The sequence below is a fragment of the Streptomyces sp. NPDC055400 genome (assembly GCF_053644375.1).
On record NZ_JBSHLM010000013.1, the window covers coordinates 55,090 to 285,775 of the forward strand.

The following is a 230,686-nucleotide window of genomic DNA, read 5'->3' on the forward strand; positions in this document are numbered from 1 at the left end:
CGTGGTCAGCGCCCAGCCGGCGCTCGCGACCACTGGATCCGGGTCGGCCGACCAGGCCAGACGGAGCTCTTCGGCGTGCGGGTTCTTCTTCACCACGTAGTTCACGAGCCAGTCGTGCACCTTGGGCGTGCGCGCCCCGCGCACCATGGCGTCCAGCTCGTCCCGCCGGAACGCCTTCGGGCGGCAGATGAGGAGGGCGAGGAGTCTTGCCGCGGTGTCGTCGGTTTCCCAGAGACCGCTCGCGAGTTCCTGCTGCGTCTTGAGCCGCTTGGCGAGCGCGCGCAGCTTGCTGAGGTTCACGCCGTGATCGTCGCCGTGCTTCTCGTTCACGGCGCGTGCCTTCGGGTCCTCGAGTCCGGCCAGCTCGGCCATCACCTCGGCGACCGTCGTCCCGGTCAGCGTCTTCTCGGCCACCTCGGCCCTCCCGTCCGTACGTGAGATTTCACCGTACGACGAAGGACTGACATCTCATCCGTCGGACCGCACGCGCAGGAAGCGGACGGTCTCGTGGCGTCCGGCCGCTTGGCGCACCTCGATGAGGAGGGGGGCCGTGAGCATCCGCACCGGACCGTGTTCCGGGTGGTCCGTCAGGTGCTCAAGACGGCCGTGCACCAGTGTGCCGATCTGCCGTGACTGCGCCGGGGTCAAGCGGGGCGACGTCTTCACGGTTCGATCACCGGGGAGTTGTACGAGAAGTGCCTGCGGTCTGTCCAACGGGCCGAAAACTCCGAGGAGTTCCCCGTCCGTCGTATCCGCATGCCTGATCTTTCTCCATGCCCGGGTTCCTCCTGCCCGATAGGTCGAGCGCAGTTCCTTCGCCACAATTCCTTCGACTCCGGCCGCTCTTATGTCGCGGAACCAGATATGGGCGGTTTCCTCGTCGAGCGTCGCCAGTACGCGCTGAAGGGGCGGGCCGATGTCCTGGAGCGCGGCTCCGAGCAGCTCCCAGCGCTTCTTCAGCGGCAGGGCCCTGACATCGCGGCCCGGGACGGCGAGGATGTCGAACGCCACGTAGGACACCGGGATGCCCGATCGTGCCCGGTCGGCGTGGGACCGGAGGAGATCGGTGAAGCTCAGGCGCCCGTCGCGGTAGGCGCACAATTCGCCGTCCAGTACGGTTCCGGCGGGCAGATGCTCTCCGAGATATGCGGCAATTTCGGGAAACTCCGGGGCCAGGTCCCTTTGTGAGCGTGACTGCAGGAAGACCCGGCCGCCCTCGAGGACGAAGGCCAGGGCGCGGAATCCGTCGAGTTTGAGCGAGTACTGGAGGCTCTCCGGCGTGCCTGTCTGTTCCGGGATTTCGTCCACAGCCTGGGGACGCATGACGTCGACCGGCGGGTATAGGGCTACGGTCGGCTCGTTTTCATCCATTCCGTCAGGGTCTGCCCGGTGGGCCTTGCGGGTGAGGAGAGGCTCGCCCCTCGTGTCGGACTGTCACCGGGACAGCCCCGGCGCGCCGCTCACGGCACACGCCCCGCGCGGTTCAGGTTGATCAGAGGGCCGAGCAGGTCCCCGTACGTCTCGAGGCGCGGCGCGATGTCGTCGGCCAGGAACGTCAGATCCCGCGCGTCCGTGCAGGCCTCGACCTCCTCCCACGTCACCGGCGCCGACACGGTCGGCTCCGTGCGGGCGCGCAGCGTGTACGGGGTCGCCGTCGTCTTCGCGGCAGCGTTCTGGCTGAAGTCGACGAAGACCTTGCCGGGGCGCAGGCTGCGGGTCATGCGGTGGACGACCAGCTCCGGATGCTCGGCCTCCGCCTCCACCGCGAGGGTTTTCGCGTAGGCGCTCACCCGATCGGACGGCGTCGGTTCCAGCGGCACGAGCAGGTGCAGCCCCTTGGAACCGGAGGTCTTCACGTACGAGTGAAGCCCGTCCGCGCACAGCCGCTCCTGAAGCCAGAGCGCGACCGCGCAGCACTCCACCACGTCCGCGGGTTCCCCGGGATCCAGGTCCAGGATCAGCCGGTCGGCCTGTCCGGGCGCGTCCGCCTGCCACTGCGGCGTATGGAACTCCGTCACCAGATTGGCCGCCCACATGAGTGACGCCAGATCCTGTACGAGGACCTGGCGGGACGGGGCACTCCTCGAATGCGGCACGTCCGCCGTCCGCACCCACGCCGGCGTGCCCGGCGGCACGTTCTTGGTGAAGAACCGCTGGCCCTCGGGCCCGTCCGGGTAGCGCAGAAAGGACACGGGTCGGTCGTACAGGTGCGCGAGCAGGGACCCGGCGACCGTCGCGTAGTAGTGCAGCAGCTCGCCCTTGGTGAACCCGGTCGCCGGGTACAGCACCTTGTCGAGGTTGCTGAGCGCGAGCCGCCGCCCCTCCACCTCTGTGATGGGCGTCATACGATGAGAATCCCACGGATATCGTGACGAGCTATCCCAAAGGGCTGCGGTGGTGGCTTCGGCTGCGGCGACGGCGGGGTGGCCGACGGGCTCGGCTACGGCAGAGCGCAGAGCGCAGAGCAAGGCACACGGCAGAGCACTACGCAGAGAGGGACACCGTGCGATCCATATGGAACGGCGCCATCTCCTTCGGCCTGGTCAGCATCCCGATCAAGCTGGTCAACGCCACCGAGAGCCACTCGATCTCTTTCCGGCAGATCCATCTGGAGGACGGCGGCCGCATCCGCTACCGCAAGTTCTGCGAGCTGGAGGAGAAGGAGGTGGCGTCGGCGGAGATCGGCAAGGGGTACGAGGGCGCGGACGGCGCGATCATCCCCATCACGGAGGAGGACCTGGCCTCCTTGCCGATCCCCACCGCGCGGACCATCGAGATCGTGGCCTTCGTCCCCGGCGACCGGATCGACCCCCTCCAGATGGACGCCGCCTACTACCTCTCCGCGAACGGCGTCCCCGCGGCGAAGCCGTACACCCTGCTGCGCGAGGCGCTCAAGCGGAACAAGAAGGTCGCCATCGCCAAGTTCGCCCTGCGCGGGCGGGAGCGGCTCGGCATGCTGCGCGTCGTCGACGACGTGATCGCGATGCACGGTCTGCTGTGGCCCGACGAGGTGCGCGCCCCCCAGGAGGCGGCGCCCGAGACCGAGGTGACCGTGCGCGAGGCCGAACTCGACCTGGCGGACGCGTTGATGGACACCCTCGGCGAGGTCGACATGGAGTCGCTGCACGACGACTACCGTTCCGCGGTCGAGGAGATGATCGAGGCGAAGGCGTCCGGTGAGGGCGTGGTGCAGCCGCCCGAGGCCCCGGAGGGCGGCGGCAAGGTCATCGACCTGATGGCGGCCCTGAAGAGCAGCGTCAAGGCGGCCAAGGAGGCGCGCGGCGACGCGGCGGCACCGGAGCGGGAGGCGAAGGTGAGTCCGGTGACCCCGCTGAAGTCCCGTACGGCACCGAAATCCCGTACGGCACCGAAGGAGGTCGGCGGGAAGAAGTCGACTTCGGCCAAGGCGAAGCCGGCGGCGTCCGGGAGCGGCACGGCGAGGAAGACCACGGCCAAGAAGTCGGCCGCCTCGTCGAGGACGACGGCCGCCGAGAAGGCCAGTACTTCGAAGGCAAGCACGTCCAAGGCCGGCACGGCCAAGGCGAGTGGCTCGAAGGCGAGTGGCTCGAAGGCGAGCGCCTCGAAGGCGAGCGCCTCGAAGGCCACGGCCAAGAAGGCGACCGCAAAGAAGGCACCCGCGAAGAAGACGGCGTCGCGCAGGCGGGCGTCTTAGGGGGTGCCCGGCGGAGCCGAAGGGTGGGGTGGGCGGGTTCTGTGTGGTGGCGGCCCGGCGGCGGCCGTACGTTCGAGGACGCCGGCGCCGGGCCACCGCTGCGCGTGTTGCTTACCGGGCCACGAACTGCGTCAGGATCGCCTGCACCTCGTAGATGTCGACGCCCTTGCTGAACGTCTTCTGGACGGGTGCCGCGGTGCCGGAGATCCAGATCTTGAGCTCGCCGTCGAGGTCGAAGTGACCGGCGGTCTCGACGGCGAAGTGCGTGATGCTCCGGTAGGGGATGGAGTGGTACTCCACCTTCTTGCCGGTGATCCCCTGCTTGTCGACGAAGATCAGACGCCGGTCGGTGAAGAGGATGGTGTCGCGGATGAGCAGGTACGCGGCCTGCACCTGCTCGCCCTGACCGAACAGCTTGGCGTACTCCTGCTGCGCGCCGACGGGGTCGACGGTGTGAGCGTTTCCGAACAGTGCCATGAGGCCCCCCAGATGATGAACTCCTGCGTATACACAGGATCTTCACACTGTAAGGGAGGGCTTGGCCAGGGGGCGGGCGACCTCTTCGGGGTTGTGCGCGGTGACGAGGAATCCGACGCTCTTCATGCGTACCTCACTGCGCCTGCCCGCGCCCCCGTCGCTGACGTGCTCGTACGCGTTCAGGGTGATTGTGAGCGTGCGGTGCGCCAGTTCCCTTATGTCGCTGCCGACTTGTTGGGTCAGGTGCCGCCCGGGGCCGGAGCCGAGCAGGAACTCGGCGGCGTCACCGGCGTCCCGTCCCCACAGCCCGTACGCCTCCACGGGCCTCACCTCGATGCCCGCGAACCCGGCGTCGGACAGCATGCCGCGCGTGGCGTCGGGGTCGGCCAGGGAGAACCTCCCCGGGCCGCGCGAAGTCTCCTGCCCGCCCGGCGCCCCGAAGTCGCCGACGGGCAGGATGCCGCGCAGCCCGGCGACGGCCCGGAGCCAGTCGTTGCGCTCGGGCTCGGCGGCGCAGATGAACGCCAGCCTCCCGCCCGGCCTGAGGGCGCGCCGGATGTTGGAGAAGGCGGCGACGGGGTCGGCGAAGAACATGACCCCGAACCGGCTGATGGCGACGTCGAAGGCCCCGTCGGGGAAGGGGTGGATCTGGGCGTCGCCCCGCTCGAACCCGGCACCGGCCGCCCCTTCGTGCCGGGCGGTCTCCTCGGCCCGAGCGAGCATGGGCCCGGACAGGTCGACCCCCAGAGCCCGCCCGTCCGGGCGCGCGTGCCGGGCGGCGAGGCGGGTGGTGGATCCGGCGCCGCAGCCGATGTCGAGGACGTGCTCGCCGGGGCGGACTGCTGCGGCGGCGAGGAGGGGCTGGTTGAACCCTTCGTTCACGGCGTCCCAGCGGTCCTGGTTACGGGCCCAGTGCTCACCCTCGTACCCGTTCCAGGCCTGGGACTGATCGACGTTCGCGATGTGCGGCATGACGGAATCCCCTCGTGACGGCGCGCCGGCCGACAGTCGGCGTAGTATGGGCGTCTGCCCAAACCCAGTATGGGCGCGCGCCCATACTGACGCAAGGGCGTGGAGAGGGCCTGGCCTTGACAGCCGACCCCGATGGCCGGACATGACGGCCGGACCCGATGGCGCACCCGATGAGAAGAGGCAGGCAGCATGTCCCCGCGCGGAGTGGCGATCCCCGACGTAAGAGAGCGGCTTTTCGAGGCGGCGGAACGGATCCTGGCGCGGGAGGGCCCGTCGGGCCTGACGAGCAGGGCGATCACGACCGAGGCCGGCTGCGCGAAGGGCCTGCTGCACAAGCACTTCGCGGGCCTGGACGAACTCGTCGCGGAGCTGGTCCTGGCCCGCTTCGCCCGCACAGCGCGCCTGGCGGAGGACCTTCCGGCCCGCGCGGGCGAGTCCACGGTCGCGGCCAACCTGAAGACGATCGGCTACGCGCTCCTGACGTCCCTGCACCCCACGACGGCGGGCCTGGCGGTCTCGACCCCGGCGGCGTCGCTCCGCATCCGCGAGGCCCTGGAGGCGGGCGCCCCGGGCTTCGACGCGATCCAGCAGTCGATCGCTGCGTACCTGGACGCGGAAGTGGAACGGGGCCGCCTCTCCCCGGCCACGGACACGACGGCGACGGCGCTGGCTCTGGTCGGGACGGTCCACCACCTGTTGATGACGACATGGGGAGACGCGGCACGGGACCCGGGGGAGCAGACGGAGAGACTGGTGACGATGCTGCTCGGCCCGACGACCGGAGGATCAATCAGCCATGGAGAGCGTTGACGACGTCATCCGGAGCAACGCCCCCGGATCATTTCCGTACAGCGTGCTGCGCGAACGGCACCCGGCGCTCATCCAGCGGGTGCGGGACGCGTTCCCGTACGACCCGGAGCGGCAGCGGGCGCTGGACACGCTCCTGAGCGAGAGCACGGACCCGGCCGGCGTGATGGAACCGCTGCCGGCCGACGCCCGGGACCGCGACCAGTGGGAGGAGTGGGGGAGCGGCGAGCACGGGGGCCGGTCGTGGTTCGACGCGCCGTTCCTCTGGGCGGAGAGCTACTTCTACCGCAGGCTCCTGGGCGCGGTCGGCTACTTCGATTCCGCCGGACCGTGGCAGGGCATCGACCCCTTCCGCCCCTTCAAGCAGGCGGAGCTACGGAGCCCGGAGGCGCAGGCGGAACTGACGGCTCTGGACCACCTGGCGCAGGAACCGCCGGAAACCCAGGGCCGGGCGCTGCTCCACGGCTCCCTGTGGGGCAACAGGGCAGACCTCGGCTTCCAGCTGACAGCGACCGCCTCCGACGCACCCACCCCCATCACTCCCCTCTTGGTGGACGATTCGGAGCGCCTCTGGTCGCTCCTGCCGCCCGGGGCCGGCAACACGGTCCACGTGGTGGCGGACAACGCGGGCCGCGAACTGGTCCCGGACCTCCTCCTCATCGACCACTTCCTCCGTCACGCACACGCGGAACAAGTGGTCCTCCACGTAAAGCCACATCCGTACTACGTCTCCGACGCGACCCCCGCGGACGTCATCGACGCCCTGCGCCACCTGAAGCAAGCCCCGGGCGAGGCAGGTGATGCGGGCGAACGCCTATGGCAGGCGACATCAACAGGCCAACTGCAGCTCCTCGCCCACCCGTTCTCCTGCGCCCCACTGCCGTACGCCGCGATGCCGGACGACCTGAGGAAGCACTTCGAGAAAGCCACGCTGACGATCCTGAAGGGCGACCTGAACTACCGCCGTCTGGTAGGCGACCAACTCTGGCCCCCCACAACCCCGTTCCCCACGCGCACCTCCTACTTCCCCACCCCCGTAGCGGCCCTGCGCACCCTCAAATCAGACGTAATCGTGGGCCTGGACAAACAAACGGAGGCCTCGCTCAACGAAGCGGATCCCGAATCCTGGCGAACAAAGGGAACGCATGCCGTGATCCAGGTACGGAGCGAGCCTCGATGAAGTGATGAAGTGATGAAGCAGGGAATCCCTTTCCGAGCGTGCTCGGGACCAACTGCTGGTGGGCGGTCGGCTGGTTGGTCTTGATCACGGCGATGTAGTGGGCCTGCTTCGTCCCGACCAGTCAGGTGATGTTCGCCTTGACCGAGTGCAAGGCATCGAAGGTGACGACCGTGCCGGTCAGGTCGAGCGGGGTGAGCAGCGGCTTGAAGTGCGTCGTCTCGTTCGTCTTCGCGCCGACCTTGACCTGGGCGAGGGTGGTGACGCGGCCGTGGGTGACCGCCGAGAGCAGATGCCGGCGGGGTGTGTCCAGACGGGCGGAGCCCTTCAGGGCCTTGCCGTCCACCGCGATGACCCGCCGCCTGGCCCCGGCGGTGGCGGCCTGGTGCCGGTCGGCGAGGTAGGCGCCCACCGCCCCATCCAGCGCGTCACCGTCGACGGCCCCCATCACCCGCCCGATCGTCGACGGCGACGGGTTGCGCCGCCGGCGCAGCGGATGCCGCCGGACACCCAGGACCCGCAGCAGCTCGCCCGAGGCCCGCGCGCCCCTCTCGGCGAGCTCGTCGATGCTCCGCGCGCCCGCCACCACCGCGCAGGCACACACCAACAGGACCGCCGCCAGCGAGTGCCACCGCCCGCGCCGCGAGCGCGGATCAGGCACGGATTCGAAGTACGGGCTTTTAGACCAGCGATCTGGCCCGGGTCCATCGGACCCAGCTTCACCTGCACGCCGGGGATGGCAGAGAACGCAGCAGGCACGGAGCCTTCTCGATCAACGGGCGTAAGACACCACGATGATCACGAAGCCCGTGCCTGCACCTCTACCCGCCCCTCACCCCAAAGACCTACACAACCAGGGAACTTGAAACCCCCCGTGGGTCGAACGAGGTCCCAGAAAAACTCCGGCAAGAGCCTTTACGACTCTGAAGTTCCTGAATCCGTACGACAATGCCCATTTATATGATGCTCTCGAAGAATAAGAATTGCCGGGGGGCGTGAAAATGCGAGCTTGAAAAATATAGGCATCCCGTGCGCACTGATATCCAGGGGCCGTCCAGGCGATTTGAGGGGCACACTTCCGAACCGGCGCAGAGAACCGGACCACTTCGGTCTGAGTACTCACATTGGGTCGAGCGGCACGCCCTCCCCAAGCCTCTCTCGCAAGCCGGACCCTGGTCTTCGGCAGCCCACCAGGACGGTCGTCGCCGCGACCTGTGGAGTCACGACCTCCGTACCGGCTGATTCACGGGATGAGACAAGCCGCCGACCCGCGAAAGCGCATCGAAGAGGGGCGGCAGCTTGCTGTGCCCGTCGGCCGGAACTGCCCCCATGCACAGAGCAGAGCATGCCGCAAGCTGCGTAGACGTCGCGCCGGGGCTAGTGTGAATGTATGGCCAGTGCCATGGCCGATATGTGCAGGGAAGGCGCCGGGCAACGCGTTGCGGCTCCCGCGTCCAGGGAAGTCCCTGTTCTCGCACGGCCAGAGCGCTGTGGCGGTGGGCGCGGATGAAGTCATCTTCATTCCTCTATCGCGAAAAATCCAACCGAGTAGGCAGCGGATGTCGTACGGGATCCACACTTCAAAATCACTCGAGTGGTCGAGCCCCAAGCTCTGGACTAAGCTTCACATGTGAGTGGCAGTCAAGGCGAGCGCCTGGAGTGAAATGCTCCTGAGGGTGTGATTCCACGTATTGAAGAATCATTTTTCCTGGCGGCACTCCACTTGAGGATCGACTCTCAGAAGGATTCTCAAGTGATGGTCGGCGCTCGCGAGCACTGCATGCAGCCAGGCGGTTTGCATGCCATCGCGCCGCTCGCCACAACGGCAGCTCGGCTGGCGCGGACAACACCTCGGCCGGCTCGGACAGTCCGCTGTCCCAGAGTGTGGTCGTGTACGCCGTCGGCAAGGCGCAGCCACCTACCCCAAGACCATATCGGGCACCTTCGCCACGTCCTTACGGGAGGAGGTAACTCCCTTTGATCCTCTCAGTGTCGAATATTCACCAAGCGAATATTCGGGCACCTCATTTCTAGGCGAAATGCCAGCCGCCCAGTGGGACGGTTCACCTGGTTGGAAACCGAGGGCGAGGTCTCCCATGTTCATTGCTCGAAATAGGATCGCGCGTATCGCAGGAGCCTCCTGCGCCGCAGCGCTGCTCTCTGCATCAGTTGGCGTAGCCAGCGCAGAGGCTGTATCCACGACCCAGAGCGCCGTAGTTGTGCCCACACCCCCCACTCCAAACACGCCGAACACCCCGAACACACCGGGTGGCGGAGGTGGAGCCAACACCCCAAACACGCCGAACACGCCGAACACCCCGGGTGGCGGTGGCGGAGCCAACACCCCGAACACGCCGAACACGCCGAACACCCCGGGTGGCGGAGGTGGAGCCAACACCCCGAACACGCCGAACACGCCGAACACCCCGGGTGGCGGTGGCGGAGCCAACACCCCGAACACGCCGAACACCCCCAACACCCCGGGTGGCGGAGGCACAGTCAACACCCCGAACACGCCGAACACGCCGAACACACCGGGTGGCAGGAGCAGGTTCACTCCCAACACCCCGAACACGCCGAACACACCGGGTGGCAGGAGCAGGTTCACTCCCAACACCCCGAACACCCCCAACACACCGGGTGGCAGGAGCAGGTTCACCCCCAACACCCCGAACACCCCGAACACCCCGAACACACCGGGTGGCAGGAGCAGGTTCACCCCCAACACCCCGAACACCCCGAACACACCGGGTGGCAGGAGCAGGTTCACCCCCAACACCCCGAACACCCCCAACACACCGAGCAGGGGCCGAGTCAATACTCCGAACACCCCGAACACGCCGAACACCCCTGGTGGCGGAGTCAATACTCCGAACACGCCGAACACGCCGAACACACCGGGTGGCGGAGTCAATACTCCGAACACGCCGAACACGCCGAACACACCGGGTGGCGGAGTCAATACTCCGAACACGCCGAACACGCCGAACACACCGGGTGGCGGTGGCGGAGCCAATACTCCGAACACGCCGAACACCCCGAACACCCCGGGTGGCGGTGGCGGAGCCAATACTCCGAACACGCCGAACACCCCGAACACACCGGGTGGCGGTGGCGGAGCCAATACTCCGAACACGCCGAACACCCCGAACACACCGGGTGGCGGTGGCGGAGCCAATACTCCGAATACGCCGAACACCCCGAACACACCGGGCTGACGTCACTGAAGAAATAGAGATGGGGCAGCGCAACAACAGGTTGCGCTGCCCCATCTTTGCGGCGTCGGGCCTCAGAGCAGTCCCCCAGGCTGCAGCAGCGTGGTGAGGGCCTTCAGAAGGCCCGGTGTGTTCGGTGTGTTCGGAGTATTGGGCGTGTTCGGCGTGTTCGGCGTGTTCGGCGTGTTCGGCGTGTTCGGCGTGTTCGGGGTGTTCGGTGTGTTGGGCGTGTTCGGGGTGTTCGGTGTCTGCGTGTTATCCGCTTCATCCCCGGAGCCTCCCGAGGGAGCGTCCACCCGCGTTGCTGCAGTCGACTGCTGCGCGATCTGGGGTGTCTGAGGAGTCTGCGGCGTCTGAGGGGTTTGGGGCGTCTGGGGCGTCTGAGGGGTCTGGGGTGTCTGACCTCCCAGCAGGCTAATCAAGTTCAAGTTGTAGGACGGGCCGTTGTAGCTGTTCGAGGTGTCCGCGTGAGCGACACCCATTCCTGCAATAGCGAAGCCTCCCACTGCGGCGACGGTGATCAGAGCGCGCTGGATTTTACGCAAGGTTCTTCCCCTTGGACTCTGAGCTGTGCAAGCTCACATATCGATGCTGGGCTGCATGCTAGATAAAAACTCAGATGTCGGAGGCTAGACCCACCCAAGCGGTCAGTGTCGCTGTGAACATCACCCATTCATCGCTTTGACGTCTAACCCGGCATCCCTCCGGGGAAGTTGTTGGCGCTGGCCCAGCGTGTCAGATCACCATCCGATGTGAATGGATTACTAGAATCTTCAGTCGTGTGCCGAGTGCCGCCGGTGAGTGTGGGATCAGGTCGCCCGCAGAGTCGGTGACGGCCGCGATATTTCTCCGTGCCGTCTGGCCTTGCCGGAGTTTTCCCGTTCGCGGTCGCCGATGCGGTCGCACTCGGCGATGCGGCAAAACAGGCAACCAACGAGGTTGTCGGCTGCAGTAGTTGAGACCTCGGGCATCCCGAACCACTACCCGAAGGCCTCGCTTGTAACCGGACCGCGACCGTCACCCGATCGGTGTGCACACCGAAGATCCTTACCGGAGGTCGTGCAACCTGTAGTGGATTCCGTCGAAGTCCTTGACGGACTTTCACGTGCGACGGACCCGAAGCGCCTCGCGCGTCTCTTGCCAGCGTGGGACGATAGAATGACTTAGTTCACTCGCAGATTTCGGGGTGAAGAGGATGAAGAAGGCAGCATTGCGTGGTGTCAGCATTGCCGCTGCAGCCTCCTGCTGTTTTGCGCTAGGCGAATGGAGCGCATCAGCAAGTAAATCAGGCTCCCCGTCACAGAAGTCGCAGGCTGCACCGACGAAGTCGACGCTTCGGTGCTATGCGGCGCGTGGCAGTCCGGACGAGATCACCTGCTACCGGTTTTCAGCAAAGGCCGAGTTCAGGCACGGCGACATAGTCTATGTCCCCATCCTCATCCAGGTGCCTGCGCCTGTACATCCGCCGTCCGTGAATATCGTCAACAGTTTGAACGACGTTCGGCCCGAGTAAGCACGGTTCGGGCGAACCGACCAGGGGGTTTCAAGTTCCCTGGTTGTGTAGGTCTTTGGGGTGAGGGGCGGGTAGAGGTGCAGGCACGGGCTTCGTGATCATCGTGGTGTCTTACGCCCGTTGATCGAGAAGGCTCCGTGCCTGCTGCGTTCTCTGCCATCCCCGGCGTGCAGGTGAAGCTGGGTCCGATGGACCCGGGCCAGATCGCTGGTCTAAAAGCCCGTACTTCGAATCCGTGCCTGATCCGCGCTCGCGGCGCGGGCGGTGGCACTCGCTGGCGGCGGTCCTGTTGGTGTGTGCCTGCGCGGTGGTGGCGGGCGCGCGGAGCATCGACGAGCTCGCCGAGAGGGGCGCGCGGGCCTCGGGCGAGCTGCTGCGGGTCCTGGGTGTCCGGCGGCATCCGCTGCGCCGGCGGCGCAATGGCCTGTGGAGAGCCCTCTGGGTGTGGGCCGCTGACCCCATACGGGCACCGCACGCATGCCGGGACGGAGTCTGACGAGGGGAACCGGCGAAGGTTGCGCGACATGTCCGTGCCGTCACCGATTGACTTCCCCTGCCTCGAACCGGTGATCTGCCGAGCGAGGCGGCCTTGTCGAGAAGTGCGGGGTATGAAACGTGGCACGGGTTCGTCGCGCCGTGCGTGAGCAGGAGACCGCCGGCCATGTCGACGCGCGACACGGGGTTGCCCGCGTCGTCAGCTCCCCTTCCTGAACTCCCGATTGCCTCGGGCATTGGACCATGCAGCTGGGGCGTCGACGCGAGCGTCGGCAACCGACGACAACGCCGCAGCTGTGCGTGCCGGCGGCCCGGCCCGAACTCATGGCCAGATTGGCCCGGGTGCAGCGGCGTGCCAAGGCGGTGGTGGCGAACCTCAGTTGATCAGTGCGATCGTGGCGTTAAGGAAGCCCTTCCGAGGCGTCGACGCGTGGTTCGCGAGAGAGAGTCCATCTCTGCTCTGGGGACTCACCGCACTGCGAAGGACTCTGAACTCACCTTGCCCTCACTGCCGACCAGCCGGACTCGCAAGGGCATGTGGCCGTGGCCGGCGTAGGTCCAGTGTCCCGGCGCACCTCTGCTTCGGGAGTACGAGTGAGGCCGATAGCCGTGGTGCCTCATACTCCGGCCGTGGACATATCCGATGACGGCCAGAGCCTGAATCCTCAGTGGCTCGACGTGAACAACAACGTCTGTGGTGTTGTGCAAGGCTGCCGAGACGCCGCGCCTGTTGCTGCCGCCTTCGTCCGCACCGGCTGGTCGTCGCGCTCGTCGTCTTGGCACGGCTACGAGGTGGAGGCCAGCTGGGGGCAGATCGAGCTGGATCCGATCGAGGCGCGAGAGGTTCTGCTCAACGGAGTCATTGACCCTCAGCGCCTCGACGACCTTGCCGGCCTGCTCAGCCGCTTCGGCCTCCGGTTCACCCTGGAGCTGTCTGACGACAGCGGCGCCTTGGTACGAGAGATACGAGCCTGAGTCCCAACCCGTCCGCGTGGCCCCTGGATCCGTCCGGGAGTCTCTGTCGTTCCTGGGAGTCCCTCGGACTTTCGGGGCTGACCTGGAGCGACCTGGAGCGATGCCACCAAGATCCTGTCTACAAATAGTCCACAGAGGCTGACATGGAGCCGCTCAGAGCGGCATACGGCTGCATACGTCCGTAGAAACACGAAGACCCCGTTCTCAGCGAAAGCGCTGGTGGCGGGGTCTTTGGGCACCTCATGCAAGGTGCCCCCGGCAGGATTCGAACCTGCGCACACGGCTCCGGAGGCCGTTGCTCTATCCCCTGAGCTACGGGGGCGTGTTCGCCGCGGCTGGCGTGGCGACGGGTAGAACCCTACCAGCTCCGTCGGGGTCCCCATGAACAGTTATTTCGCTGTTGAGACGGCGTCCCGGGAGGGCTGTGTACGGGGCCACCGGGGGGTGGTAGTCCCCTGTACGGGGCGGAAGTGGGGAAAACCCGGACGCGGTGGCGCTTGCGGACCTACTCTCGAGTTGTGCCAGGCGCGTCCAACCGAGTGCTTGTTGTGGACGACAACAAGGTGATTCGGCAGCTGATCAGGGTCAATCTCGAGCTGGAGGGCTTCGAGGTCGTGACCGCGGCCGATGGTGCCGAATGTCTGGATGTGGTGCATCAGGTTCGGCCCGATGTGATCACTCTGGACGTCGTGATGCCCCGACTCGACGGGTTGCGGACCGCCGCACGGCTTCGCTCGGACGCCCATACGCGCGGCGTCCCCATCGTGATCGTCAGCGCCTGCACCCACCACGAGGTCGAGTCCGGACTCGATGTCGGGGTCGACGCCTTCCTCACCAAGCCCTTCGAGCCCAGCGAACTCGTCCGGGTCGTACGGCAGTTGAGCGAGCGCGGGCGCGAGGGCTGTCGTGGTGTCGAAGAGGCCGAGCGCGCCGGGCGTACCGGAAGGTGAGCGGTACGGGGGTGTGGGCGGGGAAGCCTGGCGTGTCCGTATGTCGGACCATCCCGTAAACCGGGTCGCTTACCCACCCCCCTCCTCCCATACGCTTGTCCCGTGACCCCCGTCGAGCTCTCCCGTACCGTCCAGCGCGCCGTGCGCCGCGCGGTCGACGACGGTGAGCTGAGCGTGGCCGTGCCGGCACGCGTCGTGGTCGAGCGGCCGCGGCCCGGTGGGTGCGGGGACTACTCCACCAACGTAGCGCTGCAGCTGGCCGGGCCCGCCGGGCGCCCGCCCCGGCACGTCGCCGAGCTCCTTTCGCGGCGCCTCGCCGACAGCCCCGGCATCGCCGGCGTCGAGGTCACCGGCCCCGGATTCCTCAATCTCACCCTCGCCGACGACGACCCCGGCGCCCTCGCCCACGAGATTCTCGCCCGGGGTGGCGGATATGGGTGCGGTGATGTTCTCGCAGGTCAGCGGTTTGAGCTTCGTGTTCCTTACGACGTCAGGGCCGAGGTCGTCGCCGATTCGCTTCGGCGGATTCTGTCCACGCAGGGTGCAGAGGCTCATGTCGTGCACGGTGAGACGCCCGAGTCCGAGGAGGGGGAGGCGCGCGTCGTGAAGGTGCGGCCCGTGCCCGCTCCCTCCGACCCCGCCGTCCTCGGCCGTGACGCGTCCCGCTGGGCCCTGCTCCTGCCCGCCGCGCACGACCGGCCCCGTATCGGCGACGGGCATCTCGCCCAGCGCGAGAGCAACCCCCTCTTCCGCGTCCGGTACGCCCACGCCCGCACCCGCGCCCTCACCCGCAACGCCGCCGCCCTCGGCTTCACCGCCGAACCCGGCGACGTACGCGACAAGGCGTCCGCCCCCGCCCCTTCGGGCGCCCCCGGCGAAGGCGCCGAAGCCGTCGCCCTCCACACCGCCCTGTCCGCCCACCCCCAGACCCTCACCCTCGCCGCCACCCACCACGCCCCCGACCGGCTTGCCCGGCACCTCGTCGTGGTGGCCGACGCGTTTCTCGGGTTTCAGCACACCGTGCTTCCGCAGGGGGAGGAGAAACCCTCGGCCGCCCACCGTGCCCGGCTCGCGCTTGCCGAAGCCGCCGGGGCGGTGCTCGCCGGCGGCCTGTCCCTGCTCGGTATCGACGCACCCGAACATCTCTGAGAGAGCGCAGAAGACAGCCATGAGCCGTTCCGCACACCCCGCCGGGCCCCGCCACGCAGATGTCCTGACCGAGGGGCACTACGCCGCTCCGCCCGCCGATCTCAACGCCCTCGACCCGAAGGTGTGGTCGCGGACCGTCACCCGTGAGGGCGACGGCGCGGTCCGCGTCGGCGGTATCGAAGTGGCCCGCCTCGCCGAGGAGTTCGGCACCCCCGCCTACTTCCTCGACGAGGACGACTTCCGGGCCCGCTGCCGCGCCTGGCGCGACGCCTTCGGGGCCGACGCCGACGTCTTCTACGCCGGCAAGGCGTTCCTCTCCCGCGCCGTGGTGCGCTGGCTGCACGAGGAGGGGCTCAATCTCGACGTGTGCTCCGGTGGTGAGCTCGCCACCGCGCTGTCCGCCGGGATGCCCGCGGAGCGCATCGCCTTCCACGGCAACAACAAGTCCGAGGAAGAGATCGAGCGGGCCGTCGAGGTCGGGGTCGGGCGGATCGTGCTCGACTCGTTCCAGGAGATCGTGCGGGTGTCGCACATCGCCGAGCGGCTCGGCAAGCGCCAGCCCGTGCAGATCCGCGTGACGGTCGGTGTCGAGGCCCACACGCACGAGTTCATCGCCACCGCGCACGAGGACCAGAAGTTCGGGATCGCGCTCGCCGGTGGGCAGGCCGCCGAGGCCGTACGGCGTGCGCTCAAGCTCGACGGTCTCGAGCTCATCGGCATCCACAGCCACATCGGCTCGCAGATCTTCGACATGGCGGGCTTCGAGGTCGCCGCGCGCCGCGTCGTGTCGCTGCTGGCCGAGGTGCGCGACGAGCACGGTGTCGAGCTGCCCGAGATCGACCTCGGCGGCGGTCTCGGCATCGCGTACACCTCCGATGACGACCCGAGCGAGCCGCACGAGATCGCCAAGGCGCTCGGCGAGATCGTGACGCGCGAGTGCGAGGCGGCCGGTCTGCGCACGCCGCGCATCTCCGTCGAGCCGGGCCGCGCCATCGTCGGCCCGACCGCCTTCACGCTCTACACGGTCGGCACCATCAAGCCGCTCGAAACCCTCCGTACGTACGTGTCCGTGGACGGCGGCATGTCGGACAACATCCGCACCGCCCTCTACGACGCCGAGTACACGGTCGCCCTCGTCTCGCGGACCTCCGACGCCGAGCCGATGCTCGTCCGCGTGGTGGGCAAGCACTGTGAGAGTGGCGACATCGTGGTCAAGGACGCCTTCCTGCCCGCCGACCTCGCGCCCGGTGACCTGATCGCCGTGCCGGCGACCGGTGCGTACTGCCGGTCCATGGCCAGTAACTACAACCACGCACTTCGCCCGCCCGTCGTCGCCGTGCGCGACGGTGAGGCGCGGGTGATCGTCCGGCGTGAGACGGAGGAAGATCTCCTGCGTCTCGACGTCGGATAAATGAAATACACGTCTCAGGATTCGGACCAGGAGCAGAAACCCCGGTCCGGTGGGTGAGACTGGTCCACTGAAGCAGTATCAAGCAGGCTGAGCTCTCTGAGCTGGGTTCAATGAAAGGCGTAGGTCGATGATGCGTACGCGTCCGCTGAAGGTGGCGCTCCTTGGCTGTGGGGTAGTCGGCTCAGAGGTGGCGCGCATCATGACGACGCACGCCGACGACCTCGCGGCCCGGATCGGCGCCCCCGTGGAACTGGCCGGGGTCGCCGTCCGGCGCCCGTCGAAGGTGCGCGAGGGCATCGACCCCTCGCTCGTGACGACGGACGCGACCGCGCTGGTCAAACGGGGCGACATCGACGTCGTCGTCGAGGTCATCGGAGGCATCGAGCCTGCCCGTGGCCTCATCATGACGGCGTTCGAGCACGGCGCCTCCGTCGTCTCCGCCAACAAGGCGCTCATCGCCCAGGACGGCGCCGCGCTGCACGCCGCCGCCGAGGAGCAGGGCAAGGACCTCTACTACGAGGCCGCCGTCGCCGGTGCGATCCCGCTGATCAGGCCGCTGCGCGAGTCCCTCGCCGGCGACAAGATCAACCGCGTGATGGGCATCGTCAACGGCACCACGAACTTCATCCTCGACAAGATGGACTCGACGGGCGCCGGCTACCAGGAGGCCCTCGACGAGGCCACCGCGCTCGGCTACGCCGAGGCCGACCCCACCGCCGACGTCGAAGGCTTCGACGCCGCCGCCAAGGCCGCCATCCTCGCCGGGATCTCCTTCCACACCCGCGTACGTCTCGACGACGTGTACCGCGAGGGCATGACCGAGGTGACCGCGGCCGACTTCGCTTCCGCGAAGGAAATGGGCTGCACCATCAAGCTGCTCGCGATCTGTGAGCGGGCGGCGCACGGCGGGTCCGTCACCGCGCGCGTGCACCCCGCGATGATCCCGCTCGATCACCCCCTCGCCTCCGTGCGCGGCGCGTACAACGCTGTGTTCGTCGAGGCCGAGGCCGCCGGCCAGCTCATGTTCTACGGGCCCGGAGCCGGCGGCGCGCCCACCGCGTCGGCCGTGCTCGGCGACCTCGTGGCCGTGTGCCGCAACAAGCTCGGCGAGGCCACCGGACCCGGTGACTCCGCCTACACCCAGCTGCCCGTCTCGCCCATGGGCGAGGTCGTGACGCGCTACCACATCAGCCTCGACGTGGCCGACAAGCCGGGCGTTCTCGCCCAGGTCGCGACGGTCTTCGCCGAGCACGGCGTATCCATTGACACGGTGCGCCAATCGGGCAAGGACGGCGAGGCCTCCCTCGTCGTGGTCACCCACCGTGCGGCGGACGCGGCCCTCACCGGGACCGTCGACGCGCTGCGCAAGCTCGACACCGTGCGTGGTGTCGCCAGCATCATGCGTGTTGAAGGGGAGTAACGAGCAATGACCCACCAGTGGCGCGGAATCATCGAGGAGTACCGCGACCGGCTTCCGGTGTCCGACACCACGCCGGTCGTCACGCTGCGCGAGGGCGGCACGCCGCTCGTGCCCGCCCAGGTGCTCTCCGAGCGCACGGGCTGCGAGGTCCACCTCAAGGTCGAGGGCGCCAACCCGACCGGGTCCTTCAAGGACCGCGGCATGACGATGGCCATCACGAAGGCCAAGGAGGAGGGCGCGCAGGCGGTCATCTGCGCCTCCACCGGCAACACGTCCGCCTCGGCCGCGGCCTACGCCGTGCGCGCCGGCATGGTCTGCGCCGTGCTCGTCCCGCAGGGCAAGATCGCGCTCGGCAAGATGGGCCAGGCGCTGGTCTACGGCTCGAAGATCCTCCAGGTCGACGGAAACTTCGACGACTGCCTGAATCTGGCCCGCGCGCTCTCCGAGAACTACCCGGTGGCGCTGGTCAATTCGGTCAACCCGTTCCGCATCGAGGGTCAGAAGACGGCCTCGTTCGAGATCGTGGACGCGCTCGGCGACGCGCCTGACATCCACGTCCTTCCCGTCGGCAACGCCGGCAACATCACGGCGTACTGGAAGGGCTACAAGGAGTACGCGGCGGACGGCATCGCCACGCACACCCCGCGCATGTGGGGCTTCCAGGCGTCCGGTTCCGCGCCCATCGTGCGCGGCGAGATCGTCAAGGACCCGTCGACGATCGCCACCGCGATTCGCATCGGCAATCCCGCGTCATGGGACTTCGCACTGGCCGCCCGCGACGAGTCCGGCGGCTTCATCGACGAAGTGACGGACCGTGAAATCCTGCGTGCCTACAAGCTGTTGGCGTCCCAGGAGGGTGTCTTCGTGGAGCCCGCGTCGGCCGCCTCCGTCGCCGGTCTGCTCAAGGCCGCCGAGCAGGGCAAGGTCGACAAGGGGCAGAAGATCGTCTGCACCGTCACGGGCAACGGCCTCAAGGACCCCGACTGGGCCGTCGCGGGCGCCCCGCAGCCCGTCACCGTCCCGGTCGACGCCGCCACCGCGGCCGAGCGCCTCGGCCTGGCGTAACCGGACAGGGCCGGTCAACTCCGCACAGGGGGTGCACAGGGGGCTTGCAACACGCATCGTGCGCCTCCTGTGCGCCCTATGTCGCCACAGAACCTTCCTTCGATAGGCTGTACCGAACCCACCCCGCCGCACCTGCGTATGCCGCGGTGCCGCAGGCGTTGTCGTAGCCTTCGCGGCCTTCGGGTTCTCACACGGGCAGCAATCATCGGATCTCTACCGCAGTCACCTCGTTCATCACGCAAGAACCGCAGCTCAAGGAGTGTCATCGAGCGATGGCCGGTCCCGCCTTCCGCGCCGCCGCCGTCAGGGTGCGCGTCCCCGCCTCCAGCGCCAACCTCGGCCCGGGCTTCGATGCCTTCGGCCTGTCGCTGGGTCTCTACGACGACGTGGTCGTCCGGGTCGCCGACTCCGGCCTGAACATCGACATCGCAGGTGAGGGCTCCGACACCCTCCCGCGCGACGAGTCCCATCTGCTCGTACGTTCCCTGCGCACCGCCTTCGACCTGCTCGGCGGACAGCCGCGCGGCCTCGAGGTCGTCTGCGCCAACCGGATCCCGCACGGCCGCGGCCTCGGCTCCTCGTCGGCCGCCATCTGCGCCGGCATCGTCGCCGCGCGCGCCGTGACGATAGGCGGCGACGCCCGGCTCGACGACGCGGCCCTTCTTGAGCTCGCGACCGAGATCGAGGGGCACCCGGACAACGTCGCGGCCTGCCTGCTCGGCGGCTTCACGCTCTCCTGGATGGACGGCGGCGCGGCCCGGGCGATCAGGATGGACCCCGCGGGTTCCATCGTTCCGGTGGTTTTCGTACCGGGAAAGCCGGTACTCACCGAGACCGCACGCGGTCTCCTGCCGCGCAGCGTCCCCCATGTGGACGCCGCGGTGAACGCGGGCCGAGCGGCCCTGCTCGTAGAGGCCCTGACCAGGCGCCCCGAGCTGCTGCTGCCCGCCACAGAGGACCGGCTCCACCAGGAGTACCGGGCTCCCGCGATGCCGGAGAGCCTCGCACTGGTGGAGCGGCTGCGGGCCGACGGCGTACCCGCGGTGATCTCAGGGGCGGGCCCCACGGTCCTCGCCCTTGTGGAGAAGGAAGCGGCCGACAAGGTCGCCCGGCTGGCCGGTGAGGGATGGGCGGCGAACCGCCTCAACCTCGATGCCGACGGAGCGAGCGTGCTGCCGCTTGCTCACTGACACACGGTTGCCGGAATTCGAGAGGGGGAATATTTGTTGGATCCGGTAGTGTTAACCTCAAGTCTGCACCCGACCCCACCATGGCGAGGTGCTGTGTGTCCCCCTCCGGGACAACCATTCTTCCAGGAGCCCCGCAAATTGCTCGGTGCCGTGCGCTGAGCCGTTTTGAGCATGCTCCGGAACCGGTGTGATCGAGCCGGGTGACACAGACATTCCAGTGGAACCCGCGGCTTCGGGACTCGCCGTCACCAATGAATTCTTCCGCCGCGTTGGCGGACCACCGCCCCGGCACGGTCCATACCGACAGGACCACCGCCGGACAGCACAACCGGTCGCCGAGCCAGACAGGCCGACGTCCGCTCCAGGGAAGGACCCTTCGTGAGCGACACCACCGATCTGATGGGCGTGAGCGCCGACAGCTCCGCTGCCGCGCCCTCCGCCGATGCGGATGCGCCTGCTGCCGGCGCTGCGGGCTCCCGGCGGCGCCGCGGTACCGGCCTCGAGGGCATGGTGCTGGCCGAGCTCCAGCAGGTCGCATCGGGCCTCGGTATCAGGGGCACCGCGCGTATGCGCAAGAGCCAGCTGATCGAGGTCATCAAGGAGGCGCAGGCCGGGGGAGGCGCTCCCGCGAAGAGCGCCGACACCACCGAGACCAAGCCGAAGCGCCGCGCCACCTCCAAGGCGCGCACCGGCGACGAGGCCACGGCGAACGGCACCGAGGCCCCCGCCGCCAAGGCCACCAAGGCCGAAGACGCCAAGGCCGCGAAGGCCGCCGCCGCTCAGCAGCAGATCGACATCCCCGGTCAGCCGGCGAGCGACGACAAGGGCGGCGAGCGTCGCCGCCGCCGTGCCACCTCCGAGGCCGGCAGCCCCGAGACCGTCACGGCCGAGGCGAAGACCGAGACCAAGACGGACGCCCAGGGCGAGACCAAGGGCGACGCCGGTGACAACGGCGCCGAGGGCCGGCGCGAGCGCCGTGACCGTCGTGACCGCGGCGGCGACCGCGAGCGGGGCGGCGACCGCGGTGAGCGCGGCGGCCGTGACCGCGGTGACCGCCGTGGCAAGGGCGACGAGCAGGGCAAGGAGCAGGGCGGCAACCGCCAGCCGCAGGGCGGCGGACGCCAGGACCGTCAGCGTGACAACGGCCCGCGGGCCGACGAGGACGGCGACGACTTCGAGGGTGGCCGCCGTGGCCGCCGTGGCCGCTACCGCGACCGCCGTGGCCGTCGTGGCCGCGACGAGGCCGGCTTCGGCAACGAGGTGCAGGTCTCCGAGGACGACGTCCTGATCCCCGTCGCGGGCATCCTGGACATCCTCGACAACTACGCGTTCATCCGGACCTCGGGCTACCTGCCCGGTCCGAACGACGTGTACGTGTCCCTCGCCCAGGTCCGCAAGAACGGCCTGCGCAAGGGTGACCACGTCACCGGCGCGGTCCGCCAGCCCAAGGACGGCGAGCGCCGCGAGAAGTTCAACGCGCTGGTGCGCCTGGACTCGACCAACGGCATGGCACCCGACTCGGGGCGCGGGCGGCCGGAGTTCAACAAGCTGACGCCGCTCTACCCGCAGGACCGGCTCCGTCTGGAGACCGACCCGGGCATCCTGACCACCCGCATCATCGACCTCGTGTCGCCGATCGGTAAGGGCCAGCGAGGCCTGATCGTGGCCCCGCCGAAGACCGGCAAGACCATGATCATGCAGGCGGTCGCCAACGCGATCACCACCAACAGCCCCGAGTGCCACCTGATGGTCGTCCTGGTCGACGAGCGTCCGGAAGAGGTCACCGACATGCAGCGGTCGGTGAAGGGCGAGGTCATCTCCTCGACCTTCGACCGCCCGGCCGAGGACCACACCACGGTCGCCGAGCTCGCCATCGAGCGCGCCAAGCGTCTCGTCGAGCTCGGTCACGACGTCGTCGTCCTGCTCGACTCGATCACGCGTCTGGGCCGTGCCTACAACCTGGCGGCGCCGGCCTCCGGCCGCATCCTGTCCGGTGGTGTCGACTCGACCGCGCTCTACCCGCCGAAGCGCTTCTTCGGTGCGGCGCGCAACATCGAGGACGGCGGCTCGCTGACCATTCTCGCCACCGCGCTGGTCGACACCGGCTCGCGCATGGACGAGGTGATCTTCGAGGAGTTCAAGGGCACCGGCAACATGGAGCTCAAGCTCGACCGCAAGCTCTCCGACAAGCGCATCTTCCCCGCGGTGGACGTCGACGCGTCCTCCACCCGTAAGGAAGAGATCCTGCTCAACGCGGAAGAGCTGGCGATCGTCTGGAAGCTGCGCCGGGTGCTGCACGCGCTCGACTCGCAGCAGGCCATCGAGCTGCTTCTCGACAAGATGAAGCAGACGAAGTCGAACGCCGAGTTCCTGATGCAGATCGCGAAGACGACGCCGACGCCGGGCAACGGCAACGACTGAGAGCTTCGCTCTGCGGTAGCACCGCTCAAGGGCCGCCCCCGTCACATCCGTGACGGGGGCGGCCCTTTGTGCTGTTCGGGGAGGGTTGTACGATCGCGCTCTTCATCTGACGTTCAACTCATCGCTCCCTGGGGGGACTTGCGTGGACATATCTGTATCCGGCCCCGGCCGGCACCGCCGAAGACTCGGCAAGATGCTGCCGGCCGCCGCGGCCGGGCTCGCGCTGATCGGCGGAGGCGCGTTCGCCGTCACCTCTTATGCGGGGGAGTCCGACACCGGCCGGGTCGTGCAGCCGCCGCCCGGCACGAAGACCGCGGAGCCTGCGGCGTCCTCCCCGTCGCCGAGCGGCGACAAGGTGGTCACGCCCCGCATCATCGGCGGCACCACGAGCGCCGCCTCCTGGATGGTGCAGCTCGTCTACAACGACCCCGCCGGCGGCTCGTACTTCGTCTGCGGCGGCACCCTGGTCGCGCCCAACAAGGTGCTCACCGCCGCGCACTGCCTGCACGACGAGAACGGCAACCGGCAGGACTGGGGCAAGTACGGCGAAGTCGCCGTCGGCACCAGCAAGAGCGTGACCGTGCCGGACAACGGCGCCACGTACATCGACGTCACCCGCAGCTGGGTGCGCGACGGCTACGACCCCGACGCCATCACGAACGACGTCGCCCTGCTCACCCTCGCCAAGCCGGTCGCCCAGACCACGCTCGAGCTGGCCACGGCGGACGACAGCGCGCTGTACGCCGCCGGCACGAACGCCACCGTGTACGGCTGGGGCCTCACCAGCTCGAACGAGGACACCGCCGACATCGCGTCCCAGCTGCAGAAGGTCAGCCTGCCGCTGAACTCCGACGACGCCTGCACCCAGAACCTCGACCCGTACTTCCAGGCCGGGAAGATGATCTGCGCCGGACAGCTCGGCACCGGCGACGACAGCACGGGGAAGACCACGTGCCCGGGCGACTCGGGCGGCCCGCTCGTCGTGGGCGACAAGGTGGTCGGCATCGTGTCCTGGGGCATCAGCCAGGGCAGTCAGGTCTGCAACGTCTCGGGCACGTACGAGGCGTTCACCAAGGTCTCCACGTACCAGGCCAAGGTCCGTCCGCGCATCGACGACACCGACATCAGCCGCAACGGCAAGGCCGACCTCTTCGTGCGCGCCGCCTCCGGCGGTCAGGGCTACGTGAAGGAGTCCACCGGCACCGGGTTCGCCACGCGCAAGACGCTCAGCGGGTCCTGGAGCGCGTACAACCTGGTCCTCCAGGCCGACCTGAACCGCGACGGATACCAGGACTTCATCATCCGCCGACGGTCCGACGGGAACGTCTACTGGCGGCACCGCTCCGCGTCCAGCTCCACGTACACGGACACGAAGATCGCCAGTGACTGGTCGACGCGGAAGTTCATCGCGGTGCCGGGTGACGTGACCGGCGACCGGTTCCCCGACCTGCTCTCCGTGACCTCCGGCGGCACGCTCTACCTGTACCCCGGCAAGGGCGACGGAACGTACGGCACCCGCACCACCGTCGGCAGCGGCTACCAGGTCTTCAACTCCCTGCGCGGCAAGGGCGACTTCACCGGTGACGGCAGGAGCGACCTGATCGCCCGCGGCAGCGGCGGCAAGCTGTACCTGCTCAAGGGCACCGGCAAGGCGTCCGCGCCCTTCGAGACCGGCGTGCAGGTGCGCACCTGGGACGGGTACAACGCGTTCGCGGCTCCGGGTGACGTGACCGGCGACGGCAAGGCCGACTACGTGGCCCGCACGCCGGGCGGCACGCTCTATCTGTACCCGGGCACGGGGACCGCCTCCTCGGAGATCTTTGCCACACGCATCAAGATCGGGACCGGCTACACGCAGTACAACATCTTCGGATAAACCCGCAGGTGGGAGCCGGACCATCGGCTTTCGTCAGCACGCGCTGTGCCCGTCGCGACCGTCGCGGCGGGCACAGCGCGTTGTGCAACTCTTCTTCCCGGTTTCCACGCCCGGCGAGGGCACGGACGAAGAGACGTCCGATCGAGCCTGACCCGGCACACAGGGGGTAACCGAACAAACGAGCAGTTGAGGACTGAGGAGCACATGCCCGACGAGAGCAGCCCCGCGCCCACCGATCCGAGCCGCCCCACCCGCGGCGGCGGAAGCGGCGGCCGACGGCGCAAGCCGCGCGCCAAGCGCAGCAAGGCCCTCGTCATCACGGCCTGCACCGCGGCGGGACTCGTCGTCGCGGCGGGCGCGGGCGCCGGCTTCCTGTACTTCAAGCTCAACGGGAACATCAAGGGCGTCGACATCAACGCCGCGCTCGGCACCGACCGCCCCACGAACGTCGACAACGGCTCGATGGACATCCTCGTCCTCGGCTCGGACTCGCGCTCCGGCGCGAACGCCAAGTACGGCGAGGACGGCGGCGGCGCCCGCTCCGACACCGCGATGGTCGTCCACGTGTACAAGGGCCACAAGAAGGCCGGCGTGGTCTCCATACCGCGCGACACCCTCGTCACACGGCCGGCCTGCACCGACAGCGCCGGGAACACGGTCGCGGGCGGCAGCCAGCAGATGTTCAACACGGCGTACGAGGTCGGCGGCCCGGCCTGCGCCGTCAAGACGGTCGAGAAGATGTCCGGGATCCGCATGGACCACTATGTCGAGGTCGACTTCTCGGGCTTCAAGAAGCTCATCAACACCCTCGGCGGCGTCGACATCACCACCCAGCAGGCCATCAACGACAACAAGAGCCATCTGCGCCTGGCGGCCGGCAAGCACACCCTCAGCGGCGAGCAGGCGCTCGGCCTCGTCCGCACCCGGCACGCCGTCGGCGACGGCAGCGACCTGGGTCGAATACAGCTCCAGCAGGCCTTCATGAAGGCGCTGATCAACCAGATCAAGGACGTCGGCGTCTTCACCAGCCCCAAGAAGCTCTACGACCTCGCGGACACCGCCACCAGCGCCGTCACCACCGACTCCGAGCTCAACTCGGTCAAGGAACTGACGGGCTTCGCGGGCGGCCTCAAGGGCATCGGCGCCGGCGACATGAAGATGGTGACGCTCCCCGTCCAGTACGACCCCGCCGACCCGAACCGCGTACTCCCGCTGGAGAAGGCGGGCGCGAAGGTATGGGCGGCGCTCAAGGCGGACCAGCCCGTTCCGGCCTCCGCGCTCAAGGGCTCCGCCGGTGACAAGGGCGCCGCGGGCTCCGTCGTCACCAGCCACTAGCCGGTCACCGGCCGTCACCGGCCGCCGGTCACCACGTGCCGGTGACCCTTCGGGAATAGTTCCGCCCCGACCCCGGTTTTGGGGGATACGGCCAGTCCTGGCAGACTGGTACGTCGGCCCCGGTTCACGCCCCCGCAATCCGCGGAAGCGACCCGGAGCCCTCCGAGATCATAGGAGACACCTTGAAGCGCGACATCCACCCCGAGTACGTCGAGACGCAGGTCAGCTGCACCTGTGGCGCGTCGTTCACCACCCGTAGCACCATCTCGTCCGGCACCGTTCGTGCCGAGGTCTGCTCCGAGTGCCACCCGTTCTACACGGGCAAGCAGAAGATCCTCGACACCGGTGGCCGCGTGGCCCGCTTCGAGGCCCGCTTCGGCAAGGCTGCTGCCGCCAACAAGTAGCGAGCCACTTGCGCCGGTCCACGGCCGCCCTTCGGGGCGGGCCGGGACCGGCGTGCTTGTTTTTGGTTGGCCGGGGACCCGGGGGTCTTCGCCGGCCGGCCGGTGGCCGTTCCCTTTCGCTGTACCTCACTTCAGGAGCCGGAGATGTTCGAGGCCGTCGAGGACCTCATCGGTGAGCACGCCGATCTCGAGACGAAGCTCGCGGACCCCTCGGTCCACGCCGACCAGGCGAACGCGCGCAAGCTCAACAAGCGCTACGCCGAGCTGACCCCGATCGTCGCCACCTACCGCTCCTGGAAGCAGACCGGTGACGACATCGAGACCGCGCGCGAATTCGCCGCGGACGACCCGGACTTCGCCGCCGAGGTCAAGGACCTGGAGAAGCAGCGCGAGGAGATCACCGAGAAGCTGCGGCTCCTGCTGGTCCCCCGGGACCCCAACGACGACAAGGACGTCATTCTCGAGGTCAAGGCGGGCGCGGGCGGCGACGAGTCGGCCCTCTTCGCCGGCGACCTGCTGCGCATGTATCTGCGGTACGCGGAGCGCGTCGGCTGGAAGACCGAGATCATCGACGCCACCGAGTCCGAGCTGGGCGGCTACAAGGACGTCCAGGTCGCCGTGAAGACCAAGGGCGGCAACGGCGCGACGGAGCCCGGCCAGGGCGTCTGGGCCCGCCTGAAGTACGAGGGCGGCGTGCACCGCGTGCAGCGTGTGCCGTCGACCGAGTCGCAGGGCCGTATCCACACCTCCGCGGCCGGCGTCCTCGTGACGCCCGAGGCCGAGGACGTCGACGTCGAGATCCACGCGAACGACCTCCGCATCGACGTCTACCGCTCCTCGGGCCCCGGCGGCCAGTCCGTCAACACGACGGACTCCGCGGTGCGCATCACGCACCTGCCCACCGGAGTGGTCGCGTCCTGCCAGAACGAGAAGAGCCAGCTCCAGAACAAGGAGCAGGCGATGCGTATCCTGCGCTCCAGGCTTCTCGCGGCGGCAGTGGAGAAGGCCGAGGCCGAGGCCGCGGACGCGCGCCGCAGCCAGGTCCGCACCGTGGACCGCTCCGAGAAGATCCGTACATATAACTTCCCGGAGAACCGCATCTCGGACCACCGCGTCGGTTTCAAGGCGTACAACTTGGACCAGGTGCTCGACGGTGAGCTCGACCCGGTGATCCAGGCCTGCGTCGACGCCGACTCGGCCGCCAAGCTCGCCGCCGCCTAAGCCACGCCCAAAAGACCAGCTCAGCCCCGGAGGACCAGCGTGCAGCAACATCTTGGGGGGCGACCCCCAAACCCCCGCAGCGTGCTGCTCGCGGAAGTCGCCCAGGCCACCCAGCGCCTCGCCGACGCGGGCGTGCCCTCGCCGCGCAACGACGCGGAGGAGCTCGCCGCCTTCGTACACGGCGTGAAGCGGGGCGAGCTGCATCTCGTCAAGGACGCGGACTTCGACGCCCGTTACTGGGAGGTCACCGCGCGCCGCGAGGCCCGCGAGCCGCTCCAGCACATCACCGGGCGCGCCTACTTCCGCTACCTCGAACTCCAGGTGGGGCCGGGCGTGTTCGTGCCGCGGCCCGAGACGGAGTCCGTGGTCGGCTGGGCCATAGACGCCGTACGGGCCATGGATGTCGTCGAGCCGCTCATCGTCGACCTGTGCACGGGCTCGGGCGCCATCGCGCTCGCCCTCGCGCAGGAGGTCCCGCGCTCGCGTGTGCACGCCGTGGAGCTGTCCGAGGACGCCCTGCGCTGGACGCGCAAGAACGTCGAGGGATCCAGGGTCGACCTGCGCCAGGGAGACGCCCTGGAGGCCTTCCCCGAGCTCGACGGCCAGGTCGACCTGGTGGTCTCCAACCCGCCGTACATCCCGCTCACCGAGTGGGAGTACGTCGCCCCCGAGGCCCGCGACCACGACCCCGAACTCGCCCTGTTCTCCGGCGAGGACGGGCTCCACCTGATCCGCGGCATCGAGCGCACCGCGCACCGCCTGCTGCGGCCCGGAGGCGTCGTCGTCGTCGAGCACGCCGACACCCAGGGCGGCCAGGTCCCGTGGATCTTCACCGAGGAACGGGGCTGGGCCGACGCCGCCGACCACCCCGACCTGAACAACCGCCCGCGCTTCGCGACCGCCCGCAAGGCGATGCCGTGACGCGACAGAATCAGCGCAGCACCAGCAGTCTCGGCAGCATCAGCAGTCTCGGCAGCACCAGCACTTCCCGCATCTCCCGCATCTCTCGCATGGACTACGTGTACTTCGTGTACGAGGAGGCCCGCTAAATGGCTCGGCGATACGACACCAACGACGCGTCGGACCGTACGACCGGTCTGCGTGAAGCCGCGTCCGCCGTCCGCCGCGGTGAGCTGGTCGTGCTGCCCACCGACACCGTGTACGGCCTCGGCGCCGACGCCTTCACCTCCGAGGCGGTCGCCGACCTCCTGGACGCCAAGGGGCGCGGCCGCAACATGCCGACCCCGGTCCTCATCGGCTCCCCGAACACGCTGCACGGCCTCGTCACGGACTTCTCCGAGATGGCCTGGGAACTCGTCGACGCGTTCTGGCCGGGCGCCCTCACGCTCGTCGCCAAGCACCAGCCGTCCCTGGCCTGGGACCTCGGGGACACCCGTGGCACCGTCGCCATGCGCATGCCCCTGCACCCGGTCGCGATCGAGCTGCTCACCGAGGTCGGCCCCATGGCCGTGTCCTCCGCGAACCTCACCGGGCACCCCGCCCCCGAGGACTGCGACGCCGCGCAGGACATGCTCGGCGACTCCGTCTCCGTCTACCTCGACGGCGGCCCCACACCCGGCATCGTCCCGTCCTCGATCGTCGACGTGACCGGGAAGGTTCCGGTGCTCCTGCGCGCGGGTGCCCTGACCGCGGACGAGCTGCGCAAGGTCGTACCCGACCTCGAGGTGGCGAATTGACAGCCCCTGAGACGGGGCGTGGCATAGGCAACGGGGACTCCTTCCGCATCCTCCATGTCAGCACCGGCAACGTGTGCCGCTCGCCGATCACCGAGCGGCTGACCCGGCATGCCCTGGTGGACCGGCTCGGCGACCCCCTCGTACGCGGTCTGATCGTCGAGAGCGCGGGCACCTGGGGCCACGAGGGCGCGCCCATGGAGGCCAACGCCGAGACGGTCCTCGCGGACTTCGGGGCGGACGCCTCCGGCTTCGTGGGCCGCGAGCTCCTCGACGACCACGTGATCCGCGCGGACCTGGTCCTCACGGCCACCCGCGACCACCGCGCCCAGGTCATCTCCATGGGCCACAGCGCGGGCCTGCGCACCTTCACGCTGAAGGAGTTCACACGCCTCGTCCAGGCGATCGATCCGGCCACGCTGCCCGATCCGCTGGACGGCGGCGTGGTGGAGCGCGCACGCTCCCTGGTGCGCGCCGCGGCGGCTCTACGCGGGTGGCTTCTCGCCCCGAGCGTCGAGGCCGACGAGGTCTACGACCCGTACGGCGCACCTCTGCCCTTCTTCCGCTCGGTCGGCGAGGAGATCAGCGAAGCGCTGGAACCCGTGGTGACGGCGCTGACGGGGGTTCCGGCGTGCAGGTGAACTCGGTGACAGCCACTGCCGGAGTACCCGCTCGTACCTGAGTTCCGGGCGGCGCGGGCCTTGCGGGCCTACATTGGATTCGAGGTCACCCCCGCTAGGCCCGGAGCCCAAGATGCCGGTCACCACTGAACAAGCCCCCGCCGGTGCGACGTACGCGCACGCCGGCTTCGACGTGCTGCGCCTTCAGGACCCGGAGATCGCCGAGATCATGCTCGGCGAGGCGGCCCGGCAGGCCACGTCGCTCCAGCTGATCGCCGCCGAGAACTTCACGTCGCCCGCCGTACTCGCGGCCCTCGGCTCCCCGCTCGCCAACAAGTACGCCGAGGGCTACCCCGGCGCCCGCCACCACGGCGGCTGCGAGCTCGTCGACATGGCGGAGCGCCTCGCCGTCGACCGGGCCAGAGCGCTCTTCGGCGCCGAGCACGCCAATGTGCAGCCCCACTCCGGCTCCTCCGCGGTCCTCGCCGCGTACGCCGCCCTGCTGCGCCCCGGCGACACCGTCCTCGCGATGGGGCTCTCGTACGGCGGCCATCTCACCCATGGGTCGCCCGCGAACTTCTCGGGCCGCTGGTTCGACTTCGTGCCCTACGGCGTCGACCCCGAGTCCGGCCTCATCGACCACGACCAGGTCCGCGCGCTGGCCCGCGCCCACCGTCCCAAGGCGATCGTCTGCGGCTCCATCGCGTACCCGCGGCACATCGACTACGCGGCCTTCCGCGACATCGCCGACGACGTGGGCGCCTACCTCATCGCCGACGCCGCGCACCCCATCGGCCTGGTCGCCGGCGGAGCGGCGCCGAACCCGGTGCCGTACGCCGATGTCGTCTGCGCCACCACGCACAAGGTCCTGCGCGGCCCCCGCGGCGGCATGGTCCTGTGCGGGGCCGAGCTCGCCGCACGGATCGACCGGGCCGTCTTCCCCTTCACGCAGGGCGGCGCCCAGATGCACACGATCGCCGCCAAGGCCGTCGCGTTCGGCGAGGCGGAGACCCCTGCCTTCGCCGCGTACACCCGTCAGGTGGTCGCCAACGCGAGGGTTCTCGCGGCCGCGCTGGACGCCGAGGGCCTCGCGATCACCACCGGCGGCACGGACACCCATCTGCTGACCGCCGACCCCACCTCGCTGGGCGTCGACGGCCCGACCGCCCGGGGCCGGCTCGCCTCGGCCGGCATGGTCCTCGACACCTGCGCGCTGCCCTTCGGGGACGGGCGCGGCCTGCGCCTCGGCACCGCCGCCGTCACCACCCAGGGCATGGGCGAACCGGAGATGGCGCGCATCGCGGTGCTGTTCTCGGGGGTGCTGCGAGATGAGGTCGATCCGCGTACAGCACGCGCGGAAGTGCGCGATCTCACCGGAAGATTTCCGCCGTATCCGGCCTAGACAGGGGTAGGCGGGCCAGGGTGGCTCGTCACTCGTGCAACCATCGTCGCTACCCGGCAGTCCTTCACCACATGCGCGCGAAGCTAGGGTGTGGGGCTGAGATGGCCAGCGATATCTGTGGGGAAGCCCGTGCGTGAATACCTGCTGACGCTCTGCATCACGGCCGCGGTGACATACCTGCTGACCGGCCCGGTGCGGAAGTTCGCGATCGTGGCCGGCGCCATGCCGGAGATCCGCGCCCGCGACGTACACCGGGAGCCCACGCCCCGGCTCGGCGGGATCGCCATGTTCTTCGGTCTGTGCGCGGGTCTCCTCGTCGCGGACCACCTGACGAACCTCAGTCCCGTCTTCGAGATGTCGAACGAGCCGCGGGCGTTGCTCTCCGGAGCCGCCCTGATCTGGCTGATCGGCGTCCTGGACGACAAGTTCGAGATCGACGCCCTGATCAAGCTGGGCGGCCAGATGATCGCCGCCGGCGTCATGGTCATGCAGGGTCTGACGATCCTGTGGCTGCCGATCCCGGGTGTGGGCACGGTCTCGCTGACGCAGTGGCAGGGCACGCTCCTCACCGTCGCCCTGGTCGTGATCAGCATCAACGCGGTCAACTTCGTGGACGGCCTCGACGGCCTCGCGTCCGGCATGGTGTGCATCGCCGCCTCGGCGTTCTTCCTGTACTCCTACCGCCTCTGGTACGGCTACGGCATCGAGGCCGCCGCCCCCGCGACGCTGTTCTCGGCGATCCTGATCGGCATGTGTGTGGGCTTCCTGCCGCACAACATGCACCCCGCCCGGATCTTCATGGGCGACTCCGGTTCGATGCTCATCGGCCTCGTCCTGTCCGCCGGTGCGATCTCCATCACGGGCCAGGTCGACCCGAGCGTGATGAAGCTGAACTTCGGCGGCACCCGTGACGCCACCCACGCGATGATGCCGGTCTTCATCCCGCTGCTGATGCCGCTGACGATCATCGCGGTGCCGTTCGCGGACCTGGTCCTCGCCATCGTGCGCCGTACGTGGAAGGGGCAGTCCCCGTTCGCGGCCGACCGCGGTCACCTGCACCACCGGCTCCTGGAGATCGGCCACTCCCACAGCCGCGCGGTGCTGATCATGTACTTCTGGGCGGCGCTGCTGTCGTTCGGCGCGGTCGCCTACTCCGTCCACTCGACGTCGATGTGGATCGTGTTCGCGATCGTCGCGCTGAGCTTCGTCGGTCTCGTACTGCTCCTGCTGCCGCGCTTCACGCCGCGTGCCCCGCGCTGGGCGGAGGCCTTCGTGCCGCCGCGCTACCGGCGCAGGCGGGCCGCGCGGGCGGCGGCCGAGATGCCTGAGACGTCGCCGTCGTACGCGGTTCAGACTGCGGCAGCGGCGGCCGTGGACGAGGGTGCGCGCCCGCCGATGCCCGCAGGAGTCAACGGGGCAACGGCCATTGGCCCCCGTTCGCGCTTCCTGGATCGGCGCAAGGCGCACTCGTCGCGCTGACGCGAGAGACGAAAACGCCTCATTACCAGACAAGTTGGCCGTGTTTTTTGCACAGACGCGCGGATTACCTCTCACGTGTGACAGTGAGCACACTGTAGAGGTAAAGACCTCATCAAATAGTTTGTGATACCGTTCACGAGACCCGGGGATAGAGCCGAAGGACCGTAGTGCGACGGCCCATTGGCCCGAAGTTCCCTCTCGGCCCCGGTTTACGCTCGTCCATGACGACACCCTGCCCCCGTCCAGTTAGCGGAGCTGCCGCCATGCCCTCGAATGACGCACGGATCCTCCTCCAGGCCGTTGTGCCCACAGCCATTGCCGGCGCGATTGCCGCCGTGATCAGTGGTGTGCTGGCCGGCGGCAAGGGGGCGCTCGGCGCTGTCATCGGCACGGTGGTGGTCATCGTCTTCATGGGCCTCGGGCAGGTCGTCCTCCAGCGGACGGCAAAATCGCTTCCGCAGCTCTTCCAGGCGATGGGGCTGATGCTCTACGTCGCCCAGTTGCTGCTGCTTCTGATCTTCGTCGCCGTCTTCAAGGACACGACGCTGTTCAACCCCAAGGCCTTCGCCGCCTCACTCGTCGCCGCCACCGTCGTATGGATGGCCGCGCAGGCGCGTGCGCACATGAAGGCCAAGATTTTCTATATCGATCCCGACTCGGGCAAAGACTCCGAGAAGAGTGACAAGCCCGAGAATTCAGGGTCGTCCTCATGAGGGGTAGGGGCGGGATAAGTGCGGGTTCGCGTTACTGCTATCGTCCGGTGCCAACTGCGGCACTGCGGGCGCGGGCATCTGAGCTGACGCCTGCTCGACTGCGAGGCTCACTGCCTGCCTGCCGCCCCCACATCCGAAACACCAGACCGGTGCCGATCCGCGGCTGCGCGCCGCAACGACACAACGAGGTTGCCGTACCTATGCGTCACGCCGAAGGAGCCCGTGGTGAGTGCTGACCAGACTGAGCTCGCCTTTGACTGGAGCTGTCGGATCCTGTCCGACAACGGCTGCGGCTTTCCGGCTCCCGGTCTGCACTCGTTCCTGTTCCAGCCGATCTTCACCGTCGGCGGGTTCGAGTTCAACAAGGTGATGCTGCTTGCCCTGTTGACGACGCTGGTCATCATGAGCCTCTTCTACGCCGCCTTCGGCCGAGCCAAGGTGGTCCCGGGGAAGCTCCAGATGATCGGTGAGGCGGGGTACGACTTCGTACGCCGCAACATCGTCTACGAGACCCTCGGCAAGAAGGAGGGCGAGAAGTACGTCCCCGTCATGGTCTCGATGTTCTTCTTCATCTGGATCATGAACGTGTGGTCCGTGATTCCGCTGGCCCAGTTCCCGGTGTCGTCGGTCATCGCGTACCCGATCGTGCTCGCCGTCATCGTCTACCTGATCTGGGTCCCGCTGACCTTCAAGCGCCACGGCTTCGTGGGCGGCTGGAAGAACATCACGGGCTACGACAACTCGCTCGGCCCGATCAAGTGGCTCGTCTCGTTCATCGAGTTCTTCTCGAACCTGCTCGTCCGGCCGTTCACGCACGCGGTGCGACTGTTCGCGAACATGTTCGCCGGTCACCTGATGCTGGTCATGTTCACCGTTGCCTCCTGGTACCTGCTGAACAGCTACATGATCCCGGCCGCGGGCGTCTCGTTCGTCATGACCGTCGTCATGATCCTCTTCGAGCTTTTCGTGCAGGCCGTCCAGGCGTACGTCTTCGTGCTCCTCGCCTGCACGTACATCCAGGGCGCGCTCGCCGAGCACCACTGAGCCAGTCCCGTCCCGTCATATTTCAGTCGTCCGGTGGCCAACCCCCACCGGTTCGTTAAAGAGAAGGAAGTAACGGCATGTCCGCGACCATCGAACTCGCCGCTGGCGTCACCGGCTCCCTCGGTTCCATCGGCTACGGTCTCGCTGCCATCGGCCCCGGCATCGGCGTCGGCATCGTCTTCGGTAACGGCACCCAGGCCCTGGCCCGTCAGCCCGAGGCCGCCGGTCTGATCCGCGCCAACCAGATCCTCGGCTTCGCCTTCTGTGAGGCGCTCGCCCTCATCGGCATCGTTATGCCGTTCGTGTTCGGTAAGTAATCACTTCTTACTGACACTTTTCGACGAAAGGCACTGATGTGATCGCCAACCTGGTTGCACTCGCGGCCGAGGAGGAGCAGAACCCGCTCATCCCGCCGGGTCCCGAGCTGCTCATTGGCACGCTTGCCTTCGCCATCGTCTTCTTCTTCTTCGCCAAGAAGCTCCTCCCGCGTATCAACAAGACGCTGGAAGAGCGCCGCGAGCTGATCGAAGGCGGTATCGAGAAGGCCGAGTCGGCCCAGACCGAGGCCCAGAGCGTTCTTGAGCAGTACAAGGCTCAGCTCGCCGAGGCTCGTCACGAGGCCGCGCGGCTGCGCCAGGAGGCGCAGGAGCAGGGCGCCACGCTCATCGCCGAGATGCGCGCGGAAGGCCAGCGGCAGCGTGAGGAAATCATCGCCGCCGGCCACTCGCAGATCGAGGCCGACCGCAAGGCCGCCGCTCAGGCGCTGCGCCAGGACGTGGGCCAGCTGGCCACCACGCTGGCCGGCAAGCTGGTCGGCGAGTCGCTTGAGGACCACGCCCGGCAGTCGCGCACGATCGACCGCTTCCTCGATGACCTCGAGGAGAAGGCCGAGGCTGTTCGATGACTGCCCACGGAGCGAGCCGCGAGGCACTCGCCTCCGCACGTGAGCGTCTCGACGCGCTGACCGACAGCACCTCGGTCGACGCCCGACAGCTTGCCGGAGAGCTGGCCGCGGTCACCGCGCTGCTCCACCGCGAGGTGTCACTGCGACGGGTCCTGACCGACCCGGCGCAGTCCGGCGAGGCCAAGGCCGAGCTCGCGGGGCGCCTGCTGGGCAGCCAGGTCAGCGGTTCGACCGCCGACCTGGTGGCCGGCCTGGTCCGCTCCCGCTGGTCCGCCCCGCGCGACCTGGTCGACTCCGTCGAGGAGCTGGCGAGCATCGCCGAGCTGACCGCGGCGCAGCAGGCGGGCGAGCTGGACGACGTCGAGGACGAGCTGTTCCGGTTCGGCCGGATCGTCTCCTCGAGCACCGAGCTGCGCGCCGCGCTCACGGACCGTATCGCCACGGGCACGGCCAAGGGCGAGCTGCTGCGCAGCCTGCTCGGCGGTCGCGCCACGGCCACCACCGAGCGTCTCGTCGAGCGCCTTGTGACCCAGCCGCGTGGACGTAGCCTGGAGGGGGGACTCGAGTCCCTGTCCAAGCTCGCCGCGGAGCGCCGGGACCGCACGGTGGCTGTCGTCACCACGGCGGTTCCGCTGAGCGATGCGCAGAAGCAGCGCCTGGGCGCCGCCCTGGCAAAGCTCTACGGGCGTCAGATGCACCTGAACCTCGACGTGGACCCCGAGGTCCTCGGCGGGATCAACGTGCAGGTGGGCGAAGAGCTCATCAACGGAAGCATCGCGGACCGCATTGAGGACGCCAGCCGCCGTATGGCCGGCTAGCGGACTCGCACAACGTAGTAGTACCTACGGCCCTAGTTGGGCCGTGCAGAGGATTCCTGGGGGCTGACCCCAGACCCCCCAAGAAAACTTCGGGCCCAACAAGGAGAGCAGGGAACCCAGATGGCGGAGCTCACGATCCGGCCGGAGGAGATCCGGGACGCGCTGGAGAACTTTGTCCAGGCGTACAAGCCGGACGCGGCCTCGCGCGAGGAGGTCGGTACGGTCACCCTTGCCGGCGACGGCATCGCGAAGGTCGAGGGCCTGCCCTCGGCCATGGCCAACGAACTGCTGAAGTTCGAGGACGGCACCCTCGGCCTCGCCCTCAACCTCGAGGAGCGCGAGATCGGTGCCATCGTGCTCGGTGAGTTCACCGGTATCGAGGAGGGCCAGCCGGTGCAGCGCACCGGTGAGGTGCTCTCCGTCGCCGTCGGCGAGGGCTACCTGGGTCGCGTCGTCGACCCGCTCGGCAACCCGATCGACGGCCTTGGCGAGATCGAGACCAGCGGGCGTCGCGCCCTTGAGCTGCAGGCTCCCACGGTCATGCAGCGCAAGTCGGTGCACGAGCCGATGGAGACCGGCTACAAGGCCGTCGACGCGATGACCCCGATCGGCCGCGGTCAGCGTCAGCTGATCATCGGCGACCGCCAGACGGGCAAGACCGCCCTGGCTGTCGACACGATCATCAACCAGCGCGACAACTGGCGCTCGGGCGACCCGAAGAAGCAGGTCCGCTGCATCTACGTCGCCATCGGCCAGAAGGGCTCGACCATCGCCTCCGTGCGTGGCGCCCTGGAAGAGGCCGGCGCGCTGGAGTACACGACCATCGTCGCCGCCCCGGCGTCCGACCCGGCCGGCTTCAAGTACCTTGCGCCGTACACCGGTTCGGCCATCGGTCAGCAGTGGATGTACGAGGGCAAGCACGTCCTCATCGTCTTCGACGACCTCTCGAAGCAGGCCGACGCCTACCGCGCCGTGTCCCTGCTGCTCCGCCGCCCGCCGGGGCGCGAGGCCTACCCGGGTGACGTCTTCTACCTGCACTCCCGCCTCCTCGAGCGCTGCGCGAAGCTCTCGGACGAGATGGGTGCCGGCTCGATGACCGGTCTGCCGATCGTCGAGACCAAGGCGAACGACGTGTCGGCGTTCATCCCGACCAACGTCATCTCCATCACCGACGGCCAGTGCTTCCTGGAGTCGGACCTGTTCAACGCCGGTCAGCGCCCCGCGCTGAACGTCGGTATCTCCGTCTCCCGAGTCGGTGGTTCCGCGCAGCACAAGGCGATGAAGCAGGTCTCCGGCCGCCTCCGCGTGGACCTCGCCCAGTTCCGTGAGCTCGAGGCGTTCGCCGCCTTCGGTTCCGACCTGGACGCCGCGTCGAAGGCCCAGCTGGAGCGCGGTCAGCGCATGGTCGAGCTGCTCAAGCAGCCCCAGTACCAGCCGATGGCGACCGAGGACCAGGTTGTCTCCGTCTGGGCCGGCACCACCGGCAAGATGGACGACGTCCCGGTCGCGGACATCCGGCGCTTCGAGCGCGAGCTGCTCGACTACCTGCACCGCAAGGAGCAGGGCCTGATGACCTCCATCAAGGAGGGCGGCAAGATGTCGGACGACACCCTGACGGCCACCGCCGACGCCATCGCGGACTTCAAGAAGCAGTTCGAGACCTCGGACGGGAAGCTTCTCGGCGAGGACGCTCCGGCCGCCGCCGGTAAGTGACGACGGAAGGGACCTGACTCATGGGAGCCCAGCTCCGGGTCTACAAGCGTCGCATCAAATCCGTCACCGCGACCAAGAAGATCACCAAGGCGATGGAGATGATCGCCGCCTCGCGTGTCGTCAAGGCGCAGCGCAAGGTGACGGCCTCCACGCCGTACGCGACCGAGCTCACCCGCGCGGTCACGGCTGTCGGCACCGGTTCGAACACGAACCACCCGCTGACGACGGAGCCGGAGACGGCGACGCGCTCCGCGGTGCTGCTCCTCACGAGCGACCGCGGACTGGCCGGCGCCTTCAACTCGAACGCCATCAAGGCCGCGGAGAAGCTGACCGCGCGTCTCGAGGCCGAGGGCAAGGAGGTCGAGATCTACATCGTCGGCCGCCGCGGTGTCGCCCACTACAACTTCCGTGAGCGCAAGATCGCGGAGCAGTGGACCGGCTTCACCGACGAGCCCACGTACGCGGACGCCAAGAAGGTCGCGGGCCCGCTGATCGAGGCGATCGAGAAGGACTCGGCGGAGGGCGGCGTGGATGAACTCCACATCGTCTACACGGAGTTCATCTCGATGATGACGCAGTCGGCCATCGACGGCCGTCTGCTTCCGCTCAGCCTCGAAGAGGTGGCGGAGGAGTCGAAGTCCAAGGGCGAGATCCTTCCGCTGTACGACTTCGAACCGTCGGCGGAGGACGTCCTCGACGCCCTGCTGCCGCGCTACGTCGAGAGCCGTATCTACAACGCGCTGCTCCAGTCGGCTGCTTCCAAGCACGCCGCCACGCGCCGCGCGATGAAGTCGGCGACCGACAACGCGGGAGACTTGATCAACTCGCTCTCCCGACTTGCCAACGCGGCCCGCCAGGCCGAAATCACCCAGGAAATCAGCGAGATCGTCGGCGGCACTGCAGCCCTGGCCGACGCGACCGCGGGGAGTGACAAGTAATGACGACCACTGTTGAGACGGCCGTTGCCACGGGCCGCGTCGCCCGGGTCATCGGCCCGGTCGTCGACGTGGAGTTCCCCGTCGACGCGATGCCGGAGATCTACAACGCCCTGCACGTCCAGGTCGACGACCCGGCCACCGAGGGCGCGAAGAAGACGCTGACCCTCGAGGTCGCCCAGCACCTGGGTGACGGCGTGGTCCGTACGGTCTCGATGCAGCCCACCGACGGCCTGGTCCGCCAGGCCGCCGTGACGGACACCGGCGCCGGCATCTCGGTGCCCGTCGGTGACCTGACCAAGGGCCGGGTGTTCAACACCCTGGGCGACGTGCTGAACGACGACGCGTCCAGCGTCTCCGAGGCTCCGCGCTGGGAGATCCACCGCAAGGCCCCGGCCTTCGACCAGCTCGAGTCCAAGACCGAGATGTTCGAGACCGGTCTGAAGGTCGTCGACCTTCTCACCCCGTACGTCAAGGGTGGAAAGATCGGTCTGTTCGGTGGTGCCGGTGTCGGCAAGACCGTTCTGATCCAGGAAATGATCGTCCGTGTGGCCAAGCTGCACGACGGTGTCTCCGTCTTCGCCGGTGTCGGCGAGCGCACCCGTGAGGGCAACGACCTCATGGTCGAGATGGAGGAAGCCGGCGTTCTGGACAAGACCGCGCTGGTCTTCGGCCAGATGGACGAGCCGCCGGGCACGCGTCTGCGCGTCGCCCTGGCCGGTCTGACCATGGCGGAGTACTTCCGCGATGTGCAGAAGCAGGACGTGCTGTTCTTCATCGACAACATCTTCCGCTTCACGCAGGCCGGTTCCGAGGTCTCGACCCTGCTCGGCCGCATGCCCTCCGCGGTGGGTTACCAGCCGACCCTCGCCGACGAGATGGGTCTCCTCCAGGAGCGCATCACGTCGACCCGTGGTCACTCGATCACCTCGATGCAGGCGATCTACGTCCCCGCGGACGACCTGACCGACCCGGCCCCGGCCACCACGTTCGCCCACCTCGACGCGACGACGGTTCTCTCCCGTCCGATCTCCGAGAAGGGCATCTACCCGGCCGTGGACCCGCTGGACTCCACGTCCCGCATCCTGGACCCGCGCTACATCGCGCAGGACCACTACGACGCCGCGATGCGCGTCAAGACGATCCTGCAGAAGTACAAGGACCTCCAGGACATCATCGCGATCCTCGGTATCGACGAGCTGGGCGAGGAGGACAAGCTCGTTGTCCACCGTGCCCGTCGCGTCGAGCGCTTCCTGTCGCAGAACACCCACGCCGCCAAGCAGTTCACCGGCGTGGACGGTTCGGACGTGTCGCTCGAGGAGTCGATCACCGCGTTCAACGCGATCTGCGACGGCGAGTACGACCACTTCCCCGAGCAGGCGTTCTTCATGTGCGGTGGCATCGAGGACCTGAAGGCCAACGCCAAGGAGCTCGGCGTCTCCTGATTCTGGCTTCTCCGGAAGCACAGACTCGTGGGAGAGGGGCGGGGGATACCCGCAGGGTGTGTCCCGTCCCTCTCCGTACGCCGACTAGACTTTGACCCAACACCCGGCAGAAACCGCCGGGTGGTGACCCGAGGAGCCCACCTTGGCTGCTGAGCTGCACGTCGAGCTCGTCGCCGCGGACCGCAGTGTCTGGTCCGGCGAGGCCACCCTGGTCGTCGCGCGCACCACGTCCGGCGACATCGGCGTCATGCCCGGTCACCAGCCGCTTCTCGGTGTGCTGGAGTCGGGCCCGGTGATGATCCGCACGAGCGACGGCGGGACGGTTGTCGCCGCTGTGCACGGCGGTTTCGTCTCGTTCGCCGACAACAAGCTGTCCCTGCTTGCCGAGATCGCCGAGCTTTCGGACGAGATCGATGTCCAGCGTGCGGAGCGGGCGCTCGAGCGCGCGAAGTCGGATGCGGACGCATCCGCCGAGCGTCGCGCGGACGTCCGACTGCGTGCGGTGGCGACGCGCTGAACCCTGGGGGTACCTCCCAGGCCCTTTAGGCTATGGGGGAGCACGGAGTGACATGACTCAGCCGCGGCCAGGACCGGAGAACCTCTCCGGACCGGGTCGCGGCTGAGGCGATCCTTGGTCAATTTTGCAGTTCCGTTATCGGATCCGCTGTCGGGCCCGTTATCAGATGAGGCGAGGAGGTCGGTACGAATGGTCCTCGTTCTCGTGCTGTGCGTGGTCGCGGTCGTCGTACTCGTATTGCTGGGGTTGTTCGTCTTCGGCCTGAGGCGCCGGCTGATCCAGCGCTCCGGGGGCACCTTCGACTGCTCCCTGCGGTGGGACGTGCCCGAGGGAGGCGACGCCTCCGGCAAGGGCTGGGGCTACGGCGTGGCCCGCTACAACGGCGACCGGATCGAGTGGTTCCGTGTCTTCTCCTACGCGGTCCGGCCGCGCCGCACCCTGGAGCGCTCGGCGATCGAGGTGACGGGACGGCGCGCGCCGGAGGGCGAGGAGGAGCTGGCCCTGCTCTCGGACGCGATCGTCCTCGCGTGCTCGCACCGCGGCTCGCGTCTGGAGCTGGCGATGAGCGAGGACGCGCTGACCGGCTTCCTGGCGTGGCTGGAGGCGGCGCCTCCGGGACAGCGGGTGAACGTCGCGTAGCGGCGTTCAGGGCCCCGCTGGATGGGGGTCCCCCCTGGAGCGGAGCTCCTTGGGGGAGGGTGAACGTCGCGTAGCGGCGTTCAGGGCCCCGCTGGATGGGGGTCCCCCCTGGAGCGGAGCTCCTTGGGGGAGGGTGAACGTCGCGTAGCGGCGTCGGCCTGAGGTTTTGCATGGAGAAGCCGGGTGAACAGGGGGCGGCCCCGTTCACCCGGCTTCCGTCATGTGCGGCCGGTGTTAACCCAGGCCGCTGTTGATCGCGGTCACCAGCTCGCCGCCTGCGGTGTCACCGCTGAACTCCCAGAAGAAGGCGCCGCCCAGGTTCTGGCTCTTGGCCCAGGCCATCTTGGAGTTGATGGTGGCGGGGGTGTCGTAGGACCACCAGTCGGAGCCGCAGTACGCGTACGCCGTACCGGCCACCGTTCCGTTCGAGGGGCACTTCGTCTTGAGGACCTTGTAGTCCTCGATGCCCTGTTCGTACGTGCCGGCGGCGGGGCCTGTTGCGGTGCCGCCCGGCTCCTTCTGTGTGACGCCGGTCCAGCCGCGGCCGTAGAAGCCGATGCCGAGCAGGAGTTTGCCCGACGGGACGCCCTGGGCCTTCAGCTTGGCAATGGCGTCAGCGGAGTTGAAGCCCTGCTGTGGGATGCCGGGGTACGAGGTGAGCGGGGAGTGCGGGGCCGTCGGGCCCTGGGCGTTGAACGCGCCGAAGAAGTCGTAGGTCATGACGTTGTACCAGTCGAAGGACTGGGACGCGCCCGCGTAGTCGTTCTTCTCGATCTTGCCGCCGGTGGAGGCGTCGGCCGTGATCGCCGCCGTCACCAGGTTGCCGGTGCCGAACTTGGTGCGCAGCGCGGACGCCAGCTTCTTCAGGGCGTCCTGGCCCGAGGTGTCGCAGGACAGGCCGCAGGCGTTGGGGTACTCCCAGTCGATGTCGATGCCGTCGAACACGTCGGCCCAGCGCGGGTCCTCGACCAGCTTGTAGCAGGAGTCGGCGAACGCGGCCGGGTTCTGCGCGGCCTGGCCGAAGCCGCCGGACCAGGTCCAGCCGCCGAACGACCAGAGGATCTTCAGGTTCGGGTGCTTGGCCTTGAGCTGGCGCAGCTGGTTGAACGCGCCGCGCAGCGGCTGGTCCCAGGTGTCGGCGACGCCCGAGACGGAGTTGGCGGCCGTGTACGCCATGTCCGTGTCGGCGTAGGAGTCGCCCATCGTGCACTGGCCGTTCTGCACGTTGCCGAAGGCGTAGTTGATGTGCGTGACCTTCGCGGCGGAGCCGGAGGTCTCCAGGTTCTTCGGGAAGTACTGGCGCCCGTAGACGCCCCAGTCGGTGAAGTACCCCAGCTTGACCTTGCCGCCGGGGCCCGGGTCGGTGCCGCCGCCGGTCGTGTGCACCCTGACCGAGCCGGAGGCGGGTCCGCTCTGGTCGGCGGTGTCGCGGGCCTGGACGGTGTACGAGTAGTCGGTGCCGGCGGTGAGGCCGGTGTCGGAGTACGAAGTCCCGGTCACCGTCGCGACCTTGGCGCCGTCGCGCAGGACGTCGTAGTTCTTGATGCCCTTGTCGTCGGTGGCCGCAGTCCAGTCGAGCTTGACCGAGGCGTCCGTGACGGAGGAGGCGGTGGGGGTGCCGGGCGCGGAGGGGGCCGCGTCGCCGGGGACGTCACCGCCGTCGCAGGAGGCGCCGTTGAGCTTGCAGCCGGAGGGGGCGCCGGGGCCCGAGCCGTTGAACCCGAAGGAGACCGAGGCGCCGGGGGCGAGCGACCCGTTGTAGGAGGCGTTCTTGGCGGTCCAGTGGTCGGCGGAGTTGGTGACGGTGGCGTCCCAGGCGGAGGTGACCTTGGTGCCGGCGGGGAAGTCCCACTCGACGGTCCAAGAACTGAGGGTCGTGGTACCGGTGTTCTTGACGGTCCACTTGCCTTCGAAGCCGGTGCCCCAGTCCTGGGTCTTGACGTAGGTCGCGGTGGCGGTGCTCGCGGCGGCGGCCGCGTGGGAGGGAGTGGCGAGGCCGACGAGGGCGGCGGCCGGGAGCAGCAGGGTGGTGAGGCCTGCCACGGCTCTCTGTCTGAGTCTCAAGCGCAAGGGGTGCTCCTCGGGTGGTATCCGGGGGACATGACGGGGGTGGAACCCTGCGCCGCCCGTGAGCATCGCCGTGCTGGTCATGTGCATGGCTGCGCTCACCGCAGTGCCGTGAGAATAGAAAGGTCTGGACCAACGGTCAAGGTCTAAACCAATTACAGGAATCGGCCCTCACAGCCCCAACTCCTGCGCAAGGACGGCCGCTTGCACCCTGCTGCGCAACTCCAGTTTCCCGAGCAGCCTGCTGACGTGCGTCTTCACCGTCGCCTCCGCCATCTCCAGGCGTACCGCGATCTCCGCGTTCGACAGCCCGTCACCGAGGCAGGAAAGCACCTCCCCCTCCCGGCGCGTGAGGGTGCCGAGGCCGGTCGGCGCGGGCCCGGGCTCCGGCCGTACGGGCTTCGCCGCGAACTCCGCGATGAGCTTGCGGGTCACCGCCGGAGCGATCAGACCCTCACCGCGCGCGACCGTGCGGACACCCTCGATCAGGTCCTTCGCCTCGGTGTTCTTCAGCAGGAACCCTCCGGCGCCCGCGCGCAGCGCCCCGAAGACGTACTCGTCGAGGTCGAACGTCGTCAGGACGAGCACGTCCGCGAGTTTCTCGGAGACCACCTGACGGGTCGCCGAGACGCCGTCGAGGCGCGGCATCTGGATGTCCATGAGGACGAGATCCGGCCGAAGTGCGCGCGCGAGCGCCACCGCCTGCTCGCCGTCCGCCGCCTCCCCGACGACCTCGATGTCGGGGGCGCTGCCCAGGATCAGGACGAGCCCCGCCCGTACGGCGGCCTGGTCCTCGGCGACCAGCACGCGGATCACTCGGACACTCCTTCGTCAGCGGGGGCGACGGGCAACTCGGCCCTGACCTGCCAGATCCTGCCGCCGGGCCCGCTGCCGGGACCGGCCTCGAACGTGCCGCGCAGCAGCGCGGCGCGCTCGCGCATCCCGATGAGCCCGGCGCCCGAACCGGGAGCGCGCGGGCCGTCCACATCCCCGTACGGGCTGCTCACCCGCACCGTCAGCGCCCCGTCGGTGCGGTGGACGGCCACGGTGACGGGGCCGTGCGACGCGTGCTTGAGGGCGTTCGTGAGGGATTCCTGCACGATGCGGTACGCGGCGAGCCCGATCGGCGCGGGCAGGCCGCCGACGCCGTCGCCGACGGTGAGGGTGACGTCGACGCCGTTGGTGCGGGACTGCTCCACGAGGGCTCCGAGGCCGTCCAGTGTGGGCGCGGCGACGGGCTCGCCCTGAGATTCGCCGCTGTCGTCCCGCAGGATGCCGATGAGGCGCCGCATCTCGGCAAGGCCCTCCACGCTGTTCTCACGGATGACGGTGAGCGCCTGCTGCGTGGTCCTCGGATCGTCGAGCGAGAGCGCGGCCGTGGAGTGGATGGCGATCGCGGACAGATGGCCCGCGACCAGGTCGTGCAGCTCGCGGGCCATCCGCGCCCGCTCGGCGACGACCGCCTGCGTGCGGTCCATCTCCGCGAGCAGCGCGGTCTGTTCGGCGCGCAGCCGCGCGGACTCGGCGGCCTCCCGGTGGTTGCGTACGAGGACACCGGTGGCCGCGGGCGCGAACGACACGAGGCCGCTGACGACGCCGATCAGGAGTGCCTCCGGCCTGCGGAACCAGGCCAGGAACCCCAGGGTCACCGCGATGGTGATCAGCGCCGTCGTCACCGGGATCCGGCGGGCGGCGGCCGGGGTGCCGTACAGGACGGCCGCGTAGACGAGGTCCGTGAACATCAGCGTCGTCGCGAGGCTGCCCAGCGTGAACTGGTCCGCGATCAGGACGAACGTGCCGAGGACCAGGGCGGTCTGGGGCGCGGTCCTGCGCAGCAGTTCCAGGCCCGCCATCGCGCAGAGCGGCACGAGGAGCCAGCCGCCGCCGAGGGCCCGCCAGCCCTGGCTGTTGGTCAGGCCGAGCGCCCACAGCAGGAGACCGCCGAGCAGGCCGACCGCCGCGATACGGACGTCGTCGCGGTGCGGGCGGGACAGGGGCAGGGGCATGCCCCCATTCAATACGGCCGGACGGGGCATCGCCTGTGCCTGCCGGGCGGGCCCGGGCGGCGCGCGTACATCGAAGGATGCAGTCCCGTTTCGTCACCGGTGACGACGATCGGCGGGTGTGGCGGCCCGAGGCTGGAAGGAGTCCACGAACCCCTCCCGAGGAGCCCGCCGTGATCGTCACGCTGATCGTCGCCTGCGAGATCGGCTTCTGGGTGCTGCTCGCCGCGGGACTCGCCCTGCGCTACGTGGCGAAGATGCCGCGCACGAGCGTCGGCGTCCTGCTGTGCGAGCCGCTCCTGGAGGTCGTCCTGTTCGTCGTCACCGCGACGGACCTCAGGAACGGGGCCGAACCGGACTGGAAACACGGCCTTGCCGCCGTCTACATCGGCTTCTCCGTGGGGCTCGGCCACTCCACCGTCAAGTGGGTGGACGCCCGGGTCGCCCACCGGTTCGCCGGGGGACCGCCCCCGGTGAAGCCGCCGAGGTACGGGGCCGCGCGCGCCGCCCACGAGTGGCGGACGGCCGCGCGCTGGATCCTCGCGTGCGCCGTCGCGCTCGCCCTGCTCCAGGGCGCGATCTGGTACGTGGGCGCCGGCGGGAACATCGGCTCGCTGCGGATGTGGCAGCAGAAGATGCTCTTCGTGAGCGGCATCAATCTCGTGATCGCGCTGAGCTACACGCTGTTTCCGAAGAAGGCGCCCGCCCTCGACCGCTAGCGCTCGCCGCCCGGGACCCACAGCACGTCCCCGACCGCCTTGTTCGCCGTGCGCGCCAGGATGAACAGGAGGTCGGAGAGGCGGTTCAGATACGTCGCCGTCAGCGGGTTCATCGACTCGCCGTGCACCTCGAGAGCCGCCCACGTGGAGCGCTCGGCCCTGCGGACCACGGTGCACGCCTGGTGCAGCAGCGCCGCACCCGGCGTGCCCCCGGGCAGGATGAAGGACCGGAGCTTCTCCAACTGCTCGTTGAAGCGGTCGCAGTCCGCCTCCAGCTTGTCGACGTAGAACTGCTCGACGCGCAGCGGGGGGTGCTTGGGATCCTCGACCACCGGCGTCGACAGGTCGGCGCCCACGTCGAACAGGTCGTTCTGGACCCGTACGAGGACCTTCACGACCTCCTCGTCGAGCCCGCCGAGCGCGACCGCCGTGCCGATGACGGCATTGGCCTCGTTGGCGTCGGCGTAGGCGGAGATCCGCAGATCGGTCTTGGCGGTCCGGCTCATGTCGCCGAGGGCGGTCGTGCCCTGGTCGCCGGTCCTGGTGTAGATACGCGTCAGATTGACCATGGGGTCAGCGTAGTTACGCGGCAGCCCTGCGGAAGCCACGTGTGCCGACCGTCACGGCGAGCGCCGCCAGGGCGAGGGCGACCAGGACCCCGTACAGCATGAGCGCCGTCGCGTATCCGAGCAGCAGGGCGAGACGGCTGCCCGGGCTGACGCGCGTGCGCTTTCCCGCATCGCCGCCGAGATGATCAAGGCAAGGCCGGCGGGGGAGGTGTCCCGCGAAGCGCTCGGCCTGCTCGACGAGATGGAGGGCCTTCTGGGCGAGCAGGTGCTCAACTACGCCGCGCGCGACGCCTGATGGGCCGGCCGGTGTGATGTCCGTCATTCGAGACGTGACGCGCATTACTTCGCCGCCCCACGGCCCCTCACTGGCACTAATGTCCGCCGGAGAGAAACGTGAACAGCGGGTAGCCGCCAGTTGCAGGTGGTACGCGGTCAGCGGGTAAGGGGAGTCGCACAGTGGCAGGGAAGCTCGCCGTCATCGGAGCCGGACTCATGGGGTCCGGAATCGCCCAGGTCTCGGCGCAGGCGGGCTGGGACGTCGTCCTGCGCGACGTCACCGACGCCGCCCTGGCCCGTGGTACCGACGGCATCAAGGCCTCGTACGACAGGTTCGTGAGCAAGGGCAAGCTGTCCGCCGAGGATGCCGGGGCCGCGCTCGCCCGCATCACCACGACCACCGATCTGGACGCGGTCGCCGACGCCGACATCGTCGTCGAGGCCGTCTTCGAGAAGCTCGAGGTCAAGCACGAGATCTTCCGGGCGCTCGACAAGATCGTCCGCGAGGACGCCGTGCTCGCCTCGAACACCTCCGCCATCCCGATCACCAAGATCGCGGCGGTCACGGAGCACCCGGAGCGCGTCGTCGGCGCCCACTTCTTCTCGCCGGTCCCGATGATGCAGCTGTGCGAGCTGGTCCGCGGCTACAAGACGAGCGACGAAACGCTCGCCACCACGCGGGAGTTCGCCGAGTCGGTCGGCAAGACGTGCATCGTCGTCAACCGCGACGTCGCCGGCTTCGTGACCACGCGGCTCATCTCGGCCCTCGTCGTCGAGGCCGCCAAGCTGTACGAGTCGGGCGTCGCCACCGCCGAGGACATCGACATTGCCTGCAAGCTCGGCTTCGGCCACGCGATGGGACCGCTCGCCACCGCCGACCTCACGGGCGTCGACATCCTGCTGCACGCCACCAGCAACATCTACACCGAGACCCAGGACGAGAAGTTCGCCCCGCCCGAGCTGATGCGCCGGATGGTTGACGCCGGTGACATCGGGCGCAAGAGCGGGCAGGGGTTCTATAAGCACTGATTTCTCGGCACCCCGCGGGTAACCCCACGGGGTGAATTCGGTATCGGTTCGCTTACAGACGGCAACTTCTGCGCCCCCGCGCCAGTCAGTTGCAGTGACATACCCAGATCGCCGTACGACACAGAGACCACTGGAATCACGGCACACAAGCACTCTCGGGGAGCGCATATGTACATCAGGGGCGACCACGCCGAGCTGGTCGTCGGGGGCCGCCTCGACGTCCGCAGTGCGGCGGACGCCCGTACGGTCCTGCACACGGCCCTCGACGACGGCGTCGGCGACCTGGTGCTCGATCTGTCAGAGCTGGACTCGTGGGACGCGACCGGTCTCGGCGTCATCATGGGCGCCCACCGCCGGGCCGGACGCTGCGGGCGCAGGCTCGTACTGCGGGGTGTGCCGCCCCAGATGCAGCGCCTCCTGGTGGCGACGCGGCTGCACCGGATCCTCGCCATCGAGGGCGGCATCGGGGTCGAATCGCTGCCCAGGGTGTGAATCGGGCGTTCCGGTATGCAGCGCCCACAATCCTCACGAGACTGTGACGTCTCGGACGGCACGGTACCCCGGCTGTTCGGAGATACTGAGCCAGGTCTAGGGTTCGGTCGCCCGCGGATTGACGGACCCTCTCGCGGGCACCGGACCAGAAGCGACAGCGCAGTGTGCACAGGCCGGGAGGGGCACCGGCACACCACGCTTTTGGGGGGCTTTGACCATGGACCCGATGAACCGGGGACCGGAAGACTTCGGGCACGATCCGCACGGCGGGGATCCCTACGACCGCGCGGACCGTGGCCACCACGACGACGAGAGCGACACCCAGGCGAGCCGTCCGCGCCCGCCCAGGGATCCCCTCACTCCTGACTTCGGCCAGCCCTCACAAGGGCTCGCCCGCACCGTCCAGCTCGTGTCCGGCGACTTCCTGCTCACCGTCAACCCCGTCGACGGCAGCGAGATCGAGCCGTGCCCGCCGGGGGAGCGGCCGGGGCGGCCCGTCAAGTACGCACCGGCGGAACGCGCCGAGATGGCCCGCGCCGCACGTCCGCCGCTGCCGGCCGGCCCCCCGCTGCCCCGACTGCCGCTCCTGGAGCGTCAGGAGGATCGTGAGCGACTCGTGCGGCTCCTCGCGCGCGGGCGCTCCGTGCGGCTCACGGGACCTTCGGGCTCCGGGCGCACCGCGCTGCTCGACACCGTCGCCGAGGACTGCGCGGACGTCGCGCCCGACGGCGTCGTCCGGCTCTCCGGACACCGCCGCTCGTCGAACGACCTGCTGTACGACCTCTTCGCGGCCGTCTACAACGCGCCGCTGCACCGCCCTGACCGGGCCCTGCTGCTCGAACTCGTCCACGACATCGGCGCCGTCGTCGTCCTCGACGACCTCGAGTTCGGCGGCGCCGCGCTCGACGAGCTCCTCGAAGCGACGCCCGAGTGCGCCTTCCTGGTCGCGGCCACACCCGACGTCGCCGCGCCGTCCGCCGACTCGCACCTCGAAGAGGTCTTCCTCGGCGGCCTCGGCCGCAGCGGGGGGCTCGAACTCCTGGAGCGGTCCGTCGGCCGTGTCCTCACGGATGAGGAGGCGAACTGGGCGGGCGACCTCTGGTTCGAGTCGGAGGGGCTCCCGCTGCGCTTCGTGCAGGCCGGCGCGCTCCTGCGCCAGCGTGACCAGCTGCGCGCCGACCCGAACGCCTTCGACGAGTTCGGTTACTTCGGAGGCCCCGGCGCCCCGCCCGTGGACGCGCCCTTCGACGCCGAGGACGGCCATGACGTGCCGCTGCCCTCGCTCGCCGACGGCGCCGCGCCCGCGGCCCTGCTCGCGTCCCGGCTCAGCGAGTCGGCCCGTGCCACCCTGCGGTTCGCGGTCGCGCTCGGCGGCGAGGTGCCGCACCAGGCCCATCTGCCCGCACTCGTCGGCGACACCCACGCCGACGCGGCCCTCGCCGAACTCGTCGGCTGCGCCCTCGTCACACCGGTCGGCGGCCGCTACCGCCTGGCCTCCGGCGTGCACGACCAGCTGGCGACCGCGGAATACGCCGACGACACCGGCGGCCACGCGCACACCGCCGCGCAGCACTACGCGTGGTGGGCCGGGCATCCCTCGGTCGGGCCCGAGCGGGTCACGGCCGAGGCCGACGCGCTGCTCGCCGCACTGACCGTACTGGTCCCCGGTACGACGCCGGCCGGGCCGGACGAGGAGGGCAGCGTCGCGGTGCTGCTCGCTCGTACCGCCGCGCCCGCGTTCGCCGCCGGGCTCAGCTGGACCGTGTGGGAGCGGTGCCTGCGGTCCGGCCAGGAGGCCGCGCGGCTCTCCGGCGACGTGGCCGAAGAGGCCTATTTCCACCATGAGTTGGGCATCCTCGCGCTGCTCGGCGGGCAGCTCGACCGGGCCCGCGCCGAGCTGGAGGCCTCCATCGCCCTGCGCGGCGCGCTGGCCGACAAGCGGGGCACCATCGCGGGCCGCCGCGCCCTCGCCCTGGTCGCTGACCGCTCCGGCGGCGCGCTCCCCGGCGGGCGCACGGCGGCGGGCGAAGAGGTCCCCGCCGCGCGCTACGAGGAGTCGGCGTCGCCCCCCGGCGGGGTGCCGGCCGCGTTCGCGCTGCCCGCTGCGCCCCCGGAACCCGACACGCTGGTCTCCCGGCAGGCCGGGCCCGGCCCCGGCGGCAAGCCCGACGGGGCCCGTCGGGCCGTCGTCACCGGCACGCGGCGCAACCTCGTGGCCGCGGGCGCCGGAGCGCTCCTCGCGGCCGTCCTCGGCACCGTCGTGACGCTCGGCGCCACGTCGAACAACGAGACCCCGTCCGACAGCGTCAATGTGAACCCATCGGCCTCGCAGGGCGAGGACGGCGGCGGCATCGGCGCCGACCAGGCGGACCAGGGCGGCGACGCGGGCTCCACGCAGCGGCCCGGCGACGCGGGCAAGGACGGCATCCCGAACACGTCGGACGACCCGACGCCCAGCACCGGGCCGTCGACCGGCGAGAGCGGCAAGCCGTCGGACAAGCCGAGCGACAAGCCCTCCGACGAGCCGTCGGACAAGCCGACCACGTCGAAGCCGCCGTCCTCCAAGCCGCCCACGTCCAAGCCCCCGACGTCGAAGCCGCCGACGTCCAAGCCCCCGACGAGCTCTCCGCCGCCGTCGTCCGAGCCGCCGACCAGCACGCCGTCGACCCCGGACACCTCGGACTCGGCGAGCGGTCCGGCGCCGAGCGGCAGCTCCGTGATGAGCAGCCCGGCGGACAGCGCGCCGGGTTCGCCCACCGGGCCGGCCGCCTCGTCGACGATCTGACGGCCGCACGTACGCAGCACATGACCGAGGGCCGGGTTCCTGTGAACCCGGCCCTCAGTCATGCCGGACGGATCAGAACAGGCGGAGCTTGTCGTCCTCGATGCCGCGCAGCGCGTCGTAGTCCAGGACCGTGCAGCCGATGCCGCGGTCCGTGGCCAGGACGCGGGCCTGCGGCTTGATCTCCTGGGCGGCGAAGACGCCGCGCACCGGGGCGAGGTGCGGGTCGCGGTTCAACAGCTCGAGATAGCGCGTGAGTTGCTCCACGCCGTCGATCTCGCCGCGCCGCTTGATCTCGATGGCCACGGTCGCGCCGTCACCGTCCCGGCACAGGATGTCGACGGGCCCGATCGCCGTCGGGTACTCGCGGCGGATGAGCGTGTAGCCCTCGCCGAGCGTGTCGATCCTGTCGGCGAGGAGCTCCTGGAGGTGCGCTTCCACGCCGTCCTTGATGAGACCGGGGTCCACGCCCAGTTCGTGCGAGGAGTCGTGGAGGACTTCCTCCATCGTGATGATGAGTTTCTCGCCCGCCTTGTTGATGACGGTCCAGATGCCGCTGTCGTCGCCCGTGCCCTCCTTCAGGGTGCAGGGCGGGGACATCCAGTTGAGGGGTTTGTAGGCCCTGTCGTCCGCGTGGATCGAGACGCTGCCGTCCGCCTTCACGAGGATCAGGCGGGGAGCCGACGGGAGATGGGCTGTGAGCCTGCCCGCGTAGTCCACGGAGCAACGGGCGATGACGAGACGCATGGTCGGCAACGCTACTCGACGACCGGTGGTCCACGCGATTCCCCCACCCGTCGCCCGCCACCACCCTTACGCGGTGCCCCCGGGTCGCCCCGATTTGCCGCGGTTCGTTATTGGCCGGTTGTGAACCGACTATGCCTGCGATCCCCTGTTGCGGGCCCCGCAGGTTGCTTACCGTATAAGCGGGAGGTCGCGACGCCTGTACGCAGCGTGTTCGTGGTCGTACGTCGTCGCGCGCTCCTTACCTGCCCGTCAGCCCCCGCTCCCCGCGGGGGTGCGAGAGGAGAACCCATGTCGCTCGACGTCTCACCGGCACTGTTGGAACAGGCCGAGCGAGGCGAGGTCGACGAAGCTGACTTCGTCGACTGCGTCCGGACCTCCCTGCCTTACGCATGGGAGATGATCAGCTCCCTGGTGGCCCAGCTGAAGGTCGACGGCGGAGATTTCGCCGACAACCAGACGCCTCCGCCGGACGAGCAGGCACGTGGGCAGCTGCTGCGTGCGCTCGCGAGTGACGCGATTCGTGGCGCGCTGCAGCGGCACTTCGGTGTACGGCTGGCCTTCCAGAACTGCCACCGTGTGGCGGTGTTCCCACAGGACCCGTCGGTGGACGGCACGCTGGCCCGCTTCACCTCGGCCCGCAACCAGCTGTTGAACCAGTCCCCGGAACTCAGGGACTGCTGACAGCCGGTTGAAGGCGGAATCGGATGGTCTGCCGCTCCGTGCGCGGGAGGTGCACAAGTACGGGGCGGCAGACTACGGGCCACACGGGGGTGACGCGTCTCAGCGCAGCTGGGGGAGTACCTCGGCGCCCAGCCTGCGCACGTTCTCCTCGGTGGCCGCGAGATCTCCGGAGCCCTCGACGAGCAGCGCGAAGCGCGTGATGCCCGTGCGCTCCGAGGTCGCCGCGAGCCGGTCGGCGCACTGCCCGGGAGTCCCCACCGGGTGCAGCCCGCACAGCAGTTCCGTGTACGCGACCGGGTCCCGCATGGACCGCGTGCGGCCGTCCACCGTCACATGGGCGTCGAGTCCCTGTTTCAGCCAGCCGGGCATCGCCTTGAGGAGCGTCTCCCGCGCCTGCGCCGTTCGGTCGCCGATCTGGGCCACCCCGGCCGAGACGTGCGCCGCGGTGTGGATCTCCTCCGGGCTGCGGCCGGCGGCCCGCGCGTGCGTGCGCCACAGGGAGACCATCTCGGCCTTCTCCTCGTCCCCGGCGTGCATGCCGAGCAGCATCGGAAGGCCGCGCTCGGCCGCGAGGCGCACGCTCTTCGGTGAGGTGCAGGCGACCACCACCTCGGGGCCGTCGGGGGAGTTCAGCGCCTCGTCGGGGCGCGGGACCACGGCGACCTCGCGGAAGGCGAACCGTTCCCCCTCGGCCTCGACGCGGGGCTCGCGCAGCCAGCGCAGCAGCAGGTCCAGGGACTCCGGGAACCCTTCCTCGTACGCCTCGACGCCCGAGCCGAAGACCTCCAGGTCCACCCAGGGGCCGCCGCGGCCGACGCCGAGCGAGAAGCGGCCGCCGGACGTCACGTGCAGCAGGGCGGCCTGCTCGCCGAGGGCGACCGGGTGGGCGGTCGGCAGGACGCTGACCGCCGTGCCGACGCGGATGCGCCGGGTGCGGCCGAGCAGTAACGCCGCGAGCGTCACCGCGGACGGACAGGTGCCGTACGGCACGAAGTGGTGCTCCGCCAGCCAGACCGAGTCGAGCCCGGCCTCCTCGGCCGCCTCGGCGGACCGCACCGCCCGGTGCAGAGCCTCCCCCTGCCCCTGGCCGGGGAACTGGGCCGCCAGTACAAAAGTTCCTACGCGCATCGCACTCCTGCCTTTCTTGGCGCCGACGCGGCACTCCCCCACAGGCATTAACGGCTGACAAGTGCCAAGGGCACGGCTTGCCATGGAGATTGGCAGATTTTCCGGAGAGCTCATGAGGGTGACTCTGTGCGGGTACCCGGGAGGCGTCCGCGTACGCTGGACGTGAGCCCCAGTCCCCGTGCAGGCACCTGTACAAGTCCTAGAGGAGAGCCGGTGTCCCCGCGCCGAAACCAGTCGTCGCCCCGTCGCGGCGGCCGACCGTCCAGCCCGGCACCGGACGAGGAACAGGGCAGCCGCTACGGCGGATCCGAGCGTACGGAGAGCTGGCAGGGCGAGGAGTGGAGCGTGCGCCAGGTCGCGGGCGCGAGCGCCGCCGGCAAGACGTACCGGTGCCCCGGCTGCGACCAGGAGATTCCCTCCGGGGTCGCGCACGTGGTGGCCTGGCCCGCGCACTCGGGCGTGGACGAGCGCCGGCACTGGCACAAGGCCTGCTGGAACGCGAAGGACCGCCGCACCACGCGGGTGCAGCGGTCCAGGAACGCGCCTCGTTACTAGGGGGTGTCCGGCGGACCACGGCCGGGGTCGACCCTGATCCGCCGGACACCCCCTAGGTCTGCCGGCCCTATACGTCGCGCCGCTCGAGCAGTGCGAACGCGCCGACCACGGCCGCGGCCGTGACGCCGACGAGCAGCCACACCTGGGACCCGCCCGTGTTCCCGCCGTCCGCGCCGAAGATCTTGGCGAGGGAGTTGATGGCGTTGTACTCCTGCATCTTCTCGCCGAGCGTCCGCGTGCTGCGCGAGATCATCAGGAAGACCGGCAGGATCGACGGCAGCAGCACGATGCCGAGCATCGCGGTGATCGCGCCCGCCGAGTGACGCAGCATGGAGCCCACGGCAAGGCCGAGGACGCCGAGCAGGGACACGTAGAGCCCGCCCTTGAGGACCGTGCCGCCCCAGCTCAGGTCGCCCGCCTCGGGGCCGCTGTGCATCGACGACGTGAGCAGGCCCACCAGGAGGATGGAGCCCGCGGAGACCACGAACGAGACCGCGAAGAACACCAGGATCTTGGCGGCGAAGACGCGGTAGCGCTGCGGCGACGCGGTGAACGTCGTGCGGATCATGCCGGTGCCGTACTCCGACGACGTCACGAGGACGCCCAGCGTGATCAGGCAGATCTGGCCGAGCAGCAGCCCGATGAAGGCCGGGAACGTGAACGGCAGGTCCTGGTAGTTGAGGTCCTCGGTCTGCGCGGAGACGAACAGGCCGCCGCCGAGGACCAGGAACAGGAAGATGCCGAGCGTCCAGAGCGTGGAGCGCACGGACTTGATCTTCGTCCACTCCGAGGCGAGCGCGTGCCCCAGGTGCGTGCGGGTGACCGGGATGGGCGAGGTGTACGAAGTGCCGGGCGCGCCCTGCCAGTTGGGCGCGCTCTGCTGGGCGTAGGCCTGCGGAGCCGGCTGCGGGGGCGGCGTCGTCATCGGGGGTCCTCGGGCTTGTTCAGGTCGGCGGGGGCAGGGGCTGCGGGGGCCGCGGGCGCGGCAGGCGGCTGCGGCGGCGCGGCATACGGGTTCGGCCCGCCGGGCGCGGCCTGCGGCGGGGCGAACGGCTGACCGCCCTGCTGGGGCGGCGGCGGCGCGTACCAGTCCGGCTGGCCCTGGCCGGGCGCGGGGAACTGCTGCTGCGGCATCGCGCCCGGCGGGAGCTGCTGCTGAAGACCGGCCCGCTGGTCGACGCTCGAGCGGTAGTCGACGGCGCCCTGCGTCATCCGCATGTACGCCTCCTCCAGCGAGGCCTGGTGCGGCGAGAGCTCCCACAGGCGTACGTCGGCGCCGTGCGCCAGGTCGCTGATGCGGGGGAGCGGCAGGCCCATGACGCGCAGCGCGCCGTCCTGCTCGGGCAGCACCTGGCCGCCCGCCTCGGTCAGCGCCGCCGTCAGCTTCTCGCGCTGCTGCGGCTCCGGGGTCCGTACGCGCGCGAAGTCGGCCGAGTTGTGCGAGATGAAGTCCCGCACGCTCATGTCGGCGAGGAGCTGGCCGCGGCCGATGACGATCAGGTGCTCGGCGGTCAGCGCCATCTCGCTCATCAGGTGCGAGGAGACGAAGACGGTGCGGCCCTCGGCGGCGAGCGACTTCATCAGGTTCCTGACCCAGAGGATGCCCTCCGGGTCGAGGCCGTTGACCGGCTCGTCGAAGAGGAGCACCTGCGGGTCGCCGAGCAGCGCGGCCGCGATGCCGAGGCGCTGGCCCATGCCGAGCGAGAAGCCCTTGGAGCGCTTCTTCGCCACGTCCTGGAGGCCGACGACGCCGAGCACCTCGTCCACGCGGCGGGCCGGGATGCCGGACAGCTGCGCGAGGCAGAGCAGGTGATTACGGGCGTGCCGGCCGCCGTGCACCGCCTTGGCGTCGAGCAGCGCGCCGACCTGGCGCGGGGCGTTGGGGAGCTTGCGGTACGGGTAGCCGCCGATCGTCACCTGGCCCGTCGTCGGCTGGTCGAGACCCAGGATCATGCGCATGGTCGTCGACTTGCCGGACCCGTTCGGACCCAGGAAGCCGGTCACCGTGCCCGGCCGGACCTGGAAGGAAAGGTTGTACACGGCTGTCTTGGCGCCGTAGCGCTTCGTCAGGCCGACTGCCTCGATCATTCTCCGCACCCATCGAAAGGTTCAGGACATCGGGGCACACGCCCCCGTAAGGGTTAGGAGGATATCGGGGCGCTGACGGTTCCGGCCAAGGCGAGGCAAAGCGCCTGAGCCTGCCCGCGGCCCCTACGCGTCCCGCTTCTTGAGGACCACATATCCGAAGATCAGGGCCAGGACCACCCAGATCACCATGATGCCGAGTCCGCCCCACGGCCCGTACGGGGTGTCGTCGCCGATCGGCGTCACCACCTGCATGATCTTGCTGCCGGCCTGGTCGGGCAGATACCGGCCGATCTTCTTCGTCGCCGAGACGTTGCCCAGGATGTTGGAGATCAGGAAGAAGAACGGCATCAGGATGCCGAGCGACAGCATCGGGCTGCGCAGCATCGACGCGACGCCCATCGAGAACATGGCGATGAGCGTCATGTAGAGGCCGCCGCCGATGACCGCGCGCAGGACGCCCGGGTCGCCGATCTGTGCCCGGTACTCGCCGAGGATTGCCTGCCCGAGGAAGAACGCGATGAAGCTCGTGGCGAGGCCCACGACGAACGCCAGGACGGTGGCCACGGCGACCTTGCTGAACAGGAACGTGCCGCGCTGGGGGACCGCGGCGAGCGAGGTGCGGATCATCCCGGTGCTGTACTCGTTCGAGACGACGAGGACACCGAAGACGATCATCGCGAGCTGTCCGAGACTCATCCCGGCGAAGCTGATGAACGTGGGGTCGAAGGACAGCCGCTCCTTCAGGTTCATGTTCTTGATCTCGTTCCTCGAAAGGATCGAGATCAGCACGCCGAGCGCGATCGTCAGGACGGCCGCGAGGCCGAGCGTCCACACCGTCGAAGCGACGGACCTGATCTTGGTCCACTCGGACCGGAGAACCTGGGTCGTGGCCATCGGTCAGGCTCCCTTGTTCTTCGTACGGTCCCAGCCCTCGCCCCAGCCCTGCTGCTGTGTCGGTGGTGGCAGGTGGGTGGGCGGTGGCACCCCGAGCTCGTCCGTGTGCGCGTGGTACTCCACCGACTCCGCGGTGAGCTGCATGAACGCCTCCTCGAGCGAGGCCTGCTGAGGGCTCAGCTCATGCAGGGCGAGATGGTGGGCGGCCGCGAGGTCACCGAGCTGCTCGGGGCTCCAGCCATCCACCTCGAGCGTTCCGTTGCCCGCCTCCACGACGGTGATCCCGGCCTCGTGCAGCACATCGAGGAGTCGCTCCTGCTGCGGCGAGCGCAGCCGCACGTACGAGCGGGAGTTCTGCTGGATGAAGTCGGACATCGAGGTGTCGGCGAGGAGATGGCCCTGGCCGATGACGACGAGGTGGTCCGCGGTCAGCGCCATCTCGCTCATCAGGTGCGAGGAGACGAAGACCGTACGGCCCTGGGCGGCGAGCGACTTCATCAGATTGCGGATCCAGTGGATGCCCTCGGGGTCGAGCCCGTTGACCGGCTCGTCGAACATCAGGATCCGCGGGTCGCCGAGGAGCGCGCCCGCGATGCCGAGACGCTGGCCCATGCCCAGCGAGAAGCCCTTCGCCTTCTTCCTGGCGACGGGCGTCAGACCCACCGTGTCGAGGACCTCGACGACGCGGGTGCGCGGGATGCCGTTGCTCTGCGCCAGGCACAGCAGGTGGTTGTAGGCGCTGCGGCCGCCGTGCATGGCCTTGGCATCGAGGAGCGCGCCGATGTACCGCAGCGGGTCCTTCAACTGCGCGTAGTGCTTCCCGTCGATGCGTACGTCGCCTGCTGACGGGTTGTCGAGACCGAGCATCATCCGCATCGTCGTGGACTTGCCGGCACCGTTGGGGCCGAGGAACCCCGTGACGATGCCCGGTCTGACGGTGAACGTGAGGTTGTTGACGGCCACCGTCTCGCCGTAGTGCTTGGTCAGCCCCTCGAGCTCGATCATGCGGCAACGCTAGAACGGGACAAAGCCCCCTGCCACTGGAGCGGCAAGGGGGCTTCGGTGTCCGACCGTCGTTGGTCAGCGGGTCTGCTGGGCGGGAACCCCACGCGAGATCGGCTCGTCCTCCGCGGGCGCGCCCGCGGCGGCGACGGCCGCACCGGTGAGCGTCGCCAGCATCTCGCGCACGTTGGTGAGCTGCGCGTTGATGGAGTCGCGGCGGTTCGTCAGCGCGGCGAGCTCGCGCTCCGATTCCGAGCGGATCCGGTCGGCCTTGGCGTTGGCGTCGGCCACGATGTCCTCGGCCTGACGCTGCGCGGTCTCCACCGTCTGGCGGGCGCGGCGCTCGGCGTCGGTGCGCAGCTTCTCGGCCTCCAGGCGGAGCTGCTCCGCGCGGTGCTCGATCTCCGCGAGACGCTTCTCGGCCTTCGCCTGACGCGAGGCCAGGTCGCGCTCGGACTGCTCGCGGCGCTTCGCCAGGTTCGTCTCGAAGTCCGCGGCGGCCTGGGCGGCCTTGGCGCGGGTCTCCTCGAAGAGGGCGTCCGCCTCCTCACGCTTCGACTGAGCGTCCTTCTGGGCCTCGGCGCGCAGCGTGCCCGCCTCGCTCTTGGCCTTCTCGACGATCCGGACGCCCTCGTCCTCGGCCTTCGCCTTGCGCTCCGCAGCGAACGATTCTGCGTCGTTGCGCACCTGCTGGGCCGCCGACTCGGCGAGCTCGCGGTGCTGCTCGGCGGCGCGCCGGGCCTCCTCGCGCAGGTCCTTCGCCTCCTCCTCGGCGAGGCGGAGGATCTTCTCGACGCGCGCGCCGAGGCCGGCGTACGACGGCTCGGCGTCGTTCACCTGCGCCTGGGCGTTCTGCGTCTCGAGGTGGAGCTCCTCGATGCGCTTTTCCAGAGCAGTGATACGAGCGAGAGCGCTGTCACGGTCGGAGACGAGCTTGGAAATGCGTTCGTCCACCTGAGCGCGGTCGTACCCACGCCGCACAAGCTCGAAGCCGTAGGGGGAAGTGTCGCTCATGGGGTTCCTGTCGAATGAGACCGGTGAGGTGATAGGGGGAATCCTAGGGGTCAAAGCGGCGTGTCATCGAGCAGATGCCCGTTTGATCTGGAGAATGACACCCCTTTTGAGTGGCTAACCGCAGGATGGCTTGCCAGCGGCAGCGCCGAAGGTCCTTGCCAAGCACGCCCGTTGCCGTCCTGGCTACCCTTCCGACCCCTTGCCACCCGATCGGGTAGCGCCCGCCGCGGCTCCCGCCTTGACGGCGCCCTCCTTGGTCCCGCCGCCGGCGGACGGGGCCTCGAAGGACTCCAACGCCTCCAGGACGTCCTGGACGCGGGAGATCTCGGCCTGGATGTCCTCGCGCCGGCGGACCAGGACCTCCAGCTCGCGCTTGCCCTCGTCGACCGTACGCTCCGCCTCCGCCCGCGCCTCGGACAGGACGCGCTCGGCCTCGCGGGTCAGCTCGGTCTTCTTCGCCCCGGCCTCCTTGAGCAGACCCTCGGCCTTCTTCACGGCGGAGATCCGGACCTTGCTCGCCTCCGAACCCGCCTCCGCGACCATCTCCTTGGCCTTCGCCTGCGCCTCGGCGAGCTGCTCCTCGGCGGCCTTCACCAGCGCGTCGCACCGCTCGCCGGCCGTCTTCATGGCCTCGGCGGACTCGCGCCGCGCCCGCTCGTGCAGCTCGTCGATCTCGCCGGTGATGCGCTCGCGCAGCTCCTCGGCACGCTCCCTGATCGCCGTCGCGTCGCGGCGCGCGCCGACGAGCAGCTCGTCCGCGTCCGTACGGGACTTCTCCACCAGGGAGTTGCCCTCGACGGTCGCCTCGGAGACCAGCCGGTCGGCCTCCTTGCGTGCCGCGCCGACCATCATGTCGGCCTGCGACTCGGCGTCCGTGGTCGCCTTCAGCGCGGCCTGCTGCGCCTCGGACGTCAGCTTCTCGGCCTCCGCACTCGCCTCCGTGATGAGCTTGTCGACCTGCTCGGCGGCCTCCGAGCGGCGCTTGTTGGCGTCCTTGCGGGTCTCGTCGAGGGTCCGCTCGGCCTCGGCGCGGGCCGCGGAGGTGAGCCGCTCGGCCTCCGCCGCCGCCTCCGCCTTGACGCGCTCCGACTCACTGCGGATCCGCTCGGCGTGCTGCTGGGCGGCCCCGACGGTCTCGGCCGCCTCGGCGCGCAGCCGCTCGGCGTCCCCGGCCGCGTCCGCGATGAGCTTCTCGGCCTTGGCGACCGACTCGGCGCGTACCCGCTCGGCCTCGGCGCGGGTCTCGTTCGTGAGCTGCTCGGCCGCCGCGGTGGACTCCGCGTGCAGCCTGGCGGCCTCGGTCGTGGCGCCGCCGACGAGCTGCTCCGCACGCGCGACGGACTCCGAACGGACGTGCTCCGCCTCGGTGTTGGTCTCGTTCGTGAGGCGCTCGGCCTCGCTCGTGGCCTCCGTGATGAGGGCGTCCGCCTGCGTCGCGGCGTCCGAACGGATCCGGTTGGCGTCCTCGCGGGCATCGGCCCGGGTGCGCGAGGCGTCCTGCTCGGCCGACGTGAGCCGCTCGGAGGCCTCGGTGCGGACCTGCTGGGCGTGCTCCGCCGCCTCGGACCGCATCCGCTCCGACTCGGCGATCGCCTCCGAAACAGTGCGCTCCGCAAGGGACTTGGCGGCCTCCGACTCGGCGGCGGCCTCGCCGCGCACGCGGTTGGCGTCTTCGGTGGCGCGCTCGCGCTCCGCGTACGCGTCGGCGCGGACCCGGTCGGCCTCCTCCTGCGCCTCGCGCTTGGTGCGCTCGGACGCGTGCTCCGCGGCGCTGCGCAGGCCCGCGATCTCCTCCTGCGCCTGCTCCTGGAGCCCGGACACGGAGTCGCGCACCTGCTGCGCGGTCTGCTCGGCGGCGCCGACCATCTCGGTGGAGCGCCGGTCGGCCTCCTCCACCAGACGTACGGCCTCTGCCTGCGCCTCCTCGACACGGGCGCGGGCGACCGCGAGGAGTTCCTCGCTCTGCTCGCGGGCCCGCTCGCGCTCCTGGTCGGCCTCCTGGCGCGCGGAACCGAGGGTCTCCTCGGCCTCGCGGCGCCGCCTGGCGGCCTCCTCCTGGGCGGCGGTGAGGGCCTCGGCGGCCTCCGTGGCGACCCGCTCGGCCGCGGCCGCGGCCTCCGCGCGCACCCGGTCCGCGCTCTCCTGCGCCTCCGACTTGAGCCGCTCGGCCTCGGCCGCGGCCTCGGACCGCAGCCGTACGGCGACGTTCTCCGCCTCCGCGCGGGTCCCGGACGCGTCCGACGCGGCCTCGGTGCGCAGCCGGTCGGCCTCCGTCTCGGCCTGCGCCTGGAGCGTACGGATCCGCTCGGCGGCCTCGGCGCGCAGCCGCTCCGTCTCGTCCGCGGTCTCGCGGCGGATGCGCTCCGACTCGGCCCGCGCCTCGGTGAGCGCGGTCTCGGACGCCGCCAGGCGCTGCTCGGCCTCGGTGTGCAGCCGGGTCAGCTCGTCGGCGGCCTCCGACTGCCGGGCCGCGACCGCGCGCTCGGTCTCCTCGCGCAGCTCCTGCGCGGCCCGCTCGGCCTCCGCCTTGGTGGCCTCGGCCTGCTCGGCGGCCTCCTCGCGGTGCCGCTCGGCCTCGGCGCGGGTGCGCTCCAGGGTCTCCTCGGCCTGCTTGCGCAGGTTCGTGGCGCGCTCGATGGCCTCGGTGCGGACCCGCTCGCTCTCGGTCTGCGCACCGGCCCGCAGCTCGTCCGCGTCCGCCTTCGCCTTGGAGAGCAGCTCCTCGGCGGTCCTGGCCGCCTCCTCGATCTGCTGGACGGCCTCGCGCCGCGCCTCGCTGCGGATGCGCTCGCCCTCGTCGACCGCCTCGGCCCGCAGCTGCTCGGCCTCGCCGCGCAGCCGTCGCGCCTCCTCCTGGAGCTCGACGGTCTTGGCGCGGTAGTCCTTGGTGTCGTCCTTCGCGGCGCCCTTGAGCTGCTCCGCGATGTCGTGCGCCTCGCCGCGCAGCCGGTCCGCCTCGGCCTCGGCCTCGCTGCGCAGCCGCTCGGCCTCCTCGGAGGCGGCCTTCGTGGTGGCCTTGGCATCCTCGGACGCTTTGTTGAGCACCTCTTCGGCCGTACGGGCGGCCTTGGCGAGCTGGGAGGCGGTCTCCTCGGCCGTGACGTTGCGTGCCTTCTCGCCGGCCTCGGCGAGGATCTTCTCGGCCTGCTCCTTGGCGTCGGTGACGACCTGCTCGGCCTCCGACTTGGTGGCCTCGGCCTCCTTGGTGGCCTCCGAGACGAGCCGGGCGACCTGCTCCTTGGCCGTGCGCGTGCGCTGCTCGTTCGCCGACTCGGCGCTCGCGAGCTGCTTGGCCGCGGCTTCCTTCGCCTCGGTGAGGACCTTCTCCGCCGACGCGCGCGCTTCGCGCAGCGCCGTGTCGGCCTCGGACAGGCGCTGCTCGGCGGCGCGGCTCAGCTCGGCGGACTGGCGGCGGGCCGTGTCCGACTCGGTGGCCGTGGACGAGCGCAGCTGCTCGGCGTGGTCGGTGGCTTCCTGCGCCTGCGTCGACGCGGCGTTCAGGAGGCGCTCGGCGTCGGTGCGGGCGCGGCGCAGCAGTGCCTCGGCCTCGGCGCGGGACGCCTCGGCCTCCGACGCCAGGCGCTGGCGGGCCTCGGTGGCGACCCGCTCGGCCTCGGCGCGGGCGGCGGCGAGCGCCTGCTCGGCCTCGGCGCGGGACTCGTCGACGAGCCGGCGGGCCTGCTGCTCGCTGCGGGCGCGCAGCTGCTCGGCCCACGCCACGTTCTCGTTGACGTGCGCCTCGACGGTCTGGCGGCGCTCGGCCAGCTCCTGGTCGAGCTGCTGGCGGCGCGAGACGGCCTCGGCGTGCAGCTCGGACTGGAGCCGGGACTGCTGCTCGGCATGCTCCTGGAGGATGCGCTGCGTCTGGGCGCGGGCGTCGCGCAGCTCGCGCTCGGCGTCGGCGCGCAGCTGGTCGGCCTGGATCTGCGCGTTACGCAGCAGCTGCTCGGCCTGGTACCCGATGTCCCCGCCGTCGTAGGCAGGACGGGACGCGAGGTTGCGGCGCGCCTCGTGCAGCTTGGCGCGCAACACCTCGACCTGGTAGCCCAGGTCCTCGGCGTGCTGGACCGCCTTCTCCCGCTCGGTCTTCAGCCGGTCCATCTCGGCCTCGAACCGCGAGAGATGGTCGGTCTCAGCCGGCCGCCGGCTGTCCTGGCTCTCGTAGCCCCGCACTGCGCGGTCCCATCCTTCCCCAAGCTCTCAACTTCGTTCGAGCAGGGGAGACCCCAACTCTGGTCGAAAGTCTCTCCAAACGAGCACCGTCCATCCGCCGAACGGGGCCCCCGGGGAATGGTGTCAGATCAACAGCGGAGCATGGGCCGCTGCCCCGTCGCTCGCCCCCCGAAACCCGGACCCCGGCCCGCGGCCGTCCGTGTGACGGACGGCCGCCCCCAACCCTACCGGCCCAGATATACGGAGGTCAGTGCTCAGGTGACTCAACCGGTGCGGAAGTGACGAGTTCGGTCAGTACGCCGTGGCAGTCCTTGGGGTGCAGGAAGGTGATGCGCGACCCCATCGAACCGATGCGCGGCTCGTCGTACAGGACGCGTACGCCCTTGCCCCTGATGTCCGCGGAGTCGGCGTCGACGTCCGCCGTGCCGAAGGCGATGTGGTGGACGCCCTCGCCGTTCTTGGCCAGCCACTTCCCGACCGCGGAGTCCTCCCGGGTGGGCTCGAGGAGCTGCAGGTAGGAGGCCCCGCCGTCGCTCGTCTCATTGATCTTGAGCATGGCCTCGCGCACGCCCTGCTCCTCGTTCACCTCGGAGTGGAACACTTCGAAGCCATAGGTGGCGCGGTAGAACTCGACGGTCTTGTCGAGGTCGAAACAGGCGATTCCGATGTGGTCGATTCGCGTCAGCATGCTGTAAGTGCAGCGCGGTCGGAGGTGGTTACGCAACGTGCGCGCGATCACACCGTTCGGCCGGTGACGTGGGAGGTACTGCTCAGTACATTCGAGTAAACCCTCGTTCACTCCTCATCTCCAAGGGGCCGTGCCTCATGTCTGGAACGACCGGTACCACCTCAGTGATCGTCGCGGGCGCCCGTACGCCCATGGGCCGGCTGCTCGGCTCGCTGAAGTCCTTCTCCGGAGCCGACCTCGGAGGGGTCGCCATCAAGGCGGCGCTCGACCGGGCCGGGATCGGCGGAGATCAGGTGCAGTACGTGATCATGGGCCAGGTGCTCCAGGCGGGGGCAGGGCAGATCCCCGCGCGCCAGGCGGCCGTCAAGGCCGGCATCCCCATGAACGTGCCGGCGCTGACCATCAACAAGGTGTGTCTCTCGGGCCTCGACGCCATCGCGCTCGCCGACCAGCTGATCCGCGCCGGCGAGTTCGACGTCGTCGTCGCGGGCGGCCAGGAGTCCATGACGAACGCGCCGCACCTGCTCCCCAAGTCCCGTGAGGGCTACAAGTACGGCGCCGTCGAGATGCTCGACGCGATGGCGTACGACGGCCTGACCGACTCCTTCGAGAACATCCCGATGGGTGAGTCGACGGAGAAGCACAACACCCGCCTCGGGATCCTGCGCCCCGAGCAGGACGAGATCGCCGCCCAGTCGCACCAGCGCGCCGCCGCCGCCCAGAAGAACGGCCTCTTCGAGGCGGAGATCACCCCCGTCGAGATCCCGCAGCGCAAGGGCGACCCGGTCCTGTTCAGCAAGGACGAGGGCATCCGCGCCGAGACGACCGCCGAGTCGCTCGGCAAGCTGCGGCCCGCGTTCGCCAAGGACGGCACGATCACGGCCGGCACGTCCTCGCAGATCTCCGACGGCGCCGCCGCGGTCGTCGTCATGAGCAAGGCGAAGGCGCAGGAGCTCGGCCTGGAGTGGATCGCCGAGATCGGCGCCCACGGGAACGTGGCGGGCCCCGACAACTCGCTCCAGTCGCAGCCGTCGAACGCCATCCTGCACGCCCTCAAGAAGGAGGGCCTGGGCGTCGAGGACGTCGACCTCATCGAGATCAACGAGGCCTTCGCGGCCGTCGCGGTGCAGTCAATGAAGGACCTCGGCGTGTCCTCGGAAAAGGTGAACGTCAACGGCGGGGCGATTGCCCTGGGTCACCCGATCGGGATGTCCGGCGCCCGTGTCGTCCTGCACCTCGCGCTCGAGCTGAAGCGCCGCGGCGGCGGCATCGGCGCGGCCGCGCTGTGCGGCGGCGGCGGCCAGGGTGACGCGCTGATCGTGCGGGTACCCAAGGCGTAACCCTTCGGCGCGACCCTTCTGTATGTCGGTACGGAATTCACTGAACGGAGCTGTGATGCAGGACGTCTCCACCCTGGTGGCCCAGGCCAGGGAAGGCCGGCCCAGGGCCGTGGCCCGGCTGATCTCCCTCGTGGAGGGGGCGTCCCCGCAGCTGCGCGAGGTGATGGCGGCGCTGGCCCCGCTCGCGGGGCACGCGTACGTCGTCGGGCTCACCGGGTCGCCGGGCGTCGGCAAGTCCACGTCCACGTCCGCCCTGGTCAGCGCGTACCGGCGGGCCGGGAAGCGGGTCGGCGTGCTCGCCGTCGACCCGTCGTCGCCGTTCAGCGGCGGCGCCCTGCTCGGTGACCGCGTCCGCATGTCGGAGCACGCGTCCGACCCCGGCGTGTACATCCGTTCCATGGCCACGCGCGGGCACCTGGGCGGCCTCGCGTGGGCCGCGCCCCAGGCGATCCGGGTGCTCGACGCGGCCGGCTGCGACGTCGTCCTCGTGGAGACGGTCGGCGTCGGCCAGTCCGAGGTCGAGATCGCCTCGCAGGCCGACACGTCCGTGGTCCTCCTCGCCCCCGGCATGGGCGACGGGATCCAGGCGGCCAAGGCCGGAATCCTGGAGATCGGCGACGTGTACGTCGTCAACAAGGCCGACCGCGACGGCGTGGACGCGACCGCCCGGGAGCTCAACCACATGCTGGGCCTCGGCGAGTCCCGGGGAGCCGGCGACTGGCGCCCGCCCATCGTCAAGACCGTCGCCGCCCGCGGCGAGGGCATCGACGAGGTCGTCGAGGCGCTCGAGAAGCACCGGGCGTGGATGGAGGAGCACGGTGTCCTCCAGGAGCGCCGCCTCGCCCGTGCCTCCCGCGAGGTCGAGACGATCGCCGTCACGGCCCTGCGCGAGCGCATCGCGGACCTCCACGGCGACCGCCGCCTCAGCTCGCTGGCCGAGCGCATCGTGGCGGGCGAGCTCGACCCGTACCGGGCGGCGGACTCCCTGGTGGAGGGCCTGACGGAGGCCTGAGCGGACGGTGGGGGCGGGGCTGCGCCGCGGTGCCACCCGTGCCAACTCCCGCCGCCCGCTGTTACGTTGGACGCATGTTCCTTCTCTGTGCGTAGGGCACGACCCGGCCGCGGCCACCGTCGAACGGTGATGCCGCGGTCCTCGGCGTCCGTGTGCCCTTCGTTCTGAGGAACCCCCACCCATGTCGTCGTACGCAGCGCTTCTGCGCGTTCCCCATGCCCGCCGTACCTTCGGCGCCGCCCTGCTCGGGCGGCTCTCCTACGGGACCGTGTCCCTGTCCCTGATGCTCGCGGTGAAGTCCGCCACCGGCTCGTACGCCGTCGCGGGCACGGCCATGGCGCTCTTCGGCGCCGCGAGCGTCTTCCTCTCACCCCTGAGAGCGCTCCTCATCGACCGGTACGGGCCGCGGCGCGCGCTCCCGCCGATGACGGGGGCGTACGCGGTCCTGCTGGGCGTGCTCGCCGCACTGACCTGGCGGCCGGGGGCCTCCGGCCTGCTGCTCGGAGCGGCCGCCCTCGCCGCGGGCGCGTGCACCCCGCCCCTCGGCCCGACCATGCGGACAGTGTGGAGCGAACTCGTCGCCGCGCGCGAGGGGTTGCTGCAGCGCGCGTACAGCCTCGACGGGGTGGCCGAGGAGCTGCTGCTCGTGTCCGGCCCGCTCGTCGTGGGCGTGGTCGTGCAGTTCGCCCCCGCGGCGTTCGGCGTCGCCGTCAGCGCGGTCCTGGTGGCCGTGGGGACCGCCGCGTTCGTGGCGTCCCCGGCCGTACGGGGCCTCACAGGCCGGGACGCCGGGCAGCGGGGGCGGTCCGGCGGGATCTCGCCGGTGCGCGGCCTCGCGCAGCCGGTGGTCGTCGCCGTGGGGGTCGGTCTCGCCCTCGGCGCCCTCGACCTGCTCGTCCTGGCCTTCGCCGACGCCCGGCAGCACGCCGACGCCGTGGCCTGGGTGATGGCCGCGCTCTCGGCGGGCAGCGCGGTCGGCGGCCTCGCGAACGGCGCTGTCACCTGGTCCGCTCCCGCCCGCGTCCGGCTGCCGTTCCTGGCCGCGGGGCTGGCCGCCGCTCTCGGGGCGGCGGCGCTCGCGCCGGGCCTGGTGACGCTCGGCGCGGCGGCCGTGGTCGCGGGCCTCTTCGTCGCACCCGCCCTGACGACCGCGTATCTCGTGGCCGACGAGACGGCCGGCCCGGCGTTCCGCACCCAGGCCGGGGCCTGGGTCAACACGGCGGTGAACGCCGGCATCTCCGCCGGCACGGCGGGCGCGGGCCTCCTGGTGGCCCGCCTCCCGCTCGCGGCCTGCTTCGCCGTGGCCGCGGCGGCGCCGGTCGCGGCGGCGGTATGGGGCGTACGGGGGTGTGCGCGGGGCCCGTACGACGTCGGAAGCCGCGCCCGGGGACGGTGTCCCGGACGCGGCTCAGGAGACGGGCTCGGCGGCGCGCTGAACCGGCGTACGCCGAGCCGCGCCGGCCGGCGCTGACGTCAGTCGTCGTCGCCGTGGTCGCCGTGGTCGCCGTGGCCGTGGTCGTCGTCGGAGTCGTGACCCCTGCCGTGGCTGCCGTGGTCGTCACCGGCGTCGTGTGCGGCGGTGCCGTCCCGCCCGTGGTCGTCGCCCGCGTCGTGCGTGGCGCGTGTGGCGTCGTCGTCGCGGCCGTCGTCGTCCCCGTCGTCGTGGGACGAGCGGTCCGGGGTCACGGCGCCGGACCGGAGGTCGACGCGCCAGTCGGCGTCGGTGCCGTTCGCCGCCGTGGTCTCGGCCTCCCAGGCGTGGGCCGTGCCGTCGTCGTCGAGGTCGATCTCGGTGACCGTCCCCTTCACGGCGGCGGCCCTCGCCGCGCCCTGCGCCGTGGTCTTCGCGTCCTTCAGGACGGCGGTGACGCGGGCCGTGTCGTCGTGGCGTGAGGTGTGCGAGCCGGTGACCTTGCCCGAGGCGGGGTCGACGAGGACGTCGTGCCACGTCGTGCCGTTCAGGACCTCGACCTCCCAGACCACCCGGTCGTTCTCGTCGTCCAGCTCGGCGGAGACCGCCGTGCCGGGCACCGAATCGAGGGCGGCGGCGATGGCGTCCGAGGCCGTCACCCTCGCCGTCTTCAGCTCGGTCACGTGCTCCGTGCGGTCGTCGTCGTGCCCGGCCGACCCTGTCGGCTCCGCCCCCCGCGACGCGGTCGACGTGCCCTCCGCCGTGCTGCCGTCGTCGCCCGAGACCGCGACGGCGGTCGCGGTGCCGCCGCCGATCAGGGCCACGGCGGCGATGGTGGCGATCACGATGTTGCGCTTCATGAGGGATCCTCCCCGAGACGATTCCCGGCCCACCGGACATCCGGTGCGCTTCGACGAGGACCACAGTGGCCGACCGATGCTGAAGCCCCGCTGAAGGACCCTGAAGACTTCTTCAGGGTCCGTTTGCGACCCTGGCCCCATGCGCCCGCCCGTCTCCCACCACCCCGCCCGAGGCGTTTCGCGCCGCCCTCCTCGCTTCTTGATCGTGGAGGACGAAAGGCGTCTGGCCCTCTCCCTCGCCCGGGGTCTGACCGCCGAGGGGTTCGCCGTCGACGTCGTCCACGACGGCCTCGAAGGGCTCCACCGGGCGGGCGAGGGCGCGTACGACCTGGTCGTTCTCGACATCATGCTGCCGGGCATGAACGGCTACCGCGTCTGCGCCGCCCTGCGCGCCGCCGGCCACGACGTGCCGATCCTCATGCTCACCGCCAAGGACGGCGAGTACGACGAGGCGGAGGGGCTCGACACGGGCGCCGACGACTACCTCACCAAGCCGTTCTCGTACGTCGTGCTCGTCGCGCGCGTGAAGGCGCTCCTGCGTCGGCGCGTCTCCGGCGGAGGCTCGTCCGTCCACACGCTCGGCCCCCTGCGGGTCGACACCGGTGCGCGCCGCGTCCTGCGCGACGAGACCGAAGTGCCGCTCACCGCAAAGGAGTTCGCCGTCCTGGAGCAACTGGTGGTGCGGCCCGGCGAGGTCGTCTCGAAGGCGGAGATCCTGGAGCACGTCTGGGACTTCGCGTACGAGGGCGACCCGAACATCGTCGAGGTGTACGTCAGCACCCTGCGCAAGAAGCTGGGCGCCGGGCTGATCAGGACGGTGCGCGGCGCGGGCTACCGCCTGGAGACGCCGCGATGAGGCGGCGGCTGTTCGGTTCCGTACGGGCCAGAGCGACGCTCGGCGCGACCCTCGTCGTCGCCGTGGCGCTCCTCGCCGCCGGTGCCTCCGTGCTGCTCGCGCTGCGGTCCAACCTCACCGACCAGGCGTCGAGCGAGGCGGAGTCCTCCGCCCGCAAGGTCGCCGTGTCGATCGCGACGGGCACCGCGCCCGACGGCCTCGACCTCCCGGACGGCGACGACACCCCCGTCCAGGTCGTCGACAGCGACGGCCGGCTCCTGGCGGCCAGTGAGGACCTGGAGCGGATCAGCGGGACCGGCTCGCCCGCGGTCAAGCCGGTGACTCCGCCGGCCGACAGCGACGGTGGCGATGACGACGACGGCGGCTCCGGCCGCCATGGGGGCAGGGGCGGGGAGGACGACTCGTACGCGTACGGGGAGATCGCCGACGAGGCCGAGCGGAGCGAGGGCTCGGCCACCGTCGACGGGGAGACGCGGGACCACCGGTTCGCCGCGCTGGAGGTGAAGAAGACCCGGCAGGGCGACCTCACCGTGTACGCGGGCGCTTCGCTGTCCGCCGAACAGAGCGCCGTCGGCACCGCGCTGACCGTCATGCTGATCGGCTTCCCGGTGCTGCTCGGTGTCGTCGCCGCGGTCACCTGGCTGGTGACCCGCAGGGCGCTGCGCCCCGTCGAGGGCATCCGGAGGGAGATGTCCGCGATCACGGCGTCGCAGGACCTGGCGCGCCGGGTGCCGGAGCCGGGTACGCACGACGAGGTGGCGCGGCTCGCGCGGACGACGAACGAGACGCTCGCCGCGCTGGAGACCTCCGTGGAGCGCCAGCGCCGGTTCGTCGCCGATGCCTCGCACGAACTGCGCAGCCCCGTCGCGTCGCTGCGCACCCAGCTCGAAGTGGGTGCCGCCCACCCCGAACTGCTGGACGTGGACGGGGCGGTGGCCGACACGGTGCGGCTCCAGGAACTCGCCGCGGGGCTTTTGCTGCTCGCCAGGCTCGACGCGGGGGAGCGGCCGGGACAGGCGCGGGTCGATCTGGCCGCGCTGGCCGGCGAGGAGCTGTCGCAGCGCCCGGCGGGCCGCGTCGCGGTGCGCACGCGCCTCGAACCCGTCGAAGTCGCGGGCTCGCGCGGTCAGCTGGCGCGGGTGGTCGGGAACCTCCTTGACAACGCGCAGCGTCACGCGCGGTCCCGCGTGGACATCGCCGTACGGGCCGAGGGGCCGTGGGCGGTCGTCGACGTCGGTGACGACGGCGCGGGCGTGCCGGAGGCGGAGCGGGAGCGGATCTTCGAGAGGTTCGTGCGTCTGGACGACGCGCGGGCCCGGGACGACGGCGGGGCGGGTCTGGGACTCGCCATCGCCAGGGACGTCGCCGTGCGGCACGGCGGCGCCCTGACGGTCCGCTCGTCGCCCGCGGGCGGAGCGCTCTTCGAACTCAGACTGCCGGTGGCGCCGGGGGCCTGAGGCCGGCGGACGGGGAAGGTCGGCGTTCCCCGTTCGCAATGGTCACGGTTTGCCGCGCTGCGAACGCAGGTGCTCGGCGATCGGGGTCAGGGCCTTGTGGAGGGCGTCGAGCTCCTCGGAGGGGATCAGGTCCACGAAGTGCCGTCGCACGGACGCCACATGGTGAGGAGCGACCTTCTTCATGGTCTCCATGCCGTCCTCGGTCAGGACGGTGTAGAGGCCGCGGCGGTCGGACTCGCAGTTCTCACGGCGGACGAGTCCGGCGTTCTCCATACGGGTGATCTGATGGGAGAGCCGGCTCTTGGACTGCAGGGTGGCGGTCGCGAGATCGCTCATGCGCATCCGGTGGTCGTCCGTCTCGGAGAGATGCACGAGGATGTCGTAGTCGTTCATCGTCAGGCCGAACGGCTGGAGGTCCTTCTCGAGCTGATACGTCAGCATCCTGTTGACCTCTACGTGCGTGCGCCAGGCGCACTGTTCCTCGTCGGTCAGCCAGCGTGTGGCCGTCTCGGTCTCCATGTATTGATTCTACCTAAGAAGTTGAAATGCGAACGAAAGTGGGGAGTGTGACGCCTCCCACCCCCTCGTGACGCAAAGGGGTCACGCGTTCGACGTCACACTCCGCAGATTACCGCTCACAGTCCGAAGCGACGCTGGAGGTCGCCGAGCTGTCCGGGAAGGCGCGGTACCCCCGGCTGCTGTCCGGGTGCCCCGTGACCGCCCGGCACACCCGCCTGCTGCGGCACCGCACCCGTCGCCTGTTCGGCCATCAACGTCTCCGTGGACTGCAGCAATACGGTGCCGGCCCCCACGAACTCGAACTGGTGCTCCTCCCCGGAGACGCCTCCGACGCCCGTCATCGCACGTAGACCGCCGATCACGCCCGTCAGATACGAGTGGTCGTAGTGGTGGCAAGGTGACGGGCAGTCAGCCCAGCCGACCAGCGCCTGTGGATCAACGCGGACCGGCGGCTCCATGAAGACCACCGGACCGCTCGAGGCCGCCACGAATTTGCCCGTGCCAATGAGTGTCAGAAAGCCGGGAACGATCGACTGCTTCAGCGCGAGAGTTGGCTGAAAAGCGAGCAGGTTGCCCGAGCGGATCGTCAGGTTCCCGTTCTCCAGGTCGTACGAATTCACGTCGAAGGCCCGGTCGGCGAGCAGCATCTTGCCCGAGCCCTCCGCCACGACCCAGTCGCTCGCATGCAGCGGGGAGTGGAAGGACGTCCGCACGAGGCGGTCGAGGCGGCCGTGCCCGATCCCGTTGAAGTCGATGCGCCCGTAGTAGGCGATCATCTTGCCCTTCTGCAGGAACCAGCTGCTGCCCTTGAGCTCCACGCAGAACGTGTACGCGTTCACATGGTCGTCGGCCGGCAGGGTGGCCGGGTCGAAGATCACCGGTGTGCTCACAGCTTCTCCTCCGCGGCCTGGACGTACACCGCGCCGCTGCCGCTGAGCTCCAGCTGGAACGCCTCGCCGGAGCCGCGCCCCACCATGTCGCGCCAGCCGAGGGCCGTGGACAGCTTGTTCCGTACGTCGCCGTGGTGCGCGACGTACGCCTGCGGGTCGACGTGGACGGGGCGGCCCGGCGTGATCGGCAGCTCGATGACGCCGCCGTGCGCCATGACGGCGACCGCGCCGTGTCCCTTGAGGGTCGTGGTGAACAGGCCCTGCCCGGTGACCTGGCCGCGCACCATCCCCATGACGCCGCCCTGCGAGCCCATGAACATCGTGCCCTGCTGGAGTCTCCCGTCGAAGGCGAGCAGCCGGTCCGCCTCCACGTAGAGGGTGTCTCCGGAGAGGGTTATCACCTGGACGTGATGGCCGCCGTGCCCGAACAGGACGGTGCCACTGGGGGCACCGCCCTGGTCATTAAGACCTTGGGGGACTTCCACGGTCATCAGCGGCGTCGCCTCGTTCGCCACGCGGCGGCCGAGCATGGACATCACCCCGCCCTGGCCGCCCTGGATGCTGGGCGTGAAGGTCACGTCCCCCTTGTAGGCAAGCATCGCGCCGCGCTGGCTGTAGATCCGCTGCCCGGGGGCGACCGTCGCCTCGACCATCTTCGAGTTGATCTCACGGAAGGGCATCTCACACATCCCCCGCGATCGTGTTGCGCTCACTGGGCTGTACGTAGACCAGGCCGTCGCCCTCGAAGCGGATCTGGAAGGCCTCACCCCCGCCCTCGCCCAGGAAGGTGCGGAACGTGACGCCCGACTGGAAGGACTGCCGCACATTCCCCTGGTGTGCGACGTACGCGCCCGGGTCGACGGTCAGGGGGTGGTCCCGGCTGACGCGGAGCACCACCGCGGGACCCTCGCTCATGATCGCCGCCTGGCCGTGGCCCTCGACGGTCGTGGTGAACAGGCCGTTGCCCTGGGAGGCGCCGCGCACGCCGGTGAAGGACGTGCCGGTGCGCAGGCCCGCGTCCGTGCAGAGCAGATTGCTCGACTCGACGAAGAGCTTGTCGCCCCGCAGGTTCACGACGTTGATCTCGCTCGCCCGGTCCGCGAACCAGCACGTGCCCTGCCCCTTCACCTCCATCACGGTCATCTCCTCGCCGGTCAGGCGGCGGGTCACCATCCCGCGGATGCCCTCGCCGCCGCCCGTCATCTTCTTGAACGCCATCCGGCCGTCGTACGCGACCATCGAGCCGTTCTTCGCCTTGACGCTGTCGCCCGTCATGTCGACGGCGAGCACTCTGCTGCCTTGGAGCCGGAACGTAGCCACGATGTGACGGTAAGGGGTGAGATGCCCCCCGGGACAGGGGTCCCGCCCCTGAACGAACCCTGAGCGAACCCCGGGTCGCCCCCGATGCCACAATGGGCAGCGCTTGTGCTTGCGTTCACAAGATCAAAGCCCGCCCCCTCACCGCTTCTGCCGAAGGTGCCCCCGTGGACATCAAGACCGCCTCCGCACTCCGCCGACTCCGCCTGGTCTCCGCTCCGGAGGCCGTCTCCTTCCTGCTGCTCCTCGTCTGCTCGGTGCTGAAGCGGACCACGGAGTTCGACGCCGTCCCGGTGATGGGCATGGTGCACGGCGTCCTGTTCATCCTTTACGTGCTCTTCTGGCTCGACGCGTGGAACCGCACGAAGTGGGGCGTCAAGACCGGCGCCCTCTACTTCGTCCTCTCCGTCCTGCCGACCGGCGGTTTCTTCGCCGAGCGCAAGCTGAAGCGTGAGGCGGAGGCCGCGGTCATCGCGTCCCGCGCCCGCCAGGAGAAGGTCGTGAACGCGTGATCGTCGCCTTCTCGGTCTCCCCGCTCGGTGTCGGCGAGGACGTCGGCGAGTACGTGGCCGACGCCGTCCGGGTCGTGCGCGAGTCCGGACTCCCGAACCGCACGGACGCGATGTTCACCTCGATCGAGGGCGAGTGGGACGAGGTGATGGACGTCGTGAAGCGCGCCGTCGCCGCCGTCGAGGCGCGGGCCCCGCGCGTGTCCCTCGTGCTCAAGGCGGACATCCGCCCCGGTGTGACGGACGGCATGACGTCGAAGGTCGCGACGGTGGAGCGGCACCTCGCGGGGGAGTGACATCCCCGCGAACTGCTGTGCGTGGAAAGCCCCGGCACCCGGGCGGGCCGGGGCTTTCGCGTAGGTCCCGGACCGAAGGGCGAGACGGGGCTGACCAGCATATGACCGGCCGGTAAGGTCTTGGGCGTGCCGAAGCCGCTCAGCCTTGCCTTCGATCCCATCGCCCGCGCAGACGAACTCTGGAAGCAGCGCTGGGGATCCGTGCCGTCCATGGGCGCGATCACCTCGATCATGCGCGCGCACCAGATCCTCCTGGGCGAGGTCGACGCGGTGGTGAAGCCGTACGGACTGACCTTCGCGCGCTACGAGGCGCTGGTGCTGCTCACCTTCTCCAAGGCCGGCGAGCTGCCGATGTCGAAGATCGGCGAGCGGCTCATGGTGCACCCGACCTCGGTGACGAACACTGTCGACCGCCTTGTGCGGTCCGGGCTCGTCGACAAGCGGCCCAACCCGAACGACGGCCGCGGAACGCTCGCCTCCATCACGGCCAAGGGCCGCGAGGTCTGCGACGCCGCCACCCGCGACCTGATGGCGATGGACTTCGGGCTCGGGGTGTACGACGCCGAGGAGTGCGGCGAGATCTTCGCGATGCTGCGGCCGCTGCGGGTCGCCGCGCACGACTTCGACGAGGGCTGACCCGCGCGAAGATCGCGCAAAACGGGCCGTTACGCTCGTATCCATGAAACGTAGCGTGCTGACCCGGTACCGGGTGATGGCCTTTGTCACGGGCGTCCTGCTGGTCCTGCTGTGCCTCGGCATGATCGCCAAGTACGTGCTCGGCATCGACGGCGCGGCGGATGTCACGCGCGTCGTCGCCATCGCGCACGGCTGGCTGTACGTGGTCTACCTGGTCTTCGCCTTCGACCTGGGCTCCAAGGCGAAGTGGCCGGTCGGCAAGCAGCTGTGGGTCCTGATCGCCGGCACGATCCCCACCGCCGCCTTCTTCGTCGAGCGGAAGATCTCCCGCGAGCTGGACTCCAAGGTCGCCGACGACGGCCCGGCCGTCGCCAAGGCCTGACGGACGGCGCCACTGAACCGCCCGCACGATGTGCGGGCGGTTTGCCATCGACATTTACTAGGACGTCCAAGTAAATTTGAAGGCATGGGAAGCATGGACGCTGACGCCATCGAAGAGGGCCGCCGCCGCTGGCAGGCCCGGTACGACTCCGCCCGCAAGCGGGACGCCGACTTCTCGACGCTCTCGGGGGACCCCGTCGACCCGGTCTACGGGCCACGTCCCGGGGACACCTATGACGGCTTCGAGCGGATCGGATGGCCCGGCGAGTACCCGTTCACGCGCGGTCTGTACCCGACCGGGTACCGGGGCCGTACGTGGACGATCCGCCAGTTCGCCGGGTTCGGGAACGCCGAGCAGACCAATGAGCGCTACAAGATGATCCTGGCCGCCGGCGGGGGAGGGCTGAGCGTCGCCTTCGACATGCCGACGCTCATGGGGCGCGATTCCGACGACCCGCGCTCGCTCGGCGAGGTCGGGCACTGCGGCGTCGCCATCGACTCCGCCGCCGACATGGAGGTCCTGTTCCAGGACATCCCGCTCGGGGACGTCACGACGTCCATGACGATCTCGGGCCCCGCCGTGCCCGTCTTCTGCATGTACCTCGTGGCTGCCGAGCGGCAGGGTGTCGACCCTGCCGTCCTCAACGGCACGCTCCAGACGGACATCTTCAAGGAGTACATCGCGCAGAAGGAGTGGCTCTTCCAGCCCGAGCCGCATCTGCGCCTGATCGGCGACCTCATGGAGCACTGCGCGGAGGGCATTCCCGCGTACAAGCCGCTCTCGGTCTCCGGCTACCACATCCGCGAGGCTGGCTCCACGGCCGCGCAGGAGCTGGCGTACACGCTCGCCGACGGCTTCGGCTATGTGGAGCTCGGCCTGTCGCGCGGCCTCGACGTGGACGTCTTCGCGCCCGGCCTCTCCTTCTTCTTCGACGCGCACCTCGACTTCTTCGAGGAGATCGCCAAGTTCCGCGCCGCGCGCCGCATCTGGGCCCGCTGGCTGCGGGACGTGTACGGGGCGAAGACCGACAAGGCGCAGTGGCTGCGCTTCCACACGCAGACCGCCGGGGTCTCCCTGACCGCGCAGCAGCCGTACAACAACGTCGTACGGACCGCCGTCGAGGCGCTCGCGGCCGTGCTCGGCGGCACCAACTCGCTGCACACGAACGCCCTCGACGAGACCCTGGCGCTCCCCTCCGAGCAGGCCGCCGAGATCGCGCTGCGCACGCAGCAGGTCCTCATGGAGGAGACCGGCGTCGCCAACGTCGCGGACCCGCTGGGCGGTTCGTGGTTCGTGGAGCAGCTCACGGACCGCATCGAGGCCGACGCGGAGAAGATCTTCGAGCAGATCAAGGAGCGCGGCCTGCGCGCCCACCCGGACGGGCGGCACCCCATCGGGCCCATGACCTCGGGCATCCTGCGCGGCATCGAGGACGGCTGGTTCACCGGCGAGATCGCCGAGTCCGCGTTCCAGTACCAGAAGGCGCTGGAGAAGGGCGACAAGCGGGTCGTCGGCGTCAACGCGCACCACGGGTCCGTCACCGGCGACCTGGAGATCCTGCGCGTCAGCCACGAGGTCGAGCGCGAGCAGGTGCGCGAGCTCGGCGTCCGCAAGGCGGCCCGGGACGACGCCCGCGTGCGCTCCGCCCTCGACGACATGCTCAAGGCCGCCCGCAACGGCGGCAACATGATCCCGCCCATGCTCGACGCCGTACGCGCCGAGGCCACCCTGGGCGAGATCTGCGGGGTCCTGCGCGACGAGTGGGGCGTGTACACCGAACCCGCCGGGTTCTGACGGGAGTTCGCGCCGGTGGCACCTGGGGGCTGTCAGGTGTCACCCGGTGCGGCCGGGGTAGGCGCGGGCACGTCGATCGTCGCCTGCCCCTGGAGCTCCCGTGCGTCCGTCCGGACTCAACCGCACCACCACCACCGTCGGATGCGCCGCCCTGGCCCTGCTCGGCGGGATGGTCCTCGGCGGATCCGGGGCGGTGAGCGCGAGCCCGCCGGCCGAGCCGAAGGTGCAGAACACCTTCGACCCGCTCGGCCCCGACGTACGCGCCGCGAAGCTGCCCTCCGGACGTACGGCCCACTACACCGACTCGGGCCCGCGCGACGGCGTCCCGGTCCTCTACATAGGCGGCACCGGGACCAGCGCGCGGGCCGTCCACATGACCGACTTCTTCCGCACCACGCGCGTGGACCTGGGCCTGCGGCTGATCTCCGTCGAGCGCAACGGCTTCGGCGACACCGCGTACGACCCCGCGCTCGGCAAGGCCGACTTCGCGCGGGACGCGCTCGACGTGCTCGACCGTCTCGGCGTCGAGAAGTTCAGGATCGTCGCGATCTCCGGGGGCGGCCCCTACGCCGCCGAACTCGCCGCCCGCGCGCCCGGCCGCGTCTCCGCCCTGCACCTGGCCGCCGCCTTGCCGCCGTACGGCGACAAGCCCGCATACTGCTCGATGTCCGACGACGCGCTCGCCGCGGCCCTGAAGGACTCCATCACCGACCCCCGCAAGTGGTGGGCGTTCCCCGACGACAGCCCCGTCAAGTCCATCCCGGGCTTCGCCGACACGGCGTACGAGGACGGCGCCCGCACCTACAACCAGCGCGGCCAGCAGGCCGATCCGGCGCCGCAGGTCCACGAGCAGAAGCTGTACTGCGAGCGGCCGGGCCCCGACCTGTCGAAGCTGACGGCCCCCGTGTACCTGTACGGCGGCGACAAGGACACCACGGTCCCGCCGGCCACGCTCGCGACCTGGCGCAAGCAGTTCGCTGCGGACCGTGTCACGGTGCGCACCTACGCCGACTCCGCGCACGACGTGCAGTACCGCCACTGGGACCAGATCCTCGTGGACCTCGCCGGACACGGGGACCGCACGGTCGTCTGCGGGGGCTCGCACACCCGGGTCCTGCCCGCGGACGAGGCGGCCCGCCTGGTCGCCAAGAAGCGTGCAGCGCTGGGCAGTTGCGCCTGGAAGAAGTGACGGGACCTGGGCGGGCTACGCCTGCACGGAGGCGAGTCCGCCCAGGAGCAGCGTGGTGAACCGGTCGACCCACTCCTCGTCCACCGGCTCCGCGCTCACCAGCGTGCGGTGCACCACGGCTCCCGCGACCACGTCGAAGATGAGGTCGGCGGTGCGGGCCGCGGCGGCCGGGTCGGATTCGAGGGGGAGTTCGCCGCGCGCTTGGGCGCGGGCGCGGCCCTGAAGGACCAGGCGCTTCTGCCGGTCCACGATCGAGGTGCGGATGCGTTCGCGCAGCGGTGCGTCACGCGTCGACTCGGCGACCACCGCCATCAGCGCGGTCTTGGTCTCCGGGCGGTTCAGGAGCGCCGCGAACTGGAGGACCACACCCCCGATGTCCGCGGCGAGGCTGCCGTTGTCCGGGAGTTCGAGCTCGTCGAAGAGGACCGCGACCGCGTCCACGACGAGCTCGTTCTTGCTCGCCCAGCGCCGGTAGAGCGTCGTCTTGGCGACGCCCGCGCGCGTCGCCACGTCCCCCATCGAGAGTTTGGACCAGCCGAGGTCCACCAGCGCCGCACGGGTCGCCTCAAGGATCGCCGCGTCGGCGGCGGCACTTCTCGGGCGGCCCGTTCTCGGGAGGGGCGGGGGAATGCGGCTCTGCATGAAAAGGACCATACCGGCCGGTAGGGACAGCGCCGTGAGGCAGACCACAGCGAAGATCACCGGGGCCCCCTCCCCACGCGGCCCGCGCGAGAGTTACGCTACGACCCGTAGCGAAAGCGCATCGAGCCGTGCGACAACCAGAGGCGCCGGGTGGGGACCCGGCTCCGCACCGGCCCCTTGGGGCCGCAGAACGGCCCTTCTCAGGGCCTCGGACCAGGTCCGCGACCACGAACCTGACGGCTCCCGCAGTCCGGCGGGAGGCCGCGACGGGTGGTCCCGGCCCACAATGCACCGCGGAAGGGGGAGGATGTACTCATGCAGCCACGGAACATGTCCATGAGCGGAGTCGTCGACCTCGCCGCGGTGAAGGCGGCCCAGGAGGCCAAGGCGAAGGCGGAGCAGGCGCGTGCCGAGTCCGCGCGGCAGGGCGGCGGCGGGGCCGTCTCCCCGTCGAGCCTCGTCATCGACGTCGACGAGGTCGGCTTCGAGCGCGACGTCCTTCAACGCTCGGCCGAAGTGCCCGTCGTCATCGACTTCTGGGCCGAGTGGTGCGAGCCGTGCAAGCAGCTGAGCCCGCTGCTCGAGAGCCTCGCGGCCGAGTACAACGGCCGGTTCGTGCTCGCCAAGATCGATGTCGACGCCAACCAGATGCTGATGCAGCAGTTCGGGGTCCAGGGGATCCCGGCGGTCTTCGCGGTGGTGGCCGGACAGGCCCTGCCGCTCTTCCAGGGGGCCGCGCCGGCCGAGCAGATCCGCGGGACGCTCGACCAGTTGATCCAGGTCGCCGAGGAGCGCTTCGGCCTGACCGGCATCACGGTCGACGCCGATGCGGAGGGATCTGCCCCGGTCGTGGAGGCTCCGGCCGGTCCGTACGACGCTCTGCTCGAAGCCGCCGTCCGGGCTCTTGACGCCGGCGACCTCGCCGGAGCCGTCCAGGCGTACAAGAACGTGCTGAGCGACGACCCCGGCAACAGCGAGGCCAAGCTGGGCCTGGCGCAGGCCGAGTTGCTCCTGCGCGTGCAGGGTCTCGATCCGCAGAAGGTCCGTCAGGACGCCGCGGACCGGCCCTCCGACGTGGCGGCACAGATCGCCGCGGCGGACCTCGACCTGGTCGGAGGCCATGTCGAGGACGCGTTCGGCCGACTTGTCGACACGGTGAAGGTCACCGCGGGCGAGGACCGGAACGCCGCGCGCGTGCGGTTGCTCGAACTCTTCGAGGTCGTCGGCTCCGACGATCCGCGCGTGACTACGGGCCGTGCGGCTCTGGCCCGGGTTCTCTTCTGAGCCGTTTCTGACCAGTTCTTAAACGCCGGGCGATGTGGTGCCCAGGTGAAAGTTCTGTTCCCGCGGGTACACAGCGGTCGCGCTTTACCAAAACTTGGTAAAGGCGGCCGCTGTTACTTGGAGTAAGTCAGGGGCCGACTTCTGTCCGGTTACGCCCCTGCTTCCTCTGTTTTGGCAACTCGCTTGACACCACCCTGTGTTGCCGGGTGACACCGCCCGGTCGCTGTTCGGTTATCCGTCCGTTACTAGCGAGTAACGAACCCCCTTGTGCGCCAGCCGAGAATGCACCACGATCGGCGACGCTCGGTCCTCATCCCGCAGTCCGACAGCCAATCGGGTCGCGGGGTTTCAGGGTCCCCACCGAGCAGGCCGGTAGCAGTGCCGCCGGCCTTGGGCAGGGGGGTCTCTGCTTCCCGGCAGGGCCTGTCCAGCAGGTTGCGCGTGACTGTCAGGTGCGACCAGTGGTTGTCGCTCGGGGGTGATCGCCGGTGATTCGGGTGCCATTGCGCGCCCCCGATGCGGGCGCTCTCCTTCCCGAGGACGTAGCACTTCTCCCATCCCTGCCCGGCTGAGCGCCCCAAGGGGCGCTGTCAGGGCCGGAGATGTACGTCCGAGAAGGAGGAAAGTCATGGAGTCCGTGGCTCGTGGCGGAACCAGATGGAAGCGGTTCGCCGTAGTCATGGTGCCGAGCGTCGCGGCGACTGCCGCGATAGGCGTCGCCCTCTCGCAGGGTGCGCTTGCGGCATCGTTCAGTGTTTCGGGTCAGTCGTTCAAGGTGACGGCCGACTCGCTCGACGGTACGGGATTCGTCCAGTACGGGGCGCTCGACAGCGGTAAGTCGGGTGCGCACCCGGTTGCCGTCGTCGGCCTCAACGAGGCGAAGATCACCAACCTGTGCCAGTCGGTCGTCGTGCCGGTGCCGGTCTTCGGTGACGTGTCGATGAAGCTCAGCGCGGGCGGTGCGGGCGGCCCCCGCGTCGAGGCGAAGAAGCTGTACATCGACGCCGACGACCTGTCGACCAACGCCACGTTCAAGAACATCGACATCGGCGTCGGTATCGACTCGACCACCAAGGGTCCGGGTCCGTCCAAGGGCGACAAGTACGTCCCGGACTCGTTCTCGCAGCAGGCCGACTCGGTGCACTTCGAAGATGTCAAGCAGCGCGCGTGGGCGACCACGGCCGGCACCTTCAAGCTCTCCGGCCTGCACATGCAGGTGCAGAAGGGCGCACACGAGTGCTACTAGGCTCCAGGGTCTAGTTCACTCACAGCGCTGAACGGCCGGGCGCGGGGGCGAGCGGGAAGCTCCGGGACGTCCCCGTGCCCGTATCCGACACGCACCATCACCACAGAACAACGCCATTCCCGAGGAGCTGTACGACATGAGCGCCGAAGCGCAAGCAGGGCTGGGCGACAGGCTCGGCCAGACGCGCCGATCGTTCCGAGGGTGGCGCGGTCAGCGCCCATTCTGGGGTGGTCTGCTGACGCTGCTGGGCGGCATTCCGATCATGTACTTCCCGTACGCGAACCTCACGCTCGGCTCGATGACCATTCGGATGTCGACCACGGCCGGCGCCGGTTCGCTGATCATCGGCGTCCTGCTTGTGGTGCTCGGCCTGACGCTCTGGTTCCAGCCGATGTCCCGCATCTTCGCGGGCGTCGCGGCGATCCTGCTCGCCCTGGTCTCCTTGGTGGTCTCCAACTTCGGTGGCTTCGTCATCGGCTTCCTGCTGGCGCTGCTCGGCGGCGCTCTCGGCATCTCCTGGGGGCCCGCACGGGCCGCGAAGCAGGAGACGGACGGCGGGAAGGCCGCGGACGACTCGGATGCCCCGAAGGGCGAGACCGCAGCCTTCGATGCCTTCGGCGGTGCGTCGGACGATCTGTCAGGAACGAGCCCGAACGGTAACGACGGGACGAACGGGAGGCACCGTGCCGGCTGACGAGGTGCGTCACGAGAACTCTGCGGCAGAGTTCCGTGAGAGAACCGGGCCGCGGCATGCAGCCCCCAGAAAGCCGCTGTTCACCAGGCTGCACATGCCCGCGGGCAAAGCGATCGCCATTGCTGCGATGCCCACGGCCGTGCTCATGGGCATGGGGCTGACCCCCACGCTCGCGCAGGCCAAGGACAACCCCACCAAGTTCTCGGCCGACGACTACAAGGCGTGCGCCGACGCGATCAAGGCGTCCAAGGACGGCAAGGACGCGGCCGACGACAAGGGGGACGAGTCCGCCTCGCCCACCCCGTCGCCCTCTGCGTCCGCGAGCAAGGACACGTCGGACGACAAGGCGGACTCGGGCGACAAGGCCGAGCCCACCCCGTCGCCCTCCGCGTCCAAGTCCACGGACACGCCCTCGGACGACAGCACGGCCGCCAGCAAGACGGCCACGCCGACTCCGACGCCCTCCGAGACCAAGAACCCGCTCGACCCGCTGGGTCTCGGCGACGCGCTCGATAACCTGCTGACGCCGGATCAGAAGGAGTCGGCGACCCCGACCCCCTCGGCGTCCAAGTCCACGGATGTCGGCGGCACCGTCGAGGACACCGTCGGCAAGGTCACCGAGCCCGTCAAGGACACGGCGGACAAGGCCGGGGACGCGGTCAAGGACACGGTGGACAAGGCCGGAAAGGCCGTCGACGACACCGCGGACAAGGCCACGAAGGTGGTCCCCGCGCCGTCGGCGAGCGAGACCGGTGTGCCGGACAACTGCCCGGCCGCGACGGATGCCGAGGGCGGCAACGAGCAGACCCCTGCTCAGGTCCCGAACGACTCGTGGCACCTGGAGGCCAGTTCGCTGACCCTCAAGGGCGCGGACTACCAGGGCATCGTGAACGTGCGCACGCCCAACGGCACGGTCAAGAAGGTCCTGAAGTACGTCATCTCGAACGGCACCGACATCGGCGACCTGCACCAGACGGTCGACGGCCCGGGCGGCAAGACGTACCACGTCCAGGCCGGCAAGGGCACCACGTCCACCATCCGGGGCGGCACGACCACGATGTACACGGAGTCGATCTCGGGGAACCTTCTGGGGCTCATCCCGATCACGTTCGACGCCGAGCACCCGCCGCCGCTGAACATCCCCCTGATCTACTTCACGAACGTGAAGGTCAAGCAGGCCGGTCAGTTCGGCGGCAACCTGCACGTGCCGGGTCTCCACCAGTACCTCACCGGCTGAGCCTGCCGACCCGCGCACCCACGGACCCGTCCGGGAGCCGCACACCACTGAGGGCGCCACCTGAATCAGGTGGCGCCCTCAGTGTGTCGTACGGGGCCGATGGGCCTGGCGAGGCGTCAGTCGCGCTCTCCGCCGCCCAGGTGGTGCACCCGGACCATGTTGGTGGTGCCCGGGACGCCGGGGGGCGAACCGGCCGTGATGATGACGGTGTCGCCGTCGTTGAAGCGGTTCAGCTTCACCATCTCGGCGTCGACCAGGTCGACCATCGCGTCGGTGTTGTCGACGTACGGCACGATGTGCGAATCGACGCCCCAGCTCAGGGTCAGCTGGTTGCGGGTGCCCTCGTCCGTGGTGAAGGCCAGGATCGGCTGGGCCGCGCGGTAGCGGGACAGGCGGCGTGCCGTGTCGCCGGACTGGGTGAAGGCCACGAGGCCCTTGGCGCCCAGGAAGTCGGCGATCTCGCAGGCGGCGCGGGCGACCGAACCGCCCTGCGTGCGCGGCTTCTTGCCGGGCACGAGCGGCTGGAGACCCTTGGACAGGAGCTCCCCCTCGGCCGCGACGACGATCTTCGACATCGTCTTCACGGTCTCGATCGGGTAGGCGCCCACGGAGGACTCGGCGGACAGCATGACCGCGTCCGCGCCGTCCAGGATCGCGTTGGCGACATCGGACGCCTCGGCGCGCGTGGGGCGGGAGTTGGTGATCATCGACTCCATCATCTGGGTCGCGACGATCACCGGCTTGGCGTTGCGGCGGCACATCTCCACGAGGCGCTTCTGCACCATCGGGACCTTCTCGAGCGGGTACTCGACGGCGAGGTCGCCGCGGGCCACCATCACGGCGTCGAACGCCGCGACGACGCCCTCCATGTTGTCGACCGCCTGCGGCTTCTCCACCTTGGCGATGACGGGGACCCGGCGGCCCTCCTCGTCCATCACCTTGTGGACGTCCTGCACGTCGTCGGCGTTGCGCACGAAGGACAGGGCGACCATGTCGCAGCCCATCCGCAGGGCGAAGCGCAGGTCGTCGACGTCCTTCTCGGACAGCGCGGGCACGTTCACGGCCGCGCCGGGCAGGTTGATGCCCTTGTGGTCGGAGATGACACCGCCCTCGACGACGATCGACTTCACGCGCGGCCCGTCGACCTCGATGACGCGGAGCTCGACGTTGCCGTCGTTGATGAGGATCTGGTCGCCCTTGGAGACATCGCCGGGCAGACCCTTGTAGGTCGTGCCGCAGATCGACTTGTCGCCCGGGACATCGTCGGTGGTGATGGTGAACTCGTCACCGCGCACCAGCTCGACGGGGCCTTCGGCGAAGGTCTCGAGACGGATCTTGGGGCCCTGGAGGTCCGCGAGGACGCCGACGGCGCGGCCGGTGCTCTCCGCGGCGGCCCGGACACGGTCGTACCGCCCCTGGTGCTCGGCGTGCGTGCCATGGCTGAAGTTGAAGCGGGCCACATTCATGCCGGCTTCGATCAGCGCAACGAGCTGCTCTTCGGAGTCGACGGCGGGGCCCAGCGTGCAGACGATTTTGGAACGGCGCATGGGGGCGATCCTATCGGTTTGTTTCGCTACGGAATATTCCGTCTGGTGGAATCTACAAATGGGCGGTGGTGCGCTCAGTCGTTGCGGGACGCGGAGCCGTGCACGAGGGCGTAGGTCTGCTGCGCGATCTCCAGTTCCTCGTCGGTCGGGACGACTGCGACAGCCACCCGCGCGTATTCCGGCGAGATCAGCCGCGGTTCGTCGGAACGTACGGAATTGAGCTCGCCGTCGACCGCGAGACCCAGCTCCTCCAGGCCCGCCACGGCAGCTTCGCGCACCGGCGCCGCGTTCTCGCCGACCCCCGCCGTGAACACCACCGCATCCACCCGGCCGAGCACCGCGTAGTACGCGCCGATGTACTTCTTCAGACGGTGGACGTAGATGTCGAAGGCGAGCCGCGCCTCCTCGTCGCCCTCGTCGATACGGCGGCGGATCTCCCGCATGTCGTTGTCGCCGCAGAGACCGACCAGACCGCTCTTCTTGTTGAGCAGTACGTCGATCTCGTCGGCGGACATGCTGCCCACCCGCATCAAATGGAAGATGACGGCCGGGTCCACATCGCCCGAACGCGTCCCCATCACCAGGCCCTCCAAGGGCGTCAGGCCCATGGAGGTGTCCACGCACAGGCCGCCGCGCACCGCCGACGCCGAGGCGCCGTTGCCCAGGTGCAGGACGATGACGTTGACCTCCTCGGGGGCCTTGCCCAGGAGCTCGGCCGCCTTGCGGGACACGTACGCGTGCGAGGTGCCGTGGAAGCCGTAGCGGCGGATGCGGTGTTCGTCGGCGGTCTTCACGTCGATCGCGTAGCGCGCCGCCGACTCCGGCATCGTCGTGTGGAACGCCGTGTCGAAGACGGCGACCTGCGGCAGGTCGGGGCGCAGCGCCATCGCGGTGCGGACGCCCGTGAGGTTGGCCGGGTTGTGCAGCGGCGCGACCGGGATCAGCCGCTCGATCTCCGCGAGGACCGCGTCGTCGATCACGGTCGGCTCGGTGAAGAACATGCCGCCGTGCACCACACGGTGGCCGATCGCGGCGAGTTCGGACGAGTCCAGGCCCATCCCGTCGCGGGCCAGCTCCGCGGCGACCGCCTTCAGGGCCGCGTCGTGGTCGGCGATCGGGCCGTTCACCTCGCGCGCCTCGCCGCCGCCCCCGGTCAGCGGTGTGTGCTTGAGGCGGGACGTCTCCTCGCCGATGCGCTCGACGAGTCCCACGGCGAGCCGGACGCCGCTCTCCATGTCGAGCAGCTGGTACTTCAGCGACGAGGAACCGGAGTTGAGGACGAGGACTCGGGTAGCCAGGGGGGCCGAGCGAAGCTCGTCAGGCAGGGCGGTGGTGGGCGACGGGTGGGAGGTCACAGGTGCTTACCTCTTCGTAGGGGTCAGGAGGCCGGCGTCTGGGCCTGGATCGCCGTGATGGCGACGGTGTTGACGATGTCCTGCACGAGCGCGCCGCGCGACAGGTCGTTGACCGGCTTGCGCAGCCCCTGCAGGACCGGACCGACCGCGATGGCGCGGGCCGAACGCTGAACGGCCTTGTACGTGTTGTTGCCGGTGTTCAGGTCGGGGAAGATCAGCACGCTGGCCTGGCCCGCGACCTCCGAGCCGGGCAGCTTGGTCGCCGCCACCGACGGCTCGACGGCCGCGTCGTACTGGATGGGGCCCTCGATCTTCAGATCGGTGCGCCGCTCGCGCACCAGCTCCGTGGCCCGGCGCACCTTGTCGACGTCCGCGCCCGAACCCGACGTGCCCGTCGAGTACGACAGCATCGCGATCCGCGGGTCCACGCCGAACTGCTCGGCGGTGGCGGCCGCCTGGACGGCGATGTCGGCGAGCTGCTGCGCGTCCGGGTCCGGGTTCACCGCGCAGTCCCCGTACACGAGGACCTTGTCGGCGAGGCACATGAAGAAGACGGACGACACGATGCCGGCGTCCGGCTTCGTCTTGATGATCTCGAAAGCGGGGCGGATCGTCGCGGCCGTCGAGTGCACGGAACCCGACACCATGCCGTCCGCCAGGCCGCCCTGCACCATCAGCGTCCCGAAGTAGTTGACGTCCGCCACCACGTCGTACGCGAGCTCGACGGTGACACCCTTGTGGGCGCGCAGCTGCGCGTACTGGGCGGCGAACCGGTCCCGCAGCTCGGACGTGTCCGGGTCGATGAGCTGTGTGTCGACCAGGTCGACGCCCAGGTCGGCGGCCTTCTTGCGGATCTGCTCCACCGGGCCGAGCAGCGTCAGGTCGCACACCCCGCGGCGCAGCAGGACGTCCGCCGCGCGCAGGACGCGCTCCTCGGTGCCCTCGGGCAGCACGACGCGGCGCTTGTCGGCGCGGGCCCGCTCCAGGAGCTTGTGCTCGAACATCATCGGGGTGACGCGGTCGCTGCTCGGCGCCGAGACCCGCTCCAGCAGGCCGGCCGTGTCGACCCACCGCTCGAAGAGGCCGAGCGCGGTCTCCGCCTTGCGGGGCGTCGCCGCGTTCAACTTGCCCTCCATGGAGAACAGTTCACCGGCGGTGGGGAAGGAGCCGCCCTGCACCGCCACCACCGGCGTGCCGGGCGCGAGGCGGTCGGAGAGCGTCAGGATCTCCTCGCCCGGCCGCTCGTCGAGGGTCAGCAGGACGCCCGCTATCGGCGGGGTGCCGGCGCTGTGCGCGGCGAGCGAACCCACCACGAGGTCGGCGCGGTCCCCGGGCGTCACGACGAGACAGCCCGGCGTCAGCGCCTTGATGAACGCCGGCAGCATCGCGCCGCCGAACACGAAGTCGAGAGCGTCGCGCGCGAGGCCCGCGTCGTCGCCGAGCAGCACCTCGCCGCCGAGCGCCTGCGCGATCTGCGAGACCGTCGGCGCCGACAGGGCGGGCTCGTCCGGCAGTACGTAGGTGGGCACCGGGAGATGGGCCTCGAGGCGGTCGCGTATCTCCTCGCGGTCCTGCGCCGCCACCCGGTTCACGACCATCGCGAGCACGTCGCAACCGAGGACCTCGTACGCGCGGTACGCGTTGCGGGTCTCGGCGTGCACGGACTCCGGGGTCTGCTTGCGGCCGCCCACCACCGGGATGACGGACGCCCCGAACTCGTTGGCGAGGCGGGCGTTGACGGCCAGTTCGTCGGGGAGCTGCGTGTCGGCGAAGTCCGTGCCGAGCACGAGGACGACCTCGTACTCGCGGGCGACCTGGTGGAAGCGGTCCACCAGGCGCGAGACCAGTTCGTCGGTGCCCTGCTCGGCCTGCACGGCCGACGCCTCGTGGTAGTCGAGGCCGTAGACCGTCGCCGGGTCCTGGGAGAGGCGGTAGCGCGCCCGCAGCAGATCGAAGAGCCGGTCGGGACCGTCGTGGACGAGCGGGCGGAAGACGCCCACCCGGTCGACCTGCCGGGTCAGGAGCTCCATGACTCCCAGCTCCACGACCTGCCGGCCGTCACCCCGGTCGATCCCGGTCACGTACACGCTGCGCGTCACGCGTGCTCTCCCTTTCGCTGGACGGGCCGCAGAGAAGGGGCCTCTGCCGCAGTGATTCGGCCGCTGAACCGGCCTCTGATGAAAGTCGTAGCCGTGCCCCCTTGACAATACCTCCGGGGGTGGCTAGGTCGCCCGCCGGACAAAGGCCCTGGTCCGGGGGTCGAAAGGCCCGGGAACACAAGCCGCACGGGCGCGTGCTCCCGGCGCTGACCGACATCGCCTCCACGGCCGTGAAAGAATCGGAACGGCTCACAAGTCTCAACAGCGAGCAGGAGACACGCACGATGCGTATCGGAGTTCTCACCGCCGGCGGCGACTGTCCTGGCCTGAACGCAGTGATCCGGTCGGTCGTGCACCGCGCCGTCACGCACCACGGCGACGAGGTGATCGGCTTCGAGGACGGTTACGCGGGACTGCTCGACGGCCGCTACCGCACCCTCGACCTGAACGCCGTGAGCGGCATCCTCGCCCGCGGCGGCACCATCCTCGGCTCCTCCCGGCTCGAGCGCGACCGCTTCCGCGCCGCCTGCGAGAACGCCAAGGAACTCGCCACGGAGATCGGCTTCGACGTCCTCATCCCCATCGGCGGCGAGGGCACGCTGACCGCGGCCCGCATGCTCGCCGACGCGGGCCTGCCCGTCGTCGGCGTCCCGAAGACCATCGACAACGACATCTCCGCCACGGACCGCACCTTCGGCTTCGACACCGCCGTCGGCGTCGCCACGGAGGCCATGGACCGGCTGAAGACCACCGCCGAGTCCCACCAGCGCGTCATGGTCGTCGAGGTGATGGGCCGGCACGCCGGCTGGATCGCCCTGGAGTCCGGCATGGCGGGCGGCGCGCACGGCATCTGCCTGCCCGAGCGGCCCTTCGACCCGGCCGACCTGGTCAAGATGGTCGAGGAACGCTTCTCGCGCGGCAAGAAGTTCGCCGTCATCTGCGTGGCCGAGGGCGCGCACCCCGCCGAGGGCACGATGGACTACCAGACCGGCGCGATCGACCGGTTCGGCCACGAGCGCTTCCAGGGCATCGGCACGGCCCTCGCGTTCGAGCTGGAGCGGCGCCTCGGCAAGGAGGCGAAGCCGGTCATTCTCGGCCACGTCCAGCGCGGCGGCACCCCGACCGCGTACGACAGGGTCCTCGCCACGCGCTTCGGCTGGCACGCGGTCGAGGCCGCGCACCGGGGCGTCTCCGGCCGCATGACGGCGCTGCGCGGCACGGAGATCGAGATGGTCCCGCTCGCCGAGGCCGTCGCCGAACTGAAGACGGTGCCGAAGGACCGCATGGACGAGGCGGAATCGGTCTTCTAGAGCTCCACGGTCCGGCTACCGCCTACGACGTGTGCATCCTCGACCAGAACTCGTCGAGGATCCCGTCGAGGAACTCCCGCCCGGCCTCGCCCGACTCGCGTCCCGAACCGCCGCCCCAGCTGAGCGTCGCGGCCATCAGCGCCTGGTACTCGAGCTGCATCTCCTGGAGCGCCTCCTCCAGTTGTCCCTTGTGCACGGGCACGAGCTTGGCGACCGGGCGCGTGTAGGCCTGCCAGCGCGTGGTCACCGCGCTGCGCAGGAGATCCGTCAGCTGGTCATTGCGGCCGGTGACGGTCGCGAAGTCGGGCGGCGTCAGACCGAGCACCTCGGCGAGGGCGGCCGACTGGCGCTCGTTGCCGCGCCACTCGCCGGTCTCCTCCATCCGCAGATACGAGTGGATCTCCACCCCCACCGTGCGCGCCACGTCCTCCGGCGCCATGCCGCGGGCCATCCGGTGCTCGCGCAGCGTCCGTGCCGTGCCGATGAGATCCCCCGGCGAACACCACAGGGCGCCCGCGAGAGCGGTGAGTTCCGCCGCCGTCGGCGAGGTGAGACCACGCTCCCAGGCGATGATCGTGTCGGGCGTGACGTGATGCTGGCCGTACGAGGCGCGCATGCCGTAAGCGACATGCCCGGGCGCCATGCCCAGGGCCTCGCGGAGGCGTCGGGCGGCCGGGGCGTTGAACGGTGGGGCGGAGTCGCTTGGGTGCACGGGCACACGGTAGGTGTGGGACATGCCGGTGGCTACGGTCTGTTCGCACCGGGTTACTTGTCGTAGGAACCTACGGGGACGGGACTCCCGGTAACCAGATCCGTATACTCCTTGTATGCAACCCTGGGGGCAGTCGTGACGTCGGGACGGGACAAGGCCTACGCGTTTCTCAAGGAGAACGTGCTCGCCGACCCGGACAGGCAAGGGGAGTTCCTCTCCGAGCAGGAGCTCGCCGACCGTATCGGCGTCTCCCGCACCCCGATCCGCGAGGCGCTCCTGCTGCTCGCCGCCGAGGACCTCGTGCGGCTGGTCCCCAAGCGCGGGGCGCAGGTCGTGCCGCTGTCGGGGCGGGAGATCACCGAGCTGATGGAGCTGCGCGGCATCGTCGAGCGCTACTCGGCGGAGCGGGTCATCGCCGAGGGCAAGGCCCCGGTGTCCGAGCTGACCGCACTGCTCGGACGCCAGCGCACGCTCAGCGGGGCCGAGCACGCCAAGGAGTTCATCGCGGTGGATCACCTCTTCCACGCGACGATCGTGGCGGCCGCGGGCAACGCCCTGCTCGACCGCCACTACGACGGGCTCCGCAGCCGCCAGATCCGGGCCGGGGTGGTGGCGCTGTTCAACCAGCACGGCCGGCAGGAGTCCGTGCTCCACGAGCACGAGGCGATCCTCGACGCGATCGCCGCCGGCGACCGGCAGGCCGCGTGCACCGCGATCGACAGCCACCTGGAGTCGACGCTCAAGGTGCTGCTCGCGGGCTAGGGGGTGTCGTCACATTCCCGCCTGCCCAGTGGCCTGCCGTCGTCCGGCTCGTCGTCACAGGCTCCTGCGATTGGCCAGTACCGGGATGGAGCGGCGGACCGAGGCGACCTCGTCGAGGTCCAGGTCCGCGATGAGCAGCCCCGGGCCCTCTTCGAGGTGCTTGCGTACGGTTCCGTCGGGGCCGACGACGGCGCTGTGGCCGATGCCGGTGGGGGCGTTCGACACGGCGGGGACGCCGGACGCCGCCGGGTCCGCCTGGTCCACGGCGGCGAGATAGAGCGTGGCGTCGAGCGCACGGGCGCGGATCAGCAGCTCCCACTGCTCACGCTTGCCGGGACCCGCGCCCCACGAGGCGGGCAGTACGGAAACGACCGCGCCCGCGTCGGCGTGGGCCCTGAACAACTCGGGGAAACGGACGTCGTAGCAGGTCGCGAGCCCGAAGCGGGTGCCGTCGACCTCGAAGGTGACGACCTCGGACCCGGGCGCCACCGTGTCGGACTCGGCGAAGCCGAAGGCGTCGTAGAGGTGGATCTTGTCGTAGGACGCCTCGACGCCGGGGCCGGTGGCGAGCAGGGTGTTGGCCACCTTTCCGTCCGGGGCGGGGGTGAACATGCCCGCGACCACGACGAGCCCGGCCTCCTTGGCGATCTGGCGGACCGCCGTGGCCCAGGGGCCGTCGAGTGGCTGGGCCAGCGGCGCCAGCGGCGTCCCGAAGCAGGCCATCGCGGCTTCCGGGAAGACGACGACGCGGGCGCCCGCGTCCGCCGCGAGACGGGCCTGTTCGCTCAGGAGCGCGAGGTTCTCCTCGGGGCGGGGGCCGGTGGTGATCTGGCTCAGCGCGATGCGCATGAGACGTTCCTCCTCGTGTGGTGTTCGGGAATGCGCGGTGCGGGGGTCAGGACGCCGTGGTCGCGGCGGGGGAGCGGACCGGCTCGCCGCTCAGCAGCTCCTCGTCGCTCCGGTCGCCGTCGCGGCCGAGGCACAGTCCGGCGATCGTGACGATCGCGGTGCCCGCGACGTAGAGGGCCAGCGGGATCCACGAGTCGTACGCGTCGAGCAGCGCCGTGAACAGCAGGGGCGCGACGGCGCCGCCGATGACACCGGCCAGCGTGTACGCGAGCGAGGAGCCGGTGTAGCGCAGGCGCGGGGAGAACTGCTCGGCGATGAAGGCCGCCTGCGGCCCGTACATCGCGGAGTGGAAGACCAGGGCCACCACGACGCCGAGGGCGAGCAGCGGCCAGCTCCCGCCGCCGGTCATCGGGAAGAACAGGAACGGCCACACGCCGGCGGCCGCGGCCGAGACCCCGTACAGGACACGGCGGTTGACGCGGTCGGAGAGGGCGCCGGCCAGCGGGATCAGGAAGACCTGGAGGGAGGAGCCGATGAGGACGGCGGCCAGGGCGGAGCCGCGGGACATGCCGAGTTCGCCGGTCGCGTAGGTCAGGACGAAGACGGTGAACAGCGCGTACAGGACGTCCGGGGCCACGCGGCTGAGGATCGCGGCCGTCAGAGCGCGCGGGTGCGTCGTGAAGACCTCGCGGATCGGGGCCTCAGGGCGCTTGTGCTCGGCCTCCATCGCCTTGAAGACCGGGGTTTCCTCGAGCTTCGCGCGGATCCACAGGCCGAAGAGGACGAGGACGCCGGAGAGCAGGAACGCCACGCGCCAGCCCCAGGAAGTGAACTGAGCCTCCGTCAGGAGTGCGCCGAGGGCAGCGAGTACACCGTTGGCGAGCAGGTTGCCGACCGGCGGGCCGATCTGCGCGGCCGAGGCGTAGAAGCCGCGCCGGCGCGGATCGCCGAACTCGCTGGACAGCAGCACCGCGCCGCCCCACTCGCCGCCGACGCCGACGCCCTGGGCGAAGCGGAGTATCACGAGGGTGATCGGCGCGGCCACGCCGATCGTGGCGTAGGAGGGGAGCAGGCCGATCGCGAGGGTCGCGACCCCGATCAGGACGAGGGTCGCGATCAGGACCTTCTTGCGGCCGAGCTTGTCGCCGAGGCGGCCGAAGACGAAACCGCCGAGCGGGCGCGACACATAGCCGACGGCGTACGTGGAGAACGCGAGGAGGGTTCCGGTGGCGGGGTCTTCCGAGGGGAAGAAGACATCGCCGAAGACCAGCGCCGCCGCGACGGAGTAGATGGCGAAGTCGTACCACTCCAGTGCGGTTCCGGTCAGGCTGGCGAAGAAGGCGCGGCGGACCGCGGACCCGCCGAGCGGGGTCTTTTCCGTGCTCGTGCTGGTGTGGTTCACGACGTCCGTCCCTGAGGTTCCTTGGGTGAGGTTAACTGTCGACCTTCCGGCATACTTCTTGTATACAGGTCGTATGCGCAAGCCTTCCGCGCAAAGTTAACCTCCCCGATACCGCGAACGATGTGGAGAAACCCCATGGCGCTGCTGACCTTCGAACTGCCCGACGGCACCACCCGCGAGGTCGATGTCGTGCAGGTGCTCAACGCCGGGTACGCCGGACGCAGCCAGGACGACGTGGCCGCCCACGTGGCGGAACTCGCCGAGCTGGGGGTGCCCGCGCCGTCCGTGACCCCCGCGCTCTACCCCGTCTCCCCCTACCTCGCCCAGCACACCGAGCAGGTCCGCGTCCAGCACGGGCGCACCTCGGGCGAGGCCGAGTGGGCGCTGGTCGTCGACCGGGGCGGCGACCTGCTCCTGACGGCCGCCTGCGACCACACCGACCGCGACCTTGAGGTGCACGGCGTGGCATGGAGCAAGAACGCGAGCCCCGACGTCCTCGCCCGCCGCGCCTGGCGCCTCGCCGACGTGCAGGAGCGCCTCGACGACCTGACCCTGCGCGCCTGGGTGACCCACGACGGCCAGGAGACCCTCATCCAGGACGGCACCCTGGCCGAGCTGCTCACGCCCGCCTACTGGGCGGACGTCCTCCGGGAGCGCGGCGACCTGGTGCCCGGCACGGTCCTGATCTCGGGCACCATCCCGATGGCCGAGGGCGTCGACCAGTTCGCCCCCCACTGGCGCGTGGAACTGACCGATCCGGCCACGGGTCGTGCGATCGACCTGGCGTACGACGTGGTGAGGATGCCGGTGCCGATCGGCTGAGGGGCGGCCGGTTCGCCGGTTGCTCCATGCTGTGCGCGAGGGTGCGGCCGGTCAGCCCTTGACCGCACCCCCCAGCGCGAACCCCCCGCCGAAGCGCCGGGCCACCAGGACGTACAGCAGGATCACCGGCGTCGAGTAGATGATCGAGAAGGCGGCGAGCTGGCCGTAGACCACTGTGCCCCGGTTGCCGAAGAAGTCGTTGATGCTGACCGAGGCCGGCATCTGTTCGGGGGTGAGCAGGAGCATGAAGGGGACGAAGAAGTTGCCCCACATCATGACGAACGAGAAGACCGTGACCACCGCTACTCCCGGGCCCATCAGGGGGAGCACGATGCGGATCAGGGACTGGAACGAGGACGCTCCGTCGGTCCAGGCCGCTTCCTCCAGCTCCTTCGGGACACCGTCCATGAAGTTCTTCATCAGCCAGATGGCGAACGGGAGTTGGGACGCCGCGAAGAAGAAGATTGTGCCCTGCATGGTGTCGATCAGGTTGACCTGCACGAAGAGCGCGTAGACCGGGACCATGATCGCCGTGATGGGCAGGCACGTCGCGAACAGGACCGTCGCCAGGAAGGGGTTGTTGAAGCGGGAGCGGTAGCGGGACAGCGGGTACGCCGCGAGCGCCGCGCTCGCCACCGTCAGCAGGGTCGCTCCGCCGCACAGCAGGAGGCTGTTGAGGAGCGGTGTGAAGGTGATGTCGGGGGTCAGGACCGCGTCGAAGTTGTCCAGGGTGACCCCGTCGGGGATCTTCACCTGGAGGTTCGCGTGCGGATCGAGCGCGGAGAGGATCACCCACGCCAGCGGCAGGACGAACGCCGCGGCGACGATCAGGAGTCCGGCGTCGGCCGCGAGGCGGTGGCGGACGGTGCGGGGTGAGGACACTCAGGCCTCCGAGCGCAGCAGGCGCATATAGACCAGCGAGAACAGCGATCCGACGACCAGGAGGAGCAGGGCGACCGCCGTGCCGTAGCCGATCATGCTCTTCTGGAAGGCCTGCTCGTACATGAACAGGGGCAGGGTCTGGCTGCGGTTTCCGGGGCCGCCCCGCGTCATCACCCAGATCAGGCCGAAGACGGACAGCGTCTGCAGGGTGTTCAGCATGAGGTTCGTGCCGATGGAGCGGCGGATCATCGGGAGCGTGATGTGCCACATGCGGCGCCAGCCGCCCGCGCCGTCCATCTCCGCGGCCTCGGTGATCTCCTTGGGTATCTCGCCGAGCGCCGCCGAGTAGACCAGCATGGAGAACGCCGTCCCGCGCCACACGTTCGCGAAGGACACCGCGAGGATCGGCAGTGTGAACAGCCAGTTCTGGGTGGGGAGATGGAGCCAGTCCAGGATCGCGTTCAGCGTGCCCTCGCGGCGGAAGAACGCGTAGAGGAGGAAGCCGGCGACGACCTCCGGCAGGACCCACGCGCAGACCACGACCGCGCCCGTGACCGTGCGGACCGTCTTCGACGCGCGCTGCATGAGCGCGGCCAGGGCGAGACCCAGCGTGTTCTGGCCGATGAGCGAGGACAGGACCGTGAAGACGAGCGTGAGCCAGACCGCGTTCAGGAACGCGTCGTCCTTGAACGCGGCCGTGAAGTTGTCGAAGCCCACGAAGGAGGAGTGGGCCTGGCCCGTCAACTGCAGGTCCGTGAAGGCGATGTACGCGCAGTACGCGATCGGGCCGGCCAGGAAGAGCAGCAGCAGGACCAGGGAAGGGGCCAGGGGCAGGGCGCGTGCCAGGGGGCGGCGTACACCGCCCCGCCCCGCCTTCACTTGGATGTCACCTTGCCGTCCGTCGCCGTCTTCAGTTGCTCGTCATACGTGCTCGCCGCCTTCTCGACCGAGCTGTCGCCCGTCGTGACCGACTCCATCGCCTCCTGGATCGCCGTGGAGACCTTCGGGTATGCGGGGTAGGCGGGCCGGTAGTGGGTCGACGCCACCAGGTCCGTGAAGAACTTGATGCCGGGCTGCGCCTTCACGTACGCCGGGTCGGCCGCGACGTCCTTGCGGACCGCGATGCCCGAGTTGGCGATGTACCACTTCTGGGCGTTGGCCTTGGTCTGCATCGTCTTGATGAACTCGAAGGCCAGGTCCGGGTTGGACGCCTTCGACGGGATCGACCAGGTCCAGCCGCCCGACATGCTGACCTTGCCCGGCGCCTGGCCGTTCTGCGTCGGCATGTGCGCGAGGCCCAGCTTCTGCGACCACTCGGGCCACTCGTGGCCGCTGCCCTTCAGCCAGTCCTGCGGGAGCCAGGAGCCGTCGAGGTTGATCGCCAGCTTGCTCTTGGGGAGCAGTTCGCCGCGGACCCGGGTGCCGATGTTCGGGTCGAGGGCGTCGGAGACGTCGGGGCCGAGCTTCTCGCCGTAGACCGTCTTCACGAACGTCAGCGCGTCCTTGAACGGCTTGCCCGCGGTGATCCACTTGTTGGACGACTTGTCGTACAGGGGGTCCGCCGTGCCCGGCCCCGTCCCGTACAGGAGCATCTCGAAGCCCTGCATCGCCGACTGCTCGCCGCCGGGCTTGCCCGTGTAGACGTTGAGCGGGGTGACGGAGGGGACCTTCTTCTTGATCGTGCGGGCCGTGTCGAGGATCTCGTCCCAATTCTCCGGCTGCCAGGGCGTCTTGATGCCGGCCTTCGCGAAGATGCCCTTGTCGTACCAGAGTCCGCGGGTGTCCGTGCCGTCCGGGACGCCGTACGTCTTGCCGTCCTGGGCCTTGGCCGCGTTCTTCGCCGTGTCGATGAACTGGTTCCAGTCGGGCCACTTGGCGAGATACGAGTCGAGCGGCTTCAGATAGCCGCTGGTGATGTCCGAGTTGATGAGGAACGTGTCCTCGTAGACCAGGTCGGGTGCTGTCTTCGGGGAGCGCAGCATCTGCTGGAGCTTGGTGTAGTACTCGGAGTCCGGCGCCTTGATCGGTACCAGCTTCACCTTCTTGCCCGGATGGTCCTTCTCGAACTGCGTCTTCATCGACGCCAGGTACTTGTCCATGACACGTATCTGGTTGTCGGTCGACTGCTTGAAGGAGATCCTGACGGTGTCCGGGTCGTCCCCGGAGCCGCTGCTACAGGCCGTCAGGCCGGTCGCGGCGATGAGCAGAGTGGCGCTGAGGAGCACTGGAGCGGTGGGGCGCACGGGCACGACCTCCTACGGGCCGCCGCCGGCCGGCTTGCCGAGCGGGGCTGCCCGGTGAACGTACGGGCGGGGTCGGATCAAGGTCAATCCCCGTGCAGGAGTGGGTGGTTGACCAATGGTCTAGACCGTCGTGAGCCAGCGGTAGTGCAGTTCGGGTCGGCCCACCTGGCCGTACTGAGGGCTGCGGGCGGCGCGGCCCGACTCGACGAGATGCTCCAGGTAGCGGCGGGCCGTGATGCGCGAGATGCCCACCGACTCGGCCGCCGCCGCGGCGGTCAGACCCTCGGGAGCGGCGCGCAGCGTTCGCGTGACGCGCTCCAGGGTCGGTGCGCTCAGCCCCTTGGGCAGGGCGGCCGGACCCGGGGCGCGCAGCGTGGCCAGGGCGCGGTCGACCTCGTCCTGGCCGCCCGCCTCGCCCGCAGCCGCCCGGAACTCCGCGTAGCGCACGAGCCGGTCGCGCAGCGTCGGGAACGTGAAGGGCTTCAGTACGTACTGCACCACCCCGAGCGAGACCCCTTCGCGGACCACCGTGAGATCGCGGGCCGAGGTCACCGCGATCACGTCCGTGTGATGGCCGGCCGCCCGCAGCGAGCGCGCCAGCTGGAGACCGTGGCCGTCGGGGAGGTGCAGGTCGAGGAGGAGCAGGTCGACCTGGGTGCGCTCCAGCGCCCGGTGCGCCTCGGCGGCCGTGTGCGCCTTGCCGATCGCGGTGAAGCCGGGGACCCGGTTCACGTACAGGACATGGGCGTCGGCGGCCACCGGGTCGTCCTCGACGACCAGTACGCGAATGGTGCCGCCGGTGGCGTCGGGATCTGTCATGCGGTGCCTCCCGTGGGCGTGGTCGCGCTCGTGCGCTGGAGGGGCAGGACGACAGTGAACTGTGCGCCGCCCGTGGGGGACTCGGCCAGGGTCAGGGTGCCGGAGTTACGGGCGACGGACTGCTGGACGAGCGCGAGACCGAGGCCGCGCCCGCCGGGACCGGCCGGCTTGGTGGACCAGCCCCGCTCGAAGACCGCGTCCGCGTGGCCGTCGGCGACACCCGGGCCCGTGTCCGTGACCCGCAGCAGCAGGGTGTCGTCCTGCGCGCGGGCCGTGACCGTCACCTTCGCCTGCGGGGAGCCCTGTGCCGCGTCGACCGCGTTGTCGAGCAGGTTGCCGAGGATCGTCACGAGGTCGCGGGCCGGCAGGGTGGGCGGCACCAGGCCGTCGTCGATGCGGCTGTCCTCGGATATCTCCAGCTCCACGCCGTGCTCGTTGGCCTGCGCCGTCTTGCCGAGCAGGAGCGCGGCGAGCACCGGCTCGCTCACGGCGGCGACGACCTGGTCGGTGAGGGTCTGCGCCAGCTCCAGTTCGGCCGTCGCGAAGTCGACCGCCTCGCCGGCCCGGTCCAGCTCGATCAGCGAGACGACGGTGTGGAGCCGGTTCGCGGCCTCGTGGGCCTGCGAGCGCAGCGCCTGCGTGAAGCCCCGTTCGGAGTCCAGCTCGCCCATGACCGCCTGGAGTTCGGTGTGGTCGCGCAGGGTCACCACGGTGCCGCGCCGGTCGCCGCTGGAGACGGGGGAGGTGTTGACGACGACCACGCGGTCGGTGGTCAGGTGCACCTCGTCGACGCGGGGTTCCGCCGCGAGGAGCGCGCCCGTCAGCGGGGTGGGCAGGCCGAGCTCCGCGACATTGCGCCCGACCGCCTCGTCGCCGACACCGAGCAGCTCGCGCGCCCCGTCGTTGATGAGCGCGATCCTGCGCTGCCCGTCGAGCATCACCAGGCCCTCGCGCACCGCGTGCAGGGCCGCCTGGTGATAGGTGTGCATGCGGCTCAGCTCGGTGGCGTTCATTCCGTGGGTGTGCCGCCGCAGCCGGGCGTTGATCACGTACGTGCCGATGCCGCCGAGGACGAGGGCCCCCGCCGCGACGCCGGCCACCGCGAGCACCTGGCCGCGCGCCTGGGCGCTGATCTCCTCGACCGTGATGCCGGCGCTGACCAGGCCGACGATCCGTTGCCCCGACACGACCGGGGTCACCACGCGGACGGACGGGCCGAGCGTGCCCGTGTACGTCTCCGAGAAGGTCCGGCCGCGCAGGGCGGGCCCGATGTGGCCGAGGAAGCGCTCGCCGATGCGGTGCTCGTCGGGGTGTGTCCAGCGGATGCCGTGCGGATCCATGATCGTGACGAAGTCCACTCCGGTGTGGCGCTGGACGTCGCTCGCGTACGGCTGGAGCGTGCGGGTCGGGTCGCCGTTCCCCGTGATCGCCCCGCGGACGGAGGGCGCGTCCGCGACCGCGCGGGCCGCCGCCGTCGCCTGGCGTGTGGCGGCCTGCTCGGCCTGGTTGCCGTCGCTGATGTACGTGAACAGCGCGCACCCCGCGACCACGACGAAGACCAGGACGACCTGCATCGCGAAGAGCTGGCCGGCCAGGCTGCGGGCGCGTGGCAGGAGGGGGAGGCGCATGGGCCCAGTCTGCCTCTCGTACAGGCGTGGACGTTTAAACATGAACTACTTGAACGTATAAGCGCGAACTAAATGAACGGAAGGGTGACGGCCTTCACATGCCGGGAGATAGTCACCGTGATTCGCCAGACGTGAGCCGCACGCATGGCGCGTACGTGCAGGTTCCCCGTACGCACGCAGTACGCCCAGACACCGTCGTCAGGAGGCACCCGTGGCCGAGACCCAGGTGGCACCCGCCACCAAGCGAGACCGCACCCACTATCTGTACATCGCCGTCATCGGTGCCGTCCTGCTCGGCATCGCGGTCGGTTTCATCTGGCCGGACTTCGCCAAGGAGCTCAAGCCGGTCGGCACCGGCTTCGTGGCCCTGATCAAGATGATGATCTCGCCGATCATCTTCTGCACGATCGTGCTCGGCGTCGGGTCCGTGCGCAAGGCCGCCAAGATCGGCAAGGTCGGCGGGCTCGCGCTCGGCTACTTCCTGGCGATGTCCGTGGTCGCGCTCGCCATCGGCCTGGTCGTCGGCAACATCCTGCACCCGGGCGACGGCATGCACCTCACGCAGGCCGTGAAGGACGTCGGCCACACCGCGGCCAAGGATGCCGCCGAGGGTCCCGTCGACTTCGTCCTCGGGATCATCCCGACGACCCTCGTGTCGGCGTTCACCGAGGGCGAGGTGCTCCAGACGCTCCTGGTCGCGCTGCTCGTCGGCTTCGGGCTCCAGGCCATGGGGCGCGCCGGTGAGCCGGTCCTCAAGGGTGTCGAGCACATCCAGAAGCTGGTCTTCCGCGTCCTCGGCATGATCATGTGGGCCGCGCCCGTCGGCGCGTTCGGCGCGATGGCGGCCGTCATCGGCGAGACCGGCGTGGACGCCCTGAAGGCGCTGGCCACGATCATGCTCGGCTTCTACGTGACCTGCATCCTGTTCGTCGTCGTGGTCCTCGGGACCCTGCTGCGCCTGGCCACCGGCCACAACCTGTTCGCGCTCCTGAAGTACCTGGGCCGCGAGTTCCTGCTGATCCTGTCCACCTCGTCGTCCGAGTCCGCGCTGCCGCGGCTCATCGCGAAGATGGAGCACCTGGGCGTCAGCCGTCCCGTCGTCGGCATCACCGTGCCGACCGGATACTCGTTCAACCTCGACGGCACGATGATCTACCTGACCATGGCCTCGCTGTTCATCGCGGACGCCATGGACCAGCCCCTCGCCATCGGCCAGCAGATCGGCCTGCTGCTGTTCATGATGGTCGCGTCGAAGGGCGCCGCGGGCGTCTCGGGCTCCGGCATCGCGGTGCTCGCCAGCGGACTGCAGTCGCACAAGCCCGCGCTCGTCGACGGCGTCGGCCTGATCATCGGCATCGACCGCTTCATGAGCGAGGCCCGCGCCCTGACCAACTTCGCGGGCAACGCGGTGGCGACCCTCCTCATCGGTACGTGGACGGGTGAGGTCGACAAGGACCGCGTCACGCGCGTGCTCGCCGGTGACCTGCCCTTCGACGAGCGCACGCTCGTGGACGACGGGAGCGGTGCCGCTGCCGCTGTGCCTGACCAGCGGGGTGAGGGCGACAAGGAGCTGGCGAAGGCCTGAGGGCTCCGCTGGGCTCGCAGGTGAGGAATCTGCGGGTCGGTGGGGGCTGGTCGCGCAGTTCCCCGCGCCCCTGGGGGTGGGCCGGCATGAATCTGCGGGTCGGTCTGGGGCCGGGCGCGCAGTTCCCCCGCGCCCCTGGGGGCGTGTGACAGCCCTTAGTTGAGCCCTGCCACCAGTTCGGTGGCGCGTGAGGCGGGTACGCCCGCCGCGGTCAGTACGGTGACCGCGGCGGAGCGGCCCGCCTCTTCTGCTGGGATCAGCCCGTCGTTGACCGCTTCGAGCAGTCCGAACAGCACCTGCTCATGGACGTACGCGAGAGCCGCCGCCGGCAGGGGAGAGGCGAACTCGCCCGATTTCAGGCCCTGTCGGAGCAGCTCGGCGCAGCTGTCGCGGACCGGGGTCAGCCGGGCGCGGATGCCCTCGACGGTGACGGCGCGCTGCGCGAGGGCGACCAGCAGGCGGTAGCGGTCGGCGACCTCCCACACGGCGAGCAGCGAGCGGGCCACGGCCTCGGCCGGGTCGGTCGCCCCGGCGCGCCCCTCGGACTGCGCGGCCTCGACCGCGGCGACGGCGTCGTCGACGAGCGCGGCGACGAGCGCCTCGCGGCTGGGGAAGTGCCCGTAGACCGTGCGCCTGACGACGCCCGCGGCCCTGGCGATCTGGTCCATGGACGCGTCCGGGTCGCGCAGCAGCTCGGCGAGGGCGACGTCGAGGATGCGGCGGCGGTTGGTGTCGGCTCGTCCTGAAGTCACGCGCCCATTCTGCACCCCGGTCCCGACCCCGTTCACGTGTGGTTTTGCACAGTGCTGTGCAATGACGTAAATTGCACAGCGTTGTGTAATTGCACAGTACTGTGCAACGTCCGTGGACACATGGACTCGTGGACTGCGGGGGCCGAGGGCCCCGGAGGGTGGCAGGGGAATGCGCCTCGTCATGAAGGAACCGGTCGAGGGGACGGACCGGCCGTACGCCCGCCGCTGGTGGGCCCTGCTCGTGCTCTGCCTGAGCCTGCTGATCATCGTGATGGCGAATACCGCGCTCACCGTCGCGGCGCCCGACATGACCCGGGACCTCGGCCTGACCAGCGCCGACCTCCAGTGGGTCATCGACGGCTACACCGTCCCGTACGCGGCCCTGATGCTGCTGCTCGGGGCGATCGGCGACAAGTACAGCCGGCGTGGGGCACTCGTCCTCGGCCTCGTCGTCTTCGGCGGCGGCGCCGTCGCGGGCTCGCTCGTCGGCAGCTCCACCGGGGTCATCGCGGCCCGCGCGGTGATGGGCGTCGGCGCGGCCATGATCATGCCCGCCACGCTGTCGCTGCTCGCGGCCACCTTCCCGCGCGCCGAGCGCGCCAGGGCCATCGTGCTGTGGACCGCCACCGCGGGACTCGCCATCGCCGCCGGGCCCCTGGTCGCCGGCGCGCTCCTGCACAACCACGGCTGGTCGTCCACGTTCCTGATCAACGTGCCCGTGGCCGCCGTCGCCCTCGTCGGCGCCCTCGTCCTCGTACCGCCGTCCAAGACGGCGCACCAGCACCGCATCGACTACGTCGGCGGACTGCTCTCCGTCGTCTGGGTCGGCGCCCTCGTCTACATGATCATCGAGGGGCCGCACTTCGGCTGGGGAGCCAAGGCGATCGGCGCCGCGGTCGTCGCGGGCGTGGCCCTGGTGGCCTTCGTCCTGTGGGAGCTGCGCCACCCGCGCCCGGTCCTGGACGTCCGCCGCTTCACGGACCGCCGTTTCTCCGGCTCGAACCTCGCGGTCGCCCTCTTCTTCCTCGCGGTCTTCGGCGCCTTCTACTACCTCACGCAGCACCTCCAGTTCGTCCTCGGCTACGACGCGCTGGCCACCGGCGTCCGCATGCTTCCGCTCGCCGGAGCGGTCTTCGTGGGCTCGGCGCTCACGGGGTACCTCACCCCGCGCATCGGCATGAAGATCACGGTGACGGCCGGCATGGTCGGCGGCACCGCGGCCCTCGCGCTCCTCACGCGCATCGACGCCTCGTCGGCGTACGGGAACTTCGTGCTGCCCCTGGTCATCCTCGGCCTCGCGATCGGCCTCGCCCTCTCGCCGTGCACCGACGCGATCATGGGCTCGTTCCCCGAGTCGGAGCTGGGCGTGGGCGGCGCGGTCAACGACACGTCGCTCGAACTCGGCGGCTCGCTCGGCATCGCGATCCTCGGCTCGGTCCTGTCCGGCTCGTACGCGTCGCGGCTGGCGGACAACACGGCGGGCACGAAGCTGCCGGGCGACGCGCTGTCGACGGCGCAGGACTCGGTGGGTGCGGGCTACGCGGTGGCACAGGGCATCGGCGACCAGGCCCACAAGGTGGCCGAGAAGGCGGCGAGCGCGACCAGTCCCGAGCAGGCGGCCCAGCTCAAGGCGCAGGCCGAGCAGCTCGCGGGCGGAGCGAAGCAGATGGCCGACGCGGTGGGCTCCGCGTTCTCGGACGCGGTGGCCCACACGAGCGTCGTCGGCGCGGTGATCCTCGGGATCGGAACGGTGCTGGTGGCCGTACTGCTGCCGCGGCACGGGGAACGGACGGCGGGGGCGGACGCTGCCGCCGACGTCGCGGGTGAGCCCGACGTCGCGGGTGAGCCTGATGTGGCAGTCGAGACGTCCGAGCCTGACGTTGCAGTCGAGACGTGCGCCGTCGAGCCGGACGCCGCCGCCGAGAAGGAGCCGGCCGCGCAGGGCAACGCGTAATCGCTGGCCTTTCCGTCGGCGTCAACGTTTACCGTCGAGGACATGCGCATCGGAGAGCTGGCTGAGCGGGCGGGGACGACCACGCGGACGCTGAGGTACTACGAGTCGCGCGGGCTGCTGCCCGCGCGGCGCGGGGGCAACGGCTACCGCACGTACGACGAGGCGGACCTTCGGGCCCTGCGGCAGATCAGGACGCTCCAGGACTTCGGGTTCGAGCTGGAGGAGACCCGGCCGTTCGTGGAGTGCCTGCGGGCCGGGCACCCGGAGGGCGACTCGTGCCCCGCCTCGCTCGCGGGGTACCGCCGCAAGCTCGGCGAACTCGATGCGCTGATCGGCGAGTTGACCGCCGTTCGGGAGAAGGTCGGCGCGCAGCTGGAGCGTGCCGAGGAGGCCATGGACGCGCTGGCGGGCGAGGACCCGTCGCCGCGCTGCGAACTGGGAGGGTGAAGTGGGTACGGATCTGAGGGACGTCACGGACGCGGACTTCGACACAGAGGTGCTGGGGGCCGGGCGGCCGGTCCTGGTGGAGTTCACCGCCGAGTGGTGCGGGCCGTGCCGGCAGCTCGCGCCGGTGCTGCGCTCCATCGCGGACGAGGAGCGGGAGCGGCTCGACGTCGTGGTGATCGACGTGGATCACAACCCGGAGACCGCGGTGCGTTACGGGGTGCTGTCGATGCCGACGCTCATGGTCTTCAAGGACGGCGAGCCGGTGTGGACGCGGGTCGGGGCCCGCCCGAAGCGGCGGCTTCTCGAGGAATTGTCGGACGTGGTCTGACAGGGCCGGACATCCGGGAGATCGAGGCCAAAGGGGCGGATGTGCGTCAAGAGTGGTCGTCGCCCAAGGCCGTCAGCCCGCGCGACATGCCCGGACACCGGGTTCGCCCGGTGTCGTACGGTCAGGCCCTCGCCGCCCTCGCTCCGCCACACGTCACTGGATTCCGGTGGAGCCGGTCACCAGGTGCTGATGACCGGCGCGTCCGGCTCGTGCTGCCGCCAGGCCCCGCTGAGGCGCGCGAGCCGGTCCGCGGCGGCGATGCCGCGCAGGGACGCGACCTTGCCGTCGCTGACTTCGAACGCCACGGCGCCCACGACCCGGTCCTCCACCACGGCGAGGACGGCCGGAGAACCGTTGACCAGCGCGATGTGGAACGCGGGGGAGCCGCCGGCCAGCCGCCGCTTCGCCTCAGTGGGCTTGAAGCCGGCCCGCACGTAGGAGGCGACGCGCTCGCGCGTCGTGTACCGCAGCAGCCGCCTGGCCAGTCCGGCGCCGTCCGAGACCGCCGTCACGTCGGCGGTGAGCATCTCCACCAGCCGTTCGGTGCGCCCGGACACGGCGGCGGCGAGGAACTCCTCGACGATCCGGCGCGCGGACGCGGGGTCCACCTCGTCGCCGCCGCGGCGCTCGGCGACGACCCGGCGCCGGGCCCGGTGGACATGCTGCTGGCTCGCGGACTCGCTGATCTCGAGGATCCCGGCGATCTCGGCGTGGGGGTACGCGAAAGCCTCGCGCAGGACGTAAGCGGCCCGCTCGACGGGTGAGAGGCGCTCCATCAGGGTCAGTACGGCCAGGGACACCGATTCGCGCTGCTCGAAGGTGTCGGCAGGGCCGAGCATCGGGTCGCCCTCGAGCAGCGGCTCGGGCAGCCAGGCACCGGCCGCGCGCTCGTGGCGCGCCTGCGCCGATCGGAGCCGGTCGAGGCAGAGATTGGTGACGACCTTGGTCAGCCACGCCTCCGGCACCTCGACCCGTTCGCGGTCTGCGGCCTGCCAGCGCAGGAACGTGTCCTGCACGGCGTCCTCGGCGTCGGCGGCCGAGCCGAGCAGACGGTACGCGAGCGAGGCCAGCCGGGCCCGGCTGGCCTCGAACCGATCGATGGCTGCACTGTCCATGCGCAGCAGCCTAGGCGGCGGCCCTCACACCGGCCCGGTCGGGCGCGGTGGCCAGGCGGCGCTTGCGCTTCGGCAGGCCGAAGGTCGGGTGAACGATGCTCCACCCGGACCCCTTGAGCACGCCCGACTTGAGCCGCGCGGCCGTCCGGCCGCCCAGGTACCAGGACTTCGACCGGACGTCCCCGTCCACCATCTGGAAGATCGCGTCCCGCCGTCCGAGGCTGATGTGGTTGCCGTAGTACTTCAGCGCGGTGGCCGGAACCTCACTGCCCGTCAGGCGCGCGATGATCGCGGCGGTCGCCTGCATGTTGGTGAATCCGGCGGAGCCGCAGGACATCGGCAGCGGCCGGCCGTTGTCGCCGATGGCGTAGGCGCAGTCACCGGCGGCGTAGACGTCCGGGTGCGAGACCGAGCGCATGGTGCGGTCGACGACGATCTGGCCGGTCCCGGCGACCTCCAGGCCGCCGGCGGCCGCGATGGGGTGAACTGCGAACCCGGCCGACCAGACGGTCACGTCGGCCGGGATGCACGTGCCGTCGGCGGCGATCGCCCGCGTCGGCTCGACCGCCTCGATCCCGGTGTGCTCGTGGACGGTGATGCCGAGCCGGTCGAAGGCCTGGCGCAGGTGGCGGCGGGCCTTCGGGGAGAGCCAGGCGCCCAGCTCGCCGCGGGCGGCGAGTGCGACCGAGAGGTCGGGCCGTGACTCGGCGAACTCGGTGGCGCTCTCGATGCCGGTCAGCCCTTCACCGACGACCAGCACGGTGCCGCCCTCGCCCAGGCCGGCCAGGCGCTCGCGCAGACGCAGCGCCGAGGACCGGCCGGTCACATCGAAGGCGTGCTCGGCCACGCCGGGGACGCCACGGTGGGCGACGGAGCTGCCGAGCGCGTAGAGAAGAGTGTCGTACGCGAGCTCGCCGTCGCCGACATCGCCCACATCGCCGTCCGGGCCCGTCAGGGCGACGGTCCTGCGCTCGGGGTCGACGCCGGTGACGCGCGCCAGGCGCAGCCGCACCCCGGTACCGGCGAACACGTCGGCGAGTTTGCGGACCGCGAGGTCCTGGCCGATCGCGAGCTGGTGGAGGCGCATCCGCTCGACGAAGTCGGGCACGGCGTTGACGACGGTGATCTCGGTGTCGGCGGGGGAGAGCCGGCGGGCCAGGTTTCCGGCGGCGAAGGCCCCCGCGTATCCGGCGCCGAGTACGACGATGCGGTGCTTCATGGCGTTGCTCCTGTCTCGTTCGCGTGCCCCTTGAACGAGACGGCGCCCCGATTGCTGACAGGACGCGGGTGTGACGCGGGTCACCGGACCGAGATGGAGGGGGCTGAGCTTCCGGCGGGCGCTCGGGGCCGGCCCGGGCAGTCGAAACGGGGCGCCGGCGGGGCCAGGGATCGCTGTACCCGGCGAGAAAGGCGGCGAATTCCCCGAGAGTAGAATTGGACCCTGCCAGGGGGTATATTGAGCTTTTCTGTGTGCCCACAGAAAAGGCCCCTCACGAGGGGCCGAATAAACACACCGTACCTGGCAGGGAGCCGCTTTGTCAACCCGTGAAGCGCGTGAAATCGCTGAATTGCAGAAAGAGCAGGAATTCATCGACCGGCTTTACGCGCGCGTCGATGTGCTGCGCGGCGATGCCGCGGAGTCGGTCACGGACGCCCTGACACCGGTCGGCACCGGCCAGCAGGCGCGCCTCGAAAGGGACCTCCTCGTCGTCGAGCGTTCCGGCCTGCTCGCCGCGCTGAACGCCGTCGACGGTTCGCTGTGCTTCGGCCGGATCGATCTCACCGAAAAGGCCGGCGGCACCGCGCATCACATCGGGCGCATCGGAATTCGCGAGGACGACAGCGAGCACACCCCGATTCTGATCGACTGGCGCGCGCCGGTCGCCCGCCCCTTCTATCTCGCCACCGGGCACACGCCCATGGACATCAGGCGGCGGCGCCACCTCACCACCGAGGGCCGCACCGTCACCGAGCTGCACGACGAGATCCTCGACCTGGGGGACGAGGAGCGCACCGGGTTCGAGGACCCGACGGGCGACGCCGTACTGCTCGCCGCCCTGAACTCGGCCCGCACCGGCCGTATGGGCGACATCGTGCAGACCATCCAGGCCGAGCAGGACCGGATCATCCGCCACTCGCACCGCGGCGTGCTCGTGGTGGAGGGCGGCCCCGGCACGGGCAAGACCGCGGTGGCGCTGCACCGCGCGGCGTTCCTCCTGTACGAGCAGCGGGAGCTCCTCGCCAAGCGGGCCGTGCTCATCGTCGGCCCGAACCCCGCCTTCCTCGGCTACATCGGCGAGGTCTTGCCCGCGCTCGGCGAGACCGGCGTGCTGCTCGCCTCGCTCGGGGAGCTGTTCCCCGGCGTGCACGCCACCGCCGAGGACACCCCGCACGCCGCCGCCGTCAAGGGCGCCGAGGCCATGGTGGACGCCCTCGCGCTCGCCGTCCGTGACCGGCAGCAGCTCCCCGAGCCCGGCGCCCCGATGATCGTCGGGCACGACGACGGCGACCTGATCCTCGACTGGGAGATCGCCTACGAGGCCCGGCAGGCCGCCCGCGACACGCTCCTGCCGCACAACCTCGCCCGCCCCACCTTCGCCTTCCGGATCATCGACGCGCTCACCGCCCAGCTCGCGGAGCGCATCGGCGCCGACCCGTACGGCGGGCCCAACTTCCTCGGCCCCGACGACCTCGCCCTGATCGGCAAGGGTGTCGCCGCCAGCTCCGAAGTGCACGCCGCCATTGAGGAGTTGTGGCCGCAGCTCACCCCGCAGGACCTGGTCGCGGACTACCTGGCCGAGCCCGTGCACGTGGCCGGCGAGGACGCGAAGGCGATCCGGCGCGACGTGACGGGGCCGGCGGACTGGACCCCCGCCGACGTTCCGCTCCTCGACGAGGCCGCCGAGCTGCTCGGCGTCGACGACAGCGCCGAACGCGCCCTGGCCGAGGCGGCGCGCCAGGAGCGGATCGGCTACGCACAGGGCGTGCTCGAACTCTCCCGCGGCTCGGAGACGTACGAGTTCGAGGACGAGGAGGACTCCGAGGTCCTCGCCGCGCACGACATCGTCGACGCCGAGCGGGTCGCCGACTGGTACGAGGAGGAGGACCACCGCAGCGCCGCCGAGCGCGCGGCGGCCGACCGGACCTGGGCGTTCGGGCACATCATCGTCGACGAGGCGCAGGAGCTGTCGCCGATGGCGTGGCGGCTGCTGATGCGCCGCTCGCCGACGCGCTCGATGACGCTGGTCGGCGACCCCGCGCAGACCGCCGAGGAGGCCGGCGTCGGATCGTGGGAGAAGATCCTCGCGCCGTACGTCGCGGACCGCTGGGAGCACACCCGGCTCGGCGTCAACTACCGCACGCCGTCCGAGATCATGGACGTGGCGGCGGCCGTGCTGCGCGCCGAGCACCCCGGCTTCGAGCCGCCGTCCTCGGTCCGCTCGACGGGCGTGCGCCCCTGGGCGCGCGCGGCCGGTGACGTCGTGAAGGCCGTGGCCGAGGAGGCCGTCGCCGCCACGCCCGAGGAGGGGCGGCTCGCGGTGATCGCTCCGCGCAGGCTGCACGCGGCGCTCGCCGCCGCGCTGCCGGACGTCGTGGCGGGCGGCGAGCCCGACCTCACCAAGCACCTGGTGCTGCTCGACCCCCGCCAGGCCAAGGGGCTCGAGTTCGACCGCGTGCTGGTCGTGGAGCCGGGCGAGTACGGCGTCAGTGATCTCTACGTCGCGCTGACCCGGGCCACCCAGACACTCGGCGTCGTGCACGGCGGGGAGCTGCCCGAGTCGCTGCGCGGCGTGCTGGTCACGCGGGCCTGAGCCACACCGTCGCGAGCGGCGGGAGCGTGAGCCGGACACTGGCCGGACGCCCATGGGCACCCTGGGCGTCCGGCTTGACCGGGTCCGGGTTGCCGACGTCACCACCGCCGTAGCGGGACGCGTCGGTGTTGAGGACCTCGTGCCAGGCCGGTACGTCGTCGGGGGCGCCGAGCCGGTACTCGTGGCGCACCACCGGCGAGAAGTTGGACACCGACATGAGCGGGCTGCCGTCGGCGGCGCGGCGCAGGAACGCGAAGACGTTGTCCTGCGCCGCGTCACCGACGATCCACTCGAAGCCCGCCGGGTCCATGTCGCGCTGCCAGAGCGCCGGTTCGCCGCGGTAGACGGCGTTCAGGTCACGGGTGAGGTCGCGGACACCGCGGTGGTCGGGCTCCGCCGGGTACGACGGGTCGAGCAGCCACCAGTCCGGGCCGTGGGCCTCCGACCACTCGGCGCCCTGCGCGAACTCCTGCCCCATGAAGAGGAGTTGCTTGCCCGGGTGGGACCACATGAAGCCCAGGTAGGCGCGGTGGGTCGCCCGCTGCTGCCACCAGTCGCCGGGCATCTTGGAGACCAGCGCCTTCTTGCCGTGGACCACTTCGTCGTGCGAGATCGGCAGGACGTAGTTCTCGCTGTACGCGTAGACCATCGAGAACGTCATCTCGTCGTGGTGGTAGCTGCGGTGGACCGGGTCGTGGGACACGTAGCCGAGCGAGTCGTGCATCCAGCCCATGTTCCACTTCAGGCCGAAGCCGAGACCCCCGAAGCCGCCCGGTCCGATGTGGTGGGTCGCCCGGGTCACGCCGTCCCACGCGGTCGACTCCTCGGCGATCGTGACGACGCCGGGGACCCTGCGGTACAGCGTCGCGTTCATCTCCTGGAGGAACTCGACCGCGTCCAGGTTCTCCCGTCCGCCGTACTGGTTCGGGGTCCACCGGCCGTGCTCGCGCGAGTAGTCGAGGTACAGCATCGAGGCGACGGCGTCGACGCGCAGGCCGTCGATGTGGAACTCCTCGCACCAGTACACCGCGTTGGCGACCAGGAAGTTGCGGACCTCCTTGCGGCCGTAGTCGAACTCGAGCGTGCCCCAGTCGGGGTGGGCGGCGCGCAGCGGGTCCTCGTGCTCGTACAGGGTGCGGCCGTCGAACTCGGCGAGCGCCCAGTCGTCGCGCGGGAAGTGGGCCGGCACCCAGTCCATGAGGACGCCGATGCCGGCCTGGTGCAGCGCGTCGACCAGATACCGGAAGTCGTCGGGCGTGCCCATGCGGGCCGTCGGGGCGTAGAAGCCGGTGACCTGGTAGCCCCACGACCCGCCGAACGGATGCTCGGCGACGGGCATCAGCTCTACGTGCGTGAACCCCAGGTCGGCGACGTACGCCGGGAGTTGATCGGCCAGCCGGCGGTACGTGAGGCCGGGCCGCCAGGACGCGAGGTGGATCTCGTAGACCGAGAACGGGGCCTCGTGCACGGGCGGAGTGCCGCGGCGGGCCATCCACTCGTCGTCGTGCCAGGTGTGATGCGACGCGTCGATGACCGAGGAGTTGGCGGGCGGGACCTCCGTGCGGCGGGCCAGCGGGTCCGCGCGCATCGTCTTCGAGCCGTCCGGGCGGGTGATCTCGAACTTGTACAGCTCACCCTCGCCGAGAGCCGGGACGAAGAGCTCCCAGATCCCTGTGGAGCCGAGCGAGCGCATCGGGTGGCCCGTGCCGTTCCAGTAGTTGAAGTCGCCTACGACGCGCACCCCTTGGGCGTTGGGCGCCCAGACGGTGAAGCGGGTGCCGGTGAGGCCCTGGTGCGTCATGGGGTGCGCGCCGAGCGCCTGCCACAGCTGCTCGTGCCGGCCCTCGCCGATCAGGTGCAGGTCGAACCCGGAGAGCGCGGGCAGCAGCCCGTACGGGTCCGGGGTCTCGTGGTCGCCGCTCTCGTAGGTGACCAGGAGGCGGTAGTCGGCCGGGGGTACGGGCAGGTCGACGAGGCCCGAGAAGAAGCCGTCGCCGTCGTCGTGCAGCGCGACCCGGAGGCCGTCCGCGACGACCGTGACCGCGCGGGCGTAGGGGCGCAGCGCCCGGAACGCCGTCCCGGAGGGCGTGGTGTGCGCGCCGAGGGTGGAGTGCGGGTCGTGGTGGGTGCCGGCGAGGAGGCGGTCGCGGTCGGCGGCGGGGGTGGGGGAAGGGGCGGCGGTGAGGGGTGTGGGCGGTGTGGAGCGGGAGGGGTCGTGCGTCACGGGGTGGCCTCCTGGCTCGGGGTCGACATGGGGTGCTGCGGTGCCGCGTCCGCGTCTCCGGTGCGGGGGCGCGGCATGCCGGAGGCCTCCGTGGCGAGGCGGTCGATCGCCGACAGGGGGATCGACAGCCAGTCCGGGCGGTGATGGGCCTCGTAGACGGCTTCGTAGACCGCCTTGTCCGTCTCGTAGGCGCGCAGCAGGACCGGGTCCGTCCGCGGATCGTCGCCCGCGGCCTGCGCGTAGCCCGCGCAGTAGGCGTCCCGGCACCCGCGCGCCCAGTCCGGCGCCCAGGGCCGGCTGGTGCGGGCCGCGTAGTCGAAGGAGCGCAGCATGCCGGCCACGTCGCGGGCGGGCGGGTGCGGCAGCCGGCGTTCGGGCAGGGGGCGGGACGGCTCGCCCTCGAAGTCGATGACCGACCAGGCGCCGGCGGGCGAGCGCAGGCACTGGCCCAGGTGCAGGTCTCCGTGCACGCGCTGGGCGGTGCGGGGGGTCGTGTCGGCCGCGAGGGCGTCGAAGGCGGTGTGCAGCGCGGGCGCGTAGGGATGGAGAGCGGGCACCGCCTGGACCGCCTTGTCCAGGCGGTCCTTCATCGACCGGGCCAGCTGCACCGTGTGGGCGCGGCCCAGGGTGACCGTCGGCAGGGCGTGCGCCAGGGCGAGGTGGATCTCCGCTGTCGCGCGGCCAAGTTCGCGGGCCTCGTGGCGGAAGTCCTGCCCCTTGGACAGCTCGCCGAGCGCGAGGTCCCAGCCGTCCGTCGCGCCCGCGAGGTAGGGCTGGAGCAGGCCCAGCGAGAGCGGATCGTCGTCCGTCGTCTCGAACCACGCCACCGGGGCGAGCGCGCGAGAGCAGCCTTCGTCGGCCAGCGCGCGCTGGAGTTCCAGGTCCGGGTTGAGACCCGGCGTCACACGGCGGAACACCTTGAGGATGAACGTATCTCCGTAAATGATCGACGAGTTGGACTGCTCCGCGTCGAGGGGGCGCGGGGCGAGGTCCGGCGGGACCGGGGTCGCGCCGTCGTGCGCGAAGCGCAGTCCGTCCAGGCGGCCCGGGTGGCGCAGCCGCTCCAGGAGGAGGTCCGTCAGCCGGGGGTCGAGCAGGGCCTCGTAGACCGTGCGTCCGGCGAGGGGGCCCTGCGTGACATGGCCGATGAGGGCCGGCGCCAGGTACGGGGGCAGCGACTCCCTTACGCCCAGCAGGAGTTGATAGGTGTCCTGGGTGGGCTCGATGCGCAGAAGGGCGTGGATCAGGCCCGGCTGGCGTGCCGTGACCGGCAGCAGGTCCGTCGCGGCGAGCAGGGTGAGATCGGGTGCTGTTCTGCCCGCGAACCAGCGTTGCCGGGGCAGCCACGCGCGCAGGAGCGGATCGAGCGAGGCGAGCAGCTCGGGTCGCGCGGTCGGGCCGGTTCGGGTGACGGCATCCGGCATGGCGTCACGTCCTTTCCCCGGGGCGGGCCGCGACTGGGTGCGGGGCGGCGTCCCGGAAATGCGGCAGAGGCAGTACGAGCGGGACGTGTCGGGGTGTGTGGTGATGGGTGCCCAGGGAGGGGCGGCGGAAACCGGCCCTCCCCGGGCGGCGTTCAGGCGTCCTTGCGCAGCCGGAACCAGTAGAAGCCGTGACCTGCGAGGGTGAGGAGATAGGGCAGTTCACCGATGGCCGGAAAGCGCACCCCGCCGATCAGCTCGACCGGGTGCCGGCCGCTGAAGGCCTGGAGGTCGAGTTCGGTGGGCTGGGCGAAGCGCGAGAAGTTGTGGACGCACAGGACGAGGTCGTCTTTGTACTCGCGCAGGAACGCGATCACGGCCGGGTTGGACGACGGGAGTTCGGTGTACGAGCCGAGGCCGAACGCCTCGTTCTGCTTGCGGATCTCGATCATGCGCCGGGTCCAGTGCAGCAGCGAGGACGGGGACGACATGGACGCCTCGACGTTGGTGACCTGGAAGCCGTAGACCGGGTCCATGATCGTGGGCAGGGAGAGCCGGCCGGGGTCGCAGGACGAGAAGCCCGCGTTGCGGTCGGGTGTCCACTGCATCGGTGTGCGGACCGCGTCGCGGTCGCCGAGCCAGATGTTGTCGCCCATGCCGATCTCGTCGCCGTAGTAGAGGATCGGCGAGCCCGGCAGGGAGAGCAGCAGGGCGGTGAAGAGTTCGATCTGGTTGCGGTCGTTGTCGAGGAGGGGTGCGAGGCGGCGGCGGATGCCGATGTTGGCCCGCATGCGCGGGTCCTTGGCGTACTCCGCGTACATGTAGTCGCGCTCTTCGTCGGTGACCATTTCGAGCGTGAGCTCGTCGTGGTTGCGCAGGAAGATGCCCCACTGGCAACTCGACGGAATGGCGGGCGTTTTGGCGAGAATTTCCGAGACCGGGTAGCGGGACTCGCGGCGGACCGCCATGAAGATGCGCGGCATGACGGGGAAGTGGAAAGCCATGTGGCACTCGTCGCCGCCGGACGCGTAGTCGCCGAAGTAGTCGACCACGTCCTCGGGCCACTGGTTGGCCTCGGCGAGCAGGACCGTGTCCGGATAGTGCGCGTCGACCTCCTTGCGGACCCGCTTGAGGAGCTCGTGCGTGGCCGGCAGGTTCTCGCAGTTGGTCCCCTCCTCCGCGTAGAGGTAGGGCACGGCGTCGAGCCGGAAGCCGTCGATGCCGAGGTCCAGCCAGAAGCGCAGGGCCGCGATGATCTCCTCCTGGACGCGCGGGTTCTCGTAGTTGAGATCCGGCTGGTGGGAGAAGAAGCGGTGCCAGAAGTACTGCTTGCGCACCGGGTCGAAGGTCCAGTTGGACGCCTCGGTGTCGACGAAGATGATCCGCGCGTCCTCGTACTGCTTGTCGTCGTCGGCCCAGACGTAGTAGTCGCCGTACGGCCCGTCGGGGTCCTTGCGGGACTCCTGGAACCACTCGTGCTGGTCGCTCGTGTGGTTCATGACGAAGTCGATGATCACGCGCATCCCGCGCTGGTGCGCGGCGTCGACGAACTCCACGAAGTCGGCCAGGTCACCGAACTCGGGCAGCACGGCCGTGTAGTCGGACACGTCGTAACCGCCGTCCCGCAGTGGGGACTTGAAGAACGGCGGCAGCCACAGGCAGTCCACGCCGAGCCACTGGAGATAGTCCAGTTTCGCGGTGATGCCCTTGAGGTCGCCGACTCCGTCGCCGTTGCTGTCCTGGAAGGAGCGGACGAGGACCTCGTAGAAGACGGCACGTTTGAACCAGTCGGGATCCCGGTCCTTGGCGGGGGTGTCCTCGAAGGTGTCCGGGACGGGTTCATTGACGGTCATGGTGTGGGTGACCCTCCGATCAACGGTGAGGACGGTCGCAGGACGGTGAGGATGTGCGCGGGCGTACGGCCCGGCTCGAGGCGCACATAGTTGGCCCTGCCCCAGTGGTAGGTCTCACCGGTGAGCTCGTCGCGCATCGGTGCGGACTCGTGCCAGCCGAGTCCCAGTTGCGGCATGTCCAACGACACCGTCGCCTCCTGGGTGTGGTGAGGGTCGAGGTTGGCGACCACCAGAACCGTGTTCGAGCCGTGCGCGCCTGCGACCGACTTGGAGTACGCGATCACCGTGTCCTTGTCGGTGTGGTGGAAGTGCACGTCACGCAGCCGGCGCAGGGCGGGGCTGCGGCGCCTGATGTCGTTGAGCCGGGTGATGAGGGGCGCGATCGAACGACCCTCGTGCTCGGCCGACTCCCAGTCGCGCGGCCGCAGTTCGTACTTCTCCGAATGCAGATACTCCTCGCTACCGGGGCGTAGCGGGGTGTTTTCGCACAGTTCGTAGCCGCTGTAGACGCCCCAGGTGGGGGAGAGCGTGGCGGCCAGGACCGCGCGCGCCTCGAACGCGGGCCGCCCGCCGTCCTGGAGGTAGGCGTGCAGGATGTCCGGCGTGTTCACGAAGAAGTTGGGACGCATGTACGCGGCCGTGTCCCTGGCCAGCTCCGTCGCGTACTCGGTGAGCTCCTGCTTCGAGTTGCGCCAGGTGAAGTAGGTGTACGACTGCTGGAAGCCGGCCTGCGCGAGGGTGCGCATCATCGCGGGGCGCGTGAACGCCTCGGCCAGGAAGATCACGTCGGGGTCGGTGCGGTTGATCCCCTTGATGACCCGCTCCCAGAAGACGACGGGCTTGGTGTGCGGGTTGTCGACGCGGAAGATGCGCACGCCGTGCTCCATCCAGAAGCGCAGGACGCGGGTCGTCTCCGCGATCAGTCCCGGCATGTCCTTGTCGAAGGCGATCGGGTAGATGTCCTGGTACTTCTTCGGCGGGTTCTCGGCGTACGCGATCGTGCCGTCCGGCCGGTGGTGGAACCACTCCGGGTGCTTCTCCACCCACGGATGGTCGGGCGAGCACTGGAGCGCGAAGTCCAGCGCGATCTCCAGGCCCAGGTCCGCGGCCCGGCTCACGAACGCGTCGAAGTCGTCGAGCGTGCCGAGATCCGGGTGGACCGCGTCGTGACCGCCCTCCGGAGAGCCGATCGCCCAGGGGACACCCACGTCGTGCGGCCCCGGCGAGAGCGAGTTGTCGGGCCCCTTGCGGTACGTGGTGCCGATGGGGTGGATCGGTGGCAGATAGAGAACGTCGAAGCCCATCGCCGCGATGGCCGGAAGGCGCTTCGCGGCCGTGTGGAACGTGCCGGAGACCGGCGGTTCCCCCTCGCGCACGATCGCGCCCTCCGAGCGCGGGAAGAACTCGTACCACGCCCCGTACAGCGCCCGCTCCCGCTCCACGCGGAGCGGCAGCGGGTCGGAGCTGGTCACCAGCTCGCGCAGCGGGTAGAGGGCCAGGACCTCGTCGACCTGCGGGGTGAGCGCGGCGGCCAGGCGGGCCGCGGCGGGGCGTGCGGTGTCCCGCAGCGCGGCGGCGGCGCGCAGCACCGTCTCGCGCTGTCCCTTGCGCTGCGGCACGCCCTCGGCGGCGCGCTCGTACAGCAACGCCCCTTCCTCCAGGACGAGTTCGGTGTCGATGCCCGCCGGGACCTTGATCTGCGCGTGGCGGCGCCAGGTGGTGACCGGGTCGCCCCATGCCTCGACGAAGTAGCTCCAGCGGCCCTCCGACGTGGGCGTGACCTGCGCGCCCCAGCGGTCGGTGCCGGGGGCCAGCTCGCGCATCGGGGTCCACGGGCCCGTGCGGCCGCGCGGCGAGCGCAGCACCACGTTCGCCGCGACCGCGTCGTGGCCCTCGCGGAAGACCGTCGCGCTGACCTGGAAGGACTCGCCCACCACCGCCTTGGCCGGCCTGCGGCCGTGGTCCACGAGGGGCTGGACGTCCAGGACGGGGAGCCGTCCGAGCGTGGTGGCGGAGGTGGCCGGCGGGCGCCTCCGGCCCGGTGGTTTCTGCGATTTCGCGCTTCTGGCCGACTGCTTCGCCGGGTCCGTGTGCGGCTTCGGCGAGGGACTCTGTGCGGGCATGACCGCTCCTGACCGCGGGGGTTCGGCTTACGGAAACGGGGGTGATGACGAGGGTCGCGCAGTGTGTACCGGAGGAGCCTTCCACGGTCGCAGGGCGGGCAATCCGGTGCTTTGTTAACTACTCGCGCGTAAGCACACAGACAAGTCCGGCCCCGCCGCGAACGACGGGACCGGACCATGAACTCACCTTTCGTCTACGGGTTGTTGACCTGGAGCAGCTTGTTCGGCGAGCCGGGCAGCGGGTCCGTGATCCGGCCCTTCGCCGCACGCCCGGTCAGCGCCCGGCTCACCTCGGCCGGGGTGGCCGAGGGGTGGTCGGCCAGGTACAGCGCGGCGGCGCCCGCCACGTGCGGCGACGCCATCGACGTACCGGAGAAGGTCGCCTTCCCCGTGTCGCTCGCGTACCCCGCCGAGGTGATGTCGACGCCGGGGGCGAACAGATCCAGCCGGGTGCCCCAGTTCGAGAAGTTGGCGCGCCGGTCCGTGCGGTCACTCGCGCCGACCGTGATGGCCTCCTTGACGCGGGCCGGCGAGTACAGGCTCGCCGGGAGGCCGTCGTTGCCGGCCGCGACCGTGTACGTGACACCGGAGGCGATGGAGCCCCGCACCGCCGCGTCCAGCTGGGCGTTGGCGTAGCCGCCGAGGCTCAGATTGGCGACGGCCGGTTTGCGCGCGTTCCTCGTCACCCAGTCGATGCCCGCGATGACCTGGGCGGTCGTCCCGGAGCCCGCGTCGTCGAGCACGCGGACCGCGACCACGTCGGCTTTCTTCGCGACGCCGTAGCCCGTGCCGGCGACGGTCGCGGCCACATGCGTGCCGTGGCCGTTGCCGTCCTGGGCGGTGGCGTCGCCGTCGACGAAGTCCCGGCCGTAGTGCGCCCGGCCGCCGAAGTCCCGGTGCGAGATCCGGATGCCGGTGTCGATGACGTACGCCGTCACGCCCGAGCCCGCCGACTCGGGCCACGTGTAGGACTTGTCGAGCGGCAGATCGCCCTGGTCGATGCGGTCGAGCCCCCAGGACGGCGGGTTCTTCCGGGTGTGGTCGAGCGAGACCCGTGAGTCCTGGACGACCGAGGCGACCGATGGATCGGCCGCGAGCCTTCTGGCCTGCGTCTCGCCGACGCGCACCGCATACCCGTTCAGCGCCGTGCTGTAGGTGTGGCGTATTTTCGCCCCGTACTTCTCGGCGAGACCCTTGCCCGTGCCGGACGGTGCCTTCGTTCCCCCCTTGAGCGTCACGATGTAGCTGTCTGCGACGGCGCCGGGCTCACCGGCGCCGAGTATGCGCCCCAGCCGGGGCGCGGCATGCGCGGGCAGCGTGACGGCCGAGAGGACCGCGGCCGTGGTCACGGCCGTGAGCGCGCCCGCCCAGCGCAGACGCCTGTTGCGCGTCGGTGTCATGTCGTGAGTTCCCCTCCCTCGACTCGGCGCGCGAGGACCGCAGTTGCACGGCCGCCGGTCCTGGCGGCCGGGATCCGCGCACACCGCTTGGCAGCCTCTCGTGCGCTGTCAGGCCCTACAAGACCGCATGAGGGGGCGGAATCGGCCATATCGCCCGTGGGGGGCCGGTGGCGGACGCGGCGAAGGTTGCGGCGAAAACCGGACCTTCTCCGGCCGGTACGCGGGCCTCGCCCCTCGTGGTCTGCGGCGCACCGAGTAATCTGCCGGAGCGTCACGGAAGGTGAGCACGCGCACAGTTGAGACGCGGGATCCGGACAACGGCACGGGGGGACGGGGCGGATGATCGGCCGGCTGCGGGAGGGGTCGCCCGCGCAGATAGGTCCGTACGAGACGCTGGCCAGGCTCGGGGCGGGCGGTATGGGCGAGGTGTTCCTCGCCACCGACGGGCCGCGCGTCCCGGAGTCCCTGGTCGCCGTGAAGGCGATCCGCCGCGAGGTCGCCGGGGACCCGGCGTTCCGCGCCCGGTTCCGGCGTGAGATCGCCGTCGCCGCGTCGGTGGTGAGCCCCTTCGTGGCGCGGCTCGTCGCCGGTGACGCCGACGCGGAGCAGCCCTGGCTCGCCACGGAGTACGTCCCCGGCCCGACCCTCGCCGAGGCGGTGCGCCGGCACGGGCCGCTGCCCGCGCCCGCCGTCCTCGCGCTCGGCGCCGGGATGGCCCGGGCCCTGTCCGCGGTGCACGCCGCGGGCGCCCTGCACCGGGACCTGAAGCCGGCGAACGTCCTGCTCGGCGCCGACGGGCCCAAGCTGATCGACTTCGGCGTGGCGCGCACCCCCGGCGCCACCACGATGACCTCGACCGGGCTGCTGGTCGGGACGCCGGGCTTCATGTCGCCGGAGCATGTCGCGGGCGGGCGGCATGTGGTGGCCGCCTCCGACGTGTTCTGCCTGGCCTCGGTCCTCGCCCACGCGGCGACAGGGCGCGACCCGTTCGGTGACGGCCCGGTGGCGGCGGTCCTCTACCGGATCTCACGCGCGGAGGCCGAACTCGGTGACGTTCCACAGGAGTTGAGGGACATCCTGGCCGAGTGTCTCGTTCAGGACCCCGGGGCGCGGCCCGGACCGGAGGCACTCGCCGAGCGGTTCGCCGCCCTGGCCGGTTCCGGCGGGCCCGACGCCGGCTGGCCGGACCCCGTGGTGGAGTCGATCGCCGAGACGCGGCGGGACGTGGCGCACCTGTGCGCCGCCGGACAGCCCCTGGTACCGCTCCCGCAGGACAGCGCGCCGGACGGCCGCACCCCCACGCGCACCCCCACCCGCACCCCGACGCAGCGCTCGGCCCCGCCCGCCCTCATGCCGCACGACCTGCCCACCATGGGCGCGGCCCCGCCCGCCACCCCGGCAACCACACCTGCGCGCCGGGCCCTGAGCCGCCGTACCCTCCTCGCCACGGTCCTCGCGGTGGCCGTCGCGGGCGGAGCCGTCGGCGCGCTGCTCGCGCTGCGCGGCCCCGCCACGGGCGACGAGGCCGGCGGCCCGGGCGGCCAGGGCGCCGGACCCACGCCCTCCACCACGCTCTCGCCCGCCGCACTCGTCGCACGGGCCGGGGTGGACGGGGCCGGGACGGACGACCGGAGCGGCTACGTACCGCAGTTCCGGGAGCAGCGGCCCAAGGGCTGGAAGCCGTGGCGGGGCAGGCTCGGGCACGCGCCCATGAGCTGCGCCGCCGACACCCGGGCCGTCGTCTGCCTGCTCACCGACGGGACGTACGAGGCGCTCGACGCGAGCAGCGGCCGGCGGCTGTGGACGTCCGACGGGCGCTCGCCCGCGGACGGCGATGTCGGCGACGAGGCCTACATCAGTCCCTCGGGCAAGCTGTTCATGCCCGGCGACTCGCTGGCCCCGACGGTCCGCGGCGGCACCACGGTCATCGCCCACAAGGGCCGCCTCCAGGTGCGGGACTCCCGCTCGGGCGGCGTGCGCTGGTCGGCCGCGCCGGACGGCGGCACGCACTTCACCGCGGCCCTGCTCACCGACGAGGGCCGCCTCGTCACGTCCCAGGAGGGCTCGGCGGACGGCGTGGACGGACCGGCGGGCGCGAAGCTGAGGACGTTCCGCCTGAAGGACGGCGCACCCGGCTGGACCCACACGCTCAGCACCGGCGAGCTCGCCGGTGCCGAACTGGGCGCCTACACAGCCGGCCTGGCCCACGGCGGCCTCGTCTACGCCGACGCGAAAGAGGGCGTCGTCGCACTCGACGAGCGGACCGGCACCCGGGTCGGCACCCCGTACGGCAAGGGGCAGTGCCGCACCCTGATGGCGCAGGACGGGCAGGTGCTGTGCACCCAGGTCCTGTCCGGCGACGGCTCCTTCGACGACCCCAACACCACGCCCCAGACCCGGGTCACCCGCCTCGACTCCCGTACGCTCGCGGTCGAGGGCACTTTCGGCTTCAAGGCGCCGAAGGTGCAGGCGGACGGCTTTCCCGGGTCCGACGTCGTCGTGAGCGCGGTCGGACCCCGCGCCGCGGTCGCCTACGACACGACGAACGAGAAGCTCCTGGTCGCCGAAGCGCGCCACGGCCGCGTCACCCGCAGAGAACCCCTCACGACCGTCACCGACGTGATCAAGCGGCCGGTCTCGTCGGGACCGCTGATCACCGGCGGCCGCGCCCTGACCGCCGACAACACCACGCTCCGGTCCGTGCCGCTGGGGGCGAAGGGCAAGGCCCGCGCCACCGTCGTCCCGGGGGCCCCCGGAAACCCGCAGGTCAAGGAGCACACCGACCCCGGCACGGTCATCGCCGACTCGCCGCGGCCTCCGACGCTCCTGCTGCTCGGCGGGGTCGTGACGCTCGTCTACGACCAGGGGACCGTCGTGTCCCTGGAGATCCCGGCGTAGTCGCGCGCACCGCACCGCCCCGTCCTTGGAGGATCCGTTGCTCGACCCGCTGCCCGGGCCCCCGCGGCACATCGGCCCCTACCGGCTGCTCGCCCTCATCGGCGCGGGCGGCATGGGCGAGGTGTACCTGGCGCGGGCGCACCGGCCGGGGGCACCGCTCGTCGCCGTCAAGACGGTCAGGGCGGACCTCGACGTCGACCGCGAGTTCCGGATCAGGTTCCGCCGCGAGATCGCCGCCGCGCGTGCCGTCTCCGGTCCCGGCACGGCCGCGCTCCTCGACGGGGACGCCGACACCCAAGTGCCCTGGCTGGCCACGGAGTACGTGCCCGGGCCCGCGCTCGCCGAGACAGTCGCCCGCTGCGGTCCGCTGCCCGTCCCCGCGGTGCGCGCCCTCGGCGCCCGGCTCGCCCGCGCCCTCGCCGCCGTGCACGCGGCGCACGTCCTGCACCGGGACCTCAAACCCGGCAACGTCCTGCTCACGCCCGAGGGCCCCAAGCTCATCGACTTCGGCATCGCGCAGGCCTTCGAGGCCACGGCGCTCACGGCCGCGGGGATGATCGTCGGCACCCCCGGGTTCATGGCGCCCGAGCAGATCGAGGGCAGCCACGCCGTCGTGCCCGCCTCGGACGTCTTCGCGCTCGGCGCCGTGCTCTGCCACGCCGCCACGGGCCGGGGCCCCTTCGACGACCCCGAACTCGCGTCGGTCATCTTCCGCATCACCCAGGGGGACGCGGATCTGTCGGCGGTCCCGGAGGAGCTGCGCGAGACGGTCGCCGCGTGCCTGCGGGTGGCGCCGGGGGAGCGGCCCGGCGCGGCGGAGCTCGCGCGGCGGCTCGACCCGGGTCCCGCCGACGCCCCGGTGCCCTGGCCCACCGAGGTGCTCTCGCTCTTCGCCGAGCACCGGGAGGCCGTGGCCCGCTGCGAACAGGACGTGGCCGCACGGTCGTTCGCGGCGGCCGACACGGCGGCGGGGACCGGACCCACGCCGCCCGCCACACCTGTGATGCCTGAGGCACCCCCCGCCCCGCCCGGCCGCGGGACACCCCGCCGCTGGCCGTGGCTGGTCGCGGCGGCGGTCGCCGGAGCCGCAGTGGCCGCCGCGGCGGTCGTCCTGCCGGGCGGGGGCGGCACGGGCGCGGGCGGTGGCACGTCACCCGGACACGAAGGCTCCAGGCCCCCCGGCGGCCCCCGCGTCGTCACCGCCTACGGATCCGCCGACCGCTCAGGAGAGTTCGGCACGGCCGGCACCCGCGCCTCCGCCCGACCCGACGGATGGAAGCCCTGGTCCGTGGACCGCCCCGCCGCCCTGGACGACCGCGGCCGCGGCTGCGTGCTGGTCCTGCCCCGGCTGATCTGCCGCGACGGCAAGGGCGCGGCGGCCGCCTTCGACGCCGCGAGCGGCCGGGGCGGCTGGACGTCCCGCGGGTTCACGGCCGGACCGGACGACCTCCAGGGCGTCCAGGAGCTGCCGCCCGAGAGCGACGGCACCCGCGTGTTCGTGCCCAGCGAGCTGGGAGTCACCGGCGTCGACGCCGCGACCGGCACCGTCCGCTGGCGCCGGCGCATGCCCCGGTACACCGGTCTGCTCGCCCTGACGTACGCGAAGGGTGTCGTCTACACCGCCGAGTTCACCCTGACCCCCGGCACCAGCATGTCCCGCAGTACGGTCGTGCGGGCCCGGCGCGCCCGGGACGGCCACGAGCTGTGGCGCACCGCCCCGCTGCCCAAGCCGCAGGGCCCGCTCCTGACCGGCGACGGCCGCGTCTACCTGGCCGCCGAGGGCGGCGGAGTCCTCGCCCTCTCCGCGAAGGACGGCTCCCGCGCCGCCTCCGCCCCCGCCACGACCTGCTTCGCCCTCCTGCGCCACGTGTCGTCCGTCCTGTGCTGGGACCTCGAACACCCGGGCGTGCGGGAACTCGACGGCCGCACCCTCGCCACCCGGCGCACCGTCGCGGCCGACGTGCGGCCCACGCTGCCCGGTCCCGTCGTCGGCGCGGACGGCGTGCTCGTCGTGCCGGCCGACAACGAGGACGCGTCGGACCCCGTCGACCACTTCCTCACGGCGTACGACTGGCGCACCGGCCGGCGCCTGTGGCACTACGGCGCGCCCCAGGAGACCGCCGGCCTCGCCCTCGCGGGCAAACGGGTGCTGTCCTTCGGCGCGTACGCCCTCGAAGGGCGGAACACATCGGGCGACGTCAACACGCTCCGCAGGAAGGACACCCCGCGCACCGGGCCGGGGACCGGGGCAGCGGCCGTACACCTGGGCCAACCCCTTTATCTGGGCGGCGCGTTGTTCGCCGACACCGACGAGGGCAAGGTCGTCTCCGGCTACGCCCCGTGACCCCGCTCCGGCCGCCGCGACCCCCGCGTACCGCTGGGAACCGCGTGACACGGGGGCCTTGCGACCCCGTGCGCCGTGGTAGCCGGAGCCCGGTGGCCGTACCGTCGGAGGTGACAGCCGGAGGCCGCGCGACGGAGCGCGTCCTCCTCGCACGTGTGCGCGTATGCCCGCCGCGTCCCCCTACAGAGGTGAGAACGTGAAGGCCATCCGTCGATTCACCGTCCGTCCCGTCCTGCCCGGGCCCCTCGCCCCCCTCCACGAGCTGGCCCGCAACCTGCGCTGGTCCTGGCACGCCGGGACGCGCGACCTCTTCCAGGCCGTGGACCCCGGGCGCTGGGCCGCGTCCGACGGGGACCCGGTGAGACTGCTCGGCGCCGTGCCGCACGCGCGGCTCGCCGAACTCGCGGCCGACGAGGGATTCCTGCGCCTGCTCGGCGAGGCCGCGGACGACCTCAGGTCCTATGTGGAGGGCGACCGCTGGTACCAGACGCAGATGCGCGGCGGCGGTCTGCCCGCCGCCATCGGATACTTCTCGCCCGAGTTCGGCATCACCGCCGCCCTGCCCCAGTACTCGGGCGGCCTCGGCATCCTCGCCGGCGACCACCTCAAGGCGGCCAGCGACCTCGGGGTGCCGCTGATCGGCGTAGGACTCCTCTACCGGCACGGCTACTTCCGGCAGTCCCTGTCCAGGGACGGCTGGCAGCAGGAGCACTATCCCGTCCTCGACCCGCACGAACTGCCGCTGACCCCGCTCCGCGAACCCGACGGCACCGACTGCCGGGTCGCGCTCGCCCTGCCCGGCGGCGGCCGGCTGCTCGCCCGCGTCTGGCAGGCCCAGGTCGGCCGCGTGCCGCTCCTGCTGCTCGACTCGGACGTCGAGGAGAACGGCCCCGGCGAACGCAACGTCACCGACCGGCTCTACGGCGGCGGCAGCGAGCACCGGCTCCTCCAGGAGATGCTGCTCGGCATCGGCGGGGTGCGGGCCGTGCGCGCGTACTGCCGCCTCACCGGCCATCCCGAACCCGAGGTGTTCCACACGAACGAGGGGCACGCCGGCTTCCTCGGGGTCGAGCGGATCCACGAGCTCGCCGCACTCGGGGTGGACTTCGACGCCGCCATCGAAGCCGTACGCGCCGGGACCGTCTTCACCACGCACACCCCCGTCCCCGCGGGCATCGACCGCTTCGACCGGGAACTCGTCGCCCGCCACTTCGGCCCCGGCGCCGAACTCCCCGGCATCGACGCCGCACGCATCCTCGGCCTCGGCACGGAGACGTACACGGGAGGCAACCCGAACGTCTTCAACATGGCCGTGATGGGCCTGCGCCTCGCCCAGCGCGCCAACGGCGTCTCCACCCTGCACGGCCGGGTCAGCCGCGAGATGTTCTCGGGACTGTGGCCGGGCTTCGACCCGGAGGAGGTCCCCATCACCTCCGTCACGAACGGCGTGCACGCCCCCACCTGGGTGGCTCCCGAGGTCCTGCGGCTCGGCGCCCGCCACATCGGCGAACAGCGCACCCTGGACGCGCTCGCCGCCGGAGGATCCGACCGCTGGGACGCCGTCGCCGACATCGCCGACCGGGACATCTGGGAGCTGCGCCGCGAGCTGCGCGGCCGCCTGGTGGACGAGGTCCGCGAACGCCTCGCCGCGTCCTGGCGGCAGCGCGGCGCGGGCGCGGCGGAACTGGGCTGGATCGACGGGGTGCTCGACCCCGGCATCCTCACCATCGGCTTCGCCCGCCGCGTCCCCTCCTACAAGCGGCTCACCCTGATGCTGCGCGACCCGGACCGCCTGATGCGCCTCCTCCTCGACCCGGACCGGCCCGTCCAGATCGTCGTGGCGGGCAAGGCACACCCGGCGGACGACGGCGGCAAGCGCCTCGTGCAGGAGCTGGTGCGCTTCACCGACGACCCGCGCGTGCGCCATCGCATCGTGTTCCTGCCGGACTACGGCATGGCCATGGCGCAGAAGCTCTACCCGGGCTGCGACATCTGGCTCAACAACCCGTTGCGCCCCCTGGAGGCCTGCGGGACGTCCGGTATGAAGGCCGCCCTGAACGGCTGTCTCAACCTCTCCGTCCTCGACGGCTGGTGGGACGAGTGGTTCTCGCCCGACTTCGGCTGGGCGATCCCCACCGCGGACGGCACGGCCACCGACGAGCAGCGGCGCGACGACCTGGAGGCCGCGGCCCTCTACGACCTCGTCGAGCGCAGGGTCGCCCCCCGCTTCTACGAGCGCGGCCCCGAAGGACTGCCCGACCGCTGGATCGAGATGGTCCGCCGCACCCTCACCCACCTGGGCCCGAAGGTCCTCGCCGGGCGCATGGTCCGCGAGTACGTCGAGAAGCTGTACGCCCCCGCGGCCCGCTCGGGCCGCGCCCTCACCGCCGACGCGGCGCGCGAGCTCGCCCGGTGGAAGTCCCGGGTCCGCGCGTCCTGGCCCCGGGTGGCCGTCGACCATGTGGAGGCGTCCACGGCCACGGCCGAGCTCGGTGCGACGCTGGTGCTGCGCGTGCGGGTGGCGCTCGACGAACTCGGCCCCGAGGACGTCGAGGTCCAGGCGGTGGCCGGCCGCGTCGGCTCCGACGACCGCATCACCGACGCGACGACGGTGGCCCTCAAGCCGGCCGGCGGCCCTGACCTGGACGGCCGCTGGGCGTACGAGGGTCCGCTCTCCCTCGACCGTACGGGCCCCTACGGCTACACGGTCCGCATCCTGCCCGCCCACCGGCTGCTCGCCTCGCCGGCGGAGACGGGTCTGGTGACCGTCCCCTCGGAGACGGCCGCGGAGGCGGCGGGGGTGCTCTTGCGCTGAGGGCGCTGAGGATGTGCCGAGGACGGCCGGATGGTCGGCGGCGTCGCGGGTCTCGGCGAAGATGGACCCATGACCGAGATCCAGACGCCCCGCCTCCTGCTCCGCCGCTGGTCCGACGACGACCTCGTGCCCCTCTCCGAGATCCAGGCGGACCCGGACGTCATGCGCCGGGTCGGTGACGGCGGCCCGCGCGACCTGGAGCGGACGGCCGAGGACATCGAGCGCTGGGAGGAGGAGTGGGACGAGGAGGGCTTCGGCCCGTTCGCCGTCGAGCTCCTCGCCTCCGGCGAGCTGGCCGGTGTCGTCGGCCTCTCGGTGTCCGAGCTCCAGCCCGGCATCGAGATCAACTGGTGGCTCGGCCGCCAGTTCTGGGGCCAGGGGTACGCCTCCGAGGCCGCCCAGGCCACCCTGGAGTTCGCCCTCCAGGACCGCGGCGTCGACCGGGTCATCGCCCTGATCCGCCCCGGCGACACGGGCTCGGAGAACATCGCCCGCAAGCTCGGCATGGCGGAGGGACACGAGTTCACGCACCCGAAGCACGGCTTCGCGCTCCAGGTGCACGCGATCGACCTCACGGAGTACGAGGCCTGACGCGCGAAGGGGCGGCACCCCGCGGTGCCGCCCCCCAACTCGCTTGCGCCTTACGTCACTTGACGTTGACCGCGGCCCACGCCCGGTCGACCGCCTTGTACTCCGCCGAGTCGGCGCCGTACAGGTCAGACGCCGCGCTCAGCGTGCCCTTGCGCGCGCCCGCGTAGTCCGTGTTCGTCGTGAAGTACGACGTCAGGGCCTTGAACCAGATCTTCTCGGCCTTGTCGCGGCCGATGCCCGCGGCCGGCTGGCCGTCCGCGGTCGGGGAGTCGTACGAGACCCCGTTGATCTCCTTCTTCCCGCTGCCCTCCGACAGCAGGTAGAAGAAGTGGTTGGCGATGCCCGACGAGTAGTGGACGTCGACGTTGCCCGCGCCGGCCTTCCAGTTGTCGAGGGACGCGCCGTCCTTGCTCGGCTTGTCCATGTAGCGCAGCGGGGAGCCGTCGCCGTTGATGTCGATCTTCTCGCCGATGAGGTAGTCGCCGACGTCCTTGGGGTTGTTCGCGTGGAACTCGACCGCGGTGCCGAAGATGTCGGACGTGGCCTCGTTCAGGCCGCCGGACTCACCGCTGTAGATGAGGCCCGCGGTCGCCGCCGTCACGCCGTGCGACATCTCGTGGCCTGCCACGTCGATCGAGGTGAGGGGCTTCTTGTCGCCCTCGCCGTCGCCGTACGTCATGCAGAAGCAGCTGTCGTCCCAGAACGCGTTGACGTACGCGTTGCCGTAGTGGACCCGCGAGTACGCGCCCTTGCCGTCGCCGTTGATGCCGCTGCGGCCTTGGACGTCCTTGTAGTAGTCCCACGTGACCTGGGCGCCGTAGGCGGCGTCGACCGCGGCCGTGGCCGCGTCGTTGGTGGTGCCGTCGCCCCACTTGTCGTCCGCGTCGGTGAACAGCGTGCCCTTGCCGGACGACCCGTGCTTGAGGTCGTACGTGCTGTGGCCGCCGCGCTCCGCGTCCGTGAGGGCGTACGAGGAACCGGACTTGGTGGAGCCGACCGTCACGCTGCCGCTGTACTGGCTCTCGCCGGCGCCGGTGTGGATCGCGTCCCACTCGAAGATCTTCTTGCCGGTCGCGGCATCCGTGACGACGTGCAGCTTGCGCGGCGTGCCGTCCTTCTGCGTGCCGGTGACGACCTTCTCGTAGGCGAGGCGCGGGGTGCCCGATGCCGCCCAGACCACCTTGCGGGCGCCCTCGGGGGCGGCCTTGAGGGAGGCGGAGGCCGTCGACACGGCGATTCTCTTCGAGGTCGCGCGGGTGACGCCCTCGGACTTGCCGGCCTTGGACTCGTGGACGACCAGGTCGCCGCCGAGGACCGGGAGTCCGTCGTAGGTGCGCTCGTAGCGGGTGTGCGTCGTGCCGTCGCGGTCCTTGACCACGTCACGGACGACGAGCTTCTCCTTGGAGTCGAGCTTCAGCTCCTTGGCCGTCTCGGCCTTCTTCGCGTCGGCGTCCTGGAGGAGGCCGGCGCGGGCACTGGCGGTGAGGGTCATGGGCGCCGCGCTCGGAGTGGGGTCCGGCGCGGGCTGTGCGGTGGCGCCGGTGGTCGTTCCGGCGGCGATGAGGGCCCCGGCAGCGACAGCGGTGGCTATGGCCAGAGTCGAACGCTTCTTGGTGAAGCGCGATATGTGGGGGATCACGCAAGCTCCCTGTACATGTGTGGGGGGTAAGTGAGCTGAGTGGTGCGTGTTGCGTGTTGCGTGTTGCGTGGGGAAGCGTGCCAGTTGAGGCCTGTACATGTCAGGAGGGCGATCGCAGGTTGGCCGGAAATCGTCCGTTGAGCGATGTCTCTTGTACGTATTGCGAACGGAACATGAACGGGCGCGCCGTCCCGGGGAGTTGACTCACCCGGGGCGACGCGCCCAGACCGTGCGGGTCGTGCCGGTGAAGCGGTTGTGCGGTCTACGGGAAGGTGAGCTTCCAGCTGTTGATGTAGCCGGTGTCCTGCGCGGCCACGTCCTGGACCTTCAGCTTCCAGGTGCCGTTGGCCACCTCGGAGGACGCGTTGACCGTGTAGGTCGCGTTGACGTTGTCCGCCGAGTCGCTGCCGCTGGAGTTCTTCAGGCGGTACGTGGACCCGTCCGGGGCCACCAGGTCGATGACCAGGTCACCGCGCCAGGTGTGCACGATGTCCACGGCGACCTGGAGGTTGCTCGGCGCGTTGCCGGTACGGCCGGTCACGGCGATCGACGAGGTGACCGCGGCGCCCGCGTCCGGGATCGCGACGTCGGTCGTGTTCTCGAACGACGTACCACCGCCGCCACCACCGGAGCGCGAGCCCACGTTGACGCCCGCCCAGGCGTCCTGCACGGCCTTGTACTCGGCGCTCGTGGTGCCGTACAGCTCACCGGCCGCGGCCAGCGTGCCGGTGCGGGCGCCCGCGTAGTTCGTGGTGGTGGTGAACTTCGTGGTGAGCGCCTTGAACCAGATCAGCGCGGCCTTGTCGCGGCCGATGCCGGTGACCGGAAGGCCGTCCGACGTCGGCGAGTTGTAGCTCACGCCGTTGATGACCTTGGCGCCGCTGCCCTCGCTCAGCAGGTAGAAGAAGTGGTTGGCGACACCCGACGAGTAGTGCACGTCGAGGTTGCCCACACCCGAGTACCAGGAGTCGGCGGACCCGCCGTCCTTACTCGGCTTGTCCATGTAGCGCAGCGGCGTGCCGTCGCCGTTGATGTCTATCTTCTCGCCTATGAGGTAGTCGCCCACGTCGGAGGCGTTGTTGGCGTAGAACTCGACGGCGGTGCCGAAGATGTCGGACGTCGCCTCGTTCAGGCCGCCTGACTCACCGCTGTAGTTGAGGCCGGCCGTCGCGGCGGTGACGCCGTGGGTCATCTCGTGGCCCGCGACGTCGATCGAGGTGAGGGGCTTGAGGTTGCCCGAGCCGTCGCCGTACGTCATGCAGAAGCAGCTGTCGTCCCAGAACGCGTTGACGTACGCGTTGCCGTAGTGCACCCGCGAGTACGCGGCGACACCGTCACCGCGGATACCGGTGCGGCCCTGGACGTTCTTGTAGTAGTCCCAGGTCAGCGCCGCGCCGTAGTGCGCGTCCGCGGCCGCGGTCTCGGTGTTCGAGGCGCTGCCGTTGCCCCACACGTCGTCCGCGCCCGAGTAGAGGGTGCCGGTGCCCGACGAGCCGTGGTTCAGGTTGTACGTCTTGTGCCCGCCGCGACCGGTGTCGTTGAGCGTGTACGACGATCCGGACTGGGACGTGCCGAGTGTCACGGTGCCGCTGTACTGCGTGTTGCCCGTGCCGTTCTCGATGCCCTGCCACTCGTACAGCTTCTTGCCGGTCGCCGCGTCCGTGACGACGTGCAGCTGGTTCGGGGTGCCGTCGTCCTGGAGACCGCCGACCACGGTCTCGTACGCGAGGGTCGGCTTGCCCTGCGCCATCCACACGACCTTGCGCGGCGCGCGGTCCGCCGCGGTCTTCTTCGATCCGTCGGCCGCAGCGGCCTTGACCGCCTGCCGCTCCGCCGTGGCCGGCTTGACCGCGGCGGTGGTGGCGACGCCCTTGAGCGCCGACTTCGCGGCGCGCGTCACGCCCTCGGTCTTCCCCGACTTGGCCGTGTCGACGACCAGGTCACCGCCGAGGACGGGAAGTCCGTCGTAGGTGCGCTCGTAGCGGGTGTGCGTCGTGCCGTCACGGTCCTGCAGGACGTCACGGACGACGAGCTTCTCCTTGGCGCCGAGGCCGAGGACCTTGGCGGTGTCCGCCTTGGTGGAGTTGGCCTCGCGCAGCAGCTCCGCGCGCTTGGCGGGGGAGAGCTTCGCGGGGAGGGCGCCGGGGTCTGCGCCCTTCGCGACGGCCTTGGCGACCGCCGTGGCCGGCTTGACGTCCGCCGAGGCCATGCCGCCCGCCTGGACGGCGGCGGCGAGCAGGGCGGTGACCGCGGCGAGCGCGCCGTAGGCGGTCGCTCTCTTGCGGGAGGCGGATCTGTGGGAGGTGTCGGACGTTCTCAAGGCTGACTCCTTCTGCGGGCCGCGGATCGCACGGCCGGGGAAGACCGGACGGCGAATGACCGTCCGGGCAGAACAAGGCAGAACAAGGCAGAGCAAGGGCTGTGCGGGGCGGTGCGAGGTGGAACTGCGAAGCCGGGCAAAGCTGGGCACATCTGGGCACAACGGGTCGTGCTGCAGTTCTCGAACTGGCCGCGCCAGTTCGGCTGTGGGACAGCTGTGCGAGACCGAGGGAAGAGTGGCAGCAGAGAGCGTTGTCTGTCAGGAGCGCGTCATGAGGTTGGCCGGAAATGGTTCGTTGCCCGGATGTTCACGTTCGATATACGGAGCTGTTGCCCGGACGCGGAGGGGCCGCGTCCGGTCCGTGGCTCAGCCGACCACGCTCTCCCGCCAGGCACGATGCAGATCCGCGAACGCTCCTGTACCGCAGATCAGTTGGTCCGGGGTGCCGTCCTCGGCGATCCGCCCGTGTTCCATGACCAGAACGCGGTCGGCGATCTCCACCGTCGACAGCCGGTGCGCGATGACGACCGCGGTACGGCCGCGCAGCACCGTGTGCATCGCGCGCTGCACCGCCCGCTCGCCGGGGATGTCGAGGGAGCTCGTCGCCTCGTCGAGGATCAGGACCGCCGGGTCGGCGAGCAACGCGCGTGCGAACGCCACCAACTGCCGCTGCCCGGCCGAAATTCGACCCCCGCGTTTGCGCACATCCGTGTCGTAGCCGTCCGGGAGCGCCGTGATGAAGTCGTGCGCGCCGATCGCCTTCGCGGCGCGCTCGATCTCCTCGCGGCTCGCCTGGGGCCGCCCGATCGCGATGTTCTCGGCGACCGTGCCGGAGAACAGGAACGCCTCCTGCGTCACCATCACGACACCCCGCCGCAGCTCGGCCGTGCCGAGGTCGCGCAGGTCGACGCCGTCGAGCAGGACCCGGCCCGCCGAGGGGTCGTAGAAGCGGGCCAGGAGCTTGGCGAGGGTCGACTTCCCGGCGCCCGTGGAGCCGACGACGGCGACCGTCTGTCCCGCGGGCAGCGTGAGATCGAAGCGGGGGAGCACCTCGCCGCCGGTGCGGTAGCCGAACGAGACCTGGTCGAAGACGACCTCGCGGCCCGGGCGGTCGCCGGCGAGCTCGGGCAGATCGCGCGGCGACGACGGCTCGGGCACGGTCGGCGTCTGGTGCAGCAGGCCGGCGATCTTGCGGAGTGAAGCGGCCGCGGACTCATAGGAGTTGAGGAACATCGCGAGCCGGTCGATGGGGTCGTACAGACGGCGGATGAACAGCACGGCGGCCGCCAGGACACCCAGTTCGAGCGTGCCGCCGGCGACGCGGTAGGCACCCCACAGGACCATTCCCGCCACCGCGGTGTTCGCGAGGAGGCGGGAGCCGACAACGTAGCGCGCCATTTCGAGCAGCGCGTCACCGTTGACCCGCTCGTGGCGGTGGTTCAGCCCGGCGAAGTCCGCGTCGTTGGCGCGCTCGCGGCGGAAGGCGCGCACCGGCCTGATCCCGTTCATCGTCTCGGCGAACTTCACGATGACGCGCGCGATCGCGGAGGACCGCTCCGCGTACACCCGGGCCGCGCGCCGCCGGTACATCTGGATCAGTACGGCGAGTGGCAGGAACGACAGGGCGGCCACGGCACCGATCCCGACGTCGAGCCAGAGCAGCATCGCCGTGATGTACACGGACGCCAGGATGATGTTGATGAGCTCCTGGAGCCCCTCGGCGAGCAGCTCGCGCAGGGACTCGACGTCCGTCGTCGCACGGGAGATGAGCCGCCCGGACGTGTAGCGGTCGTGGAAGTCCACGCTGAGGGCCTGCGCGTGCCGGAAGATGCGGCCGCGCAGGTCGAGCAGCACGTTCTGGTTCACCCGCGCCGACACCTGCACGAACGCGAACTGGAAGAAGCTGGAGCAGCACGCCGCCAGGAGATAGCCGACCGCCACCGCGATCAGCGGACCGTGGTCGCTCTCGCGGAAGGCGGGCACCGCGCTGTCGATGGCGTACGCGACGAGGAGCGGCCCCGCCTGCACGGCGGCCTGCTGGACCAGCAGACACAGTACGGCCAGCAACACGGTGCGCCGGCTCGGCGCGAGCAGGGAGCGCAGGAGCGCGCCGGTCGCGCCCTTGGGGGCGGGCAGGTCGTCCTGGTCGAACGGGTCCCCGGGGGAGGGGAGCCGCAGTTCCTCGCCGTCGTCGCTGCCTTCGGCCGCCGGATCCTGCGGCGTGCGGTCCGGCCTGGCCGTCGTGGTCATCGCGTGCCCTTCCCCTCTGGCCCGTCCTCGTCGGTCTCCGGGCCGTCACCGATCTCCAGGTCCTCTTCGGTCTCCAGGTCCGCTCCCGACATGAGGTGCCGGTACTCGGCGTTCGCGCGCAGCAGCTCCTGGTGCGTGCCCACGGCGGTGATCCGGCCGCCCGACAGGAGCGCGACGCGGTCGGCGAGCAGCACCGTCGACGGCCGGTGCGCGACGACGAGCGCCGTGCTCGTGGCGAGCACCTCCCGCAGGGCCGCCTCCACCAGCGCCTCCGTGTGTACGTCGAGCGCGGACAGCGGATCGTCGAGCACGAGGAAGCGCGGGCTGCCCACGACCGCGCGGGCGAGCGCGAGCCGCTGCCGCTGCCCGCCCGAGAGGCTGAGCCCCTGCTCGCCGACCTGCGTACCGGCCCCGTCCGGCAGCGACTTCACGAATCCGGCCTGCGCGACGCCGAGCGCCCGGTCGAGCTTCGAGGCGTCCGCTTCGCCCGCGCCCATCAGCACGTTCTCCGCGACGGACGCCGAGAACAGGGTGGGTTCCTCGAAGGCCACCGAGACGAGGGTGCGCAGCTCCTCGCGCTCCATCGACGCGATGTCCCGCCCGTCGAGCGTGATCCGCCCGCCGGTGAGCTCGTGCAGGCGGGGCACGAGCGCGGTCAGGGTCGTCTTGCCGCTGCCGGTCGCCCCGACGAGCGCCATGGTCTCCCCGGACCGCACCTGCAGATCGATGCGCTCCAGGACGGGCTCGGACATGTCGGGGGCGTCCGGATAGCGGAAGCGGACCCCCTCGAACCGCAGTCCGCCCGCACCGTCTTCAGTCGCGGGGGTGCCCGCCGCCGGGACCCCCTCGCTCTCCGCCCGCTCGTCCATCACCTCGAAGAACCGTCGGGTCGCCGTCGCCGCCTCCTGGCTCATGGCGAGCAGGAACCCGATCGAGTCGATCGGCCAGCGCAGCGCGAGCGCCGTCGACAGGAAGGCCACCAGCGTCCCCGCGGACAGCTTCCCGTCCGCGACCTGCACGGAGCCGAGCACCAGTGCCGCCCCGAGCGCCACCTCCGGCAGCAGCGTGATCACCCCGAGGATCCCCGCGAGCAGCCGCGCCTTCGTCAGCTCGGTCCCGCGCAGCGTGCGCGACAGGTCACGGAAGGCCCGCGCCTGGCTGCGGTGCCGCCCGAACCCCTTGATGATCCGGATGCCGAGCACGGACTCCTCGACCACGGTGGTCAGATCCCCGACCTGGTCCTGGGCGCGGCGCGCGGCCGACGCGTACGTCGACTCGAAGCGGTAGCAGAGCACCATCAGTGGCAGCGCGGGCGCGAGCAGGACTAGTCCGAGCCTCCAGTCCTGCGCGACGAGCAGCACGAACCCGGCGACGATCGTCACGCCGTTGACGATCAGGAACGTCAGCGGAAAGGCCAGGAACATCCGTACGACCATGAGGTCGGTCGTCCCGCGGGACAGCAACTGCCCCGAGGCCCACCGGTCGTGGAACGCGACGGGCAGCCGCTGCAGATGCCGGTACAGATCCGCCCGCATGGCCGCCTCGACGCTCGCCAGCGGCCGCGCCACCAGCCACCGTCTCAGCCCGAAGAGCAGCGCCTCGGCGACCCCGAGCGCCAGCAGCATCCCCGCGCCCAGCCACACCCCGCCCGGGTCGTGGTCCGTGACCGGCCCGTCCACGAGCCACTTCAGGACGATGGGGAAGACGAGCGACAGACACGAGGCGACCACGGCGACTGCCGCCGCCCCGGCCCAGCGTGCCCGCACCGGCCGTACGTACGGCCACAGGCGCAGCAGCGTGCGCGCGGCGGACTGCTCCGCCGCCGGGGCGAGTCGGTCAGGGTCCGTGGCCGGTGCATGTGTAGTGGGCATCAGGAGTGAGACTACGGATCGGCACTGACAACGCCCACCGGGTTTCCGCCGATCCCGCCCCCGCGCCACGGCTCGCCCCGCAGAGGTCGTAGCGCCGTATCAACCGATCGGCTGATGCCCTTTCGAGCGCGATGGGCGATGCCCGCGAGCGCCCGGCTCCGGGATTCTCGGAGCATGACGACGACACACAGCGCAGCGCGGGGCGACAGGCCCCTGATCGAGGTCGCCGGGCTCCGCAAGGTCTACGCGGGGCGGGCCGTCGTCGACGACCTCTCGTTCACCGTCGGGGAGGGCGAGATCTTCGGCATCCTCGGCCCGAACGGCGCCGGCAAGACGACCACGGTCGAGTGCGTCGAAGGGCTGCGCGTCCCCGACGCCGGACGTGTCCGTGTCGCGGGCCTCGACCCCGTCGCCGACCACGACCGCGTCACCGAGATCCTCGGCGCCCAGCTCCAGGAGAGTGAACTCCAGGCGAAACTCACCGTCCGCGAGGCGCTCGAACTGTACGCGGCGTTCTACCCGAACCCGGCCGACTGGCGCCCTCTCGCCGAGCGCCTGCGCCTCACGGACAAGCTCGGCACCCGCTTCGCGAAGCTCAGCGGCGGCCAGAAACAGCGCCTGTTCATCGCGCTCGCGCTGATCGGGAACCCTCGGGTCGTCGTCCTCGACGAGCTGACCACCGGCCTCGACCCGCGCGCCCGCCGCGACACCTGGCAGCTCATCGAGGACGTCCGCGACAGCGGCGTCACCGTCCTGCTCGTCACGCACTTCATGGAGGAGGCCCAGCGCCTCTGCGACCGGATCGCCGTGATCGACAAGGGCCGGATCGCCGCGCTCGACACCCCGGCGGGCCTCATCAGCAGGTCCTCGGCGTCCACCGTCATGTCGTTCACCCCGTCCGCGCCCCTCGACGAAGAGGCGCTGCGGGGCCTGCCCGCGCTCGTGTCCGTGGAGCACCGGGACGGCCGCGTCACCCTGGGCGGCACCGACGAGACGGTCAACGCCGTCATCACACTGCTCGCCCGCCACCACATCACGGCCCACCAACTCCGCGTGTCCGACGCCACGTTGGACGACGCGTTCCTGGACCTGACGGGAGCCACCCAGCCATGAGCACAGCGACCCTGACCCGTACGTCGCCCGACCGGGCCGTCCTGCGGACCGAGGCCCGGCTCTTCCGGCGCGAGCCGGCCGGCCTCTTCTGGATCGTCGTCTTCCCGACGGTCCTGCTCGTCATCCTCGGCTCCATCCCCTCCTTCCGCGAGGCCGACAAGTCCCTCGGCGGCATCCGTCTCGTCGACGCGTACGTCCCCGTGACCGTGCTGCTCTCCATGATCATGTCGGGCCTGCAGTCCATGCCGCCCGTCATCACCGGCTACCGCGAGCGCGGCATCCTGCGCCGCATGTCGACGACGCCCGTCCGCCCCGCGGCGCTGCTCGGCGCCCAGATGGGCATTCACGGCATCGCCGCACTCTGCTCGGCGGCCCTCTCCCTCGCCGTGGGCCGGATCGCCTACGACGTACCGCTGCCGAAGCAGGCCGCCGGCTATCTGCTGGCCCTCGTGCTCGCGGTGCTCGGCGCGCTGGCGCTCGGCGCGCTCGTGTCGGCCCTGTCGCGCACGACGAAGATCTCCAACGCGATCGGCTCGGTCGTCTTCTTCCCGATGATGTTCTGCGCGGGTGTGTGGCTGCCCGTCCAGGCGATGCCCGGCGCCCTCGCGCACATAGTCGAGTACACGCCGTTCGGCGCCGCCGCCCAGGCCCTCGGCCAGGCCGCTTCGGGCGACTGGCCGGACTGGTCCCACCTGGGCGTCCTCGCCGTGTGGACCGTGCTCCTGTCGGCCGGCGCCTCGCGCTGGTTCCGCTGGGAGTGACGTGCAGACTGGAGCCATGGACAGGGAACGCGCGGGTGTCGTGGACGGCACCATCCGGCAGCGGTGGGCGGCCTTCCACCGCTACGGCCCCTTCGCCCTGCTGGTCTTCAGCATCCCCCTGGTCCTGGCCACCTCGGACATCGCCGGCATGGGCCGCGACCGGGCCCAGTGGTATCTCGCCGCCGGCCTCGTCGCGTCGGCCCTGCTCCTGGAGAGCACGTGGGGCAGGCGGGCGCTGCGCCGTCCAGGACCCTCCGCGACGGGCGCCGGCTACTACACGGTGCGCTGGGCCCTCGCCTTCGCCCTGACGTGGCTCAACCCGTTCTTCGTGTTCTACGCCGTCATCGGCTACTTCAGCGCCGACCGGCTGCTGCCGCGCCGCTTCGTGCGTACGGGACTGTTCGCGACGGCGATCGTCATGGCGGGTTCCGAGTCCGGCGGGTTCCCGCTGAAGGGCTCGGTCACCTGGGCCGTCTTCGGGGCGCTGCTCGCCGTGAACATGGGGCTGGTCTCCGTGATGATGCACATCAACGTCAAGGAGGAGGAGCGCAACCGCCTCCAGGACGAGACCATCGCCGAACTGGAGCGCACCAACAAGGCGCTCCAGGACGCCATGGACGAGAACGCCCAGCTTCACACCCAACTCCTCGTCCAGGCAAGAGAAGCGGGTGTCGCCGACGAGCGCCGCCGCCTCGCCGCCGAGATCCACGACACCATCGCGCAGGGCCTGACCGGGATCATCGCCCAGCTCCAGGTCGTCGCGGGTACCGCCGACCCGGAACAGGCCCGCCGGCACCTCGACCGCGCCGCCGACCTCGCCCGGCACAGCCTCGGCGAGGCCCGCCGCTCCGTGCACAACCTCTCCCCGGCGGCCCTGGAGAACGCCTCCCTGCCCGAAGCGCTGAAGAAGACCGTCACCGAATGGTCCCGGCGCACCGGCGTACGTGCCGAGTTCACCGTCACCGGTACCACGGAGCAGCTGCACGACGAGATCGAGGCGACCCTCCTGCGCATCGCCGAGGAGGCCCTGTCGAACGCGGCCCGGCACGCCCACGCCGGGCGGCTCGGCGTCACGCTCTCCTACATGGCGGGCGAGGTCACCCTCGACGTGCGCGACGACGGCCGCGGCTTCGACCCCTTGGAGCTGCCCGCCCGCACCGGCACCGGCGGCTTCGGCCTCGACGGGATGCGGGCCCGCGCCGAACGCATCGCGGGCGCGCTGACGGTGGAGTCCGAGCCGGGCGGCGGCACGGCCGTATCGGCTCGCGTACCGTTGGTGCGCCATGACCAGTGACTCCGTCATCTCTCTGCTGATCGTCGACGACCACCCCGTCGTACGGGACGGCCTGCGCGGCATGTTCGAGTCGGCCGGGGACTTCACGGTCCTCGGCGAGGCGTCGAACGGCGTCGAGGCCGTCGAACTCGCCGCCCGCCTCGACCCGGACGTCGTCCTCATGGACCTGCGCATGCCCGGCGGGAACGGCGTGGACGCCATCAGGGAACTCACCCGCCGGGGTGCTCGCTCCCGCGTCCTCGTCCTCACCACGTACGACACGGACTCGGACACGCTGCCCGCGATCGAGGCGGGCGCCACCGGCTACCTCCTCAAGGACGCCCCGCGCGAGGAGCTGTTCACGGCCGTGCGCGCCGCCGCCGACGGCCGCACCGTGCTCTCCCCGGCGGTCGCCTCCCGTCTGGTCACCGCGGTGCGCACCCCGGCCGCCCCCGCCGGCGAACCTCTCTCGGCCCGCGAGCGCGAGGTCCTCGCCCTGGTCGCCAAGGGCACGTCGAACAAAGAGATCGCCCGCGTCCTGTTCATCAGCGAGGCGACCGTGAAGACCCACCTCACCCACGTCTACGGCAAGTTGGGCGTGAAGGACCGCGCGGCGGCGGTCGCCGTGGCGTACGACCGGAAGATTCTCGGCTAGAGGGTCGGCGTCAGCCCTCCCCCTGGTCCGAGGGGAGCGCCCGCAGCAGCAGCACCGTCCGCCCCGGCACAGTGATGACCGCCCCCGCCGCGTGCGTCACCGCCGGCGCGTCCTCCTGCCCCTCCAGCGACGTGTCCACCACGACCTCGTACGTACGTGCCCACGGACCGCCGGGCAGGACATAGCCCTGCGGGGCGTCCCCGGCGTGCAGGACCGCGAGGAAACTGTCGTCCGTCACTGGTGCGCCCAGCGCGTCGCGGCCCGGGATGTCGCGCCCGGAGAGGTACATCCCCAGCGTCGCCGCCGGCGCGTACCAGTCCCGCTCCGTCATCTCCGTGCCGCGGGCCGTGAACCACGCGAGGTCCCGCAGCCCGTCCGCCGAGTGCGCGCGCCCGGAGAAGAACGCGCGTCGCCGCAGCACCGGATGCGCGTGCCGCAGCGCGATGAGCCGAGAGGTCAGGTCGAACAGGGCCCGCCAGCCCGGCTCTTCGAGGAGCGACCAGTCCACCCAGCTGATCTCGTTGTCCTGGCAGTACGCGTTGTTGTTGCCGCGCTGCGTGCGCCCCAGCTCATCACCGGCGACGAGCATCGGCACCCCGGTGGACAGCAGCAGCGTCGTCAGCAGATTCCTCAACTGCCGCCTGCGCAGGGCGAGTACGTCCTCGTCCGATGTCTCACCCTCCGCGCCGCAGTTCCAGGCACGGTTGTCATCGGTGCCGTCGCGATTGCCCTCGCCGTTGGCCTCGTTGTGCTTGCGGCCGTACGAGACCAGGTCGCGCAGCGTGAACCCGTCGTGGGCGGTGACGAAGTTGACCGACGCGTACGGGCGCCGGCCGCCCCACGCGTACAGGTCGCTCGACCCGGACAGCCGGTAGCCGAGGTCGCGCACATCGGGCAGGGCGCCGCGCCAGAAGTCCCGGACGGCATTGCGGTAGCGGTCGTTCCACTCCGTCCACAGAGGTGGGAAGGCGCCGACCTGGTAGCCGCCCGAGCCCACGTCCCACGGCTCCGCGATCAGCTTCACCCGCCGCAGGACCGGGTCCTGCGCGATCACCGCGAGGAACGGCGACAGCATGTCCACGTCGTGCATCGAGCGGGCGAGCGCCGCCGCCAGGTCGAAGCGGAAGCCGTCCACACCCATCTCCGTCACCCAGTAGCGCAGGGAGTCGGTGAGCAGGCGCAGCACGTGCGGCTGCACGACGTGCAGGGTGTTGCCGCAGCCCGTGTAGTCCGCGTACCGGCGCGCGTCGTCCTGGAGGCGGTAGTAGCCGCGGTTGTCGATGCCCTTCAGGGACAGGGTCGGGCCGAGCTCGCCGGCCTCCGCCGTGTGGTTGTAGACCACGTCGAGGATGACCTCGATACCGGCCTCGTGCAGCGCCCGCACCATCCGCTTGAACTCGCCGACCTGCTGTCCGCCCGTCCCGGACGCCGCGTACGCCGCGTGCGGGGCGAAGTAGCCGATGGAGTTGTAGCCCCAGTAGTTGCGCAGCCCCCGGCGCAGCAGGTGGTCCTCGTGGGCGAACTGGTGCACGGGCAGCAGCTCGACCGCCGTCACCCCCAGCTTCACCAGGTGCTCCACCGCCGCGGGATGCGCCAGCCCCGCGTACGTCCCCCGCAGCTCCTCCGGGATCCCCGGGTGCCGCTGGGTGAACCCCTTCACATGCAGCTCGTAGATCACCGAGTCCGCCCACGGCGTCTTCGGACGGCGGTCGTCCGCCCACTCGTCGTCGGGCGCGTCGTCGTGGACGACCACCCCCTTGGGGACGTACGGCGCCGAGTCCCGGTCGTCGCGCACGGTGTCGGCCACATGCTGCTCGGGCCAGTCGCGCACGTGGCCGTAGACCTCCGGCGGCAGTCCGAAGTCGCCGTCCACGGCGCGCGCGTACGGGTCGAGGAGCAGCTTCGCCGGGTTCCAGCGGGCGCCGGTCCACGGGTCCCAGCGGCCGTGCACCCGGAACCCGTACCGCTGTCCCGGCAGCACATCGGGGACGAAGCCGTGCCAGATCTCGTGCGTCAGTTCGGTCAGCGGGGCGCGGCGCTCGCGGCCCGCCTCGTCGAAGAGACAGAGGTCGACCGACTCCGCACCGCCCGCCCAGAGCGCGAAGTTGGTGCCCGCCGTGCCGTCGGGCCCGACCCGGAAGCGCGCGCCCAGCGGGGTCGGGGCGCCCGGCCGGACCGGTTCGACGGGCGGCGGCCGCTCTCTCGTGCGGCGGCCCTTCCTTCCGGGTGCGGAGCGCGCCTGCGGAAGCCCCGCGGGCCGTTCCACCAGGGCATCCTGTGCTGCCTCCTGCTCGGGTGCGCTCGCCACCTGTCATGCCTCCCGCGGCTCGGTCGGGCCGGCGCCACCGGCAGGGGAAGGGCGTGCGGCGTCCCGGCCGCGGCTCCCCGTCGCGTCGTCCTCCCCAGTGTTCTGCCCAGAGCTTGGGTCGCACTCACGTTTCCCCGGTGGGGTGACGGTCGTTGGGCCCGGCGTGAGAACAGCTGTGAGACACGCAGGGGCCACGCTGGCCGCCGTACTGACCTGGGCGGTGGTGCTGACCGGAGTCACCGGATGCACCGCCGCGGAAGATCTGCTCGGCAAGTCGCGGTCCCCCGAAGACGCGATCAAGGTCGTCCCGGCCAACGGGACCAAGAACGTAGGGGCCGACGGGACGATCGAGGTGACGGTGCCGGACGGGCATCTGCAATCGGTCAAGGTCGTGAAGCTCCAGGACGGAGAGGAGGTCCCGGTCAACGGCCGGATCGACGAGGACGGCACGCGATGGCGGCCGACCGGCGAACGGCGGCTCGCACGCGCCGCCAAGTACACCGTGGACGTGGTCGCGCTCGACGAGGACGGTCATCGCGCGGCCCGCCACACCACCTTCACCACGTCCGTCCCCGCCAAGCGGTTCGTCGGCTACGTCACGCCGGAGGACCGGTCCACCGTCGGCACCGGCATGATCGTTTCGCTCGAGTTCAACAGGGCCATCGAGGACCGTGCCGCCGTCCAGCGCGCCATCCGCGTCAGGGCGAAGCCCGCCGTGGACATCGCCCCGCACTGGTTCGGCAAGTCCCGCCTCGACTTCCGGCCGCGCGAGTACTGGAAGCCGGGCACGGAGGTCACCGTCGACCTGGGGCTGCGGGACGTGGAGTCGGCCCCCGGTGTGTACGGCGTGCAGCACAAGAAGATCGCCTTCACCATCGGCCGCAGCCAGGTCAGTGTGGTGGACGCGGACGAACACACCATGGACGTACGCCGCGCCGGCGAACCCGTCGAGACCATCCCCATCACCGCCGGGGCGGCCAAGACTCCCACGTACAACGGGAAGATGGTCGTCAGCGAGATGTTCGAGATGACCCGGATGGACAGCCGCACCGTCGGGTTCGGCGGTGAGTACAACGTCCCCGACGTGCCGCACGCCATCCGGCTGACGACATCCGGAACGTTCCTGCACGGCAACTACTGGACATCGGAGGCCTTCGGCGAACGCAACATCAGCCACGGCTGCATCGGGCTGGCCGATGAGAGAGGCGGCAGCGAGGATTCGCCCGCGGGCTGGTTCTTCGACCACACCCTCGTCGGCGACGTCATCGAGGTGGTCAACAGCAAGGACAAGGTGGTCGCTCCCGACAACGGCCTCAGCGGCTGGAACATGACCTGGAAGGACTGGACGGCGGGCACGGCCGCACGCTGAGCCCCGCGCGCGGCCGGCCGGCCCGGCCCTTGCCCCGCCCCACGCCCTGCCCCACGCCTCACCCCACGCCCCGCCTCACGCTCCGTCAGAGCAGGACCAGTTGGGACTGAACGGTGACATAGCTGGGGATCCATAACTGCAGGTCGTGTGGTTATCTGTCGCAGTGCGCGCCAGGGCGCGCTGGGGTGGGGGCCTGACCGGCCTTGCGCGAGGGGAGACAAGATCGTGAACGGGCGACGACCGATATCGGGGGCTCTGCTGGGGGCCGCTCTGCTGCTGGCCACGGCTTGCGGCGGAGGGGGCGGCGGCTCCGGTTCGGGGAGTGAGGGCAAGGGCGGCGACTCGGGCAAGGCGGACTCCGACAAGCCGTCCCAGGCCGTCGTCGCCATCGCCCCGAAGGACGGCGCGGACGGCGTGGCCACCAGCGGAGACCTCCGGATCACCGCCGACAAGGGCAAGTTGACCGAGGTGAAGGTCGCCGACACCAAGGGCAACCCGGTCGAGGGCGAGATCGTGGACGGCGGCGCCAGGTGGACGCCCGCGCACCACCTGGCCGCCTCCACCAAGTACAAGGTCCACGCGGTCGCCAAGGACTCCGAGGGCCGCGCGTCCGCGAAGGACGTGGCGTTCACGACGCTGGTCCCGAAGAACACGTTCGTCGGCCAGTTCACGCCGGAGGACGGTTCGAAGGTCGGCGTCGGCATGCCGTTCTCGGTCCACTTCACGCGGGGCATCACGCACCCGGAGGACGTGGAGAAGGCCATCGAGATCACGACGGAGCCGTCCGTGCCCGTCGAGGGTCACTGGTTCGGCAACGACCGCCTCGACTTCCGCCCCGAGAAGTACTGGGCCGCGGGCACCGAGGTGACCGTCAAGCTCAACCTCGACGGCGTCGAGGGCCGGCCGGGCGTCTACGGCAAGCAGGCCAAGACCGTGAAGTTCACGATCGGCCGCAGCCAGGTCTCCACGGTCGACGCCAAGACGCACATGATGACCGTGAAGCGCGACGGCAAGACCATCAAGAAGGTCCCGGTCACCACGGGCAAGCCGGGCTACTCCACGTGGAACGGCCAGATGGTCATCAGCGAGAAGCTCACGGTGACCCGCATGAACGGCGAAACGGTGGGCTACGGCGGCGAGTACGACATCAAGGACGTGCCGCACGCCATGCGCCTGACGACGTCCGGGACGTTCATCCACGGCAACTACTGGGGCGGCGACGCCTTCGGCAACTACAACGCCAGCCACGGCTGCGTGGGCCTGCGCGACGTGCGCGGCGGCTACGACAGCAAGGTGCCGGCGGCCTGGTTCTTCAACAGCTCGATGATCGGTGACGTCGTCGAGGTGAAGAACTCGCAGGACCGGACGGTGGCCCCGGACAACGGCTTCAACGGCTGGAACATGTCCTGGGACAAGTGGAAGGCCTGACGCCCCACCGTCCCTGACTGCTTCTGTCCCTACGCGAAGAGGCCCGGCGCACTGTGACCAAGTGCACCGGGCCTCTCCCGTTAACGCGCACTAACCTGCTGTCTATGACTGCCTACCTCGAAGTCGCCGAAGGCGTCGGCACGATCCGGCTCGACCGGCCGCCGATGAACGCTCTGGACATCGCCACCCAGGACCGCATCAAGGAGCTCGCCGAGGAGGCCTCGCGCCGCGACGACGTGCGCGCCGTGGTCGTCCGCGGCAGCGACAAGGCGTTCGCCGCGGGCGCGGACATCAAAGAGATGCAGGCCATGGACCACGCGGCCATGATCGTGCGCTCCCGCGCCCTGCAGGACTCGTTCACGGCCGTCGCGCGCATCCCCAAGCCGGTCGTCGCCGCGGTCACCGGCTACGCGCTCGGCGGCGGCTGCGAACTCGCGCTGTGCGCCGACTTCCGCATCGCCGCGGACAACGCGAAGCTCGGCCAGCCCGAGATCCTGCTCGGCCTGATCCCCGGCGCGGGCGGCACGCAGCGCCTCGCGCGCCTGGTCGGCCCCTCCAGGGCGAAGGACCTCATCTTCACCGGCCGCCAGGTGAAGGCCGAAGAGGCCCTCGCCATCGGCCTGGTGGACCGGGTCGTGCCCGCCGCCGAGGTCTACGAGCAGGCGCACGCCTGGGCCGCGAAGCTGGCGCAGGGGCCGGCGCTCGCGCTGCGGGCCGCGAAGGAGTCCATCGACGTGGGCCTGGAGACGGACATCGACACCGGTCTCGCCGTCGAGCGGAACTGGTTCGCGGGCCTGTTCGCCACCGAGGACCGCGAGCGCGGGATGCGGAGCTTCGTCGAAGAGGGCCCGGGCAAGGCCAAGTTCCTCTAGGCGGCCCGGTTCGCCGGCACGCGGACCGCGGCGCGGACACCCGTATCAACTTCCCCTGATCCACTTGCAGTTGACGGGATGTCTCACCGCTGTCCCTCGTTGGAGCGGTTTATCGCAGCCTTAAGAGAACCTTAAGGACTTGAGGGCCGCCGAGGTCGTTGATCGGGCCGAATCGCGCGATCGTCGCAGCTCAGCAGGTATGCGGCGAGGGTCTATCTGCCAGTGTCATATGCCAAACCAGCCCCCCGGAATGGAAGGTTCCGGGGGGCTTATTCGGCAGGAACGGCCCCGGAACCCGCTCTGGGCAGCCATGATGGGGGCATGGCGGGGCTGGAGGGTATCGAACAGCCGCGGAGGCACGGGAGTGCGACCGCGGCGCGCTGGTCGCCTGCGGTCGAGGACGAACGGGCTCTGAAAGCACTGGAGTTGTTCGGGAATCCGGCCGAGGCAGAGGTGCCGCTGCCGTCGCGGCCCGAGTCGGCGGCGACCGCGCGCAGGCTCGCCCAGGTGGTCGTCCTGAGGCACTGGGGACTCTCCCCGAAGATGACCGAGGACGTCGTGCTCCTCGTCTCCGAGCTCGTCGGCAACGCGGTGCGGCACACGGGGGCCAGGATCTTCGGGTTACGGATGGTCCGCAGGCGCGGCTGGATCAGGGTCGAGGTGCGTGATCCCTCGCGCGGGCTCCCCTGTCTGATGCCCGTCCACGAGCTCGACATCAGCGGGCGCGGACTCTGTCTGGTCGACAAGCTCTCCGACCGCTGGGGCGTGGATCTGCTGCCGCGCGGCAAGACCACCTGGTTCGAGATGCGGGTCGCCGACCGCTGAGTGCCGGCGCCGGGGCACGCGAAAGCCCCCGTTTTCGCCTTGTGGGGCGCCGCGGGGGCTTTCGTGGAGCGCCGTGGACGATTGGGGTGTTATCCACGGCCTCTGACGACGACCGAGCCCGGGTCAATGGGGGTCGTGTTCCCGACTATGGCAGACCCTGGCCCATGAGGACAAATGAATCCTCGGTGACCTGGGCCACGAGCCTGGCAAATGAAGATTTATTAACGAGGCCATCCAGTATTCATTAAGACCCTCGGGTTGATAAGTCCCACTTGTCTGTCATTGGCCTTAAATGGGACGGTGACCACGACCGACCGCCGCGGAGCCCTCCGCTTCGGCGCCGGACTCACCGCCGCCGCCCTCACCACCGGCTGCTCCACCACCGCCCACGACCCGGTGGCCGCCGGGCACTCCGCGAGCCCGGCCCGCCCCGCCCGTGCCGCCCCGCCGGCCCCGGCCCCCCGCCGCTTCCCCGGGCAGCCCGCCCAGATCGACCACGGCCCGCGGGGCCGTCCCCGCGTCGCCCTCACCTTCCACGGCCAGGGCGACCCGGCCGTCGCGTACGCGCTCCTCAAGGAGGCCGAGCGGGCCCACGCCAGGGTGACCGTCCTGGCCGTCGGCACCTGGCTCGACGAGCACCCCGCCGTGGCCCGGCGCATCCTCGACGGCGGCCACGACCTGGGCAACCACACGCTGCACCACCGCGACATCAACACGATGTCCGAGGCCGAGGCACGCGCGGAGATCACCGGCTGCGCCGACCGTATCCGCCGCCTCACCGGCTCCATCGGCACCTGGTTCCGGCCCTCGCGCACCCAGCGGGCGACTCCGCTCGTCGAGAGCCTGGCGCGCACGGCCGGCTACCCGCACGTCCTGTCGTACGACGTCGACTCCCTCGACTACACCTCGCCGGGCGCCGCCGCGGTGACCCGCAAGGTCAGCTCGGAGATCCGCGAAGGCTCGGTCGTGAGCCTGCACTTCGGTTACGCGGACACGGTCGCCGCGCTCCCCGCCCTCCTGGAAGACCTCGACCGCCGCGGCCTCGCCGCGGTGACCACCACGGAGCTGCTGACATGACACCCCGCCGCACCAGCACCGCCGCACTGATCGCCGCCGCCACGGTCCTCACGGCCCTCGCGGGCTGCGGCACCGGCGCCAAGGAGCACCGGGCCACCGAGGCGCTCGGCACGCACGGCGTCAAGCCCGCCAAGCCGAAGCCCAAGCCGGTCGCGCAGGGCCTGCCCGGCATGCCGCCCGTCCTCGACCCCAAGGACATCTACGCCGCCGACCGCCCAGGCAAGCTGTCGCCGGTCGTCAAGGACTTCCCGTCCCGGATCTACGTGCCCAACACCGAGTCCGACACCGTCTCCGTCATCGACCCCAGGACGTACAAGGTCATCGAGACGATCAACGTCGGGAGCCAGCCGCAGCACGTCGTGCCGTCCTGGGACATGAAGACGCTGTGGGTCAACAACGACAAGGGCAACACGCTCACGCCCATCGACCCCAAGACCGGCAGGGCCGGCAAGACGGTGGACGTGCACGACCCGTACAACCTCTACTTCACGCCCGACGGCAAGTACTCCATCGTGATGGCCTCGCTCGACCGTGAACTGGTCTTCCGCGACGCGCACACCATGAAGACGGTCAAGACCGTGCCCGTCGGCTGCTACGGCGTCAACCACGCCGACTTCTCGGCCGACGGCCGGTACTTCATCGTCTCCTGCGAGTTCAGCGGCGAACTCCTCAAGGTCGACACCGCGAAGATGAAGGTCGTCCGCCAGGAGCGGCTGCCCTTCAAGGGCGCCATGCCGCAGGACGTCAAGCTCTCCCCGGACGGCAAGACGTTCTACATCGCCGACATGGTGGCCAACGGCATGTGGGTCCTGGACGGCAAGAAGTTCACCACCCCCAAGCTCCTGCCCACCGGCAAGGGCACCCACGGGCTCTACGTCAGCCGGGACTCCCGCGAGATGTACATCTCCAACCGCGGCGAGGGCACCATCTCCATCTTCGACTTCGCGAAGAACAAGCTGACCAAGAAGTGGACGCTGCCCGACGGCGGCAGCCCCGACATGGGCGGCGTCTCCTCCGACGGCAAGGTCCTGTGGCTTTCCGGCCGTTACAACTCCGAGGTGTACGCCATCGACACGCGTACGGGGAAGCAGATCGCCCGCATCCCCGTCGGTGACGGCCCGCACGGCCTGGCCGTGTACCCGCAGCCCGGCCGCTACTCCCTCGGCCACACCGGCATCTTCCGTTAGGGCCGGCGGGGCGCGACGAACAGCGCCTCCGCGCCGACGGGACGGTAACCGGCCGCCTGGAACGCCCGCACACTGCGGGCGTTCCCGGGGGACTGCTGGGACCACACCGGTCCGCCGTCCGGGACCAGATGCCGGGCGGCCACCGCGAGGAGCCGGCCGAGGCCCCGGTGGCGCGCCCCCTCGTCGACCTCGATCGCCGTCTCCCAGCGGCCCGCGACGCCGCGCCCGAGGACCAGCACCCCGCCGTCCGCCGCCCACATCCGCACGTCGTCGCGGCGCACCCGCGCCCGCACCACCCGCGGATGGTCCGGGTCCGCGATCTGTTTCAGGGCCACCGGCGGCTCGCCCGGCAGCGCCGGGGCCACGGTGAGCAGGTCCGTCGTGTCATGGCGGCGCCCCGTCCGCTCCATGAGCGCGCCGAGAAACCGCGGACTCATCGTCGCCGCCAGCGGATCGCAGTCCAGCCCGCGCAGCGTCTCGTGCACCCACTGCGGGTCCTCGTCCGTGAACACCACCGAGTGGGCGGTGAAGGCCAGCACCCCCGCGTCCCGGTGATCCGCCTGCGGCACCACCGTCGTGCCCCCGTCCGGCGGAGGGAAGACCCCTCGCGCCGCGGCATCCAGAATGTCCCGCACAGTGCCCGGCATGACGTTCCCCCTCGGCTCTCTTGAGTCTCCACCCACTGGAAGGCCCAGACTCCTCAACATGATCGACGACGGCCCGCGGCTGCTCACCATCGGGCAGCTGTCCCGGCGCACCGGCCTGTCGGTGCGCACCATCCGCTACTGGTCCGACGTGGGCGCCCTGCCGCCCGTCGGACGCAGCCAGGGCGGCTACCGCCTGTACGACGCGCAGTCCCTCGCCCGGCTCGAACTCATCCGCACTCTGAGGGAGTTGGGCCTCGGCCTGGACGACGTACGCAGCGTGGTGGACGGAGAGTCGGACATCGCGTCCGTGGCCGCCGCGCACGTGGCGGCGCTCGACGCGCAGATCCGCTCGCTGCGGCTGAACCGGGCCGTCCTGTCGACCGTCGCGAAGAGGAACTCGAGCGCAGAGGAGATGGCCCTGATGAACAAGCTGGCACGGCTGAGCGCCGCCGAGCGCAAGCACATCATCGACGACTTCATGGAGCAGACCTTCGGCGGTCTGGACGCCGCCGACCCGGACATCCGCACCCGGATCCGGGTCATGGTCCCCGACCTGCCGGACGACCCGACGACCGAACAGGTCGACGCGTGGGTCGAGCTGGCCGAGCTGATGCAGGACCCGGACTTCCGGGCGCACATGCGCCGCATGATCGAGTTCAACGCCGCCGACCGCGGGCCCGATGTGCCGCCGGGCAGCTCGCTGTGGTTCATGAGCCGCCTGGTGCAGCTCGCCGGGGAGGCGCGCGAGCGCGGCGTCGCTCCCGAGTCGCCCGAGGCGGAGGAGGTGCTGCGGGGCCTGCTCGGCAACGCCGACCCGGCCGCCGTACTGGAGCGCATGGAGGCCGCGGCCAACGACGACGTGGCCCGTTTCCGTGACCTGGTGTCCCTGGTGCGGGGCCTGGAGACGCTGCCCCGGCACAACGAGGAGTTCGCGTGGGTGGTCGCCGCACTGCGCGCTCGTACCGCCCGTTAATCTGACCTCCGTCAGTGTTACAGCAAGAAGGGGTGGACCCGGTGGCGGACATCGAGGAAGCACGCAAGGCGTTCCAGCGGTTCGACGCGGACGGCGACGGCTTCATCACAGCGGCCGAGTACAAGAGCGCGATGGCTCAGATGGGCGACTTCAACGTCACCGAGTCGGTCGCCGAGGTGCTCATCGCCCGGCAGGACGCCAACGGGGACAAGGTCCTCTCGTTCGACGAGTTCTGGGCGAACCTGAACAAGGCCTGAGCGCCGATACCTCAGCTCCAGCGTCTTTCAGGGGGCGCCCGCCGGGATCCCGGCGGGCGCCCCCTGCGCCTGTTGGCGGGAGGAACTGGCCGTGATGCGGGGGAAGTCGGCGCGCACGGACCAGGGGGTGTGCGAGTGGAGGTGTCCGGCCAGGGCGTGTGCGGAGCCGTTCGCACGGCACTCGCGCATAGCCTGGCCGAACCAGGAGGTACGTGACCACGCGCGTACCGCACGCTCCTCGGGAAGGGCTCGACATGAAGATCGGCATCATCGGCGCCGGCAACATCGGCGGCAACCTCACCCGTCGTTTCACCGCGGCCGGCCACGACGTGTCCGTGGCCAACTCGCGCGGCCCCGAGACCCTGCGCGACCTCGCCGAGGAGACCGGTGCCACGCCGGTGACCGTCGCCGAGGCCGCTCGCGGCGCCGACGTCGTCGTGGTGACCGTCCCCATGAAGGCCGTCCCCGGCCTGCCCGACGACCTCCTCGACGACGCGCCGGAAGGCGTCACCGTCATCGACACCGGCAACTACTACCCGCAGCAGCGCGACGGCCGCATCGCCGCCATCGAGGAGGGCATGCCCGAGAGCCGCTGGACCGAGCTCCAGATCGGCCACCCCGTCGTCAAGGTCTTCAACGGCACCTACGCCCACGAACTCCTCGACAAGCCGCGCCCCCAGGGCGACCCCGAGCGCATCGCCCTGCCCGTCGCCGGCGACGACGAGGCGGCCAAGGCGGTCGTACGCGGCCTGCTCGACGGGATCGGCTTCGACTCCGTGGACACGGGCAGCCTCGACGAGTCCTGGCGCCAGCAGCCCGGCACCCCCGTCTACGGCCTCGCGGCGGACGCGGACACCATCCGCAAGGCCCTGGCCGAGGCGTCCCCGGAACGCACGGCGGAGTGGCGTGCCTGAGTCACCGGGTGCGGGGGGCGCGTCACGGGGTGGCCCAGTCCCGCAGCGCGCCCTTGCTGGTGAAATGCGCGACGTCCTTGTCGAGCGGCCGGTCGGTGTACTGATGAAACTTCCAGGCCGCCTTGATACGCGGCTTGCCGGCCGTCACGTAGTCGGCGATCCAGAGCCCGTCACCGGCGTAGGACGTCGTGTCCACATTCAGCCAGAAGTCGCGGTTCGTGTAGAGCACCACCCGGTGATGGGGGCGCAGGCGCTTCACCTCGCGGATGAAGCGGTCCTTCTCCGCGTTGCTCGCGCGGGTGCCGTCCCCGGTCGTCTCCCAGTCCACGGCCAGCACGTCGCCCGCCTTTTCGGGGGCCTTGCTGACGAAGTACTCGGCCTGCGCCGTGAGGTTGCCCGGCCACAGGAAGTGGTAGAAGCCGACGACGCAGCCGCCGTCACGGGCCAGCTTCGTCTGGGCGGTGAGCCGTGGATTGACGTAACTGCGCCCCTCCGTAGCTTTGATGAAGACGAACGACAGGCCTTCCGTGTCGAACGTGGACTGGTACGAGCTGACATCGATGCCGCGCAGCATGCTGGCCTCCTGGTCGGTGGGGCGACGAGGTCGAAAATCCATCGTCCCCGATCCGATCCCGTCGGGGTACCTGTTTCCCCGCGTTGATCCGCCTGTGCGGCGAGGCGCGCCGCCTGGACGTTTCGGTGGCCGCAGTCTTGGAACACGCTTTACATGAGCCCCTGCAACTGCCGGAGCCCTGTCACTGTCTGACAGTGAGTTGGGCCCGTTGGGGGGCATGGGTTGAATCGGAGAGTGGGGCAGGTCGTGGGACGGCGCAAGGGCGGAATAGGGGTCGCGCTCGTGACGGTCGCGGTGCTGGTGGGCGCGAGCGCCTGCGGCGGCGGCAGTGGCGACAAGGCGGCGGGCGGGAACGACGGGAAGGCGGTGGGGAAGCCGGGCGCGAGCGCCAAGCCCTCACCGGCGAAGCCCAAGGGTCCGCCGATGCTCCTGGAGACGATAACTCCGCTGAGCGACGCCAAGGTCGGCGTGGCGATGCCGATTTCGGTGGTCTTCACCAACCCCGTGGCCGCCAAGGCGCGCGCCTCCGTCGAGAAGCACATGAAGGTCAGCACGTCGCAGCCGGTGGCCGGCGCCTGGCACTGGTTCGGCGACAGGCGCGCCGACTGGCGCCCCAAGACGTACTGGCCCTCCGGTACGAAGGTGAAGGTCGACGCCGACATGAAGGGCGTCAGCAACGGCAACGGCCGCTACGGCGTGCACGGTTACACGCACTCCTTCACGGTCGGCGACGACGTCCGGGCCGACGTCTCCGTCACCGGTCACACCATGAAGGTCACCAAGAACGGCCAGGCCGTGCGGACGCTGTCGATCAACGCGGGCAGCGCCGAGTTCCCGACGTGGAACGGCACGATGGCCGTCATCGACAAGCAGGAGAAGGTCCACATGACCTCCTGCAGCGTCGGCATCAGCTGCGACAAGGGCAGCGCCAACTACTACGACCTGACGCTGCCCTGGGACGTCCACCTCACCCAGTCCGGCACGTACGTCCACTACTCGACCGGTGACCCGAACCCGGGCAGCGGCTCGGCCCGCGGCTCGCACGGCTGCGTCCACCTGTCGCTGTCCGACGCCAAGTGGTTCTACGGCCAGGTCAAGCAGGGCGATCCCGTCACGATCACGGGCTCGCCGCGCGCCAAGGCTCCGGCCGACAACGGCTACGCGGCGTTCAACCTGAGCTGGGACCAGTGGCTCGCGGGAAGCGGGGCGGGGGAGGGCACGACGGCGACCCTGTGACGGCCGCCGCCCTCAGCCCCCGCTGATCGTCAGCACTCGATGATGTTGACGGCGAGGCCGCCCCGCGCCGTCTCCTTGTACTTGACGGACATGTCGGCGCCGGTCTCCTTCATGGTCTTGATGACCTTGTCGAGGGAGACCTTGTGGCTGCCGTCGCCGCGCATCGCCATGCGGGCCGCGGTGACGGCCTTCACGGCGGCCATGCCGTTGCGCTCGATGCAGGGGATCTGGACGAGGCCGCCGACGGGGTCGCAGGTCAGGCCGAGGTTGTGCTCCATGCCGATCTCGGCGGCGTTCTCGACCTGCTCGGGGGTGCCGCCGAGGACCTCGGCGAGGGCGCCCGCGGCCATCGAGCAGGCGGAGCCGACCTCGCCCTGGCAGCCGACCTCGGCGCCGGAGATGGAGGCGTTCTCCTTGAAGAGCATGCCGATGGCGCCCGCGGAGAGCATGAAGCGGACGACGCCCTCGTCCTTCTCCTCCTGGGAGGCCCCGCCGGCCACGAAGTTGATGTAGTAGTGCAGGACCGCGGGGATGATGCCCGCGGCGCCGTTGGTGGGCGCGGTCACGACGCGGCCGCCCGCGGCGTTCTCCTCGTTGACGGCCATCGCGTAGAGGGTGATCCACTCCATGGCGCGGGCCATCGGGTCGCCCTCGGCGCGCAGCTGGCGGGCCGAGTTCGCGGCGCGGCGGCGGACCTTGAGGCCGCCGGGCAGGATGCCCTCGCGGGACATGCCGCGCGAGACGCAGGCCTGCATGACGCGCCAGATGTCGAGGAGTCCGGAGCGGATCTCGTCCTCGGTGCGCCAGGCCTTCTCGTTCTCCAGCATCAGCGCGGAGATGGACAGGCCGGTCTCCTCGGCGAGGCGGAGCAGCTCGTCGCCGGTGCGGAAGGGGTACTTGAGGACCGTGTCGTCGGGCACGATCGGGTTCTCGCCGGCCACGGCATCCTCGTCGACGACGAAGCCGCCGCCCACCGAGTAGTACGTCTTCTCCAGGAGGAGGGCGCCCTCGTGGTCGTAGGCGAAGATCGTCATGCCGTTGGCGTGGTACGGGAGTGCCTTGCGGCGGTGCAGGACCAGGTCGTCGTCGAAGCCGAACGGGATCTCGTGGACGCCGAGCAGGCTGAGCTTCCCGGACCCCTTGATCGCCTCGATGCGGTCGTCGGCCTTCTCCACGTCGACGGTGCGGGGGGAGTCGCCCTCCAGGCCGAGCAGGACCGCCTTGGGGGTGCCGTGGCCGTGTCCGGTGGCGCCGAGGGACCCGTAGAGCTCGGCGCGTATCGCGGCGGTGTGGGCGAGCAGGCCCTCGTTCTTCAGGCGGCGCGCGAACATGCGGGCCGCCCGCATCGGGCCGACCGTGTGGGAGCTGGACGGGCCGATGCCGATCGAGAACAGGTCGAAGACCGAGATGGCCACGGGGGAACTCCTAGGTGGGTTTCGGCGGACGCCGTTGTCCGCCGGGGCGGTGCGCAGGGCTACAGGGGGGGCGGTTGTATGGGGCGGGGCACCGCTCTCACTGTCCAGTGTGCGCGGTGCCCCGAACTTTCAGACGTACAAATGCGTACGAAACTACTTCAGGCCGGGGTACAGGGGGTACTTCTCGGCGAGAGCGGTGACGCGGGCCTTGAGGGACGCCGCGTCAGTACCCCCGAAGGGAGCGGGCGCCTTCAGCGCTTCGGCGATGATGTCGGCGACCTCGGTGAAGTCCTCGGCCCGGAAGCCGCGGGTGGCCAGGGCCGGGGTGCCGATCCGCAGGCCCGAGGTGACCATCGGGGGACGCGGGTCGTTCGGGACGGCGTTGCGGTTGACCGTGATGCCGACCTCGTGGAGGCGGTCCTCGGCCTGCTGGCCGTCCAGCTCGGACTCGCGCAGGTCGACCAGGACCAGGTGCACGTCGGTGCCGCCGGACAGCACGTTCACGCCGGCGGCGCGGGCGTCGTCCGAGGTCAGACGGGCGGCGAGGATCTGGGCGCCCTCGACGGTGCGCTGCTGGCGCTCCTTGAAGTCCTCGCTCGCGGCGACCTTGAAGGAGACGGCCTTGGCGGCGATCACGTGCTCCAGGGGGCCGCCCTGGAAGCCGGGGAAGACGGACGAGTTCAGCTTCTTCGCGAAGTCCTTCTTCGCGAGGATGATCCCGCCGCGCGGCCCGCCGAGCGTCTTGTGTGTGGTGGAGGTCACCACGTCCGCGTACTCGACCGGGTTGGGGTGCAGCCCGGCCGCGACGAGTCCGGCGAAGTGGGCCATGTCGACCCACAGGTAGGCGCCGGTCTCGTCCGCGATGCGGCGGAACGCGGCGAAGTCCAGCCGGCGCGGGTAGGCGGACCAGCCCGCGATGATCACCTTGGGGCGGTGCTCCTTGGCGAGGCGCTCGACCTCGGCCATGTCCACGAGACCGGCCTCGTCGACGTGGTACGCGACCACGTCGAACTGCTTGCCGGAGAAGTTCAGGCGCATGCCGTGGGTGAGGTGGCCGCCGTGGGCGAGGTCCAGGCCGAGGATCGTGTCGCCGGGCTTGGCGAGCGCGAAGAGGGCGGCCTGGTTGGCGGAGGCGCCGGAGTGGGGCTGGACGTTGGCGTACTCGGCGCCGAAGAGGTCCTTGACCCGGTCGATGGCGATCTGCTCGGTGACGTCGACGTGCTCGCAGCCGCCGTAGTAGCGCCGGCCGGGGTAGCCCTCGGCGTACTTGTTGGTCAGGACCGAGCCCTGGGCCTCCATGACGGCGACCGGAGCGAAGTTCTCCGACGCGATCATCTCGAGGGTGGACTGCTGGCGGAGCAGCTCGGCGTCGAGCGCGGCGGCGACGTCCGGGTCGAGCTCGTGCAGCGGGGTGTTCATGAGCGACATGGTCGTGGTGTCCCTAGTTGCCGGAGCCGGAGAACGCGTCGTACTCGTCCGCGGAGAGCAGGTCCTTCGGCTCTTCCGAGGTGCGGACCTTGAACAGCCAGCCGCCCTCGAACGGGGCGGAGTTCACCAGCGACGGGTCGTCCACCACGTCCTGGTTCGCCTCGACGACCTCGCCGGTGACCGGGGAGTACAGGTCGCTGACGGACTTGGTCGACTCGAGCTCGCCGCAGGTCTCGCCCGCGGTCACCGTGTCACCGACCTCGGGGAGCTGGGCGTAGACGACATCGCCGAGCGCGTTGGCCGCGAACTCGGTGATGCCGACCGTCGAGACGCCGTCCTCGGCGCCCGACAGCCACTCGTGCTCCTTGCTGTAGCGCAGCTGCTGGGGGTTGCTCATGATCTGAATTCTCCTGTACGCGGGTGGGTGCTGCGGAACGAGAGGGGTGTGCGCTGGGTTACTTCCGGCGGCCCCCGTGAGGACTGGTCGGACTACTTCTGGCGCTTGTAGAACGGCAGCGCCACGACCTCGTACGGCTCGTGGGCGCCGCGGATGTCCACGCCCACGCCCTCGGTGCCGGGGGCGGCGTGCGCCGCGTCCACATAGGCGATGGCGATCGGCTTGCCGAGCGTGGGGGAGGGGGCGCCGGAGGTGACCTCGCCGATCACCTTGCCGTCGGCGACCACGGACATCCCGGCGCGCGGCACCCGGCGGCCCTCGGCGATCAGGCCGACGAGCTTGCGCGGCGGGGCGGTCTCGGCGCGCTCGGCGGCTGCCTCGAGCGCCTCGCGGCCCACGAAGCGGCCCTCGTTGCCGGTCTTCTCGAACTTCACGACGCGGCCGAGACCGGCGTCGAAGGGGGTCAGCGCCGTCGTCAGCTCGTGCCCGTACAGCGGCATGCCGGCCTCCAGGCGCAGCGTGTCGCGGCAGGAGAGGCCGGCGGGGACGAGCCCGACCGGCGCGCCCGCGTCGGTCAGCGCCTGCCACAGCTTCTCGGCGTGCTCCGGGGCGACGAACAGCTCGAAGCCGTCCTCGCCGGTGTAGCCGGTGCGGGCGATGAGGGCCGGGACGCCGGCGACGGTGCCGGGCAGGCCCGCGTAGTACTTGAGACCGTCCAGGTCGGCGTCCGTGAGGGACTTCAGGATGCCGGGGGACTCGGGGCCCTGGACGGCGATCAGCGCATACGCGTCGCGGTCGTCGCGGACCTCGGCGTCGAAGCCGGCGGCGCGCTCGGTGACCGCGTCGAGGACGATCTGCGCGTTGCCCGCGTTGGCGACGATCATGTACTCGTGCTCGCCCAGGCGGTAGACGATCAGGTCGTCGACGATCCCGCCGTCCTCCTGGCAGATCATGGTGTAGCGGGCGCGGCCGGGGCCGATCGTGGACATGTTGCCGACGAGGGCGTAGTCGAGGAGATCGACGGCCTGCGGCCCGGTGACGGTGATCTCGCCCATGTGCGAGAGGTCGAAGAGGCCCGCCTTGGTGCGGACCGCGATGTGCTCGTCGCGCTCGCTGCCGTACCGCAGCGGCATGTCCCAGCCCGCGAAGTCGGTCATCGTCGCGCCCAGCGAGCGGTGCAGGGCGTCGAGGGCGGTCTTACGGGGGACGTTGTTCATGAGTGGTGCTCCAGGATCCCAGGCATGACAGACGAGGGCGATGGTCTTCCTCCCCATCTGTCATCGGAACCTGAGAGGTTCGCCGGCGCCACACGTACAGGTGGTCGCGGCTTGCACCTTGGGTGGAGCGGCCGAGGGCCGCCCGCTTTTCAGATATGCCTCGCCCGCGCGGTACGGGGCCTGAGAGATTCAAGGGAGGAACTTGCTCCTTCGGCGCCCCCGGGGACGCGTAGGCGTCCGGGGAGCTCTCCCGCGCGGATTCAAGCGGCCGGTATGCAGTTGGTCGTGCTCTTGGCGCGCACATCATTGCATGCCGACCGTACGGGGAAACCACTTGTAGGGCATTACCGTCTCTTTACACTTGACGGGCAAGGGTGGCGTGACCGAACGGGGAGGACGATCACGGTGCACAAGGCAGTGCCGGGTGCGTACGCGGCGGCAGGAGTCGGGCAGCGTGCTGTGCCCCGCCCCGGGGCGGCGACAGGGCGCGGTCCGGTCGTCAGGGATCTGCGCGGCAGAGGCGGCCGCACGCCGAGGCGCCTCGGCTTCGCGCGGGGTGACCTGATCGTGGTCTCGGGGCTCCCGGGCAGTGGCAAGTCCACGCTGATGCGCCGCGCGGTCGGTGCCGGGGGTGCCGTGCGCATCGACTCGCAGGACACGCGTGACCGCTGGGCGGCCCGGCTGCCGCGGCTGCTCCCGTACGCCGTGTACCGCCCGCTCGTGCGGCTCGCGCACTTCGCTGGGCTGCGGCGGGCCCTGCGCTCGGGAGGCAGCGTCGTCCTGCACGACTGCGGCACGCAACGCTGGGTGCGGCGCTGGCTGGCCAAGGAGGCCGGGCGGCGCGGGGCGGACCTGCATCTGATGCTGCTCGACGTCGACGCGGACACGGCGCTCGCGGGCCAGCGGGACCGCGGCCGCGGGGTCTCGCGCTACGCGTTCGCCCGGCACCGCCGCGCGGTCGCGGGCCTGGTGGAGTCCGCCGAGCGCGGTGACCTGCCGTGGGGCTGCGCGTCCGCGGTGCTGCTCGACCGGGACGCGACGGATGTGCTGAACGGGATCGGGTTCGAGGGGAGTTGACCGGTCGCGACCCTCTGTGCGCGCACGGACGCGGAGGGTGTTCTGTCACCCGTACGCGCTAGGGTTCGGCCGCAGACAGAGCGGTTCCAGAGCGGGTGGTAGGCACATGGACATTCCGGCGCAGGCTCACGCACATCCGTACGGCGGGTGGCCGGCGAACGAGCTCGAGGAGGTGCTCGCCGCCTCCCTCGGGGCCGACTCGGCGGGCGGCCGGATCGTCGAGGTCCTCGGGCGCAGCCGGGTGTGGATACCGCTGCCCCAGGGCGGCGGTCCCGGCAGCCCGAACCTCGACCTGCCGACGCTGGAGATCGAGGGCCAGGCCTATGTGCCCGTCTTCAGCTCCGAGGAGCAGTTCCTCGCGGTCGTCGGCGACCGGATGGGCTGCACGGTCGCGCCGGCCGTCGAGTTCGCGCGCGGGCTGCCCCCGCAGGTCGGCATCGCGGTGAATCCGGACGGCGCCGTCGGCGTCCCGCTGCCCCCGCCCGCCGTCGCCGAGCTGTGCAAGTCCGGCCGTACGCCGCTGGACGGGCCCGCCACGGGTGGCCGGGTCAGCCTCTACGAGCCCGACTGGCAGGACGACCCGGTCGACTTCCTGGCCGCCGTGCGCGAGGAGTTCGAGGCGTCCGGCGTCGTCCTGACCGCCCGCCGCTGCCTCGCCAGCGTCGAGGGCGGCGACCCCCTCCTCTTCGTTGGCGTCGAGCTGTCGCAGTGGGAGGGCCCCGCGCGCAACCTGCCCATGGACGCTTTGGGCCGCGCCCTCGGCCGGGCTCCCGCGCCCTGGCCGGTGAACCTCGTCCTGCTCGACATCACCCAGGACCCGGTCGGTGACTGGATGCGCGCCACGCTGCGGCCGTTCTACACGCAGGGTCACTGATAAGCCCGGCGCCGGTCCCCGTTCGGGAAACACGGGAAAGTCGTCGGCCGCGCGTACGTCAAGTCGGTGCCAGGATCGCCGCTTAAGCTGGTTTCATGACCTGTCTGGGCGGTCCCGCCACGGGGAGCGGGTCGAAATCGTCGGGTACGTCACGAAGGGGCGGTTACGGGTGAGTGCGTCGGGCACGGCCGCGGCCGGTCAGGTCGAGCACATGCTGCGCCAGGTGACGCCGGGGCGTTACGACGCCTACGAGGCGCTGCTCAACGCGCTCGCGGACCCGGGCGCCGGTCAGGTGTGGATGCTGCTCTGGCACGGCCAGGCCGGTTCCCCCGACGCGCAGTACGGGAACATGGAGGTCGACGGCTTCTCGTACGCCCCCTGTGTCACCTCCGCCCAGGAGCTGTCCGCCTCCGGATGGAGCCGCGCGTACGAGGTCGTCGGCGGGGTCGACGCGGCCCGCACGCTCTACCCCGACCACTACGGCCTCTGGCTCAACCCGCACGCGCCCGGCGGTGGCGTCGGCATCCCGTGGCTCGACCTGCGCCGCATCGCGGGCGGCCTCGACCGCCAGCCCGCCGGACCGCTGCGCCTGAGCGACCCCGCCATCGAGATCCCGCAGTTCTACGCCCTGCTCACGCAGAACGCGTACCGCACCACCGCGATCCGCTCGCTGCGCCGCGCCTGGGTCCAGCCGACGCTCGGCGCGCCCTATCTGGCGATCGGCCTCGATGTGTACGACACGTCGCCGGTGTCCGTGGACGCGGTGCGCGCGATGATGCAGCAGTCGGTCGTCGCCGTGCCCGACGGGCTGCCCGTCTCCACGGTCGCGATGTCCGACGAGCACGACCCCGTCGCCCTGTGGCTGCGCGCCAACGCCCGCCCGTTCTACGACCGCGAGGCGCACGCGGCCCCGGCAGCCCCCGCCCCCGTCGCGGGCTACGGGTACCCGCCGCCGCACGGGACGTACTGAAACCGTTCACCCGGCTCTCGCTCCAACTGCCGCCGGAAATCTCCGGGTTGACCCGGCCCCATTCCGTCCCGTTTCGGGGGGAGTTGGCGCACCGCCCGGGCATTCTCACCACATCGGTCACCGTGTCGCATTCCGGACCCCATGGCGCCCTGTCGGACCGGAGTGAATTGTCCGCTCAGCCGGTTCCCGCGTCCGCATAATGCACGCCTGCCGCCTCATCACGGTTGCGCAACCTTTCACGGTGAGGGCTGGCGGCTGGTCACAGGCGCATTGAAGACTCCCTGCAGACACGGGGTTTCGACTCTGTGTACGAGCTGAACGGTCAACTACGAGGCCATGCCCCCGGACTGTCCAGCGTGTGAAACAGGATCAAGCCGCTACAGCGGCGGGCGTGGGCCGGCCACCGTCGGCCGAGAGGGGTCAACCACACCGTGACCGCACCGATCGAGACCACTGGGGCCCAGGCCGAGGTGCAGCCCGAGGCTGTGCTCGCCGGCACCAAGGGGCAGCAGATCGAGGGGCGCTCCCTCGGGCGTATCGCCTGGAACCGCTTCAAGAGGGACAAGATCGCCGTCGCCGGCGGCGTCGTCGTCATCCTGCTGATCCTCATAGCCGCCCTGGCGCGCCCCCTCCAGCATCTCTTCGGCCTCGACCCGAACACGTTCCACCAGGACCTGATCGACCCCACCAGCTCGCTCCCCAAGGGCGGTCTCGGCGGTATGAGCGGGGACCACCCCCTGGGCGTGGAGCCGAAGTTCGGCCGCGACATCCTCGCGCGCATCCTCGAAGGCTCCTGGGTCTCCCTCGTCGTCGCCTTCGGCGCGACCGTCCTGTCGAACGTCATCGGGGCGGTCCTCGGCGTCGTCGCCGGGTACTACGGCGGCCGGGTCGACTCAGTCATCAGCCGCATGATGGACACCTTCCTGGCGTTCCCCCTGCTGCTGTTCGCGATCTCGATCTCCGCGACCCTCCAGGGCGGAGCGTTCGGCCTGAACGGGCTGCCGCTGCACATCTGCGTGCTGATCTTCGTGATCGGCTTCTTCAACTGGCCCTATCTGGGCCGTATCGTGCGCGGCCAGACCCTGGCGCTGCGCGAGCGGGAGTTCGTGGACGCGGCCCGCGGGATGGGCGCCCGAGGCCCGTACATCCTGTTCCGGGAACTGATGCCCAACCTGGTCGCGCCGATCATCGTCTACTCGACCCTGCTGATCCCGACGAACATCATCTTCGAGGCGTCGCTCAGCTTCCTCGGCGTGGGCATCCAGCCGCCGCAGGCCTCCTGGGGCGGCATGCTCAACCAGGCCGTCGACTACTTCCAGGTCGATCCGCAGTACATGATCGTGCCGGGCCTCGCCATCTTCGTCACCGTGCTGGCGTTCAACCTGCTCGGTGACGGTCTCCGCGACGCTCTCGACCCGCGCAGTCGCTGAGTCCGGCCGCACAGAGAGCTCCACAAGTTTCCGACAATGGAGGGGATTCCGACCATCATGCGAAGGTCATCACTTGCCGCTGTTGCGGCCATCGGCAGCGTGAGCCTGTTGCTCGCCGGCTGCAGCAAGGCCGACGACGGCTCGGACGGCGGCAACAAGTCGGCCGGTGCGAACGCCGCCACGAAGGATGTCGTCAACGCCTCGACGAAGAAGGGCGGCACGGTCACCTACGCGATGTCGGACGTCCCCGACTCGTTCGACCCGGGCAACACGTACTACGCCTACATGTACAACTTCAGCCGGCTGTACGCCCGCCCGCTGATGACGTTCAAGCCCGACGCGGGGGAGAAGGGCAACACGCTCGTCCCCGACCTCGCCTCGGCGCCCGGCAAGCAGTCGGACGGCGGCAAGACCTGGACGTACACGATCCGCAAGGGTCTGAAGTACCAGGACGGCTCGCCGATCACGTCCAAGGACGTCAAGTACGCCGTCGAGCGCTCGAACTTCGCGCGTGACGTGCTCTCCCTCGGCCCGAACTACTTCCAGCAGTTCCTCAAGGGCGGCGACAAGTACAAGGGGCCGTACAAGGACAAGAGCGCCGAGGGCCTCAAGTCCATCGAGACGCCGGACGACACCACCATCGTCTTCCACCTGAACCAGGCCTTCCAGGAGTTCGACTACCTGGTCGCCACGCCGCAGACCGCGCCGGTGCCGCAGGCCAAGGACGACGGCATCGACTACGTCAAGCACATCGTCTCCTCGGGCTCGTACCAGTTCCAGAGCTACCAGGAGGGCAAGCAGGCCGTCCTGGTCCGCAACAAGAACTTCGACCCGAAGTCCGACCCGCTGCGCAAGCAGTACCCGGACAAGATCGTCGTGAACCTGAAGGTCAACCAGCAGACGATCGACAAGGACCTGGAGTCCGGCGACACGCTGATCGACCTGCAGGGCAAGGGCGTCGACACCCAGACGCAGGCGCAGCTGGTCAACGACAAGTCGAAGATGGCGAACACGGACAACGCCTTCGGCGGCCGTCTCGTCTACGCGGCGATCAACACCAAGCTGAAGCCGTTCACGAACGTCGACTGCCGCAAGGCCGTCGAGTACGCGATCGACAAGGTCTCGGTGCAGACCGCTCAGGGCGGCCCCATCCGCGGTGACGTCGCCACCACGGTCCTGCCCCCGGACATCACGGGCTACGCCAAGGAAGACGTCTACGCCACCAGCGGCAACAAGGGTGACGTGGCCAAGGCCAAGGACGCCCTGAAGGCCTGCGGCGAGAAGACGATCAACACCACGATCACGGCGCGCAGCGACCGTGACGAGGAAGTCTCCGGTGCCCAGGCGCTCATCGAGTCGCTGAAGAAGGTCGGCATCAACGCCAGCCTGAAGCAGTACCCGTCGGGCAAGTACTTCACCGACTACGCCGGTGTCCCGAAGTTCAACCAGAAGAACAAGGTCGGCATCATGATGATGCAGTGGGGCGCCGACTGGCCGTCGGGCTACGGCTTCCTGCAGCAGATCCTGAACAGCAAGGCGGTCGGCGAGTCCGGCAACACCGCCCTGTCGGAGCTCGACGACAAGAAGGTCGACTCGATGCTCGCCGAGGCCATCGGGGCGCCCGACGAGGCCACGCGCAACAAGCTGTACGCGCAGATCGACAAGCAGGCCATGGAGGACGCGGCGCTCGTCCCGCTGACCTACTTCAAGGTCCTGCTGTACCGCTCGCCGTACGCCACCAACCTGGTGTCCACGGCCGCCTTCAGCGGGCAGTACGACTACCTCAACATCGGCACCACGAAGAAGTAGCAGCCCCGGAAGGCAGGTGAAGGCATTGGTGCCCGCGGGCCGCACGGTCCGCGGGCACCAGCGCCGGTCCCCGTGATCTCGTACATCATCCGCCGGTTGATCGCGGCAGTGATCCTGTTGCTGGTCGTCACCGCGGTCACCTTTGGCATCTTTTTCCTGCTGCCACGTCTCGCCGGCCAGACCGCCGACCAGCTCGCGCAGCAGTACATCGGCAAGAGTCCCTCGGCCGCGGACATCGCAGCGGTCAAGCACAACCTCGGCCTGGACGAACCCGTCTACATCCAGTACTGGCACTTCATCAAGGGGATCTTCGCGGGCTCCACCTACGACCTCGGCCCCACCACGGTCCACTGCAACGCGCCGTGCTTCGGCTACTCCTTCAAGAACCACGTCGCGGTGTGGCCCGAGCTGACCGACCGGCTGCCCATCACCCTGTCCCTGGCCGCGGGCGCCGCCGTCATCTGGCTGCTGTCCGGCGTCACGGTGGGTGTGATCTCGGCACTCAAGCCCGGATCGTTCTTCGACCGTGCCTTCATGGGCGTCGCCCTGGCCGGTGTCTCGCTGCCCATCTTCTTCACGGGCCAGCTGGCGCTGCTCGTCTTCACCTACCAGATTCCGATCTTCGGGCGAACGTACGTACCGCTCACGGAAAATCCGGCCCAGTGGGCCAACACCCTGTTCCCGGCCTGGTGTTCACTCGCTCTGCTGTACTCCGCCATCTACGCCCGGCTGACCCGCTCGGGCATGCTGGAGACGATGAACGAGGACTTCATCCGCACCGCGCGTGCCAAGGGGCTGCGCGAGCGCACGGTGGTGGGCCGGCACGGCCTGCGCGCCGCACTCACCCCGATCGTCACTGTGTTCGGCATGGACGTCGGTCTGCTGCTCGGCGGCGCCGTGATCACCGAGAACGTGTTCTCGCTGCACGGCATCGGTGAGTACGCGGTACAGGGCATCACCGACAACGACCTGCCCAAGGTCCTCGGCGTGACCCTGCTCGCCGCGTTCTTCGTCGTCTTCTGCAATCTCCTGGTGGACCTTCTCTATGCCGCCGCCGACCCGCGGGTGAGGCTCTCGTGACCGAACTGTCCAAAACCGGTGCCGCCGTGGGCGAGCCGGTGGCCGCGGGCCCGGCCGCGCCCCCGACCGCGTTCCTCGAAGTGCGCGACCTCAAGGTGCACTTCCCGACCGACGACGGCGTGGTCAAGTCCGTCGACGGGCTCAGCTTCAAGCTGGACAAGGGCCAGACCCTGTCCATCGTGGGCGAGTCCGGGTCCGGCAAGTCCGTGACCTCGCTGGCGATCATGGGCCTGCACCGGCTCGGCGCGCGCGGCAAGAACGTGCAGATGTCCGGCGAGATCTGGCTCGACGGCAAGGAGCTGATCGGGGCCGCCCCGGACGACGTCCGACGGCTCCGCGGCCGCGACATGGCGATGATCTTCCAGGACCCGCTGTCCGCGATGCACCCGTACTACACGGTCGGCAACCAGATCGTGGAGGGGTACCGCGTCCACAACGACGTGACCAAGAAGGTCGCGCGCAAGCGGGCCGTCGAACTGCTGGACCGCGTGGGCATCCCCGAGCCGGCCAAGCGCGTCGACAGCTACCCGCACGAGTTCTCCGGCGGTATGCGCCAGCGCGCGATGATCGCGATGTCGCTGGCGAACAACCCGCAGCTGCTCATCGCGGACGAGCCGACCACCGCCCTCGACGTCACCGTCCAGGCGCAGATCCTCGACCTGATCAGGGATCTGCAGAAGGAGTTCGAGTCCGCGGTCGTCCTCATCACCCACGACCTGGGTGTCGTCGCCGAGATCGCCGACCAGGTCCTGGTCATGTACGGCGGTCGCTGCGTCGAGCGCGGTCCCGTCGACAAGATCTTCGCCGAGCCGCAGCACCCGTACACCTGGGGCCTGCTCGGCTCGATGCCGCGCATCGACCGTGAGCAGACCGAGCGGCTCATCCCCGTCAAGGGCCAGCCGCCGTCCCTCATCAACGTCCCCTCGGGCTGCGCCTTCCACCCGCGCTGCCCCTACGCGGACCTGCCCAAGGGCGGCATCACCTGCACCCAGCGGCCCGAGCTGCACGAGGTCGGCAGCGACCACTTCTCCGCCTGCCACCTCAGCCCGGAGGACCGTACGCGGATCTGGACCGAAGAGATTGCGCCGAAGCTGTGAGTGAGCCCGTGAGCGAGACGAAGAAGCCGAAGAAGGCCGACACCGGGGCGGCCACCAAGGCGGCCACGGTTCCCGCGCAGGCGGCGTCCCCCGAGGACCGGGAGGTGCTGCTCAAGGTCGAGGGCCTGGTCAAGCACTTCCCGATCAAGAAGGGGATCCTCCAGCGGCAGGTCGCCGCGGTGAAGGCCGTCGACGGGATCGACTTCGAGGTCCGCAAGGGCGAGACCCTGGGCGTCGTCGGCGAGTCCGGCTGCGGCAAGTCGACCATGGGCCGGGTCATCACGAAGCTGATCGAACCCACCGCCGGCAAGATCGAGTTCGAGGGCCAGGACATCACGCGCCTCGGCACGGGGGGCATGCGCCCGCTGCGCCGGGACATCCAGATGATCTTCCAGGACCCGTACGGCTCCCTGAACCCCCGGCACACCATCGGCTCGATCGTCTCGGCGCCGTTCCGGCTCCAGGGCGTGGAGCCCGAGGGCGGGGTGAAGAAGGAGGTCCAGCGCCTCCTGGAGCTGGTGGGCCTCAGCCCCGAGCACTTCAACCGCTACCCGCACGAGTTCTCCGGCGGCCAGCGCCAGCGCATCGGCATCGCCCGCGCGCTCGCGCTCAAGCCGAAGCTGGTCGTGGCGGACGAGCCGGTCTCCGCGCTCGACGTGTCGATCCAGGCGCAGGTCGTCAACCTCATGGACGACCTGCAGTCCGAGCTCGGCCTGACGTACGTGATCATCGCGCACGACCTCTCCGTCGTCCGCCATGTCTCGGACCGCATCGCGGTGATGTACCTCGGCAAGATCGTCGAACTCGCCGACCGCACCTCGCTGTACGAGGCGCCGATGCACCCGTACACCAAGGCCCTGATGTCGGCCGTGCCGGTGCCGGACCCCAAGCGCCGGGGCGCCAAGAGCGAGCGGATCCTGCTCAAGGGAGACGTTCCCTCGCCGATCTCGCCGCCGAGCGGCTGCCGCTTCCACACGCGGTGCTGGAAGGCGACGGAGATCTGCAAGACGGCCGAACCGCCGCTGCTCCAGCTCGCCCCAGGGCGCCAAGTGGCCTGCCACCACCCGGAGAACGCCGAGGACCAGGCCCCGGACGACACCAAGCTGCTCGCGGTCGCCAAGGAGGCGATCGAGGTGCTGTCGCTGGCGCGGACGGACGGGTCTACTGAGACGGTGGAGCAGGCCGAGTCTCCCGACGTAGCCGGTGAGGAGCATGGCGCACAGCCATCTGACGATGCAGCTGAGCCGGAAGACGCACAGGAGTCAACCGACCAAACTGACCTAACCGACAAGTAAGAAGCGCACCTTCATAGAGACCGTGGTCCGAAGGGTGAGGGAAGCTGAGGTTCCCGATACCCTTCGGATCACGTCAGTCTTTGGCCTTCTCGTTCCTGACGATGTATCCGTATCCGTCGGATCGTTGGAGTCGGCTGACGTAGCGGTGATGGATCCCCTGGAGGAGTCCTTGGCTGGTGCGGATGTTGAACTGGCCGGAACCTCGCACGGCGACCCTTCCGGTGTGGGTCCCGAAGTATTTCCCTCTCGGAATTGTCGCGCGCACCAAGTCGCCCGTGACGAATCCGCGATGCTCCTTGCGGCGAGGGAGGTACAGGCGAGGGAATCCGTACTTGTCGGTGCGTGTACGTGCGTAACAGCCGCGCCCGGTGGCCTCGGCGACCAGCACCGTAGTCGGGTGACGCACCAATCGGCCCGCCTCCGGGATCTCGCCGACGCTGAGTGCGTCCAGAGTGTGTGATTTCGCGAGCCCGTGGGTGGTGCGGTTGTACTTGGTGCGGCCTCCGGACCAGGCGTGCATGGGCAAACCCAGGCGACACAGTCGGTTCCACAGCTGGCGTCGTGTGGCGTTCATGGCTGCCGCGTCCTTGAGCGGTACCGAGGCGAGACTGAGGACACGTGCCAATCGGGCCGGCTTGCGCGCCAAGAATTCTTCGACAGGTCGGGCAGCCTTTGCCTGGTTGCAGGAGGTGCAGGCGAGCGTCAGGTTGCTGATCCGGTCGGTGCCGCCGCGTGCACGAGGACGGATGTGGTCGATCTGCAGCGGGATGGCGGTTCCTCCGCAATACGCGCACGTACGATTCCATTTCTCCAGTAGATACTGACGTGTCTCGTACCCCTTGAGAGTTCCCTGTTGGTACTGCCCGTTCTCCAGCGTTTCCTGGCCGAGGCTCAGGGCGTGGATGTCGAACGTGACCTGTTCGACGTGGAGTTCGGTGACAGGAAACCATCGCGTCAAGCGAGTGACGGTACTGACTGTTGAGTCCACTCGGTGACGTAGGGACGGCGTGAGCCAGCCTTTAGGTCGCGCCCGGTTGTCGAAACGCGGTGTGCGGTACCTGAGATTCGCTGTGCGCCTCCTGCGTCGGTGGTTTGCCCGCTGTTGCATGCTCTTTCGGATTTGTGCGCCTCGATGTTGCAGCTCCAGGGAGTACAGACCTCGACGGCTGGTCGTGACGTCCGTGGCAATGCCGCCCACATCGTCGGTTACGGCGATGCCGGTGCCGCGGCTTCCGGGATCGATCCGTATGGCGACGCCCACGACTTCGGACCCCGCGACAGTGCGGTCCTTGAGTCGGATGACAAACGGCGCATGCCGCCCCACCACCGCACGTCCGGTGTCCAGCAGCTTTCGTGCGCGTGCGGGATGACACGGCATGAGCGGGTGGCCGTGCTTGTCGAGCACGGCCACCATTTGCGTTCCCCTGCCCACTTTGCCCAAGTTGGCCGGGTTGCTGTCCTCACGGGCAGCGGATACTCCCTCAACGGCCGTGTCAGCGACCGGTTCGGGGTGTCGCCGTACGCAGACAGGTGATGTACGTACGGACTCCCCTCGCCCATGTTCCATACCGGCTGCATCACGCTGAGCTGTGATGCGCCTGCGGCCCGTTTCGTCCCTGCCCCCAGGGGTGTCTGCTGCCGTGGGTTCCAGAGCCTGCCGCTGAGGAAGCACGGCAGGGTGGGTCTGCTCACCTGTATGAAACGTAGTCATCGAAGTCACCTTGCTTCGCAGTGATGACTCGGGCTGGTCAATCATGGGCCTGGATACCTACGACGGTCAGGCCCCGGATCCGAGTCCGGGGAGCGATTGACGGCACTCTCCCGTTCGGCGTGACAGGTGGCCTCCGTGCATTGCCGCTGTCGCGCCAGTCATATCAACGAGCCGTGAGCGGCTTGGTCACGCTTTCGGTAAGGGAAGGTCCGTTCGCTTGCCGTAGTCCGCTTGTCGGGAGGGCGTTCGTGTGACGCCGCACGTCACACAGGTAAGAATGTCGGGTGCTTCTGGAACTCTTCACCCCCTCCGTCCAGCATTGGCTGGACCTCGTCGGGATCTTCGTCTTCGCGATCTCCGGCGCCCTCCTCGCGGTCCGCAAGAACTTCGATGTCTTCGGCATCGCCGTTCTCGCCGAGGTCACCGCGCTGGGCGGGGGGCTGTTCCGCGACCTGATCATCGGCGCCGTCCCGCCGGCCGCGTTCGCCGACCTCGGGTACTTCCTGACCCCGCTGTTCGCCGCCGGCCTCGTGTTCTTCCTGCACCCGGAGGTGGAGCGCACCCAGGTCGCGGTGAACATCTTCGACGCGGCGGGCCTCGGCCTGTTCTGCGTCACCGGCACGGTCAAGGCGTACGACTACGGGCTCGGGCTCACGTCCTCCGCGGTGCTCGGCCTCGCGACCGCCGTGGGTGGCGGTGTGCTGCGCGACATCATCGCCAACGAGGTCCCGTCCCTGGTCCGCTGGGACCGCGACCTGTACGCGGTACCGGCGATAGTCGGCTCGACGATCATCGTCCTGTGCATCCGCTTCGACGCGCTGTCCGCGTTCAGCAGCGGCGCCGCGGTCATCACGGCGTTCGTGCTGCGGCTGCTCGCGATGCGCTACCACTGGCGGGCGCCGCGGGCCTGGCACCGCAGGTCGTCGGCGACGGAAGCGCAGGAGGAGACGCCCTGAGCCGGGCTGTTGTGTACTTCGACGCAAAAGCTACCGCTTAGTAGTTTCCTGTTGTACCGTACCTGCATGGCACAGGTATCGTCCGCCGCGCAGGCGGTCATCGGCGACAGCGAGTTCGACCGCGACACCGCGGTCACCCGGCGCGAGCCCGGCGTGTACGACATCGACCTCTCGGCCGGCTGGACGATCATCAGCGCCGTCAACGGCGGCTACCTGCTCGCCGTGCTCGGCCGCGCCCTCGGCGACGCGCTGCCGCACAGCGACCCGTTCACCATCTCCGCGCACTACCTGACCGCGTCCCGGCCCGGCCCCGCCGTGATCAGGACCGATGTCGTACGCACCGGCCGCACCCTCTCCACCGGTCAGGCCTCCCTCTTCCAGTACGACGACGAGGGCGCCGAGGTCGAGCGGATCCGCGTCCTCGCCTCCTACGGTGACCTCGACGCGCTCCCGGACGACATCCGTACCACCGCGAAGCCCCCGCACCTCCCGCCGGTCGAGCAGTGCTTCGGCGCGCAGGACGGCACCACGCCGATCAAGGGCAGCTCCGCCATCACCGAGCGGCTCGCCCTCAAGCTCGACCCGGCCACGCTCGGCTGGGCGGTCGGTTCGCCCTCCGGCAAGGGCGAGATGCGGGCCTGGTTCGGCCTCGCGGACGGGCGTGACGCGGACCCGCTCTCCCTGCTCCTCGCGGTGGACGCGCTGCCGCCGACCGCGTTCGAGATGGGCCTGACCGGCTGGGTCCCGACGGTCGAACTGACCGTCCACGTCCGCTGCCGCCCCGCCCCCGGTCCCCTGCGCGTCTCCATCACCACCCGCAATCTCGCGGGCGGTTTCCTGGAGGAGGACGCCGAGGTCTGGGACAGCGAGGACCGCCTGGTGGCCCAGTCCCGGCAGCTCGCGCGCGCGAAGCTGAGCTGAAACGGGGCCCGCCCGAGGTCCGTGCGGAACCCGCCCGCTGCGGCGCCGTGATCAGTGCCGTGTGCGGTCCGCCCACAGGAACTCCGTGACAGCGCCGGTCAGTTCGGCCGGTGCGTCTTCCTGTACGAGATGCCCCGCGCCCTCGATCAGCCGCAGTTCGGCGCCGGGGATCAGCTTCGCCAGCTCGTGCCCGCGCGCGACCGGGATCCAGGTGTCATCGGTGCCCCAGCAGATCAGCACGGGCAGGACCAACTCCCCGTACCGGCCCTGGATCTCGTCGGTGAAGCGCTGGTCGTTCTGCTCGATCTGACGGTAGAACGCGGGCTGTCCCTCCGGCGTGCACCAGGGGGCGACCAGCCGGTCGAGGGTGTCCGGGTGCAGGCCCTGGTGGCTCGCCGACCTGAGGTACTCGCGCACGAGCGCTTCGTGCAGGGCCGGCGGGAGCTGGGCGAACACCTTGGCGTGCGCGCCGAGATGGCGGTACGTGGGGGAGCCCCAGGGGGCGAGCGCCACCGGGTCGACGAGCGCGAGCCGCTCGTAGCGCGCGCCGTGCAGCAGCCGGGCGCGCAAGGAGACACAGCCGCCGAAGTCATGGGCGACGACGGCGGGTTCGGCGCCGGGCCGGTCCAGGCCCCAGTGCCCGAGCAGCTCGGTCAGGACGCGGGCGTGGGCGGCGAGGGTGACGTCCTGCCCGTCGTGCTTCGCCGAGGCGCCGTACCCGGGCAGATCCCATACGTAGACGCGATGCCGGGCGGCGAGCGCGCGGGCCGGGCCGCGCCAGACGTACGAGGAGAAGGGCGTGCCGTGGACGAGCACGACCGGCGGCGCGTCCGCGGGGCCGAGCGCGGCCCAGGCGACGTCGCCGGACGAACTGGCGTAGGAGCGGTCGAGATTCCAGTCGGCGGTCATGCATTGCAGGCTAGGGCTTGCCCCGGCCGGGGGCGCGGGGGGCTTGGGCGCCGGTGGGTGGCGGCCTGTGTGGTCGGCGGCGGTCAGTCCAGCCAGTGCGCCCTGCCGAGGTTGACGAGGCGCAACTGCCGTGTGGCGACGTCGATCGCCGCGTCCATGCGCTCCGGCGGGGTCTCCAGGAAGACGGACGCGGTCATCACCATGTGCTCGACGTAGTGCCACGCCAGCATCCGCAGGTCGTCCTGGCTCCAGCCGGCGGACACCGGGTCCGCGGCGAGACCCTCGGCCACCTCCTCGGCGAACCGCGCGAGCTGCCCGCCGACGGCGTCCCGCACGCGCTGGACGCCGCCGTGCCGCTCACGCGCGATGAAGCGCACGTGGGAGGGGTGCGTGCGGACCAGACGGGCGATCAACTCGACGGTCCGGCCCAGACGTTCCTCGTTGCTGCCCGTCGTGGTCAGCATCGTGGTGATCGTCTCGTGCAGGCTGCCGAGCGCCTCCTCGACGAGCGCGACGCCGAGCTCGGCCGTCGAGTCGAAGTGCCGGTAGAACGCGGTCGGCGCGACCCCGACGGCCCGGGTGACCTCGCGCAGCCCAAGGCTCGACAGGCTCTGGTCCTCGAGCAGCTCCAACGCCGCGTCGAGCAGCGCCTGTCGGGTCTTCTGCTTCTGGGCCTGCCGGATGCCGAGAGTGTGACTCATGCCATGCAGTTAACACTTGTTCTCTGTAATTCGGAAGCCGTGTGCGCGCTAGACTCAAGAGTCAGTGAACGGTTGTAATCCCAATCGTCACCGCCCCGACCATGAGAGGCACTCATGCTGTTCCTCGTAGCCGCCCTGCTTCTGCTGGGCGTCGCGCTGGGCTCCGTGGCCCACGCGCCTCTTCCCGTCACCCTCGTCGCCGCCGCCGTCATCGGCATCTGGCTGGTCGTCTTCGCCGTGCGCGAGCGGACCGCCCGGCGACGCCACCAACACTGATCCATCAGCCTGATCACGCCTGTTCTCGCCTGATCTCGCCTGAACCAAGAGGGGGTACCACCATGAACATCACCGCTGACACCACTACCGGCACCAGCACCCACACCGACGCCGTGGCCGGGACAGCCCCTGCGGAGCAGCCCCGCACCGGTGCGCGCGACGCCGACGGAATGGCCGTCGCCTCGTTCGTCCTCGGGCTGCTCGGACTGCTCGTCCTCAACCTCTTCCTCGGCCCGATCGCCATCGTGCTCGCCGGCCTCGCCCTCATGCGCGGCACCGCCCGCCGAGGCCGTGCGCTGCTCGGACTCGGGCTCGGAATCGCCGACCTGGCGGTCCTCGCGGCGTTCGTCGCGACCGACCACACGCTGTCCTGGAGCCTCGCGGGCTGACCCCTTTGGCGCTCTGCGTGGGACGGGACCCCACGCGGCGCGGAGCACCGGGACGGAGGCTCGTAGAATCGAGCCCACCATGGCTTACCTCGACCACGCCGCGACCACTCCGATGCTCCTGGAGGCCGTCGAGGTGATGACCGCCCAGCTCGCCCTCACCGGCAACGCGTCCTCGCTGCACGCAGCGGGCCGGCGCGCCCGACGCACCGTCGAGGAGTCCCGCGAGACCCTCGCCGAATCCCTCGGCGCCCGCCCCAGTGAGGTCGTCTTCACCTCGGGCGGCACCGAGGCCGACAATCTCGCGGTGAAGGGCCTGTACTGGTCCCGCCGCGACGCGGACCCCGCCCGCACCCGCGTCCTCGCCAGCCCCGTCGAACACCACGCCGTCCTCGACGCCGTGCACTGGCTCGGCGAACACGAGGGCGCCACCGTCGAATACCTGCCCGTCGACGCGTACGGGCGCGTGCACCCGGACGCCCTGCGCGAGGCGATCGCCCGCAACCCCGACGACGTGGCCCTCGCCACCGTCATGTGGGCGAACAACGAGATCGGCACGATCCAGCCCGTACGTGAACTCGCCGACGTGGCCGCCGAGTTCGGCGTCCCGCTGCACGCCGACGCCGTTCAGGCCTTCGGTCAGATCCCCGTCGACTTCGCCGCGTCCGGCCTCGCCGCGATGACCGTCTCCGGCCACAAGATCGGCGGCCCGTACGGCATCGGGGCGCTCCTCCTGGGCCGCGAGTACACCCCCGTACCCGTGCTCCACGGCGGCGGCCAGGAGCGGCATGTGCGCTCCGGGACCCTCGACGTGCCGGCCGTCGCCGCCTTCGCCGTCGCCGGACGGCTCGCCGCCGAACAGCGTGACCGGTTCGCCCGCGAGATCGGCGGACTGCGCGACGACCTGGTCGGCGCCGTGCGCGCGGCCGTCCCCGAGGCGGTCCTCGGTGGCGACCCGGCCCCCGGCGGCCGGCTGCCCGCCAACGCCCACTTCACCTTCCCCGGGTGCGAGGGCGACTCCCTGCTGCTGCTCCTGGACGCGCAGGGCATCGAGTGCTCCACCGGCTCCGCGTGCACGGCCGGTGTGGCGCAGCCCAGCCACGTACTGCTGGCCACCGGCACGGACCCGGACCTGGCCCGCGGCACCCTGCGCTTCTCCCTCGGCCACACGTCGACCGAGGCGGACGTGGCAGCGGTGGCGGACGCGATCGGACCGGCGGTGGAGCGCGCCAGGACGGCCGGGCTGAGCTGACGGCCGGGCCGGTTGACGGCCGGGCTGAGCTGACGGCCGGGCCGGTTGACGGCCGGGCTGAGCCAGGGCGCCTTACGCCTTGGCCGTGCGCCCCTCTTCATGGGCGCGCTTCACCAGGCCCATGTACCGCTCCCAGTCCCAGTGCGGGCCGGGATCGGTGTGGTCCGTGCCCGGCACCTCGACGTGCCCGATGATGTGCTGCCGGTCGACGGGTATCCCGTAGCGCCTGCATATCCTGGCGGTGAGCCGCGCGGAGGACGCGTACATGGCGTCCGTGAAGTCGGCAGCACGGTCCACGAACCCCTCGTGCTCGATCCCCACACTGCGTTCGTTGAATTCCTTGTTCCCCGCGTGGAACGCCACGTCCAGCTCGCGGATCATCTGCGCTATGTGCCCGTCCTTGCGCACCACGTAGTGCGCGGCCGCCCCGTGCCACGGGTCCTTGAAGACCTTCAGTGTGCCCTGGTAGCTGCCCTGTGTGACATGGATGATCACGCGGTCGATGGTGTAGTCGGCGGGGCGGTCCGCCCGCCGCCAGTTCGCCGCCGCCGCGGCCACCCACTCCGCGCCCCTGAAGTCGACCTCGCCGGCCTTGCGCGGCTTGTCGATGCCGGGCATCTGCCACCACATGTGCGCCAGGTCGCTGCGGGCGAGCAGGCCCACACCGAAGGCTGTCGCCGCGCCTCCGATCAGCAGCGTCCGCCGGCTGACCCCCCGGTCACCGTCGCGCTTCGCGCGGCCCCCGGACTTCTGCCGAGACTTCCCCTGTGCTCCCACGACCCGCCCCCGTTCACGTCGTACGAGATCCACAACGGATACTCGCGGGATTCGGTTCCCGCGGCCCCGTACTCTGTTAGAGCTATGACTTCGCAGACCCCGCAGAGCACCCGTCCCCTTCGCGTCCTCGCCGCCATGTCGGGCGGCGTGGACTCCGCCGTCGCCGCCGCCCGCGCGGCGGAAGCGGGTCACGACGTGACGGGCGTCCACCTCGCCCTCTCCGCGAACCCGCAGTCGTTCCGCACCGGAGCCCGCGGCTGTTGCACCGTAGAGGACTCCCGTGACGCCCGCAGGGCCGCCGACGTCATCGGCATCCCCTTCTACGTCTGGGACCTCGCCGAGCGCTTTCGCGAGGACGTCGTCGACGACTTCGTCGCCGAGTACGAGGCGGGGCGCACCCCGAACCCGTGCCTGCGCTGCAACGAGAAGATCAAGTTCGCCGCGCTCCTCGACAAGGCGCTCGCCCTGGGCTTCGACGCGGTCGCCACGGGCCACTACGCGAAGGTGGTCGAGCACGCGGACGGCACCCGCGAGCTGCACCGCGCCTCCGACATGGCCAAGGACCAGTCGTACGTCCTCGGAGTGCTCGACGACCGCCAGCTCGCGCATGCCCTGTTCCCCCTCGGCGACACGGTCACGACGAAGGACGAGATCCGCGCGGAGGCCGAGCGGCGCGGCCTCGCGGTCGCCAAGAAGCCCGACTCGCACGACATCTGTTTCATCGCGGACGGCGACACCCAGGGCTTCCTCGCGTCACGCCTGGGCAAGGCAGAGGGCGACATCGTCGACGAGACGGGCAGCAAGGTCGGCACGCACGAGGGCGCCTACGGCTTCACGATCGGCCAGCGCAAGGGCTTGCGCATCGGCACCCCGGCCCCCGACGGCAAGCCGCGCTACGTCCTGGACATCTCGCCGGTGAACAACACGGTGACGGTCGGCCCCGTCGGCTCCCTCGACGTCACCGCCCTTACCGCCGTCAAGCCCCGCTGGTGCGGCACGGCTCCCTCGGGACCGGGCACGTACACTGCACAGCTGCGCGCCCACGGCGACGAGACGCCGGTGACGGCGGAGCTGATCGACGGCACCCTGACCGTCACCTTCGACGAACCCGTACGCGGCGTCGCCCCCGGCCAGGCCATCGTGCTCTACGACGGCACGCGCGTGGTCGGCTCGGCGACGATCGCGACGACCACGCGCGCGAAGACGGCTGCCTAGCCGCTTATGGGGTGTGCGCGGGCCTACGCCGAGAAGAAGTCGGTGAGCAGCGGACCGAGCGCGTCCGGATCCACCGCGTGGGTCTGGCCGTCCAGCGTGCGGTACGTCCCGTCGGGCACCGCCCCGGCCACCGCCCGCGCCGCCTCGCGCAACCACGCGGGGCTCGCGCCGCCCGCGACGGCGAGCACCGGAACGGTGATCGAGGCCAGCCGCTCCCGTGGCACCAGACCGTCACCCATCGCGGCATTGTCGTAGGCCAGGGTCGGCGCGACCGCCTCCATGTCCGGCCACCGGGGCGAGCGCCGGGCGCCCGCGATCATCTCGGCGGGCGCGCCGGTGAGCGACATGAACAGCTCCACCGCGTCCCCGTTGCGGCCCTCGGCGAGGAGCTCGGACAGCTGCCGCGTGTACTCCGCGCGCTCCTTGCCGCCCCCTTCTTCGACCGCGAACGGGGGTTCGTACACGGCGACTCGGGTCACCGGCAGCCCACTCGCCGCCGCCTCCAGGGCCAATGCCGCGCCCGAGGACATGCCGTACAGCGCCGCGCTGCCGCCCACCGCGTCGATGAGCGCCGCGATGTCCTCCACCTCGCGGGCGACGGCGTACGGGGCCGTGTCACCACTCGCGCCGCGGCCCCTGCGGTCGTACGGGACGGCGCCGAGCGCGCCGCTCAGCCGGGCCGCCAGCGGCTCCATGGACGAGCCCGCCGACAGGGCGCCGCTCACCAGGATGACCGCCGGGCCCGCGCCAGTGCGCTCGTACGCGATCGCCGTGCCGTCGGGAGAGTTCGTCTTCTTGTCCATGTCTGTGAGGACTCCCTCGCCCGGCGGAACTCATCACGCGGTCAGACGGATTCCACCTCGTAGAAGCACAGGTGGTCCTTGATCTCGGCCACGTCCGGCTTCGGGTCCGGGTATGCCCACACCAGGTCGGGGGCGTCCGGCAGGGACCAGTAGGACGCCGTTCCCTTGAAGGGACAGTACGTCTGTGTGTCGGACGGGGTCAGCAGGTCCGTGCGGACGTCCGCCGGCGGGATGTAGTAACGCACGGGACAGCCCGTCTCGCGCAGCAGCAGCGGGCGGGCGCTCTGCGCGAGCACCACCCCGCCGTGGACTACGCGTACGGAACCGGTGCCCTGCTCGATCGTGATCGTGTGTCCATCAGCCATACCTGGGACAGCGCCGGCGAGGCCGCCGTTCTTCCCCCCCCCGTACGGTAGGACGCATGAACATCTGCGTCTTCCTCTCCGCCGCCGACCTCGCCGCCCGCTACACCCGACCCGCCCGTGAGTTCGCCGAACTGCTCGGCAAGGGCGGCCACACGCTCGTGTGGGGCGGTTCGGAGAGCGGTCTCATGAAGGTCGTCGCGGACGGTGTGCAGGAGGCCGGAGGGCGCCTCGTGGGCGTCTCCGTGGACTTCCTCGCCGACCGGGCGCGGGCGAACGCCGACGAGATGGTCATCGCTCGCGACCTGGCCGAACGCAAGGCGCTGCTCCTGGAGAAGGCCGACGCCGTCGTGATCATGGTGGGCGGCACGGGCACGCTCGACGAGGCCACCGAGATCCTGGAGCTGAAGAAGCACGGCAAGCACAGCAAGCCGGTCGTCCTGCTGAACTCGGCGGGCTTCTACGACGGCCTCAAGCAGCAGTTCCGCCGCATGGACGAGGAGGGGTTCCTGCCGCTGCCGCTCACCGAACTCGTCTTCTTCGCCGAGGAGCCCGTCGGCGCGCTGGCCTATCTGGAGGAAACAGTCGGCACGCTCTAATGCGAGCATGGCCCGTATGGCAACACATGTGATCACCGGGGCCGGATCAGGTATCGGCGCGGCCGTGGCGCGCCGTCTGCACGCACGCGGGGACCAGCTCGTCCTCCACGCGCGCGACGCGGCCCGCGCGAAGGAACTCGCGGCCCAGTTCCCCGGCGCGGCCACCCTCGTCGGCGACCTCGCCGACCCGGACAAGCTCTCCTGGGCGTTCTCGCACCAGTCGCTGCCGGACCGGGTGGACTCGCTGCTGCACATCGCGGGCGTCGTCGACCTCGGCCCGGTCGGCGAGCTCACGCCCAAGTCGTGGCGCCACCAGCTGAACGTGAACCTGGTCGCCCCCGCCGAACTGACCCGCCACTTCCTGCCCCAGCTCCGCGTCGCCCACGGCCACGTGATCTTCGTCAACTCGGGTGCGGGCCTCAGCGCGCACGCCGACTGGTCCGCGTACGCCGCCTCCAAGCACGGCCTGAAGGCGCTCGCCGACTCCCTGCGTCAGGAGGAGCACGGCAACGGCGTGCGGGTCACGTCGGTCTACCCGGGCCGTACGGCCAGCGCGATGCAGGTCAAGGTGCACCAGCAGGAGGGCAAGCCGTACGACGCCGCCCGCTGGATCGACCCCGAGTCGGTCGCCACGACGCTCGTCATGGCGCTCGACCTGCCGCGCGACGCCGAGGTCAACGACCTCACCGTGCGCCCGGGCCGCTAGCGCCTTGTGAGCCTAGGTCCACCGGCGCCTGAGCCGGCCCCGGCGCTGTTACGTACGCTTCGCGGGTGAGCGAAAACAGCAAGTTCAGGCCGGGGCCCGCCACCGGTGTCGGATCGATGCCCGGTGGCGACGCGCGCGAGGCGGCCAAGACGGTCACCGGCAGTGTCGAGGAGTTCCCGTATCTGGCGGAACTGCCCGCACGCGGACCCGGCGCCGACATGATCGGCCGGACCACCGGACTGCTCGTCGAGCTGTACGCGCGCGTGGAGCCCAGCGGCTGGCGGCTCGGGGACCGGCCGGGCCGCGACACCCGGCGGGCCCGGTCCTGGATGGGCGAGGACCTGGACGCGCTCGAGGAGTTCACGCAGGGCTACCAAGGGCCGTTGAAGGTGCAGGCGGTCGGCCCCTGGACGCTCGCCGCCGCCCTGGAACTGCGGGGCGGCGAGGTCGCCCTCTCCGACGAGGGCGCATGCCGCGACCTCGCCGGCTCGCTCGCCGAGGGCCTGCGCCTCCACCTCGACGACGTGCGCCGCCGCGTCCCCGGCGCCGAGATCGTGCTCCAGCTCGACGAGCCGTCCCTCATCGCCGTACTGCGCGGCCAGGTCAGGACCGCCAGCGGATACCGCACCCACCGCGCCGTCGACCGCCAGCTCGTGGAGAGCACGCTCCGCGAGGTCGTCTCGGTCCACGACGGGCCCGTCGTCGTGCACTCCTGCGCCCCCGACGTCCCGTTCGCCCTGCTGAGGCGTGCGGGCGCCGACGCGATCTCCTTCGACTTCTCGCTGCTCACCGAACGTGACGACGACGCGATCGGTGAGGCCGTCGAAGCCGGAACGCGGCTCTTCGCCGGTGTCGTGCCGGGCACGGACAGCCCATTGTCAGACCCCGCCGATATCGTCATGGGAGTCAGGACGCTGTGGCGCAGGCTGGGGCTGAATCCCGGCTCCCTCGCGGAGTCGGTCACGGTCACACCGTCGTGCGGTCTCGCGGGGGCCTCTCCCGCGTACGCGCGCGCCGCGCTCGCCCACTGCGTCCGGGCGGCGAGATCACTCGCGGACAACCCAGAGTGACGGCTCGGGATCCGCACAGGGACAAACGGGAGGACGAGACGGTGGCCGGCGAACAGCAGCACGCACAGCCCGCAGAGGTGCCCACGACGGCACGGGAGCAGCACGCGCAGCTCGCCGAGCAGATCGAGGAGCACCGCTTCAGGTACTACGTGAAGGACCAGCCGGTCATCAGCGACGGCGAGTTCGACAAACTCCTGCGCTCCCTGGAGGCGCTGGAGGAGCAGTACCCCGAGCTGCGCACCCCCGACTCGCCGACCCAGAAGGTCGCGGGCTCGTACGCGCCGGTGTCCACGACGTTCACGGCCGTCGAGCACCGCGAACGCATGCTCTCCCTCGACAACGCCTTCGACGACGCCGAGTTGGCCGCCTGGGCGGACCGCATCGCCCGGGACGTCGGCACGTCCGACTACCACTTCCTGTGCGAGCTCAAGATCGACGGCCTCGCGGTCAACCTCACGTACGAGGACGGCAGGCTCACCCGCGCCGCCACCCGCGGCGACGGCCGCACCGGCGAGGACATCACGCCCAACGTGCGCACGATCGCCGAGATCCCCCACCGCCTCAAGGGCGACCGCGTCCCGGCGCTCGTGGAGATCCGCGGCGAAGTCTTCTTCCCCATGGAGGGGTTCGAGGAGCTCAACGCACGCCTGGTCGAGGCCGGGGACAAGCCCTTCGCCAACCCCCGCAACGCGGCGGCGGGTTCGCTCCGCCAGAAGGACCCCCGCGTCACCGCGACCCGACCGCTCCACATGGTCGTGCACGGCATCGGCGCCCGCGAGGGCTTCGACATCGACCGCCTCTCCCAGGCCTACGAGCTGCTGCGCGAATGGGGCCTGCCCACCGCCCGGCACAACAGGGTGGTCGGCAGCATCGAGGACGTACGGGAGTTCATCGCCCATTACGGGGAGAACCGCCACTCCATCGTCGAGCACGAGATCGACGGCGCCGTCGTCAAGCTCGACGAGATCCCCCTCCAGGGCCGCCTCGGCTCCACCTCGCGCGCGCCGCGCTGGGCCATCGCCTGGAAGTACCCGCCGGAGGAGGTCAACACCAAGCTGGTCAACATCCGCGTGGGTGTGGGCCGCACCGGCCGCGTCACGCCCTACGCGCAGGTCGAACCGGTCACCGTGGCCGGCTCGGAGGTCGAGTTCGCGACCCTGCACAATCAGGACGTCGTCAAGAAGAAGGGCGTCCTCATCGGCGACACCGTCGTCCTGCGGAAGGCGGGCGACGTCATCCCCGAGATCCTCGGGCCCGTCGCCGACCTGCGCGACGGCAGCGAACGGGAGTTCGTGATGCCCGCCGCGTGCCCCGAGTGCGGCACCCCGCTGCGGGCCATGAAGGAGGGCGACATCGACCTCCGCTGCCCGAACGCCCGGTCCTGCCCGGCCCAGTTGCGCGAGCGCCTCTTCTACCTCGCGGGCCGCAAGTCCCTCGACATCGAGAACTTCGGCTACGTGGCGGCCGCCGCCCTCACCAAGCCCCTGGAGCCGTCCGAGCCGGCGCTCTGCGACGAGGGTGACCTGTTCGACCTCACCATCGAGCAGCTGCTGCCGATCAGGGCGTACGTCCTCGACCAGGACAGCGGACTGCCCAAGCGGGACCCGAAGACCGGCGAGGAGAAGATCGCCACGGTCTTCGCCAACCAGCAGGGCGAGCCCCGCAAGAACGCCCTGTCCATGCTGGAGAACATCGCGGCGGCCAAGGAGCGGCCCCTGGCCCGCATCATCACCGGCCTGTCCGTCCGCCATGTGGGCCCCGTCGCCGCCGAGGCGCTCGCCCGCGAGTTCCGTTCCATCGACCGCATCGAGCAGGCCACCGAGGAGGAGCTCGCCGCCACCGACGGCGTCGGGCCGATCATCGCCGCGTCGCTCAAGCAGTGGTTCACGGAGGACTGGCACCGCGAGATCCTGCGCAAGTGGCGGGCCGCCGGAGTCCGTATGGAGGAGGAGGGCGCCGGCGAGGACCAGGGCCCTCGCCCGCTCGAAGGCCTCACGGTCGTCGTCACCGGCACCCTCGAGCACCACACCCGAGATGGCGCGAAAGATGCCCTGCAGAGCAGAGGGGCCAAGGTGACGGGCTCCGTTTCCAAGAAGACCTCCTTCGTCGTAGTGGGGGACAACCCGGGCTCCAAGTACGACAAGGCGATGCAGCTGAAGGTTCCGGTTCTGAACGAGGACGGGTTCGCCGTCCTGCTCGAACAGGGGCCGGAGGCGGCGGCGGACGCTGCGCTTCCGACCGAGGAGTAGCGGTTGAAGGCCACCCGTTCAGCGCATACCAGATGCATACGGGTGGCTGGGGCGCATTCGGGCAACCGTGGTCGACCGCTGCCCCTGGAAGCCTTCTGCGGCCTACTGTTGAGGGGTGCGCCTGCCGTGCCCGGCTGCGGATGGGGCATCCCGTGCCCACGAGGGGTACGGGGGCAGAGAACGAGGACGCGGTACCGCCGGCGGAAGTCGTCCGCATCGGATCGCGTGGCGTGGGCACCGCCGGCTGTGAGAGGGACGGGAATGGAACCGACCGAGAGCGCCGCTCCGGACTCACGGCTGCGCACGCGCTGGCGCGTGTGGCGAGGCACCGCGAGCCCGGCGCCGACCGCGCGCAGCGTGCCGCGACCGGACGAGACGGACCAGTCCGGTGAGACGGACAACGACACCGGCGAGACGGACCAGGGCGACGGGCGCCCCAGGCGCGGCGGATGGCGCGCGGCCCTCGGGGACCGCGGCGCGGGGCGTACGCGCCGTCGCGCGGGCTCCGGTGCCCGGGGTGAGAGCGGACGAAGTGGCTCCGCCGGCGCATCGGCCGGATCCGGGGCGCCCGCACCCGGCTGGCCCGCGTCCGGTTCGAACGGCGGAGCCGGGATCGGCGCCTACGGCGTCCCCGGATCCGGTGCGGTGGCGTCCGGTTGGCCCGCCCCGGGTTCGAACGGCGGGGCGGGCATCGGTGCCATCGGCGGGACCGGCTCCGGAGCGGCGGTGAGCGGCGGGACCGGCTGGACCGGGGCCGCCGCTGACGGTGGTTCCGGGTGGACGGGCGCCGACGCGGGAGACGCGGGCGGCTGGCCGAACCGCGGGTACGGGACCTTCGGCGGAGCCTTCGGTGAGGCACGGGACGGCCGGGAACGCTCCTGGCTCGGCGCGCTGCCCGTGCTGCCCCTCGCGATCGTCGCCCTCGCCTCCGCCGTGCTCGGCACCGGCTTCTACCGCGCCTTCACCGGCAGCCACGCACTCTTCCCGTCCGGCGCCGCCGGCTGGTCCCTCGCCGTACTGACCGGCATCATCGTCGGCCACCTCGTCGCGCTCGGCCGCGACCGCTGGTGGGGCGGCACCGGCTCGGGCGCGGCCTTAACGCTCGCGGTCCTGCTGCTCTACGGCTGGGTGCCCGCCGGCATGGTCAGCCTCACCGTCGTCGTCCTCGTCGGCATCGCCCGCCGGCACCGCTGGCGCCAGGGCATCCTGCACGGCGCGGTCGACATCATCGGCATCGGCGCGGGCGCCCTCGTGCTCGCCGTGTCCGGCCAGATCCCGTCCGTGGAGTCCCCCTGGAAGCCGGAGACCTGGACGATTCTCAACGCCCCCGAGGTGGCGCTCGTCGCGGCCGTCTACCTCGCGGTCACCCGCAGCCTGCTCTGGTACGTCCACGCGCCGCGTGCCTCCGGGCTGCCCACCGTCGCCCGCACCGCCCTTCTCCGGCAGGGCCTCGTCGGCGTCGCGCTGCTCGGCATCGCCCCGCTGGTCTGCGTGGTCGCCATCGCGCTGCCCGTGCTGCTGCCGCTGTTCGCCGTCCCGCTCATCGCGCTCGACTCGACGCTGTGGATCGCCCGGGCCCGCGCCGAGGAGCAGCTGCGCGACCCGCTCACCGGGCTGCCCAACCGGCAGTGGCTCCTGGAGCGGACGTGGACCGCGCTCGACGACGCCGAGCGGATCGGCGCGCGCAGCGCCCTCATGCTGATCGACCTGGACCGCTTCCGGTCGGTCAACGACACCCTCGGCCACCTCGCGGGAGACCGGCTCCTGCTCCAGATAGCCGACCGGCTCCGGATGGCCCTGCCCCGCGGGGCGGAGGTCGCACGCCTCGGCGGCGACGAGTTCGCCGTACTCCTGCCCGTGGCCGACTCCACGACGTCCGCCACCCGAGTGGCGCGCACCCTGGTCGCCGCCCTCGGCTCCCCGCTCGACCTGGACGGGCTCACGCTGGTCCTGGAGGCCAGCGCCGGCCTCGCCGTCTTCCCCGACCACGCGCTCGACGCCGAAGGGCTGCTGCGCCGCGCGGACGTCGCCATGTACCAGGCCAAGCGCGACCGTACGGGCGTCGAGGTCTACGAGTCGAAGCGGGATTCCAACACTCCCGACCGCCTCGGCCTGCTCGGCGATCTGCGCCGTGCGCTCGACGCGGGCGACGTGGAGGTGCACTACCAGCCGAAGGTCCGCTTCGACGGACAGGTCGCCGGCCTCGAGGCGCTGGTGCGCTGGGTGCACCCCGAGCGGGGCAAGGTCCCGCCGGACGAGTTCATCGCCATCGCCGAGTCGTCCGGACTCATGCCCCATCTGACCGAGTACGTCCTGGAGACGGCGCTCGCGCAGGTCGCCCGGTGGCGGGCGCAGGGCCTGCGCGTGCCGGTCGCGGTGAACGTGTCGCCCAGGGACGTGCACACCCCGGGATTCGCCGGCGCGGTCGCCGCGCGGCTCGCCCGGCACGGCGTCCCCCCGGGCGCCCTGCAGCTGGAGATAACCGAGCACGTGCTGCTGGAGGACCCCCAGCGCGCCGCCGACACCCTCGCCGGGCTCACCGGGCACGGCGTGAAGATGTCCCTCGACGACTTCGGCACCGGCTACTCCTCCCTCGTCCACCTGCGTCGCCTCCCCGTCAGCGAGCTGAAGATCGACCGCTCGTTCGTGGCCCGCCTCGCCGTGGACAACGAGGACGCGGAGATCGTCCGCTGCACCGTCGACCTGGCGCACTCGCTCGGACTGCTCGTCGTCGCCGAGGGCGTCGAGGACGACGAGACCTGGGAGCGCCTGCGCGACCTCGGGTGCGACGCCGTCCAGGGCTGGCTCGTCGCCGCCGCGATGCCGCCGGACGAGACGACGGCGTGGCTGCGGGCGCGCGGCTCCCGCGGATGGCAGCGGCCCTCCGTCCTCGCCGCCGAGGCCGAGGACCAGTCCTCGGGACAGACGGTCACATAGCCGCGCCGAGCGGTGGGAGAAGGGTGGCCGGGACGCCCGAACGGGAAACCGTTTAACGGGCATGGCCTTGGGCCCCATAGGATTGGGCTCAAACCACACTCACTCACCCCAGAGGATCGCTGCATGCCTGGCATCACGCGCGAGGAGGTCGCACACCTCGCACGGCTGGCGCGTCTGGAGCTGAAGGACGAAGAGCTCGACCACTTCGCCGGACAGCTCGACGACATCATCGGCGCGGTCGCCCGCGTCTCGGAGGTCGCCGACCAAGACGTACCGCCGACCTCCCACCCGCTCCCGCTGACGAACGTCATGCGGGCGGACGAGGTTCGTCCGTCGCTCACCCCCGAGCAGGCGCTCTCCGGCGCCCCGGCCCAGGAGCAGCAGCGTTTCAAGGTGCCGCAGATCCTGGGGGAGGACTAATCACCATGACGGACAGCAACATCATCAAGCTCACCGCCGCCGAGATCGCCTCGAAGATCGCCGCCGGCGAGCTCACGGCCGTCGAGGTCACCGAGGCCCACCTGGCCCGGATCGAGGCTGTCGACGAGAAGGTGCACGCCTTCCTGCACGTCGACCGTGAGGGCGCGCTCGCGCAGGCCCGCGCCGTCGACGCCAAGCGCGCCGCGGGCGAGAAGCTCGGCCCGTTGGCCGGCGTACCGCTCGCCCTGAAGGACATCTTCACCACCGAGGGCATCCCGACCACGGTCGGCTCGAAGATCCTCGAAGGCTGGATCCCGCCGTACGACGCGACGCTGGTCAAGAAGCTCAAGGCCGCCGACGTCGTCATCCTCGGCAAGACCAACATGGACGAGTTCGCCATGGGGTCGTCGACGGAGAACAGCGCGTACGGCCCGACCGGCAACCCGTGGGACCTCACCCGTATCCCGGGCGGCTCCGGCGGTGGCTCGGCGGCCGCGCTCGCCGCGTACGAGGCCCCCCTCACCATCGGCACGGACACCGGCGGCTCCATCCGCCAGCCCGCCGCCGTCACCGGCACCGTCGGCGTCAAGCCGACCTACGGCGGCGTCTCGCGCTACGGCATGGTGGCGTTCTCCAGCTCCCTCGACCAGGGCGGCCCCTGCGCCCGTACGGTCCTGGACGCGGCGCTCCTGCACGAGGCCATCGCCGGCCACGACCCGCTCGATTCGACGTCCATCGACGCGCCGGTCCCGCCGGTCGTCGAGGCCGCGCGTAACGGCTCGGTCCAGGGCATGCGCGTCGGCATCGTCAAGCAGTTCGCGGGCGAGGGCTACCAGGCCGGCGTCGTCCAGCGCTTCAACGAGTCGGTCGAGCTGCTCAAGTCGCTCGGCGCCGAGATCGTCGAGCTGGACTGCCCGACCTTCGACCTGGCCCTGTCGGCGTACTACCTGATCGCGCCGTCCGAGTGCTCGTCCAACCTGGCCCGCTTCGACGCCATGCGCTACGGCCTGCGAGTCGGCGACGACGGCACGAAGTCGGCCGAGGACGTCACCGCCCTCACCCGTGAGGCCGGCTTCGGCGACGAGGTCAAGCGCCGCATCATCCTCGGCACGTACGCGCTCAGCTCCGGCTACTACGACGCGTACTACGGCAGCGCCCAGAAGGTCCGCACCCTGATCACCCAGGAGTTCGAGCGGGCCTTCGAGCAGGTCGACGTGATCGTCTCGCCGACGACGCCGACCACCGCCTTCCCGATCGGCGAGCGCGCCGACGACCCGATGGCGATGTACCTGGCCGACGTGTGCACGATCCCGACCAACATGGCGGGCAACGCGGCCATGTCCCTGCCGTGCGGCCTCGCGCCGGAGGACGGTCTTCCGGTCGGGCTGCAGATCATCGCCCCCGCCATGAAGGACGACCGTCTGTACAAGGTCGGCGCTGCCGTCGAGGCCGCCTTCGTGGAAAAGTGGGGTCACCCGCTGCTCGAGGAGGCTCCGTCGCTGTGAGTGCCATGGCAAAGAAGGCCAAGAACTTCAAGAAGTCCAAGACCGGCGCATACGTCTCGATTGCGAGCACCGCTTTCGGCGCGATCAGTGTCGCGAAGCAGGCGAAGCTGGCCCGCAACGATCACGACACCCTGCGGCTCATCGACGCCGCGGTGTCCGCCGCCGCCATCGTTACCGGCCTGGCGATCCTCTACCGGGAGCTGAAGCGCCTGGGCGACGACGACGTCCTGCTGGGCTGAGAGGGAAAGTCTCACCGTGACCGTCACTGAACTGATGTCGTACGACGCGGCACTCGCGACGTACGACCCCGTCATGGGCCTCGAGGTCCATGTCGAGCTGGGTACGAAGACCAAGATGTTCTGCGGGTGCTCCACCGAGCTGGGCGCCGAGCCCAACTCGCAGACCTGCCCCACCTGTCTCGGCCTGCCCGGCTCGCTCCCGGTCGTCAACGCGATCGGCGTCGAGTCGGCCATCAAGATCGGCCTCGCGCTCAACTGCGAGATCGCCGACTGGTGCCGCTTCGCCCGGAAGAACTACTTCTATCCGGACATGCCGAAGAACTTCCAGACCTCCCAGTACGACGAGCCCATCGCCTTCAACGGCTACCTCGACGTACAGCTGGAGGACGGCGAGATCTTCCGCGTGGAGATCGAGCGCGCCCACATGGAGGAGGACACCGGCAAGTCGCTGCACGTCGGTGGCGCGACGGGCCGTATCCACGGCGCCTCGCACTCCCTGCTCGACTACAACCGCGCCGGCATCCCCCTCATCGAGATCGTCACCAAGCCGATCGAGGGTGCCGGGGAGCGTGCGCCGGAGGTCGCGAAGGCGTACGTCGCCGAGCTGCGCGAGGTCATCAAGGCGCTCGACGTCTCCGAGGCCCGCATGGACAAGGGCCAGATGCGCTGCGACGTGAACCTGTCGCTGCGCCCGAACGGGACCGAGAAGTTCGGCACCCGCTCGGAGACGAAGAACGTCAACTCGCTGCGTTCCGTCGAGCGCGCCGCCCGCTACGAGATCCAGCGCCACGCCGCTGTCCTGTCGTCCGGCGGCACGATCGTGCAGGAGACCCGTCACTTCCACGAGGAGGACGGCTCCACCACGTCGGGCCGCATCAAGGACAACGCCGAGGACTACCGCTACTTCCCCGAGCCGGACCTGGTGCCGGTGGCGCCCGCCCGCGCCTGGGTGGAGGAGCTGCGCTCGGAGCTGCCCGAGATGCCGCGCGTGCGCCGCAACCGGCTGCGCGAGGAGTGGGGCGTCACCGAGCACGACATGCAGTCGATCCTCAACGCGGGCGCGGTCGACCCGATCGTCGCCACCATCGAGGCCGGCGCCGACTCCGTCTCGGCCCGCAAGTGGTGGATGGGCGAACTGGCCCGTCACGCCAACGAGTCGGGCACCGCGCTCGACGAGCTGCCCATCACCCCGGCCCAGGTGGCCCGGGTGGCGGCGCTCGTCTCCGCCGGTGACCTCAACGACAAGCTGGCGCGCCAGGTCATCGAGGGTGTCCTCGCGGGCGAGGGCGACCCGGACACGGTCGTCGAGAAGCGCGGCCTGAAGGTCGTCTCGGACGAGGGCGCGCTCGGCGCGGCCGTCGACGAGGCCATCGCGGGCAACGCCGGGATCGCCGAAAAGATCCGTGGCGGCAAGGTCGCCGCCGTCGGCGCGCTCGTGGGTGCCGTCATGAAGGCGACCCGGGGTCAGGCCGACGCGGCGCGCGTCAAGGAACTGATCCTGGAGAAGCTGGGCGTCTCCGAGGGCTGAGGGTCTTGCGGGGGCTCTGCCCCGTACCCCCCGCGTCCCTTGGCCTCAAACGCCGGCCGGGCCGAGATGCCCGGCCGGCGTTTGTCATGGGGGGTACGAATTCCTGGAGTCGCACGTTGAGCACCATCCCCGCCGGATTCCTGTCCGTCGCCCTCCTCCTGCTCATCCTCGGCTTCGCCGTGGTGCGTCCCCGGCAGCTGCCGGAGGCCGTCGCCGCCGTGCCCGCCGCGGCGATCGTCGTGGCGGCCGGCGCCGTGTCGCCCGCGCACGCGTGGGCCGAGACGCGGGAGCTGCTGCCGGTCGTCGGATTCCTCGCCGCCGTCCTGGTCCTGGCACAGCTCTGCGCCGACGAGGGCCTTTTCAAGGCCGCGGGCGACGCGATCGCGCGGGCCTGCAAGGGAAGTCCGCGCCGCATGCTCGGTGGTGTCTTCGCCGCGGCCGCCGTGATCACGGCCGTACTGAGCCTCGACGCCACCGTCGTGCTGCTCACGCCCGTTGTCCTCGCCACGGCCCGCCGGATCGGCGCGAGGCCGCGCCCGCACGTCTACGCGAGCGCCCACCTCGCCAACTCCGCCTCACTGCTCCTGCCGGTCTCGAACCTCACCAACCTGCTCGCCTTCACCGCGAGCGGACTCACCTTCGCCCGGTTCGCGGGGCTCATGGCCCTGCCGTGGCTGGGCGCGATCGCCGTCGAGTACGCGGTGTTCCGGCGGTACTTCGCCGCCGACCTGGCAGCGCCCGCGCACGAGCCGGACGCGGAGGAGCCGCCGGGCGTGCCGGTGTTCACCCTCACCGTCCTCGCCCTGACGCTCGCGGGCTTCGTCGTCACCTCGTTCGCCGGGATCGACCCGCTGTGGGCTGCGATCGTCGGCACGGCCGTCCTCGCGGCGCGGGCGCTCGGGCAGCGGCGGACGACCCCGCTCGGGCTGGTGAAGTCGGCGCACCCGTACTTCTGCCTCTTCGTGCTCGCGCTCGGGATCGTGGTCAAGGCGGTCGTCGACAACGGGCTCGGGGACGGCATCGACCGGCTGCTGCCCGAGGGCTCGTCGCTGCCCGCGCTGCTCGCCGTCGCCGGTGTCGCGGCCCTGCTCGCCAACCTGATCAACAACCTTCCGGCCGTTCTCGCGCTGCTCCCCGTGGCGGGACCCGCGGGTCCGGCGCCGGTCCTCGCCGTCCTCATCGGCGTCAATCTCGGCCCCAACCTCACCTATGTGGGCTCGCTCGCCACGCTCCTGTGGCGCCGCATCGTCCACGCCCACGACGTGCATCCCGGGCTCGGCGACTTCACCCGGCTGGGCGTGCTCACGGTTCCGGCGACGCTGGTCGTCTCAACGGTCGCGCTCTGGGCGGGATTTCAGTTCGTAGGCTGAACGGCCGCGCGCCCTTGTGACTAAGGCCACGAAAGCGACAAAGGATCACTTCTTGCTGTAAGAGTGTTTGCTCTTGCTCATGTGTTCTTTGCGGGCTGTTCCCGGTGAAGATCCACAAACCCTGGGAGCACGTCCATGGCAGCTCTCGCACGATGGTGTGCACGGCACCGCCTCGTAGTCGTCCTGCTGTGGCTCCTCGCCCTCGGCGCCACGAGCGCCGCGGCCGCCGTCGCGGGCTCCTCGTACTCGAACGACTACGAGGCACCGGGCACCGAGTCGGGGCGCGCCACCCAGCTCCTCAGCGACGGTTTCCCCGGTCTCGGCGGCGACAGCGACACCGTCGTCTGGCACACGGACGGCAGCATGGTCCGCGCCGCCGACGTGAAAGAGCGCATGACCCGCACGCTCGACAGGATCGAGCACCTGCCCGGCATCGCCGCCGTCACCGGCCCGTACGAGCAGCAGAGCACGAGTCGGATAAGCGCCGACGGACGCACCGCCTACGCCACGGTCACCTTCGACCAGCAGTCCGGCGACATCGCCAAGGCGGACGCCCAGCGCCTCGTCGACACGGCCAAGGCCGCCGAGAAGAACGCCCCCGACGGACTGCGGGTCGAACTCGGCGGCAGCGCCGTCGCCCTGACCGAGTCCGCCCAGGGACATGCCGCCGAGATCGTCGGCGTCGTGGTCGCCGCCCTCGTCCTCCTGCTCGCCTTCGGTTCCCTCGCGGCCAGCGCCCTGCCGATCGCCACGGCCCTGGTCAGCGTGGGCACCGCCGCCTCCGGCATCGTGCTCCTCGGCCATGTGATGACCGTCGCCGACTTCGCGCCGATGCTCGGCATGCTCGTCGGCCTCGGCGTCGGCATCGACTACGCCCTGTTCATCGTGACCCGGCACCGGCGCGGCCTGAAACAGGGCCTGCCCGTGAACGAGGCCGCGGAGCGCGCCGTCGCCACCACCGGGCGCGCGGTCGTCTTCGCCGGCGCCACCGTCTGCATCGCGCTCCTCGGCATGCTGATCCTGCGCCTCAGCTTCCTCAACGGCGTCGCGATCGCCGCCTCCCTCACCGTGCTCCTCACCGTCGCCGCGTCCGTCACGCTGCTGCCCGCGCTCCTGTCGTTCATCGGCATGCGCGCGCTCAGCAGGCGCCAGCGGCGCAGACTCGCCGAACACGGGCCCGAGCCGGAGCGGCCGACCGGGTTCGCCGCCCGCTGGGCCGCCTTCGTGGAGCGCCACCCCCGGCTCCTCGGCGGCCTCGCGCTCGGCGTGATCACGGTGCTCTCGGTGCCCACGCTCTTCCTGCACCTGGGCACGTCCGACCAGGGCAACAACGCGTCGTCGTCCACGACCCGGCAGGCCTACGACCTCCTCGCCGACGGCTTCGGGCCCGGCGTGAACGGGCCGCTGACGCTGGTCACCCCCATAGACGGCGCCGGCGACCAGGTCGCCGTGAGCCGTCTGGAGTCCATGATCGGCTCCGCCGAGGGCGTCTCCTCGGTGACTTCGGCGACGTACAACGGCAGCGGCACCGCCGCCTTCCTGACCGTCGTGCCGAAGTCCGCGCCGCAGTCCCAGAGGACCAGCGAGCTCGTCGACCGACTGCGCAGCGACGTCATCCCCGCGGCCGAGAAGGGCACCTCCCTCGACGTGCAGCTCGGCGGAGTCACGGCCAGCTACGACGACTTCGCCGACGTCATCGTCGGCAAACTGCCGCTGTTCGTGGGCGTCGTCATCGGACTCGGCTGCGTCCTGCTGCTCCTGGCCTTCCGTTCCATCGGCATCCCCCTCAAGGCCGCCGCGATGAACGTCGCGGCCGTCGCCTCCGCCTTCGGCGTCGTCGTCGCCATCTTCCAGTGGGGCTGGGGCAGCGAGCTGCTCGGCCTCGGCAGAGCGGGCCCGATCGAACCCTTCCTCCCCGTCATCATGGTGTCGGTCCTGTTCGGACTCTCCATGGACTACCAGGTGTTCCTGGTCAGCCGCATGTACGAGGAGTGGCTGGAGACCCGCGACAACCGGCGGGCCGTCCGCGTCGGGCTCGCCGAGACCAGCCGCGTCATCAACTCCGCGGCCGTGATCATGATTTCGGTCTTCCTGGCCTTCGTCCTCAGCGGCGACCGCGTCATCGCGATGTTCGGCATCGCCCTGGCCGCCGCCGTCGCCCTCGACGCGTTCGTCCTGCGCACGCTCCTCGTGCCCGCCCTCATGCACATGCTCGGCGGCGCCAACTGGTGGCTGCCGAAGTGGCTCGACCGCCGGCTGCCCCGCATCAGCATCGAGCCGCCCGAGTGCGGCGAGGCGCATGCGAGTATGCCTGGACAGCGCCCGACCGAGGACGACGCGCTGCTGGACGTACTGGTGAAGGCCGAAGCCGAGGAGCACAAACGCGATGTACACGATCTCCCTGGGTGACGACGGCGCGGAGCTGCGGCCACTGGAGACGTGGCACGCCGAGCAGTTCCTCGCCCATCTGGAACGCGGGCGCGAGTTCATCGGGCAGCACATCGGGTTCGGCTCGAACGTCAAGGACGCCGCCACCGCCCGGGACCTGCTCAAGTCCTACGCCGACAAGCGCGCCGCCGACAGCGGGAGCCTGCACGGGCTCTGGCTGGACGGGACGCTCGTCGGCGGCCTGCTCTTCCGGATCTTCGACGCGGAGGGCGGCAACTGCGAGGTCGGCTGCTGGCTCGAGCCCGCCGCCGCCGGACGCGGCCTCGTCACACGCGGCGCGCGCGTCCTCATCGACTGGGCGGTCCTCGAACGCGGCATCCACCGCGTGGAGTGGGTCGCCTCCTCCGCGAACGAGCCCAGCCTGAACGTGGCGCGGCGGCTCGGCATGCGGCGCGACGGGGTGCTGCGCGAGGCGGGCTCGCACAACGGCGTCAAGCAGGATCTCGAGGTGTGGTCGGTGCTCGCGCCGGAGTGGCGCGCGCGTTAGGCCGTCTGCCCAGGCAGGGCCGCAGCTAGCTCGCCGGTGGTGAGGCGGGTGGCTCGGTGGCGGACTCCCCGCCCGACGGCGGGGCCGACGACGCTCCGGGGGCCTCGGACGACGGCGGCTGCGAGGACTCGGATGACGGGGACGACTTGGAGGACTGAGAGGTATCTGACGACGGGGTTGCCGAGGAGGTCGAGGCCTGCGAGGAGGAGACCCCGGGCGGGGTGTGCGCCGTCGTCTTCCGGTCGCTGCCGCCCGTGCTGCCCGCGGTGCGGGTGAACCAGCCCTTGGTCTGCGGGTCGTACATCACGAAACTGCTCACCGGCTGCGGCGCCGGCGAGACGACCACCGCGTCCGACGGCTTGTACCCGGACCAGGCCTTGCCCTGACGCTTCACCGAGCCCTGCAGAGGCACCGGCGCGAGCAGCGGATTCCCGCACGAGCACCGCACGCGCGGCTCGCCGCGGCCGTTCACGAGCACTGCCGTGCCGGACTGGAGCACGGACTGGAACGTCGTCGGGGCGCCGCCGCGGAAGCCGTGGTTCGTGACCCGGGTGTCGAGGCGGAGCTGAACCGGCGTCAGCGACCGCAGATACGCGGGGACCCCCGACGGATCGATGCCGAGTACCGAGGCGAACGCCTTGTTCTTGTCCGGCTCCGCGCCCAGCGCGCGGATCTGCTTCTCCACGTCGCAGCTGGAGACGTTGCGGGTGCCGCCGTACAGGCCGGGGGCGGAGCCCTCGACGCCGCGGACCACGTTCGCGTTCTCCGAAGAGGTCTCCCCGGACGCGCTCGGCAGCGTGGTGGGTGTCGTCGCGGTGGCGCCCTTCCGGGTGCTCGACCCGGTGAACGGGTCGGGGCCGGACGAGTCGGCGCTCTGGAGGAAGAGTTCGCCACCGGCCGAGGTCCCGCCACCACCGTCACCGCCGGAGCTGGTGAGGACGACGGTGAGGACCACAGCGGCGACGATCAGGGCGCCGAGCCCCGCGAGCTTCTTGGGTGTGAACCGCCACCAGGGACGGTCGGGGTGCGGGCCGTGCGGGGGCGGGGTGTCGCCCGGGGGCGGCGGGCCGCCGGGGCCGCCGCCCGTGCCGCCGGAGCCAGAGCCGGAACCGGCGCCAGAACCGGAACCTGCGCCGGAGCCCGTGCCGTCGCCGGACGGCGGTTCCGAGGGGTGATCGGGCGGCGGGGGTACGGGCGCAGCGGGCTGGGCCGGGCCCGAGAGCGGGCCGGATGGGGGGCCGGTGGGGCGGCCGGGCTCCGTCGGTCGGTCACTCACGGGCGGTTCTTCTCACCGTAGGCGGCATGGGGGACCGGGGGAGGGTCCGCCTTTCGGTCCGGCGGCCCGGTCCCCTTTGTCCTGTCACCTCCACATTGTGTGCTCGGTACTCGTACGGCTCGCAAGCCGAACCCGTACGGTCCGTGAGGCGACGCGGTCGGCCCTCCCGAGGGGCGGACCGCCGGGCGCCTGCCTAGCGTGGCCCCGTGAGTGAACAGGCATCCGACGGCCGGTCCGGCACCAGGCGCAGCGCCAAACACGGCTGGGCCGCGGCCCTCGTGGCCGTGCTCGCCGGGCTCGTGGCCATGGTGGTCACGGCCGCCCTCGGCCTGTGGGCGGCGGGCGCGACCGGCCTTCCCGGCAGTGCCTTCCCCCGAGTGGTCGCCGCCGTCGTGGTGATGGCGGCCGGCGGCTCCGTCGACCTGGCCGGCAATGCCGGAGAACTGGCCCGGACGCACGCCGACATCTCGGTCCTGCCCCTGTCCGTGACCCTTGCCGGAGCGCTGGTGATCGCCGCGGGCTTCCTGCGCCCCCTGCGCCACCGGGCCATCGCGAGCAGCGGCGAACTCCTCGGCTGGGCCGGGCGGGTGGCCGTGCCGTGGGTGGTGGCGCTCATCGTCCTCTCGCTCCTGGCCAGGCAGGACTTCGCCATCCCCGTCACGGACCCGACCGGCGGCATCATCGAGGGCGTCCTGGACGGCGCACCCAAGGTCGGATTCCGGACGAACACGGCGCTCACCCTGCTCTTCGGCCTGCTGTGGCTCGCGGGCGTCATGATCCTCGCCGTCCTCGTGTCGCGCGCCGCCCCGCTCCCCGCCCGCCTCGTCCGCTTCCAGGAGTCGGTGCGCCCCGCCGCGTACGCGATGGTCGCGCTGCTGCTCGCGTACGTGGCACTGGGCGTCGTCATCGGTCTTGTGGTGGCCGCGACCCGCGGCCACGCGGCCGAGACGTTCGCCGTGATCCTCCTCGGTCTGCCCAACCTCGTCTGGTTCGTCTACACCATCGGCCTCGGCGCGTCCTGGGACGGCAGGGTCGACGGCCCGTTCGGCCTGCCCATGCCGCACATCCTCGACGTCGTACTCCGTACGCCCGACATCTCCACCGTCAACGTCAGCACGCTCGCCGAACAGGACGGCCGGATCTGGTGGTCGGTCGCGGTGGCCGCGATCCTGACGCTGGCGGCCGCGTTCGGCATGGCGCTGCGGTCACCCGCCCGGATGCGGGCCTGGCAGCACGCCCTCCACATGGCGGTGGCCCTCGTCCTGACCGTGCTCGCCATCTGCCTCCTCGCCCGCATCTCCGCGCACTACGGCCTGTCGCTCCTGGGCATCGGCGACATCGGCGGCGGGCTCGGCGGCGAGGTGGCGCTGCGCCCGAAGCTGTGGACCGCGCTGGGCCTCGCGCTTCTGTGGGGTCTGGTCACCGGGTTCCTCGGCGGCCTCCTCGCGTCCCGGCTCCACCGGCGCGGGGAGGTGGAGACGGCGAAGCCGGACCGGAGCTGACCGGATCGGAGCTGAGGGAGGGGAGGCCCTAGCGCACGAGGCCCGTGAAGACCGGCAGCGCCCAGCGCGGCGGGGCGGGCGGGGGTCCGGCCGTGGGCGACCACGTGCTGACGCGGCGGTCCACCTGCGTCGGGGGATGGTTGTCCCGGACTGCGCCGCGCGCCGCCGCGCGCAGGGCCGCCACGAACTGAAGGCACGAGTCGTAGCGGTCGTCCGGGCTCTTGGCCAGCGCCTTGGCCAGTACGTCGTTCATCGCCGCCGGGAGTCCGGGGCGCAGCCCGGTCAGGGGTGGGGGCGGGTCGAACTGGTGGGCCCACAGCAGCGCCATGTCGTCGTCGCGCTGGAACGGCGGCAGACCGGTCAGGGTCTCCTGGACGACGCAGGCGAGGCTGTAGACGTCGCACCGGCCGTCGACCGGGCGGCCGGAGATCTGCTCGGGCGCCACATAGTCGAGCGTGCCGACGAACTGGCCCACGGACGTGAACCCGGTCAGCGACAGCGACTTCTTCGTCAGGCCGAAGTCCGTGAGGTAGACGTGCTCGGGGTGGTCGCTGTCCGTTCCCGCCGCGACCAGGATGTTGCCGGGCTTCACGTCCCGGTGCACCAGGTCGTGGTCATGGGCGGCGTCGAGCGCGGACGCGACCTGCGAGGCGATCCGTACCGCCGTCCCCACCGGCAGCGGCCCCTCGCGGTCGATGAGCGCCCGCAGGTCCTGGCCCGCGACGAAGCGCATGGCGATGTAGAGGATGCCCTCGGTCTCGCCGGCCTCGAAGACCGGCACGATGTGCGGATGGTCGATCGCGGCGGCGACGCGTGACTCGTGCGTGAACCGCTGGCGGAAGGTGTCGTTACGGGCGAGTTCGGGGGCGAGCAGCTTGAGCGCGACCGTGCGGTCGAGACGTAGATCCCGGGCCCGGTAGACGACGGCCATGCCGCCCCGGCCGATCTCGCTCTCCACCCGGTATCCGGCGATCTGCCGCCCGAGCAGATCGGACGGGCGGCCGACGGGCAGCCGGGGATCGTCCGCCATCACAGCTCACCTGGCGCGCGGGCGCTGCGCTCGCGTTCGGCGGGGTCGTGGCCGTTCAGCTCTTCCGGGTCCACGATCCGGGTCGGCTCGGCGGCGTTCTCGTGCGGGCCGGAGCCTGTCGTCTTGCCGTCCGGGCCGGTGTCGGTGCCGTCCGCCGCCTCGGACGGCCCCGAGTCGGCGACCTCCGCCGGGTCCACGACGCGCGTGGGTTCCGGGCCCGCGGCCCGCGCGGTCGCGGGCGCCGGTGTCGCCCCGCTCGGCCGCCCCGGTCCCGCCCCCGCCGCGTACGTGCTCAACTGTGTACCGTCGCAGTACATCCAGCGCTCGTGCTCGGCGTCGTACAGCCACACCGCCTCGCCGTCGACGACCATCCCGACCCGCAGCCCCTGCGTCCGGCGCCGGAATGTTTCCGCGTCGATGCGCTCCTCGGCCAGTTCCTGTGCGGCGCGCCGGTACTGGCCCGCCGCCTCCTCGACGCGTGCCATCAGCGGCCGCGGATCCGCCGTGCGGGCCATGGGCTTCCCGGCCTTCGGCGGGTCGCGCGGCACGGCGACGAGCAGGCGCCCGTCGACCCACGCCGACCAGCCGTTGGCGCACACGATCCGGCCCCAGTCCGCGCGCCGGTCGACCAGTTCGACCGGGAGCAGCGGGTCGAGCGGCTGTGCGGGCCGGGAGACGTCCGGCTCCTCCCAGGCGGGCATCCCGTCCGGGGGCACGACATGGGTGGGGCGGAACTCCGGTGTCGCCATGGGCGCCTCTCCGCTGCCTCTTTGCTACTTCCGCATGATGGCGGGCTCGTGCCGGCGCAGCAGCCGTGCGACGGCGATTCCGAAGACGACCGAGAGCACGACCAGCATCCCCATGTTGAGCAGCCACACCCCGGTGGAGTGTTCGAACAGGGGGTCGCTGGTCAGCTTCCCCGGCACGATCCGGGACAGACCGACCGTGCCCGCCATCGCGCCCATCGCCCAGCGCGACGGGACCAGCCACGACAACTGCTCGATTCCGGGCACCCCGTGCAGCTTGAGCAGCGCACCGCAGAACACGACCTGGATGATCGCGATGAGCACCAGGAGGGGCATGGTGACCTCCTCCTTGCGCACCAGCGCGGACACGAGCAGCCCGAGCATCATCGCCGTGAACGACAGGAGCGCCACGGTCAGCGTGATCTCCGCCTGCGGGGGCATCAACACCCCCTTGCCGCCTGGCGCGTTGAGGTCGACACCGACGAGCCCGACCAGCGTCAGGACGACGGCCTGGAGCACCGTGATGGTGCCGAGGACGACGACCTTGGACATCAGATACGCGGATCTGGACAGCCCGACGGCACGTTCCCGCTGGTAGATCACCCGCTCCTTCACCAGCTCGCGCACGGCGTTGGCCGCGCCCGTGAGCACACCGCCCACGCACAGGAGAAGCAGCGCGTTCATCGCCGACTCCTGGGTGAGGCGGCTGCCGGCCAGTGCCCGCACCATCGCACCCATCACGAACGGCAGCGCGATCATGATGGCGAGGAACGTCCGGTCGGCGCCGAGCGCGGCCGCGTACCGGCGTACGAGCGTCCGCAGCTGTGCGCCCCAGCTCCGCGTCCTCGGCGGCGGGGCCACCTCCGCCGACGGAGCGTTCGGCAGCCGGGGCTGCGCCGTGGAGTTCACGATGTACTGACGGTGGAACAGGGACGAGTTGTAGTCCTCCGCCCAGCCGCGGTCCCGGTCGTTCTCGAAGGCCTCGAACGCCTCCGGCCACTCCTCGAAACCGAAGAACCCGAGCGCGTCCCCCGGCGGCCCGTAGAACGCGATCTTCCCTCCGGGGGCGAGGACCAGCAGCCGGTCGCACACCTCCAGGCTCAGGACGCTGTGGGTGACGACGATGACGGTCCGCCCGTCGTCCGCGAGGCCGCGCAGCATGTTCATCACCGAGCGGTCCATGCCCGGGTCCAGCCCGGACGTCGGCTCGTCGAGGAAGAGCAGCGACGGCTTCGTGAGCAGTTCGAGGGCGACGCTCACGCGCTTGCGCTGACCGCCGGAGAGGCTGTGGATGGGCTGCGTCGCCCGCTGTTCGAGACCCAGTTCGCGGACGACCTCGTCGACGCGGGCGCGCCGTTCCGACTTCTCGGTGTCCTGCGGGAAGCGGAGTTCGGCCGCGTAACCGAGGGCCCGGTGCACGGTCAGCTGCGAGTGCAGGATGTCGTCCTGCGGCACGAGCCCGATGCGCTGGCGCAGCTCGGAGTAGTCGCGGTACAGGTCGCGGCCGTCGTACAGGACCGTGCCCTGGTCGGCGGGGCGCAGCCCGGTCAGCGCGTTGAGCAGCGTCGACTTGCCCGCGCCGCTCGGGCCCACGACGGCGAGCAGGCACTTCTCCCCGACCGGGAACGAGACGTGATCCAGCAGCGTCTTGCGGCCCCGGTCCACGGTGACCGCAAGGCCCTGGACGTCGAGCGAGACCTCGCCGGTGTCGACGAACTCCTGCAGCGTGTCGCCGACCAGGCAGAACGCGGAGTGGCCGATGCCCACGATGTCCCCGGGCGAGACCCGGGCGCGGGAGACCGGTGTGCCGTTGAGGTAGGTGCCGTTGTGCGAGCCGAGGTCCACGATCTCGTACGTGCCGTCGGGCTGGGCCCGCAGTTCCGCGTGGCGGCGGGAGACGATCAGGTCGTCGACCACGAGGTCGTTGTCGGCGCTGCGGCCGATGTGCACGGTGCGGGCGGGCAGCGGCCGCACGGACGTCGGCTGCCGGAACGTGCCGGTCGCGCCCGGCATGGAGACGGACGAGGGTCGTTCGGCGGCGCGGGGCCCCGCTGCGACCGAATCGAGTACGTGGTCCGGGATGCGGTCCGGTACCTGATCCGCCGAGTGCCGCGTCACGGGCTTGGGCGGCGGCTCATGGCCGACCAGCACGGCGCGCGGCCCGTCCGCGGGGTGACCGAACCGGATGACCGTGCCGGGTCCCACCCCTGACTCGTGGATGCGCCTGCCCCCGGTGTACGTCCCGTTCGTACTGTCCTCGTCCTCCAGGGACCAGTGGTCGGCGACGGGTCGCAGGACCGCGTGGTGCCACGAGACGCGGACGTCGTCGATGACGATGTCGCTCAGGGGGTCGCGGCCGACGTGGTAGTCCCGGCTCGGGCTCATCACCGTGGGTCCGGCTTCGGTTTCGAACACAAGCTCGGGCGCAGTCGGCGAGACGGGCCGCTCTGCCATGGTCGAATTCTATCGATGTGCGCTGGTATGCGCCTGATCGGACGAGTGTCCCCGCCGCACACAGGCCCGGCACAGGCCGGTCTCAGCCCGGACCCAGCTCGTTAAGAGAGCTCTCAGACTCCGTCCGTACGGTGCGGGGCATGGTTACGAAGACTGATGACGAGACGGCCGAGACCGCTGAGGCCACCACCGCCGAGGCCACTGAGGCTGCTGCCGAGAATGCTGAGGCCACCGAGGTCACCAAGAAGGCTGAAGCCACCGATGACGTCGAGGCGTCGGAGGACACGGACGGGGACGTGGACGCAGATCTCGACGACGAGCCGTTCGCGCCGGCCGCGTCCGTGGAGGAGTCCTCCGGCGCGGGACAGGGCGCCGGCGCCGTCGTCTCCGCCGCACTCGGCGTCGTCGCGCTCAGCGGCAGCTGGGTCGCGACCGTCGCCTCGGCCCGCGAGTCCCTGATCGGCCAGCTCCAGACCTCGCAGGGCGCGAGCGTCGCCAAGCAGGTCTCCGAGGTCTACGGCGACTCGTGGCACGCCACCGCCCTGGTCGGCGGAATCTTCGCCCTCCTCGCGCTGATCGTCGGCGCGGTCGTCCTGGCCAGGCCCGCGTTCGGCGCCCCGGGCAAGCCGCAGGCCGTGTGGATCAAGTCGGTCGCCTGGGCGGGCGTCTCCCTCGGCATCCTCGGTCTCCTGCTCGCCGTGGCGAAGTACACCGACATCCTGATGGGGCTCCCCTCGACCTCTGCCTGAGTCGTTCCTCGGGATACCTCAGGGGGCCTCAGGCCGGCCTGAGGATCTCTGAGGACCTCTGAGGACCTCTGAGTTACGTCTAAGGCACCCCGTACCCGGAACATGCGGCACTCTCCCGATGTGGTGGACCCCCCTGGGAGACGAGTGTTGAGGCATCGCAGAAAGCGAAGCCGGAACCCACTCGCCACCAGGGAGCACCAGATGTACGAGTACGAGATCCACCAGATCCGCGCCGCCGAACTGGTCCGCCGGGCCGAGCACAACCGCTTGGTCCGCGAGGCCCGCGAAGCCCGGCGCAACCGGCGCGCGGAGCGCCGCGCCGCCTCAGCCGGCCAGGACACGGAGGGGCGGGTGAACAGTCCGCGCTCACGCCGCTCCCGTTTCGCACGCGCGGCCTGACGATGAAGGCGGAGCCGGGGGAGGACCACACGGGTGTGGTCCTCCCTTTCCACTTCAACGCGGCCGCCAGGCATATCGACGCGACTGCCCCGCGCCCGACTCCGCCTTCGGAGATAACGGGTGCCGCGGTGTCGGACCCTTGTGCGATGCTCCCCCCTGTGGAGACCAGGTGCGTCAGCCCTGTGTTCGTCGGCCGCGCCGGTGAACTGGGCGTACTCAACAAGGCGCTCGCCCGTGCCACCACGGGGGAGCCGCAGGCCATGCTGCTCGGCGGGGAGGCGGGGGTCGGAAAGACCCGTCTCGTCGAGGAGTTCGCGCTCGCCGCGGGACGCGAGGGCGCCGTCGTCGCGCTCGGCGGCTGCGTCGAGATCGGTGCGGACGGGCTTCCCTTCGCCCCCTTCTCGACCGCTCTGCGGGCCCTGCGCCGACTGCTGCCCGAGGAGTTCGTCGCGGCGGCCGCCGGACAGGAGACCGAACTCGCGCGGCTCCTGCCCGAACTCTCCCCGGCGCCGACCGGACGCGACGGACGCCACGACGAGGAGAGCATGGCCCGGCTCTTCGAGCTGACGGCCCGTCTCCTGGAACGCGTCGCCGCCGACCGCACCGTCCTCGTCATCCTGGAGGACCTCCACTGGGCCGACGCCTCCACCCGCCACCTCCTCTCCTACCTCTTCCGTACGCTGCGCAGCGGCCGCCTCGTCATCGTGGCCACCTACCGAGCCGACGACATCCACCGCCGTCATCCCCTGCGCCCGCTCCTCGCCGAACTCGACCGCCTGCGCACCGTCACCCGCCTCGAACTCGACCGCTTCAGCCGCGACGAGGTGTCCCGCCAGATCGCCGGGATCTTCGCGGCCGAGCCCGAACAGGCCCAGGTCGACGACATCTTCGAGCGCTCCGACGGCAACGCGTTCTTCGTCGAGGAACTGGCCGTCGCCACCAGCGAGGGCAGCTGCACCGGCCTGTCCGAGACGCTGCGCGACGTGCTCCTCGTCCGTGTCGAGAGCCTTCCCGACGACGCCCAGCGCGTGGCCAGGATCGTCGCCGAGGGCGGCTCCACCGTCGAGTACGCGCTGCTCGCCGCCGTAGCCCGGCTCGGCGAGGACGAACTGATCGAGGCCCTGCGCGCGGCCGTAGGCGCGAACATCCTGCTCGCCACCCCCGACGGGGACGGCTACCGCTTCCGCCACTCCCTGGTCCGCGAGGCCGTCGGCGACGACCTGCTGCCCGGCGAACGCTCCCGCCTCAGCCGCCGCTACGCCGAGGCGCTCGAGGCCGACCCCTCGCTCGTCCGCGCCGACGAACGCGTCACACGCCTCGCGAGCTACTGGTACCACGCCCACGACCCGGCCAAGGCACTGCCCGCCGTCCTCGACGCGTCCGTCGAGGCCCGCCGCCGGCACGCCTACTCCGAGCAACTGCGGCTTCTGGAGCGGGCGATGAACCTCTGGGACGAGACCCCCGAGGACATCCGCGCCGCACTGCGCCCCGTCGACTACACCGAGGTCTATCCGCCCTGCGGCTGCGACCCCGCCACCACGCCCCTGCGCTATCTCGACCTGATGGCCGAGGCCGCCGTCGCGGGCCGCCTGTGCGGCGAACGCGAACGCGCCCTGAAAATCATCAAACGCGCCCTGCGCCTCATCGACGACTCCGACGCCGAGCAGGATCCCCTGCGCGCCGCCTGGTTCTGGATCCAGCGCTCCCGTCTCGTCCCGTCCCTCGGCCGCGGCGACGGCTGGGCCGAGATCGCCACCGCCCAGGAACTCGTACGCGGACTGCCGCCGTCCGAGGTGCACGCCGAGGTCCTCACCAACGTCGCCTCCTGGGGCATGCTCCACAACCCCGGCGAGGAGACCCTGGCCGCCGCCGAACGGGCCGTCGAATACGCCCGCATGGTCAGGGCCGAGGACATCGAGCTGAACGCCAGACTCACTCTCGGCGGCCTCCTCGTCGACGCGGGCGAGATCGACCGCGGCTTCGCCGAGATGTACGCCGTCCGCGACCGGGTCGTCGAGATCGGCCTCGTCCCGCAGATCGGCCGCGTCCACATCAACTTCTCCTCCGTCCTGGAGGGCGCGGGCCGCTCCCTCGAGGCCGTGGCCGTCGCCGAGTCGGGCATGGAACTGTGCCGCCGGTACGGCCTCCTCGACACGGAGAGCTGGGTCCTGACGAACATGGCCGAGTCCCTCACCTCCCTGGGCCGCTGGACCGAGGCCACCGCCGTCGTCGACACGGCACTGCGCTCCTCCGCCCTGAGCGCCAAGCCCCGCGGCACGGCGGCCACCCGCCTCGCGGCCGTCGCCCTCGGCCGCGGCGACCACGCCGAGGCGGCCGCCCAGCTCACCGCCGCCCGTGCCCACTACGGCACCCACGACACGATGCCCCAGTACACCCTGCCGCAGTCCGCCCTCACGGTGGGCATCGCGGCGGCCGCCGGCGGCACCCAGGGACTCCTAGACGCCCGCGCCGAACTCGCCCGCGTCGTCGCCGAGGGCATCCCGCCGAGCCACCAGCGCTACGTCTGGCCTCTGCTCGTCGCGGCGGCCGTCGCCGAGGCCGACGCGCGGGGCCTGCCGGCCGCTGAGCCCGGCCGCGCCGGAGCCGTCGACCGCATCCGCACGGCCGCCAAGCGCGTGGCCACCCCGATGCCCGTGTGGCTCGCCCACGAACAGTGGCTCCGCGCCGAACTCCTGCGCGCCGAAGGCCGCGACACCCCTGACGACTGGTCCCATCCCCTCACCACCTTCGAGTCGCTCGACCGCCCCTACGACCTCGCCCGCGTCCGCTTCCGCGCCGCGGAATCCCTCCTCGCGTCCGCCGCCACGTTCGACGACGAGCGGGAGCGGGCCACGGAACTGCTGCGGCTCGCCGGAGCCGTCGCCGACCACCTCGGAGCGCGCCCGCTCACCGAATCGGTCGCCCTGCTCGCGCAGCGTGCCCGCCTCACCCTGAACCCCGCCGCACCACGCCCCCAGATCCCCGCCGACCCCGCCGAGGAACTCGGCCTGACCAGCCGCGAACGCGACGTCCTGCGCCTCGTCGCCGCCGGACGCAGCAACCGCCAGATCGCCGAGGAGCTCTTCATCTCGCCGAAGACGGCGAGCGTTCATGTCTCCAACATCCTCGCCAAGCTCGGCGTAGCCGGCCGCGGCGAGGCAGCCGCCGTGGCCCACCGCCTGAGGCTGTTCGCGGCGACGGGCTGATCACGAAGGGTGAAATTTCGCGCTGACGTACGCTGGAATGAGGTTTCGGCCACCCGGAGGCGCCGTGTTCAACATGTTCGAGGAGCTGTTCTCGCCCGGCCGCAAGCACACCAACGAGGAGCGCAAGCGGCTGGAGCTGACCCGCGTCGACCTCAATGACGGCGACCCGGGCCGCGGCCCCATAGACCTCACCTCTGGCAAGGTGGTGGTCCGCGTCCCCCACCAGACCCCACCGGACCCGGACCCGACGGAGGGCCCGGAGACAGCGGCGACGGCGCCGCCCGAGTCGGCCGAACCGGCCCCCGAGGCGAGCGCGACCCCAACGACCGACCCCGGCCGCGGCCCGCGCAAGGATTTTGCGCCCGACCCCGACCCCACCGCCCCCTCCAGCGACGAGACCTGAGCGCCACCGCTCCCGCCCTGCCAGGGACCGGCCCCCCTCAGGACACCTCCAGCTCCAGAATCCGGTCGTCGCCCTTCCGCGGCGTGCCTCTCGAGTCCGTGTTGCTCGTCGTCAGCCACAGCTTGTTCCCGCCCGCGGCGACCACCGTCCGCAGCCTTCCGTATGTGCCCTGCCCGGTCGCGTCGTCGATGAGGAAGGACTGGGGCTCGGCCGCCACCTGCGCCCCCTTCAGGGGGATGCGCCACAGCCGCTCGCCTCTCAGGCCCGCCATCCAGACCGAGCCCTCCGCGTAGGCGATGCCGCTCGGAGAAGCCTCGGACGTGTGCCACACGGCCACCGGATCGTGGAACCCGGACTTGCCGCTCTTGCCCTCCACATCGGGCCAGCCGTAGTTGTCACCCGGCACGATCAGGTTGAGCTCGTCCCACGTGTCCTGGCCGAACTCCGACGCCCACAGTCGCTTGTCCTTGTCCCAGGCGAGCCCCTGCACATTGCGGTGACCGTACGTATAGACCACGGAGTCACCGAAGGGGTTTCCTGGCGCCGGTCTGCCGTCCGGGGTCATCCGGAGGATCTTGCCGCCCGGGGACTTCTTGTCCTGGGCGTACTTCTTCACGTAAGTCTCGCCCGTGCCCACGTAGAGCAGCTTGTCCGGGCCGAACGCAATGCGCCCGCCGTTATGGTTCGTGCCCTTCGGGATGCCCGTGAACACCGTCTCGGGCGCGCCCAGTTGATCGCCGGGCGGCTTCTTCGCGTCGTACCTCATCCGCACGATGCGGTTGTCGGACTTCGCGGTGAAGTACGCGTAGAGCCAGTGGTCGGAGGCGAACGACGGGGAGAGGGCCAGGCCGAGCAGTCCGCCCTCGCCGCCGGGGACCACCCCGGGCACGGTGCCGGCCTCGGTCTTCTTGCCGGTCTGCGGATCGACCCGCGTGATCGTCGCCTCGTCCCGCGAGGACACCAGCAGGCCACCGCCGCCCGGCAGCGGGGCCAGGCCCCAAGGGGAATGCAGGCCCTCGGCGACCGTGCGCACCACCTTCACCGAGCCGTCCGCCGGAGCGTTGCCGCCCCCCGCGCCCCCGGAAGCGGACGTACCCGGTTCGGACGAGCCGGGGGAGGTGCTGTGCCGGCTGTCCGACGGGCCGCCGTCACCCGAGGAACACCCCGCCGTGAACAGGATCGAGGCGCAGGCCAACACGGCCAACACGGGCTGCACACCTGGACGTTGCACGATCGGATCCCCTCGACGCTGCGGACTGGGCTGCTGTTCTGCGCTGCGGTTCTCCTGTTCATACACCGCAGCCACCCCGCAGGTTCCCGATCAACCCCGACGCGTTCGGACCAATCTGTTCCCGCCCGCCGCCCGCACGGCCCCCGAGCGAACAAGCACCCCGAGCCTCAGTCCCAAGACCCCCGAGCCCGCGGCAGCTCCCCGATCTCCGCCAAGTCACGGTCGGTGAGCCGCAGCTGCGCAGCCTCCGCGTTCTGCGCCGCCCAGCGCTCCCGCTTGGCACCCGGCACCGGCACCACGTGCCGCCCGCGCCCCAGCACCCACGCCAGCGCCACCTGCGCCGGCGTCACCGCTTCCCCGTGCCGCGCGGCGATCCGGCGCAGGCCCGCCACGATCGGCTGGTTGGCCGCCATCATCTCCGCGGTGAACCGGGGATGCCGGGCCCGCAGATCGTCCGGTTCGAAGCCCTGTCCGGGCGTCAGCGTGCCCGTGAGGAAGCCGTTGCCCAGAGGCATCGCGGCGAGGAACCCCACGCCCCGTGTCTCGCACCACGGCAGCAGTGTCTCCAGGGCCTCCGGTGACCACACCGACAGCTCGGCCTCCACCGCGCTGACCGGGAACACCTGCTGCACCCGCTCCAGCTGCCGGATCGTTCCCGCATGCATCCCGGCCGTGCCCCGCCGCGTCGCCCGCGCCCCCACCGCGCACAGCCCGAGCGCCCGCACCTTTCCCGCGCCCACGAGCTCCGCCATGGCCCCCCACGTCTCCTCGACGGGCACCTCGGGGTCGGCGCGGTGCAACTGGTACAGATCGATAGTGTCCGTCTGGAGCCGCCGCAGCGACGCGTCGCAGGCCCGCTTCACATACCCGGGCCGGCCGTTGGCGACGATGTGCTGCTCACCGACGAGCAGCCCGCACTTGGTCGACACGAAGGCGTCGCCGCGGCGCTCCTTCAGGACCCGTCCGAGCAGCAACTCGTTCGTGAACGGCCCGTACATGTCCGCCGTGTCCAGCAGGGTCGACCCCCGGTCCAGCGCGGCGTGCACAGTGCGTACGGACTCGTCCCCCCGCTGCCGCGAGCCGGTATAGGCCCAGCTCATCGGCATGCACCCGAGCCCGATCGCGCCCACCTCGAGCGCTGCCGCCCCGATCGTCCTGCGCTCCACCTGGAAGTAGCCTCCCCCTGCGTGTTCGAGAGGCACCCAAACTAACCTCTGGGACCCGGTCCGCCGCGCACAGCCCACCTCCCATTAGCCTCCTGACCATGAGTGCTGAGGTATCCGCCGACGTATGGCTCCCGTTCCGTGAGGACGAGGTCCCCGGGCTTCCCGAGGGTCTCAACTACTGCTTCTGGGACGGCGGTCCCGACTTCCCCGCCGACCCGGCCGACTGCGCCTTCTACGTGGTCCCCTACATGAAGGGCGCGGACGTCGGCGTACGGCCCATGGCCGAGATGACGTCCGTACGGGCCGTGCAGACGCTCTCCGCCGGCATCGACCACGTACAGGCAGGCCTCAAGTCGCTCCCGTCGGGCGTGCGCCTGTGCAACGCGCGCGGTGTGCACGAGGCGAGCACCGCCGAGCTCACCCTCGCCCTGATCCTGGCGTCCCTGAGGGGCATCCCCGGTTTCGTGCGGGGGCAGGAGAGCGAGGAGTGGCGCTCCGGCTTCTATCCGGCGCTCGCCGACAAGAACGTACTGATCATCGGGTACGGGTCGATCGGCTCCGCCATCGAGGACCGGCTCGCTCCCTTCGAGTGCGCGCGGGTCGTGCGCGTCGCACGCTCTGCCCGCACGACCGCGCGCGGCCCCGTGCACCCGCTCACCGAACTGCCCGCCCTGCTCCCCGACGCGGACGTGGTGATCCTTTCGACGCCGCTCAACGAGGCGACGCGGGGTCTCGCCGACGCCCGCTTCCTGGCACGACTCAAGGACGGCGCCCTGCTCGTGAATGTCGCGCGCGGGGCCGTCGTCGACACCGAGGCGCTCCTGGCCGAACTGGAGAGCGGCCGGATCACCGCCGCCCTCGACGTCACCGATCCCGAACCCCTGCCCCAGGGGCACCCGTTGTGGCACGCTCCGGGAGTACTCGTCAGCCCGCACGTCGGCGGCTCCACATCCGCCTTCTGGCCGCGGGCCAAGCGCCTGCTCGCCGCGCAGCTGACCCGGTTCGCGGCGGGAGAACCGCTCGAGAACGTCGTCCTGACGACGGACTGAGAGCGGGCTCCGGGGAGGCCCATCCGCCGCCTCCCGGCCCGACCTCGCACAGCCCCGCACACGCTCCGCGCCCGGTCGGATGCGCCCCGTACGTCCATCATCGCTGGTCGTCACGGAGAGTAGAGAGACTATGTCCCTGAGTGACGAGTCTGGTGTATCGTCCCGACTGGGGCAGCGCCGTGGAGAGTTCGGCGCCGGGGACGGACGACCGGGACTGTGAGGGGGGCGACGGGCGATGCACGGCCTACGGGTGAACGATCCGACGCGGCGGGGCCGCCGGCGACGACCCGCGCGCGCACCGGTCCGCACGAGCCGGCCCGGCTGCCACGGCAGCCGCAGGGGCGGACGCCACAGGAACGGCGGACGCCGGAGGCCTCAGCAAGCAGAGCACGGACACCGGGACACGGGGGCGGCACGGACCGGAGTGTCCCCGTGAGCACCTCCGGAGCCGTGATCACCAGTCGCCGCCTGTTTCAGGGCGGAGGGGCCAGCCTCGGCTCACAGCTCGTGCTCGCGCTCCTGTGTGCCGGGTACGCCACGGGGTCCGTGCTCGGCTGGGGATCCGACCGACTGGCCCTGTTCATGGGCGACTTCGGACTCAGCGCCGCCGCCGCGGTCGCCGCCGTGTCGAACTTCGCGTACGCACGCAGCCGGCACAGCCGCTTTCGACCGGCCTGGATCCTGTTCGCGGTCTCCTCCGCCATGGCGTCCCTGGGAAACGGGGTGTGGGGCTGGTACGAGGTCGTCCTCCAGCGCCCGGTGCCGACCCCGAGCCTCGCCGACCTCTTCTTCCTGTGCTTCGCGCCGCCCGCCATCGTCGGACTGCTCGTCCTCGCCAAGCGCCCCTTCACCAAGGCCGGCTGGGTCTGTCTCGCGCTCGACTCCTGGCTCATCGCCGGCTCGCTGATCACGCTGTCCTGGAGCCTCGCCCTCGCGCACACCGCGCGGTTCGAGGGACAGAGCGTCACCCGTACCGCGCTCTCCCTCGCGTACCCGCTCCTCGACATCGTGCTGGTCAGCATGGTGCTCGCGCTGCACTTCCGCCGTTCGCCCGGCAACCGCACGGCGGTGAACACCGCGATCGGCGCGCTCGCCCTGACCGTGATGTGCGATGCCTTGTTCACCTCGCCCCTGCTGCACGCGAGTTACCACTCGGGGGAGATCCTCGACGCCGGCTGGTTCGCCGGGTCGCTGCTGCTCGCCTACGCGCCCTGGGTGGGGCCGCGGCGCGGGGAGCACGACGGAGGGCCCGCGTTCGCGCGGTACCAGGTCACCCGCCCCATCTCCGGATCGCTCGCGGCGCTCACGCCCTATCTGGCCGCCGCCGTCTGCACGTTGGGGATTCTGTACAACGTCCTGAACGGCCACCGCGTGGACCGCGTGGTCCTCTTCACGGCCTGCACCGTCGTCCTGGCCCTCGTCGTGCGCCAGGGCATCATGCTCCTCGACAACATCACCCTCACCCAGGAGCTGGCGCAGAAGGAGAATCACTTCCGCTCCCTGGTGCAGGGCTCCAGCGACGTCATCATGATCGCCGCTCCGAACGGCATCCTCAGATACGTCAGCCCGGCCGCCGCCGGGGTCTACGGGCGCGACGCCGAGGAACTCGTCGGGTCCGAGCTCGCCTCGATCATCCATCCCGAGGACCTCGGGCGCGTGGTCCACGAACTGCGCCGCTTCCTCGCGGCGAGCCAGATCGAGGAGCCCACGACCCGTATCGAGTGCCGCTTCCGCTCCGGCGCCGGAGCCTGGCTGAACGTGGAGTCGACGGTGAACCGCCACCACGGCGGCCTCATCCTCAACAGCCGGGACGTCACCGAACGGGTCCGTCTGCAGGCGCAGTTGCAGCACAACGCCGAGCACGACCCGCTCACCGACCTGCCCAACCGCGCCCTGTTCACCAAGCGGGTCGGCCGCGCGCTGGGGGGCCGCCGCGCCAGCGACCGCGGCACGGCCGTCCTCTTCATCGACCTCGACGGCTTCAAACAGGTCAACGACACCATCGGCCACCAGGCGGGCGACGAACTCCTCGTCCAGGCCGCCCGGCGGCTGGCCGATTCCGTGCGCTCGGGAGACACCGCCGCCCGCCTGGGAGGCGACGAGTTCGCGGCGCTTATCGTCGGCGGCGGAAACCGCGACGACACCGCACGTGAGCAGCACATCTACGAGCTCGCGGACCGCCTGAGGATCACCCTCTCCCAGCCGTACGCCATCGACGGCAACGATGTCCGGGTGGCCGCCTCCATCGGAGTCGCCTTCGCCGAACCCGACGTATCCGCAGGTGAGTTGCTGCGCAACGCGGACCTGGCGATGTACCGGGCGAAGGCCGCCGGCAAGGGCCGGGTGGAGCTGTACGCGCCCCAGATGCAGGCCGACGTCGTGCGCAAGGCGGAGCTCGCCACGCGGCTGCGCACCGCCCTGCACGAGGGTGAGTTCGCCCTGCTGCACCAGCCGGTGGTCTCCCTCGACACGGGCCGGATCGCGTCGGTCGCCGCGCAGGCCCGCTGGCGCTCGACCCAGGGCATCCTGTTCACGCCCGCCGAGTTCCTGCGCACCGCCGAGGAGGGCGAGCGCACCGCCGAGCTCGGCCGCTGGATGCTGGAGGAGGCCGTCGAGCAGGCCGCCGAGCGCGGGCGCCGAGGCCATGCCGTCCCCGTGGCCGTCCGGATCAGCGCCCGCAGGCTCCTCGACCGGTCGCTGCCCCTCGGCTCCATAGAGGCGCTCCTGACCCGGCACGGGCTGCCCTCGGGCGCGCTGGTCATCGAGCTGGCCGACAGCGACCCCAGGGTGCCCCTGGACGAGCTGGAACGCCGTCTCACCGCGCTGCGCCGACTCGGTGTCCGGATCGCCCTCGACGGCTTCGGCAGCGGATACGCGGCCATCACGGCGCTGCGCAGGCTCCCCATCGATGTGCTGAAACTCGACCGCAGCCTCGTGGAAGGGGTGGTGGAGTCCGCCCGTCTGCACAAGATCACCAGTGGTCTGCTGCGCATCGCGGGCGACCTCGGCCTGAGTTCCGTGGCGGACGGCGTGGACCTGCCCGAGCAGGTCGTCGCTCTGCGCGCCATGGGATGTACACATGGACAGGGGATGGCCTTCTCCGGGCCGCTCGACGAGTACCGGCTGCGCCGCGCGCTGGCCTCGGGGAACTACCCGGTGCCGAGCGGTCCGGCCGAGCCGGTGTTCGCGGGCGCACCGTTGCCGTCCGGCCGGACGACCCTGCTCCGCTCACATAATGAGACCCCCGTCCCACCTACTTGACACGCACAGTGCGCCGGAGAGAGGGTCAATGCCATGCGCACCCGAATTCTCGTACTTGGAAAGCGCGTCGGCTGAAGCTGGGGCCCACCGGTCCGAACACCGGATCCCAGCTACCGCACCCGGCGCGCTCCCCTCGCTTGCCTCACGGCACGAGGGGTTTTTTGTTGCACAAGCGCGTGTAGTCCAGTAACCGAACACCGTACAAACCTCGCAAAAACCCTCAGCATCGAGAAGAGAATGCCGATGACCGAGCAGGCCACCGGGGCCCACCATCCGCAGCCGCGGCCCCGAGGACAGCAGTCCGCCCCCGTCGAGCACGTCACGGGTGCGAAGTCCCTCATCCGTTCGCTCGAGGAGGTCGGGGTCGACACCGTATTCGGCATTCCCGGCGGCACGATCCTTCCCGCGTACGACCCGATGATGGACTCCAAGAAGGTCCGTCACATCCTCGTCCGGCATGAGCAGGGCGCGGGTCACGCTGCCACGGGTTACGCGCAGGCCACCGGCAAGGTCGGGGTGTGTATGGCGACTTCGGGTCCGGGTGCCACGAACCTGGTGACGCCGATCGCCGACGCGTACATGGACTCGGTGCCGCTGGTCGCGATCACCGGTCAGGTCGTGTCCAACGCGATCGGCACGGACGCCTTCCAGGAGGCGGACATCGTCGGCATCACGATGCCGATCACCAAGCACAGCTTCCTCGTCACCAAGGCCGAGGACATCCCGAAGGCGATCGCGGAGGCGTTCCACATCGCCTCGACCGGCCGCCCCGGCCCGGTCCTCGTGGACATCCCGAAGGACATCCTGCAGGCGCAGACGACGTTCTCCTGGCCGCAGACGCAGGACCTGCCCGGCTACCGCCCGGTCACCAAGCCGCACGCCAAGCAGATCCGCGAGGCCGCGAAGCTGATCACCGCCGCCAAGCGGCCGGTCCTCTACGTCGGCGGCGGTGTGCTCAAGGCGCACGCCACGGCCGAGCTGAAGGTCCTCGCCGAGCTCACCGGAGCGCCCGTCACCACCACCCTGATGGCGCTCGGCGCATTCCCCGACAGCCACCCGCTGCACGTGGGAATGCCGGGCATGCACGGTGCGGTCACCGCCGTCACCGCGCTGCAGAAGGCCGACCTGATCGTCGCCCTCGGAGCCCGCTTCGACGACCGCGTCACCGGCAAGCTGGACAGCTTCGCCCCCTTCGCGAAGATCGTCCACGCCGACATCGACCCGGCCGAGATCGGCAAGAACCGCGTCGCCGACGTGCCGATCGTCGGTGACGCCCGCGAGGTCATCGCCGACCTGGTCCAGGCCGTGCAGAAGGAGCACAGCGAGGGCCACAAGGGTGACTACAGCGCCTGGTGGAACGACCTCAGCCGCTGGCGCGACACCTACCCGCTGGGCTACGACCAGCCCGAGGACGGCTCGCTCTCGCCGCAGAACGTCATCGAGCGGATCGGCCGGCTCGCGCCCGAGGGCACGATCTTCGCCGCGGGCGTCGGCCAGCACCAGATGTGGGCCGCGCACTTCATCCAGTACGAGAAGCCGGCCACGTGGCTCAACTCCGGCGGCGCCGGAACGATGGGCTATTCGGTGCCCGCCGCGATGGGCGCGAAGGCCGGCATGCCGGACCGGGCCGTCTGGGCGATCGACGGCGACGGCTGCTTCCAGATGACCAATCAGGAACTGACCACCTGCGCGCTCAACAACATCCCGATCAAGGTCGCCATCATCAACAACGGCGCCCTCGGCATGGTCCGCCAGTGGCAGACGCTGTTCTACAACCAGCGCTACTCCAACACCGTGCTCCACAGCGGCCCCGACGACGTCAAGGACAACAAGGGCACCCGCGTCCCCGACTTCGTCAAGCTGTCGGAGGCCATGGGCTGCTACGCCATCCGGTGTGAGCGCCCCGAGGACCTGGACAAGGTCATCGCTGAGGCCAACTCCATCAACGACCGCCCCGTCGTCGTGGACTTCATCGTCCACGAGGACGCCATGGTGTGGCCGATGGTCGCCGCGGGCACCTCCAACGACGAAGTCATGGCCGCCCGCGGGGTCCGCCCCGACTTCGGCGACAACGAAGACGACTGAGACCGAGAGCGAAAGAGAGACCAAGAGCCATGTCCAAGCACACGCTCTCCGTCCTGGTCGAGAACAAGCCAGGTGTCCTCGCCCGGATCACCGCACTGTTCTCCCGCCGCGGGTTCAACATCGACTCCCTGGCGGTCGGCGTCACCGAGCACCCCGACATCTCCCGCATCACCATCGTGGTGAATGTCGAGGACCTGCCGCTCGAACAGGTCACGAAGCAGCTCAACAAGCTGGTCAACGTCCTGAAGATCGTCGAACTGGAGCAGGGCCACGCCGTCCAGCGTGAGCTCGTCCTCGCCAAGGTCCGCGCAGACAACGAGACGCGCTCGCAGATCGTCGAGATCGTCCAGCTGTTCCGCGCCAAGACCGTGGACGTCTCCCCGGAGGCCGTCACCATCGAGGCCACCGGCTCCAGCGACAAGCTGGAGGCCATGCTCAAGATGCTGGAACCCTTCGGCATCAAGGAGCTCGTCCAGTCGGGCACCATCGCGGTCGGCCGCGGCTCGCGCTCCATCACCGACCGGAGCCTGCGGGCGCTCGACCGCACGGCCTGAGCCCCCAGGTGCTTTCGAGCACCCTCTCGTATACCGAGACCCGAGAACTTCCCTCCGCAATCCCGCCGTACGGTGGGACGCAACACCTGCACACCAAGGAGAAAATCCAGTGGCCGAGCTGTTCTACGACGACGATGCCGACCTGTCCATCATCCAGGGCCGCAAGGTCGCGGTGATCGGTTACGGCAGCCAGGGCCACGCCCACGCGCTGTCGCTCCGTGACTCCGGTGTCGACGTCCGCGTCGGTCTGCACGAGGGCTCCAAGTCCAAGGCCAAGGCCGAGGAGCAGGGCCTGCGCGTCGTGACGCCGTCCGAGGCCGCCGCCGAGGCCGACGTCATCATGATCCTGGTCCCGGACCCGATCCAGGCCCAGGTCTACGAGGAGTCCATCAAGGACAACCTGAAGGACGGCGACGCGCTGTTCTTCGGCCACGGCCTCAACATCCGCTACGGCTTCATCAAGCCCCCGGCCAACGTGGACGTGGCGATGGTCGCGCCCAAGGGCCCGGGTCACCTGGTGCGCCGTCAGTACGAAGAGGGCCGCGGCGTTCCGTGCATCGCGGCTGTCGAGCAGGACGCCACGGGCAACGGCTTCCAGCTGGCCCTCTCCTACGCGAAGGGCATCGGCGGCACCCGCGCCGGCGTCATCAAGACGACCTTCACCGAGGAGACCGAGACCGACCTGTTCGGTGAGCAGGCTGTTCTCTGCGGTGGCACCGCCGCGCTGGTCAAGGCGGGCTTCGAGACGCTGACCGAGGCCGGCTACCAGCCGGAGATCGCGTACTTCGAGTGCCTCCACGAGCTGAAGCTCATCGTCGACCTCATGTACGAGGGTGGCCTGGAGAAGATGCGCTGGTCGATCTCCGAGACCGCCGAGTGGGGCGACTACGTCACCGGCCCGCGCATCATCACGGACGCCACCAAGGCCGAGATGAAGAAGGTCCTCGCCGAGATCCAGGACGGCACGTTCGCCAAGAACTGGATGGACGAGTACCACTCGGGCCTGAAGAAGTACAACGAGTACAAGACCCAGGACGAGAACCACCTCCTGGAGACCACCGGCAAGGAGCTCCGCAAGCTCATGAGCTGGGTGGACAACGACGAGGCGTAAGCCTTGCGACGAGGGGGCCGGGGCATTCGCCCCGGCCCCCTCGTCGAGGTGGACGGTCCGCGTCAACTTGGTTGTCCACCGTGTCCAGCCACGGACGGGTGATCCTTCCGTGGAGGCGCAAGACCACCGCCGAAGCGCCACTAGACTGCAGAACACATTCGCGTCGGGCCCACAGCGTCGTGCGTCTACCACGCGGCACAGCGACATCGAAGAAGTGCATTCACGCCCCGGCGTCTGCGAACGACGCGGGAACGCACCCGCACTTCCCCGGCGCCGCTGACACCCCTCCACCGCCTGCGGCCGTCGGGACGGCCGTCCGCAATGGGACTTGTGAGGACTCACGTGAGCACTGCTGCAACCGGCAAACCTGTCGTACTCATCGCGGAAGAGCTGTCTCCCGCGACCGTCGACGCTCTTGGCCCTGACTTCGAGATCCGCCAGTGCAACGGCGGAGACCGGGCCGAGCTGCTCCCCGCCATCGCCGATGTCGACGCGATCCTGATCCGCTCGGCCACCAAGGTCGATGCCGAGGCGATCGCCGCCGCGAAGAAGCTGAAGGTCGTCGCACGAGCCGGCGTCGGCCTCGACAACGTCGACGTCTCCGCCGCCACCAAGGCCGGCGTGATGGTCGTCAACGCCCCGACCTCCAACATCGTGACCGCCGCCGAGCTCGCCTGCGGCCTGCTCATCGCCACCGCGCGCAACATCCCGCAGGGCAGCCAGGCCCTCAAGGCCGGCGAGTGGAAGCGCTCCAAGTACACGGGCGTCGAGCTGGCCGAGAAGACCCTCGGCGTCGTCGGCCTCGGCCGCATCGGCGCGCTCGTCGCGCAGCGCATGTCGGCCTTCGGCATGAAGGTCGTCGCGTACGACCCGTACGTGCAGCCCGCGCGCGCCGCCCAGATGGGCGTCAAGGTCCTCACCCTCGACGAGCTGCTCGAGGTCTCCGACTTCATCACCGTGCACCTCCCCAAGACCCCCGAGACGGTCGGCCTCATCGGCGACGACGCGCTGCGCAAGGTCAAGCCGACCGTCCGCATCGTCAACGCCGCGCGCGGCGGCATCGTCGACGAGGCGGCGCTGTACTCGGCGCTCAAGGAGGGCCGCGTCGCCGGCGCCGGCCTCGACGTGTACGCGAAGGAGCCCTGCACGGACTCCCCGCTGTTCGAGTTCGACCAGGTCGTGGCCACCCCGCACCTCGGTGCCTCCACGGACGAGGCGCAGGAGAAGGCCGGTATCGCCGTCGCCCGCTCCGTGCGGCTCGCGCTCGCCGGTGAGCTCGTCCCGGACGCGGTGAACGTCCAGGGCGGCGTCATCGCCGAGGACGTCAAGCCGGGCCTGCCGCTCGCCGAGAAGCTCGGCCGGATCTTCACCGCCCTCGCGGGCGAGGTCGCGGCCCGCCTCGACGTCGAGGTCTACGGCGAGATCACGCAGCACGACGTGAAGGTGCTCGAACTCTCCGCTCTGAAGGGCGTGTTCGAGGACGTCGTCGACGAGACGGTGTCGTACGTGAACGCTCCGCTGTTCGCGCAGGAGCGCGGCGTCGAGGTCCGCCTCACCACGAGCTCCGAGTCCCCGGACCACCGCAACGTCGTCACCGTGCGCGGCACGCTGACCGGCGGCGAGGAGATCTCGGTCTCCGGCACGCTGGCCGGCCCCAAGCACCTCCAGAAGATCGTCGCCATCGGCGAGTACGACGTGGACCTCGCCCTGGCCGACCACATGGTCGTCCTGCGCTACGAGGACCGTCCCGGTGTCGTCGGCACCGTGGGCCGCGTGCTCGGCGAGGCGGGCATCAACATCGCCGGTATGCAGGTCGCCCGTGCGGACGTGGGCGGCGAGGCGCTGGCCGTCCTCACCGTCGACGACACGGTTCCCGCCGGGGTGCTCAGTGAGCTGGGTGACGAGATCGGCGCGGCGTCCGCGCGCTCCGTGAACCTGACCGACTAGTACTTGGTACGTGGTAGGGCCCGAGTCACCCGTGTGGGGGCTCGGGCCCTTCTTTTTTCTCCCCCGACCCATCGGGGTCAGGCCGTTGCCTCCTCCAGCTCCGGCTGCCGCTGGTCTTCCTGCTGCGGCGCGGCCACCCCGCGCAGGCCGCGCAGGGCCAGTACCGCCGCCCCCAGCAGGACCACCCCGCCCGCCACCGCGGCGATGTGCATGCCGCTCGTGAACGCTTCCCGGGCCGATGCGAGGAGCGCGTCGCCCGCCCGGCCCGGCAGGTGCCGCGCCACCGCGAGCGCTCCGCCCAGTGTCTCCTTCGCCTCGGCGGGCGCGTCGCCGATCTCGTGGCGGTAGACCGCCGTACCGATCGAGCCCAGGACGGCCATGCCGAGGGCGCCGCCGAACTCCTGGCCCGTCTCGAGGAGGGACGACGCCGCCCCCGCCTTCTCCGCCGGGGCCGCGCCGAGCGCCAGGTCCGTGAGCTGGGAGCCCACGATCACCGCGCCGGAGGCGAGTACCCCCGCGCCGGCCAGGGCGGTCCACAGGGAGTCCGTGCCGGTCAGCGTCAGGAGGCCGTAGCCGCAGGCGCTGGTCAGGAAGCCGACGGTGACGACGGACCCGCGGTGCACGCCCCGCTGCACGAGGACCGTCGCGAGGGGGGCGGCGAGTCCGATGAAGACGGTCGGCGCGAGCGCCCACAGCGCCGCTTCGAGCGCGCTCTTGCCGAGGACGGTCTGGAGGTACTGCGTGGTGAAGTACGCCGAACCCATCATCGCGAAGGCCGAGATGAGGTTGAGGGTGACGGCGGGGCCGAAGCCGCGGCTCCGGAAGAGGGCCGGCGAGATCATCGGTGACTCGACGGTGCGCTGGCGGCGTACGAACAGGGCGGCGAAGACGAGGCCCACCACGATCGAGGCGACGTAGAGCGGCTCGAAGCCCTCGGAGGGGATCTCCTTGATGCCGTAGACGAGGGGGAGCACCGCGGCCATCGACAGCGGGACGCTCAGGAAGTCGAAGCGGCCCGGCTCCGGGTCCTTGAACTCGGGGAGCAGGACCGGGGCGATCAGCAGGAGCAGGGCCATCGCGGGCAGGTTGACGAGGAAGACCGAACCCCACCAGAAGTGCTCGACGAGGATGCCGCTCATCACCGAGCCGAGCGCGATGCCGCCGGTCATGACGCCGGACCAGATACCGATGGCCGTCGCGCGCTGCTTGTCGTCGCGGAACATGGTGCGGACCAGCGCCATCGTCGTGGGCATCAGGGTCGCGCCGCCGATGCCGAGGAGGGCGCGGGCCGCGATGAGCATCTCCGCGCTGTTCGCGTAGGCCGCGCAGACGGAGGCGGCGCCGAAGGCGGTGGCGCCGGCCATCAGGAGCTTGCGGCGGCCGATGCGGTCGCCGAGGGAGCCCATCGTCATCAGCAGGCCGGCGAGCACGAACGCGTAGATGTCGAAGATCCACAGCTGCTGGGTGCCGGTCGGCTCGAGGTCCGCGCTGATGGAGGGGATCGCGAAGTAGAGGACGGAGACGTCCATCGAGACGAGGAGCAGCGGAAGCATCAGGACCGCGAGTGCCGTCCATTCACGGCGCCCCGCACGGGAGTTGGTGCTCGGTGAGTTCGTCATGAGGAGGACTGTACGGGCGTCTTAAACGCTTGTCTAGTACGCACGTATAGATCGCTTGGATGAGGCGTTCGTCCTGGATGGGCGTATGGGACGGGCGTATGGGACGGGTGTATGAAACGGGGGTACGGTGGCGGCATGGGACATCGCGAGGATCTGCTCGAAGGCGCCAAGCGCTGCCTTCTGGAGAAGGGGTTCGTGCGCACGACGGCGCGCGACATCGTCAAGGAGTCCGGGACGAACCTGGCGTCGATCGGCTACCACTACGGCTCGAAGGACGCGCTGCTCGCACAGGCGTACGTGGCGCTGGCCGAAGGGGCCTCGGACGACTGGAGCGACGTGGGTGAACTGCCCGGCGCACCCGGCTCGTTGGAGCGGTTCCGGGCGGTGATGGCCGGGATCACCGACAGCCTCGGCAAGCCCGGGTCGATCTGGCACCTGAGCATCGAGCTCGTGACGACCGGCGACAAGATGCCGGTCCTGCGCGAGCACCTGGCGCAAGCTCAGCACGAGGCGGGGCGGGGCTTCATCGGCATGGTCATGGGGGAGGAGCCGCCGGCCGACGACCCGAGTGTGTACACGCTCGGGAAACTCTTCTCGGTGCTGGTCCTCGGGCTCGTCGCCCAGCACACCTTCGACGCGGACTACTCGCCCAGCGCCGACGAACTCACCGAGGGCGTACGGCTGTTGCTGGACGCGATGCGCGCATCACAGGCGTGACGCCTTCAGCCCCATGTGCAACAGCAGCCGGTCCTCGCCGTCGTCCAGGTCGAGGCCGGTGAGCTGCTCCACGCGGGACAGGCGGTAGTAGAGGGTCTGACGGTGGATGCCCAGTTCCGCCGCCGTGCGGCCGGCCTGGCCCGCACAGTCGAGGAACACCTCGGTGGTGCGGGCCAGTTGGCGGTTTGCGGGCAGCAGGAGCGGGGCCAGGACCGGGTCGTGTGCCGTGTCCGGGGGCAGCGCGGTGAGCAGGCGGTACGGGCCGATCGCCGCCCAGTGCGCGTCCGGGCCGAGACGCGGCTCGGCGAGTGCCGCGCGCGCCGCGGCCGTCGCCTCCTGCCAGGCGGCGCCCAGGTCACCCAGCTCGCGCCGAGCGCCCGCGAACCCCGCCGCGACGACCGCCGTACCGGCGCGCTCCCGCAGCTTCGCCGCCGCCGTCAGGGCCGGCCCGAGCGCGTCCGCCGACCGCAGCCGCACCAGGAGGGCCAGGGCCTGCCCGGCCACACCCCACGGCACCATGCACAGGGCGTCGGTCGCGGGGATCGTACGGAAAGAAGGCGCGTCGTCCGGGTCCGCATAGGGGTCTCCCCCGCTCGAGCGAAGCCGAGAGCTCGGGGAAGGCCACGGCGCGACGCACACCACCGCGTGCAGCCCGTCCGCGCGCGACCCGAGCGCCGTGCGCAGGGCCGCCACCGCCATGTCCCGCTGCCAGCCGCGCTCGGCCGTGAGGACCTCGCGGAACTCACGGGTCAGGTCGGCGCCCGCCTGCGCCTCGTCCGCGAGCAGCGCGCCGATGCGGCCCGCCACCTCCATCGCGGCGGTCAGCTGCTGCTCGGTCGGCCCCGGGTCGTCGTCGAGCAGCCACACATAGCCGAGGACGACACCCCGATGGCGTACGGGAAGGCAGATGCGGCCCCGGTAGACCCCGGCCTCCGGGGCCGGCGGGATGCGGACGGGGCCGGTGGCGCGGGCGATGCCGAAGCCCTCGAACCAGGTGCGCACCGCCGCGGTGGAGCGGCGGGTCAGGATCGAACGGGTGCGCACGGGGTCCAGCGTCGATTCGTCGAATGCGCTGTCGCTGTCGTGCGCGCCGAACGCGATCAGCCCGAAATCCCGGTTCTCCAGCGTCGCGGGGGCGCTGAGCAGCGCGGATATCTCGTCGACCAGTTCCTGGTAGTCGCCCTTCACCCCGCCATTCTCGCGCACCCCGCCGCACTCTTCAGACAAATGTCTGAGGTGGTGGCCACAGATGCGTGACAGCTGTCGATGGCACGCGCTCGGAGGGATCCTTAGATTTCACGGTGGTTCTCCGTGCCGTACCGGTCCGTTGCGATTCAGTTCGTGTACGCCGATACGGCCACTCGCTCGTACTCTCCCCGTGGAGGTGGCCCGTGCTGGGTCCCGTGATTCTCGCCGCGTCACGCAGCGACAAGATGCGCCGTTTCATCTCGGCAGCCCCCGGCACGAAGCAGGTCGTCGACCGGTTCATCGCCGGTGAGAGCGTCGACGACGTCGTGCCGATCGTCGTGGACGCCTGCGGCAAGGGCCTCGAGGTCACCCTCGACGTGGTCGGCGAGGACATCACGACTCCCGAGCAGGCCGCCGCCGCGCGCGACGCCTACCTCGAGCTGATCGCGCGCCTCAAGGACCTGGGCCTCGGCACCAAGGCCGAGATGTCCGTCAAGCTGTCGATGTTCGGCCAGTCGCTCCCGTCGCCCACCACCGCCCTCGACGGAGAGCCCTCCGGGCCCGCTGCCAAATTCCCCGGCGGCCACGAGCTTGCCCTCGCCAACGTCCGCCCGGTCGTCGAGGCCGCCGCCGCGATCGGCACCACGGTCACCCTGGACGCCGAGGACCACACCACCCTCGACTCGATGTTCGCCATCCACGAGGAGCTGCGGAAGGACTTCCCGCAGACCGGATGCGTCATCCAGGCCTACCTCTTCCGCACCGAGGACGACGCCACCCGCCTCGCCGCCGCCGGCAGCCGCGTACGCATCGTGAAGGGCGCCTACAAGGAGCCCGCCTCCGTCGCGTACCAGGACAAGGCCGAGATCGACAAGGCGTACGTCCGCATCCTGAAGATTCTGATGGAGGGCGACGGGTACCCGATGATCGGGTCCCACGACCCGCGCCTCATCTCCATCAGCCAGGAGCTCGCCCGCCGCGCCGGGCGCAAGCTGGACGAGTACGAGTTCCAGATGCTGTACGGGATCCGCAGCGACGAGCACGTCCGCCTCGCCGCCGAGGGCCACCGGATGCGCGTCTACACCGCGTACGGCACCGACTGGTACGGCTACTTCATGCGCCGCCTCGCGGAGAAGCCAGCCAACCTGCTGTTCTTCGCCCGCTCCATCCTCACCAAGGGCTGAGCCCCCCACCCCTCTCAAAGGAGTACAGAGACTCATGGACGCTGTAACCCAGGTCCCCGCTCCCGTCAACGAGCCGGTGCACGGCTACGCCCCCGGCTCCCCGGAGCGGGCGCGCCTCGAGGTCAAGCTCAAGGAGCTGGCCGAGAACCCGATCGAGCTGTCGATGACCATCGGCGGCGTCAAGCGCCTCGGTGGCGGTGACGAGTTCACCGTCGTCCAGCCGCACAACCACAAGGCGGTCATCGGTACCGGCCGCGGCGCCACGCAGCAGGACGCGCAGGACGCGATCGACGCCGCGCTCGCCGCCGCCCCGGCCTGGCGCGCGATGTCCTTCGACGACCGCGCCGCGATCATCCTGCGCGCCGCCGAGCTGCTCTCCACGACGTGGCGCGAGACCCTCGCCGCGTCCACGATGCTCGGCCAGTCGAAGACCGCGCAGCAGGCCGAGATCGACACTCCCTGTGAGCTCGTCGACTTCTGGCGCTTCAACGTGCACTACGCGCGCCAGATCCTCGCCGAGCAGCCCCCGGCGAACTCCACCGGCGTGTGGAACCGCATGGACCACCGCCCGCTCGAGGGCTTCGTCTACGCGATCACGCCCTTCAACTTCACCGCCATCGCGGGCAACCTCCCCACCGCCCCCGCCCTCATGGGCAACGTGGTGGTCTGGAAGCCGTCCCCGACGCAGACCCACGCCGCCGTGCTGCTCATGCAGCTCCTCGAAGAGGCCGGTCTGCCCAAGGGCGTCATCAACCTCGTCACCGGTGACGGCATCGCGGTCTCCGAGGTCGCCCTGAACCACCGCGACCTGGCCGGCATCCACTTCACCGGCTCGACCCCGACCTTCCAGCACCTGTGGAAGACGGTCGGCGAGAACATCGCGAAGTACCGCACCTACCCGCGTCTCGTCGGCGAGACCGGCGGCAAGGACTTCGTCGTCGCCCACCCGAGCGCCGACCGCGCCGTCCTCAAGACGGCCCTGACCCGCGGCTCCTTCGAGTTCCAGGGCCAGAAGTGCTCCGCGTCCTCGCGCGCGTACATCCCGGCCTCCATCTGGAACTCCGGCTTCAAGGAGGAGTTCGCGGCCGAGGTCGACGGCATCAAGATGGGTGACGTCACCGACCTGTCGAACTTCATCGGCGCCGTCATCGACGACCGCGCGTTCGCGAAGAACAAGGCGGCCATCGACCGCGCCAAGGCCGACGACTCCTGCACCATCGTCGCGGGCGGCACCTACGACGACTCGGTCGGCTACTTCGTGCGCCCGACCGTCGTCGAGTGCGCGGACCCGGAGAACGAGGTCTTCAAGACCGAGTACTTCGGCCCGTTCCTCGCCGTCCACGTCTACGAGGACGACAAGTACGACGACATGCTGACCCAGATGGAGTCGGCGTCGGACTACGCCCTGACGGGCTCGGTCATCTCCAACGACCGCGCCGCGGCCGCCTACACGATGGAGAAGCTCCGCTACGCCGCGGGCAACTTCTACATCAACGACAAGTCGACCGGCGCCGTCGTCGGCCAGCAGCCCTTCGGCGGCGGCCGCGCCTCCGGCACCAACGACAAGGCCGGCGCTCCGCAGAACCTGCAGCGCTGGACACTGACCCGCGCCATCAAGGAGACGCTGGTCCCGCCGACCGAGTACGGCTACCCGCACATGGGCTGAGGCCCGCCCCGGGCGGTCCGCACGGCCCGCCCCCACCCGCCCCCGCCTCCGACCAGGGCCCCACCCCGGTCGGAGGCGGTGTCGTGTCCGGGGTCAGAGCAGCGCGTCCACGGCGACGCGGGTGATGTCGGCGGCGATCCGGTCCTCGCCCGGGATGTCCGGGGCGGGCCGGGTCGTGTACACGGAGACGACCAGGGGAGCCCCGCCGCCCGGCGGCCAGGCCACGGCCACGTCGTTGACCCCGCCGTAGGCGGGCGACCCGGTCTTGTCGCCGACCCGCCAGCCCGGCGGGAGCCCCGCGCGGATCCGCTTGTCGCCGGTGGTGTTCTCCACGAGCCACCGGGTCAGCTGGCCGCGGTCGAGCGGGTGGAGCGCGTCGCCGAGGACCAGCGCGCGCAGGTCCGCGGTCATGGCGGCGGGCGTCGTGGTGTCGCGCCGGTCGCCGGGGATGTTCGTGTTGAGGTCGGTCTCCCACCGGTCGAGCCGGGTCACGGAGTCGCCGAGCGAGCGGGCGAACGCGGTGACTCCGGCGGGGCCGCCGATCCGGCGCATCAGCAGATTGGCCGCGGTGTTGTCGCTGTACGTGAGGGCGGCGTCGCACAACTCCCGTACGGTCATGCCGGTTTCGAGGTGCATCTCGGTGCGGGGTGAGGCGGCCACGAGGTCGCCCTGTCCGTAGCGGATCAGTACGTCGAGCAGCCCGGGCTCCTCCTCGCGCGCCCTGTGCAGGATCGCCGAGGCGGCGAGCACCTTGAACGTCGAGGCGATCGCGAAGCGCTCCTGCGCGCGGTAGGCGAGGACGGCGCCGGTGCCGGTGTGCAGGGCGTGCACCCCGATGCGGCCGGGGTAGCCCGCCTCCAGCGCGCGCAGCCGCCGCCGGGCGTCACCGCCGGCGTCGGAGGAGGGCGCCGCGCTCGCGGTGCCGGGCACGGAGAGGAGGGCGGGCGCCAGGGCCGCGGCGCCGAGGAGGGACCTGCGGGAGGGAGGTAAATTCATGATCTCGAAGGTACGTGAGAGGGGTCGGGGACGCGGCGAGGATCGCCCGGTCCGAAGGCCCGCGCCCCTGTGTGGCCCGCGTCCTCTGTGACGGCCCGCGTCAGCTCCAGCCCGCCACGATGAGCGAGAGGCCGGCCGCGAAGCCGCCGCACAGCAGGCCCAGGTAGAGCCCGTAGAGCCTGCGGAGCCGGTGCACCAGGAAGCCGAAGGCGCCGAACGCGAGGCCCACCGTGAGTGTGCGGGCGCCGCGCGCGCGTGCCGACTCGGTCAGCCAGTGCGTGACGGGGACGTCCGCGCGGCCCGACTCCTTCCCGTAGACCTTGAACGGGATGCCGTTCCAGGGCTGGTGGCGTACCGCCGACGCGCCCTCGACGGACAGTTCGTGACGGACCTCCGCCCGCATCCGGTCCGTCGTCAGGGGTGCGGGCAACGAGACGCCCGCGGAGGCCAGTTGGAGCGCGAGCAGGCCGCCCGCGAGGCTGCCCGCGAGCGCTGTGACGGAGAGCTTCAGGGCCCGGCGCGGCACCGCCACGCACGCCACCGCGAGGAACAGCTCCGGCATCAGCGGCCAGCTCAGCGCCTCCGCGCACGCCCACGCGAAGGCCAGGAGCAGCCCGAGCCGCGCGCTGATCACGCGGGCCAGGACCTTGCGGACGCGGGAGTCCCGCAGTGGCTCCGCGACCGTACGGGCATGAAGGGCGGCCACCGCAGTACGGGCCTCCTCCGGTGTCGCCGTGTACGGGAGCGGCTCGCCGATCCGCACCCGGACCAGGGACGGGCGCAGCCTGCCGTGCTTGGGCAGGAGCCGGTCCGTGCCCGCGATGCCGACCGGCACGACCGGCACGCGCGCGTGCTCCGCCAGGACCAGCGCGCCCCGGTGGAACGACCCCAGCTCGCCCGCACGCGCGCGCGTGCCCTCGGGGAAGAGGACCACGGCGTGGCCCGCGCGCAGCGTGTCCGCCATGCCGAGCAGGTCGTCCGTGCCCCCGCCCGAGCGCCGCACCGGGAACCCGGCGGCGAGGCGGCTGCAGATCCGGCCGCGCCAGGGCGAGGCGAACCAGTAGTCGGCCGCCGCACCGATCGCCGGCGCGTGCGACGCGTCGAGCGCGGCGAGCAGTGCCGCGGTGTCGGCGTGCGAGCTGTGGTTGGCGACCACGACGCAGCCGCCGCGCGGGAGCCGGCCCCGGCGCTCCACCCCGCCGGTGAGGGTGAGGACGAGCCACCACAGGGCGTGGCGCAGGCGGGCGGCCGCACGGGCCGGGCGCACACGGGCCGGAGCGGTCACGGTCGTCGTCACAGGGTCACCACATCACGAGGAGCAGGGCCACGAGGAGTGAGTCGATACGGTCGAGGAGCCCGCCGAAGCCCGGCAGCCAGCTGCCCGCGTCCTTCACGCCCGCCTCGCGCTTCACCATCGACTCGACGAGATCGCCGAGGACGCACCCGGCCAGCACGGCGGCCCACAGGACCGGTGTGAACGTGCCGACTGCCGTGAGTGCGGCGGCTGTTGCGGCAGCGGCGCCCACCACGCCCGCCCATGTCTTGTTCGGGGACAGCGGCGAGAGGCGGCGCGAGAGCGGCCCGCGCCGGCCGAGCGCGGTACCGCCGCACCACGCGCCCACGTCACCGAACGCCACCGCGACCCCGACCGCGAGCGCGGTGTCGCCGAGCAGCACCAGGCCGCTCAGCGACACCGGGATCCACAGGAGACCGAAGAGCGTGCGGCACGCGCGCGTGAAGCCCTGTTCGGCGTCGCCCGCGCAGACCGCCGCGAGCACGGCGAGTAGGAGAAGCGCCCCGGTCGTACGGGGGTCGGGCCCCGCAAGGGCCGCGCCAGGCACGGCGATGGCCGCGGCCGCCAGTACGGCCCGCTCGGCGCGGGGCAGGCCCGCCATCCGCGCGTACTCGCCCACCGCGAGCACGCCGAGCCCGGCCGCGAGCACGAACGCGCCCGCGCGGCCCACGAAGAAGGCGCCGATGAACAGCGGCGCGGACAGCGCCCAGGTCCGCCAGCGCCTGCGCAGCTCGGCCCGCATCCGTACCCGGGACGGCAGCGAGGCGACGGCGACACCACCGGCCCCGAGGACCCCGGCCACGACCGGCACGGCCCGCCCGGCCACCTCACCGGCGACGAACACGGCGCTCATCGGGTGCCCCGCAGCTGCGTGCCGTGGTCCGCGGGGGACTGCGGGCGGGTGTGGGTGATGCCGCCGGACACTTCGCCTGGGTCGAGGGGGAGGCCTCGATCGGGCTTCGGGGGAGGGGAGTTGCGGAGGGGGGCGGGAGAGGGGGACGGGCGGCGACGGGTGGTGGCCGCCGGGACCGAGGGCTCCGCCACGGGAACCGGCGCCGACGCCTGCACCACAGGCTTCTCGACCGCCACAGCCGTATCGGGCTGCCCAAGTGCCCTCCATACCCACACTCCCCGCACCACCGCCGTCACCGCGGACCCCGCCGCGACGACCGCGAGCACAGGGACAGCCCAGCCCGAGGCCGCGGCCACGACCGCGAGGAGGCAGCGCTCCGTCTTGCCGACCGGGCCGCCGTTGCGCCGGGGCGCACCCGCCGCCGCGCCCGCCAGGGAGACCCACGAAGGGAGTGTCGTCGCGAACGCCGCCGCGGCCACCAGCCACAGCGGGGCCGGCGGCAGGAAACCCGCGATGACGAGCAGGTCGGCCACGCGGTCTCCCAGCTCGTTGAGGAGAGCGCCGCGCCGCGTCGTGCGGCCGGTGTCGCGGGCGAGCGCGCCGTCCAGGTTCGCGAAGGCGAGCCGCGCCGCGAGCAGCACGGCCACCGGCAGCGCGGCGAGCGGCGCCGGCAGGAAGGCGAGCGCCGCCGCCGCGCCCGCGGCGCACCCGACACCGGCCGCCGTCAGGGCGTCGGGCGAGACCCGCCGGGCGGCGAGCGCGCGGCGCAGGCCGGAGAGCCGGTCCGCGTACCAGGGCTTGAGAGCGTAGAGGCCGTTCATGAGTACGACTGTGCCGTCGCGCAGGCGGCGTGAAATCGGCGCGCGTACTCAAATAGCGCGTGAGTACGGTGTCACGGTGACCACGCTGAGCACCGCACACACCGCCGACCTCACCCGAGCCGAACTCCGGTCCGTGCGCGCCCTGTTGGACGACGCCTTCGACGGCGGCTTCAGCGACGACGACTGGGACCACACCGTTGGCGGCGTGCACGCCCTCGTGCGTGACAGTGCCGGCGCCCTCGTCGCGCACGGCTCCGTCGTGCAGCGCAGGATCGTGCACGCGAGCCGCTCGCTGCGCACCGGCTACGTCGAGGGTGTCGCCGTCCGCGCCGACGCGCGCCGGAGCGGTCTGGGCGGTCAGGTCATGGCGGCCCTGGAGCGGGTGATCGACGCCGCCTACCAACTGGGCGCGCTGTCGGCGTCGCACGACGGGGCCGGGCTCTACCGGGCGCGCGGCTGGGAACAGTGGCCGGGCGCTTTCGCCGCGTACGGCCCCGACGGGCGGGTGCCGCTGCCGGACGACGAGGGCGCGCCGTACCTGCGCCGCGTCACCGCCGCACTCGACCCGGCCCACGCGCTCCTCTTCGACTGGCGGGGCGGCGACGTTCTCTGACCAAGGGGGAGCGCCGGCCGGCCCCGCGCGAAGTCACCCGTCGCCGTGACTCCCGTCTCAGATAGTAGGAAGTCCGAGTAATTGTGGAGACAGAAGCAGGCTCCTCGCTTAGCTTTGTAGGAGCCGAACGTCTCGCTCGATCCAGCGAATGGCGGTCGTGAGCTGAGCAGAAGGCAGGCAATCCCTGCCGCTCCAGGCTCCCCGCCTCTTCCGGCGCCTCGAAATCCCCCGTGATCTCAAGGAGTCGATCTCTCATGGCCACAGCGACGCCCGTCCGCCGCCGAGTCCGTCACGCATCGCCGTCCGATGCAGACCGCAAGAACGCCGCCGCCGCCTTGCAGCGAGCCCTGGACCGCAGGGACAACGGCGGCGAGACGGGGCACGAGTCCCGTTAGGGGCCCGCGCTCCTACGGCTGTGCGCCCCGCTCGATCTCGAAGTAGTCGATGCGCTCGCCGCTCTCGGCCAGCGCGGAGACCTTCAGCCTCGGGGTCACGCCCGCCCCGCCGGTCTCCGCCTCCACCGCGAGGAACGAGAAGCCGGTGTACCGCACCCGCGACCACTCCACGGTGTCCGGGTCCGGCAGGCGTGACTTCGTCCAGTGGAACGTCACGATCGACTCGCGGTCCTGGACATGGCCCTCGTAGCTGTCCTTGACCCCGAGGCCGAACCCGTAGAGGTCCTTGCCGGCGCCGCCCGCGGTGACGTACACGATGCCGTCGCGCGTCGGATCGGTCGACGCGCCGACCGGCACCGGCTTGCCCACCTCTCCGTCCTTGATGGCGTCCGTGCGCTCGTACACGTGGTTGTGCCCGTTGATCACCAGGTCCACCTGGTGCTCGGCGAACAGCGGCAGCCACGCGGCGCGCACCCCGCCGTCCGAGGCATGCGTCGATGTCGAGTAGGCGCAGTGGTGGAAGAAGACCACCACGAAGTCGATGTCCTTGCGCGCGCGCAGCTCACCGAGCCGCGCGGCCAGCCACGCGGTCTGCTTGCCGTCCGTGTAGCCCCTGTTCGCGGGTATCTCGTACGAGACGTCGTTCGCGTCGAGCGCGACGACGCCCACGTTCCCGTACACGAAGGAGTAGACGCCCGGCGCGTTCCGCGGGTCCGGGCCGTTGTCCGGCAGGGTCCAGCGGGCCGACTGGCCGCCGTACCCGTTGGGGGAGTACCAGGCCTCCATGTCGTGGTTGCCGGTCGTCACCATCCACGGCACCGACTTCGCGACCGACTCCGTCTGCGCGAGGAACTGGTCCCACACGCGCGCGTCGTACGTGTCCGACTCCTTGCCGTGCCCGCTGCTGTCGGCGTAGCAGATGTCGCCCGCGTGCAGATGGAACGAGGGGTTCTGGCCCAGGATCAGCTGGTCGTTGGCGAGCGCGTCATAGCTGACGCCCTGGTCGCCGAAGGCCGTGAAGACGAACTTCTCCGCCTTCGCCGGAGCCGTGCGGAAGGAACCGATCGTCGCGATGCGCTCGGCGGACGCCGGGTCGAAACCGTCGTGGCCCACTCCGTAGTAGTACGTCGCTCCGGGGGTCAGGCCGTCCAAGGCCGCGTGCAGATAGTGCTGTTCGACCGCCGGGAGCTTCTTCGACAGGCTCGGGGTGCGCAGTGCGCGCACCTCCGCCTCGATCTTCCGGCTGAGGTCCCAGGGCTTCAGGCCCACCCGTACGAACGGCTTGCGCACCGCGAACGGCACCTGCCAGGAGATCCGCATCTGCGTCTTCGGGTCGGCGCCGAAGGCGAGATGGCGGGCGAAGGGCGCGACGAGGGAACCGTCGACCTGCGGGGCCGCCGAGCGGACGGGAGCGGCGGTCGAGGCGGCGGCGGAAGGCGCCGCGTACGCCGAGGAGGACGAGCCGCC

General features: G+C 70.6%; 198 protein-coding genes, 1 tRNA gene, 1 pseudogene and 2 riboswitches (2 of these 202 running past the window's edge). Of the genes and pseudogenes, 123 read left to right on the forward strand and 77 right to left on the reverse strand.

Translation table 11 applies throughout. The annotated features are described in order from the left end of the window. From ACWIGU_RS30490 to ligD, 3 genes are all read right to left on the reverse strand, one after another. Positions 1-372, reverse strand: partial view of a DNA alkylation repair protein gene (locus ACWIGU_RS30490; protein WP_454405082.1) — the 5' portion only. It extends 273 nt beyond the left edge of the window; only the first 372 of its 645 coding nucleotides appear in the window; it begins with the start codon at positions 370-372; its stop codon lies off the left edge, out of view. A 96-nt stretch (positions 373-468) separates the two neighbouring features. After that, positions 469-1,323: an ATP-dependent DNA ligase gene (locus tag ACWIGU_RS30495; protein ID WP_454404916.1), complete on the reverse strand. Its 855-nt coding sequence runs from the start codon at positions 1,321-1,323 to the stop codon at positions 469-471. Between the two features lie 137 nt (positions 1,324-1,460). Further along, positions 1,461-2,345: a non-homologous end-joining DNA ligase gene (ligD, locus tag ACWIGU_RS30500; protein ID WP_454404917.1), complete on the reverse strand. Its 885-nt coding sequence runs from the start codon at positions 2,343-2,345 to the stop codon at positions 1,461-1,463. 158 nt (positions 2,346-2,503) lie between these two features. Between ligD and ku the strand changes: the two genes are divergently transcribed. Then, complete coding sequence (gene ku / locus ACWIGU_RS30505) at positions 2,504-3,673, forward strand: non-homologous end joining protein Ku (protein ID WP_454404918.1); 1,170 nt, start codon at positions 2,504-2,506, stop codon at positions 3,671-3,673. Between the two features lie 111 nt (positions 3,674-3,784). Here the strand turns inward: ku and ACWIGU_RS30510 are convergent, their stop codons facing one another. Continuing rightward, positions 3,785-4,150, reverse strand: a complete 366-nt coding sequence (locus ACWIGU_RS30510) for a PH domain-containing protein (protein WP_326774098.1) — start codon at positions 4,148-4,150, stop codon at positions 3,785-3,787. Between the two features lie 42 nt (positions 4,151-4,192). Continuing rightward, complete coding sequence (locus ACWIGU_RS30515; protein WP_454404919.1) at positions 4,193-5,122, reverse strand: class I SAM-dependent methyltransferase; 930 nt, start codon at positions 5,120-5,122, stop codon at positions 4,193-4,195. A 189-nt stretch (positions 5,123-5,311) separates the two neighbouring features. On the opposite strand from ACWIGU_RS30515, the gene ACWIGU_RS30520 reads away from it, so the two are divergent. Then, entirely contained in the window at positions 5,312-5,932 is a 621-nt protein-coding gene (locus tag ACWIGU_RS30520) for a TetR/AcrR family transcriptional regulator (RefSeq protein WP_454404920.1), read from the forward strand. Then, the gene (locus tag ACWIGU_RS30525; RefSeq protein ID WP_454404921.1) at positions 5,919-7,109 is read left to right on the forward strand and encodes a damage-control phosphatase ARMT1 family protein; all 1,191 of its coding nucleotides are present in this window, start codon (positions 5,919-5,921) and stop codon (positions 7,107-7,109) included. Before ACWIGU_RS30520 ends, ACWIGU_RS30525 begins: the two co-directional genes overlap by 14 nt. 121 nt (positions 7,110-7,230) lie before the next feature. Here the strand turns inward: ACWIGU_RS30525 and ACWIGU_RS30530 are convergent, their stop codons facing one another. Then, positions 7,231-7,767, reverse strand: coding sequence for an ISAs1 family transposase (locus ACWIGU_RS30530; RefSeq protein WP_454404922.1), 537 nt, complete (start codon positions 7,765-7,767; stop codon positions 7,231-7,233). 1,257 nt (positions 7,768-9,024) lie between these two features. Then, positions 9,025-10,260: a hypothetical protein gene (locus ACWIGU_RS30535; RefSeq protein WP_454404923.1), complete on the reverse strand. Its 1,236-nt coding sequence runs from the start codon at positions 10,258-10,260 to the stop codon at positions 9,025-9,027. A gap of 190 nt (positions 10,261-10,450) precedes the next feature. Here ACWIGU_RS30535 and ACWIGU_RS30540 point away from each other — a divergent pair, with 190 nt between their 5' ends. The 4 genes from ACWIGU_RS30540 (at position 10,451) to ACWIGU_RS30555 (ending at position 13,304) form a co-directional block, all read left to right on the forward strand. After that, a complete protein-coding gene (locus tag ACWIGU_RS30540; RefSeq protein WP_454404924.1) occupies positions 10,451-10,660 on the forward strand; it encodes a hypothetical protein in 210 nt (69 codons plus the stop codon). Between the two features lie 856 nt (positions 10,661-11,516). Next, the gene (locus ACWIGU_RS30545) at positions 11,517-11,834 is read left to right on the forward strand and encodes a hypothetical protein (protein WP_454404925.1); all 318 of its coding nucleotides are present in this window, start codon (positions 11,517-11,519) and stop codon (positions 11,832-11,834) included. Positions 11,835-12,069: 235 nt separating this feature from the next. Continuing rightward, positions 12,070-12,330, forward strand: coding sequence for a transposase family protein (locus ACWIGU_RS30550; protein WP_454404926.1), 261 nt, complete (start codon positions 12,070-12,072; stop codon positions 12,328-12,330). A 629-nt stretch (positions 12,331-12,959) separates the two neighbouring features. Next, on the forward strand, positions 12,960-13,304 hold the full coding sequence (locus ACWIGU_RS30555) for a hypothetical protein (RefSeq protein ID WP_454404927.1): 345 nt from the start codon (positions 12,960-12,962) through the stop codon (positions 13,302-13,304). A gap of 250 nt (positions 13,305-13,554) precedes the next feature. Here ACWIGU_RS30555 and ACWIGU_RS30560 read toward each other — a convergent pair. Next, positions 13,555-13,626, reverse strand: a tRNA-Arg gene (locus ACWIGU_RS30560). 148 nt (positions 13,627-13,774) lie between these two features. On the opposite strand from ACWIGU_RS30560, the gene ACWIGU_RS30565 reads away from it, so the two are divergent. The 27 genes from ACWIGU_RS30565 to ACWIGU_RS30695 all read left to right on the forward strand — a co-directional run bounded on the left by ACWIGU_RS30565 (position 13,775) and on the right by ACWIGU_RS30695 (position 41,669). Then, on the forward strand, positions 13,775-14,254 hold the full coding sequence (locus tag ACWIGU_RS30565; protein ID WP_454404928.1) for a response regulator: 480 nt from the start codon (positions 13,775-13,777) through the stop codon (positions 14,252-14,254). Positions 14,255-14,356: 102 nt separating this feature from the next. After that, positions 14,357-15,403 carry an ArgS-related anticodon-binding protein NrtL gene (gene nrtL, locus ACWIGU_RS30570; RefSeq protein WP_454404929.1) on the forward strand — a complete coding sequence of 349 codons (1,047 nt, stop codon included), beginning with the start codon at positions 14,357-14,359 and terminating at the stop codon, positions 15,401-15,403. Between the two features lie 19 nt (positions 15,404-15,422). Continuing rightward, on the forward strand, positions 15,423-16,814 hold the full coding sequence (gene lysA, locus ACWIGU_RS30575; RefSeq protein ID WP_356284647.1) for a diaminopimelate decarboxylase: 1,392 nt from the start codon (positions 15,423-15,425) through the stop codon (positions 16,812-16,814). Positions 16,815-16,944: 130 nt separating this feature from the next. After that, complete coding sequence (locus ACWIGU_RS30580) at positions 16,945-18,234, forward strand: homoserine dehydrogenase (protein ID WP_326778532.1); 1,290 nt, start codon at positions 16,945-16,947, stop codon at positions 18,232-18,234. Between the two features lie 6 nt (positions 18,235-18,240). Further along, the gene (thrC, locus tag ACWIGU_RS30585) at positions 18,241-19,299 is read left to right on the forward strand and encodes a threonine synthase (RefSeq protein ID WP_100595869.1); all 1,059 of its coding nucleotides are present in this window, start codon (positions 18,241-18,243) and stop codon (positions 19,297-19,299) included. Positions 19,300-19,571: 272 nt separating this feature from the next. Next, positions 19,572-20,489 carry a homoserine kinase gene (gene thrB / locus ACWIGU_RS30590; protein ID WP_454404930.1) on the forward strand — a complete coding sequence of 306 codons (918 nt, stop codon included), beginning with the start codon at positions 19,572-19,574 and terminating at the stop codon, positions 20,487-20,489. Between the two features lie 378 nt (positions 20,490-20,867). After that, the gene (rho, locus tag ACWIGU_RS30595) at positions 20,868-22,910 is read left to right on the forward strand and encodes a transcription termination factor Rho (protein ID WP_454404931.1); all 2,043 of its coding nucleotides are present in this window, start codon (positions 20,868-20,870) and stop codon (positions 22,908-22,910) included. Positions 22,911-23,052: 142 nt separating this feature from the next. Then, positions 23,053-24,786, forward strand: coding sequence for a trypsin-like serine protease (locus tag ACWIGU_RS30600; protein ID WP_454404932.1), 1,734 nt, complete (start codon positions 23,053-23,055; stop codon positions 24,784-24,786). A gap of 204 nt (positions 24,787-24,990) precedes the next feature. Next, positions 24,991-26,121: an LCP family protein gene (locus tag ACWIGU_RS30605; protein WP_454404933.1), complete on the forward strand. Its 1,131-nt coding sequence runs from the start codon at positions 24,991-24,993 to the stop codon at positions 26,119-26,121. Positions 26,122-26,303: 182 nt separating this feature from the next. Beyond that, positions 26,304-26,525 (forward strand): 50S ribosomal protein L31, encoded by a 222-nt coding sequence (rpmE, locus tag ACWIGU_RS30610; RefSeq protein WP_100595864.1) that lies wholly within the window; start codon positions 26,304-26,306, stop codon positions 26,523-26,525. 144 nt (positions 26,526-26,669) lie between these two features. Further along, a complete protein-coding gene (prfA, locus tag ACWIGU_RS30615; protein WP_227297228.1) occupies positions 26,670-27,746 on the forward strand; it encodes a peptide chain release factor 1 in 1,077 nt (358 codons plus the stop codon). Positions 27,747-27,827: 81 nt separating this feature from the next. After that, positions 27,828-28,667: a peptide chain release factor N(5)-glutamine methyltransferase gene (prmC, locus tag ACWIGU_RS30620; RefSeq protein WP_100595862.1), complete on the forward strand. Its 840-nt coding sequence runs from the start codon at positions 27,828-27,830 to the stop codon at positions 28,665-28,667. Beyond that, positions 28,664-28,795, forward strand: coding sequence for a hypothetical protein (locus ACWIGU_RS30625; protein WP_454404934.1), 132 nt, complete (start codon positions 28,664-28,666; stop codon positions 28,793-28,795). The genes prmC and ACWIGU_RS30625 overlap by 4 nt, the downstream gene beginning before the upstream one ends. After that, positions 28,796-29,443 (forward strand): L-threonylcarbamoyladenylate synthase, encoded by a 648-nt coding sequence (locus ACWIGU_RS30630; protein WP_454404935.1) that lies wholly within the window; start codon positions 28,796-28,798, stop codon positions 29,441-29,443. After that, positions 29,440-30,081 (forward strand): arsenate reductase/protein-tyrosine-phosphatase family protein, encoded by a 642-nt coding sequence (locus tag ACWIGU_RS30635; protein ID WP_454404936.1) that lies wholly within the window; start codon positions 29,440-29,442, stop codon positions 30,079-30,081. Before ACWIGU_RS30630 ends, ACWIGU_RS30635 begins: the two co-directional genes overlap by 4 nt. Positions 30,082-30,193: 112 nt before the next feature. Beyond that, complete coding sequence (locus ACWIGU_RS30640) at positions 30,194-31,462, forward strand: serine hydroxymethyltransferase (RefSeq protein WP_454404937.1); 1,269 nt, start codon at positions 30,194-30,196, stop codon at positions 31,460-31,462. Positions 31,463-31,591: 129 nt separating this feature from the next. Then, positions 31,592-32,941 carry an MraY family glycosyltransferase gene (locus ACWIGU_RS30645; protein ID WP_454404938.1) on the forward strand — a complete coding sequence of 450 codons (1,350 nt, stop codon included), beginning with the start codon at positions 31,592-31,594 and terminating at the stop codon, positions 32,939-32,941. Between the two features lie 263 nt (positions 32,942-33,204). Beyond that, entirely contained in the window at positions 33,205-33,654 is a 450-nt protein-coding gene (locus ACWIGU_RS30650; RefSeq protein ID WP_356284680.1) for a hypothetical protein, read from the forward strand. Positions 33,655-33,927: 273 nt separating this feature from the next. Further along, positions 33,928-34,698, forward strand: coding sequence for a F0F1 ATP synthase subunit A (atpB, locus tag ACWIGU_RS30655; protein ID WP_266676634.1), 771 nt, complete (start codon positions 33,928-33,930; stop codon positions 34,696-34,698). A gap of 77 nt (positions 34,699-34,775) precedes the next feature. Further along, positions 34,776-35,015, forward strand: a complete 240-nt coding sequence (atpE, locus tag ACWIGU_RS30660; protein WP_326774080.1) for an ATP synthase F0 subunit C — start codon at positions 34,776-34,778, stop codon at positions 35,013-35,015. Positions 35,016-35,053: 38 nt separating this feature from the next. Next, positions 35,054-35,602, forward strand: coding sequence for a F0F1 ATP synthase subunit B (locus tag ACWIGU_RS30665; protein ID WP_266674194.1), 549 nt, complete (start codon positions 35,054-35,056; stop codon positions 35,600-35,602). After that, a complete protein-coding gene (locus ACWIGU_RS30670; protein ID WP_454404939.1) occupies positions 35,599-36,420 on the forward strand; it encodes a F0F1 ATP synthase subunit delta in 822 nt (273 codons plus the stop codon). Before ACWIGU_RS30665 ends, ACWIGU_RS30670 begins: the two co-directional genes overlap by 4 nt. Before the next feature lie 120 nt (positions 36,421-36,540). After that, the gene (atpA, locus tag ACWIGU_RS30675) at positions 36,541-38,133 is read left to right on the forward strand and encodes a F0F1 ATP synthase subunit alpha (RefSeq protein WP_454404940.1); all 1,593 of its coding nucleotides are present in this window, start codon (positions 36,541-36,543) and stop codon (positions 38,131-38,133) included. A 20-nt stretch (positions 38,134-38,153) separates the two neighbouring features. Beyond that, positions 38,154-39,071 carry a F0F1 ATP synthase subunit gamma gene (locus ACWIGU_RS30680; RefSeq protein ID WP_454404941.1) on the forward strand — a complete coding sequence of 306 codons (918 nt, stop codon included), beginning with the start codon at positions 38,154-38,156 and terminating at the stop codon, positions 39,069-39,071. Continuing rightward, a complete protein-coding gene (atpD, locus tag ACWIGU_RS30685; RefSeq protein WP_376537578.1) occupies positions 39,071-40,513 on the forward strand; it encodes a F0F1 ATP synthase subunit beta in 1,443 nt (480 codons plus the stop codon). Before ACWIGU_RS30680 ends, atpD begins: the two co-directional genes overlap by 1 nt. A gap of 142 nt (positions 40,514-40,655) precedes the next feature. After that, the gene (locus ACWIGU_RS30690) at positions 40,656-41,030 is read left to right on the forward strand and encodes a F0F1 ATP synthase subunit epsilon (RefSeq protein WP_356284701.1); all 375 of its coding nucleotides are present in this window, start codon (positions 40,656-40,658) and stop codon (positions 41,028-41,030) included. A 189-nt stretch (positions 41,031-41,219) separates the two neighbouring features. Next, on the forward strand, positions 41,220-41,669 hold the full coding sequence (locus ACWIGU_RS30695) for a DUF2550 domain-containing protein (protein WP_329434025.1): 450 nt from the start codon (positions 41,220-41,222) through the stop codon (positions 41,667-41,669). Between the two features lie 234 nt (positions 41,670-41,903). Here the strand turns inward: ACWIGU_RS30695 and ACWIGU_RS30700 are convergent, their stop codons facing one another. From ACWIGU_RS30700 to ACWIGU_RS30710, 3 genes are all read right to left on the reverse strand, one after another. After that, entirely contained in the window at positions 41,904-43,733 is a 1,830-nt protein-coding gene (locus ACWIGU_RS30700; RefSeq protein ID WP_454404942.1) for a glycosyl hydrolase family 18 protein, read from the reverse strand. 174 nt (positions 43,734-43,907) lie between these two features. Then, the gene (locus ACWIGU_RS30705; RefSeq protein ID WP_454404943.1) at positions 43,908-44,552 is read right to left on the reverse strand and encodes a response regulator; all 645 of its coding nucleotides are present in this window, start codon (positions 44,550-44,552) and stop codon (positions 43,908-43,910) included. Beyond that, entirely contained in the window at positions 44,549-45,742 is a 1,194-nt protein-coding gene (locus ACWIGU_RS30710) for a sensor histidine kinase (protein ID WP_454404944.1), read from the reverse strand. Before ACWIGU_RS30710 ends, ACWIGU_RS30705 begins: the two co-directional genes overlap by 4 nt. A gap of 170 nt (positions 45,743-45,912) precedes the next feature. On the opposite strand from ACWIGU_RS30710, the gene ACWIGU_RS30715 reads away from it, so the two are divergent. Next, positions 45,913-46,458, forward strand: coding sequence for a hypothetical protein (locus tag ACWIGU_RS30715; protein ID WP_454404945.1), 546 nt, complete (start codon positions 45,913-45,915; stop codon positions 46,456-46,458). Here ACWIGU_RS30715 and ACWIGU_RS30720 read toward each other — a convergent pair. Further along, positions 46,455-47,027 (reverse strand): cob(I)yrinic acid a,c-diamide adenosyltransferase, encoded by a 573-nt coding sequence (locus tag ACWIGU_RS30720; protein WP_454404946.1) that lies wholly within the window; start codon positions 47,025-47,027, stop codon positions 46,455-46,457. The two genes, ACWIGU_RS30715 and ACWIGU_RS30720, sit on opposite strands and share 4 nt — an antisense overlap. A 13-nt stretch (positions 47,028-47,040) precedes the next feature. Continuing rightward, a pseudogene (locus ACWIGU_RS30725) lies at positions 47,041-47,148 on the reverse strand (ABC transporter permease); the annotation flags it as partial. 335 nt (positions 47,149-47,483) lie between these two features. On the opposite strand from ACWIGU_RS30725, the gene ACWIGU_RS30730 reads away from it, so the two are divergent. The 3 genes from ACWIGU_RS30730 to ACWIGU_RS30740 all read left to right on the forward strand — a co-directional run bounded on the left by ACWIGU_RS30730 (position 47,484) and on the right by ACWIGU_RS30740 (position 51,609). Continuing rightward, entirely contained in the window at positions 47,484-48,332 is an 849-nt protein-coding gene (locus ACWIGU_RS30730; RefSeq protein ID WP_454404947.1) for a 3-hydroxyacyl-CoA dehydrogenase family protein, read from the forward strand. 168 nt (positions 48,333-48,500) lie between these two features. Then, the gene (locus tag ACWIGU_RS30735; RefSeq protein WP_116509841.1) at positions 48,501-48,824 is read left to right on the forward strand and encodes an STAS domain-containing protein; all 324 of its coding nucleotides are present in this window, start codon (positions 48,501-48,503) and stop codon (positions 48,822-48,824) included. Between the two features lie 217 nt (positions 48,825-49,041). Further along, positions 49,042-51,609 (forward strand): ATP-binding protein, encoded by a 2,568-nt coding sequence (locus ACWIGU_RS30740; protein ID WP_454404948.1) that lies wholly within the window; start codon positions 49,042-49,044, stop codon positions 51,607-51,609. 72 nt (positions 51,610-51,681) lie between these two features. On the opposite strand, the gene nucS is transcribed toward ACWIGU_RS30740, so the two are convergent. Then, on the reverse strand, positions 51,682-52,353 hold the full coding sequence (gene nucS, locus ACWIGU_RS30745) for an endonuclease NucS (protein ID WP_199841896.1): 672 nt from the start codon (positions 52,351-52,353) through the stop codon (positions 51,682-51,684). 288 nt (positions 52,354-52,641) lie between these two features. Between nucS and ACWIGU_RS30750 the strand changes: the two genes are divergently transcribed. After that, positions 52,642-53,034 (forward strand): SCO5389 family protein, encoded by a 393-nt coding sequence (locus tag ACWIGU_RS30750; RefSeq protein WP_100595840.1) that lies wholly within the window; start codon positions 52,642-52,644, stop codon positions 53,032-53,034. Positions 53,035-53,133: 99 nt separating this feature from the next. On the opposite strand, the gene ACWIGU_RS30755 is transcribed toward ACWIGU_RS30750, so the two are convergent. After that, positions 53,134-54,162: an LLM class flavin-dependent oxidoreductase gene (locus ACWIGU_RS30755; RefSeq protein WP_454404949.1), complete on the reverse strand. Its 1,029-nt coding sequence runs from the start codon at positions 54,160-54,162 to the stop codon at positions 53,134-53,136. A 213-nt stretch (positions 54,163-54,375) separates the two neighbouring features. Between ACWIGU_RS30755 and ACWIGU_RS30760 the strand changes: the two genes are divergently transcribed. Then, entirely contained in the window at positions 54,376-54,717 is a 342-nt protein-coding gene (locus tag ACWIGU_RS30760) for an ATP/GTP-binding protein (RefSeq protein ID WP_454404950.1), read from the forward strand. Between the two features lie 67 nt (positions 54,718-54,784). Here the strand turns inward: ACWIGU_RS30760 and ACWIGU_RS30765 are convergent, their stop codons facing one another. From ACWIGU_RS30765 to mce, 7 genes are all read right to left on the reverse strand, one after another. Continuing rightward, positions 54,785-55,642, reverse strand: a complete 858-nt coding sequence (locus ACWIGU_RS30765; RefSeq protein ID WP_454404951.1) for an ABC transporter permease — start codon at positions 55,640-55,642, stop codon at positions 54,785-54,787. After that, positions 55,639-56,805 (reverse strand): ABC transporter ATP-binding protein, encoded by a 1,167-nt coding sequence (locus ACWIGU_RS30770; protein WP_454404952.1) that lies wholly within the window; start codon positions 56,803-56,805, stop codon positions 55,639-55,641. The genes ACWIGU_RS30765 and ACWIGU_RS30770 overlap by 4 nt, the downstream gene beginning before the upstream one ends. Before the next feature lie 123 nt (positions 56,806-56,928). Continuing rightward, positions 56,929-57,699: an ABC transporter permease subunit gene (locus ACWIGU_RS30775; protein WP_454404953.1), complete on the reverse strand. Its 771-nt coding sequence runs from the start codon at positions 57,697-57,699 to the stop codon at positions 56,929-56,931. A 3-nt stretch (positions 57,700-57,702) separates the two neighbouring features. Then, positions 57,703-58,704, reverse strand: coding sequence for an ABC transporter ATP-binding protein (locus ACWIGU_RS30780; protein WP_454404954.1), 1,002 nt, complete (start codon positions 58,702-58,704; stop codon positions 57,703-57,705). A gap of 75 nt (positions 58,705-58,779) precedes the next feature. Next, positions 58,780-59,715, reverse strand: a complete 936-nt coding sequence (locus ACWIGU_RS30785; protein ID WP_376258225.1) for a coiled-coil domain-containing protein — start codon at positions 59,713-59,715, stop codon at positions 58,780-58,782. Between the two features lie 183 nt (positions 59,716-59,898). Beyond that, entirely contained in the window at positions 59,899-63,888 is a 3,990-nt protein-coding gene (gene scy / locus ACWIGU_RS30790) for a polarized growth protein Scy (protein WP_454404955.1), read from the reverse strand. A gap of 247 nt (positions 63,889-64,135) precedes the next feature. After that, the gene (gene mce / locus ACWIGU_RS30795) at positions 64,136-64,576 is read right to left on the reverse strand and encodes a methylmalonyl-CoA epimerase (RefSeq protein WP_100595983.1); all 441 of its coding nucleotides are present in this window, start codon (positions 64,574-64,576) and stop codon (positions 64,136-64,138) included. A 137-nt stretch (positions 64,577-64,713) separates the two neighbouring features. On the opposite strand from mce, the gene ACWIGU_RS30800 reads away from it, so the two are divergent. The 3 genes from ACWIGU_RS30800 to ACWIGU_RS30810 all read left to right on the forward strand — a co-directional run bounded on the left by ACWIGU_RS30800 (position 64,714) and on the right by ACWIGU_RS30810 (position 68,399). Then, positions 64,714-65,916: an acetyl-CoA C-acetyltransferase gene (locus tag ACWIGU_RS30800; RefSeq protein WP_454404956.1), complete on the forward strand. Its 1,203-nt coding sequence runs from the start codon at positions 64,714-64,716 to the stop codon at positions 65,914-65,916. Positions 65,917-65,971: 55 nt separating this feature from the next. Beyond that, positions 65,972-66,928, forward strand: coding sequence for a methylmalonyl Co-A mutase-associated GTPase MeaB (gene meaB, locus ACWIGU_RS30805; protein ID WP_454404957.1), 957 nt, complete (start codon positions 65,972-65,974; stop codon positions 66,926-66,928). A gap of 181 nt (positions 66,929-67,109) precedes the next feature. Beyond that, positions 67,110-68,399 carry an MFS transporter gene (locus ACWIGU_RS30810; protein ID WP_454404958.1) on the forward strand — a complete coding sequence of 430 codons (1,290 nt, stop codon included), beginning with the start codon at positions 67,110-67,112 and terminating at the stop codon, positions 68,397-68,399. A 2-nt stretch (positions 68,400-68,401) separates the two neighbouring features. On the opposite strand, the gene ACWIGU_RS30815 is transcribed toward ACWIGU_RS30810, so the two are convergent. Then, a complete protein-coding gene (locus ACWIGU_RS30815) occupies positions 68,402-69,199 on the reverse strand; it encodes a PepSY domain-containing protein (protein WP_454404959.1) in 798 nt (265 codons plus the stop codon). Between the two features lie 139 nt (positions 69,200-69,338). Between ACWIGU_RS30815 and ACWIGU_RS30820 the strand changes: the two genes are divergently transcribed. Together ACWIGU_RS30820 and ACWIGU_RS30825 are read left to right on the forward strand one after the other, a co-directional pair. Next, complete coding sequence (locus tag ACWIGU_RS30820; protein ID WP_454404960.1) at positions 69,339-70,055, forward strand: response regulator transcription factor; 717 nt, start codon at positions 69,339-69,341, stop codon at positions 70,053-70,055. Then, entirely contained in the window at positions 70,052-71,512 is a 1,461-nt protein-coding gene (locus ACWIGU_RS30825; protein WP_454404961.1) for a sensor histidine kinase, read from the forward strand. The genes ACWIGU_RS30820 and ACWIGU_RS30825 overlap by 4 nt, the downstream gene beginning before the upstream one ends. A gap of 42 nt (positions 71,513-71,554) precedes the next feature. On the opposite strand, the gene ACWIGU_RS30830 is transcribed toward ACWIGU_RS30825, so the two are convergent. The 4 genes from ACWIGU_RS30830 to ACWIGU_RS30845 all read right to left on the reverse strand — a co-directional run bounded on the left by ACWIGU_RS30830 (position 71,555) and on the right by ACWIGU_RS30845 (position 74,241). Then, positions 71,555-72,031 carry a MarR family winged helix-turn-helix transcriptional regulator gene (locus tag ACWIGU_RS30830; RefSeq protein WP_454404962.1) on the reverse strand — a complete coding sequence of 159 codons (477 nt, stop codon included), beginning with the start codon at positions 72,029-72,031 and terminating at the stop codon, positions 71,555-71,557. 116 nt (positions 72,032-72,147) lie between these two features. Further along, entirely contained in the window at positions 72,148-72,921 is a 774-nt protein-coding gene (locus tag ACWIGU_RS30835) for an AIM24 family protein (RefSeq protein ID WP_454404963.1), read from the reverse strand. Beyond that, positions 72,918-73,601, reverse strand: a complete 684-nt coding sequence (locus tag ACWIGU_RS30840) for an AIM24 family protein (protein WP_454404964.1) — start codon at positions 73,599-73,601, stop codon at positions 72,918-72,920. The genes ACWIGU_RS30835 and ACWIGU_RS30840 overlap by 4 nt, the downstream gene beginning before the upstream one ends. A gap of 1 nt (position 73,602) precedes the next feature. Continuing rightward, positions 73,603-74,241: an AIM24 family protein gene (locus tag ACWIGU_RS30845; RefSeq protein ID WP_454404965.1), complete on the reverse strand. Its 639-nt coding sequence runs from the start codon at positions 74,239-74,241 to the stop codon at positions 73,603-73,605. 164 nt (positions 74,242-74,405) lie between these two features. Here ACWIGU_RS30845 and ACWIGU_RS30850 point away from each other — a divergent pair, with 164 nt between their 5' ends. The 6 genes from ACWIGU_RS30850 to ACWIGU_RS30875 all read left to right on the forward strand — a co-directional run bounded on the left by ACWIGU_RS30850 (position 74,406) and on the right by ACWIGU_RS30875 (position 79,044). After that, entirely contained in the window at positions 74,406-74,750 is a 345-nt protein-coding gene (locus ACWIGU_RS30850; RefSeq protein WP_266559977.1) for a DUF3817 domain-containing protein, read from the forward strand. Then, the gene (locus ACWIGU_RS30855) at positions 74,747-75,043 is read left to right on the forward strand and encodes an MTH1187 family thiamine-binding protein (protein ID WP_100595821.1); all 297 of its coding nucleotides are present in this window, start codon (positions 74,747-74,749) and stop codon (positions 75,041-75,043) included. The genes ACWIGU_RS30850 and ACWIGU_RS30855 overlap by 4 nt, the downstream gene beginning before the upstream one ends. A 126-nt stretch (positions 75,044-75,169) precedes the next feature. Then, positions 75,170-75,679, forward strand: a complete 510-nt coding sequence (locus ACWIGU_RS30860; RefSeq protein ID WP_356284777.1) for a MarR family winged helix-turn-helix transcriptional regulator — start codon at positions 75,170-75,172, stop codon at positions 75,677-75,679. 43 nt (positions 75,680-75,722) lie between these two features. After that, positions 75,723-76,061: a DUF3817 domain-containing protein gene (locus ACWIGU_RS30865; protein ID WP_356284779.1), complete on the forward strand. Its 339-nt coding sequence runs from the start codon at positions 75,723-75,725 to the stop codon at positions 76,059-76,061. A gap of 93 nt (positions 76,062-76,154) precedes the next feature. Continuing rightward, complete coding sequence (locus ACWIGU_RS30870) at positions 76,155-77,855, forward strand: acyl-CoA mutase large subunit family protein (RefSeq protein WP_454405083.1); 1,701 nt, start codon at positions 76,155-76,157, stop codon at positions 77,853-77,855. A gap of 100 nt (positions 77,856-77,955) precedes the next feature. Next, positions 77,956-79,044 (forward strand): alpha/beta fold hydrolase, encoded by a 1,089-nt coding sequence (locus ACWIGU_RS30875; protein WP_454404966.1) that lies wholly within the window; start codon positions 77,956-77,958, stop codon positions 79,042-79,044. Positions 79,045-79,059: 15 nt separating this feature from the next. Here ACWIGU_RS30875 and ACWIGU_RS30880 read toward each other — a convergent pair whose 3' ends face one another. Next, on the reverse strand, positions 79,060-79,686 hold the full coding sequence (locus ACWIGU_RS30880) for a TetR/AcrR family transcriptional regulator (RefSeq protein WP_454404967.1): 627 nt from the start codon (positions 79,684-79,686) through the stop codon (positions 79,060-79,062). Between the two features lie 315 nt (positions 79,687-80,001). On the opposite strand from ACWIGU_RS30880, the gene ACWIGU_RS30885 reads away from it, so the two are divergent. The 4 genes from ACWIGU_RS30885 to ACWIGU_RS30900 all read left to right on the forward strand — a co-directional run bounded on the left by ACWIGU_RS30885 (position 80,002) and on the right by ACWIGU_RS30900 (position 84,147). Continuing rightward, a complete protein-coding gene (locus ACWIGU_RS30885) occupies positions 80,002-80,970 on the forward strand; it encodes a tetratricopeptide repeat protein (RefSeq protein ID WP_454404968.1) in 969 nt (322 codons plus the stop codon). A gap of 628 nt (positions 80,971-81,598) precedes the next feature. Further along, positions 81,599-82,216 carry a DUF6230 family protein gene (locus ACWIGU_RS30890; RefSeq protein ID WP_116509787.1) on the forward strand — a complete coding sequence of 206 codons (618 nt, stop codon included), beginning with the start codon at positions 81,599-81,601 and terminating at the stop codon, positions 82,214-82,216. Between the two features lie 136 nt (positions 82,217-82,352). Then, the gene (locus ACWIGU_RS30895) at positions 82,353-82,910 is read left to right on the forward strand and encodes a DUF6114 domain-containing protein (RefSeq protein ID WP_454404969.1); all 558 of its coding nucleotides are present in this window, start codon (positions 82,353-82,355) and stop codon (positions 82,908-82,910) included. Beyond that, positions 82,900-84,147, forward strand: coding sequence for a hypothetical protein (locus ACWIGU_RS30900; protein WP_454404970.1), 1,248 nt, complete (start codon positions 82,900-82,902; stop codon positions 84,145-84,147). Before ACWIGU_RS30895 ends, ACWIGU_RS30900 begins: the two co-directional genes overlap by 11 nt. A 116-nt stretch (positions 84,148-84,263) precedes the next feature. Here ACWIGU_RS30900 and pyk read toward each other — a convergent pair whose 3' ends face one another. The 3 genes from pyk to pta all read right to left on the reverse strand — a co-directional run bounded on the left by pyk (position 84,264) and on the right by pta (position 89,148). After that, on the reverse strand, positions 84,264-85,694 hold the full coding sequence (pyk, locus tag ACWIGU_RS30905; protein ID WP_454404971.1) for a pyruvate kinase: 1,431 nt from the start codon (positions 85,692-85,694) through the stop codon (positions 84,264-84,266). Between the two features lie 74 nt (positions 85,695-85,768). After that, positions 85,769-86,992 carry an acetate kinase gene (locus ACWIGU_RS30910; RefSeq protein WP_454405084.1) on the reverse strand — a complete coding sequence of 408 codons (1,224 nt, stop codon included), beginning with the start codon at positions 86,990-86,992 and terminating at the stop codon, positions 85,769-85,771. Between the two features lie 80 nt (positions 86,993-87,072). Then, complete coding sequence (pta, locus tag ACWIGU_RS30915; RefSeq protein ID WP_454404972.1) at positions 87,073-89,148, reverse strand: phosphate acetyltransferase; 2,076 nt, start codon at positions 89,146-89,148, stop codon at positions 87,073-87,075. 284 nt (positions 89,149-89,432) lie between these two features. Between pta and ACWIGU_RS30920 the strand changes: the two genes are divergently transcribed. Continuing rightward, positions 89,433-90,458, forward strand: coding sequence for an ATP-dependent 6-phosphofructokinase (locus tag ACWIGU_RS30920; protein ID WP_266674274.1), 1,026 nt, complete (start codon positions 89,433-89,435; stop codon positions 90,456-90,458). Between the two features lie 22 nt (positions 90,459-90,480). Here ACWIGU_RS30920 and ACWIGU_RS30925 read toward each other — a convergent pair whose 3' ends face one another. Then, positions 90,481-91,194, reverse strand: a complete 714-nt coding sequence (locus ACWIGU_RS30925) for a helix-turn-helix domain-containing protein (RefSeq protein ID WP_454404973.1) — start codon at positions 91,192-91,194, stop codon at positions 90,481-90,483. A gap of 111 nt (positions 91,195-91,305) precedes the next feature. On the opposite strand from ACWIGU_RS30925, the gene ACWIGU_RS30930 reads away from it, so the two are divergent. Then, complete coding sequence (locus ACWIGU_RS30930; protein WP_100595808.1) at positions 91,306-91,932, forward strand: GntR family transcriptional regulator; 627 nt, start codon at positions 91,306-91,308, stop codon at positions 91,930-91,932. 54 nt (positions 91,933-91,986) lie between these two features. Here the strand turns inward: ACWIGU_RS30930 and ACWIGU_RS30935 are convergent, their stop codons facing one another. Both ACWIGU_RS30935 and ACWIGU_RS30940 read right to left on the reverse strand, forming a co-directional pair. Further along, positions 91,987-92,781, reverse strand: a complete 795-nt coding sequence (locus ACWIGU_RS30935) for a carbon-nitrogen hydrolase family protein (protein WP_454404974.1) — start codon at positions 92,779-92,781, stop codon at positions 91,987-91,989. A gap of 46 nt (positions 92,782-92,827) precedes the next feature. After that, entirely contained in the window at positions 92,828-94,183 is a 1,356-nt protein-coding gene (locus tag ACWIGU_RS30940) for an MFS transporter (RefSeq protein WP_454404975.1), read from the reverse strand. Between the two features lie 135 nt (positions 94,184-94,318). On the opposite strand from ACWIGU_RS30940, the gene ACWIGU_RS30945 reads away from it, so the two are divergent. After that, entirely contained in the window at positions 94,319-95,005 is a 687-nt protein-coding gene (locus ACWIGU_RS30945; RefSeq protein ID WP_454404976.1) for a DUF2848 domain-containing protein, read from the forward strand. Between the two features lie 51 nt (positions 95,006-95,056). On the opposite strand, the gene ACWIGU_RS30950 is transcribed toward ACWIGU_RS30945, so the two are convergent. From ACWIGU_RS30950 to ACWIGU_RS30970, 5 genes are all read right to left on the reverse strand, one after another. Then, complete coding sequence (locus ACWIGU_RS30950) at positions 95,057-95,887, reverse strand: carbohydrate ABC transporter permease (protein WP_454404977.1); 831 nt, start codon at positions 95,885-95,887, stop codon at positions 95,057-95,059. Continuing rightward, positions 95,888-96,766 carry a carbohydrate ABC transporter permease gene (locus ACWIGU_RS30955; protein ID WP_454404978.1) on the reverse strand — a complete coding sequence of 293 codons (879 nt, stop codon included), beginning with the start codon at positions 96,764-96,766 and terminating at the stop codon, positions 95,888-95,890. It lies immediately after the preceding gene. Further along, a complete protein-coding gene (locus ACWIGU_RS30960; RefSeq protein WP_454404979.1) occupies positions 96,763-98,130 on the reverse strand; it encodes an extracellular solute-binding protein in 1,368 nt (455 codons plus the stop codon). Before ACWIGU_RS30960 ends, ACWIGU_RS30955 begins: the two co-directional genes overlap by 4 nt. A 120-nt stretch (positions 98,131-98,250) precedes the next feature. Further along, a complete protein-coding gene (locus tag ACWIGU_RS30965) occupies positions 98,251-98,949 on the reverse strand; it encodes a response regulator (RefSeq protein ID WP_454404980.1) in 699 nt (232 codons plus the stop codon). Next, positions 98,946-100,577: a sensor histidine kinase gene (locus ACWIGU_RS30970; RefSeq protein WP_454404981.1), complete on the reverse strand. Its 1,632-nt coding sequence runs from the start codon at positions 100,575-100,577 to the stop codon at positions 98,946-98,948. The genes ACWIGU_RS30965 and ACWIGU_RS30970 overlap by 4 nt, the downstream gene beginning before the upstream one ends. A 211-nt stretch (positions 100,578-100,788) precedes the next feature. Between ACWIGU_RS30970 and ACWIGU_RS30975 the strand changes: the two genes are divergently transcribed. Further along, the gene (locus tag ACWIGU_RS30975; protein ID WP_454404982.1) at positions 100,789-102,162 is read left to right on the forward strand and encodes a cation:dicarboxylate symporter family transporter; all 1,374 of its coding nucleotides are present in this window, start codon (positions 100,789-100,791) and stop codon (positions 102,160-102,162) included. A 155-nt stretch (positions 102,163-102,317) separates the two neighbouring features. On the opposite strand, the gene ACWIGU_RS30980 is transcribed toward ACWIGU_RS30975, so the two are convergent. After that, positions 102,318-102,914, reverse strand: a complete 597-nt coding sequence (locus ACWIGU_RS30980) for a TetR/AcrR family transcriptional regulator (protein ID WP_454404983.1) — start codon at positions 102,912-102,914, stop codon at positions 102,318-102,320. A 169-nt stretch (positions 102,915-103,083) separates the two neighbouring features. Between ACWIGU_RS30980 and ACWIGU_RS30985 the strand changes: the two genes are divergently transcribed. Genes ACWIGU_RS30985 through trxA form a run of 3 tightly spaced genes read left to right on the forward strand, consistent with a single transcriptional unit; the run spans position 103,084 to position 105,643 of the window. Next, positions 103,084-104,868 (forward strand): MFS transporter, encoded by a 1,785-nt coding sequence (locus ACWIGU_RS30985; protein WP_454404984.1) that lies wholly within the window; start codon positions 103,084-103,086, stop codon positions 104,866-104,868. A gap of 42 nt (positions 104,869-104,910) precedes the next feature. After that, positions 104,911-105,315, forward strand: a complete 405-nt coding sequence (locus tag ACWIGU_RS30990) for a MerR family transcriptional regulator (RefSeq protein ID WP_454404985.1) — start codon at positions 104,911-104,913, stop codon at positions 105,313-105,315. A gap of 1 nt (position 105,316) precedes the next feature. Next, positions 105,317-105,643: a thioredoxin gene (trxA, locus tag ACWIGU_RS30995; protein WP_356284842.1), complete on the forward strand. Its 327-nt coding sequence runs from the start codon at positions 105,317-105,319 to the stop codon at positions 105,641-105,643. Positions 105,644-105,819: 176 nt separating this feature from the next. Here the strand turns inward: trxA and ACWIGU_RS31000 are convergent, their stop codons facing one another. Next, positions 105,820-106,758, reverse strand: a complete 939-nt coding sequence (locus tag ACWIGU_RS31000; protein WP_454404986.1) for a sigma-70 family RNA polymerase sigma factor — start codon at positions 106,756-106,758, stop codon at positions 105,820-105,822. Positions 106,759-106,768: 10 nt separating this feature from the next. Further along, positions 106,769-107,977, reverse strand: coding sequence for an NAD(P)/FAD-dependent oxidoreductase (locus ACWIGU_RS31005; protein ID WP_454404987.1), 1,209 nt, complete (start codon positions 107,975-107,977; stop codon positions 106,769-106,771). 349 nt (positions 107,978-108,326) lie between these two features. On the opposite strand from ACWIGU_RS31005, the gene ACWIGU_RS31010 reads away from it, so the two are divergent. Then, the gene (locus ACWIGU_RS31010; protein WP_454404988.1) at positions 108,327-110,570 is read left to right on the forward strand and encodes a HelD family protein; all 2,244 of its coding nucleotides are present in this window, start codon (positions 108,327-108,329) and stop codon (positions 110,568-110,570) included. On the opposite strand, the gene glgB is transcribed toward ACWIGU_RS31010, so the two are convergent. From glgB to ACWIGU_RS31035, 5 genes are all read right to left on the reverse strand, one after another. Continuing rightward, the gene (gene glgB / locus ACWIGU_RS31015) at positions 110,557-112,794 is read right to left on the reverse strand and encodes a 1,4-alpha-glucan branching enzyme (RefSeq protein ID WP_454404989.1); all 2,238 of its coding nucleotides are present in this window, start codon (positions 112,792-112,794) and stop codon (positions 110,557-110,559) included. The two genes, ACWIGU_RS31010 and glgB, sit on opposite strands and share 14 nt — an antisense overlap. After that, positions 112,791-114,218: a maltokinase N-terminal cap-like domain-containing protein gene (locus ACWIGU_RS31020; protein WP_454404990.1), complete on the reverse strand. Its 1,428-nt coding sequence runs from the start codon at positions 114,216-114,218 to the stop codon at positions 112,791-112,793. The genes glgB and ACWIGU_RS31020 overlap by 4 nt, the downstream gene beginning before the upstream one ends. Before the next feature lie 152 nt (positions 114,219-114,370). Beyond that, positions 114,371-116,068 carry a maltose alpha-D-glucosyltransferase gene (treS, locus tag ACWIGU_RS31025; protein WP_454404991.1) on the reverse strand — a complete coding sequence of 566 codons (1,698 nt, stop codon included), beginning with the start codon at positions 116,066-116,068 and terminating at the stop codon, positions 114,371-114,373. Next, the gene (locus tag ACWIGU_RS31030; protein ID WP_454404992.1) at positions 116,065-118,191 is read right to left on the reverse strand and encodes an alpha-1,4-glucan--maltose-1-phosphate maltosyltransferase; all 2,127 of its coding nucleotides are present in this window, start codon (positions 118,189-118,191) and stop codon (positions 116,065-116,067) included. The genes treS and ACWIGU_RS31030 overlap by 4 nt, the downstream gene beginning before the upstream one ends. Before the next feature lie 194 nt (positions 118,192-118,385). Then, a complete protein-coding gene (locus ACWIGU_RS31035) occupies positions 118,386-119,591 on the reverse strand; it encodes a S8 family peptidase (protein WP_454404993.1) in 1,206 nt (401 codons plus the stop codon). 339 nt (positions 119,592-119,930) lie between these two features. Here ACWIGU_RS31035 and ACWIGU_RS31040 point away from each other — a divergent pair, with 339 nt between their 5' ends. From ACWIGU_RS31040 to ACWIGU_RS31055, 4 genes are all read left to right on the forward strand, one after another. Then, positions 119,931-122,489 (forward strand): protein kinase domain-containing protein, encoded by a 2,559-nt coding sequence (locus ACWIGU_RS31040; protein WP_454404994.1) that lies wholly within the window; start codon positions 119,931-119,933, stop codon positions 122,487-122,489. A gap of 25 nt (positions 122,490-122,514) precedes the next feature. Next, on the forward strand, positions 122,515-124,833 hold the full coding sequence (locus ACWIGU_RS31045; RefSeq protein ID WP_454404995.1) for a protein kinase domain-containing protein: 2,319 nt from the start codon (positions 122,515-122,517) through the stop codon (positions 124,831-124,833). A 196-nt stretch (positions 124,834-125,029) separates the two neighbouring features. Next, positions 125,030-127,648, forward strand: coding sequence for an alpha-glucan family phosphorylase (glgP, locus tag ACWIGU_RS31050; RefSeq protein ID WP_454404996.1), 2,619 nt, complete (start codon positions 125,030-125,032; stop codon positions 127,646-127,648). Between the two features lie 69 nt (positions 127,649-127,717). Continuing rightward, entirely contained in the window at positions 127,718-128,239 is a 522-nt protein-coding gene (locus tag ACWIGU_RS31055) for a GNAT family N-acetyltransferase (protein ID WP_454404997.1), read from the forward strand. Positions 128,240-128,294: 55 nt separating this feature from the next. Here the strand turns inward: ACWIGU_RS31055 and ACWIGU_RS31060 are convergent, their stop codons facing one another. From ACWIGU_RS31060 to ACWIGU_RS31075, 4 genes are all read right to left on the reverse strand, one after another. Continuing rightward, the gene (locus ACWIGU_RS31060; protein ID WP_454404998.1) at positions 128,295-129,878 is read right to left on the reverse strand and encodes a M4 family metallopeptidase; all 1,584 of its coding nucleotides are present in this window, start codon (positions 129,876-129,878) and stop codon (positions 128,295-128,297) included. A gap of 262 nt (positions 129,879-130,140) precedes the next feature. Next, positions 130,141-132,198, reverse strand: a complete 2,058-nt coding sequence (locus ACWIGU_RS31065; protein WP_454404999.1) for a M4 family metallopeptidase — start codon at positions 132,196-132,198, stop codon at positions 130,141-130,143. A gap of 366 nt (positions 132,199-132,564) precedes the next feature. Next, positions 132,565-134,448, reverse strand: a complete 1,884-nt coding sequence (locus tag ACWIGU_RS31070) for an ABC transporter ATP-binding protein (RefSeq protein ID WP_454405000.1) — start codon at positions 134,446-134,448, stop codon at positions 132,565-132,567. Further along, positions 134,445-136,319, reverse strand: a complete 1,875-nt coding sequence (locus ACWIGU_RS31075; protein ID WP_454405001.1) for an ABC transporter ATP-binding protein — start codon at positions 136,317-136,319, stop codon at positions 134,445-134,447. The genes ACWIGU_RS31070 and ACWIGU_RS31075 overlap by 4 nt, the downstream gene beginning before the upstream one ends. 174 nt (positions 136,320-136,493) lie before the next feature. On the opposite strand from ACWIGU_RS31075, the gene ACWIGU_RS31080 reads away from it, so the two are divergent. The 4 genes from ACWIGU_RS31080 to ACWIGU_RS31095 are packed head-to-tail and all read left to right on the forward strand — an operon-like array spanning position 136,494 to position 140,121. Next, the gene (locus tag ACWIGU_RS31080; RefSeq protein ID WP_454405002.1) at positions 136,494-137,432 is read left to right on the forward strand and encodes an ABC transporter ATP-binding protein; all 939 of its coding nucleotides are present in this window, start codon (positions 136,494-136,496) and stop codon (positions 137,430-137,432) included. After that, complete coding sequence (locus ACWIGU_RS31085) at positions 137,429-138,193, forward strand: ABC transporter permease (protein WP_454405003.1); 765 nt, start codon at positions 137,429-137,431, stop codon at positions 138,191-138,193. Before ACWIGU_RS31080 ends, ACWIGU_RS31085 begins: the two co-directional genes overlap by 4 nt. A gap of 16 nt (positions 138,194-138,209) precedes the next feature. Continuing rightward, on the forward strand, positions 138,210-139,487 hold the full coding sequence (locus tag ACWIGU_RS31090) for a sensor histidine kinase (protein WP_454405004.1): 1,278 nt from the start codon (positions 138,210-138,212) through the stop codon (positions 139,485-139,487). After that, positions 139,477-140,121, forward strand: coding sequence for a response regulator (locus ACWIGU_RS31095; RefSeq protein ID WP_454405005.1), 645 nt, complete (start codon positions 139,477-139,479; stop codon positions 140,119-140,121). The genes ACWIGU_RS31090 and ACWIGU_RS31095 overlap by 11 nt, the downstream gene beginning before the upstream one ends. Before the next feature lie 10 nt (positions 140,122-140,131). Here the strand turns inward: ACWIGU_RS31095 and glgX are convergent, their stop codons facing one another. After that, positions 140,132-142,429, reverse strand: coding sequence for a glycogen debranching protein GlgX (gene glgX / locus ACWIGU_RS31100; protein WP_454405006.1), 2,298 nt, complete (start codon positions 142,427-142,429; stop codon positions 140,132-140,134). Positions 142,430-142,604: 175 nt separating this feature from the next. On the opposite strand from glgX, the gene ACWIGU_RS31105 reads away from it, so the two are divergent. The 6 genes from ACWIGU_RS31105 (at position 142,605) to ACWIGU_RS31130 (ending at position 149,187) form a co-directional block, all read left to right on the forward strand. Beyond that, complete coding sequence (locus ACWIGU_RS31105) at positions 142,605-143,798, forward strand: Ig-like domain-containing protein (RefSeq protein ID WP_454405007.1); 1,194 nt, start codon at positions 142,605-142,607, stop codon at positions 143,796-143,798. 225 nt (positions 143,799-144,023) lie between these two features. Continuing rightward, positions 144,024-145,226, forward strand: a complete 1,203-nt coding sequence (locus ACWIGU_RS31110; RefSeq protein ID WP_454405008.1) for a L,D-transpeptidase — start codon at positions 144,024-144,026, stop codon at positions 145,224-145,226. A 104-nt stretch (positions 145,227-145,330) separates the two neighbouring features. Next, entirely contained in the window at positions 145,331-146,098 is a 768-nt protein-coding gene (locus ACWIGU_RS31115; protein ID WP_454405009.1) for an enoyl-CoA hydratase/isomerase family protein, read from the forward strand. Between the two features lie 216 nt (positions 146,099-146,314). Further along, positions 146,315-146,923 (forward strand): ATP-binding protein, encoded by a 609-nt coding sequence (locus tag ACWIGU_RS31120; RefSeq protein WP_454405085.1) that lies wholly within the window; start codon positions 146,315-146,317, stop codon positions 146,921-146,923. A gap of 300 nt (positions 146,924-147,223) precedes the next feature. Then, positions 147,224-148,000 carry a polysaccharide deacetylase family protein gene (locus ACWIGU_RS31125; RefSeq protein ID WP_454405010.1) on the forward strand — a complete coding sequence of 259 codons (777 nt, stop codon included), beginning with the start codon at positions 147,224-147,226 and terminating at the stop codon, positions 147,998-148,000. Beyond that, positions 147,997-149,187, forward strand: coding sequence for a YVTN family beta-propeller repeat protein (locus tag ACWIGU_RS31130; protein ID WP_454405011.1), 1,191 nt, complete (start codon positions 147,997-147,999; stop codon positions 149,185-149,187). The genes ACWIGU_RS31125 and ACWIGU_RS31130 overlap by 4 nt, the downstream gene beginning before the upstream one ends. Here ACWIGU_RS31130 and ACWIGU_RS31135 read toward each other — a convergent pair. Then, positions 149,184-149,834, reverse strand: coding sequence for a GNAT family N-acetyltransferase (locus tag ACWIGU_RS31135; protein WP_454405012.1), 651 nt, complete (start codon positions 149,832-149,834; stop codon positions 149,184-149,186). The genes ACWIGU_RS31130 and ACWIGU_RS31135 overlap by 4 nt on opposite strands. 58 nt (positions 149,835-149,892) lie before the next feature. Between ACWIGU_RS31135 and ACWIGU_RS31140 the strand changes: the two genes are divergently transcribed. The 3 genes from ACWIGU_RS31140 (at position 149,893) to ACWIGU_RS31150 (ending at position 151,978) form a co-directional block, all read left to right on the forward strand. After that, the gene (locus ACWIGU_RS31140) at positions 149,893-150,807 is read left to right on the forward strand and encodes a helix-turn-helix domain-containing protein (RefSeq protein WP_454405013.1); all 915 of its coding nucleotides are present in this window, start codon (positions 149,893-149,895) and stop codon (positions 150,805-150,807) included. A 41-nt stretch (positions 150,808-150,848) separates the two neighbouring features. Then, the gene (locus ACWIGU_RS31145; protein ID WP_266559865.1) at positions 150,849-151,064 is read left to right on the forward strand and encodes an EF-hand domain-containing protein; all 216 of its coding nucleotides are present in this window, start codon (positions 150,849-150,851) and stop codon (positions 151,062-151,064) included. 254 nt (positions 151,065-151,318) lie between these two features. Further along, complete coding sequence (locus ACWIGU_RS31150; protein ID WP_454405086.1) at positions 151,319-151,978, forward strand: NADPH-dependent F420 reductase; 660 nt, start codon at positions 151,319-151,321, stop codon at positions 151,976-151,978. 22 nt (positions 151,979-152,000) lie between these two features. Here ACWIGU_RS31150 and ACWIGU_RS31155 read toward each other — a convergent pair whose 3' ends face one another. Next, complete coding sequence (locus ACWIGU_RS31155; protein WP_454405014.1) at positions 152,001-152,552, reverse strand: glycoside hydrolase family 25 protein; 552 nt, start codon at positions 152,550-152,552, stop codon at positions 152,001-152,003. Positions 152,553-152,786: 234 nt separating this feature from the next. On the opposite strand from ACWIGU_RS31155, the gene ACWIGU_RS31160 reads away from it, so the two are divergent. Then, complete coding sequence (locus ACWIGU_RS31160; protein ID WP_454405015.1) at positions 152,787-153,788, forward strand: L,D-transpeptidase; 1,002 nt, start codon at positions 152,787-152,789, stop codon at positions 153,786-153,788. A 29-nt stretch (positions 153,789-153,817) separates the two neighbouring features. Here the strand turns inward: ACWIGU_RS31160 and ACWIGU_RS31165 are convergent, their stop codons facing one another. The 4 genes from ACWIGU_RS31165 to gcvT form a co-directional block, all read right to left on the reverse strand. Further along, complete coding sequence (locus ACWIGU_RS31165) at positions 153,818-155,203, reverse strand: L-serine ammonia-lyase (RefSeq protein ID WP_454405016.1); 1,386 nt, start codon at positions 155,201-155,203, stop codon at positions 153,818-153,820. A 153-nt stretch (positions 155,204-155,356) separates the two neighbouring features. Next, entirely contained in the window at positions 155,357-156,631 is a 1,275-nt protein-coding gene (gene glyA / locus ACWIGU_RS31170) for a serine hydroxymethyltransferase (RefSeq protein ID WP_454405017.1), read from the reverse strand. Between the two features lie 13 nt (positions 156,632-156,644). After that, complete coding sequence (gcvH, locus tag ACWIGU_RS31175) at positions 156,645-157,028, reverse strand: glycine cleavage system protein GcvH (protein WP_100598297.1); 384 nt, start codon at positions 157,026-157,028, stop codon at positions 156,645-156,647. 92 nt (positions 157,029-157,120) lie between these two features. Further along, positions 157,121-158,245, reverse strand: coding sequence for a glycine cleavage system aminomethyltransferase GcvT (gene gcvT, locus ACWIGU_RS31180; protein WP_454405018.1), 1,125 nt, complete (start codon positions 158,243-158,245; stop codon positions 157,121-157,123). A gap of 47 nt (positions 158,246-158,292) precedes the next feature. After that, a riboswitch (glycine riboswitch) is annotated at positions 158,293-158,404 on the reverse strand. Then, positions 158,405-158,508, reverse strand: a riboswitch (glycine riboswitch). A 136-nt stretch (positions 158,509-158,644) separates the two neighbouring features. On the opposite strand from gcvT, the gene ACWIGU_RS31185 reads away from it, so the two are divergent. From ACWIGU_RS31185 to ACWIGU_RS31220, 8 genes are all read left to right on the forward strand, one after another. After that, positions 158,645-159,322 carry an AAA family ATPase gene (locus tag ACWIGU_RS31185; RefSeq protein WP_454405087.1) on the forward strand — a complete coding sequence of 226 codons (678 nt, stop codon included), beginning with the start codon at positions 158,645-158,647 and terminating at the stop codon, positions 159,320-159,322. A gap of 106 nt (positions 159,323-159,428) precedes the next feature. Next, positions 159,429-160,196: an enhanced serine sensitivity protein SseB gene (locus tag ACWIGU_RS31190; RefSeq protein WP_454405019.1), complete on the forward strand. Its 768-nt coding sequence runs from the start codon at positions 159,429-159,431 to the stop codon at positions 160,194-160,196. Between the two features lie 169 nt (positions 160,197-160,365). Continuing rightward, the gene (locus ACWIGU_RS31195; RefSeq protein WP_454405020.1) at positions 160,366-161,166 is read left to right on the forward strand and encodes an enhanced serine sensitivity protein SseB C-terminal domain-containing protein; all 801 of its coding nucleotides are present in this window, start codon (positions 160,366-160,368) and stop codon (positions 161,164-161,166) included. A 431-nt stretch (positions 161,167-161,597) separates the two neighbouring features. Next, a complete protein-coding gene (locus ACWIGU_RS31200) occupies positions 161,598-162,596 on the forward strand; it encodes an ABC transporter permease (protein WP_356288624.1) in 999 nt (332 codons plus the stop codon). Between the two features lie 57 nt (positions 162,597-162,653). After that, positions 162,654-164,405 (forward strand): ABC transporter substrate-binding protein, encoded by a 1,752-nt coding sequence (locus ACWIGU_RS31205; protein ID WP_454405021.1) that lies wholly within the window; start codon positions 162,654-162,656, stop codon positions 164,403-164,405. A 72-nt stretch (positions 164,406-164,477) separates the two neighbouring features. Then, positions 164,478-165,485, forward strand: a complete 1,008-nt coding sequence (locus ACWIGU_RS31210; protein ID WP_383986225.1) for an ABC transporter permease — start codon at positions 164,478-164,480, stop codon at positions 165,483-165,485. Beyond that, positions 165,482-166,582 carry an ABC transporter ATP-binding protein gene (locus ACWIGU_RS31215; RefSeq protein WP_454405022.1) on the forward strand — a complete coding sequence of 367 codons (1,101 nt, stop codon included), beginning with the start codon at positions 165,482-165,484 and terminating at the stop codon, positions 166,580-166,582. The genes ACWIGU_RS31210 and ACWIGU_RS31215 overlap by 4 nt, the downstream gene beginning before the upstream one ends. Positions 166,583-166,590: 8 nt before the next feature. Further along, complete coding sequence (locus tag ACWIGU_RS31220; RefSeq protein WP_454405023.1) at positions 166,591-167,877, forward strand: ABC transporter ATP-binding protein; 1,287 nt, start codon at positions 166,591-166,593, stop codon at positions 167,875-167,877. 73 nt (positions 167,878-167,950) lie between these two features. Here ACWIGU_RS31220 and iscB read toward each other — a convergent pair whose 3' ends face one another. Beyond that, entirely contained in the window at positions 167,951-169,291 is a 1,341-nt protein-coding gene (gene iscB / locus ACWIGU_RS31225) for an RNA-guided endonuclease IscB (protein WP_454405024.1), read from the reverse strand. 581 nt (positions 169,292-169,872) lie between these two features. Between iscB and ACWIGU_RS31230 the strand changes: the two genes are divergently transcribed. Further along, positions 169,873-170,544 (forward strand): trimeric intracellular cation channel family protein, encoded by a 672-nt coding sequence (locus ACWIGU_RS31230; protein WP_454405025.1) that lies wholly within the window; start codon positions 169,873-169,875, stop codon positions 170,542-170,544. Between the two features lie 66 nt (positions 170,545-170,610). Then, positions 170,611-171,465: a thioesterase family protein gene (locus tag ACWIGU_RS31235; protein ID WP_454405026.1), complete on the forward strand. Its 855-nt coding sequence runs from the start codon at positions 170,611-170,613 to the stop codon at positions 171,463-171,465. Positions 171,466-171,516: 51 nt separating this feature from the next. On the opposite strand, the gene ACWIGU_RS31240 is transcribed toward ACWIGU_RS31235, so the two are convergent. Beyond that, positions 171,517-172,374 (reverse strand): alpha/beta fold hydrolase, encoded by an 858-nt coding sequence (locus ACWIGU_RS31240; protein ID WP_454405027.1) that lies wholly within the window; start codon positions 172,372-172,374, stop codon positions 171,517-171,519. Positions 172,375-172,457: 83 nt separating this feature from the next. Then, the gene (locus ACWIGU_RS31245) at positions 172,458-173,075 is read right to left on the reverse strand and encodes a TetR family transcriptional regulator (RefSeq protein WP_454405028.1); all 618 of its coding nucleotides are present in this window, start codon (positions 173,073-173,075) and stop codon (positions 172,458-172,460) included. A 114-nt stretch (positions 173,076-173,189) separates the two neighbouring features. Here ACWIGU_RS31245 and ACWIGU_RS31250 point away from each other — a divergent pair, with 114 nt between their 5' ends. From ACWIGU_RS31250 to ACWIGU_RS31260, 3 genes are all read left to right on the forward strand, one after another. Then, on the forward strand, positions 173,190-173,351 hold the full coding sequence (locus tag ACWIGU_RS31250; protein WP_165914619.1) for a hypothetical protein: 162 nt from the start codon (positions 173,190-173,192) through the stop codon (positions 173,349-173,351). A 62-nt stretch (positions 173,352-173,413) separates the two neighbouring features. Then, positions 173,414-173,740, forward strand: a complete 327-nt coding sequence (locus ACWIGU_RS31255; protein WP_454405029.1) for a DUF4190 domain-containing protein — start codon at positions 173,414-173,416, stop codon at positions 173,738-173,740. Positions 173,741-173,819: 79 nt separating this feature from the next. Further along, positions 173,820-174,989: a cysteine desulfurase family protein gene (locus tag ACWIGU_RS31260; protein WP_454405030.1), complete on the forward strand. Its 1,170-nt coding sequence runs from the start codon at positions 173,820-173,822 to the stop codon at positions 174,987-174,989. 72 nt (positions 174,990-175,061) lie between these two features. Here ACWIGU_RS31260 and ACWIGU_RS31265 read toward each other — a convergent pair whose 3' ends face one another. After that, positions 175,062-175,766: an N-acetylmuramoyl-L-alanine amidase gene (locus ACWIGU_RS31265; protein WP_454405031.1), complete on the reverse strand. Its 705-nt coding sequence runs from the start codon at positions 175,764-175,766 to the stop codon at positions 175,062-175,064. Positions 175,767-175,850: 84 nt separating this feature from the next. Between ACWIGU_RS31265 and mnmA the strand changes: the two genes are divergently transcribed. Beyond that, positions 175,851-176,981 carry a tRNA 2-thiouridine(34) synthase MnmA gene (mnmA, locus tag ACWIGU_RS31270; RefSeq protein ID WP_356285877.1) on the forward strand — a complete coding sequence of 377 codons (1,131 nt, stop codon included), beginning with the start codon at positions 175,851-175,853 and terminating at the stop codon, positions 176,979-176,981. 23 nt (positions 176,982-177,004) lie between these two features. Here mnmA and ACWIGU_RS31275 read toward each other — a convergent pair whose 3' ends face one another. Both ACWIGU_RS31275 and ACWIGU_RS31280 read right to left on the reverse strand, forming a co-directional pair. Continuing rightward, positions 177,005-177,784 (reverse strand): alpha/beta fold hydrolase, encoded by a 780-nt coding sequence (locus ACWIGU_RS31275; RefSeq protein WP_454405032.1) that lies wholly within the window; start codon positions 177,782-177,784, stop codon positions 177,005-177,007. Between the two features lie 41 nt (positions 177,785-177,825). Then, positions 177,826-178,149, reverse strand: coding sequence for a DUF427 domain-containing protein (locus ACWIGU_RS31280; protein ID WP_356285871.1), 324 nt, complete (start codon positions 178,147-178,149; stop codon positions 177,826-177,828). Between the two features lie 56 nt (positions 178,150-178,205). On the opposite strand from ACWIGU_RS31280, the gene ACWIGU_RS31285 reads away from it, so the two are divergent. The 12 genes from ACWIGU_RS31285 to ACWIGU_RS31340 all read left to right on the forward strand — a co-directional run bounded on the left by ACWIGU_RS31285 (position 178,206) and on the right by ACWIGU_RS31340 (position 193,704). After that, a complete protein-coding gene (locus tag ACWIGU_RS31285) occupies positions 178,206-178,745 on the forward strand; it encodes an LOG family protein (RefSeq protein WP_454405033.1) in 540 nt (179 codons plus the stop codon). 7 nt (positions 178,746-178,752) lie between these two features. Next, positions 178,753-179,451 (forward strand): SDR family oxidoreductase, encoded by a 699-nt coding sequence (locus ACWIGU_RS31290; RefSeq protein WP_454405034.1) that lies wholly within the window; start codon positions 178,753-178,755, stop codon positions 179,449-179,451. Between the two features lie 65 nt (positions 179,452-179,516). Then, positions 179,517-180,521, forward strand: a complete 1,005-nt coding sequence (locus ACWIGU_RS31295) for a methionine synthase (protein WP_454405035.1) — start codon at positions 179,517-179,519, stop codon at positions 180,519-180,521. Positions 180,522-180,562: 41 nt separating this feature from the next. Beyond that, positions 180,563-182,770 (forward strand): NAD-dependent DNA ligase LigA, encoded by a 2,208-nt coding sequence (gene ligA, locus ACWIGU_RS31300; RefSeq protein WP_454405036.1) that lies wholly within the window; start codon positions 180,563-180,565, stop codon positions 182,768-182,770. A 261-nt stretch (positions 182,771-183,031) separates the two neighbouring features. Then, positions 183,032-185,707: a putative bifunctional diguanylate cyclase/phosphodiesterase gene (locus tag ACWIGU_RS31305; protein ID WP_454405037.1), complete on the forward strand. Its 2,676-nt coding sequence runs from the start codon at positions 183,032-183,034 to the stop codon at positions 185,705-185,707. A 123-nt stretch (positions 185,708-185,830) separates the two neighbouring features. After that, on the forward strand, positions 185,831-186,127 hold the full coding sequence (gene gatC, locus ACWIGU_RS31310) for an Asp-tRNA(Asn)/Glu-tRNA(Gln) amidotransferase subunit GatC (RefSeq protein WP_016642027.1): 297 nt from the start codon (positions 185,831-185,833) through the stop codon (positions 186,125-186,127). Then, positions 186,127-187,632: an Asp-tRNA(Asn)/Glu-tRNA(Gln) amidotransferase subunit GatA gene (gatA, locus tag ACWIGU_RS31315; protein ID WP_454405088.1), complete on the forward strand. Its 1,506-nt coding sequence runs from the start codon at positions 186,127-186,129 to the stop codon at positions 187,630-187,632. The genes gatC and gatA overlap by 1 nt, the downstream gene beginning before the upstream one ends. A gap of 5 nt (positions 187,633-187,637) precedes the next feature. Further along, positions 187,638-187,871, forward strand: a complete 234-nt coding sequence (locus ACWIGU_RS31320) for a hypothetical protein (RefSeq protein WP_384260497.1) — start codon at positions 187,638-187,640, stop codon at positions 187,869-187,871. A 16-nt stretch (positions 187,872-187,887) separates the two neighbouring features. Next, positions 187,888-189,399, forward strand: coding sequence for an Asp-tRNA(Asn)/Glu-tRNA(Gln) amidotransferase subunit GatB (gatB, locus tag ACWIGU_RS31325; RefSeq protein WP_454405038.1), 1,512 nt, complete (start codon positions 187,888-187,890; stop codon positions 189,397-189,399). 86 nt (positions 189,400-189,485) lie between these two features. After that, complete coding sequence (locus tag ACWIGU_RS31330) at positions 189,486-190,769, forward strand: SLC13 family permease (protein ID WP_454405039.1); 1,284 nt, start codon at positions 189,486-189,488, stop codon at positions 190,767-190,769. Positions 190,770-190,904: 135 nt separating this feature from the next. Further along, the gene (locus tag ACWIGU_RS31335) at positions 190,905-193,178 is read left to right on the forward strand and encodes an MMPL family transporter (RefSeq protein ID WP_454405040.1); all 2,274 of its coding nucleotides are present in this window, start codon (positions 190,905-190,907) and stop codon (positions 193,176-193,178) included. Continuing rightward, entirely contained in the window at positions 193,156-193,704 is a 549-nt protein-coding gene (locus ACWIGU_RS31340) for a GNAT family N-acetyltransferase (protein WP_454405041.1), read from the forward strand. The genes ACWIGU_RS31335 and ACWIGU_RS31340 overlap by 23 nt, the downstream gene beginning before the upstream one ends. Before the next feature lie 25 nt (positions 193,705-193,729). On the opposite strand, the gene ACWIGU_RS31345 is transcribed toward ACWIGU_RS31340, so the two are convergent. Further along, complete coding sequence (locus ACWIGU_RS31345; protein WP_454405042.1) at positions 193,730-194,980, reverse strand: DUF6777 domain-containing protein; 1,251 nt, start codon at positions 194,978-194,980, stop codon at positions 193,730-193,732. A 206-nt stretch (positions 194,981-195,186) separates the two neighbouring features. Between ACWIGU_RS31345 and ACWIGU_RS31350 the strand changes: the two genes are divergently transcribed. After that, a complete protein-coding gene (locus tag ACWIGU_RS31350) occupies positions 195,187-196,482 on the forward strand; it encodes a streptophobe family protein (protein WP_454405043.1) in 1,296 nt (431 codons plus the stop codon). 28 nt (positions 196,483-196,510) lie between these two features. Here the strand turns inward: ACWIGU_RS31350 and ACWIGU_RS31355 are convergent, their stop codons facing one another. Genes ACWIGU_RS31355 through ACWIGU_RS31365 form a run of 3 tightly spaced genes read right to left on the reverse strand, consistent with a single transcriptional unit; the run spans position 196,511 to position 200,712 of the window. Further along, positions 196,511-197,512, reverse strand: coding sequence for a serine/threonine-protein kinase (locus ACWIGU_RS31355; RefSeq protein ID WP_454405044.1), 1,002 nt, complete (start codon positions 197,510-197,512; stop codon positions 196,511-196,513). Beyond that, on the reverse strand, positions 197,512-198,261 hold the full coding sequence (locus ACWIGU_RS31360) for a hypothetical protein (RefSeq protein WP_454405045.1): 750 nt from the start codon (positions 198,259-198,261) through the stop codon (positions 197,512-197,514). The genes ACWIGU_RS31355 and ACWIGU_RS31360 overlap by 1 nt, the downstream gene beginning before the upstream one ends. A 24-nt stretch (positions 198,262-198,285) precedes the next feature. Next, positions 198,286-200,712 carry an FHA domain-containing protein gene (locus ACWIGU_RS31365; protein ID WP_454405046.1) on the reverse strand — a complete coding sequence of 809 codons (2,427 nt, stop codon included), beginning with the start codon at positions 200,710-200,712 and terminating at the stop codon, positions 198,286-198,288. Positions 200,713-200,852: 140 nt separating this feature from the next. Here ACWIGU_RS31365 and ACWIGU_RS31370 point away from each other — a divergent pair, with 140 nt between their 5' ends. The 4 genes from ACWIGU_RS31370 to ACWIGU_RS31385 all read left to right on the forward strand — a co-directional run bounded on the left by ACWIGU_RS31370 (position 200,853) and on the right by ACWIGU_RS31385 (position 205,469). Next, positions 200,853-201,461, forward strand: a complete 609-nt coding sequence (locus ACWIGU_RS31370; protein WP_454405047.1) for a hypothetical protein — start codon at positions 200,853-200,855, stop codon at positions 201,459-201,461. Between the two features lie 201 nt (positions 201,462-201,662). After that, positions 201,663-201,860 carry a hypothetical protein gene (locus ACWIGU_RS31375; RefSeq protein WP_454405048.1) on the forward strand — a complete coding sequence of 66 codons (198 nt, stop codon included), beginning with the start codon at positions 201,663-201,665 and terminating at the stop codon, positions 201,858-201,860. A 146-nt stretch (positions 201,861-202,006) separates the two neighbouring features. Next, positions 202,007-205,066: a helix-turn-helix transcriptional regulator gene (locus ACWIGU_RS31380; RefSeq protein WP_454405049.1), complete on the forward strand. Its 3,060-nt coding sequence runs from the start codon at positions 202,007-202,009 to the stop codon at positions 205,064-205,066. Between the two features lie 73 nt (positions 205,067-205,139). Further along, positions 205,140-205,469: a DUF6191 domain-containing protein gene (locus tag ACWIGU_RS31385; protein ID WP_454405089.1), complete on the forward strand. Its 330-nt coding sequence runs from the start codon at positions 205,140-205,142 to the stop codon at positions 205,467-205,469. A gap of 37 nt (positions 205,470-205,506) precedes the next feature. Here the strand turns inward: ACWIGU_RS31385 and ACWIGU_RS31390 are convergent, their stop codons facing one another. Together ACWIGU_RS31390 and ACWIGU_RS31395 are read right to left on the reverse strand one after the other, a co-directional pair. Beyond that, entirely contained in the window at positions 205,507-206,685 is a 1,179-nt protein-coding gene (locus ACWIGU_RS31390) for a PQQ-dependent sugar dehydrogenase (protein WP_454405050.1), read from the reverse strand. Between the two features lie 182 nt (positions 206,686-206,867). Then, positions 206,868-207,866, reverse strand: coding sequence for an aldo/keto reductase (locus ACWIGU_RS31395; RefSeq protein ID WP_454405090.1), 999 nt, complete (start codon positions 207,864-207,866; stop codon positions 206,868-206,870). 98 nt (positions 207,867-207,964) lie between these two features. Here ACWIGU_RS31395 and ACWIGU_RS31400 point away from each other — a divergent pair, with 98 nt between their 5' ends. From ACWIGU_RS31400 to serA, 6 genes are all read left to right on the forward strand, one after another. Further along, positions 207,965-208,915: a 2-hydroxyacid dehydrogenase gene (locus ACWIGU_RS31400; protein WP_454405051.1), complete on the forward strand. Its 951-nt coding sequence runs from the start codon at positions 207,965-207,967 to the stop codon at positions 208,913-208,915. A gap of 453 nt (positions 208,916-209,368) precedes the next feature. Continuing rightward, positions 209,369-212,176, forward strand: coding sequence for a putative bifunctional diguanylate cyclase/phosphodiesterase (locus ACWIGU_RS31405; protein WP_454405091.1), 2,808 nt, complete (start codon positions 209,369-209,371; stop codon positions 212,174-212,176). 243 nt (positions 212,177-212,419) lie between these two features. Further along, positions 212,420-214,261, forward strand: coding sequence for an acetolactate synthase large subunit (locus tag ACWIGU_RS31410; protein ID WP_454405052.1), 1,842 nt, complete (start codon positions 212,420-212,422; stop codon positions 214,259-214,261). Between the two features lie 29 nt (positions 214,262-214,290). Continuing rightward, positions 214,291-214,815 carry an acetolactate synthase small subunit gene (gene ilvN, locus ACWIGU_RS31415; RefSeq protein ID WP_100594986.1) on the forward strand — a complete coding sequence of 175 codons (525 nt, stop codon included), beginning with the start codon at positions 214,291-214,293 and terminating at the stop codon, positions 214,813-214,815. 109 nt (positions 214,816-214,924) lie between these two features. Next, positions 214,925-215,926 (forward strand): ketol-acid reductoisomerase, encoded by a 1,002-nt coding sequence (gene ilvC, locus ACWIGU_RS31420; RefSeq protein ID WP_127830023.1) that lies wholly within the window; start codon positions 214,925-214,927, stop codon positions 215,924-215,926. 321 nt (positions 215,927-216,247) lie between these two features. After that, on the forward strand, positions 216,248-217,873 hold the full coding sequence (gene serA / locus ACWIGU_RS31425) for a phosphoglycerate dehydrogenase (RefSeq protein WP_454405053.1): 1,626 nt from the start codon (positions 216,248-216,250) through the stop codon (positions 217,871-217,873). Positions 217,874-217,950: 77 nt separating this feature from the next. Here serA and ACWIGU_RS31430 read toward each other — a convergent pair whose 3' ends face one another. Next, complete coding sequence (locus ACWIGU_RS31430; protein WP_454405054.1) at positions 217,951-219,492, reverse strand: MFS transporter; 1,542 nt, start codon at positions 219,490-219,492, stop codon at positions 217,951-217,953. A 135-nt stretch (positions 219,493-219,627) separates the two neighbouring features. Between ACWIGU_RS31430 and ACWIGU_RS31435 the strand changes: the two genes are divergently transcribed. Next, on the forward strand, positions 219,628-220,209 hold the full coding sequence (locus ACWIGU_RS31435; protein ID WP_454405055.1) for a TetR/AcrR family transcriptional regulator: 582 nt from the start codon (positions 219,628-219,630) through the stop codon (positions 220,207-220,209). On the opposite strand, the gene ACWIGU_RS31440 is transcribed toward ACWIGU_RS31435, so the two are convergent. Further along, entirely contained in the window at positions 220,198-221,415 is a 1,218-nt protein-coding gene (locus ACWIGU_RS31440) for a PucR family transcriptional regulator (RefSeq protein WP_454405056.1), read from the reverse strand. The two genes, ACWIGU_RS31435 and ACWIGU_RS31440, sit on opposite strands and share 12 nt — an antisense overlap. 185 nt (positions 221,416-221,600) lie before the next feature. On the opposite strand from ACWIGU_RS31440, the gene ACWIGU_RS31445 reads away from it, so the two are divergent. Together ACWIGU_RS31445 and pruA are read left to right on the forward strand one after the other, a co-directional pair. Next, complete coding sequence (locus ACWIGU_RS31445) at positions 221,601-222,581, forward strand: proline dehydrogenase family protein (RefSeq protein WP_454405057.1); 981 nt, start codon at positions 221,601-221,603, stop codon at positions 222,579-222,581. 34 nt (positions 222,582-222,615) lie between these two features. Then, entirely contained in the window at positions 222,616-224,247 is a 1,632-nt protein-coding gene (gene pruA, locus ACWIGU_RS31450; RefSeq protein WP_356285790.1) for an L-glutamate gamma-semialdehyde dehydrogenase, read from the forward strand. A 93-nt stretch (positions 224,248-224,340) separates the two neighbouring features. Here the strand turns inward: pruA and bla are convergent, their stop codons facing one another. The 4 genes from bla to ACWIGU_RS31470 all read right to left on the reverse strand — a co-directional run bounded on the left by bla (position 224,341) and on the right by ACWIGU_RS31470 (position 228,211). After that, a complete protein-coding gene (bla, locus tag ACWIGU_RS31455) occupies positions 224,341-225,243 on the reverse strand; it encodes a class A beta-lactamase (protein WP_454405058.1) in 903 nt (300 codons plus the stop codon). Positions 225,244-225,343: 100 nt separating this feature from the next. Next, positions 225,344-226,540: a lysophospholipid acyltransferase family protein gene (locus ACWIGU_RS31460; RefSeq protein WP_454405059.1), complete on the reverse strand. Its 1,197-nt coding sequence runs from the start codon at positions 226,538-226,540 to the stop codon at positions 225,344-225,346. 4 nt (positions 226,541-226,544) lie between these two features. Then, a complete protein-coding gene (locus tag ACWIGU_RS31465; protein WP_454405060.1) occupies positions 226,545-227,390 on the reverse strand; it encodes a phosphatidate cytidylyltransferase in 846 nt (281 codons plus the stop codon). Then, complete coding sequence (locus ACWIGU_RS31470) at positions 227,387-228,211, reverse strand: CDP-alcohol phosphatidyltransferase family protein (RefSeq protein ID WP_454405061.1); 825 nt, start codon at positions 228,209-228,211, stop codon at positions 227,387-227,389. The genes ACWIGU_RS31465 and ACWIGU_RS31470 overlap by 4 nt, the downstream gene beginning before the upstream one ends. Before the next feature lie 76 nt (positions 228,212-228,287). Between ACWIGU_RS31470 and ACWIGU_RS31475 the strand changes: the two genes are divergently transcribed. Together ACWIGU_RS31475 and ACWIGU_RS31480 are read left to right on the forward strand one after the other, a co-directional pair. Then, positions 228,288-228,824, forward strand: coding sequence for a GNAT family N-acetyltransferase (locus ACWIGU_RS31475; RefSeq protein WP_454405062.1), 537 nt, complete (start codon positions 228,288-228,290; stop codon positions 228,822-228,824). A gap of 254 nt (positions 228,825-229,078) precedes the next feature. Next, positions 229,079-229,219 carry a hypothetical protein gene (locus ACWIGU_RS31480; protein WP_454405063.1) on the forward strand — a complete coding sequence of 47 codons (141 nt, stop codon included), beginning with the start codon at positions 229,079-229,081 and terminating at the stop codon, positions 229,217-229,219. A 12-nt stretch (positions 229,220-229,231) separates the two neighbouring features. Here the strand turns inward: ACWIGU_RS31480 and ACWIGU_RS31485 are convergent, their stop codons facing one another. Further along, positions 229,232-230,686, reverse strand: partial view of a purple acid phosphatase family protein gene (locus ACWIGU_RS31485; RefSeq protein WP_454405064.1) — the 3' portion only. The gene runs 93 nt beyond the window's last position; 1,455 of the gene's 1,548 nt are visible here — the last part of the coding sequence; its start codon lies off the right edge, out of view; its stop codon occupies positions 229,232-229,234.

Coding starts and splice junctions, on each gene's coding strand:
- ACWIGU_RS30495 (WP_454404916.1), bottom strand. CDS start 1,323: ATGCGTCCCCAGGCTGTGGACGAAATCCCGGAACAGACAGGCACGCCG.
- ligD (WP_454404917.1), bottom strand. CDS start 2,345: ATGACGCCCATCACAGAGGTGGAGGGGCGGCGGCTCGCGCTCAGCAAC.
- ACWIGU_RS30510 (WP_326774098.1), bottom strand. CDS start 4,150: ATGGCACTGTTCGGAAACGCTCACACCGTCGACCCCGTCGGCGCGCAG.
- ACWIGU_RS30515 (WP_454404919.1), bottom strand. CDS start 5,122: ATGCCGCACATCGCGAACGTCGATCAGTCCCAGGCCTGGAACGGGTAC.
- ACWIGU_RS30520 (WP_454404920.1), top strand. CDS start 5,312: ATGTCCCCGCGCGGAGTGGCGATCCCCGACGTAAGAGAGCGGCTTTTC.
- ACWIGU_RS30525 (WP_454404921.1), top strand. CDS start 5,919: ATGGAGAGCGTTGACGACGTCATCCGGAGCAACGCCCCCGGATCATTT.
- ACWIGU_RS30545 (WP_454404925.1), top strand. CDS start 11,517: ATGAAGAAGGCAGCATTGCGTGGTGTCAGCATTGCCGCTGCAGCCTCC.
- lysA (WP_356284647.1), top strand. CDS start 15,423: ATGAGCCGTTCCGCACACCCCGCCGGGCCCCGCCACGCAGATGTCCTG.
- ACWIGU_RS30580 (WP_326778532.1), top strand. CDS start 16,945: ATGCGTACGCGTCCGCTGAAGGTGGCGCTCCTTGGCTGTGGGGTAGTC.
- thrC (WP_100595869.1), top strand. CDS start 18,241: ATGACCCACCAGTGGCGCGGAATCATCGAGGAGTACCGCGACCGGCTT.
- thrB (WP_454404930.1), top strand. CDS start 19,572: ATGGCCGGTCCCGCCTTCCGCGCCGCCGCCGTCAGGGTGCGCGTCCCC.
- ACWIGU_RS30605 (WP_454404933.1), top strand. CDS start 24,991: ATGCCCGACGAGAGCAGCCCCGCGCCCACCGATCCGAGCCGCCCCACC.
- prfA (WP_227297228.1), top strand. CDS start 26,670: ATGTTCGAGGCCGTCGAGGACCTCATCGGTGAGCACGCCGATCTCGAG.
- ACWIGU_RS30630 (WP_454404935.1), top strand. CDS start 28,796: ATGGCTCGGCGATACGACACCAACGACGCGTCGGACCGTACGACCGGT.
- ACWIGU_RS30640 (WP_454404937.1), top strand. CDS start 30,194: ATGCCGGTCACCACTGAACAAGCCCCCGCCGGTGCGACGTACGCGCAC.
- ACWIGU_RS30650 (WP_356284680.1), top strand. CDS start 33,205: ATGCCCTCGAATGACGCACGGATCCTCCTCCAGGCCGTTGTGCCCACA.
- atpE (WP_326774080.1), top strand. CDS start 34,776: ATGTCCGCGACCATCGAACTCGCCGCTGGCGTCACCGGCTCCCTCGGT.
- ACWIGU_RS30670 (WP_454404939.1), top strand. CDS start 35,599: ATGACTGCCCACGGAGCGAGCCGCGAGGCACTCGCCTCCGCACGTGAG.
- atpA (WP_454404940.1), top strand. CDS start 36,541: ATGGCGGAGCTCACGATCCGGCCGGAGGAGATCCGGGACGCGCTGGAG.
- ACWIGU_RS30680 (WP_454404941.1), top strand. CDS start 38,154: ATGGGAGCCCAGCTCCGGGTCTACAAGCGTCGCATCAAATCCGTCACC.
- atpD (WP_376537578.1), top strand. CDS start 39,071: ATGACGACCACTGTTGAGACGGCCGTTGCCACGGGCCGCGTCGCCCGG.
- ACWIGU_RS30695 (WP_329434025.1), top strand. CDS start 41,220: ATGGTCCTCGTTCTCGTGCTGTGCGTGGTCGCGGTCGTCGTACTCGTA.
- ACWIGU_RS30710 (WP_454404944.1), bottom strand. CDS start 45,742: ATGCCCCTGCCCCTGTCCCGCCCGCACCGCGACGACGTCCGTATCGCG.
- ACWIGU_RS30720 (WP_454404946.1), bottom strand. CDS start 47,027: ATGGTCAATCTGACGCGTATCTACACCAGGACCGGCGACCAGGGCACG.
- ACWIGU_RS30735 (WP_116509841.1), top strand. CDS start 48,501: ATGTACATCAGGGGCGACCACGCCGAGCTGGTCGTCGGGGGCCGCCTC.
- ACWIGU_RS30740 (WP_454404948.1), top strand. CDS start 49,042: ATGGACCCGATGAACCGGGGACCGGAAGACTTCGGGCACGATCCGCAC.
- nucS (WP_199841896.1), bottom strand. CDS start 52,353: ATGCGTCTCGTCATCGCCCGTTGCTCCGTGGACTACGCGGGCAGGCTC.
- ACWIGU_RS30750 (WP_100595840.1), top strand. CDS start 52,642: ATGTCGCTCGACGTCTCACCGGCACTGTTGGAACAGGCCGAGCGAGGC.
- ACWIGU_RS30755 (WP_454404949.1), bottom strand. CDS start 54,162: ATGCGCGTAGGAACTTTTGTACTGGCGGCCCAGTTCCCCGGCCAGGGG.
- ACWIGU_RS30765 (WP_454404951.1), bottom strand. CDS start 55,642: ATGACGACGCCGCCCCCGCAGCCGGCTCCGCAGGCCTACGCCCAGCAG.
- ACWIGU_RS30770 (WP_454404952.1), bottom strand. CDS start 56,805: ATGATCGAGGCAGTCGGCCTGACGAAGCGCTACGGCGCCAAGACAGCC.
- ACWIGU_RS30775 (WP_454404953.1), bottom strand. CDS start 57,699: ATGGCCACGACCCAGGTTCTCCGGTCCGAGTGGACCAAGATCAGGTCC.
- ACWIGU_RS30780 (WP_454404954.1), bottom strand. CDS start 58,704: ATGATCGAGCTCGAGGGGCTGACCAAGCACTACGGCGAGACGGTGGCC.
- ACWIGU_RS30785 (WP_376258225.1), bottom strand. CDS start 59,715: ATGAGCGACACTTCCCCCTACGGCTTCGAGCTTGTGCGGCGTGGGTAC.
- mce (WP_100595983.1), bottom strand. CDS start 64,576: ATGCTGACGCGAATCGACCACATCGGAATCGCCTGTTTCGACCTCGAC.
- ACWIGU_RS30800 (WP_454404956.1), top strand. CDS start 64,714: ATGTCTGGAACGACCGGTACCACCTCAGTGATCGTCGCGGGCGCCCGT.
- meaB (WP_454404957.1), top strand. CDS start 65,972: ATGCAGGACGTCTCCACCCTGGTGGCCCAGGCCAGGGAAGGCCGGCCC.
- ACWIGU_RS30810 (WP_454404958.1), top strand. CDS start 67,110: ATGTCGTCGTACGCAGCGCTTCTGCGCGTTCCCCATGCCCGCCGTACC.
- ACWIGU_RS30815 (WP_454404959.1), bottom strand. CDS start 69,199: ATGAAGCGCAACATCGTGATCGCCACCATCGCCGCCGTGGCCCTGATC.
- ACWIGU_RS30820 (WP_454404960.1), top strand. CDS start 69,339: ATGCGCCCGCCCGTCTCCCACCACCCCGCCCGAGGCGTTTCGCGCCGC.
- ACWIGU_RS30825 (WP_454404961.1), top strand. CDS start 70,052: ATGAGGCGGCGGCTGTTCGGTTCCGTACGGGCCAGAGCGACGCTCGGC.
- ACWIGU_RS30830 (WP_454404962.1), bottom strand. CDS start 72,031: ATGGAGACCGAGACGGCCACACGCTGGCTGACCGACGAGGAACAGTGC.
- ACWIGU_RS30840 (WP_454404964.1), bottom strand. CDS start 73,601: ATGCCCTTCCGTGAGATCAACTCGAAGATGGTCGAGGCGACGGTCGCC.
- ACWIGU_RS30865 (WP_356284779.1), top strand. CDS start 75,723: ATGAAACGTAGCGTGCTGACCCGGTACCGGGTGATGGCCTTTGTCACG.
- ACWIGU_RS30870 (WP_454405083.1), top strand. CDS start 76,155: ATGGACGCTGACGCCATCGAAGAGGGCCGCCGCCGCTGGCAGGCCCGG.
- ACWIGU_RS30880 (WP_454404967.1), bottom strand. CDS start 79,686: ATGCAGAGCCGCATTCCCCCGCCCCTCCCGAGAACGGGCCGCCCGAGA.
- ACWIGU_RS30885 (WP_454404968.1), top strand. CDS start 80,002: ATGCAGCCACGGAACATGTCCATGAGCGGAGTCGTCGACCTCGCCGCG.
- ACWIGU_RS30890 (WP_116509787.1), top strand. CDS start 81,599: ATGGAGTCCGTGGCTCGTGGCGGAACCAGATGGAAGCGGTTCGCCGTA.
- ACWIGU_RS30895 (WP_454404969.1), top strand. CDS start 82,353: ATGAGCGCCGAAGCGCAAGCAGGGCTGGGCGACAGGCTCGGCCAGACG.
- pyk (WP_454404971.1), bottom strand. CDS start 85,694: ATGCGCCGTTCCAAAATCGTCTGCACGCTGGGCCCCGCCGTCGACTCC.
- ACWIGU_RS30920 (WP_266674274.1), top strand. CDS start 89,433: ATGCGTATCGGAGTTCTCACCGCCGGCGGCGACTGTCCTGGCCTGAAC.
- ACWIGU_RS30925 (WP_454404973.1), bottom strand. CDS start 91,194: ATGTCCCACACCTACCGTGTGCCCGTGCACCCAAGCGACTCCGCCCCA.
- ACWIGU_RS30935 (WP_454404974.1), bottom strand. CDS start 92,781: ATGCGCATCGCGCTGAGCCAGATCACCACCGGCCCCCGCCCCGAGGAG.
- ACWIGU_RS30945 (WP_454404976.1), top strand. CDS start 94,319: ATGGCGCTGCTGACCTTCGAACTGCCCGACGGCACCACCCGCGAGGTC.
- ACWIGU_RS30965 (WP_454404980.1), bottom strand. CDS start 98,949: ATGACAGATCCCGACGCCACCGGCGGCACCATTCGCGTACTGGTCGTC.
- ACWIGU_RS30970 (WP_454404981.1), bottom strand. CDS start 100,577: ATGCGCCTCCCCCTCCTGCCACGCGCCCGCAGCCTGGCCGGCCAGCTC.
- ACWIGU_RS30985 (WP_454404984.1), top strand. CDS start 103,084: ATGCGCCTCGTCATGAAGGAACCGGTCGAGGGGACGGACCGGCCGTAC.
- ACWIGU_RS30990 (WP_454404985.1), top strand. CDS start 104,911: ATGCGCATCGGAGAGCTGGCTGAGCGGGCGGGGACGACCACGCGGACG.
- ACWIGU_RS31000 (WP_454404986.1), bottom strand. CDS start 106,758: ATGGACAGTGCAGCCATCGATCGGTTCGAGGCCAGCCGGGCCCGGCTG.
- ACWIGU_RS31005 (WP_454404987.1), bottom strand. CDS start 107,977: ATGAAGCACCGCATCGTCGTACTCGGCGCCGGATACGCGGGGGCCTTC.
- ACWIGU_RS31020 (WP_454404990.1), bottom strand. CDS start 114,218: ATGCCGGATGCCGTCACCCGAACCGGCCCGACCGCGCGACCCGAGCTG.
- treS (WP_454404991.1), bottom strand. CDS start 116,068: ATGACCGTCAATGAACCCGTCCCGGACACCTTCGAGGACACCCCCGCC.
- ACWIGU_RS31030 (WP_454404992.1), bottom strand. CDS start 118,191: ATGCCCGCACAGAGTCCCTCGCCGAAGCCGCACACGGACCCGGCGAAG.
- ACWIGU_RS31035 (WP_454404993.1), bottom strand. CDS start 119,591: ATGACACCGACGCGCAACAGGCGTCTGCGCTGGGCGGGCGCGCTCACG.
- ACWIGU_RS31040 (WP_454404994.1), top strand. CDS start 119,931: ATGATCGGCCGGCTGCGGGAGGGGTCGCCCGCGCAGATAGGTCCGTAC.
- ACWIGU_RS31055 (WP_454404997.1), top strand. CDS start 127,718: ATGACCGAGATCCAGACGCCCCGCCTCCTGCTCCGCCGCTGGTCCGAC.
- ACWIGU_RS31070 (WP_454405000.1), bottom strand. CDS start 134,448: ATGACCACGACGGCCAGGCCGGACCGCACGCCGCAGGATCCGGCGGCC.
- ACWIGU_RS31075 (WP_454405001.1), bottom strand. CDS start 136,319: ATGCCCACTACACATGCACCGGCCACGGACCCTGACCGACTCGCCCCG.
- ACWIGU_RS31080 (WP_454405002.1), top strand. CDS start 136,494: ATGACGACGACACACAGCGCAGCGCGGGGCGACAGGCCCCTGATCGAG.
- ACWIGU_RS31085 (WP_454405003.1), top strand. CDS start 137,429: ATGAGCACAGCGACCCTGACCCGTACGTCGCCCGACCGGGCCGTCCTG.
- ACWIGU_RS31090 (WP_454405004.1), top strand. CDS start 138,210: ATGGACAGGGAACGCGCGGGTGTCGTGGACGGCACCATCCGGCAGCGG.
- ACWIGU_RS31095 (WP_454405005.1), top strand. CDS start 139,477: ATGACCAGTGACTCCGTCATCTCTCTGCTGATCGTCGACGACCACCCC.
- ACWIGU_RS31115 (WP_454405009.1), top strand. CDS start 145,331: ATGACTGCCTACCTCGAAGTCGCCGAAGGCGTCGGCACGATCCGGCTC.
- ACWIGU_RS31130 (WP_454405011.1), top strand. CDS start 147,997: ATGACACCCCGCCGCACCAGCACCGCCGCACTGATCGCCGCCGCCACG.
- ACWIGU_RS31135 (WP_454405012.1), bottom strand. CDS start 149,834: ATGCCGGGCACTGTGCGGGACATTCTGGATGCCGCGGCGCGAGGGGTC.
- ACWIGU_RS31140 (WP_454405013.1), top strand. CDS start 149,893: ATGATCGACGACGGCCCGCGGCTGCTCACCATCGGGCAGCTGTCCCGG.
- ACWIGU_RS31150 (WP_454405086.1), top strand. CDS start 151,319: ATGAAGATCGGCATCATCGGCGCCGGCAACATCGGCGGCAACCTCACC.
- ACWIGU_RS31155 (WP_454405014.1), bottom strand. CDS start 152,552: ATGCTGCGCGGCATCGATGTCAGCTCGTACCAGTCCACGTTCGACACG.
- glyA (WP_454405017.1), bottom strand. CDS start 156,631: ATGTCGCTCATGAACACCCCGCTGCACGAGCTCGACCCGGACGTCGCC.
- gcvH (WP_100598297.1), bottom strand. CDS start 157,028: ATGAGCAACCCCCAGCAGCTGCGCTACAGCAAGGAGCACGAGTGGCTG.
- gcvT (WP_454405018.1), bottom strand. CDS start 158,245: ATGAACAACGTCCCCCGTAAGACCGCCCTCGACGCCCTGCACCGCTCG.
- ACWIGU_RS31190 (WP_454405019.1), top strand. CDS start 159,429: ATGGACATTCCGGCGCAGGCTCACGCACATCCGTACGGCGGGTGGCCG.
- ACWIGU_RS31205 (WP_454405021.1), top strand. CDS start 162,654: ATGCGAAGGTCATCACTTGCCGCTGTTGCGGCCATCGGCAGCGTGAGC.
- iscB (WP_454405024.1), bottom strand. CDS start 169,291: ATGGTGGCCGTGCTCGACAAGCACGGCCACCCGCTCATGCCGTGTCAT.
- ACWIGU_RS31235 (WP_454405026.1), top strand. CDS start 170,611: ATGGCACAGGTATCGTCCGCCGCGCAGGCGGTCATCGGCGACAGCGAG.
- ACWIGU_RS31240 (WP_454405027.1), bottom strand. CDS start 172,374: ATGACCGCCGACTGGAATCTCGACCGCTCCTACGCCAGTTCGTCCGGC.
- ACWIGU_RS31245 (WP_454405028.1), bottom strand. CDS start 173,075: ATGAGTCACACTCTCGGCATCCGGCAGGCCCAGAAGCAGAAGACCCGA.
- ACWIGU_RS31250 (WP_165914619.1), top strand. CDS start 173,190: ATGCTGTTCCTCGTAGCCGCCCTGCTTCTGCTGGGCGTCGCGCTGGGC.
- ACWIGU_RS31255 (WP_454405029.1), top strand. CDS start 173,414: ATGAACATCACCGCTGACACCACTACCGGCACCAGCACCCACACCGAC.
- ACWIGU_RS31260 (WP_454405030.1), top strand. CDS start 173,820: ATGGCTTACCTCGACCACGCCGCGACCACTCCGATGCTCCTGGAGGCC.
- mnmA (WP_356285877.1), top strand. CDS start 175,851: ATGACTTCGCAGACCCCGCAGAGCACCCGTCCCCTTCGCGTCCTCGCC.
- ACWIGU_RS31275 (WP_454405032.1), bottom strand. CDS start 177,784: ATGGACAAGAAGACGAACTCTCCCGACGGCACGGCGATCGCGTACGAG.
- ACWIGU_RS31280 (WP_356285871.1), bottom strand. CDS start 178,149: ATGGCTGATGGACACACGATCACGATCGAGCAGGGCACCGGTTCCGTA.
- ACWIGU_RS31285 (WP_454405033.1), top strand. CDS start 178,206: ATGAACATCTGCGTCTTCCTCTCCGCCGCCGACCTCGCCGCCCGCTAC.
- ACWIGU_RS31290 (WP_454405034.1), top strand. CDS start 178,753: ATGGCCCGTATGGCAACACATGTGATCACCGGGGCCGGATCAGGTATC.
- ACWIGU_RS31305 (WP_454405037.1), top strand. CDS start 183,032: ATGGAACCGACCGAGAGCGCCGCTCCGGACTCACGGCTGCGCACGCGC.
- gatC (WP_016642027.1), top strand. CDS start 185,831: ATGCCTGGCATCACGCGCGAGGAGGTCGCACACCTCGCACGGCTGGCG.
- ACWIGU_RS31320 (WP_384260497.1), top strand. CDS start 187,638: ATGGCAAAGAAGGCCAAGAACTTCAAGAAGTCCAAGACCGGCGCATAC.
- ACWIGU_RS31330 (WP_454405039.1), top strand. CDS start 189,486: ATGGGGGGTACGAATTCCTGGAGTCGCACGTTGAGCACCATCCCCGCC.
- ACWIGU_RS31335 (WP_454405040.1), top strand. CDS start 190,905: ATGGCAGCTCTCGCACGATGGTGTGCACGGCACCGCCTCGTAGTCGTC.
- ACWIGU_RS31340 (WP_454405041.1), top strand. CDS start 193,156: ATGTACACGATCTCCCTGGGTGACGACGGCGCGGAGCTGCGGCCACTG.
- ACWIGU_RS31355 (WP_454405044.1), bottom strand. CDS start 197,512: ATGGCGGACGATCCCCGGCTGCCCGTCGGCCGCCCGTCCGATCTGCTC.
- ACWIGU_RS31360 (WP_454405045.1), bottom strand. CDS start 198,261: ATGGCGACACCGGAGTTCCGCCCCACCCATGTCGTGCCCCCGGACGGG.
- ACWIGU_RS31365 (WP_454405046.1), bottom strand. CDS start 200,712: ATGGCAGAGCGGCCCGTCTCGCCGACTGCGCCCGAGCTTGTGTTCGAA.
- ACWIGU_RS31370 (WP_454405047.1), top strand. CDS start 200,853: ATGGTTACGAAGACTGATGACGAGACGGCCGAGACCGCTGAGGCCACC.
- ACWIGU_RS31375 (WP_454405048.1), top strand. CDS start 201,663: ATGTACGAGTACGAGATCCACCAGATCCGCGCCGCCGAACTGGTCCGC.
- ACWIGU_RS31380 (WP_454405049.1), top strand. CDS start 202,007: ATGCTCCCCCCTGTGGAGACCAGGTGCGTCAGCCCTGTGTTCGTCGGC.
- ACWIGU_RS31385 (WP_454405089.1), top strand. CDS start 205,140: ATGTTCGAGGAGCTGTTCTCGCCCGGCCGCAAGCACACCAACGAGGAG.
- ACWIGU_RS31400 (WP_454405051.1), top strand. CDS start 207,965: ATGAGTGCTGAGGTATCCGCCGACGTATGGCTCCCGTTCCGTGAGGAC.
- ACWIGU_RS31410 (WP_454405052.1), top strand. CDS start 212,420: ATGACCGAGCAGGCCACCGGGGCCCACCATCCGCAGCCGCGGCCCCGA.
- ilvN (WP_100594986.1), top strand. CDS start 214,291: ATGTCCAAGCACACGCTCTCCGTCCTGGTCGAGAACAAGCCAGGTGTC.
- serA (WP_454405053.1), top strand. CDS start 216,248: ATGGGACTTGTGAGGACTCACGTGAGCACTGCTGCAACCGGCAAACCT.
- ACWIGU_RS31430 (WP_454405054.1), bottom strand. CDS start 219,492: ATGACGAACTCACCGAGCACCAACTCCCGTGCGGGGCGCCGTGAATGG.
- ACWIGU_RS31435 (WP_454405055.1), top strand. CDS start 219,628: ATGGGACATCGCGAGGATCTGCTCGAAGGCGCCAAGCGCTGCCTTCTG.
- pruA (WP_356285790.1), top strand. CDS start 222,616: ATGGACGCTGTAACCCAGGTCCCCGCTCCCGTCAACGAGCCGGTGCAC.
- bla (WP_454405058.1), bottom strand. CDS start 225,243: ATGAATTTACCTCCCTCCCGCAGGTCCCTCCTCGGCGCCGCGGCCCTG.
- ACWIGU_RS31465 (WP_454405060.1), bottom strand. CDS start 227,390: ATGAGCGCCGTGTTCGTCGCCGGTGAGGTGGCCGGGCGGGCCGTGCCG.
- ACWIGU_RS31470 (WP_454405061.1), bottom strand. CDS start 228,211: ATGAACGGCCTCTACGCTCTCAAGCCCTGGTACGCGGACCGGCTCTCC.
- ACWIGU_RS31480 (WP_454405063.1), top strand. CDS start 229,079: ATGGCCACAGCGACGCCCGTCCGCCGCCGAGTCCGTCACGCATCGCCG.